This window comes from Mesonia maritima (assembly GCF_042433895.1).
In the GTDB taxonomy this organism is placed as follows: domain Bacteria; phylum Bacteroidota; class Bacteroidia; order Flavobacteriales; family Flavobacteriaceae; genus Mesonia; species Mesonia maritima.
Window position 1 is genome coordinate 57,672 of record NZ_JBHLUA010000027.1, and the last position, 187,014, is coordinate 244,685.

The following is a 187,014-nucleotide window of genomic DNA, read 5'->3' on the forward strand; positions in this document are numbered from 1 at the left end:
ATTTATATCATAAAGTTTTCGTATTAAAATTACTGAAGCAATTAACGGAAGAAACGCAAAAAGCTATTGTTTTTGCTTCACACGAAATTAATCTTGCGCTTCAATTATGCGATCAAATTATTTTAGTGAATAAAGGTGAAGTGATTCAAGAAACGCCGGAAAAGCTAATTGAAGATGGACATTTAGAAAAACTCTTTCCTAAAAATTTAATTCAGTTTGATGCTGAAACAAAGAACTTTAAGGTGGTTTAATTGAACTGAATTTTCTTTAAAATTAATCCAATAAAATTCGGTGAAATATTTTACGTAAATTTGATAAAAACTAACGCATGACCGACTATATTGTTTTTGCCGTTGTGGCAATTATTATGTTAATTATCGGCTTTTTTGCCGGAAAAAATATTTCTAAACTCAAGCAAGAATCGGCTTTTAAAGAAACCGAAAATCAATTGGCTACTTTACGTCTTCAACTACAAAATGCTGAACAAAAATTAGCAGAAGAAAAACAGGAACAACGGCAGCAATTAGAGAAAACTGAAAAAGATTTTCAACAGCAACTGGAAAAAATTCGATTTGAACGCGAAGAAATTAGAAACGAAAAAGAACGTTTTAAAAATGAACTCACCCGAAAAAATGTAGAGTTCGATAATCTTCAGCAAAAAAATGAAGAGCAAAAAGCAGAAGTAGAAAAGCTACAAGAAAAATTCACCAAAGAATTTGAAAATTTAGCCAATAAAATTCTCGATCAGAAATCTGAAAAATTTACGCTTCAGAATAAAGAAAATATTCAGAATATTTTAAATCCGCTTCAAGAAAAAATTAAAGTTTTTGAAGAAAAAGTAGATAAAAGTTCGCACGATTCTATTAAACGTCACGCAGAATTAGGCAAGCAATTACAACATTTAAACGAACAAAATTTAAAAATTAGCGAAGAGGCCACCAATTTAACCAAAGCCTTAAAAGGCGATACCAAAATGCAAGGAAATTGGGGCGAAATGGTTTTGGAACGCGTTTTAGAACGTAGCGGATTGCAAAAAGATAGCGAATATTTTGTGCAGCAAAGTTTTACCACCGACGAAGGAAAACGCGTGATGCCCGATGTGGTGATTGAATTGCCGGGCGATAAAAAAATGATAATTGACTCGAAAGTTTCTCTTAACGCTTATGAACGTTACATTAACGAAACGGAAGAAAGCCAGAAACCGCTTCATTTAAAAAATCATTTAATTTCGGTAAGAAAGCGTGTAGATGAATTGAGCCAAAAAAATTATCATCAACTCTATCAAATGGAAAGTCCAGATTTTGTCTTGCTTTTCATCCCTATTGAAGCGGCTTTTGCTATTGCTTCTAACGAATATCCACAATTATATAGCGATGCTTTCGAGAAAAATATCATTATTGTTACGCCAACTACCTTATTGGCCGTTTTAAAAACAATCGACAGTATGTGGCAAAATGAAAAGCAAAAACAAAATGCCATAGAAATTGCTACACAAGCCGGCGCTTTATATGATAGTTTTATTAATTTAACCGAAGAATTATTAAAAGTCGGGCGGCAAATTGGAACGGTTCAAAACAGTTACGAATCGGCGATGAAAAAACTCACCGGCAAAGGAAATTTAATTCGTCGGGTAGAAAAACTGAAAAAATTAGGCGCAAAAGCCAGCAAACAAATCGATCATAAATTAATGGCGCGAGCGATTGATAATGATGACGATGATGAATAAATTATTATGAAAAAAATACTTACTTATATTCTCGTAGCCATTGTAGTTATTGCTACAATTTATTACAGTTTTCTTTATTTTGTTCCGTATAGTGAAGGAACACGCGCGGGAGAACTTATAAAATTCAGTAATAAAGGCGTGATTGTAAAAACCTGGGAAGGACAAATTAGCCAAGGAATTAGCGGCGCTCAAATTTTTAGTTTTTCAGTATTAGATAAAAATGAAGAAGTTATCGAAAAACTGAAAAAATATCAAGGTGAATATGTTGAACTTACTTATATTGAGCGCTTCGGAACTTTTATTTTTTGGGGCGATACCAAATATTTTATTACTGAAGTAGAACTTTCGCAATCGCCACATTTTAGAAGATAAATTTAGAATTGAAGAACGAATATTTTTATGGAAAAACCCTTTAAGCACGTAGAAGAATCGCAAGTTGTGATTTCAGAATTAATGCTTCCCTCCCATTCCAATTTTAATGGAAAAATTCACGGTGGTTACATTCTTTCCTTATTAGATCAAATTGCGTTTGCTTGTGCTTCAAAACATAGTGGCGATTACTGCGTAACAGCAAGTGTAGATACTGTAGATTTTTTAAGACCGATTGAAATTGGCGAATTAGTAACAATGAAAGCTTCGGTAAATTATGTCGGGAATACTTCCATGGTAATTGGTATTCGCGTAGAAGCTGAAAACATACAAACCGGTAAGAAAAAACATTGTAACTCTTCTTATATTACGATGGTTGCAAAAACAAAAGAAGGAAAATCTGTAAAAATTCCGGGGTTAATTCTTACCAATGATCACGATGTTCGTCGCTTTTTAAAAAGTATGAAACGTATTGAAATGAAAAAAACTCGATCTAAGGAATATAAAGAATTAGATTTTTCAACTGAAAAACATTACGAAAAGCTAGAAGGGAAAAGAGTTCAATTAAAATTAGATTAGACTAACAATCGTTAAACAATTAATAAATATTCAGAAAATAGATGTAAAAAATTGGATACTTTTAGAAAAACAGCTTAATTAAGCATATCAAAAAAAGAAAAACTATGAAAATTAAATTACTTATTCTCGGACTTATTATCTCCATGACAAGTTGTTCTCCAAGAATCGTGAACACATGGAATATCGATAAATATAAGGTTACCAATGATAAAGGAAAAAGTATGACTTCTGAAAATATCGGAACCATTACGTTTAAAAAGAATGGAAAAGGTGAAAAGAAGTTAAATTACAATTTATTTCAAAATGATTATTCTGACACCTCGCCTTTTGAATGGAATATGTACAATGATTATATTGTACTAAAAACTTCAAACAAAGACAAAGATTCTAACTTAAATAAAACATGGATTATTGTTGAAGATAGTTCTAAAAAACAAGTCTGGAAATCTACCGATGGTGAAAATATGGTGCAGATTTTAGAGTTGAGCAGATAAAATTAACTCTTATAAATTATTTAAAAGCTTCCCACTTCGGAAGCTTTTTTTTATAAATAAAAACCATAAGAAGCAAAAATTACAATAAGTAAAATCCAACCAATTACCAAACATAAACCACCAAGTGGTGTGATGGGTCCTAAGATTTTTAATTTTTTTCCGTTACTTGAGGTAATGCACAAACCGTAAATACTAAAGGAAAAAAGAAAAATTCCGACGATAATAAAGATGGCCGCAAAATGTTCTATAGAATTTACCATTGGTAAAGTCAATCCTAAAATTACTAATAAAATTGCATGATACATTTGGTATTTTACGCCGGTTTCAAAACTCGTTAATTGTTCGGCTGTAAACTTTTTCTTTAATGCGTGCGCTCCAAAAGCCCCAAAAACTACGGAGAGCATTCCGTATAAAGCACCCATAATAAGTACAAATTCTTTCATAATTATTTAAAGAGTTTAATAAGTTGAAAAGATCGCATTAAATGAAATAAACCAGGCAAAATTACTAAACCACCGATTATTAAAGCAATGCCAAGCGAATCGATAACCGATGTTGAAGCGACTTCAGATAAAATGCTAATTTCTTTTGTACTAGTAATTATAACATCAGGAAAATGAGCCAACATTGCCGCAGCGACAATTAAGAAAACTTGAACCGCTGCTAAAATTCGCGACCAACGTTTCTCTCGCTTTTTTATCATAATCCACAATGGAATTAACACTAAAGCGGAAATAATAATTGCAATAACAGAAAGTTTATTTTCAATAAAATCGGCTACAAAGGCAATTTCATTAAAATAGCCATATAATAAAATGACAAAACCTAATAAAACCAATACAATGGTAGCATAACTGGCTTTTTTCTTATACGTATGTTGTTCTTCATTTTCGCTTGCTTCCCCAATTAAAAAATTTGCTGCAATAAATGCGCATAAAGCTACATAAAACAAACCGATTAAAATGGAAAACGGATTCAGCCAACTATCGAGGTATAATTCTTTAAATCCTAAACTTGAATTTTCTTCAAATAAATTAATACTTCCACCAACCAAACCACCGAAAATCATACCGAGAAAAAGCGGGGAAAAAAAACTTCCTAATTTAAATAAATGATTGTACCAACCTTGTGACTTTCCTTTAATTGCATCATAATGCCTAAAAATAAATGCCACGCCACGCATGGTTATTCCTAAGAGCATCAACGTAATTGGGATATGTAGATAAACCACAAAAATATTATAATACGCCGGAAAAGCGATCCATAGAATTACAATGAGAATGATAATCCAAATATGGTTGGCTTCCCAAATTGGTCCCATTACGCGATAAACCGTTTTTTTGGTAACTTCTTGATTTTTACGAGAGGAAAATAATTCAATTATTCCCGCGCCAAAATCAGCTCCGGCTAAAAGAACGTAGAGAAAAAGTGAAAAAAACAGAAAAAATAAAACTACTGTTAACATTAGTCTTGCGTTTGATTAAGCACTCGAATTTGTCGCCACATTAACCAACTTACAACAAAAGTGAGCAATAAATAAATGCTTACGTACATAATTAAACTATAAAATATTCCCGGCATTGGCGTTACCGCATCTTTTGTTTTCATGATATTATAAATAATCCACGGTTGTCTTCCCACTTCGGTAACAATCCATCCGGCTTCTAACGCCACAAACCCTAGCGGAGCGAGTATCACAAAAAGCAACCAATATTTTTTTGAATTTTGCCAATTGCGCCATTTTAAACTCAGAAAATATAAAATCCCCGCTAAAGCTAACAACGTACCTAGCGCAACCATAAGTTGAAAAGCATAATGAACAATGGCTACTGGCGGTTGTTCATCTTTCGGAAAATCATTTAAGCCTTTTACTTCCGCATCAAAATCGCCAAAAGCAAGAAATGATAACGCATCCGGAATTTCAATTTTGTAATTCACTTCTTGATTTTCTTCATCTACAATTCCGCCAATATAAAGCGGCGCGCCTTTTTCAGTTTCATAATGCGCTTCTAACGCAGCTAATTTTGCCGGTTGCCGTTCAGCTATATCTTTTGCTGAAAGATCACCACTAATGGGTTGTAAAATTGCCGCAACCGCGGCGATACTTATTGCTATATTGAATGCTTTTTTATGAAGCTCTTTACGTTTTCCCTTATAAATCTGAAATGCATGAATTCCTGCAACTGCAAAGCCAGTAGCCACAAAAGCCGCTAAAGTCATATGTAATGCTTGTGTAAACCAAGCTTCATTTAACATTGCTTGCATTGGCCGAATGTTTGAAAACACCCCGTTTTCATAATCAAAACCTGAAGGCGAATTCATCCAACCATTGGCGGCAACTACTAAAATTCCTGAAGCTACTCCTGATATTCCTATAATTACACCGGTGAACCAATGAAATTTTTCGGGTAGTTTTTTCCAACCGTATAAATAAAAACCCAGCGCAATAGCTTCAACAAAAAATGCTGCACCTTCTAAAGAAAACGGCATCCCAATAATAGGTCCGGCGTGTTTCATAAATTCCGGCCATAATAAACCTAATTCAAATGAAAGTGCTGTGCCTGAAACCGCTCCGGTCACAAAGAAAATTGCGACTCCACGTTGCCAGGCTTTTGTTAATTCTAAATAGATTTTTTTGCGGGTTTTTAACCATTTAAAATGTGAAATAACCATAAAAAATGGCATTACCATTCCAATGCAGGCAAATACAATATGAAAGATTAACGTAAGTGCCATTTGAAGACGTGCGGCTTCGAGATTTTCCATAAAAAAGGAAGTTGAAATTGCACTCACAAAGATAGCTAATCACATAAAGAATAATTGCTGAAAAACGTAAATAATATGCTGCTTTTATATATTTTAACGTTCAAATGAAATTTATTGAATTATCATCTTAAAACACGATTTTATAGATTATCGTACTTAAAAACGATAATAACATTTATCGCTTTTTTTAACGATATTTTATTATATCGCTTTTTTTAACGATATTTGAATATGACAAGTGTACTTACAGGAGATATTATAAATTCGCGAGCCACAAACGCACCGAAAGATTACTTAGAAATCTTACGAAAAACGCTTTCTTTTTTAGGAAAGGAAAACACAAATTGGGAAATTTTTAGAGGCGATAGTTTTCAATTAGAAATTAAAGAGCCAGAAAATGCTTTTTGGAAAAGTCTTTATATAAAAGCCGCGCTAAAAAGTATAAAAGGGCTCGATGTTCGCATTGCGATTGGAATTGGCGAAAAAAGTTATGAAGCTGAAAGTATTTCAGAATCGAGCGGTTCAGCGTTTATTCGTTCGGGCGAAATGTTTGAATTGCTGAAAAAAGAAAAAACAAATTTGCTTATTCATTGCGGAAATAAAAAACTCAACAGAGAACTGAATGTAAGTTTTAAACTCGCCCTTATCGCAATGGATCATTGGACGCAAAATTCAGCGGAAGTTGTAAAACTAAGTATAGAATATCCAGATTTTAATCAACATGAATTAGGCGAAAAAATTGGAATTAAACAAAATACCGTTAGCGAACGACAAAAAAGAGCATTTTTAGAGGAATTAAAAGAATTTGATGCTATTTTTAGAACGAAAGTACAACAGCTATGATTCTATTAATCAAACTTATTTTAGCGCATTTAGTAGGCGATTTTCTCTTCCAACCTTACAATTGGGTAAAAGAAAAAGAGCGTGAAAAGCTCGCTTCCCCAAAATTGTACTTGCACGTTTTAATTCATTTATTGCTATATTTTTTAGTGGTTTGGGATTTTTCAATTTGGTATATTCCAGTTATAATTTCGGCAACGCATTTAATTATCGACGGATTAAAATTGAGTTTACAAACTGAAAAAACGAAACGGCTTTTCTTTTTTATAGACCAATTGCTTCATTTTGCAGTGATTTTTGCGGTCTGTTTTTTCCTAATAAATTCAAACTTAGCAATTAAATTTCCGCCACAATCATTATTGTTTATTACTGGTGCATTTTTCTTAACCACTCCAACTTCAGTAATGATTAAAATGATTATTTCGGTTTATAAACCTCATACTGAAATTGAAAAAGACGAATCGCTCGATAACGCCGGAAAATATATTGGTATTTTAGAACGATTGCTGGTTTTTGTATTTATTGTTAGTGGTCATTGGGAAGGCGTTGGCTTTCTTATTGCTGCAAAATCGATCTTCAGGTTTAGTGATTTAACCGCTTCTAAAGACCGAAAACTTACTGAATATATTCTCATCGGGACGCTGTTAAGTTTTGGTATCGCAATTCTCACCGCCATTATTTGTAACTCTTTACTCTTTAGTTTTGTAATATAATAAGATTCAAAAAAAGTAGATTTCAATTTATCGGGTAAACCTTTCAGGCCGGGCTGTCCGTTATATCTTTTTTTGCCATTTGCCAAAGCAACAAAAGGATGCCACTTCCATCCCTTTTACAAAACAAAAAAAACTTTCTAAAAAGTATTAAAAAGCGTCATTCTGAATTTATTTCAGAATCTCATCATATCGATTTACAAATCTTTATGAGAACCTGAATCGAGTTAAGGTTGACGAGATAATTAACTTTTTAGAAAGCCTCTTTTATCGTTAATTGAAATACAATTAACGCGTTAAATACATTTTTCTTCGTGCATACAGCTCGTAAAAATCATCATCTTTCAAATCTTTAATGAACAGAATGCTTTCGCCTGTACTTTTCATTTCAGGTCCTAACTGTTTATTTACTTTCGGGAATTTATTGAAAGAAAATACCGGTTGCTTAATTGCGTAACCTTCTAATTGCGGATTAAATTTAAAATCAGATAATTTCTTATCGCCCAACATTACTTTAGTCGCGTAATTTACATAAGGTTCACCATACGCTTTCGCGATAAACGGAACCGTTCTAGACGCTCTAGGATTTGCTTCAATAATAAAAACTTTATCATCTTTAATCGCAAACTGAATATTGATTAATCCAACCGTATCGAGTGCCAAAGCAATTTTTCGCGTATGATCTTTAATTTGTTGAAGTACTAAATCTCCTAAATTAAACGGTGGAAGCAACGCATTTGAATCTCCGGAGTGAATTCCGCAAGGTTCAATATGTTCCATAATTCCGATAATATAAACATCTTCTCCATCGCAAATTGCATCAGCTTCAGCCTCTATTGCACCATCTAAATAATGATCGAGCAATAATTTATTATTTGGGATTTTATGTAATAAATCGACAACATGCGCTTCTAATTCCTTTTTATTGATGACAATTTTCATTCCTTGTCCACCAAGCACGTAAGAAGGTCTTACTAAAATCGGGAAATCTAATTCATCTGCCAAAGCTAAAGCTTCATCGGCAGTTTCTGCTGTTCCAAATTCAGGATAAGGAATATCGTTGTTTTGTAATAATGTAGAGAAACTTCCGCGATCTTCGGCTAAATCTAGCGCTTTATAGCTGGTTCCCATAATTTTAATTCCGTAACGATCTAATTTTTCAGCAAGTTTTAAAGCAGTTTGCCCACCAAGCTGAACGATCACGCCTTCCGGTTTTTCGTGACGAATAATGTCGTAAATATGTTCCCAGAAAACAGGCTCGAAATATAATTTATCGGCAACATCAAAATCGGTTGAAACGGTTTCAGGATTACAGTTAATCATAATGGTTTCATAACCGGCTTCTGAAGCAGCCATAATTCCGTGAACGCAGCAATAATCGAATTCGATACCTTGCCCAATTCGGTTGGGTCCCGAACCTAAAACAATAATTTTTTTACGATCGGAAACCACACTTTCATTTTCTACAAAACGATTTCCGTCTGCTGTTTCAACTTCACTTTCAAAAGTTGAATAATAATATGGTGTTTCCGCTTCAAATTCTGCCGCACACGTATCTACTAATTTATAAACTCTATTAACGTTTAATTCTTCACGTTTTTTATAAACTTCACTTTCTAAACATTTCAGCATATGGGCGATTTGTCGATCTCCATAGCCTTTTTGTTTTGCTTCTAGTAATAATTCTTTTGGTAAAGTGTCGATAGTGTAGTTCGTCGAAATTTCTTTTTCGAGTACATAAAGTTCTTCATATTGCTTTAAGAACCACATATCGATTTTCGTGATTTCGTGAATTCTACTTAACGGAATTCCTAATTGAATGGCATCGTAAATTACGAATACGCGATCCCAACTTGGGTTGGTAAGTTTTTCTATAATTTGGTCGTAATTGGTATAACCTTTTCCGTCTGCACCTAAACCATTTCTTTTGATTTCTAAAGACTGCGTTGCTTTATGTAAAGCTTCTTGGAAAGAACGACCAATCCCCATTACTTCTCCAACCGATTTCATTTGTGGACCTAAAATACGGTTAGAACCTTCAAATTTATCGAAATTCCAACGTGGTATTTTTACAATTACATAGTCTAAACTCGGCTCGAATAAAGCTGAAGTAGTTTTAGTGATTTGATTGTCAAGTTCATCTAAAGTATAACCTAATGCTAATTTTGCTGCAATTTTCGCGATTGGATATCCAGTCGCTTTTGAAGCCAATGCTGAAGAACGCGAAACACGCGGATTGATTTCAATGGCAATTATATCTTCTTTTTCATCTGGACTTACCGCAAATTGAACGTTACAACCGCCGGCAAAATCACCAATATTTCGCATCATTTTTATTGCCATATCACGCATACGCTGAAAAGCAGAATCGCTTAACGTCATGGCCGGAGCAACGGTTATCGAATCTCCGGTATGAATTCCCATTGGATCCATATTTTCAACCGTACAAATAATTACGACGTTGTTATTTTTATCGCGCAGTAATTCTAATTCGTATTCTTTCCAACCTTGTAAAGCTTTGTCGATAAGCACTTCGTGAATTGGAGAAACCTCTAAGCCGTGCGATAAAGCTTCTTCAAATTCCTCTTCGGTTTCAACAAATGCTGCCCCTGCTCCACCTAAGGTAAAAGAAGCACGAATAAGTAACGGAAGTCCGAATTCTTGCGCTATTTCTTTTCCTTGTAAAATAGATTTTGCAGTTTTTGCAGGCGCTACAGGAATATCGATTCGCGACATGAGTTGTTTAAACTCTTCTCTGTCTTCAGTGATATTAATTGCATCGATATCTACACCGATAAGTTTTACACCAAAATCTTCCCAAATTCCTTTTTCATCTGCTTCGATACATAAATTTAAAGCTGTTTGACCGCCCATAGTTGGTAAAACCGCATCGATTTGTGGATGTTCTTTTAAAATTTGAATAATCGATTTTGTAGTCAGCGGCTTTAAATAGACGTGATCTGCCATTGACGGATCGGTCATAATTGTTGCCGGATTGGAATTTATAAGAATAGTTTCAATTCCATCTTCACGTAATGAGCGTAAAGCTTGTGTTCCTGAATAATCGAATTCACAGGCCTGACCTATGATAATAGGTCCAGAACCGATAATTAAAATACTTTTAAGATCTTTATTTTTAGGCATCTGAATTAATTAGATAAATGGTTAGGGACAAGATATAAAAAAAGGCGTTACCATTAAGTAACACCTTTATATTTTAAAATAACAAATCATTATTTTTTATGTCTGTTTTCTGAAGAGACAGAAAGTCTTTTTCTTCCTTTTGCTCTTCTTTTAGCAAGGACTTTTCTTCCGTTTACACTAGCCATGCGCTCTCTAAATCCGTGCTTATTTCTTCTTTTTCTCTTTGAGGGTTGAAACGTTCTTTTCATTGTAAAATATCTTTAATCTTCTTGAATGTCTTGCTAACTTGCGTCTTTAAGCTCTCGCTTTTTTTAACTGCGTGCAAATATACAATATCTTTTTGCTCTTCCAAATGTATTTTTAAATAATTTTTTATTAGTTTTTTATACCTTTGCACTTCGAAAAAAATAAGCGATGTACAATAAAAATATAAAGTTAGTTTTAGCAGGGGCAATTATTATTTTTGCAATATACCAAATGATAGAAGGTTACATTGGTAACGGTATTCTATTATTGCTACTTGCAGGAATTTTTATCTTCTTATATTTTAAAAATGAAATAATCCTTTTAGCTTTTTTGCGTCTAAGAAAGCAAGATATGGCCGGCGCAAAAAAATGGCTCGATAAAATTAAGAATCCGGAGGCTTCTTTAACCACAAAACAGCAAGGTTATTATTTTTATTTACACGGCTTAATGGTTTCGCAAAGTAATATAACTCAAGCTGAAAAATATTTTAAAAAAGCAATACGTTTAGGTCTTTCCATGAAACAAGATTTAGCCATGGCAAAATTAAATCTTGCGGGAATTGCTATGACCAAACGTAGAAAAAGAGAAGCGCAAATGCTTCTAAAAGAAGCCAAACAATTAGATACTCATAATATGCTGACCGATCAAATTAGAATGATGAAACAGCAAATGAAAAAAATCTAATTCTGCATAATTAACATCCTGTTTTAGCAGTTTTGGTTTAAAATTTGTATTTTTAAGAGAACTGAAAGAACGGGTTATGAAGAAATTTTCACCTTTTTTCTTATTCGCTTTATTTCCTCTTCTGATTAGTGCTCAACAAGATACGCTTTACTTTTCAGAAGCGGTTTCTTTATACATTCCTAAACATAATAAAGAAATTAATGAAGCTTATCGCTATCGCGATTCTGAACGCGCAAAATTCTTGTTCGATTCCCTGGTAAACAATTGTTTAAAAGGAACCTATATCGATAATTTTAATATTACTTGCTTACGCCGAAATAATGATTGTTTAAACGATTATAAAAAACCTATTTATTTACTTACTTATGCTTCGTGGTGCGTTCCCGGAAAAGGAGAAATACCCGCGTTAAATGAATTAGCCGAAAAATATAAAGAGGAAATCGATTTTGTAGTACTTTATTGGGATAGCAAAGCAGAAGTTAAAAAAGTAGCGAAAGAATATACGCGATCGATTCACTTGGTTTATGTAGATGAATTACAAAATAAAGACGCTTATATTGTAAGAAACATGAAGCATTCGTTAGGTTTCCCCACTACTTTTTACATTGGCTCTAACAAACAAATTATTGATATTAGCCGAATTGAAATGCTTCCGTATACCGAAAAATTTGAACGTTCTTATAATTTGAATTACAAAAACGTTTCGCAAGGAATTTCAGAAATTTTAGCTTTTGAAGAAGATTTGTTAGCCAAAACTCCGTTTGAAATTTTACCGAATTAATTTATAATAAAGGCGCCCAAAGTCTACTAAACGATTCTTTTAAGCGTTCGTTCAACGGTCGGTTTAACCAATCTTCCATTTTTACTTTATCGCAATGTTCAATATCTTCTTCAAAAATTTGAACCATTTTTTTACTGAAATCTTTATTATAAACTAAGGCATTTATTTCAAAATTAATTTCGAAACTGCGGTAATCCATATTTGAAGTTCCCACGGTTGAAAAAATATCGTCGATCACCATGGTTTTTGCGTGAACCATTCCTTTACAATAATGATAAACTTCAATTCCAGACTCTAATAAATCTAGAATGTATGAATTGGTTGCATATTTTGCCGCCCAACTGTCGCCAGTTTTTGGTACCAGAATTTTAATCTTCACTCCTCTTCTACTCGCTGTTTTTAAAGCCGTAAGAATTTGATCATTCGGAATAAAATAAGGCGTTGTAATATTTATATATTTTTCAGCTCCATTAATTGCGGTAAAAATGGCTTCCATAATATGTGGATAATCTGAATCTGGACCACTTGCTGAAATTTGTACAGGAACTTCTCCACAATCATCTAATTGCGGAAAAAATTCATCTATAATTTCTATTTCTTGTTCAGAAACAAAATTCCAATTTAGAAGAAAGTGACTTTGTAAAGATTTAACCGCGTTTCCTTCAATTCGTAAATGTGTATCACGCCAATAACCGGTATTATTGGGGTTTACATATTCATCACAAACATTTACACCTCCAACGTAACCCACTTTACCATCGATTATTACAATTTTACGATGGTCTCTATAATTTAATTTTCGAGTTAAGTTAGGAAACCAAACCGGCATAAAAGGGAATGATTCTATTCCGCAGGCTTTCATTTTTTTTACGCCTTCGCCACTTAATTGACTCCCGACATAATCATAATTTACCCGAACTTTCACTCCTTCCTTCGCTTTTTCACATAAAATATTGATAAGTTCAGAACCAATTTTATCGTAATTCAAAATGTAATATTCTAAATGAATATGGTGCTTTGCTTTTTTTAAATCTTCAAATAAAGATTCAAACTTTTTTTCACCATTAATAAGAATTTTCACATCGTTCCCAAAGGTTAATGGCTTTTTTTGATTATTCTGGAGCAGCTTTACAATATTTACTTTATTCCCTAAAAAATCATCCTCATAATTTTCTAAACGAAATTTATTCAGCAATAATTTATTTTCCCATTTTTTAACCGTTTTGTTATCAAAAACCTTTTTCCGTTTAAACATTTTATCTTTTCGATATTCTTGCCCGAAAAAGAAATAAATGAGTAAGCCTATAAAAGGTAAAACTACCAACGCGAGAATATAAGAAACCGTAGTAACAGGGTTTCGGTTATTTAAAATAATAAATAACGCCGTCCCAATGGCTATTATATAGTTAACAATTAAGAGTGAAAATAGAATGTTTTGCTGAATAAAATCTATCATTAAGGCTGGTAAGTGTAAGATCCTTTTTCTGGAATCTTAAGTTGATATAATTTCCTAGATCGGTTATTTAAATGCGCTTCACGAAGCCAAGGATTATGGATTTTTAAGATTTTATAATTAATGCCAAACTCTTTCGCGAATTGTGCAAAATTAGAAACCGCGGTATCTACCGAAACTTCTTTTGTTTCAACTAAAGAATACATATCTTTTTCAGTAAAATTGAAACCATATTTTTCGGGATTTCCTAAAATTTCTTTTAAAGCTAAAATTCTAAAAACATAGCGTTCGGTTTCTGAACCTAAAAGTAAATCGTAATAATCATTCACCTCTTGACGTTCTTGCTGTTTAGAAATCCCGTAATTTCCTGCATTATATGCCGCAGCGGCTAACGTCCACGTTCCGAAGCGTTCTTTCGCATCTTTTAAATACTGGCAAGCTGCTTCGGTTGCTTTTTCAATATGGTAACGTTCATCTACATTATCATTTACTTCTAAACCGTTTTCTTCGGCGGCAGCTTCCATAAGTTGCCAAAAACCAGTAGCTCCGGCGGGAGAAACAATTTGTGTAAGTCCACTCTCGGCAACAGCTAAATATTTAAAATCATCTGGAACGCCGTTTTTCTCTAAAATCGGTTCGATTATAGGAAAATATTTATGCGCTCTTTTAATTAATAGTAATCCATTAGATTGCCAATATGTATTCACTAAAAGTTCACGATCCATACGTTCGTGAATATCAGAATTTTCTACCGGAACTTTCTCTCCTGCAAAATTTAAATTTTCAGGTAATGGCAACGCGTACACATTATAATCTTGCACAGCGCTATCGGGATCTTCTGTATTTTTTTGTGGGTTTCTATTTGTTGTAGAAAAACTGGATTGTACGGCTTGAATTCCTAAGCCTACTATAAAAATAATTCCAATAAAACTCAGTATATTTTTCAATCGTTTCATATGCTTTCTTTTTTAGGAAAGATATTAAATATCTTTCTTATTCTGCAAGTTTTCCTTCTGAAATTAAACTTGGTAAATGCTCGTTAAACCAGCGAAAACGATTAATAATCATAACGTGCGTTCCGCCGGGAATAATAATACAATCCTTTATATTTTTTAATGGAAAAATCACATCGTGATCACCATGAATATGAATGGTATTGGGTAATGGTTTTTCTTGATTCCAACAAACCATTTTTTCAATCGCCCAATCTAAGTATTGTTTTTCACTAACCGACATATATTTTTTATAAAGTTTAATTCTTTTTTTAGCAAATTCTCCTACGGGAAATTTCTCTAAAAGTCCTACGTAACCTGCTAAACTTGTCGGTAAAATTTTATACAATTTTGTTTTTCGCGCAAATTTCATTCTACTAGGAAGTTCATCCCTAGATTTTACCGTAGAAATTAAAATTAGTCGCTTTACAGAAATGAGTTTACTTATTTCCTGAACAATTACACCACCGAACGAGACCCCGATTAGCACCGGATTTTCATGCTTAATTTCCGCTAAAATTCGAATGGCATAATCTTTTAAACTTTCATTTTTTTCGGGTATTTTCCAAGCCAACCAATGTACTTCATATTCGGTTTCAGGTAATTTTATAAATTCAAAAATCGAAGGGTTTGCCGCCATTCCCGGCATAAAATATACGTGAGTCAAGCTTTTTTCTTGCTTCATTTTAACAGCGATATAACAGAAAGTTAGCCAGATATGCGCTAACTTTACGGGTACAAAATTATTAGTTTAAATATAATATAAATCACGATAAAGGTTAAATAAATGCGAAAAGTTGTTCACCCGTCTCACACAAGAGGTTCAGCGAATTTTGGTTGGCTAGAAGCGAATTATTCATTCAGTTTTGCAAATTTCTTTAATCCTGAGCGAATTCAATTTGGAATGTTGCGCGTTTTAAATGATGATGTTATTGCAGGCGGAATGGGTTTTGGCAAACATCCGCACGAAAATATGGAAATTATTACCATTCCTTTAGAAGGTGCGCTTCAGCATAAAGATTCGATGGGAAATGAAGGCGTAATTCATGCAGGAGAAATTCAGGTTATGAGTGCCGGAACCGGAGTTGAACACAGCGAATTTAATGCGAGTAAATCTGAAAAAGCAAATACTTTACAAATTTGGGTTTTTGCTGAAAAAGATGGCGTTCAACCACGTTACGATCAACGAAAGTTTAATTTTGAAAATCATAAAAACGAATTAGTTACAGTGGTTTCTCCAAAAGATGATAATGATGGTGATGCGGTTTGGGTTCACCAACAAACTTATTTTAATTTAGGAGAAATAGAAGCCGGAAAAAAAATTGATTATAAACTCCATAATAATTCGCACGGCGCTTATATTTTTCTAATTTCAGGAGAAATAGAAGTTGCCGATGAAACCCTTAAAAAAAGAGACGCTATCGGACTTTGGGAAACAGAGAAAATTGATATCAGCATTCTTAAAGATGCCAAAATTTTACTAATTGAAGTTCCGATGAACTAAATAATATCCCATGGAAAATGAAACATTTGAAATTAAAGACAACGAATTTTTACGTCAATTTGAAGCAACGATTGAAGATGAATTTGTAAAATTGGAATACTCTGACCAAGAGCGTAAAATTTTTCTATCTAAACTTGAAATGAGTGAAGAGTTAAGAGAAAAAGGCTATCAAGAACAATTTCTTACCCAAGTTTTTGATTATATTGAAAAAAAGGGACGACTAAAAATAATTCCGAATAGTAAAGAAGTAAAACGTTTTTTTAAAGCGAATAAAGAAAAATATAGCGACTTAATTCCAATAGGAATAAGCTTTTAAGCTATCGCCACTTCTTCATTCACAAACTCAAACCGAACTAAACCATCTTCATCAATTTCGGTTAATTTTACTTGATGTAACGTATTTATAAATTCAGGATTCCAAGGCATTTTTACTTTTACATAATTTTCAGTAAAACCGTGAATATAGCCTTCTTTGTTTTCCCCTTCAAAAAGTACTTCTAGCGTATTCCCTAACTGACTTTCATAAAAGGCTCGGCGTTTTTTTGCTGACAAACCACGCAACATTTTACTGCGCTTTTTTCTAACTTTCGTCGGTACAACACCATCCATTTCTGCAGCTGGCGTATTCGCTCTTTCGGAATACGTGAAAACGTGCAAATAAGAAATATCTAATTCATTTAAAAAATTATAGGTTTCTAAAAAACGTTCGTCTGTTTCGCCGGGAAAACCTACAATTACATCAACGCCAATACATGCGTTTGGCATTGTCTTTTTGATTTCTTCAACACGATTTACGTATAATTCGCGCATATAACGGCGACGCATTAATTTTAGCAAATCATTGCTTCCACTTTGCAACGGAATATGAAAATGAGGTACAAAGGTGTCACTTTCAGCAACAAAATCTATGGTTTCATTTTTTAAAAGATTAGGCTCGATAGAAGAAATTCGCAGCCGCTCAATCCCGTCGACTTCATCTAAAGCTTTTACCAAATCTAAAAACGTATGCTCGTGCTTTTTATTACCAAATTCTCCTTTACCGTAATCACCAATATTTACGCCGGTTAACACAATTTCTTTAATTCCTTGTTCAGAAATTTCTTGCGCGTTTTGTAAAACATTTTCTAATTTATCGCTTCTGGAAATTCCTCTCGCCAACGGAATGGTACAATATGTGCATTTATAATCGCAACCGTCTTGAACTTTCAAAAAAGCGCGTGTTCTATCGCCAATGGAATACGAACCGACATAAAAATCGGCTTCTCCGATTTCGCAAGAATGTACTTCGCCAAAATCATTTTTGGTAAGATCGTTTAAATAGTCCGTGATTTTAAATTTTTCCGTCGCACCTAACACCAAATCTACCCCATTTACATCGGCTAATTCTTCGGGTTTTAATTGCGCGTAACAGCCAATCGCGATAATGAAAGCTTCTTCATTTTTCTTTTGCGCTTGCTTTACAATAGTTTTAAAACGTTTATCGGCATTTTCGGTAACGCTACACGTATTTATCACATAAATATCTGCTATTTCTGAAAAATCGACACGCTTAAAACCTTCATTTTCAAAAGAACGAGCAATAGTTGATGTTTCAGAAAAATTTAATTTACAACCCAAGGTGTAAAATGCAACGTTTTTATTTTCATTTCTATTCATAAAGCAAACGGCTCCTTTCGTAATCTTTTACTATTATTGTAATGGTTTCAAAAGAAAATTTCAAGTAAATAAAATCTTCAAAAACGGGTGCAAATATACCACCTAAAATCGGCATAAGAAAATTGATGAAATTCATTAACAAAATAAGAATCAAATACTTAGTTATTTTCAGTTTAATTTTTGCATTTATAAGTTGTAAAAATGAGACTAAAAAAAATAGAGAACATCTTGTTTTTCGCTACAACGAACATGCGAATATTACTTCACTGGATCCGACTTTTGCCAAAGACCAGCGCAATATTTGGCCTTGTAATCAATTGTATAACGGCTTGGTTCAACTGGACGACAGCTTAACTATTCAACCAGATTTAGCAAAAAAATGGTCGATTTCTGAAGATGCAAAAACCTATACTTTTTTTCTTCGAGACGATGTTTTCTTTCATAAACATAAAATCTTCGGAAAAAATAAAACTCGAAAAGTTACTTCTGAGGATGTTGTTTTCAGTTTAAAAAGATTAACCGATCCTAAAATTGCTTCGCCCGGAAGTTGGGTGATGCAAAATGTTTCCACTATTTCTGCTGAAAATGATTCTGTTGTAAAAATTGAATTGTCACAACCTTTCCCTGCATTTTTAGGCTTACTTTCTATGAAATATTGTTCGGTAATTCCTACGGAAATGAAAAAATTAGATTTTAGAGAAAACCCGATTGGCACCGGACCTTTTAAATTTAAACGCTGGGAAGCTAACGAAAAATTAGTCTTCAGAAAAAATAATCTTTATTTTGAAACTGATAAAAATAGTAAGCAACTCCCCTATTTAGAAGCGATTGCTATTACTTTTTTACCCGATAAACAAAGTGAATTTTTACAATTTGCTCAAGGAAATATCGATTTTTTAAGCGGTTTAGATCCTTCTTATAAAGATGAATTATTAAGCGTTCGCGGAAAGTTACGTGAGAAATATGCTTCGCGTGTAAATATGTTAACCGCGCCTTATTTAAATACGGAATATTTAGGAATTTATCTCGACAGCAAAACCGACGAAGTAAATGCCGAAAAAATTCGACAAGCTATAAATTACGGATTTAATCGGGAAACGATGATTACTTATTTACGAAATGGAATTGGAACGCCAGCAAATCAAGGTTTTATTCCAAAAGGTTTACCAGGTTTTTCTTCTAAAATTTACTACGACTATAATCCGGAAAAAGCGAAAAAACTCATTAACGATTATAAAGAAAATACCGGAAATTCAAATCCTGAAATCAGTATAAGCACCAATGCGCAATATTTAGATTTATGTGAATACATTCAGCGTGAATTGCAAAAAATTGGGTTGACGGTAAATATTGATGTGATGCCGCCTTCTACACTTCGTCAACAGCGTTCTGCCGGAAAGTTGGACATTTTTAGAGCAAGCTGGATTGCCGATTATCCTGATGCTGAAAATTATTTATCTCTTTTTTACAGTGAAAATTTTTCGCCCAACGGACCGAATTACACCCATTTTAAAAATGAAACTTTCGATGAATTATATGAAGAAGCTATAAATACATCTTCCGCTGAAAAGCGTGTTTTACTTTATAAAAAAATGGATTCTATTATCATGAAAAACGCACCGGTTGTTCCTCTATATTATGATGAAGTTATTCGTTTTACACAAAAAAATATAAATGGTTTAGGTATAAATCCAATTAACTTATTGGATTTAAAAAGGGTTAAAAAAGAGAAAAACTAATTTACTTTAGAAAAGCAACGTAAACAATTTTCTTGTGATGACCTTTTTAGTTTCGGCTGAAATTTTTGCCAAGTAGTTTTTAGAACTGAATCTTTTACATATGAAAACTGAAATAAAGTTTCATTTTTATCTAAATTATCTTCACTAGAAAGAGATTTTATAGACAATTTTTCCCCTTCTATTTTTCCGTAAACAGCTATATCTACAAAAGTTTGTTGACCGTTAATTTTTAAATTGCCATAGATTTTTTCATCAGCCAGAGAATCTAACTTTAATTCCCAATTCATTACTTGATAATAATCAGCAAGTGCTTTTACTGGTTCTTCAAAAAATAAATAATTTCCTTTCCATTTCTGTAAATTATTTTTTTCACAGGAAGTAAAAGTTAACAAAAAGAGTATGAAAAAAATATTTAAAACTTTCACTTAAAAATTATCGATTAATTCCCATTTTATTAATCCATCGTACATAAGCTTGTCGGTTTACATTGTGTTGATGTAATGATTTCGCGAATTTATGATAGCCTGGGTTTTCTGGATCGGCAACAAAATATAAATAGTCGTGATTTTCATAATTCAATACCGCTTCAATAGAAGAAATATCAGGCATCGTAATTGGTCCCGGGGGTAATTCTCGATACATATACGTATTATACGGAGAATCGACTTTTAAATCTTTATATAATACTCGTTTTATAACGGTATCAAAATCTTTATTTTGTTTTTTAACCGCGTAAATTACGGTTGGGTCGGCATCTAATTTTATCCCGCGTTTATAGCGATTCATGTAAACTCCGGCAACACGTTTTCGTTCGTCTATTTTCGCGGTTTCTTTTTGAACGATTGAGGCTAAAACATTTACCGACTTCGGATTCAAATTTAATTTTTCAGCCTTTTTGGTTCGGTTTTCATTCCAAAATCGATTGTATTCTTTTAGCATGCGCTCTTGAAATTCTTCTGCTGAAGTATTCCAATAAAATTCATATTGATTTGGAATATACATCGCAAGTGCATTTTCCTGTGTAAAATCATGTTCGGCTAAAAAAGTAGAATCACGCATGGTTTTCAATAACGATAAACTATCGGCTTCGATTTGTTCGGCAATTCTTCCGGCAAGATTTTCTATGCGTTCTTGATTATTGAAAACTACTTTTACCGGTGTATTTTGACTACGAAGTGTATTAATCATTTCGTTATTATTCATTCCTTTTTTCAGAATAAATCTACCCGGTAAAATATTGTTTGCATAACCTTTTCGGCGCGCAACAGCATCAAAAGTAGAAATATCATCAATTTTATGGCGCAATTGCTCAATAACCTCTTTATAATCGGCATCGGTTTTTACATAAACATTTGTAGTTTGCTGTTCAAACTTTGTATTTGGAGCAAAAATGCTATTGTAAACATAATAACTGAAAATCCCTAGCCCGATTACGCCTAGCAGTGCAATAGCAAGAATTATTTTTTTAATATACATTATTAATTAATTGGTATAAATATTCTGTTTTATATTTTCCATTGACTAAATTCCAGTCTTTTTTTTCGCCTGTTTTCACGAAACCTTGTTGCTGAAAAAGTTTCTGGCTAACTACATTTTCTTCAGAAACCCCGGCATAAACTTGATGCATTTTTAAATGCGAAAAAGCATATTTACATAATAATTGTAAAGCTTCTGAACCTATTCCTTTTTGTCTATTTTCTTTTTCAGCAATTAAAATGCCAATTGCTGCACGATGATGTTGCGGTTCAAAATCAAAAATATCTATTAAACCTAAACTTTTTTGCTGAAAATCTTCGATAACCAAACGTAATTGCTTCACTTCAAAAATATCTAAATGCGCGTTTTCTAAATATTGCTTGATTAAAAATTTAGAATAAGGCGTTTGCGTAGAACTAAGTTCCCATAAATCTTCATTATTTTCGATTTCGTAAATAAATTCAAGATCTTCAGGTTCTAACGCCCTCAATTTTATATTTTTTCCTTGAAGTGTTAGCATACAATTTTACCTTCAAAAACTTGTTGCGCTGGTCCTGTTAACCAAACATTATGATATTTCCCGTTATCTTCTTCAAATTGAATGGAAAGTTTTCCGCCGGGTGTTTTTATAGAAACATTTTGGGTACTTACTTTTTCTGAAAAATGAGCAGCAATGGCAACCGCAGTAACGCCTGTTCCACAAGATAAAGTTTCATCTTCTACACCACGCTCAAACGTTCTAACATTTAAAAAATCTTTCGCCGATTCTACAAAATTCACATTAACGCCTTCTGTTTTATAAAGCTCACTATTACGAATTTTTGCTCCTTCTTTTTTTACCTCTAACGCTTGTAATTTTTTTGTAAAAACAATATGATGCGGAGAACCGGTATCTAAAAAATAAGCACCATCAATTTGCTTTATATCAGTCACATTTTGCATCTGTAAACTGATGGAATCATCCGAAATTTTAGCTTCGTGCTTTCCATCAATCGCTGTAAAAGTGGCACTGTTTTTAACAATCCCTAAAAATTCGGCAAAACGAACAAGACATCTTCCGCCATTACCACACATCGTACTTTCATTTCCGTCAGCATTAAAATAAACCATTTTAAAATCATCTCCTGCAACCGAAGAATTTTCTAATAAAATAAGTCCGTCAGCTCCTATGCCAAATTTTCTGTCACATAATTGCTTAATAAGTTTGGTATCATTTTTGAAAATTTTATTTCGATTATCGATCAAAACAAAATCATTGCCTGTACCTTGATATTTATAAAATGTTAGGTTCATTTTTTATTTTTAATGCAGGCAAATATACGATAATAAGAGAGAAGTTAAAGCTGTAATAAAAGCTTGAATTCTCTTAAAAAGAAGTTTAATTTAGAGTCAAAATTTATAAAAATGAAAAAGTTTTCTAGTCTTTTATTAGTTTCTATGCTTGGCGGAGTGTTAACACTAGGAAGTTATAAATTATTTTTAGAAGAAGAAACGCCAACTTCCTCTCAAACAACTGTACAATTACCAGAAAGCAAACCCAGGTTTGTGTCGAGTAATACTACTCCTAATTTCACGGAAACTCCAGATTTTAGAGAAGCTGCCGATAAAACGGTTCACGCGGTTGTTCACGTAAAAAATGTAGCAATTTATGAAGGTCCCAGAAATATTTGGGAATATTACAGCGGAAGACAAAAAGGAGATAAAGCTTTACAAGGCGCCGGTTCTGGTGTGATTATAACGCCCGACGGTTACATTGTTACCAATAATCATGTAATTAAAGGCGCTAGTGAAATTCAGGTTACGTTAAATAATAATTTAACCTATACCGCTAAAATTATTGGTACCGATCCTCAAGCTGATATTGCTCTCTTAAAAATTGACGCTACCGATTTAGATTACATTCCTTTTGGTGATAGCGATAATGTAAAAATTGGCGAATGGGCGTTAGCTGTGGGAAATCCATTTAATTTAACTTCTACCGTAACTGCAGGAATTATTAGCGCTAAAGGAAGAGATTTAACTGAAGGTGAAACCAGAATGCCCTCTTTTATACAAACCGATGCCGCGATTAATCCGGGAAATAGCGGCGGCGCGTTAGTGAATACCAATGGAGAATTAATTGGAATAAATACCGCGATTACTTCCAGAACAGGAAGTTATATTGGTTACGGTTTTGCAGTTCCCAGTAATAATGCTAAAAAAATTGTAGAAGATTTACTTGAATACGGCGACGTTCAACAAGCGATTATTGGAATAACCGGTTCAACTTTAAATCCGGAAGCCGCAAAAGAAAATGAATTGGCAATTTCTCAAGGGGTTTATGTGCTTTCCGTAAGTAATGGTGCCAAAAAAGCAGGTTTACGTGAAGGCGATTTAATTACAAAAATTGACGGTATAAAAGTTAGAAAATTATCAGATCTTACGGCTTATATCGGTACAAAACGACCTAAAGATGAAGTGGAAGTTAACTTTTTTAGAAATGGGGAAGAAAAAACAAAAACAGTTGCTCTAACAAAATTTGAAAGTTTTGCCTTAAGTGTTGCCGGCGTAGAAATTATAAACGCAGAACCTGAGTATTTACAGCGTTTTAAAACCAATCACGGGGTAAGAATTAGTAGAACCTTATCACAAAATTTTAATATCCCTACCGATAAATTCATCATCACAAAAATTGATGGAAAAGAAGTAAATAGTGTAGCTGAAGTTAAAAAAATAATGGAAAATAAAGTTGAAGGCGCACAAACCAATGTTACTTTTAGAAGTATTACCGGTCAAGAAGAAAGTTATTCCTTTAGAGAATAAGAAATTATTAACTTGTATTTGAAAATCCTCTTACGAAATTTTGTGAGAGGATTTTTTAATTTTATGTTATCAAAACGTTTTAAATCTTTATTTTTGCACCAAGCTAAAACCTTAACACAACAAAATTAACATGAGTCAAAACGAAGTTTACGAAAAAGAACTTTCTTTTCAAGCTGATCGTAGAAGAGCTACCGTAGAATTTATTAAAATTGTAAGTGATCTTTGGTACGATAAATCTATTGAATTAGTCCTTTTCAAAAATCAATTAATCGATAGAAATGTAAGCGAAATTTTAAACTTGCATGAATACGCAGGTGAATTTGTACAGAAACCGATCTCTATTTTCGATTCTGTAGAAATCGCGCAAGCTATTCAGACCTTAGATCTTCCAATGGCAAAATTAGACATTGGTAAATTAACCTACGAATATCATTTAGAAGATTCTAATTACGAAAATCCTACCGCTTTTGTAGCCGCTAAATTAGAAAATGCGAAATCGTACAAAAATATAGAACCAAAAGACGTTGTTCTATATGGTTTCGGAAGAATTGGTCGTTTATTGGCTCGTGAATTAATGACAAGAACCGGAAAAGGAAGTCAGTTAAGACTTCGTGCTATTGTAGTTCGCGGAAATGTAGATAGAACTGTTCTTGAAAAAAGAGCTTCTTTATTAAAAAGCGATTCTGTTCACGGAGTTTTCCACGGAACGGTAAGCATAAATGAAGAAGAAAGCGCTTTAATTATAAATGGAACTACCGTTCATATTATTTCAGCAAACAATCCTGAAGATATCGATTATACTTCTTACGGAATCGACGATGCGTTGATTATTGATAATACCGGAGCATTTAGAGATGAAGAAGCGTTAAACAGACATTTAAAAGCAAAAGGTGCGGCAAAAGTTTTACTTACTGCTCCAGGAAAAGGTGTTCCTAATATTGTTCACGGGGTAAATCATAAAGATTACGATCCGGATAATGTTCATGTTTTTTCTGCCGCTTCTTGTACAACAAATGCAATTACACCGGTTTTAAAAGCGGTAGAAGATTCTCTAGGCGTAGAACACGGCCATTTAGAAACAATTCATGCCTATACAAACGACCAAAACTTGGTCGATAATATGCACAAAAAATACCGTCGTGGTCGTGCTGCGGCACTAAATATGGTAATTACTGAAACCGGCGCAGGAAAAGCGGTGGCAAAAGCATTACCGGTTTTAGAAGGAAAATTAACGTCTAATGCAATTCGAGTTCCGGTTCCTAATGGATCGTTGGCAATTTTAAATTTAACATTGAAAAACACAACTTCTGTTGATGCTGTAAATTCAATACTTAAAAAATACGCGTTAGAAGGCGATTTAGTGGAGCAGATAAAATATTCGTTAGATAATGAATTGGTTTCTTCAGATATTGTTGGGTCTTCAGCTCCTTCAATTTATGACAGTAAAGCAACCATTGTAACCGACGATGGTAAAAATGCGATTCTTTACATTTGGTATGACAATGAATATGGTTACAGCCATCAAGTAATTCGCTTAGCAAAATATATTGCAAAAGTTAGAAGATTTACCTATTATTAATAAATAGATTTCAATTCTAAAACCTATCTGTTTTTTTTGCAGATAGGTTTTTTTATTTAGTAAATTACCGTTTTATTACAATAACGAAACTTGCATCACGTTCTGCATTTTAAATTAAACTCATTCAACCCATGACAACTTTAAAATCTACATTTTTCTTTTTTTTATTTCTTAGCCTAACATTTGTGAATGCTCAAGAGGAGGAAGAAATATCTTCAGATAGCAGCAGTATAAATAGTCAATTTCAAGATATAATTGAAAACTCTAATAATTATCAAGATTATAAAGTTGTAAAACAAATCCGTTTAGAGCAACTTCAAAAAAGTACTGTTGAAGAAATAAATAATTTAAATGATGAAATTGAAGAAACCAACGCTACTATTCAGCAGCAAAAAAATGAAATTCAGACTTTAAAAAATAATTTAGCTGAAACAAAAACGGCTTTAGAAAACGCAACGCAAGAAAAAGATGATATTATTTTCTTAGGTTTTGCTACTGAAAAAAATACCTACCAAACCATTATGTGGTTATTGCTAATCATTCTGGTTCTTATTTTGGTTTTCTTCATCTATAAGTATAAAAGCAGTAATACACAAACGAAAGAAGCTCAAAAACGCCTTGCTGAAGCTGAAGCAGATTATGATGACTTCAGACAAAAATCCTTAGAAAAGCAACAAAAACTTGGCAGAATGTTGCAAGATGAAAAAAATAAACAAGCTAAAAACGGAAACTAAATACCATGCGTATTGATATTATAACAGTTGTTCCCGATATTTTAAAAAGTCCTTTTGAAGCTTCTATTTTAAAACGAGCCATAGAAAAAGAACTCGTAGAAATACATTTACACAATTTACGCGATTACACAACCGATAATTATAAACAAATCGATGATTATCAATTTGGTGGTGGCGCAGGAATGGTAATGATGGTAGAACCGATTGACAAGTGTATTTCAGATTTAAAATCTCAACGGAAGTATGATGAAGTAATTTATATGACGCCCGACGGTGAAACTTTGGATCAGAAAATTGCCAATCAAATTTCGTTGCAGAAAAATATTATTATTCTCTGCGGCCATTACAAGGGTGTAGATCAACGCGTTAGAGATCATTTTATTACGCGGGAAATCTCTATTGGTGATTTTGTACTTTCCGGCGGAGAATTAGGAGCTGCCGTTTTGTGCGATGCGATAATTCGACTTATTCCGGGAGTTTTAGGAAACGAAACCTCTGCCCTAACCGACTCTTTTCAAGATAATTTACTAGCGCCACCAATTTATACCAGACCCGCAGAATATAAAGGATGGAAAGTTCCTGAAATATTAACCAGCGGTAATTTTCCGAAGATCGAAGAATGGCGTGAAAATGAGGCGTATAAAAGAACACAAGAAAAAAGACCCGATCTTTTAAAAGATTAAAACAAAATAGTTGTAAAATTTATAAATACTAAGTAATTTTGCAGCCGCTTCTAAATTAACCTCTGGCGAAAATCGCGAATGTTGCTTTAGGTTCATCTTAATAAAATAAACCATGGAATCGTTAATTAAATTTGTTCAAGACGAATTCGTAACGCAAAAAGAATTCCCAAAATTCTTAGCGGGAGATACCATTACGGTATACTACGAAATTAAAGAGGGTAGCAAAACTCGTACACAGTTTTACCGAGGAGTTGTTATTCAAAAGAAAGGAACCGGAACCGCACAAACTTTTACAATTCGTAAAATGAGCGGAACTGTTGGTGTAGAGCGTATCTTCCCAATAAACCTTCCTGCACTTCAAAAAATTGAAGTAAACAAAAGAGGTAAAGTTCGTAAATCTAGAATTTACTACTTTAGAGAACTTACCGGTAAAAAAGCAAGAATTAAAGAACGTCGCTTAAATTAATTAAGTGTTGGTTAAACTAAAAAAGCTTTCAATTAATTTTGAAAGCTTTTTTTATGAACAAAAGTTAATAACACCTGTTTATAACCAGTTGAAAAATAAATAGTTGCAAAAATTAGTTCGTTATTCTTTTTTGAGCTATATTTATGTAACAATTTAAGATAGGGTAAAGTAATGACAAAAGGATTTACTTCCATATCTACAAACATAGCTTAGTGAAATTGTAAAAATTTAGTTTAACTAAGCACTATTCGGAAATGATTTTGCTTTCTCATTTTTGTAGAAAGTTCATCAAAGAAGCTGTTAAGTGAATTATTTAAAAATCATTTCCGAGAAAGCCATTTTGTTATTCTCAATAGCAAAATGGCTTTTATAGTTTGTAAAAAATTCTTTTATATTAACAGATTTCTAATATTTTCTGCATCAAAAAAACCCTTCTCTTTTAGTATATTTGTGAATCAATGAAGAAAAGTTATTCTATAAGATAACTAAAATTTTAACGCTTAAAACAAACCAAAAAATGGCTGATAAAGAAAAAATTATCTACACCAAAACCGATGAAGCTCCTTATTTAGCAACGCACTCACTTCTACCCATCATAGAATCGTTTACAGCTTCTTCTGGAATAAACATAGAAACAAAAGATATTTCACTTGCAGGAAGAATTTTAGCAGTGTTTCCACACGTGCTTACGGAAGATCAAAGACAAGAAGATGCTTTGGCTCAATTAGGTGAATTGGCTAAAAAACCAGAAGCTAATATTATAAAGCTTCCAAATATTAGTGCTTCAATTCCGCAGTTAAGAGCAGCTATTACAGAATTACAAGCTAAAGGTTATAAATTACCCGATTATCCAGATGAACCAAAAACCGCTGAAGAAAAAGAAATTCAAGCTACCTACGATAAAGTAAAAGGTAGCGCGGTAAATCCTGTATTAAGAGAAGGAAATTCTGATAGACGAGCTCCAAAAGCGGTAAAGAATTACGCAAAAAAGAATCCGCACAGAATGGGAAAATGGAGCAGCGACTCTAAATCTCACGTGGCGACGATGGAAAAAGGAGATTTTAGAGCGAACGAGAAATCAGTTACGATCGATAAAGATTGTAAAGTTTCCATTCAACTAAAAAATTCTGAAGGAAACACTACAAAACTAAAAGAAAATATTTCCCTGTTAAAAGGCGAAGTAATCGACGGTACATTTTTAAGTAAAAAAGCGTTAATTAAATTCTTACGAGAACAAATTAAAGACGCAAAAGACCAAGGAATTCTGTTTTCGCTTCATATGAAAGCGACAATGATGAAAGTTTCAGATCCTATTATTTTCGGTCATGCGGTAAAAGTATTTTTTCAAGATGTATTCGATAAATACGGAAAAGAAATTCAAGAAGCCGGCGGAGATCCTAACAGTGGTTTAGGCGATGTTTTAACGGCAATCGGTAACTTACCGGAAGAAAAAAGAAATGCGATTGAAAGCGATATTCAGAATGGTTTAGAAAACGGTCCTGATATTGCGATGGTAAATTCAGATAAAGGAATTACCAACTTACACGTGCCAAGTGATGTAATTATTGATGCTTCTATGCCGGCAATGATTAGAACTTCCGGGCAAATGTGGAATAAGAATAACGAAACACAAGATGTAAAAGCCGTAATTCCTGATAGCAGTTATGCGGGATTATACCAAGCGACGATTGATTTCTGTAAAAAACACGGCGCTTTTGACCCTACAACCATGGGAACGGTTCCTAATGTGGGCTTAATGGCTCAAAAAGCAGAAGAATATGGTTCGCATGATAAAACGTTTGAAATTTCAGAAAACGGAACGGTTCAAGTTGTTGATAATGAAGGAAACGTTTTAATTGAACACAACGTCGAAGAAGGCGACATCTGGAGAATGTGTCAAGTAAAAGATGCGCCAATTCAAGATTGGGTAAAATTAGCGGTAAACAGAGCTAGAGAAACTGGTTGGCCAACCGTATTTTGGTTAGATGAAGAACGCGCCCACGATGCCGAATTAATTAAAAAAGTGAATACTTATTTAAAAGATCACAATACAGATGGTTTAGATATAAAAATTATGTCTACCGAAAAAGCTACAACTTATACGTTAGATCGTGTAAGAAAAGGTGAAAACACAATTTCGGTAACCGGAAATGTACTGCGTGATTATTTAACCGACCTCTTCCCTATTTTAGAATTAGGAACGAGTGCAAAAATGCTTTCTATTGTTCCGTTGATGAATGGCGGTGGATTATTTGAAACCGGAGCCGGTGGTTCTGCACCAAAACATATTCAGCAGTTTTTAAAAGAAGGCCATTTACGTTGGGATTCGTTAGGTGAATTTTTAGCACTTTCTGTTTCGTTGGAACATTTAGGTAAAAAGTACGATAATAAAAAAGCTTTAGTTTTATCTGAAACACTAGATGACGCAACAGATAAATTTTTAGATAATAGAAAATCGCCTTCCAGAAAAGTGAATGAACTTGACAACAGAGGAAGTCATTTTTATTTAGCGTTATATTGGGCACAAGCACTTGCGGCTCAACAAAAAGATAAAGATTTACAAGCCGAATTTTCTGAAATTGCAAAAGCGATGGAAGAAAACGAAAAGCAAATTATTCAAGAATTGAATGACGCTCAAGGAAGTCCTGTAGATATTAAAGGTTATTACAAACCAGAAGAGGCGCTTGTTTACAAAGAAATGCGCGCAAGCAAAACTTTAAATAAAATTATTAATAAAGAATAAGGTTTATCCTTAATTATAAAAAAAGCCTGAAGAAATTTCTTCAGGTTTTTTTATGGATAAAATTTGAGCATAAAAAAACCTCTAAAATAATTTAGAGGTTTTTTTATATACATTCAAGAAGTTTATTTTTTCTTAAACTTCGCGTATTTATTTTTAAACTTGTCGATACGTCCTGCAGAATCTACTAATTTTGTCTTACCTGTATAGAACGGGTGAGAAGATCTTGAAATTTCTAATTTTACTAAAGGATATTCTTTACCTTCAACTTCAATAGATTCTTTTGTATTTACAGTAGATTTAGTTAAAAATATTTCATCATTAGACATATCTTTAAAAGCTACTACTCTATAATTCTCTGGATGTATTCCTTGTTTCATCGTCTTAAACTTTAAATCTTATGATTTTTTCGAGTTGCAAATTTAAATAATTCATATAATAAAACAAGTATTTTATTATCTTTTTTTGAAGGTTTTTAAAACATGCTAATAGACGCTAAACTTTTGCCTTCAGAAACATTTTCAAATAAACGTGAAAAATCTAAATTTTCTGCATTCACTTCCCAATTTTGTAAACGAGAAACGACATTTTCGCCAATAAAAACCGTAACGCCTCCATTTTCTTCTAAATTATTACTAAAAATTGGCATTATTTCATTCGGAATTTCTGGGTCTTTGTAACTGTACGAATGCTTATTATTATAAATCAATTCAATTATATTTCCTTTATTAATAACTTCAGAAGAAGCTAATTGGTAAAATTTATTTTCTTTTTCATTATAAAGAAGATGGTTCCGTTTATCGATTTTTAAAATTGTACTGTCTAATACCGTTTTTTTAGTTTGTTGATTATACGATGGATAAACCGTTTTTATCATCATATAATTTTTATTTGCCGTTACATATTTTTCAAACGTAGAAACTTTAATAGACTGATGTTGAATTTCTTTTAAAATCGCTTCGGTAATGTTATCATCTAACGAATCTTTAGAAATTTGTAAGTTTTTCAAATTCATATAAAGATCCGTTTTATAATGTGCCGAATAAGTCTCCTGTTGGGCTTTCGCTGAAAAAATAAAAGCGACAGCGACAACAAATAATAACATATTTTTTCTCATAAGTAAAGAATTGGTAGTTAAACAATTATAAATGTAAAGCTATTTTTTAAATTTATAACTACCCATTACTTGGTAATTTTGTATCTCCATTTTTAAAAATTTCACTCCTACTTGTAACCTTTTACTATATTTGTATACTTACTAACCAACCAATTAATTTGAAAATATCATGGAAAACCAATCAACCGTAAAATCTACCGCTTCTTCATATGGCTTAACCTTAGGAGTTGTTTTAACTGTATTTTTAATTCTGCTTTATGCATTTAGTTTAGAAATGCTTACAAAATGGTGGATTAGACTTTTCGAATTTGCAGCCGTACTAATTATCGCCATTATGGCGATGGCAAAAAGCAAAAAGAAATGCGATTCTCTTTTCACTTATAAAAATTCATTCACAGCTTATTTTTTAGTTGTATTAATAGGACTTTTAATCTATCATATTGTAAGTTACGTTCTTTTCAACTTTATAGATCCGGAAGCTGCACAATATGTATTAGAAAAAGCGATGGAAATGAGTCGTTCTATGATGGAAAGTTTTGGCGCACCACAAGATCAGATTGATAAAGCTATTGAAGAAATGGGAAAACAAAATCAATTTTCTTTAAAAAATCAAGCTATTGGTTTTGCATTCAGTTTAGCTTTTTATAGCGTTATTGGTTTATTGATTGCACTTATTTTTAGAGAAAAAGAAACCACTCACTAAGGCTTATGCAATTATCTATTGTAATTCCACTTCTTAACGAAGAACAATCTTTACCCGAATTATATAATTGGATTGTAGATGTAATGCAATCCAATTCTTTTTTTTATGAAATCATCTTTATCGATGACGGAAGCAGCGATAATTCTTGGCAAATTATCGAAAAACTTGCCCAAGAAAACCAAGCGGTAAAAGGAATTCACTTCAGAAAAAATTACGGCAAATCGCAAGCGTTGCACGCCGGTTTTAAAATTGCTGAAGGTGAAGTTGTGATTACAATGGATGCCGATTTGCAAGATAGTCCCGAAGAAATCCCGGAATTATACCGACTTATTCACGAAGAAAACTACGATCTAATTTCCGGTTGGAAGAAAAAACGATACGACTCTGTATTATCAAAAAACCTTCCTTCAAAATTATTTAACGCCGCGGCGCGGAAAACTTCCGGCTTAAAATTGCATGATTTTAACTGCGGACTTAAAGCCTACAAAAATTCCGTCGTAAAAGATATTGATGTTTACGGGGAAATGCACCGCTACATTCCGGTTTTAGCTAAAAATGCCGGATATCATCATATTGATGAAAAAGTAGTTCAACACCAAGCGCGAAAATACGGAACCACAAAATTTGGAGCGGAACGTTTTATTTTTGGTTTTCTCGACCTCATTACTATTTGGTTTTTATCACGTTTCGCCAAGCGCCCCATGCATTTATTCGGTTCGCTAGGCGTAATGATGTTTTTAGTGGGGTTTGTTTCTGCCGGATGGATTGGTATTTCAAAACTTTATAAACTCTGGCATCACATTCCAGATATTTTAGTAACCGATAATCCGTGGTTTTTTATCGCGCTAACGGTTATGATTTTAGGTACTTTATTATTTTTAGCCGGTTTTCTAGGGGAACTTATTTTACGAACGCAAAAAAATCCTGAGCGCTATAAAATAAGTAAAACCTTAAATTCTTGATGCGGACTCTCATTTTATCCGTAATTTTGTATTTTATTTTTTGAAAAACTCAACATGGAAGATATTTTAGTGAAAGCGAAACACTGGCTTTCTGATGTATTCGACAGCAATACCCAACAGGAAGTTCAAGCGTTAATTGAAAATGATGTAAACGAACTTCAAGATAGTTTTTATAAAAATTTAGCTTTCGGAACTGGTGGAATGCGTGGTATTATGGGCGTCGGGACCAACCGAATAAATAAATACACACTTGGAAAAAACACGCAGGGAATTTCAAATTATTTAAAAAAAGTTTTTCCTACTGAAGATTTAAAAGTAGCAATCGCTTACGATTGCAGACATAATAGTAAAGAATTAGCACAAATCGTTGCCAATGTTTTTTCGGCTAACGGAATTCAGGTTTATCTTTTTAGTGAATTACGCCCAACACCAGAACTTTCTTTTACCGTAAAAGAATTAAATTGCCAATGCGGAATTGTACTTACCGCAAGTCACAATCCACCGGAATATAACGGGTACAAAGTTTATTGGAAAGATGGCGGACAATTAGTTCCACCACAAGATGCTGAAATTATTCAGGAAATAAACGCCTTAGAATATCACCAAATTAATTTTGAAGCAAATACAGATTTAATTCATTTTATCGATGAAGAAATCGACCAAAAATTTATTGAAGCGTCCTTAAAAAACGGAACATTTAACACTTCCGCGGAAGCGAGAAAAAATTTAAAAATCGTTTTTACATCACTTCACGGAACTTCCATTACATTAATTCCGAAGGTTCTAGAAAAAGCAGGATATAAAAATGTTCACGTAGTTGAAAAACAAGCGGAACCAAACGGAGATTTCCCAACGGTAAAATCTCCGAATCCCGAAGAACCGGAAGCATTAAAAATTGCGTTAGAAATTGCTGAAAAAGAAAATGCAGATATCGTAATTGGCACCGATCCGGACTGCGATCGTTTAGGTATTGCTGTTCGCGATACGAATAATAATATGGTTTTACTCAACGGAAATCAAACCATGGTTTTAATGACCGATTTTCTACTGAAAAACTATCAAAAAGAAAAAGGTTTTAAAGGAAATGAATTTATCGCTTCTACTATTGTTTCTACTCCAATGATGGAAAAATTGGCAGAACATTACCAAGTGGAATGCAAATTAGGCTTAACCGGTTTTAAATGGATTGCCAAAATGATTAAAGATTTTCCGGAGCAACATTTCATTGGTGGCGGCGAAGAAAGTTTCGGGTTTATGGTTGGCGATTTTGTTCGTGATAAAGACGCGGTTACCGCTACCCTACTCGCTTGTGAAATTGCCTCGCAAGCCAAAGAAAAAAATAGCACGCTTTTAAAAGAGCTTTACGGTTTATATGAAAAACACGGCTACTATCAAGAAAAATTAATTTCAATTGTTAAAAAAGGAATTACGGGCGCCGAAGAAATTAATAAAATGATGATTAATCTTCGTGAAAATCCGCCACAACTTTTTAATGATGTAAAAGTAATTCGAATTGAAGATTATCATACTTCTAAAGCAAATGACGTTCTTTTAAATACACAAAGTGATCTTGCTATTCCAAAATCGAATGTATTAATTTTTTATTTGGAAGATGGCACCAAAATAGCGGCGAGACCAAGCGGAACCGAACCGAAAATTAAATTTTATATCAGCACAAGAAGCGATTTAATCGATCAAAAAGACCATAAAAAAATAAAACAACAACTGGAAGCCAAAATCGATTCGGTACTTTCCTATTTAGACTTTAAAGAATAATGTAAATGAAATACATTAAAAAAATATATCCTTTTGTACTTCCTTATAAGAGGTACGCGTTTTTAAACATTTTTGCAAATATATTTTACGCGTTATTCAGTACGCTTTCTATGATTGCGCTTATCCCGATGCTAAAAGTAATGTTTGGTAAAGCCAAACCGCTAACTGAAGTGCCGGAATATAAAGGCTTAATGCATTTGGGAGATTTTTTTAATAGTTATTCTAATTATTACATTACGACTACTTCCGCAGAAAAAGGACAAGTTTTTACATTAAGTATTTTAATTGCAATCATTATTAGTTTATTTCTTTTAAAAAACCTTTTTAATTATATGGGGCTTTATTTTATCGCTTTTTTAAGAAATGGGGTTTTAAAAGATATTCGCGATAAATTATACCAAAAAATTATAGAGCTTCCAATTGCTTTTTATTCAGAAAAACGAAAAGGAGATATTATTGCGAGAATGACTTCTGATGTTCAAGAAGTTCAGAATTCATTTTTAGCTATTTTAGAATTAATTGTAAAAGAACCTTTAACCATCATTTTTACAATTGGAGGAATGGTTTTAATCAGTCCTAAATTAACACTTTTTGTTTTCGTTTTCATACCCATTTCAGGTTACATTATTTCTTTAATCGGTAAAAAATTAAAAAAACAATCTGATAGAGTCCAACGCGAAAACGGCTACATTCTCTCTACCTTAGAAGAAACACTTTCGGGCTTAAAAATAATTAAGGCTTTTAATGCTGAAGGAAGGTTCAGCGGTGTTTTTCAGCAATCTACGAAAAGACATGCCGATTTTTCTAACGAATTAATGCACCGAAAAAACTTAGCCTCTCCCGTAAGTGAATTTTTAGGAATTACTGTAATTGCGGTATTACTTTGGTATGGAGGCAGAATGGTACTTTTAGAAGGTTCTTTAGACGGAACTTCTTTTATTACATTTATGGGCTTGGCTTATCAAATTCTCACACCGGCAAAAGCTATTAGCAAAGCTTCTTACGGAGTTAAAAAAGGAAATGCCGCAGCAGAACGTGTAGTAAGCGTTTTAGAAACCGAAAATTCGATTCGTGATAAGGAAAATGCTATTGTAAAAGAAACTTTTGAAAAAGGAGTTTCTATTAAAAATCTCTCCTTTCAATATGAAGATTATGATGTGCTTAAAAACTTTAATATTGAAGTTCCTAAAGGAAAAACAATTGCATTAGTGGGGCAATCAGGAAGTGGTAAATCTACTATTGCTAATTTAGTCACTCGATTTTATGATATTGAACGTGGTGAAATTTTAATTGATGGAATAAATATTAAAGACATCAGTAAAAAAAGTTTAAGAAATTTAATGGGTATGGTTACTCAAGATGCCATATTATTTAACGATACCATAAAAAATAATATCTTAATCGGGAAAGAAAATGCATCTGATGATGAAATAATTGAAGCTTTAAAAATCGCTAATGCGTGGGAATTCGTTTCAGATTTACCGCTAGGAATAGAAACCAATGTTGGCGACAGCGGAAATAAACTTAGTGGCGGACAAAAACAGCGACTTTCCATTGCGCGCGCTGTATTAAAAAATCCGCCGATTATGATTTTAGATGAAGCGACTTCTGCTTTAGATACCGAAAGTGAAAAATTAGTACAAAAAGCGCTGGAAAATATGATGAAAAATAGAACTTCTATTGTAATTGCACACCGACTTTCTACCATTCAAAATGCAGATAATATCATTGTAATGCAGCGTGGTGAAATTGTGGAACAAGGCAAACACCACGAATTGTTAGCAAAACAAGGAATGTATAAAAACCTTGTAGAAATGCAATCGCTTGAATAAATTACCTTAGCGCGTTTAAATCTCACTTATCAAATAAATTATACGTGTAGAAATCACTATTCAAAAATGTTAACCAAAGAAGAAAAGCGTATTGTAAAAGAGCTTCAGGAGAATAAAAATCCTGATCGCGCTTTTAACGAGTTGGTTAATCTCTACAAAGAGCGATTATATTGGCATATTCGGAATATGGTAAAAAATCATGAAGATGCTAACGATCTGCTTCAAAATACATTTATAAAAGTTTTTCGGTATATTCATAATTTTAAGGGAGAAAGTAAACTTTTTAGTTGGATGTACAGAATTGCTACCAATGAAAGCATCACTTTTCTAAATAAAAAAGCAAAAAAGCTAAAACTTACCAATCAAGAATTACAAGAATTTTTGGTGAATAATATTGAAAGTGATCCTTATTTCGACGGTGATCGCATTCAGTTCTTATTACAAAAAGCAATCGCTACGCTTCCGGATAAACAACAACAAGTTTTTAATATGAAATATTTTCAGGAATTAAAATACAAAGAAATTGCTGAAATTCTTGACGTTAGCGAAGGTGCTTTAAAATCGAATTATCATCACGCGGTAAAAAAAGTGGAAAAATTTCTAAAAGAAAATCAAACCTTTAACGATTAAAAATGTCAAATAAGTAAAATAGCTCAACCTAAATTTAAGAATAAAAATAATAGCTAAATCTCGATTATCGAGTTTATGAAAAAGAAGAAAATTCATATAAACAAAAAATCTGGCTTTAAAACGCCCGATAACTATTTTGATAATTTCAGCGTAAAACTTCCAAATTCAGCAGAAGAAAATGTACGTTCGAAAGTAAAAAATAGCGGATTTTCTACGCCTAAAAATTACTTTAATGATTTTACGGTAACTTTACCTCATTCTTCCCAAGGAAAAGGAAAAGTTATTCATTTATTCAAAAAAGAGAATATTTTAAAATTTGTTGCCGCGGCGGCAATTCTAGTTTTTATTTTCAATATCGTGAATTTTTCTTCACCTGAAATTACTACTGAAGAATCGTTAGATCAAGTAAGTATAGAAAATTATATCGATAATAACGAAATAGATTTCGACTCGCAAGAATTGTATTTCTCTTTCGATAATAATTCAGAAAATATACAACAAGAATTAGAGCATTTAGACCGAAGCGCGATTCTAGAATACCTAACTGAAAACACAGAAGTGACCTCACTTTTAAACGATTAACAATGAAAAGAATAATCTGCTTATTTCTTCTACTATGGACGTTTATTGGTTTTGCCCAAGACCATAGCGATGAGAAAATTAAAAGCCTAAAAACCGCTTATATTACAGAAACCTTAGAATTATCATCTAAAGAAGCCGAAAAATTTTGGCCTATTTACAATGAATTTGAAAGAAAAACAGATTCTTTATATGAAGAAAAATGGTGTAATGTAAAAAACGGATTAGAAATTATAGATACACTAGATGAAGAAACTTCAGAAGAATTATTACAAGAATATTTAAGCATGAAATCGGAAAGTGTAACGCTTAAAAAGGAATTTGTAAACCGTTTAAAAACAGTAATTTCTTCCACCAAAATTTTAAAACTAAAAAAAGCCGAGCACGATTTCCACAAAATTTTATTAGAAAAATACGGCGAAAAGAAAGATTAATTTTTTAATCCGTTTTCAATAAAAGTTAATTTTGAAATTCCGCCTTTTCCCGCTGCATAAGCCGTAAATTCATTAATAAAATGAATGGTGTAAAAAGAAGCATTATTTAATTTTTTCCACGTGTTACCTTTATCATTTGAATAAGAAATTCCGGTAAAACCAACCGCCACAATTTCATCTCCTCCACTATTCGGTACAAATTTTACACAACTTTTATAACCCGGATATTCATTTTCTGCAAGCAATTCCCAGGTTTTTCCACCATTTAAAGTTATCGCTTTATTTTTTGAATTATTTTCAGGTGCGGTATAATCGCCCCCATAAATAATTCCGGTTTTTTCATCGTAAAAATCAATTGAATAACCGCCTGTAGAAGGTTTTCCAGCGACTAACGGACTTTCTTGAACCTTCCAAGTTTTGCCTTTATCTTTAGAAAAATAAACTCTGGAAACGCTTCCGCCGGAAATCACCCAAACGTTATCACCTACAATCGCGATATTCGAATTACTCGCCGCAAAAGCAGCTTCACCATCTATAGCTTCTGGTAAAATATCACAAGAAATTTTCTTCCAATGTTCACCACCATCGCGTGTAATTATAATAGATAAACACCCATTTGTAGGATCTCCAATGGCAATTCCTTCATCTTTATTCCAAAAAGCCATCGAGTCGTAAAAAACCTTTTCACATTTTTCTTCATAAACCAATTTGCGCTTCCCAAAATAATTCACTTTATAGAGCAAAGCCGGATTGGCGACACTTAATACAAAATCGGCTTCTTCAGTACTTGCCAACGATCTAAATTCAGGATATAATTGGTTCTTCTGAATTTTCCCTAAATACGCCAACGAATGATCGGCAGTATTTAAATAGCCGAATTTTCCCGAATCGGCTGCAAAAAAAATATGATCTGGTGTCACCTTTAAAGCTCGAATACTCGCCTCGTTTTTAAAAACAGGCTCAATTTTAACGCCAACAAATTCGTGATTTATTGTTTCATTTTTTGCCACGTTCACGCACGACAGTGATAAAAAAGAAAAAATAAGAAGAAAGTAGACTTTATTCATGAATTAGAATTTACTCCAAATATAATATTATTCCGCTACTAAATTGCTTAACTTCGCAAGCTAAAATTTTTAAAGAATGCGCTTGCATAGAAATTTAGTTTTTGCAACAATCGATACCTTAATGGCAATATTTAATGACAATAAGTATGCCGATAAAGAAATTGCAAAAGCACTTAAAAGAGATAAACGTTGGGGCTCGAGAGATCGTAGTTTTATAGCTGAAACTACGTATGATATTGTGCGCTGGAAACGATTATATGCTGAAATTGCTGAAGTAAAAGAACCGTTTTCAAGACCGAATACGTTTCGTCTTTTCGCGGTTTGGGCAACCCTTCGCGGAATTCAACTTCCTGACTGGAAACAAATTGAAGATACGCCAACACGAAGAATAAAAGGGAGATTCGACGAACTTTCGCAAATTAGAAAATTTAGAGAATCTATTCCCGATTGGTTAGACGAGTTAGGGGTAAAAGAATTAGGAGAAGAAATTTGGACGAAAGAAATTTCAGCCTTAAATCAACAAGCACCGGTAGTTTTACGAACAAACACCTTGCAAACCGATAAACAAAAACTTCGTAGAATTTTAGCTGAAGAGAATATCGAAGCCACTTCAGTAAAGGGTTATGATGATGCGCTAGAACTGGTAGAACGAGCAAACGTTTTTAGCACTAAGGCATTTAAAGACGGAATGTTTGAAGTTCAAGATGCTTCTTCTCAATTGGTTGCAGACTTTTTAGATGTTAAACCGGGAATGCGCGTGGTTGATACGTGTGCGGGTGCTGGCGGAAAATCTTTACAGTTAGCCGCAATAATGGAAAATAAGGGTCAAATTATCGCTTTAGATATTTATGACAATAAATTAAAAGAATTAAAACGGAGGGCAAAACGTGCCGGCGCGCATAATATTGAAACACGTCCTATCGATTCTACCAAAGTTATTAAAAAACTATATAATTCTGCAGACCGCGTTTTAATAGACGCTCCTTGTAGCGGATTGGGCGTTTTAAGCCGGAATCCTGATGCAAAATGGAAACTACAGCCCGAATTTTTAGATAAAATAAGAAAAACACAAGAAGAAATTCTGCAACAATATTCAAGAATAGTAAAAGAAAACGGAAAATTAGTTTATGCTACTTGTTCCATTTTACCTTCGGAAAATCAAGAGCAAGTAAAAAAGTTTTTAAACAGTGAAAACGGAAAAAATTTCCGCCTCGTAGAAGAAAAAAGTGTCTTTTCGCACACTTCTGGTTACGACGGATTTTATATGGCATTATTAGAAAAAAAATAAAGATGATTAAAAAAGTTTTATTCCTTTTAAGTGTAAGTTTTACAATTTTTTCACAAGCGCAAGCTCCGGCGGGCTATTACAGTTCAGCGCAAGGCTTATCGGGTTACGCGTTAAAAAGTGAACTCAGTACAATTATTACAAACGGTCATAATGCGCAAAGTTATGGCGACTTATGGACGGTTTATTATACCTCAGATATCGATGATTATTACGAACAAGACGGAACAATTTTAGATATCTATTCTGAAGATCCTAGCGGAAACGACCCTTATAATTTTACAGTTGGAAATGACCAGTGTTCAGGAAGTAACGGTGGCGAAGGTTATTGTTATAACCGCGAGCATTCTTTTCCGAAAAGTTGGTTTAACGATGCTTCACCAATGGTAACCGATATGCATCATATTTTTCCTACCGATGCAAAAGTAAATGGAGAACGAGGTAATTTTCCTTATGGGGAAGTTAGTAATCCAAGTTTTACTTCTCAAAATGGAACCAAAAAAGGAAATAATTCTTACAATCATCCTTCTGCATATAACGGAACGGTTTTCGAACCCATAGATGAGTTTAAAGGTGACCTTGCGCGAGTTTATTTTTATATGGCAACACGCTATGAAAGTCAAATCGCAGGTTGGGAAAATTCTAATGCGGGAAGCGATGCTACCTTAAATGGAACTTCAAACCAAGTTTTTGAAGATTGGATGCTAGCGATGTTACTGGAATGGCATTATGCAGATCCTGTTTCAGAAAAAGAAGAAGATAGAAATGACGCGGCATATCTATTTCAAGGAAATAGAAACCCGTATGTTGACAATGAGGCTTGGGTAACCACCATTTGGGATGCAAACCCTGATACGCAAGCGCCATCGGCTCCAACAAACTTAGTAGCGACATCTATTACCACAAATTCTTTAGAATTAAGTTGGAACGCTTCTACCGATAACGTTGCTGTGCTAAATTATCAAATAGAGCAAGATGGAAATTTAATCGAAACAAACAATGCTACGCAAACTACGGTTAACAATTTAACACCAAATACGAATTACAGTTTTCAGGTTTTTGCAGTTGACCCGTCGGGAAATATTTCTTCCGGGAGCAACACGCTAAATGTAACTACCCTTTCTACGGAAAATATTTTAATTGATGAAGATTTTAACGATTGTAACACTATTCAATTTACAGCCGTATCAGAATTAAGCGACAGCGATTGGGAATGTTTAACGCAATACGGTGAAAATAATTCGGGAGCTTACCAAATGAATTCTTATTCGCAAGGGCAACAAAACCCGAGTATCGATTGGTTAATTACTACAAACGCCATCAATTTCGATGATTACAAAGATGAAATATTAAGTTTTTATACCGTCGCGACTTATGGAAATTCAGCTTTAGAATTACGCTATTCTACTGATTATGACGGCGGAAATAGTCCTTCTAATTTCACGTGGACTTCGGTTCCCAATGTTACTATTCCGCTTCACTCAAATGGTGGCTCTAATCAAGAAGTTTATGAATTTTCGAATATTGACATTAGTTCGATTTCAGGAGAAGTTTATATTGCTTTTAAATATGACACTTCCAATGGTGAACAAGCTACGCGCTGGACGGTAGACAGTTTTAAGATTTTTGGAGAAGAATCACTTTCAGTTGGAAACAATGAATTAAATTCTTTTTCTATTTTTCCAAACCCGGCAACTACAGAAATTAATATTCAAGTAGAAAACACGCCGAATTTTTCCTACAGAATTTATAATCTAACCGGAAAAATAATTCAGGAAAACAACAATAAAAATACTGAAAAAATTTCCGTAGCTGATCTTTCTAGTGGTTTGTATTTATTACAACTAACATCCAATGGAAAAACAGCCACTAAAAAACTGATTATTCAATAATAATTCAAGAAATCACCTAGCGCGGGCAAACCCATGAGCTATTTAAGGATAACGCCTTAACATTTCGAAGCGCGTCTGGGTAAATTAAACCCTTTGGCGGTGCCCAAAAAATCATTTAAAAAAGCGACAGAATTGTCGCTTTTTTTTATATGGATTATTAACTAGAAAACGGTAAATTTGCGCTTTCTAAATAACATCAAACAACCCAACTATGATTCTCTTCTTCGGAAATCCTTCTAAAACAGTTTACACCGTACAAACTCACCAAGAATTATCTACTGAATCGATTGAAAAATTACAATGGCTATTTGGTCATCGTAAACAAATTCAGGGAAAAACCCTAACAGGAGACTTTGTAGGTCCACGTGCGGCGATGATTACGCCTTGGAGTACCAACGCTGTAGAAATTACCCAAAATATGGGAATTGAAGGAATCATTAGAATTGAAGAATTTTACGGAGTAGCTGCCGACTTTTCAGATTTTGACCCTATGCTTTCGCAGAAATATCACGAAATTCATCAAGCTGTTTTTGATATTCATATTGAACCGGAAAGCATTAAAGAAATTGAAGATATCACGGCTTATAATCAACAAGAAGGCTTAGCGTTAAACGAAGAGGAAGTAAAGTATTTAGAAGAGTTAGCAGAAAAATTAGGCAGAAAATTGACCGATTCCGAAGTTTTTGGTTTCTCACAAGTCAACTCAGAACATTGTCGTCACAAAATTTTCAATGGGACGTTCGTAATCGACGGAGAAGAAAAACCGAGTTCCTTATTTAAACTCATCAGAAAAACTTCCGAAGAAAACCCGAATGAAATTGTTTCCGCTTATAAAGATAATGTTGCCTTTATAAACGGGCCAACGGTGGAACAATTTGCGCCAAAACGTGCCGATATTCCAGAATATTATCAAAATAAAAATTTCGACTCGGTAATTTCGCTTAAAGCGGAAACCCATAATTTCCCAACCACCGTAGAGCCGTTCAATGGTGCTGCAACAGGAAGTGGCGGAGAAATTCGCGACAGACTTGCCGGCGGAAAAGGATCTTTACCCCTTGCCGGAACCGCGGTTTATATGACCTCTTACAGCCGTTTAGAAGAACGTCCGTGGGAAAAAGCGATGAAAGAACGCAAATGGTTGTACCAAACTCCAATGGATATCTTGATAAAAGCTTCTAACGGAGCTTCAGATTTTGGTAATAAATTCGGTCAGCCATTAATTTCAGGTTCCGTATTAACGTTTGAACACGAAGAGGAAAGCCGCGCTTTAGGCTATGATAAAGTAATTATGCTTGCCGGGGGAATTGGTTACGGAAAAAAAGATCAAGCTTTAAAAGATATTCCTAAAAAAGATGACCAAGTCGTTATTTTAGGAGGCGAAAATTATAGAATCGGGATGGGCGGTGCCGCGGTTTCTTCAGCAGATACTGGAGAATTCAGTAGCGGGATTGAGTTAAACGCCATTCAACGTTCTAACCCGGAAATGCAAAAACGAGCTGCCAACGCTATTCGCGGAATGGTAGAAGCCGATGAAAACCCAATTATTTCTATTCACGATCACGGTGCCGGCGGACATTTAAATTGCTTAAGCGAACTGGTTGAAGAAACCGGCGGAAAAATTGACCTTGATAAACTACCGGTTGGCGATCCTACACTTTCTGCTAAAGAAATAATCGGGAACGAATCGCAAGAGCGCATGGGCTTAGTGATCGGTAAAGATCACATAGAAACCTTAAAAAAGGTTGCAGACAGAGAACGCTCGCCCATGTATGAAGTTGGTGAGGTTACCGGCGATCATCAATTTACGTTTGAAGGAAGTAAAAGCAAACAAAAACCAATGGATTTGGCACTAGCCGATATGTTTGGAAGTTCGCCAAAAACCATTATGAATGATAAAACGGTTCAGCGTAATTATGCTGAATTAATCTACGATACTACTAAAATTTACGAGTACGTAACTCAATTGTTACAATTAGAAGCTGTAGCCTGTAAAGACTGGTTAACCAACAAAGTAGACCGTTGTGTTTCGGGTAGAGTTGCCAAACAACAAACTGCTGGTCCGCTTCAACTTCCTTTAAACAATGTTGGCGTAATGGCCTTAGATTATAAAGGAAAAGAAGGCGTGGCAACTTCTATTGGCCACTCGCCTATTTCAGCTTTAATTGATCCTGTTGCTGGTTCTAAAAATTCGGTTGCAGAGTCGTTAACCAATCTAATTTGGGCTCCTTTACAAAAAGGTTTACAATCGGTTTCACTTTCCGCAAACTGGATGTGGCCTTGTAATAATGAAGGGGAAGATGCGCGTTTATATGAAGCGGTAAAAGGCTTATCTGATTTTGCGGTGAACTTAGGCATTAATGTTCCTACCGGAAAAGATTCGCTTTCAATGAAGCAGAAATATCCTGATAAAGAAGTGATTGCGCCGGGAACTGTAATTGTTTCGGCTGCCGGAAATTGTAACGAAATCACAAAAGTAGTGGAACCGGTTTTACAAAAAAACGGCGGTAATATTTATTACCTCAATTTATCACAAGATTCGTTTAAATTAGGCGGTTCTTCCTTTGCGCAAATTTTAAATAAAATTGGTACCGAGGTTCCAACGATTAAAAATGATGAAAAATTTGCTTCAACATTTAATACGGTTCAGCAACTTATTAAAGAGTATCTAATTTTAGCGGGACACGATGTAGCTTCCGGAGGATTAATCACGACGCTTTTAGAAATGTGTTTTGCCGATACGAATTTAGGAGCCGATTTAGATCTGACGAGTTTAGGAGAAAAGGATTCAGCTAAAGTGTTATTCAATGAAAATAGCGGAATTGTGTTTCAGGCAAAAAATGATTCGGTTGAAAAAATATTAGCCGAAAATAACATTGAATTTTTCCAGATCGGAAACGTAAATAATGACGGAAAACTAAACCTAAAAAATCACGAGGATACTTTTGAATTTGATATTCCGACTTATCGTGATGCTTGGTATAAAACTTCGTTTTTATTAGATCAAAAACAAAGCGGAAAAGAGAAAGCAAAAGAGCGTTTTACAAATTATAAAAAGCAACCGCTTCAATTTAATTTCCCTAAAAATTTCACCGGAAAACTTCCGAAAATCAATGAGAATCAACCAAAAATAAAAGCGGCAATTATTCGTGAAAAAGGATCAAATTCTGAACGCGAAATGGCGCGCGCTATGCATTTAGCCGGTTTTGATGTAAAAGATGTTCATATGACCGATTTAATTAGCGGTCGCGAAACCTTAGAAGATATTCAGTTTATTGCAGCTGTAGGTGGGTTCTCAAATTCAGATGTTCTCGGAAGCGCTAAAGGTTGGGCAGGCGCATTTTTATATAATGAAAAAGCGAACAACGCGTTAAAGAAATTCTTTGAACGCGAAGACACACTTTCCTTAGGAGTTTGCAATGGTTGTCAACTTTTTATCGAATTAGGTCTTATAAATCCAGATCATGCTGAAAAGCCAAAAATGTTGCATAACGATTCGCATAAATTCGAATGTAACTTTACTTCGGTTGAAATTCAAGAAAATAATTCGGTAATGCTTTCTAGTTTAGCCGGAAGCAAATTAGGAATTTGGGCTGCGCACGGCGAAGGAAAATTTAGTTTCCCGTATGCGGAAGAAAAATACAATATTGTCGGAAAATACGGTTATGAGAATTATCCGGCTAACCCGAATGGCTCCGATTTTAATACCGCGATCTTAACCGATGATTCCGGAAGACATTTAGTAATGATGCCCCACTTAGAGCGTTCAACATTTACGTGGAATTGGGCAAATTATCCAAGCGATAGAAACGATGAAGTTTCCCCTTGGCTAGACGCGTTTGTAAATGCTAAAAAATGGATTGAGAAACATTAATTTTTTCAAAATAGCATCTTGTAAATCTCAAAGAGGTTGTCTAAAAAGTCTATTGCTGTCAACCTGAACTTGATTCAGGTTCTCATACTGATTGTTATTTCAGTAAGATGAGATTCTGAAAATAAATTCAGAATGAAACTTTTTTACTCTTTTTAGACAGCCTTTTTCTTTGTTCTTTATAGAAAAAACGAAAGAATAAACACCTGAAAAAACCGTAGAAAATTGATGTTGATTTCCACACTAGTGTAGAAATCTTCCACACTTTAAAATTCACGCCCCTTAACTAGGTATTGATTTTAAACACCTTAGCGAATGGCATTAAACTTGGCTTCTATTAATAAAAAAATAGATACCAAAAATCGCTATGCAAAATTCAGAAATTACCGAAAAATCATCATTTTTAGCTACCATAGAAAAATTCACAACCGCTAAGCCCTTGGTGTTGGCAGCAACTTTTTTATTGCTGTTTGGAGCCGTTTTTTTAACCTATTTTTTTCATCCGTATTTTGAAGAAATTCAAATCGACCGACTCAATTCATTTTGGGGAAATTTACTGGTAGTAGCCGGAACAGTAATATTAACGGCTAATTTAAGTTTTCTTGGCTATATTTTTATTCTTTACTTTAAATACAAAGTCACAAAAGCTGTCTCCGATGAAGAATTACCAAGCTGTACCATAATCGTTCCTGCCTATAATGAAGGAAAATTGGTGTATAAAACCCTCATAAGTTTAGCTGAAAGTAACTACCCTAGCGAAAAAGTTCAACTTATTTCTATTGATGATGGAAGTAAAGACGATACTTGGCATTGGATGCAAAAAGCGAAAAACGAATTAGGAGATCGCGTAGCGATTTACCAACAACCAAAAAACAAAGGAAAAAGACATGCGCTTTACCGTGGGTTTCATTTGTCAACCGGTGATATTTTTATAACAGTAGACAGCGATTCTATTGTAAAGAAAAACACTTTACGGAATATGACGAGCCCGTTTGTAGTAAATTCAGAATGTGGAGCGGTTGCAGGAAATGTAAAAGTATTAAACAATCAAAAAGCACTCATTCCGCGTATGCTTAATGTGAGTTTTGCTTTTAGTTTCGAATTTGTTCGTTCTGCGCAAAGTGTGTTAGGTTCTGTTTTATGTACCCCTGGCGCTTTAGCCGCGTATAAAAGAGAGGCAGTTTTAAATTGTCTCCCAGCATGGATTTATCAAACTTTTAACGGTCAGCCTTCAGATATTGGTGAAGATCGTGCAATGACCAATATGATTTTAAAGCAAGGCTATAAAGTATTATTTCAACGCAACGCGTATGTTTATACTAACATTCCAGAACGTTATAAAAACTTATACAAAATGTTCATCCGCTGGGAACGTAGTAACGTACGTGAAAATATTGCGATGACAAAATTCGCCTTTACAAATTTTAGAAAAGGTTCAAAAACAGGAACACGAATTTTACTTTTAAACCAATGGTTTAAAATTTTATTAGCCTATCCCCTAGTTTTATCTATGCTGTTTTTTATTTGTATGTATCCACTTTTATTTTTGAGCTCATCTCTTATAGGAATTTTAATTTTTTCTAGTTTTCAAGCTTTATTTTTCGCTAAAAAACATAGTCTCACAGAATCATTTTGGGCATATCCCTACAGTATATTTTATACCTTCAGTCTTTTCTGGATAACGCCTTATGCTATTGCTACAGCAAGTAGAAGTGGTTGGTTAACTAGAGAGTTGCCTGTTCATAAAATTAAAAAATCACAATCCATAGCGTAGTTAATGTATGGGAAAAGCCAAAGGGTTTTTCCGTAGCATAACGCATAGGAGTTAACTTTTAGGAATCAAACAATAATTAACCTGAATCATAGTTAATTAGCTATTTTTTTGCATGTTTTTTTAAAAATTTAATACAAAATGAGCGGTTATTTTTATATTTTGCAGTGTAATTAAGACCGCTCTTATGACTCAAGTTAAAAGACTATTCGATTTTCCTTATTATCAGTTAGAAAAATTCAATCTTAACAAAGCCCTTGTGACCAAATACAATGGCGAGTGGATTGGTACTTCTACTGAAGAATACATCGCAAAAGCTAATCAAATTAGTCGTGCGCTTTTGCGAATGGGCGTAAAATCGAAAGACAACATCGCACTTATTTCAACTACCAATAGAACCGAATGGAATATAATGGACATCGGTATTCTGCAAATTGGGGCGCAAGATGTACCTATTTATCCCACAATTTCTGAAGATGAATATGAATATGTACTGAATCACAGCGAATCTAAATATTGCTTTGTTTCCGATAAAGAAGTACTCGCTAAAGTCAAAAAAATAAAAGATAAAGTCCCGAGTTTGGAAGAGGTCTATTCTTTCGATGAAATTGAAGGCACTAAAAACTGGAAAGAACTTTTAACGTTAGGTGAAGACGATAGCAATCAACAAGAAGTTGAAGACATAAAAAAATCGATTAAAGAAGACGATCTTGCTACCATTATTTACACTTCCGGTACCACGGGGAAACCTAAAGGCGTCATGCTTTCCCATAAAAATATTGTAAGTAACGCTATAAATAGCGCTTCGCGTTTGCCTTTAAATGAAGGTAGCAATGTAGCGATTAGCTTTTTACCGGTTTGCCACATTTACGAGCGAATGTTACTTTATATGTATCAATATAGCGGGGTAACTATTTATTTTGCTGAATCGATAGAAAAGATCAGTGACAATTTAAAAGAAGTCAAGCCACACGTCATGTCGGCCGTTCCGCGTTTATTGGAAAAAGTTTACGATAAAATTATCGCCAAAGGAACAGCCCTTACAGGAATAAAAAAGAAATTATTTTATTGGGCGGTAGAACTCGGTTTAAAATATGAACCATACGGCCAAAATGGTTGGTGGTACGAATTCAGGTTAAAAATCGCCCGAAAATTAATTTTCAGTAAATGGGAAGAAGCCTTAGGAGGAAACCTAAAAGTAATCGCTTCAGGAAGTGCCGCGCTTCAACCCAGATTAGCACGCGTTTTTAATGCCGCGGGAATTGGCGTGATGGAAGGCTACGGACTAACCGAAACTTCGCCGGTGGTTGCCGTAAATGATATGCGCGATAACGGGTTCAAAATTGGAACGGTTGGAAAACCAATTCCAGAGACGGAAGTTAAGATTGGAAAAGATGGCGAAATTCTGGTTAAAGGTCCGCAAGTAATGCTAGGCTATTACAAAGATCAAGAAAAAACCGATGAAGTATTGCAAGAGGGGTATTTCCATACGGGCGATATTGGCGAAATAGATAGCGATGGGTTCTTAAAAATCACCGATCGTAAAAAAGAAATGTTTAAAACTTCCGGTGGAAAATATATTGCGCCGCAAACCATTGAAAATGCGATGAAGCAATCGCGTTTTATCGATCAGATTATGGTTGTCGGTGAAGGCGAAAAAATGCCAGCGGCATTCATTCAACCGAATTTTGAATTCATTGAAGATTGGGCGAAACGTAAGAAAATTGAGCTGGGTGATTCTAAACAAGATTTAGTAGAAAATAAATCGGTTATTGAGCGAATTCAGGAAGAAGTAGATTTTTATAATGAACGCTTCGGAAAATGGGAGCGCATCAAAAAATTTGAACTGACACCGGAAATTTGGTCGGTAGAAAACGATCACCTCACCCCTACCATGAAAATGAAACGAAAAGTAATTAAAGAAAAATATATGGAATTGTACAATCGTATGTACGAACATCCTTCTTCATAAAACTTTTTATAGCGACTATTCTAAACCTCTAAATAAAATTATTTAGAGGTTTTTTTATTTTTAATCAACTGATTACAAGTAAATTAATTTCATTATCTTTAGTAAGCTTAAAACCAGACTTATGAAAAATTTCTACCTTTTTTTAATAGTATTCAGCACTAGTTTATTTGCTTTCGCTCAAAATGAGTTTATGACGACGTGGCAAGTAACAGCTAATGATTTAAGTATTACCATTCCCACTACTGGAACGGGTTATAATTATAGCATCAATTTTGGAGACGGGAATTCTCAAACCAATGTAAATGGTGATGTCACCCATACTTATTCAACTGCCGGCATATATACGGTTAGTATTTCAGGAAATTTTCCGCGGATATATTTTCATAATGATCAACCCAATGCTAATAAGATTTTAAGTGTAGAACAATGGGGAAATAATCAATGGCAATCCATGGAAGCCGCCTTTGCAGGATGCGAAAATTTAGAAATTCTCGCCACTGATGTGCCCGATCTAAGCCAGGTTACTAAGTTAGACTGGATGTTTAATTCTGCTACAAGCTTCAATCAACCCATTAATAATTGGGATGTTTCAAATGTAACTTCCATGAGGGGAATGTTTTATAATACAACTAGTTTTAATCAACCGCTAAACAATTGGGACGTTTCAAACGTAACCGATATGAGCTATATGTTTGTAGCCGCAAATTCTTTTAATCAACCACTAAATAATTGGAATGTTTCTAGTGTAACCACCATGGAATGGATGTTTAATTCTAACCAAAGTTTTAATCAGTCTTTAAATAATTGGGATGTCTCCAGTGTTACCAATATGGACAAAATGTTTAACTCGTCCATCTATAATCAACCGTTAGATAACTGGAATGTTTCAAATGTTACCAATATGAGTTTCCTGTTTAGTAACAGCAAGTTTAACCACCCTCTAAATAATTGGAACGTTTCAAGCGTCACCAAAATGGATAATATGTTTAGCGTTACCGAAGATTTTAACCAGCCCTTATCCAATTGGGATGTTTCCAATGTTACCAGTATGTTTGGTATTTTCATTAATGCCCACGGGTTTAATCAAGATCTTTCGACATGGAATTTTAATGAGAATGTAAATTTTCTAGAAATTATTTATAATAGTGGAATAGACCGAGCAAATTATGACGCGTTGTTAGGACAATTAGTAAACTTAGGGTATACTGATAAAAGTATGATCGCTAAAAATCTTTTTTACTGCAACGAAGAAGATCGAAACTTTTTAATAAATAATTTAAACTGGAATATTTCTGAAGATACATTAGCGGAAAACTGTAGCCTATATAGTAATATTTCTAAATTATCTTCACTTCATATTTTTCCGAATCCTGCTACCTCAACAATATACCTCACTAATACTACAACACTCGAAAAAGTAGAATTATTTAATTTACAAGGAAAGAAAATTAAAACCCTTAAAGGGGCACTTCAACAGATGGATATTAGCGAATTAGAAACAGGAATTTATTTTATAAAACTCTTCGCAAAAGAGAATAGCAAAACCCTTAAAGTAGTAAAACGTTAAACTTAAGTAGCCTATAAAGAAGTTAGTACCTTCCTTTTACCCGGTCGATTTTCATGGTCAAGAGCGATTGTTTTTCTCTTACCTCAACATAAAAGAACCGCTACTAAAAGGCTTACGCCTACCTACAAATTTACACCTTTTGGATAAGAGGATGTTCAAGCCGGAATAAATTAGTATCGGTTATGGTTATAGACAAGATTTCACTCATTCTTGCATACATCGCTTTTTTTGCTTTCCGGAACGTCCTTGGTGAGTGACCTGAATAAAAACAATTTTACCGGTCAGGGAATAGCCCAGACACGTGTCAATTATGTTAAGTTGACCCGATGTATGTTTATTGATAATTTAAAAATTAAAACAAATGTCACACATTTGAGAAATATTTCTATCTTTGCTTTATCTTATGACTGATACAAAAAAACGAATCATAGAATCTGCTATTAGGATCTTCAATGAAGATCTATCGGCTCCTTTACAAAAAGTTGCGGATAATGCTGAAGTGACCAGAAGAACATTACATCGTTACTTTAAAGATCGTAATGAACTTGTGGCGGTTTGTAAACAAGCGATAGAATCGAGTTGTAAAAAAGCAATGATAACGGCTATTCAGAGTAGCAATGATGCGCTTGTCCAATTAGAGCGAATGCTTTACGCCGGGATTGATTGCGGAGCAAAATATTCCGTTTTTTATAAACAGCACCAAAGTAAAGATCATAAACATACCCACCACAATAAGAATTGTGCGGATTACGATTACATTTATAATCAATTTCAACGTATTATAATCGAATTACAGAAAGAGGGAAAAGTGAATCCGGCAATGTCCCCGGAATGGATACAGGTTTTACATTCAGGAATTATTGAGAGTACGATTAACGCCCGAGAAATTACCACTAAAAGTTTTGAGGAAATCAAGAACCTGGCCTGGACCTCCTATATCAAAGCGATAGCACCTTAAAAAAATTTAAATAGAAATGTCTCAATTTAGAGACATTATAATGTAACACTTAAAACAAATCTTATGAGAACAAATGTAAGATTGACAACATTCAAATTTCTGTTTCTTTCTACATTTTTTATAACAGTGGCAAGTTGCAACCAAAAAGCCAACACAACAGTCGAATCCAAAAATCAAGTCCTGCACGAAACCTTAAAATCAGAAAAGCCGGACTATTTTCTGTTGCGTCCAGATTTAGAAAAAATGTACGGTTATACACAAGCGGTAAGAATTGGGAATAGTGTGAAAATTGGAGGGGTAATCAGTATTGATGAGAAAGGCAATCCAATTAGTAAAGATGATTTTAAACAACAAATGAAAAATTGCTACAATAGTATAGAAACAATTTTAAAGCACTACAATTGTACTTTTAATGATGTAGTACTTGAAAATTTATATACCACAAGTATGTCCGAGCTACAAAAAAATGCTGGCTATCGCCACGAAATCTACAAAGACCATTTCCCGACGGGAAGTTGGATAGGCGTAAATGAATTGGGCCTTCCTGAAATAATGATTGAAATAGAAATTGAAGCACTTATTCCTGAAAACTAATGAAAACTAACAAATTTGAAGTAATTATCGTAGGCGGCAGTTACGCCGGCCTCTCCGCAGCAATGGCATTAGGACGTTCCCTGCGAAAAGTGTTGATCATCGATAGTGGCCTGCCATGTAATCGACAGACCCCGCATTCGCATAATTTCATTACGCAAGATGGCGTACCTCCTGCAGCAATTGCAGCAAAGGCTAAAGAACAAGTCTTAAAATACAAGACGGTTGATTTCGTTAATGCTCTTGCGTTTAGTGCGGAAAAGATAGAAAACGGGTTCGCTGTTTCCACTAAATCAGGAGAGAAATTTACGGCTGAAAAAATACTATTTGCTACGGGAATAAAAGACTTGATCCCTGATATCAAAGGTTTCAGCGAATGCTGGGGAGTTTCCATGATTCATTGTCCCTATTGTCACGGCTACGAATTCCGAAATAAGAAAACAGGCATTATGGCGAATGGGGAGCGAGCTTTTCATTTAGCTTCACTGGTAAATAACCTCACTGATAATGTAAGCATCCTCACAACCGGAAAAGCAGATTTTAAATCCGATCAACTAGCAAAACTGGAAGCTCATCAGATAGCTATCATCGAAACTGAAATCTTAGCAATCGAACACCAAGAGGGACATTTGCAAAAAGTAGTCTTCAATAATGGAGAAAAGGTAGCTTTTGATGCGATTTATGCAGCATTTCCCTTCAACCAACATTCCGACATACCGGCTTCTTTAGGCTGTGAACTAACAGAGCACGGCCATATCAAGGTCAATGAATTTCAACAAACAACTATTGAGGGCATATATGCCTGTGGCGACAATTCGACAATGATGCGTTCTGTGGCTACTGCCGTGGCCAATGGAAACCTCGCCGGCGCCATGATTAATGCAGAATTAACCAAAGAACATTTTTAATAAAATTAAGACAATGATTGAAGTATTCACCACCAATATCCCAAATCAAAATATGGGAAAGCAGATTATAAAAAGCCTTAAAGTAGTAAAACGTTAAACTTAAGTAGCCTATAAAGAAGTTAGTACCTTCCTTTTACCCGGTCGATTTCCATGAACTAGAGCGGTTGTTTTTCTCTTACCTCAACATACAAGAACCGCTACTAAAAAGGCTTACGTCTCTTTGGCTTTATGGTCGAGCTCTGTGGTGAAATGCGATCTCATAAATCAATTTCGTACAGTAGGCTTTTCATTTCATATTTATTCAGTCGAGTTGAACAAAACTCCTTTAAAAGTTCTTTTTTGTCGATTTAAATATCTTTTAGAAAGTTCATACGAAACTGAAAATCCATGTAGATTCTCAGAAATAAGCTAGAGCTTATAAGTTATTACCTCCTAGCTTTTTCTCACGTATAATAGTTTATCAAAAATATTGAACTAAAATATATCCAAAATATTGAAAACAATATATGTATTCCTGTCTCGAATTTTTTTCCTTTCCAAAGGTCAGATGAATAAACAAAAAATTGAATAAAAAGCCTAATTGTCCAAAATACTCCTAATCCTAATGATATTTTTTTTCCGAGATTCGTTTCTATTAGTTCGTTTATGGATGTCAGGCAGAGTAACCCCATAAGAAATACTGTAAAGGCAATAAAAAACGTATGTACCGTCATCATTTGTCGATTGATTAAACTCAACGATTTAAGCTCTTTTTTCCAACTAAAGTATTTTGGAAATATAATGTGAACCAATGCTAAAGCAATTAATAAAATACCAATTATTTTAAAGTGTATTTCCATAATTAGTTACAATTAAAAATTGACATAAATGGCGTAAATTTTTTTTCTTTAATCGATGTAAACTCCGCTTCCTCAAATGCCTTTTTCCAAGTTTCTTTTGAAAAAAAATGTGTAAAACCGATTGTAAAAGCTAAAAAGTTTGGAAAATCTCTCAAGTGTTCAACCATAATCACATTTCCGTTTGGTTTACAAACTCTACGGCATTCTTTTAAGAATTGAACTTTTTCATCGTATCTACGAATTTCGTGAATTGCTGATATTAAAAAGATAGTATCAACGGAACTATCCTTTAAAGGAATTGAATTTGAATTGATTTGTTGCGTGTTAGGATAAACCAAACTCACTTTTCTTGCTCGTATTATCGCAGGTTCAGTATGTTGTTTGGCGTTGTAGAAATCATAAACCTGTAAATTAGATTGAGGTAAAATACTCTTTATAATATAACTTGTTTCGTCAAAGCCAGCATTAATGTTTAAATTGAATTTGCCTTTCGCATCTTCTATTTTCATTTTCTTTAACCAGTCAAAATTATAAAAGCCAGAGAAATCATAAACATAGGCAGAAACAAATAATGGCATTATCAGTCCATACATGAATGCTGAAATAATCACCCAGAACAAAACGGGATGCCAATTAAAAAGAAATTTACTACCTATAATTAATGCTAAAGCTATAAAGCCAACAACATAAAAGTGTCGGTTGAAACTTAAAATATTTACTACTCCTTGAAAATTTCTTCTCTTTATTTCCATTCTTCAATTTTACCTTTTTTCCAATAATATGGAATATTTCTAATTATAAAAGCATTTGCCAATAATGGATTTTCAAGTTTTAGTGTATTTAAAAAGTTGAATTTATATTCAATCACGTTTACTGGATTTGGTTTCCAGTTTTCTCTCACGCCTTGAATGATTAAAACTTCTTTAGTTTCTTCGTTATAGGTAAACGTAAAAGGCAAAGGACCGGCAAACCTTCTTGCTTCCTTCCAGTCTGCAAAAGGCGAATGTTCAGGTAACGAAACTTGTTTTTCCGTATTGTCAAAGATGATTTTAAACTTTGATTTAACAGATGATATTTCTTTGGTGTTTCGTTGTTCAATTTGCTTTATGTCTGTTGTGGTGTAATTGTAATGGGTAAATATGTTTCCGAAGAATTCCATTTTCCTTTTGTTTGTTTCTGATTTCAGAATATACAAACCACGCAAACTTTTGCCTGCATTATTTTTGTAACGCACAAAAACACGATAACCAATAAGAAAAAAATCGTTGCCCATAAATTTCGGAAAACCTTTTGGTCGTAGGTCTTTTGTTTGAACCATGGCAACCGCAACAAAAGCCCATTTGTCTTGAAATGTGTCAAGCTGTAAACATGCTGGAATAAGACTTTGTAATTGTTCTTTTGGAACCGCAAAAGTCAACACAAGCGAACTTTCAAAATACGCTTCAACTGCAAATGGATGGTCTTTTAAAAATGGTAACATCAAGTTATTGGGGTTGGTTAGTGTTAAGATAAAATTCGTTATAGTAAACAACTAAAATAAAAATAAATGCAAACAATAAATTTAGTCTTCCCCAAAGCAATAAGTCAGGAACTAGAATAAATTCAAAGATGTTCATTATTGCAACTACTAAAATTTGGGAAACAGCATTTAACTTTGTTTTATAAGCACTTAAAATCCAAACAGCCATAACTATTTCTGAAAGTCCAATTAAGATTGCCAATAATCTGGAATACTCGTTACCTAGTATTCTTGCAATAATTTGTTCGTGTCTTGGAACAAGGTTTAGCACCTTACAAAATAACCCGTTTACAATCCAAACTAATGCAATGCAAAGAGTAAGAGTTTTGTAAAGTTTTCTATTTGCCATTATTCAGCAGGATTTTTTTCAGCTTGCAAACGGTTTCATATAACCGTCAGTTATGGTTTAAATTAGCGATTTTTCTCGTTTTAGCACTAACTTTAGTAATTGCGGGCATACACTGTATTGGTACCCTTTTCATTAATCAATCGCAATGAAAATTTCCACTTCAGATTTTTTTCCTTTTTGGGAATTTTGTTCATAAACTTCAAAATCCGCAGTATATTTTCTGTTAAGTTCTTTATCCTTTATCCAAATCTCTTTCCAAGATTCCACTACCGCATTTGGCATTTGCCCTTTTGCAACAAACTTTCGATATTTCCCTCCGCTGAACTCTTGTCCAATTAGTCCGTTTGGAATTTCGTCAAGCGAGTTTACTTTTTGTCCGATAATTGTTTTATATTTTGCTTTATAATCAGATTCATAATTGGTTTAAATCGAATAAATTTCGTCACTTATTTTATTAGGTATTTTATTCGGTACATTTTCGCCATAAAATTGCTCCCAAAGTTTACCTAAATCCTCGGCAGATTTTCCGTTTTCATTTGTCGTTTCAGTTTCTATTCCGATTATTTTGAAATTTTCAATATGTTCCATTTTATTTTTTTGGGTGTATATCTTGAAGTTGTTGTCCCTTCAGTTTTATTGAAGAGATTTTGATTAAGAAGTCATAAAGGTTATTTCCTAAGTTATTGTGCAGCTTATATGGTCTTGAGCCTCTTTTTGATGTCATAGCATTAATTAGATGGTCAGTAGTCAAACCATTGTCATTTAGAAAAGGTAAAATATCAAGTAGTTCTCCATTATTGTATTGGGGCTGGAAACTGTTGTCTGGATGAGCCTTTAATGTGTATCGTCTACGTCTGGAAAAAGGATGATGATTATGAGGTGGATTAACCCACTTGTAATGGTGTTCATACGTTTGGTCATTGTCAACGATTGGGTTATTTCTTTTAATGCGGTTTGCATTTGCCCAGAAAAGTTTCTTGTCAATTACGAAAACGCAGTCACAGTATAGTTTGTCAAAGTTAGGGTATGTGTCACCAGAAACCCAAAAGTTGATTTGTCCAGACTCATTTGGCAGTTGTGTAATGTGACAATATGTGTGCAGAAATTGTCGATTCCATATGTAAGGGTCTTCATTTCCCCCAAAGTTATCGCGATAGACGGTCAAATTGTCAAATTCACTTTTTTGTCTTCTTGGATGATATATTAGGTAATTGGTCGTCATTTTTTAATAACTTACGTCGTGAGATATTGTGTTGTATTTTCGTGCTTTATTTTCTTTTGTTTTTTTCAACTCGGTTTTCCAGTTCACTTTGTTTAAAATCAAATCAAATATGTATTAAATCGCCTGTTTAATCAAACTCATTATGTATTCTAAATCTTTTGTGTCTTTTATAGAAATTTCGCAATCTCCATTTCCCCAATGTCCTTTATTAGATACATCTTCGGTAATACCTTTAGGATCATCTAACTTACCAAACCCCATGTTAATAAAAAGTCTTATTCTATTTTGAAGAACCACTAGATCTACTAGGTTTTTATTCTTTTTAAAAGCGATATATAGTTTTTTAGGCTCAAGTTCTATATCATCTGCAAGGTTTAGAATCGCCTCTTTAAAAGTTTCATAAAGCTCAATAATCTTATCTGATTTATTATCAAGATGGTCTTCTTCGGTATAAACTTTTATTTCTTTTGCTACTGATTCTAGTTTTGAGTTTGAAGAGGTAATCGGTTTAATACTTTCGGCAGCTTTACTTTTCTTAATTTGGTTAACGCTAATCAAATTATTCTCATAGCGTTTAACTTCCCATAATTCAATGGCGATGTCTTTAAAATTTGTTGCTGTTTTTTGATTTTCTGTAAAGCCCGTTGAAACAAAAACTACTCGGGTTTGACTCCAATCTACCTCAGAGCGTTTTAAATTAGTTTTTAAAGTTTCATTATATTCTACAATAAAATCAGCTTTATTCTCAAGCATCAAGCTTAGGTAAGTAAAGCCTTGATCTACAACGCTTATATTTTTGTTTCTTTTATATTCTATAATTATAAATGCCTTTGATTGGGTATCATACGCTAAGGTATCTATCCGCTTATTTTTAATCGAGAATTCAGATTTCACCAACTGTAAATCCATCAACTCGTTTAAATTAATTTCAAAAACCTGCTGAATCTCCTTTTCTAATTTGAAAGGTTTTTCTTTTAAGATAGTTATTGAACTTTTAGGATTTAAGTTATATAAGTGCATATTACTCTAATGTTTTTTCAAAATCATCACAAAGTTGATTTACAATATCTTCAGTTTCTTTAATAAAAAAATGACCTAAACTCTTTCTGTTCCTTCTAATGAATTTTTTATAAATTATAGCGAAATCTCTGTAAATTTCTTCTTCGTCAAATACTGTTTTATTACTTTTCATCTTGGCAATTAAGCGATTTCCTTCATTGTTTACATATTCGAAAAAACTATCTATTTTCTCTTGAAAATCTAAAATTAATGCTTCTATTTCCTCCTCCTCTTCATTACGCTTTTCTATTACCGCCAGAATATCAAATTTATACTGTTTAGTAGCATAAGAAGGTGTAGGTTCTTTTGTGCCAGGATTGGTATTAGGCTTATCATCTTTATCTTCTGGTGGGGCAACTATACCTATTCTATTGTCAAAATACACTTCAACTTCATCTATTAATTCTTTTGTACCTGTAATAGAGTTATAAATTATGCTATAGCGATACCAGAATTCAGTAAAATAGGTTTCACTATATTTATCATCTATCTTTAATACAAAGTTTATAAGGTTTAAGATTTTAAAATATGTATTAAGATTTTGTTTTATTTGTTTTCCTTCTTCAGGTTGTTTTCTTACTAATTGACCTATTGCATTTTCTAAATCTAATATTGATTGAATATCATCCTTATTTCCTTGCTGATATTTTTTAAATTCCTGAAAGTGTTGTTTAAAAATACTTTCTTGGTTTAATTGTTCATATAACTCTTGTAATACTAACTCTTGGCCTAATGGATCGAAATCGCTCACCACTACATTGCTGAAATGTTCGAAAGCTTTTTTTATATTTTCAACATTTACATTTTTATAAGATAGATCAATAATCTTACAATCCTTTTTATACTTCCCAGCTGTTCTGTTTACTCTTGAAATGGTTTGTATAGCATTGATACCGCTAATCTCTTTATCTAAAAATAAAGTGTGTAATTTAGGCTCATCAAATCCTGTCTGAAGCTTATCAACCACGATAATCAACCCATTTTTTTTGATTGCAAAATTTTGCAATACTTTTGCTTCTGATAAACCACCGTTTAAAGTTGTAGCGCTTTCATATTTTTGACCGTCAGAACTATACACGATATAAATTGGAGCATCTTTAAATCGTTCATATTTTTTTTCTTCTACAAAATCGTTGAAATATGACTGAATATATTTGCGATATTTTATAGCTGCTTTTATAGATGATACGGCAAACATGGCTTTTGCTGTACCTCTTATATTGTGGTAAACCGCTGTCACTAATCTTTTAGCCACAAACTTTGATATAGCCTCAATGCGCTCTTCATTTTCGTAAATACTCTTTTTACTAATTCTGTATTTTTTTCCGTTAGCATCAACGCCAGCATCTGGATTATCTGGTAAAGATTTATGTTGTATTAAACTATTATCTTCTGGTTTCTCAAAATACATTTTAGCAGATACTGGAACAATACCTAAAGTTGGATCGAGAATATAACGATCGTCAATAGCTTCTTTCATCGTATAACTATCGAAAGGCACCCAAATTTTTTCTGCTTCTGCATATTTATTAAATTCCCCAAAACGTGCTAAGGTTACATCACTAGGAGTTGCTGTAAAACCAATTATTAAATTCTTCTTTTGATTGGTTTTGATATATTCTTCGTTAGAATCAAAGCTATTTTGTAATTCATCAAATAATGAAACCATTTCTTCGTGTTGCACTCCCGAATTAGAACGATGAATTTCATCTATCAAAAAAGCTATACGCATTGTAGATAATGTTTTTACTACCTCATCATCTAAAAACTCCCTGATAGAGTTAAATTTTTGCAGGTTGACAACTACTATTCGCTTATCTGTATTTAAGGCTTCTAAGAATGATTTTTTACTATTAGCCTCTATAAACATACTGTTCTGTATGTTCATATTGTACATTTTACTATCTAACTGATCTCTTAGTTGCACTCTATCTACTACCAACATAATTTTATCGTAGACCAATTCAGCATCCTTTCTTAAGTCTTTAAGCATTAGTGATGCCCAACCGATAATATTGCTTTTACCAAAACCTGCAGCGTATTGTAAAAGTAAAGAGTAAACGTGTTTATTATTTTGGTATTTTTGACGCTTTTCTATAAGCTCTTTAGCTTTAGCTTTACCAACACCTTTCGCCTTTAATTCTTCCTTAAGTTTATTAATAAAATAATCAGGTTCATCTTCGTGGACCAAAAACTCATCTATTTTATTGATGATTTTATCGGCTCCAAATTTTTGCTTAGGTCTTGGGGCAATTAACCTACCATCATTATGCTTGTACTCTTTCTTTTTTGTTTTTTCGTTAACCACTAATTCGCGCTCAATAAAGTTGTAATACAATATTTCGCGCTCTATCATTTTTTTACCGTATAAGGCTTTAAAAACTTCTTCAAATCTTTCTTGTTTATTTGCTTCTCTATTGAAGATAGGGTAAGCTTTTAAGTCACTTTTAATTTTCAATAGAGCATCTTCAAAATCGAAGGTGTTATCTTCTACACTAGCTTTTAAACTATCATAATGATTTGCTATATTTCTTATGATAAAGGTTTCCTGAACATCTGTAGTAGTAATATGAATTGCTTTCTCGAAGATTTTCAAAAAGTCTTTGCGAATGCTTCTATCTACATCGTTACCATCGGCTATTTCTAAATAACTTATAACAGCTTTTTGATAATCTCTAGCTATTTTAGATTTACCATTTTTTACCGCAGTCTGATCGTTATAATTTGATTTTAATTCTGAATAACCTAGATATATTCCGTTTAGGAAAAAGGTTACGTCCGGGCGAAAACTAAATTGCTTTTTACCTTTATAGTAATATATATAGGGTAATTCCTGTACTACAGAAAATACATTTTCATTAAATAATCTGTCTTCGTGTACCGGACTGCCACTGGGATAAAATAAATATAATTTTACTCCTTTAAAAGTTACCGATTTATTGTTATTTATAAATAGAGCCATATTCATTGACTCTCCTATCCGCTTATTTAAAAACTCTTGAAATTCCTGTAAAAGCTGTTTTTCGTCATTTTTATACTTTTTTAATAAAGTGCGATAGGCTTTTTTATTATCTGTGGTCTCACTAATAAAATACTTTAAATCTTCTACTATAAAGTGTAATTTAGATACGGTATTGGCTTTTACTTCTTTATACTGTAACCCATCTGTACGATTGGTAAAAAAGTTCATTAAGTATTTATCTTGTAATATTAGTTCATCCATTATCTAAATAATTTTAAGTAAGCGTCAAACACATATAATTTACCTCTTTTACCACCTGTAATTTCTTTAATTATCTCTAGCTCGTCTAAATCATCTATTAAATTATAAGCTGTACGTCTTGATACTCCTGTAATCTCTTCTACCTTTTCAACATCTATCATTGGGCGTTTAAACAAATGCTGTACTATTTTTTGAGCGTTGTTGGCTCGTGAACCCAGAGTTTGTACATTTAATTCTGTATTTGTTTTTAATTTTAAAATTTCATCAAAGGTATTCACCCCTTTTTTTGCGGTTTCTATTACTCCTACTAAAAAAAATTTCAACCACTGTTTAAGGTCATTATGAGTACGAACCCGCATTAAATTATCATAATAGAGCGATTTATTACGCTCAAAAAAGTCTGATAAATACAGAATAGGTTTTTTAAGTATTTCTTTATTGACTAAATAGAGCGTAATTAATAAACGCCCTACCCGACCATTACCATCTAGAAAGGGGTGTATCGTTTCAAACTGGTAATGTATGATGCCTATTTTTAAGAGGTCTGGAAAGTATATCTCTTCATTATGTGTAAATTTTTCTAGATCACTCATTAAATCTCCTATACTATTGTGTACAGGAGGGATAAAGGTTGCATCGTTTATAGAGGCGCCACCTATCCAATTTTGGCTTGTACGAAATTCTCCAGGCAATTTATGTTCACCCCTTACGCCCTGCAATAAAATTTTATGGGTTTGCCTTATTAACCTGCTTGAAAACGGTATTTCTTTTAGCATACCAATGGCTTTTTGCATTGCCTCGATATAATTTTGAACTTCTTCCCAATCGTCACGCTTTTCGTGGCTTACATCTTCTTCTTCTAATAAGGCCTCTTCCATATTGGTTTGCGTACCCTCTATTTTACTACTTTGGGTAGCCTCTTTAAGCACGTGCATACTAATAAACAAGTCTACATCTGGTATGTGCTCACTATACATATCTAAACGCCCTAAGTGCCTATCTGCTTTAGAAAGCAACTCTACCAGCTCCATATCTTCTAAGAGCCACTGTTTGTTTACAAAATTTGGTTGAAAACTTTTGTAACTTCCCTGACTAATATACTTCCCTGCTTTAAACGATTTCATCTTAAAGTTGCATTTATTTTTTTCTTAATGCAAAATATAACTATTTTTTGCATTAAGAGATTCGCTAATGCAAAATACGTAGTTTTTTTGCACTAAGCATTTTCTTAGTGTAGAAAGTATTCTTTTTTTACAACAACAGGCTTACTAATGTAAATTATCACTACTTTTTACAATAGCATAATTACTATTGCGAATATGTTGCTACTTTAACCTTACCAGTTACTACCTCATTAATTAGGGTTTTACGCAACTCCTTTAAAGTAGTGATTTGAGTTTCTATGTTATTAACGATATTGTTTATAGTATTTGTTTTTGCTTCTAAATAAGCTGCAATTTGTTGTTGCTCTTTTTTAGTTGGCGGTATAAGAATTGAGAAATTATTAACCTTTTCCATTTTAAGATTAATACGTGTAAACCCTTTACCTTCAACTAGCATTTGCTGTCTATAAATATCACTTAAAAGCAAATAATTTATAAATGAAGCATCACTATTTTTATTAGTCAATCTAAAGCCTTTACAAAAACTATTTAAGTAAGTTTCTTTTAAATCCTCAATTAATACTGCTGATTTACCAATATCTTCATAACCTTCAGAACTCATTAAAAAGAAAATATCATTTTTCTTAACTTGATTCTGTTTTTCATTATCTTCTATTACTACAGTACCTAATTGTTTTTTATCTAAATATGTGTTAATGGCAATATTAGTAAAGGGAATAAAACCTTTATTATTTGGGTTGTCATCTTGATTAAAATCATCACCGCTCTTACCCGATAAACCACTATATAAATAGCCTAGATCTTTTAATCTAAATCTAACCCAACTTGAAACATCGCCATTTAAACCTTTCGTAATGGTTTCATTAATTAAGGTTTTGCGATAAGCTTTATGGTGCTTTATTTTCTGTTTTAATAGTTTTATTTTTTTGTCTATTGAAGTGGTTTTAGCATCTAAATAGTTGGCTATTTGGGCTTGTTCTTTTAGTGGTGGTAAGGTAAAGAACATATTTTTAAAACTCTCCTTACCAATATTTGGCTGGCCATTTCTATTTAATAAATAGTTAATTTGTTCCTCTGTAACTTGACTTGCTAATAAGAAATAAAGAAAAGTTTTATTTAGCTTTTTTTTATCTGGAAAAAAGTTACCTACACGGTAATTTTGTAAAAGCGGTTCACTAATTTTACCAACTCTTATTATTTTACCAATAGTACCACCTGTTAAAGCCATTAAAATATCATCTTGATATATTCTAATTGCCTTAAAGGAATTTAGCCTGTCCGATGCTATAAAACTACTTTTTGTCAAGTTTAAATTACCTTTAGGGTCAAGTTGCGATATTTTAACTACACGAATACCTTCATCCGTAAAATCATAATCTCTAAATTGATAACCGTGTCTTAATTTTACATTATCAATAAATCTAAAGGTTTCCCAATGTTTAGGTATATTACCCAACCACTCAATTCCAGAATCTTTGTAATCATTATACCTTTCCATTACAATGCTAATTCTTTTTCAAGTTTAGACAATTCATTTTCTAACTCTTCTAAATTCGTGGTAATTTCTTGAATAGAACGTAATTGTTCTGGCTTGTAAAACACCTTATTAAAATTAATTTCAACCCCTATTGTATTTTCTATATAAACAAAAGGTTTGGTAATGTATTTTGCCATAAAATCGGCAATGTTTTTTTGGTTTTCTACCTCGTTAGGACTGTAAGGAATTATCTCATAATCTTTCTCATAATCAGGTGTTAACTCCACAGAAATTTCAATACGCGCTTCTTTAGTTTTAGTCCCTTTTTTATAAGATGCTTTTATTACTATTTTACCGCAACCTAAAGAATTATGAGTTATGAATTTTGAATTTTGAATTTCTCCTTCCTCTATACTTTCGGTATCTGGGTTATATTGGTAAGCTAATTTTTTAGTCTCTACTATTAAGTTCCCTTCTTTGTATAGTAAATTGTTTATAAGAGGTTTTATGTGATTGGTATAATAATCTTTTAGGTCGCTGTATTTGCCAGAATTAAAAGAGGTGATTTCAAAATTTGTCACTTCGACAAGCTCAGTGTCCAAATTACCTATTTGCGTTATTTTAATAGGGTTTAACTTTATGGATTTAGCTCTGCTTTCTTCGCCTTGTTTATTCTTTTTAACAGGCAATTGGTCTTCAAAAGTTTTTCCGTTTTCATCTACATTCGTAAGCATTATAGCCTGTTTGTTATAATAAAAATGCCATTTATCAAATACCTTTGCATAGTCAGTATTTTTAAAATTGGTTAAGGTATCAACAATGGTTTTTCTGTTATCAAAAACCATTTCCCTACGCTTTTTACCTTTGCTCTTTTTTAATGGTTCCCAAAAATTACTACCATCAATCAACATTACTTTATCTTTACGCTCTTCAGTTTTATTTTTGTTAAACACCCATAGATAGGTATAAATACCTGTGTTGAAAAACTCATCTGTTGGCATTTGTATAATCGCTTCTACCCAATCGTTATCAAAGAAGTATTTACGAATATTACTCTCACCACTACCTGCATCACCACTAAATAAGGTTGAGCCATTATGTACCACAACAGAAAGCCCTTTATTGTCAAGTAGTGATAATATGTGTTGGGTAAATAAAAACTGACCATCTGAAATGGAAGGCAAATCGTGAAAACGTTCGGTTTGGTCGTTGACAATGTCTTTTCTGTAACCTTTCCAGTCAACGCCGTAAGGTGGATTCGCTACGATAACATCAAAATCTTTCCCTTCAAATTTTCTATTTACTAGCGTATTCCCATAACGTATATCTGAATCTGTACGGAAGCGGCTTTCTATTTTTGCTAAAGCGTATAAACTATCACTCCAATCTTCACCATAGGTTTTTGTAGGTCTGTTAAACTTTTCTTTTATTCTATCTTCTACACCAAACAGCAAGTTACCACCACCACAGGTTGGGTCGTATATGGTTAAAAACTCGTTATTATCTTCAATTTTAGATAATATAATTTCTGAAATTAAGGATATAATATCATCAGGTGTATATTGCTCTCCAGCAGTTTCAGCAGAAATATCTGCCCATTTACGTTTTATATGTTCTTCAAGAGTTGTTATATCCGAGTTATTAAATGGTGTTAAATCTATCTCACTCCATTTTTTTAGGGTATCAAAAAGAATATCTTTTTTACGTAGTTGACCGCTAACGCCTGAAATATCTAAATACTTCTCTTCTGTATTCCCTCTATCAACCCCTAAAAGCTCTTTTGTTTCTGGGTCGAATGCTTTTAAGTAAGCATCAAAATCGTTATCAAAAGTTTTATCGTTTCTGCATATTTCAGCTAGTGTTTTTTGACTTCTAATTACTAAATCATTGTACCCAATATTGTAATCTTTAAATTCTTCCAGAAAGTCTTCTATATTTTCAATGTCTTTAATCGTTTCTGCATCAAAGTCTTTTAATAACTCTTTGTAATGCCTAACTAATCTACTTTCCAACATTATCATTGCAAAGTAAGGCATCATATATTTTGGGAAGTCTGATTGCTTAATTCCTGCACCAATTAAAAGGTCGGCAGTTGACCATACTTTAGATTCGTACTGTAGTATATTTTGGCTCATAATTTTTAAATGTGGTGAGATTGTTTCCAAAAATAGAAATCTTTTTTGAATAGGGTTTAGGGAAAACCGCATAATTGCAATAACGTTTACCTAAACTTGAGCCAGGCTAACTTTATAAGATAATCTGAAATAAAGACATTTAAAGTTCATGCAACAAAAATTGCTTCAAAGAGAAAAAGTAAAAATGATTACCTTATTTCAAGCTTTAGTGAATTTTCAAGATATACAGTAAAATCACCCTATTTCTAAAAAGTTTACTAAGTTTCATGATTTATTCAATCCCTATAATCATCTGCATTCATTTTCCCTCGTAACAAGTTGGCTATAGCCCTAATTGTTTTTGAGTGCTTTCTTTTGTTCTTCAGCCATGGAATGCTTTGGTAAGCAATGTTATTTAGCAAAATATAACCAAGCTTGCAGAGAAATTTATGAACGAATCATAGCACTTGTCTCCGACGATTGAGAAACGAAAAAGAGAAAAACACAATCAAAAAATTGGCATTAATAGCAGTGTCTAACAAACTATTAAAGCAAGCTTTTGCAATTGCAAAAAGTGGATTGCCATACCAAGAAGAATATGTATCGAAATTAAACTAGAAAAGCTTGGTTTTTAACTCAGATCTTTGTTAGCGGTTCTGGTTTTATTCTTAAAAGCATTTTTGTTTAATTTATTTCAAATTCCACATAAATATCAAAACTCTCATTCGTTTGTTGATAATCAGATTTTAAATAATTTTTTGCGATTCTATATTTTCCCAGTTTATAATCGATTTTATTTTTAAATAAATTCTTATTAAAGGTTTTTTCACCATAAGGTTTTAATTCATATCCGATATCATTAAATGCTACATCTTTTGGAGTAAAATCTATCCATTCGTTATTTTCAAATTTTTCAATACGAAAGTGCTCACCTGTGGTTATTGTATCATTTGTATTATTAGTCATCGTTACATTTATAATATTTGGAATTTCGGATAATTTCAGTTCTGCGGATACCAACGAAAGTTTTGGGGTTTGCTTGATGGTATCAGATTTTTGTTCGCTGATAACCTCAGTCGGATTTTCTGATTGGTTCGTTTTAATTTGATTGCAACTTAATAATACGATTGCCGAAATAGTTAATATGATATACTTTTTCATCCTTATTTTAAGTTCATTAAGTTGACATTATCACCTGACCGACAACGGTTTTGAATACTATTCATTCACGGGTTGTTGCAAACTAAGATAGCTATAATTACCGACTTTTATGCTTGCGCGGTTGTGTTCGCAGGACACAAAGCCGCAATTGTTGTTATACGGTGTTGTGCATAGTCTTATCTTTCCCTAAACATATCTTCGTCAGGAATATCGTAATGATTATCCCAAAAATAACCAACAAAATCTGGACTTTTTAATATTGTTGCGTTCTCAATACTTATTTGGTCGTAGTTATGTATATTTTCTGGGTATTCCCAAATTTCAAATTTGAGTTTTGTTTGTATTCTACAATAAGCACATTTTAGATTTTCCTCCATAAGATAATGATTCTCAACTCCCATTTCTCTTTCAGAGCTTTCTACACATTCAAACTCATAATTTAAAAGATCTTCGGAAATAATCGTAGCATTTCCACATTGATTACATTTATAAATAAGTTCTTTTTCATTTCTATTATTAATAATGTTAGAAATTTCCTCAATTTTCGCATCGGCTATATCTAATTGCAATAATTCTTTTGCTTTATAAACAAATTGAGATTGATTATACATCCAAAATTGTTTTTGATGATTATCATTAAATTCTTTGATAAGTTCTTCTCGAGGACTTTTTATTCTGTTTCTTGAATCTTTGTAGCACCAATCAATTTTTAAATCATTACAAATAAAAATCACATTTTGTTTTTTATCTTTTGCGTGAGATAATATCTGTTTCCAAACAATTAAATCTCCGAAAATCTGCGTTCCACTCTTTTCCTTCAAATCTTTATATCCTGGTGGAATTTCAAATTCATATCTTAATTTTCCCTCAGAGACAATCCTCATAATCTCAGAATGTGTAAGTTCTGGACCAACTTTAATATTTTCCTCAAAAGCCTTTAAGATTGTATCATTTTTTTGTAAAGATTTAATTTCATTTTCTTGTTTATCAATTTCTACGATTAAATCCTTTTCAAATTTTTGAACTCTTTTGTCAATCTCTTTTGCAAATTCGATAAATTCATCAATCTTTTCTTGAGGTAAAAAGGGATGTTTTTCAGGCTTTAGAGTATCTTTTTTTATTTGTTCAGAAATTTTTAATATTTGAGATTTAGCAGAGTTGATTATCTTAATTTTTTCATTCTTTATTGGATTATAATTTTCAATTATCGGTTTTTCTATAGTTCCCTTTCTGTTTTTAAGATACTCAAATTGGACGTGATAAGGAACCCATAATCTATTTTTAAGTTTTGAAAATATTTTGTCAAATATTTCTTGTCTTGTTTCTTTTGGATAATAATAAAAATCGATTAGCGCAGATGTATCAAAAATGACAATTGAATCATTCCAAAGTTCTTTTTCTTTATCAGAATTTAGTTCATATTCTTCAAAACTTTTTCTGTTCATCAATTCTCGATTTTTTTCATATGTTGCACAACGGTCTCGGCTATGAGTAGTTGCGTGGTTTAGCGGTTAACTTTGCAAGTACACACCAAACTGAAAATCCGAAAGGATTTTCAGAAGTAGGCGAGAACAAGCAATTACTTATAGCCATTGTTGTGCAACGTTATTTTATCTATTTTGTTCAATTTCCAAATCAGGGAAATGGTCAATTTTACTTTTTAATAAATACTTTGGTATAAAATAACTTAATAGCAAAGTAATAAATAGCGAAACTAAAATTTCCCAAATGATATAAATATCTATTTCTTTTAATTTCTCCAATAGTAATATTCCCCAAACTACAGTAATTATAAATGAAAATAATATGGCAATTTTAGAAGTCGAAATATTTGCTCCACTAATTGGATTAATGTAATTATTTTGTGTCTTTTTGTTTGCAAAAACAGAATATACTCGTTTCTTCTTTTTTAGTTTCAAAGTGTTGGTTTCACAGTCATTCACCAAAGTAATAAAATTGATGTTCCAAAAATAATAACCTTTGCTTGACCAGTACCAAAAGAGAGAAGTAATGTATCCTAGAACTATTAAGATTATTTTCTCATTACGTAAATCTTCTGTGCTGGAAATTGTATAATATCCAACAAACAAAGCGCCGATAGCTACATAAAAATAAGTCATCCATTTGTTGAAATTATCGTAATGAAAATTTCTTGCATTTATTAAGAATTCATATCGTTCTTTTGGTGTCAGTTTTTTTGGATTTGTGTCTAGGTTAGTCATTTACTTTTTTATAATATTTTGTCCGTCTTCTGGGTATGGAATGTCCTCAATATCATTTGTACAATTACAAATTTTTCTAAAAATCTCTTTTAATTTAATCGCTATTTCAAGATATACAAATTGATTTGTTCCAACTTGGCTAAAAATTTGTTTATCCTCAAATTCAAAAACTGTATCTCCAAATTCATATTTAAAATAGTTTCCACGATAGTATCCGTTCGAGTGAATCATACAATTACGTAATTTTCCAACAAACTCAACAAACTCTCTATCTTCTTTCAGTGTGTCAGGATAACAATTAGGTATCCTTTTTAATATGAAATTCATTTTTCTAAAAAGAGGGACAAAAGATGATTTTTTTAAGATGTCTAAAATTAGAGTTTTACTACTTTCTTCAAGTGATGAAATAGCTTTAACAAGTTTTGCATTTAGTTTTTTTATTATCGATTCATACTCGTGGTCAGTTACCAAATAGTCAAAGATTAATGAGATTGAAAATTCGAAAGCTGTCCAAGTTCCAAAAATAACATTGCGATTTAAATCATTGTGAAATCCTGCGGAAAGCATTGGATGTCCTTGAATTTCATATAGACGCTTTGCGTGAGGATTAAAATCATAAATATCACTAGTAAAAGCCACTTTTCCCTGTCCAAGATATTCAGCTAATCTAAAAGTGCTTTTGCCAATGTAAAAGTCATAAATTCCAGAATAGTAGAGTCCAAAAAAACTGTGTCTTACATCATCTTCGTGCCATTTTAATTCGGAAATTTCGACCTTAATGTTTTCTGTTAAAGCAAGTAGTTCATCTAAGGTCATTGTCTTGTTTTATAATGTTGTACAACTAGTTATATCCTAACAAATATATATGTTTATAATATATTATTCCGTGATAACAGAACTTTTTTGTTATGGTTATATAAGAAAGAATAAAGATTAAAGCACAACAATTAAAATTTTAAAAGTTGATAAAAATCTACTTTTAAAGCTTTAGCAATTTCGTATAAAGAATATATAGTAGGGTTAACTTTTCCGTTTTCTAATTTTTCAATTGCTTGTCGATCCTTACCGCATTCGCGTGCTAAATCAGATTGGTTCCATCCCTTTTTGGTACGTAACTCAACAATCCGATTACCGACTTTCTTTTTCAATTGATCCCTTGTCATCTAACAAATGTCAATCTATTCAATTACATTTTTGTCATATTAAAATACGACAATCCAAATAATTTTATATATTTGTCATATAATAATACGACAAATTAACATCTTAAATACGATTTCAATATTTTTAAATATGGATGATAAATGTATTTTATTAAACACGAAATCTTATGCAAACCAAAGACTTTCAAAACCTCAAACAAGGCAAGCCCATCGCTTTAGAACACCTCTATCAACAATACAGTCGCATGCTTTTTTGGCTCGGCAAGCAATTGATACGGGATGAGTTTGTAATTGAAACCTTGGTGCAAGAAAGTTTTTTAAAACTATGGAAACATCGAGACACCCTAGAAACACCCAAGCATATCTTCTTTTTCCTCCGCTATGTCATGAAACGGGAATGTACCTATTACTACTGCCGGCCCCGCAACCATTTTCAACGCTCCATTAATCGGCTTAGTTTTTACGGGAATTATGAGGATTATATGCTGGGGCACGATCCGGTGGCCGAAGAAGACGAACATTTATTGGAACAGGAAGCTACCCAACAAACTTTTGAACAGGTTAAAAACGTACTCCCCTACTTGAGTGCCGAGCGAAGTCGGTTGATCGAACTTTGCATTACCTATGGCTTTCAATACAAAGCCATTGCCGAGGTGATGGGAAAAGGAATTACCGAAACCGCTAACGAGGTAAAACGTGCCATTGCCGAACTTAAAACCATCCTGCAGCAAGACAATCGGCTTACATCGGAAGAAAAACCTCAAGAAACAATAAGACTACAGGGCGAAATGACCACCGCGCAAGCCAAGGTGTTTCAACTGCGCTGCGAACGAGATTATTCATTCGCGCGTATCGCGGAAGAATTGAACTGCTCCCAAAAACAAGCCCAACAGGAATTTATGAACGCCTATACCTTTATGCAGCAACAATACGAACAACAAACAAACTCCTTCGGGGCAAGCCTCTAAAGCATTCGTTAGAAACAAATTTTCAATTTCAAGGCAAGCCTTGGGAGAGTAATCCCGTTGGCGGTGCCAAAAACCAGCATTTAAGATGAAAAAGAACAGCATCAAACTTACCCGAAAAATACAAGTGGTAGTCGATCTCCCTACCGCGGAAGAACGAAAAGAAGCCATCGGCAAACTTTACGATTGGCAAGACCGCAGCTATAGAACCGCCAACATCATGCTTACCCATCTGTTTGTACAGGATACACTAAAAGAGTTCTTTTACCTATCCGAAGGGATTAACTCTAAATTAGTCGATGAACAAAAAGACGAAGCCGGTATCTTACAAACCTCCCGGATGAATACCATCTATCAGGTGACTTCAAAACGCTTTAAAGGCAAGATGCCCACCAACATTATTTCCTGCCTAAAAGCAAGCTTGTATAGTAACTTTAAAAAGAATAAGGACGCCTATTGGCGGGGCGAGCGGTCGCTGATGAATTTTAAAAAAGATATGCCTTTTCCCTTTACCACAGAAGGGATGAGCACACTGGTCTATGACAAAGAAAAGAAAGCCTTTTGCTTTCGCTTGTTTAAAATTCCGTTAAAAACCTATTTAGGCCGCGATCATAGCGATAAGTGGAAATTGTTGCAGCGCGTCACCCAAGGGGAATTGAAATTATGCACCTCGCATTTACAGCTGAAAGACGGAAAGACCTTCTGGCTGGCGGTATTTGAATTGGAAAAAGAAAGGCATGCCTTAAAGCCGGGCGTGGTAGCCGAAGCTTCCCTCTCCTTGGAATATCCGCTCGTGGTTAAAGTCGGTACCAAACGATTTCCCATCGGCACCAAAGAAGAGTTTCTACACCGAAGACTCGCCATACAAGCCGCTCGCAAACGGGCACAGGTGGGCGTGACCTATGCCAAATCGGGCAAAGGACGCAAACGGAAATTAAAAGCCTTGGAAACCTATTATCAAATGGAGCGCAACTATATCAGCAATCGCTTACACCTCTATAGCCGGAGATTGATCGATTTCTGCATTCAAGAACAAGCAGGAACTTTAATGCTGATGAACCAAGAAGATAAAATAGGCATCGCAAAAAAAGAAGCATTTGTATTTCGCAATTGGAGCTATTATGAATTAATCACCAAGATAAAATACAAAGCCAACAAAGCCGGCATCGAAGTCCTCGTTGGGTAACAAGCTAGTAGTGAGCAGTTGGTATTTAGTAGGTAGTAGTGAATATTGAGTAAGGAGTATTGAGAATTTAGTAGGTAAGAGTTAATGAGGAATTTTGAATTTTAAATGTTGAATAGTTAGCCTGTCACTTCGAGCGATTTTGGACAAGCCTTAGCGAGGGTGAAATTGTATCGAGAAGCAGTTTTAGAGAATAAAAATTAGTTTAGAATTTTAAACCCGGCCTACTTTTCATGAATGTAGCAAAATCAAGAAAAAACTTAGCGATAGATGGGGAGGATTGCCTAGCGCAGCGGTTGCGATCCGCAGGCTAAAGTTTTTTTAGCAGATTTTCAAATTCAGGAAAATAAGCCTAGATCTTTTTGTTACTTTTTACAGCAATGGTAAAAAGTAAATAGCATTAGTTTCGTAAGCCTAGACTTTTGATTCTTTTTAACAATGAAAAAGAAGAGAATAAAAGTTAGTTTTAATTTTTAAGATAAAAACGGCCTATCGAAAATAGCTCGTAAAATTTGAAGAGCAGGCTTCGTAAAATTTTAGGCTGTTTGAACGAAGTGAGTTCCTAAAATTTAGGAGACAATCAATAAATTTAGAGCTAGTTTCGTAAGCCTAGACTTTTGATTCTTTTGGGCAATGAAAAAGAATAAAACATGATTTAAAATTGGGAATTAAAATAATTATCGAGGGTGCTTGCACACCCGTAAGGTGAGGTATCATTTACACTCACTAAGTGTTTTACACCTGCAACGCGTGGGTTCTCTTATTTTTTAGCTTGTACCCCGAAATATTGAAGAATAAAATGAAGCCAAAGATCATCTCAAGACCCCCCAAAGACTGTCAGTTCGAGTGGTTTTTGATGAAATGAAATGGAGTCAAAAAGTGTATCGAGAACAACCTCAATCTTAAAAATTACATATATTTAAACGATGAAGTTATATTTTGTCTATATATTAGAATGTGCTGACGGAACATTTTACACAGGTGTTACCTCAAACCTAACTAAACGATTATCTGAACATTGTTCGGGCGAACATATAAATTCATACACCTATAAACGCCGACCGATAAACTTGGTTTTTTACACAAATTTTACTGAAATTAATTATGCCATAGCCTTTGAAAAAAAGATTAAAAAATGGTCTAAAGTAAAAAAACAAGCTTTAATAAATTCTGAATATAAAAAGCTTCCCAATCTATCTAAGAAAAAGTTTTAGTTTTTATCCGTGTCAGTTCGAGTGGTTTTATGAAGTGCAACGGAAATAAAACTATATCGAGAACAACCTCAACATACAAAGCTTCTCGATACTATTCCTTCCACCACCATTACGGCAATCACTGGAAGTGACAAAAAACAAGACTGTCAGTTCGAGTGGTTTTTGATGAAATGAAATGGAGTCAAAAAGTATATCGAGAACAACCTCAACATAAAAAACTTCTCGATACTATTCCTTTCATTCAAATTACATGTAATCACTCGGAGTGACAAAAAACAAGACTGTCAGTTCGAGTGGTTTTTGATGAAATGAAATGGAGTCAAAAAGTGTATCGAGAACAACATCAACATAAAAAACTTCTTGATACTATTCCTTTCATTCACATTACATGTAATCACTCAAAATGAAAACCACAATCTAAAAAATCCCCACTCCCTACTCCATCCTCAATACTCATTACTAACTACTAATTCACCCTCCCAAATCTCAATTTTCGCTTAAAAATACGTATCTTCATTCAATCAAATTACTGTATTACAATTATTTAAAAAACAATCGAGTTTAAAATAAGGTATGATAACTGCAAGTTGAGTCCAATATAATTCCAATATAACTGCAATAATTTCCGAAGAATTATTGGAGATGCCTTCGAGTTAGTTTAGTACCCTATCGAAACTATTCAAAAAAACAAACGATGGCATACTTAGGAAAAAATAACAGAATAACCGGAAGTTTAGGAGATTTGGTTTTTCGTACCGTCAATGGAAAAACGATAGTACAGCGCAAACCGGAAAAAAACCAAGTAAAACAAACGGAACGTACCAAAAAGGCCTCTTCCGATTTTGGAAGAGCCTCTACGCTGGCTAAAAAAATAAGAATTGGACTAAAACTATATAGCCGTGGCTTTGCCGACTCCAAATCTTTTTACCGTTTGCGCACACGCCTTCAATTGGCCGCTCGTACCGATAATCCGGCACCCATTGGGGAGAAAAAACTTTGGGGTGGAAAACCAAAACTACTTGAAGGTTTTGAGTTTAATGAGCACAGCCCTTATGAACGCTATTGCCGGTTGACGATGAGTGAAATAGTGCTGAGTACACAAAAATTACACTTTAAATTGGATGCATTTAAGCCCAAAAAAGCGATTACTTGGCCTGCCAAAGCAGAGAAAGCCGAGCTGTGCTTTTGGATGAGCGTACACCGCCAAAAGGATGACCTGCCCATACAAGAAGAATTGTTCAAGCTAGCGGTAAGCTCTGATGATGAAACAATCCCGGAAACTACTTTTACCAGCAAAACCTTAGAGTCACCGGCGATGGTTTATCTTTGGAGCGGCATATTGTATTACCAATACGACGCATTATTGGGGTGGGTATGCATGAACCACAAAGCGTTACATCCCCTAAGGTTACAAAAGGTGGTAAAAAGTTAAGGAAGATGAATAAAAATGGAATTTTTAGCGATCCTTGTTTCTTATCCCTAAAAATCAACCCTACCTTAAAGCTCCCTACCTCCCAACAACTTTAATATTCAATTGAATAACAAATTATTAACACTGCTTTTTCGTAAAAAAATAACATTCCTTTTATCTTTAATAAAATTTAGCTTCGTTTATTATGCGTGCATAATATTTTTTTCTATATTTGAAAGAAGAATTAAAATCATGAGAGAAAAAACCATCGATTATGTACTCAGAGCCACGTGGATTGCCGTCGCGAAGATGTATAATGAAGAAGCCGGTAAAAAAGGCAGTACAATGGCTACAGGTTTTGCCTTATTGAATATTGACCCAGAGGAAGGAACACCCTCTACCTCACTCGGTCCAAAAATGGGAATGGAAGCAACTAGTCTTTCACGAACCTTGCGAGCGATGGAAGATAAAGGGTTAATTGTGCGGAAAAAAAACCCTGAAGATGGTAGAAGCGTATTAATCCAACTCACCGAATTTGGTCGTGAAATGCGCGAATTTTCAAAAGGAGTTGTGCTTCGCTTTGATGAAGTAGTGAAAGAAGCTATTTCTGAAGAAGACTTAAAAACTTTCAATAATGTAGCTAACACGATTATGGAAATGATTAACAACAAAAAAATATATAAATCTGAAACTTCCTTAAAATAATATGAAAAGAAGAATCAATAAAGTTGCAGTTATCGGTTCAGGAATTATGGGAAGCGGAATTGCCTGTCATTTTGCCAATATTGGCGTAGAGGTACTTTTGCTTGATATTGTTCCCAGAGAACTCAACGAAAAAGAAAAGAAAAAAGGCTTAACCCTAGAAGACAAAGAAGTTAGAAATAGAGTAGTAAATGAATCTTTACAATCCTCTTTAAAATCGAAGCCCTCTCCTATTTACCATAAAGATTTTGCCAATCGAATTAAAACCGGAAATCTGGAAGATGACATTTCAAAAGTTTCAGAAGTAGATTGGATTATCGAAGTCGTGGTAGAAAAACTGGATATCAAGAAAAAAGTTTTTGATGATCTCGAAAAACATCGAAAAGAAGGAACTTTAATTACTTCCAACACGTCTGGAATTCCTATAAAATATATGAGTGAAGGAAGAAGTGAAGATTTCCAAAAACATTTCTGCGGAACACACTTTTTCAATCCACCGCGTTATTTACGTTTATTCGAAATTATTCCGGGACCCAAAACTTCAGAAGAAACCTTAGATTTTCTCCATATGTATGGGGAGAAATTCCTCGGAAAAAACTCGGTAGTCGCCAAAGACACGCCGGCTTTTATCGGAAATAGAATTGGAATTTTCAGTATCATGAGTCTTTTCCATACCGTAAAAGATATGGATATGACTATTGAAGAAGTCGATAAATTAACCGGTCCGGTAATTGGGCGTCAAAAATCTGCCACCTTCAGAACGGTAGATGTGGTTGGTTTAGACACCTTGGTTCATGTGGCGAACGGCTTATATGAAAATGTGCCTGATGATGAACAGCACGAACTTTTTAAACTTCCCGATTTTATTGAAACCATGATGGAAAAGGAATGGTTGGGAAGTAAAAGCGGACAAGGGTTTTATAAAAAAATTAAGAAAGAAGATGGTTCTAGCGAAATAAAATCACTCGATTTAGAAACCATGGAGTATCGCGATAGAAAAAGCGCGAAATTCGACACGCTAGAGCAAACCAAAACAATCGATAAAGTTGAAGATCGTTTTGAAGTCTTAATCAACGGAAAAGATAAAGCAGGCGATTTTTACCGAAAAAATTTCTCCGCGCTTTTCGCGTATGTTTCTAACCGAATTCCTGAAATATCAGACGAGCTTTATAAAATAGACGATGGTATGAAAGCTGGTTTCGGCTGGGAACACGGTCCGTTCCAAATTTGGGATGCTATCGGCGTAAAAAAAGGAATTGAAATGATGAAAGCTGAAGGTTACGAACCGGCTGCTTGGGTGAATGAAATGCTAGAAAGTGGAAACGAAAGTTTCTACACCGTTAAGGAAGGAAATACGTATTACTACAGCATTCCTGATAAAAAGCAAGCTAAAATTCCTGGTCAAGATGCGTTTATCATTCTAGATAACATTCGTGAATCGAAAGAGGTTTTCAAAAACAGCGGAGTTGTAGTAGAAGATCTTGGCGATGGAATTTTAAATGTTGAATTCCGTAGTAAAATGAATTCTATTGGGGGCGACGTACTCGATGGGATTAATAAAGCGATTGACATTGCTGAAAAAGATTATCAAGGTTTAGTCGTAGCAAATGATGGAAAAAACTTTTCTGTCGGCGCTAATATCGGGATGATTTTTATGATGGCGGTAGAGCAAGAATATGATGAATTGAATATGGCGATCAAGTATTTTCAAGACACGATGATGCGGATGCGTTATTCTTCAATTCCAACGGTTGCAGCTCCTCATAATATGGCCTTAGGTGGCGGTTGTGAACTTTCACTTCATGCCGATAAAGTGGTCGCGCACGCTGAAACTTACATTGGTTTAGTTGAATTTGGCGTTGGGGTAATTCCTGGCGGCGGTGGTTCTAAAGAAATGACGGTAAGAGCTTCCGAAACTTTTGAAAAAGATGATGTGGAATTAAACAGACTTCGTGAACATTTCCTAACGATCGGAATGGCAAAAGTGTCAACTTCTGCTTACGAAGCGTTTGATACCAATATTCTTCAAAAAGGAAAAGACGTTATTGTGGTAAATAAAGACCGTCAATTAGCGATCGCTAAAAAACACGCCTTGTTGATGGCAGAAAATGGCTATACAAAACCTATTCAACGTAGCAATATAAAAGTTTTAGGAAAGCAAGCGCTTGGAGCATTTTACGTGGGGACAGATCAAATGAATGCCGGAAATTATATTAGCGATCACGATAAGAAAATCGCCAACAAGTTAGCCTACGTCATGGCAGGCGGCGATTTATCTGAGGCTTCTTATGTGAGTGAACAATATTTACTGGATTTAGAACGAGAAGCATTTTTATCGCTAACCGGAGAACGCAAAACCCTAGAACGACTTCAACATATGTTGAAAAAAGGAAAACCGCTTCGAAACTAATCGTATAGTGTATAATGTAGATTGTATACTGTAAAATAGAAATGCTATGAATTATTTCAAAGAGTTAAAAGTTTGGCAGAATGCTATCGATTTGGTTACTGCAACTTATAAGAAAAGTCAAGAGTTTCCAAACGAAGAGCTTTACGGATTGACGTCTCAGATTAGAAGATCTGCAGTTTCAATTCCTTCAAACATAGCAGAAGGTTGTGGAAGAAAAACAAATAAAGATTTTGCTAACTTTTTGGGTATATCTCTTGGATCGGCATTCGAATTAGAAACGCAGTTGATAATTGCAAAAAATCTAAATTTTATGAATTTAGATGATTTTAAAATTCTTGAAAATGAAATTCGTCATATTCAGAATATGATTATCAAACTACAATCAACATTATAACTAGATAATTTCAATATACATTATACAAAATACAATATACAATGAATAAGACAGCATATATAGTAAAAGCATACAGAACAGCCGTAGGAAAAGCTTCCCGCGGGGTTTTTAGATTTAAAAGACCAGATGAATTGGCGGCGGAAACCATCGAATATATGATGGATAAATTGCCCGAATTCGATAAAAAAAGAATCGACGATGTCATCGTAGGAAACGCTATGCCGGAAGCCGAGCAAGGTTTAAACGTGGGAAGGCTCATTTCGTTAATGGGACTTAAAATTGAAGATGTTCCCGGAATGACAGTAAACCGTTATTGCGCTTCAGGACTGGAAACTATTGCTATCGCTTCCGCAAAAATTCAAAGCGGAATGGCAGATTGTATCATTGCCGGTGGCGCGGAAAGTATGAGTTATATCCCGATGGGAGGTTACAAACCGGTTCCCGATTATAAATTAGCCAAAGAAGGCCATGAAGATTATTATTGGGGAATGGGATTAACCGCCGAAGCGGTAGCAAATAAATACAAGGTTTCTCGCGAAGATCAAGATGAATTCGCTTTTCAATCGCATCAAAAAGCTTTGCGAGCACAACATGAAGATCGTTTTCAAGAGCAAATTGTTCCCATAAATATTGAACAAACCTTTGTGGAAGATGGAAAAAAGAAAACGAAAAAGTATACCGTAAACAAAGATGAAGGTCCGCGTGAAGATACCTCCATCGAAGCCTTGGGAAGATTAAAGCCTGTCTTTGCTGAAGGAGGAAGCGTAACTGCCGGAAACTCTTCACAAACAAGTGATGGAGCTGCTTTTGTAATGGTAATGAGTGAAGAAATGGTAAAAGAATTGAAACTTGAACCCATTGCCAGAATGGTGAGTTATGCGCCCGTAGGTGTTGAACCAAAAATTATGGGAATTGGACCTGTGCATGCGGTTCCAAAAGCATTAAAACAAGCCGGACTAAAACAAAGTGATATGGAATTGTTTGAGTTGAATGAAGCTTTCGCTTCGCAATCGCTTGCCGTAATTCGTGAACTTGGTTTAGATCAGGAAAAAGTAAATGTAAACGGTGGCGCTATTTCTATGGGGCATCCCTTAGGTTGTACAGGCGCTAAACTTTCCGTGCAAATTTTTGATGAAATGCGTAAAAGAAAGCTGAATGATAAATATTGCATGGTAACCATGTGTGTTGGTACGGGACAAGGTGCAGCAGGAGTTTATGAATTCCTTTCTTAAAAAAAATTGATTAAAACAAACTGAAATTATACCTACTTAAAGACTTAAATTTATAAACATGAGTACAGACACAAAAGACAAACTTCGCGGCGGACAGTTTTTAGTAAAGGAAACTAAATGCGAAGACATATTCACTCCTGAAGATTTTAACGAGGAGCAAAAAATGATGCGTGATTCGGTTAAAGAATTTGTAGATCGCGAGATTTGGCCGAAAAAAGAAGAGTTTGAAAAGAAGAACTATAAATTAACCGAAGAGATCATGGCTAAAGCCGGAGAGCTTGGTTTTCTCGGTGTTGCAGTTCCCGAAGAATATGACGGACTCGGAATGGGCTTTGTTTCAACCATGTTGGTTTGTGATTATATTTCCGGAGCTACAGGCTCTATCGCAACTGCTTTTGGAGCGCATACCGGAATTGGAACCATGCCCATTACGCTTTACGGTACTGAAGAACAAAAGAAAAAATATGTTCCAAAATTGGCAACCGGCGAATGGTTTGGCGCGTATTGCTTAACTGAGCCGGGAGCGGGAAGTGACGCGAATTCAGGGAAAACTAAAGCTGTACTTTCTGATGATGGAAAACATTATAGCATCAGCGGACAAAAAATGTGGATCTCCAATGCAGGTTTTGCAGATCTTTTTATCGTGTTCGCCAGAATTGAAGATGACAAAAACATCACCGGATTTATTGTTGAATACGACAAAGAAAATCCGAATGGAATGTCTTTTGGCGATGAAGAAAAGAAATTAGGAATTCACTCCTCTTCTACTCGACAGGTATTTTTCAATGAAACAAAAGTACCGGTAGAAAATATGCTATCCGAAAGAGGCAACGGATTCAAAATTGCGATGAACGCGCTAAATGTTGGTCGTATTAAATTAGCTGCCGCTTGTCTCGATGCGCAACGAAGAGTAACCAATAGCGCTGTGAAATATGCGAATGATCGTGTGCAGTTTGATACACCGATCGCAAAATTTGGTGCCATCAAATATAAATTAGCCGAAATGGCGACTTCAGCTTATGTAGGTGAAGCAGCTTCTTATCGTGCAGCAAAAGATATTGAAGATCGGATTCAAATTCGTCAAGATAACGGAAGTTCGCATGCCGAAGCAGAATTAAAAGGGGTTGAAGAATATGCTATAGAATGTTCTATTTTAAAAGTAGCGTGTTCCGAAGATATTCAAAATTGTAGCGACGAAGGTATTCAAGTTTTCGGGGGAATGGGATTCTCTGCAGACACGCCTATGGAATCGGCTTGGCGAGACGCGCGTATTTCTAGAATTTACGAAGGAACCAACGAAATTAACCGCATGCTCGCGGTAGGAATGTTGGTTAAAAAAGCGATGAAAGGGCACGTAGATTTGTTAGGTCCGGCGCAAGCTGTGGCAGATGAACTTACCGGAATTCCTTCTATGGATAAACCTGATTATTCAGAATTATTTGCGGAAGAAAAAGAAATGGTGGCAAAATTGAAAAAAGTATTTTTAATGACTGCCGGAAGTGCGGTACAGAAATTTGGACCGGATTTAGAAGAGCATCAGCAGTTATTATTAGCTTCAGCCGATATTCTTATTGAAATTTATATGGCAGAATCTGGAATTTTAAGAGCTGAAAAGAATGCGAAACGTTTTGGGGAAGACAACCAAAAAGAGCAAATCGCAATGGCGAAATTATATTTATACCACGCGGTAGATAAAGTAAACCAAAAAGCGAAAGAAGGAATTGTTTCGTTTGCAACAGGCGATGAACAACGCATGATGCTTATGGGACTTAAACGTTTTACAAAATACCAAAATCAGCCAAACGTTGTTGAATTGAGAAACACGATTGCTGAAAAATTAACTTCAGAAAATAAATATTGTTTTTAAGTTAAGTTAGTTTATTTTTTGAGTAAAAGCCGCACAAACACGTGCGGCTTTTTTTATTCCGTCTTTAAAATGCTTAGATTTAACAAAACGATAATAATTTCTACAAAAGAATCATTGTAAATTGAAAATTATGAGAAAAAGCTATCTTTTACCACTTACTTTTCTATTTGCATTTTTAGGTATTATAAATCTTTCAACGGCAAATAATCTTTCGGTTGTTCTACAAGATTCTACAGATTCTAAAAATAACACTTCACTTCCATCCAAAGAGCCCGTTCTTCAAGATGGCGATTATAAAGCAAACGCTATTGAAGAATACAAAGAGGCGTATTATGTTTTAGATCGGCTAAATAAATCGATTGGTTTACCTCCTAATAAATTCAATTTACAATCACCACAAGCAACCTTAGAGCATTTTATACTCAATGCAAGAAATAATGATTTTGAGAGTGCAGCTTATGCGTTGAATCTAAATTTATTACCGGATAACATAACCAATGAAGAAGCTGCTTTATTAGCTGAAAAATTATATTTTGTAATCAATCAACGTGTTCGAATTAATTGGGATGACCTATCAGATCGACCTGACGGACAAATTGATATTAGCACCACTACCAATAAAGCCGTAGCGGGAAAGCCTCGAAGAAGTGTCGTTTTTGGCTCGGTAGATTTAAAAGGTAGAGATATTATTTTCAGGCTACAGCGTATTAAGTACAAAGATTATGGTGCATTTTGGCTAATTTCTTCCAATACTGTTGAAAATATCGATCCGCTATACGCTGTTTACGGACCAAGAGAATTAGATAGAATGATGCCGGATTGGGCGAGAATTAAATTCTGGAGCATGCCAATCTGGAAATTTGTTGGTGCTTTTATACTCCTTCTGCTTTGTTATTTTATTGGAAAATTTACCATCTATATTCTTAGAAAGCTTTTTCTAAAATCAGATAAATTATGGTTGCATCATATTGCCGATAAATTAGCCGCCCCAGCGGGAATCGCTATAAGCGTTTTGAGTTTTTATATTTTACTGAATAAACTCATTTCATTTGCGGGCACTTTTGCAAGTGTGATTTATGCGGTCTTGTTAATTGTAGTTATTGTTTCGATTACATGGTTTTTTATGCGATTAATCGACTATTTTATGATGTATGTCGCTGAAAACAAAATTGGAGATACCAGTGCTGAAGAAAACTCGGAAGCGCGACGAATGCTAACCTATATTTCGGTAGCGCGTAGAATTTTAACCTTTGTCGTGATAATTATCGGGGCTTCTGTAATTTTATCTCAATTCCGCTCCTTAGAAAAATTAGGAATTTCTTTATTGGCTTCCGCCGGAGTTGCGACGGTAGTTTTAGGTATCGCAGCACAAAGTACCTTAGGAAATATTGTAGCGGGAATTCAAATTGCTATTACCAAACCTGCACGAATTGGAGACACCATCATTATTGATGAAGATTGGGGTTATGTTGAAGATATTCGCTTCACCTATATGGTAGTAAGAACCTGGGATTGGCGCAGATTAGTAGTGCCGTTAAAATATATTATTTCAAACACCTTCGAAAACTGGTCAATGACGAGCGCGCATCAAATTCGCCCCATCATTTTATATGCGGATTATCGAATTAATGTTAAAAAAATACGCGAAAAGTTTGAAGAATTACTAGAAGGAAAAGACAATTGGGATGAAGATCATCCGCCAATTGTTCAAGTGGTAGATACTACTGAAAAAGCTATAAAAATTAGATGTTTATGTAGTTCTAAAGATGCTTCTTCCACGTGGGATTTACATTGTGAGTTACGCGAAGAATTGGTAAGTTTTATAGCCGATTTAGAAGACGGAAATCATTTATCGAAATCGCGTGTTCAACTACAAAATAGAGAGTTTCCGAAACAAAAAAACACTTCAGATAATGAGGATTAATCGCTTGCAGGTTTGCTTGAAATTCACGTTAATTTTTCTACTATTAATTTCAACGCAATCTATTTACGCGCAACAAACCGACGCGCGTTTATATGAAATTATTGAAAAAGTTTCAGCTGACCGTATTAAAAATTCTGTACAAACCTTAGTCAATTTTGGTACACGAAATACCTTTAGCGATACTACTTCAAACACCAGAGGAATTGGCGCTGCAAGACGTTGGATTAAAGCCGAATTCGATAGAATTTCTGAAAAATGTAATAACTGCTTAGAGGTTTTTTATCAACGAAAATTAGTCACCCCGGAAGATGGCGACAGAATTCCTAAAAAAGCCTATATCGTAAATGTAGTTACTATTCAACGCGGAACAGAAAACCCGAATAATTATGTGATGATGAGCGGCGATATCGATTCCCGCGCAAGCAATACCACGGATTTTACTACCGATGCGCCGGGAGCAAATGATAATGCCAGCGGAATGGCGGGAACTCTTGAAGCAGCAAGAGTTTTAAGTAATTATTCCTTTAAAAATAGCATTGTATATGTGGGGCTGTCGGGCGAAGAACAAGGTTTATTCGGGGGTAAATTTTTAGCCGAATATGCAAAAGAAAATGACTGGAATATTATTGGCGTTTTTAATAACGATATGATCGGAAATATTGAAGGGGTCGATGGCGTAATTGACAATAGAAGTTTTAGAATTTTTTCTGAACCGGTAGATCCTACTGAAAGCGAAGAAGAACAAACGATGCGACGATATTATGGTGGTGAAGTCGATGGAATTTCACGTCAATTAGCGCGCTATGTTTATAAAACCACTAAAACCTATATGCCAGAAATGAACCCGATGTTGATTTATCGCTTAGACCGTTTTGGCCGTGGCGGTCATCATAAACCATTTAATGATTTAGGTTTCGCCGGAATTAGAATTATGGAAGCGCATGAAAATTATAATCTTCAACATCAAGATGTGCGAGAAGAAAACGGAATAAAATATGGCGATGTAATTGAAGGCGTAAATTTTGGTTACGCTAAAAAACTAACGGCGGTAAATGCTATAAATTTAGCCTCGTTAGCTTGGGCTCCACCCGCTCCAAAAAATGTTAGCATCGGTGGAATTGTAGAACCTTCAGCTAAATTAAAATGGGATAAAATTGACAATGAAAATATTGCTGGGTATAAAATATATTGGCGAAAAACAACTTCACCCACTTGGGACAATTCTCGCTTTGTAGGAAATGTAAATCAATTTACATTGGAAGGAATTGTCATCGATAATTTCTTTTTTGGTTTGGCAACCGTTGGAAAAAACGGACATGAAAGTGTGGTAACTTTTCCTTCTTCGGTATTCCGCTAAAATTTAAACTAGATATTTTTTTGTATGCGCTTGGGCTTCTTTACTACTTGCAAAATAACAAGTTCGCACATCCATACTTTCCATATTTTCTAATCTTTTTATAATATGGCTTTTTTTAGAGGATTTTGTTTGCCGAATATAAACCGTGCTAATATTTTCGGGAAATGTCTTGCAAATTTCTTCGTAAATTTTTGCGTCTTTTTGCGAATCGTCACCTAAGAGAATAAAGCGTAATTCAGGGTAAAATTCAACTAAATGTTTAATCTTATAAAATTTGTGGTTGTGACTTCCGCCACCGGTAAATAAAAAATCTGCAACCCCGGTTTTTATATCTTTTAATTTTAAAACCGCTTTCGGGAAATCGTGCATTCTGGTAAACTGGATAATAAAATTGTACAAATTCCATTCACTGCTGCTTACATAAAAAAACGCGTTGCTTCCGTGTTCATCATTTTTATTTAATTGATTTAACACACGATAGTGGTCTACAACTTCTTCAAAAACGTGGCGCTTGTTTATATTTTTAGTCAGTAAGACATACATTTTTTTAAAGAAATTTCCACTATGGGAAATTAAAAACGTGTCATCGATATCAGAAATGACGGCGTATTCGCCCGGGAAAGGTTTTATAAATTCTCCTTTAGATTTTACAATTTCATCATCAACCACCGCTTCAACCTCAAATTTATGCCAACCACTATCTAAACTTTTATCATACGGAAACGTCATTCGAAAATGACCATCTTCTAAGGTTTTGGTACTCACCTCTTTTCCTTTAAATTTAAAGGTAACCTTTTTATTTCCTAAGGTTTTTATGGTAAACATTCTAATTACAGCCCAAGCATGTTTATACCAACGCTTATTTAAATCGTAAATATCGGGTGCGTGCTTTCTAAAGATATGACCCAAAACCACAATTTCACGCTCGTTTGCGTATCCGCGATAAACTTTAATTGCTAATTTCATATAAATTAAGGAAATAATAACGCTCTGGCTAGAGCGAATTAAATACTTTAGCAAAGTAATATTTTTATTAGAATATGGAAATTTTTATAGTCATAAATCCCGTAAGTGGTGACGAAAATAAAGCCGAATTATTAAAAGCGGTAAAAAAACAATTAACCGAGAATGATTCCTTAGATATTTTTAAAACCACAGGTGAAAATGATGCGGAAAAAATAAATGAAAAATTATCAGCTAAAAAATACGATCGCGTATTAATTGCTGGGGGTGACGGAACGATAAAATTAGTGGCCGAAGCAATGGGCGAAAATAAAATTAGCATCGGAATTTTACCCGCCGGTTCTGCCAATGGTTTAGCCAAAGATTTAAATTTACCCGAAGAAGCCGAAGATTTTATAAAAGCCGCCTTAGGAAAAGAAATTAGAGAGATCGACGCGATTAAAATTAATGGGGAATTAAGTTTACATATAAGTGATTTTGGCTTAAATGCTGAATTAATTAAAGAATTTGAAGGCAGCAATTTTAGAGGAAAATTAGGCTACGCGTTAAACAGTATTCCTACACTTTTTCAGAATAAAGGTCCGTTTGATTTTACCATTGAAACCGGAAAAGAAACTTTAGAGCGAAAAGCCATTATGGTCGCTTTTGCAAACAGTAAGAAATTTGGAACCGGCGCGATTGTAAATCCTGATGGAAAAATGGACGATGGTGTTTTTGAAGTCCTGATTTTTAAGAAATTCGATATTATTGAAATTCTGAAAACAATGAATGAAGGCGCAAAACTTTCTTCAGATTTTGTGGAAATTATTTCAGTTAAAAAAGCAAACGTAAAAGCTAAAAAACCGATCGCCTTTCAAATCGATGGTGAATTTTGTCAGGAAATTGAAGAAGCAACGGCAGAAATTTTGCCCAAAAAATTAGCGATTGCTGTCGGATAAATTCAGTGACCGCAATTGTTAAGCTTTATTTAAATTATTTGTATTCTATATACTTGAATGTAAATTTACACATCACTAACAAAATATGTTCAATTATGAAAAAAATCACGCTTTTTTTAGCCTTATCGACAATGATTTTGGCAACTTCTTGTAAAGACGATAAGAAGAAAGACGACAATATGGATGCTGAAACTGAAATGAATTCAGCTGAAGATCAAGAAATGGATGAAATGGATACTGAGGAAGCAGAAATTACGCTTTCCAAGTTAGAAGGTTCTCCTGAATTTAACGATGCTTCTTTAAAAATGACGCTTCCTAATGCTATGAAAGTTCCTGCGGGTGAAGTAACTTTTGCTTTTGATGTGGAAAATTATGATTTAGCTGCGCCAACAAAAACCGATATGGATTTAGGTTTAGCGGAATCTGATAAAGGGCAACACGTTCATTTTATTTTAGATAACGCTCCTTATTCTGCACATTACGAAGATTCTTTCAGCAAAGATTTAACGCAAGGAGATCACGTAGTATTGGCTTTTTTATCTAGATCTTACCACGAATCTGTAAAAAACCCAAATTCATTTGTACTTCAAAAAATGTCGGTAGGTAATCCTACAGAAGATCAACAATTAGATGTAGATTTTTCTGCTCCACATATGTTTTACAGCAGACCTAAAGGAACATATAAAGGAGACGATACTAAAAAAGTATTGCTAGATTTCTTCCTTGTAAATACAGATTTAACCAATCATAAAGTAAGAGCAACTATTAACGGTCAAGAATTTATGATCGACGAATGGGTTCCTTACGTAATGGAAGGTTTACCAATGGGAGAAAATACCATTAAATTAGAGCTTTTAGATGAAAATGGAGAACTTGTAAAAAGTCCATTTAATCCGGTAGAAAGAACGGTAACGCTAGAAGAATAGTTCTATCTAACCCTATAGAATTAAAAAAGGCTGTCGTTTGACAGCCTTTTTTAATATAGGAACAATATTTTTAATATATTTAGCCAACCACTCTAACAAATCTATATGCAACCTGACGGATTAATTGCTGAATTGCAACAAAAAAACCCTAAAGCTTTTGAACGAATTTACGAACGATACTCAGAAAGTACATTTGGTATAATTTATAGCATTGTAAACGAACAAACAATCGCTGAAGAAATACTACAAGATGTGTTTATAAAAGTCTGGAATAATGCAGAATCGTATGATGCTTCTAAAGGAAGATTTTTTACTTGGCTTTTAAACATCGCGCGAAATACCGCAATTGACGCTACTCGCTCTAAAAGTTTTAAAAACACGAAAAAAAACTTAACCGCAGATTATTTCGTAGATATACTGGAAGAGAAAAACAGCTTTTCAAGCAAAGTTGATGCGATTGGAATTAAAAAATACATTGAAGTTTTAAAACCTATTTGTAAAAAAATAATAGACCTACTCTACTTTAAAGGTTTTACCCAAGTCGACGCATCTAAAGAATTAGAAATGCCGTTAGGAACATTAAAAACTAGAAATAGAAATTGCATTAATAAGCTTAGGGAAATTTTAGTACCATGAAAAACATTCAGCAATATATAGATTCAGGCATTTTAGAACTTTACATCTACGGAGCACTTTCTGAAGAAGAAAGTAAAGCCGTAAGTGCAGAGCTTAAAAAATATCCCGAAATAAAAAAGGAAGTTGAAGAAATTGAAAAAGCTTTAGAAAGTTTAGCTTCAGCTGTTGCACCGTATAATCCCGAAGAATTATTTAAAACAATTCAGACTAAAGTTGAAAACGCTACGGGAACCATTCCTATACATAGAAAAAGTAAAAAACGACAGATTGTACTCTATATTGGTTGGGCGGCCAGTATTTTATTACTTATCGGTTTATTTACCGTGCTGAATGAAAATAGAGAATTACGCGACGCGCTGCGTTCATCTAAAGCGCAAAACGCGTTGGTAGAACAAGAAATTGAAAATGCCCGCGAAGATGCCGCACAAGCTCAGGAATTATTAAATGTCTATCGAGATAGAAATATTGTAAAAATTCCGCTTGGTGGACAGCAAGTTGCGCCAAACGCTTATGCCGAAGTCCATTGGGACAAAAAAGACAACAAAGTTTATATAGATGCTAAAGATCTTCCAACGCCACCGGAAGGAAAAGAATATCAAGTTTGGTCACTAACATTAGACCCGTTGTCGCCAACAAGCATCGGTTTGTTATCTAATTTTAAAGAAGATGATAATAAAATATTTATTCTGGAAAACCCGAATTCTTCACAAGCTTTTGGAATTACATTAGAACCTAAAGGCGGAAGTAAAACCCCAACAATGGAACAACTTTATACCCTCGGGAAAGTGTAAAAAATAATTTAGCATTCGAAAACAAAAGAAAAAAAGCCTGTTTCAAAATTGAAGCAGGCTTTTCAACAACTAACAAAAAACTCTAAAAAAACTGTTGTTTGCGTCAATTTCATAGCAATTTTGAACGCTCACGTTATGTATTACATTTACGAAGTTTTAATATCTTTGGTTTTTTATTTTCTAAAAATATTTTGCCTGATTATTTAACTTAAGCCATTTACTATGAATCCTTCAGCCTCAGGTTGGATTAACAAACACTTTCCAAAAGCAATTTTATTTTCTGAAAAGAAATATTCTGCTGAAGCGTTTTATGAAAATCTACGAGCAACGGGATTTATCTATGCCAACAGTGTTTCTACTTTAACGTATCAAAATGAAAAAGTGCTGGTAGATTTAACTACGGAAGAAATTACTAAAATAAATTTATTCGATTCGTTGGTAGTTACCTATTACGCTTCTAGCGAAAATCCAACAAAACAAGATTGCTTAGAAAAAATTGTGGCTTTTTATAAATTGCTAGAGAAACAAAATAATTCTTTTTTTAAAATTTCCCTTTTTAAAAGTTCTTCGGAAGAAAAGCTGGAGAAAATTCTTCAACATCGCATTCAAACTAATGAAAATTTAGTTCAGAAAAACTTCAGCAATTTAATTACCAACGCATTATTATATATCGATGTGTTGGCTTTTCAGCATTATTTAGAAACTGAAGAAGATCCGTTTGCCTATAGTCAGCGTTTAGAAGCTTTATTTACCAACACTGTTTTATTAGCGTTTGAAGAAAAAGGAATGAAAAATAACTATGAAAAATTAATTTTACGCTTATTACAAAATTCGCTCCGCTACACCAAAATAACATCAACACTCAGCACTTTTGAAGAATTAAACTTTTCGACTTTACAATCTTATTCAGAAAAAAAATACCTGCTAGATTTAGCCTGTATTACCGTTTTTAGCGATGAAGAATTAGAAGAAAACGAACTTTTGTTTCTTAAAAAACTCGGCAAAGCACTTTCCTTTTCTGAAAAAATTGTAACCGAAGCGATCGACAATATGGTCTTCTTTTTAAAGAAACATAAATCGCAAATTACTTATTTTAGTTATAGCAACGCGGTAAAACACTTCTATAAAAACACGCATAGAATGGTTCGCGTTTTAATACTGCGGAATAAAAAAAGGCTAATTACAGAACTAAGTGAAAGCAAAGAATTGGTCGTTTTATTGAGCAAATCTACCCGGACAGAACTCAATGAAATTGAAAAGCAAAAAGTTAAAAGTCAGCTGTTAGATATTTGCAAATCTGTCCCGTCTTTGGCGATTTTTATTTTACCCGGTGGAAGTGTTTTATTGCCCATTCTCATTAAGTTTATCCCACAATTATTGCCTTCTGCATTCAATGAAAATAAAATTGAATAAAAAAATTTGTGGAATCATTTTTATTTTATATTTACCAATCTTTAATATATAAAAAAATGAAAAAAACTACTTTACTTTTTGTCCTTATTTTACTGGCATTCAGTATAAATGCCCAAAATAATTTTACCTATAATTTTTCTGCTACAAATGAAAATTATGCAGATTTAACCAATAGCACCTCCTTAAATAATGGAAATTATTGGGACGATCCTGATTTTACAATCCCCATTGGTTTTGACTTTGAAATTGCGGGTAAAACCTTATCAACAATTTATTTTTCTGAAGATATTGGCTACGGAGGAGAAATAACCGATCAGCAAATATTTGAGACAGAATTTATGGATTTCGCCGTTATTAGTAATGATATAGAAGATCGTGGCACGGAAAGCCCAAATTCTTCACTCTCTAACATTTCTTATACTGTAGAGGGAAATTCAGGAAATAGAATTTTTAAATTAGAATGGAACAATGCCGGTTTTTTAAATGATGGAACTAATCAAGATTTTATAAACATGCAGTTATGGTTATATGAAGGCAGCAATATTATAGAATATCGTTATGGACCTAGTTCTATCGAAAATCCTAGTGAATCTTATGAGGGTAACAGTGGTCCGACCGCATTTTTGCTCTTAGGTTATGATGGTAATTTAGAGGAAACTAGTAAGAATGTTTATATGCTTTCCGGCGATCCAGCTTCTCCTACCGTAACAGAAATTGCTAGTGGAAATGAGTTGGATTTAGGATACTTAAACAATGATATTCCAAACGGAACCGTTTATAGATTTACACCAGAAAACTTAAGTAATGAATCTTTTCAATTAGCGGCTATTTCACTTTACCCAAATCCGGTTGAAGAGAAACTTAACATTAAAACCTCACAAATAATTTCTTCGTTTTCAATTTATAATGCTTTAGGACAAGTGATCACTGAAAATACTGAGATTGAAAAAAACACAATTGACGTTTCTACTTTAGCTGAAGGAATTTATTTTATAAAAATGGAAACTGAAAACGGAACAAGTTCTACAAAGAAGTTTATTAAAAAATAAATTTACTAGTGGAATAATATTTTAATTTCTAGAGAAGACAAAAGATTTTAAATCTTGATTATCAAGTTAATTTGCTAACCAATTTTTAAAATCTTTTACACGTTCTCGGCTTACAATAATTTCTTGTTTACTATTTTTTAATTGAAGTTTTAAGCGACTATTACTGTAAGCCAGAATGTCTTCTAGGTAATTAATATTAACAAAAAATTGCCGATTTACCCTAAAAAATAAATCAGGGTTTAATTCGTCTTCCAAATTTTCTAAACTCGTATCGAGTAAGTAGTTTCTGTTGGTTTCAGTTTGCAAATAAGTTCCTTTATTTTCACTATAAAAACATACTATTTCTTCAGTAGGAATCATTTTTAAATGCGAACCTACTTTAGTTACAAAACGTTTTTTGTAATTCTTCTCACTATTTTTTTCTGAAATTAATTCCTGAAGATTTGATATTTGCTTACTAACCTGATCTGGATTTACACTTTTTCTAAATTTATCTACCGCAGTTTTCAGCTCATCTTCATCAATCGGTTTTAGTAAATAATCGATGCTGTTTAATTTAAAAGCTTTAATGGCATATTCATCGTAAGCGGTGGTAAAAATTATCGCGCTGTTTATGGAAACTTCTTCAAAAATTTCGAAGGAAAGCCCGTCACTTAACTGAACATCTAAAAATATTAAATCAGGTTCTTGATTTTCTAAAAACCAAGTAATGGATTGATTTACAGAATGCAATAACACCTCAACATTTACATTCAGTTTTGCCAACATTCGTTGTAAACGTCTTGCTGAAGGTTTTTCGTCTTCAATAATTATAACTTTCATACTTTTATTCCCAACGTTGTTGAACTTCTTTCTCTTCCTCTTCTTGCAGATATTGCTGCACTTTTTTCTCTTCCCAACGTTTATCGAAAAAAGGATTTATTCTAAAAACACTCGCAGCTTGAAAAGCAATTCCGATTCCCCAACCGGCTGCCGGCCATAAAAACCACGGATAATTTGTATTACTAAAACCAAAATTTATAACGGCTAAAAAACCAATAACCAGTACGTAAACTATTAAATGGATATAAAAATCTTTCAGTTCTTTTACGCGTTCTTTTGCTTCGTAATAGCGTTTTTCGTAATTTGATTCCATAATTATTACTTTTTATCGTTATTTAAAAATTCTTTTATTTTACGTTCTTCCCATTTCTTAGAAAAAAACGGATTCTTATCGAATGTTTCCATATAATGGTACGCGACGCCAAATCCCCAACCAAAAGCGGGAAAAAGAAACCATAGAAAATCTAGTCCGTTACTCATATAATTTACAAAAAATAGAAACGGAATAACAATTACATAAGCTGTTAAGTTGTTATAAAATTCTTTCTCTTCTTTCACACGATTTTGCGCGATAGAATATTTATTCATACGGTCTAATTTTGATTGATTGATCTCTTTTTTATCGACCACGCCTACTATTTTGGTAAGCAAAGGCAATTGTATCTCGAAACTTTTTTTAGTTGAATTAATACTTACTTTTCTGGAAGTCAATAGTTCATAACGTTGCTGAATATTTTTTAGCCCAACTCCTACTCCTTTTTGTATTACCGATTTTTTCTGCAAATTATTTTTTATAATTAGCACATCATTTTCTTCTAGAATTTCTATTCGTAACGGATTTTCTACGGAAACCACATTATGTTTCACCGCGTTTTCTAATAATAATTGAAGTGATAACGGAACAATCTTAGCTTCCGGATTATTTAACTTTTTCGGCAAAACACATTGTATACTATTTTCAAACCGGGTTTTTAAAAGGCTTAAATAAACTTCGGCAAATCGCAATTCTTCTTCTAAACTTACCAATTCCTTATTTTTTTGTTCTAACACATACCGATAAACCTTAGATAACGAAGCCGTAAATTTTTGTGCAGCATTTGGGTTTTCATCAATTAAAGCGCTTAACACATTTAAACTATTGAATAAAAAATGAGGATCTAATTGATTTTTTAAGGCATCGAATTTCGCAGAAGCAGTTCCCGCAATTATTTTTTGTTCAGTTACTTTATTATCTTGTATCTCTTTGTAGAAGTAAAAAGCGTGAAAAAAGAGACTTACAATCGTTGAAAGTAACAAGGGAAAAAAGTAAGTCGAAATGCTTTCTTGGGCTAAAAATTCAGAAAAATTGTATTTCTCTTTTACAATTACTACATGAAAAAATCGGCAAAGTCCAAAAGCCAAAGTGGTTAGTAAAATTGAACCCGCCACGCCAACAATAAACCGTAATCTCCCTTGTGTGCTCCAATCTAATTTTTTTTCAAGCAAAAAGAAATACAGAAAGTTTACCACCGTAAGCACAAAAGCATACATGAAATTGATAAACATTCCTTCAAAATCTAATAAAATGCTGGTTTTAAATCCTGAAAAAACAAATCGTAACACAACAATTATTAAGGTAACAATTAATGCGACTCGGGTTAATATAATAATAGGTTTAAACGACATAATTTTATAAATCAACAAGATACTAAAGCATCCATAATTATTTAAAACAAAGATGCATCAACAATTAGCTATACTAAATAATTTTTAGCTGAACTGTTATTTTTTAGTACTGAAATGAAAAAGTTACTCATTAAGAATTGAAGCGAATGTAAATTTTCAACTATTAAAATGTTTACAGAATGTAAAATAGCGCTTTATTTTAGTTCAACTTTAAAATTATATAAACCTAAGATAAAGTAAATTTCAGCTAATTCTTTTCTTCTACCAGTACTTTTGAGGCAATATTAAACTAAACTATTTTTATAATGAAAAACGCTTACTTAAGTATGGTAATGAGCTTTTTTTGCTTGGCGACGTTTGCCCAAGAAGCTATCATTACTGGTTATGTTGACTCTCCTTGTCCTTCAGCTGATGGACGAGTTTTAGAAATTTATATTGACGGAACAATAGATCTTACCGGATGGAAAGTTCAGCGACAAGCTAACGGCGGCGGATTTACTACCGATATCGATTTGTCTTCTTTAGCAACAATTACAGATGAATTTATTTACCTTACCAATGATCAAGCTATTTTTACTGCTGAATTTGGGATTACAACAAATGTCATAGAAAATTCAGTAATCAGTTCTAATGGAGATGATGCTTTTCAAATAATTGATACGAATTCAAATGTAATCGATCGATTTGGTGAAGAAAATGTAGATGGAAGCGGAACAGCTTGGGAACACCAAGACACTTACTATTTAAGAAATACAGGCAGCACAGCAAACAACGGAAATTTTGACGCTTCCAATTGGACATTCGGCGCTTTAGATGCCTTAGATAATGAAGGTTTATGTAATTCTGCTTCAGCTTTAAGTACTTTAGTAAATTTGGGAAGCTTTCAAACAGTACAATTACCTGAAGTAAATTTTGAAGAAGAATATATAAGTGTAAATGAAGATGAAGGAACCGCAACCATTAGTGTATTAATTTCAGCTATACCAACCACAGACGCTACGGTAGAAGTTTCAGTTTTAACTGATGAAAGTACGGCTGTTTCCGGGCAACATTATACTTATTCTACGCAAACGCTAACCTTCACTCCTACCGGAAATTTAACACAAGATATTACTGTTACTATTCCTAATAATAGTGATGCTGAACCAGATACTTTATTAGCCTTAGGAATAACCAATACTACTAATACAGAGTTAGGTGAAAATAGTGCTCACGTTGTTTATATTTTAGACGATGAAAACCACGCGCCTACGGCAGCAAACACGTTAGGAATAAATTTCGGAATGAGCTATGCGATAACAGGTTCAAATCCCGGTTCAGAAATTGTAGCGCATGATGCTGCAACGCAACGTTTATTTGTGATGAATAGCGGAAATGCTTCTATAGAAGTCTTAGATTTCAGTAATCCATTGAACATAACTTCTTTAAACACTATCGATTTATCAACTTACGGTGACAGCGGAACAAGCGTTGCTGTTCATAACGGAATTGTAGCCGCAACCGCAGTTCCAGATGATATTAATGAAAACGGAATAATCGTATTTATGGATACCGACGGAACTATTCTTTCTACGGTTGAAGCTGGTTCTTTACCCGATATGGTAACCTTTACTCCAGACGGAACTAAACTTTTAGTAGCTAACGAAGGTGAACCAAATTCAGATTATTCCATCGATCCTGAAGGAACAATTTCAATTGTAGATTTAAGTAGCGGTGTTGCTAATCTTACACAAACAAATGTTACTTCCGTAAATTTTAATGCTTATGATGCACAGGAAGCCCAATTAAAAGCGGATAATATTAGAATTTTTGGACCAAACGCAAGTGTTTCTCAAGATTTAGAGCCGGAATACATTACGGTTTCTAGCGATTCGCAAACTGCTTGGATTACCTTACAAGAAAATAATGCGATTGCGGTACTCGATATTACTTCTATGCAAATTTCTGATATTTTGCCTCTAGGTTTAAAAGATCATAGTTTACCGGAAAATGCTTTAGATACTTCTAACAAAACAGATTTTATCTTTATGGCAAATTGGCCAATTAAAGGAATGTATATGCCAGATGCTATTGCAAATTACACGGTGAACGGAACAACTTATTTTGTTACGGCAAACGAAGGTGATGCAAGAGAGTATGATACCTTTGAAGAAGAAGTAGATTTAGAAGATATTACCTTAGATACTTCAATTTTTTCAAATCAAGATTTTTTAGAATTAAACGAAAACTTAGGAAAAATTACCATAAGCGAAGTTTCTGGTGATATTGATAATGATGGTGAATTTGAAGAAATTCATGTATTTGGAGGAAGATCATTTAGTATTTACGATGCTTCAACAGGAACGCAAGTTTACGATAGCGGTTCAGATTTTGAACGTATTATTGAAGAAGATCCTACCTATAACGCAATTTTTAATGCTACAGATGATGAGAATGAATTAAAAAACAGAAGCGACAATAAAGGTCCAGAACCTGAAGCGGTAATCATTCAGGAAATAAATAATGAATTCTATGCTTTTATCGCTTTAGAAAGAGTTGGCGGTTTTATGGTTTATAATGTTTCTAACCCAAACGCTCCGGTTTTTGAAGGCTATTTTAATAACAGAAGTGTAACGCCTGGCGAAGACGAAATTGCAAATTTAGGAGATTTAGCTCCAGAAAGTATAGTTTATATCGCTCCTGAAAATAATTCAGAAGAAAAAGGATTAATTGTTATCGCAAACGAAGTAAGCGCTACAATTAGTGTTTATACGCTAGATAATGTCACTTTATCAACTAAAAATTTCAATGAAAAAGTATCTAAATTTGTAATCTATCCTAATCCGGCGAAAACAGATAAAGTATTTTTTGCTGAACCTACTTCCTATTCTTTATTTGATATTCAAGGAAGAAAAATTAAAGAAGCAACAAATGCAGCTTATATAAATATTTCAGCCTTAAATCAAGGGACTTATATTGTTAGAAATCAGTTAGGTCAAGTACAGAAATTAATTATTGAATAATATTTTTCACCAACTAAACAACCAAAAAAACCACCGAATATTCGGTGGTTTTTTTATTCTCATATATAAAAGAAAAACCCAATCTTTGCAATTCAAACATTCAATAGTTAAACCATTAAAAAAAGAAATACATATAAACGAGCTGTTTTTCCGCTATTGTTAATTTATATTATTCACTTACTATTTCTTTACCATATAGCTGCGGAAGAAAAAAATTCAATTTATATCGGTGGAATAAGTATGAGTTTAATGCTCGTTATTTCATTAGGCTATTTTTACCTTTTTCAGAAAAACAATTCTTTAAAATTTGGGAATTGGTATCTTATTATCGCTGTACTTTTAGGAGCTTTAGCTACAACTTTTGTAAGTTTAACATTAAACTTCGGAACGGTAATTGGCGCTTCTACAATTGGATTGTTGGGAAGCTTTATTCCTAAAAATTTCTTCGGAAAAAATGAAGGTAAGCAACTTCGAACAGCAATTTACTGCGGAACTTTTATAGGAATGTGTCAACCGCTCGCGGAAAATCATTACCTACTTATCTGTTTTGCTTCATTTCTTGGCGGAATCGTGTATTGCCTTTCGCTTCAAAATTTAAATGGTTTCGGCGGAAAATTAGGAACTATCGCATTTACCGGTGTTTGCTTAGCTATTTTTTCACTTTATATATTCGTGTTTTAATGGAAATAATTTTGTACTTCATCACCGGAGTTATTGGCGCGGTTCTCCCCTATTTTTTAACCCGAAGATTAGGGCTAGATGCTGTAAAAGCTTCTGCATTACCTTCATTAATTGTGGGAATAATTTTTTACAGTTTTCCTGATATTTTATCGTCAAGTTTTCACGAAAATATTCCTTTCCTATTTTTCGGCACTTCGTTTGTAGGAATGGTAAATAAAAAAATTCTTCATACGTATGTTGAAGTGAGTTTTGCAGGAATAATTTTCACTATTCTTTATTTAAATGCCAGTAGTTTCTTTAATGGTTTTGGCGGCGCTTTAGGAACAGCCGCCTGTATTTCAGTATTAACTATCTTCGGAATAAAAAAAATTAAAACCTTGCTTCGTTTTTTATCTATTCAGCGAAAAAATTAGTCTTGTTCTACCACTTGTTCTTTCTCTTTTTCACGTTTAAACGGACGAATAATTAGTCTTGCTGCACGATCGAAATTTATATAACTGTAGGTCCAATTAAAGAACGTTACAATTCTATTTCTGAATCCTACTAAAAACCAAAGGTGAACAAACATCCACATAAACCAAGCTAATCCGCCACCAAAAGTCGATTTATTTAAATCTACAACCGCGCGATTTCTACCAATAGTTGCCATCGTTCCTTTATCGCGATAAGAAAATGGTTCTAATTTTTTCTTTTCTGCAAGACGTTCTAAATTTTTAGCCAAATGTTCTCCTTGCTGAATTGCAGGTTGCGCCACCATTGGATGTCCTTTCGGATATTTTTCACTTTTCATTAAAGCGATATCACCAATGGCGAAAACATTTTCATATCCGTTTACTTGATTAAAAACATTTACTTCATATCGATTGGCTTTTTCAACCATTGCGCTAGCGTTTAAACCTTTTACCGGAGATCCCGTTACACCGGCGCTCCAGATAAATGTACTGGTTTCAAACTCTAAATCGCTATTGGTTTTTACCGTTTTACCATCATATTCTTTAACCATGGTATTCAAATGAATTTGAACACCTAATTCTTTTAAGAATTTTTCAGCTTTCTTAGAAGCAGTCTCGCTCATTGGCGGTAAAACACGTTCTAAACCTTCTAAGAGATGAATTTTTATTTCATTTACATCAATATCCGGGTAATCTTTTGGAACAACGTTATTTCTAACTTCAGCAATTGCTCCGCTTAATTCTACTCCGGTTGGTCCCGCTCCTGCAATTACAAAATTCAGCAAAGCTTCCCGTGCTTTTTTATCGGTCGTAATGGTCGCTTCTTCTAAATTTTCTAAAATTAAACTTCGAATATTTAATGCCTGCGGAATTGTTTTCATCCACATTCCATTTTTTTCAATGCTATCGTTTCCGAAGAAATTAGTTTTAGAACCCGTGGCAATTACTAAATAATCGTAAGCTAATTCCCCAATATCTGAATAAATGGTTGTATGTTCAGCATCAATTGAAGTAACTTCAGCTAAACGGAAAAACGCATTATTTTTATTGGTGGTAATCTTCCTTAACGGATAAGCGATAGAATCTGGTTCTAAACCTGATGTAGAAACCTGATAAAGAAGCGGTTGAAAGGTGTGGTAATTTCTTTTATCGAGTAATACTACTTGAAACCGTTTGGTTTTCATGAGTTTACGTGCAAGATGCATTCCGGCAAAACCACCGCCAATAATTACTACGCGAGGTAAATCGGATTTTGGGATGTTCATAAAATCTTATTTTATACAAAGTTAAGATGCTAGCATGTATTAATATGTTAGGGTTTCTATAATTTCTGAACTTTGTTGTAACAAAATTATCTTAATGACTACTTATGTAATAGCTAACTTAGATTTGTGACCAAAGAACTTGAACATAATTTCGTTGAATTACTGGAAAAACACCAGAACATCGTGCATAAAATTTGTCGGTTATATACCAATAACCAAGATGCGCATAATGATCTTTTTCAGGAAATTACAATTCAATTATGGAAAGCTTACCCAAAATTTAGGGGAGAATCTAAATTTAGTACGTGGATGTATCGCGTGGCATTAAATACCGCGATTACACTTTACCGAAAATCAAAACGAAGCATAAAAACACAAGATTTCGATTCGGTGCTTTTTAGAATAAAAGCCGAAGAATACGACGATACTACTGAAAAACAACTTTCGGTAATGTATGCAGCGCTTCACGAATTGAATGATATTGACAAAGCACTTGTATTTCTTTATTTAGAAGATAAAAATTACAATGAAATTTCAGATACGTTGGGAATTAGCGAAGTAAACGCTAGAGTGAAAATGAACAGAATTAAAAAGAAATTGAGAAGTATCTTAAATCCGTAGCAGATGGACGAATTAGAATTATTAAAAAAAGATTGGAAGAAGCAAGAAGTAAACCTTCCGCATTATAAAGCAACAGAGCTTTACCCGATGTTATTGAAAAAATCTTCTTCTATCGTGAAATGGATTTTTATCATTAGCGTGATAGAACTCGGTTTGGGCGTAGTTTTGAATGTCTTTACGATGGATGAAAAATTCTGGAGAGATCTTGAAAATCTTCATTTAAAAACCGCTATCATTATCTTGTATGGTGTAAGTTACCTCATCACATTTGTATTTATTTATTATTTCTATAAAAATTTTAAATCGATTTCTGCAACCGACAGCGCTTCACAATTAATGCGAAATATTTTAAAAACACGTAAAGTGGTAAAATACTATATTTTATATATTTTGATTTCCGCAGGAATTACGTCCTTGCTAGTGTTCATTTTTGTATTTATGTATCCGCCGGCAGAATTACACGTAAATCCAGATAAGATAAATTGGTATAAAGTAGTCGCCTTAGGAGTAATTATAACTTCTATAATTTTACTGGTTATTTGGGGAATTTACTCCCTTCTCTACGGAATTCTATTGAAAAAACTAAAACAGAATTATCGCGAATTAAAAAAGCTGGAACTCTAATTTTAAGAGCTTACAAACATTTCTTTAATAGTGTTTTAACAAGATGTGAGGCTAACTTTATAAGGAAGAATTGTACTTTGGCACAAACTTTTTCCTCTAATGAAATTACCATCACCACTTGTTTACAAAATATTCATTTTAACCTTTTTACTATTTTTTTCTACCTTAAGTAATAGTCAAGAACTTTCCGATGAAAAAATACGTTCTTTAATTGAAGAATTTAAAACACTTCACCGCGGACCTTATTTGAAAATTGAATGGTTTTGTGATGATGGTACCAAAAGAGATTCCAAAGATCCTTGTCCCGATAAAATTGGCGGAATTCAACATGCGAGTTACAAACCTATTGTAGAAAGACTTCAAGAAGAAAACCATATTTTTTTCGCCGATATTTTAGCCTATACCGATAAAGGAGATTTTTGGGATGCAAACAATCAACATTCGCGCTTAAAACAATACCAACTCAATCAATATTTAATGAATATTGACAATGGTTGGATTATGGAAAAAGCGCAATTTTATCGTGGTGCAATTCAATCTGAAGATGAAGAAGAATGGGGAATCGATTTTTACAACTGGTTATTACTAGATAATCAAAAAATTGAAGAAAATTTCTTTTTAATTCGCCAAAGCCTTAAAAATATTCCACATAGCGGAAGCGACCAAACCGCGCAAAAAATTAGAAATCTTTCCAAAGTAATTGCCGATAATAATTCCCGTTTTATGGATGTTCGCACCAAACTTCACAGTCAACCTGAAGAAAGCGACATTAAATTGGTTAAAAACTTTAGAGAAAAAAACAGCGATAAGTTAAGTAAAACTGAACTTCAGCAATTAGATTCGCTTCAAAATTCATTACAAAAATTTTACGCCCCTATAGATTTAAACTGGTTTGCCCAAAAAGCAACCGTATTTCCTAAAGATTCCTATTTACGAAACAAGCTAGAAAATTTTTCTACCAACGCTGCAAATCGTGAAAATAATTCAATTTTAATTGAAAACGCTGCAAATTTAATGTGCGATATTAGAACACAATTAACCGAAGTTCAAAGTACCTCAGACCAACTTGTTGCGCTTGATATTTCCTTAAAACTAGAAGAAATAATTTTTAGAACCGCGCCCGAATGGAAACCCGAAAATTTAAGAGAACAACTCGATAAAATTTACGCCTTAAGTTTAGCTTCAGCCAGCGCAGGATTTGTAGAATGGTGGGAATGGAACAGCGTAGATCACTATTTACAGTTACAACAAACCGATGAAATTACCTTAGAAAATCTGCAACAAAAATTAACTATCGCACGTAGCCAAGTAGAATGGAGCGCTTCTATGGTAAAAGCAATTTATGGCGATGTAGTCGAAAAATATGAAGCATTCGAGCCGAAAGCAAACAGTTTTATAGACGATAGACTTCGTTCTTCAATCGCCTTGCAATTGGGGAAAAGTGTAAGCGAATTAGGCGATTTTATTGCTGAAAAAGCTTCGTTGGAAAACAAAGTATTTAAGTTGAATAATCAAAGTTCAATTCGCGGATTAAATCCAGGTTATGCTTTAGGCGAATTAGAAATTATTAGCGGAACTTCAACTGAAATTGATGTAAACCCTAATAAAATTTACATTTTTCAAAAACCACCTTCAGATTTAAAACCCATTGCAGGAATTTTAACCGTTGCCGAAGGAAATTTAGTTTCGCACGTACAATTATTAGCGCGAAATTTAGGAATTCCCAACGCTGTGATTTCTGCTGAAAATTTAGAACAACTTCAAAAATATGAAGGCGAAAAAATATTTTTTGCTGTTTCTGAAAAAGGAACTGTGGTAATGAAAGAAGCCGACGATATGGAGAATGAAGAAGAAGATTTATTTGCTTCAGAAGAAAAACAGAAAGAAAAAATAAACGTTCCCACAGAAAAAATTGACTTAACCTGTCAAGTTCCAATTCCATTAAGTCAAGTGGACGCTTCAGATTCAGGTAAGATTTGTGGTCCAAAAGCCGCAAATTTAGGTCAGTTAAAAATGATGTTTCCCGAAAAAGTAGTCGATGGTGTGGTGATTCCTTTTGGTGTTTTTCGACAGCATATGAACCAAAAAATGCCCTTGCAAGAAGGCTCGTATTGGGATTATTTAAAAGCAACTTTTGCGCAAGCAGAACAGATGCGAGAAAATGATATTCCTGAAGAAGAAATAGAATTATGTCAACTAGATCGCTTATTTCAATTGCAAACCGCGATAAAAAATATGCCGCTTCAAGAAGATTTTAAAACGTATTTAGCTGAAAGTTTTTACGATAATTTTGAACAACCCCTCGGAAATGTTCCGGTATTTCTTAGAAGCGATACTAATATGGAAGATCTGCCAAATTTCACTGGAGCGGGATTAAATTTAACGGTTTTTAATGTTCGCGATGAAGCGAAAATAGTTCAAGGAATCAAAGACGTTTGGGCTTCACCATATACCGAACGTAGTTTTAAATGGCGCCAGCGTTTTTTAGAAAATCCTGAAAATGTTTATCCGTCAATTTTAATTATTCCATCGGTAGATGTAGATTATTCCGGTGTTATGATTACCAAAGGAATTAATAACGATAATGAAAATGATCTAACCGTAGCATTTAGCCGCGGCGCCGGTGGCGCTGTTGATGGTCAATCTGCAGAAACCTGGTTAATCGATATTGAAAAAGGCGCACAATTGTTATCGCCTGCAAGAGAAGCTTCTTACAACCGCTTACCTACTGAAGGCGGTTTAACCAAAAAATATTCCAGTTTCGATAAACCCATTTTATCTGAAAAAAATATAAACGCAATCCGAAAAATGGCGAAGGATATCCGCAAAATTTTACCGGAACGAACTTCAAAAGAAAATACCGGTCCGTATGATGTGGAACTCGGTTTTCAGAATGATAAATTATGGCTTTTCCAGATTAGACCTTTCGTAGAAAATAAAAATGCGAAAAGTTCAACGTATTTAAAATCGATTACGCCAACTATAGATAACGAACAACTTATTTCTTTAGAAACTAACTTATAATTATGCGATTTACTTTAAAAATTATTGCTGTACTTTTTATTTCTTTATTCTTATTTGCCTTTACTACCGCAAATTATTACCCAATCGACGGTTACAGTTCCACAGGAATTAGCCGTTTGTTGCGTTTAGAACGTATTGCAAATGATTCTACCAAAACCTTAGATTTACCAAAAGGTGCGCAACTTCCGTTAAATTGTATAGAATTGAATTTAACCAAAATAAAAGAGAAACCTGTTGAAGAATTTTTAACGGAAGATAAAGCTTTCGCTGAAAAATTAGCCAAAGTGATTCCCGGCGGAAATTATTCGGCAACTATTTTAGATATGACCGATTTGGAAAATATAAAATACGCCGGTTTCAAAGAAAATTTAGGCTATCAACCCGGAAGTGTGGGAAAATTGACCGTAATCACCGCGCTTTTCACTCAACTTCGAAATATTTGTCCCGAATCTTGGGAAGCAAGAAAAGCCTTACTAAGAAATAAGCGTGTGAAAGCCGGAAATTGGGCACTTTACGATCATCATACCATTCCAGATTATGATATTGAAAAAGATCGTTTGGTGAAGAGAAAAGTAAAAGCTGATGACGTTTTTTCGCTATATGAATGGGCAGATCACGTAATGTCTGTAAGTAATAATGGCGCTGCGAGCGTAGTTTGGCGAGAAGCAATGTTAATGGCAGCTTTTAAAGATCAATACGAATATATTACCCAAGAAGAAGCGGACGCATATTTTCAAGAAACGCCAAGAAAAGAATTAACGAAATTAGCCAACGATTTGGTAAATGATCCGCTTCAAAAATTAAATATTTCTAGAGATGAATGGCGTTTAGGAAGCTTTTTTACTTCCGGAGCAAATAAATATGTTGGGGATATTGGCGGAAGTATTGGAACGCCACTCGGTTTAATGAAATATTTGGTTCAATTAGAACAAGGAAAAGTAGTCGACCAAGAATCGAGTTTAGAAATTAAACGCTTAATGTATATGACCGACAGAAGAATTCGGTATGCCTATTCTCCCCGACTTCGTGATGCCGCGGTTTATTTTAAATCGGGAAGTTTATATTCTTGCGATAGAAGTAACGGAAAAACTTGTGGTGAATATGCCGGAAATGTGTATAATTATATGAATTCGGTGGCTATTGTTGAACATCCAAATGGCGCAAAATATATGGTTTGTTTAATGACAAATGTTTTACGGAAAAATTCAGCTTACGACCATATGATTTTAGCTTCTGATATTGACAAAGCAATCACCGAAAAAAATAATTAAGCAGCATTCATCGCTTCTTGTGCTTTTGCTGCAAATGTTCTAATTTTTTTATTAGGATGGTGCAATAAAGGCGCGACAAGTTTAAAATATTTTGCGTTATTTATTCTTCTAATTAAGTATAAAACCGCTAATTTAATTTTAAGATCTTTTCCTTTTAAAAGCATTTTAAAACATTCATATTCACTAGGAATAATTTGCATCGATTCATCTAAATGTTGAGTTGAAGAGCTTAAAATTGTATTTTCAACTAAAGGCAATAACGCGTTTTTTAAATTCGGATGAAGCAAGTTATCTAAAAACTCAATTGCATTGGCGCGAATATCTTGTTTTTCACTTAAAATTCCGTGGTAAGCAATTTCAATATCCTTTTGTTGATAATGTAAGCCTAACAATTTAAAAATTTGCTCTAAACCACTATCTAAACGCTTTTCGAGTAATTCAATTAAACTTCCGCGAGCAGAAAATTCTTCAGTAAGTTCATCGCTCGCTTCCGATAATTTATATTTTTTTGAAATATGCTTTTGCAAATACATCGCCGATAAAGTGTAATGATACAATTTACATTCTGATAGAATTAACCGAACCACATCGCGTTTGCTAAATTTTAATTCGGGTTTTTCTTGTTTAATATCGTTCAAGATATTTGCGGCTTCCAAACGAACAATAATATCTTTATTCCGCAGTAATTTAAAAAGATTATTTACCGCGTTTTGATCTTTAAAAGCACCGATAATTTGTGGAATAAATTGTTTGGCGTTATCTTTAATTTCATCCATTTTCAGCTTCAGCATTAATACTTTCATTATTCCCGAACCGTACGAAATTAAAGCTTCTTGCGCGGCTTTTCTGTACTCTTTTTGAGTTAAGAAATTCAGCAAATCGCCAATAAAAATAGGACTTGTACTAATTCCTGCGGCTTTTATCGCGGCTAAAATTACTTTATCGTCAATGTTATTAAAATGCGCTGAAATAAATGAAAAATATTTTGGAATTCCTGCATAACCAATCGCTTGAATTAATTCTATGGTTTCTTGTGGTCGATGATTTTCGCTCGGTAAATTTAAATCACGAATTCCCATATCGATCCGTAATGATAAATTATAACGCTTCGCCAAAATTGGATTGTCACGTGATTCGCGTGCTAAACAAAATAGCGCCGCAGAAGAAATATAATCGTTCTCGTGGTTTAAATACGCATCGAAAATACGCAAGTCGTTAATATCAGTATGTGTGAGTAAATACTGCATCGCGGCGAGTACAACTTTATCATTTTCAACATGAATTAATTCTTGAACTTTTTCGATTGCCGTTCCTTTATCGAGAAAATATAGATTTTCGATCGCCGCAGCTTGAATTTCTGGGTTTGAATGCGAGAGTAATTTAATCACCAAATCTCTTAACCGTTTATCTGAAATTTCTTTTACTTTATTCAGCATAAATAAAATTTCAGAATCTTCACCAGTCGATAAAACTTTAATAATTGTCTCTTTAGTACTGACTTTTTTAGAGGATTTATTCTTTTTATTCAGTTTATTTTTTTCAGTAAAACTGATTAAATTTTCTCGGAAAGATTCAAAATACGTTCCTCTGATTTTGTAGATAAAAAAGAGCCAAATTCCTAATAATAAAACAATGAGAATGGAAACTTCGCGTGCTTCAAATTGAAAACCTTTAATTACAAAAATCAATAAACATCCTGCTAAACCTGTAGCAACACTATCGACAACAACGTCAATAAACGATTTTGTTTTATTTTTTACTTCCGTAGGAACGGGTAAAACCAATAATTCTGAAGCTGATTTATTAACCGATTGTTTTAAACTTCCATCCATTGCTTTTACTAAAATTACCACCCATAATTCAGGAAAAACGATAAATAAAATTGCGGCGACTCCAATAGCGATCGGAAGAATCATTAAGGTGGAAGCCACGCCCCAAACGCCAACTACTTTTCTGGTAAAAAATAACTGAATCGCCAACGAAGCTAAATTGAACGTTGAAAACCAAAAACCAAAAAAGGAAGCGAGATCTTCTGAATCGGGAATTTCGCGGGAAGCAATATCACTAAATTGAAAATCGACCAGTTTGGCGACTAAAACGCTCATTCCTATAATTCCGGCGATATAGGTAAGGTGTTTTGATTGTAAAATGAGTTTAAAGGAAGATTCATTCGTCGCATAGGTTCGTTGTTTTTGACGAAAAACCCCTAACTGGCGAACCCTTTTTTTCCAAATTATATTAGAAATAGGAATACAACTGATAATTAATATTGCTGCGATAATCATTAAATTATCGTTTCCTATTAAAGGTGCAAAGAGATTTGTTAAGTAACCGCCAACGATTCCGCCTGCGATGGCTCCCGCGCCAATAAAACCAAATAATCGTTTTGCTTCGCGAATATTATAAACCAAATTAGCTAAAACCCAAAATTGAGAAGTACTTAAAACCGCAAATAAAGCAACCCAAACGTAGTAGAAATAAAGTAAGCTTTCAGAAAAATAATGTAAGTTTAAAAGTACTTTTAGTGATAAAAATACCAATCCGGAAATTAGCAACGTAACCCGAATAATCTGCAAAAGGGAAAATTTCTTTAATGCACGGTTGTAAAAATAAGAACTGCAAACTGCCACAACCGCAACTAATAAATAAGCGTAAGGAAGATTTGCTGCGGTAAGTTCAGATAAAAATAACGCATTAACCGTAGGTTTTACGATTAATAGCGTTGTAATTATTATAAATATATACAGCTGCATGAACAAAGAAACGGCTAATTCGCCGCTTCTTATATCAAAGGTTCGCTGTATGAACTTTTTTACCATTCTTAAGAAAACTACTTAACTATTATGTAGTTTCCAAAGAACGTGATTTTTTTATTACTTTTTCTACAGGAACTATTAAATCTCTAATAATTTGTTCTCCCCTTTCATCTTGAATTAAGGCTACAACAATATATTTTCTACCGTCTTTACCCCAAACTAACGCAGAATCTGCGTGGTAATTTCTCCAAGAACCAGACTTTCTAAATACACGTGCTTCTGGAGCAACTCTATCTAACGTGTTTACAAACTTGTGGTGCAAGTGAGAGTTTTCCATAATGTCTAACATTTGCTTAGATCTTTTTGGACTCACAAGGTTTCCGGTAATCATTTGGTAATAAAATCTACAAACTTGTTTAACAGTTGCCGCGTGACTTAAACCTTTCATAGGATCTGGATTTCTAGGTCCTGAGGCTGCATAACGCTTACCTACCCAAAGTCCGCCACCGTGATTTTCATCATATAATTTATATTTCTTTCCGGTAAGAACATCTTCAATTTTTTTATAGCCAAGGCGATCAATCATACGTGTTGACGCGTGATTATCTGAACGACTAATCATTAATTTTAGATCTCTTTTTACAGCTGGAGTTTCTTCAAGTTCACATTTTTCAATCGCGTCCATAGAAGCTAACAGAATGGCAATTTTAGGAAGACTTGCAGCATACATCATTTCTTCACTGTTAATTCCAGCGTAATGAATATTCTCAAGATCGTTTAGATCTACAATTCCTACAGACATTCGTTTAGAATCGATTAACTTCTTCCATTGCGGATTACTATTAATTTCTTCTTCTAACAAAATTTGCATCGGATCGGTGCTAATTTCTTCTAGCGGTTGCAAATTTTGTAAATGTTCATCAATCGGAAGAATACTTTGTTGTGCTGAAGTAACCACACTCATAAAAGCAATTCCAATAGTAAAGAAAATATTTAGCGGACGTTTTAACATAAAATATATTTTGAGTTTTAAAGGTTCTTAATAATTTTTAAACTTTCTAAACTTATTAATCGTTAACAAACTGACTAACAGTTTTTAGAAATACACCTAATATAGTTCAAGATTTATGCCATTAAGTAATTATTATGTTAAAATTTTAAAGTCTTAACATTTATTACTAAACGGAAATTTTCACTGATTATTGTAGTAGAAAAAATTATTCTTTATAACTCCAACGTCGCATTTCGTTGAGTTCTTCTTGAATTTTCAATTCTTTTTCGGAAATAACTTTTAAAAAGGAAGGATGTTGCTCGATAGCAATTTCTAATTTTTCAATAATACTATCTACCGATTCATTTTCGTAATCGAATTCCAAAGGTTCTTTAATTACCATAGATTGAAGAATACCTCGCTTTTTAATTCTAATTCCTTTTTTATCGAACGAACGACGGAAACCATCGATTACAATAGGAACAACCACGGGTTTGTATTTTCTGATAATATGCGCGGTTCCTTTTCTAAGCGGTCGCCAAGGTTTTGTAGTTCCTTGCGGAAACGTAATAACCCAACCATCATCTAAAGCTTTACCAATGCTCGTAATATCGCTCATTTTTACTTGACGGTTCACTTCTTTTCCTTTTTCTCGCCACGTTCGTTCTACTGAAATTGAACCCGCGTAAGCTAAAATACGCGCCAACAAGCCAGATTTCATGGTTTCTTTTGCAGCAATATAATAGACGTTAAGCTTCGGTTTCCAAAGATAACTAACATTTTTAATGGAGTTTCCTCTACCGCTAAGACTCGCGTTAAACACGTGAAACATTGCCACTACATCTGCAAAATAAGTTTGATGATTAGAAACAAATAGGACGTTTTGTTCAGGAAGGTTTTTAATAATTTCTGAACCTTCAATTTTTAATTCATTAAAACCACGGTAACGACGATGCGTCATTGCGCCTAATATTCTAATGAGCCATTTTTTTAAAAACAGTATATGTCCAAAAGGATTTTTTTTGAATAATCCCATAAATTTTCTAAAATTTTAAAGCCGTCAAATATACGAATTTCAATTTTTAAAGTACCTGATTCAGCATAAGCTTTACTTCACTGAGCATCATTGCGGTAGCTCCCCACACAACATGACCGTTTAGTGAAAATGCGGGAACATTTACATTTGTTGCATACGATGTAGACAAGTTTTTTTCAATAAGGTTTGATTGGTCTAGAAAATCTTTAATTGAAATTTCTAAGATTTCTTCCACTTCACTTTCTTGTTTTACAAATTTTGGGGTTTCTTCTGTAATTCCTAAAAAAGGTTGTACCCAAAAATTAGAAGGCGGAATGTATATTTTTGTCAATTCTTTTAGCACCATAATTTTTTTTGGCTCCACTCCCACTTCCTCATAAGTTTCTCTAATTGCTGTTTCCTGTAAATTTTTATCAATTTTTTCAGCTCTTCCGCCGGGAAATCCTATTTGCGCAGAATGTACACCTTTATAGGTTTTTCTTAGAATGAGAACTAAATGCGTATTTTCATTTCTATCAGGATAAAATAATGCCATAACGCCTGCCATTTTTGGAGAACGCTTTTCAATATCTATAGCAGCTAACTCATTTGTTCTAAATTTTGGTGACATTTCGAGGTGCGCTTTTTCCCCAATAAGGTCAATTTTTTCTATTTTTGAAACAGATTTTTTAAATTCTGAAAATGTCATTTGCAAAATACCTTATTTACTTCCTTTTAATTATACCAATTGTTTCTAGTTGTGAAGATACTAAATCGAAAAAAACCGAGCAGCAAAATTCTATTACAAAATCTGTAAAAAAAGAACAAGCCAAGAAAGACGATAGTATTGTAAATAGCATTAAAATTCCTGCCGGTGGAACTAAAACCGAAGTGAACTTAAGAGAAATTGAATTTGTAGAACAAGAAGAATTAATTCCTTTTTTGGAAAAATACGGAGAGAACAATCCTGAAAATCTCGTGTTAATTTCTACTTCATTTGGCGATATTAAAGTAAGACTTTTTAACGATACACCTTTGCATCGCGCTAATTTTATTCGGTTGGTAAAAATGGGCTATTTTAATACTACTTTTTTTCATAGAGTCGCCAAAGATTTTGTAATTCAAGGTGGAAATAGCGATCGCGTTGCCACAACAAAAGTGAGAAATCGCGTAGGTTCTTTTTTAATTCCGAGTGAATTTAGTAATCAACACAAACATAATCGCGGAGCGTTTTCAGCCGCAAAATATGCAGAGCAAAATGTGAGTAAAGCTTCTTCTCCGTTTGAATTTTTTATTGTGCAAAGCCAGCGTGGCGCACATCATTTAGATAACGATCATACCGTTTTTGGAGAAGTTATTAGCGGAATGGACGTAGTCGATAAAATTGCCCAAGTCGAAGTTGACGATAAAGAATGGCCGCGCGAAAATGTGGAGATGAAAATTAAGATTCTGGATTAATTTCTTCATTTTTATAAATGGAAGGCAATTGTAAATTAAAATAGACCGCAAGCGAACGTACTAAAATGACTACAATCCCGGAGGAAATAAAAATTATACTCTCCACAAAACCGAATTGCAATAACACAAAATAGGTGATTCCGCCTAAAATACAGGCGGTAGCATAAATTTCTTTTCTAAAAATAACCGGAATATCGTTGCATAAAATATCACGAATTACACCGCCAAAACAAGCAGTTGTAGTTCCTAAAGCTATGCAAACAATTGGCGATAAATCTGCGGCAAGTCCTTTTTCAATTCCTAAAACGGTGTATAAACCAATCCCAATGGTATCAAACAAAAATAAAGATCGCCTAAAGTAACTTAATTTTTTTCTGAAAATAACAGCTAAAATCGTAGTCCCGATAATTACATAAACGTAAGTCATATTGCGTAACCAAGCTACTGGCGTTCCTATTAATAAATCGCGTAACGTTCCGCCACCAACCGAGGTTACAAAAGCAATTATTAAAATTCCGAAAGCGTCCATTCGTTTTTTTAACGAACTCAACACGCCCGAAATTGAAAAGGCAACTACTCCTAAAATGTCAACTAATAATACATAATCCATCTATTGCTGCGTATAAAAATTATAATCGGTAATTACTTTTTCTACAAAAGCCAAAGGTCGTTCTTTTGGTTCAACTTCCATAACTTCAGCAATACGCTTTGAAAGTGATAAAATTACAGCATGGTTACTGTCAAATTTTGCTTTACGATACATTTGTTTTATTTGCTGAATCTCGCGATCTGAAAATACTCTTACTTGTGGATATTCAGGTTGGTAATTTTCAGGAAGATCTACCAATAAGGTTTGATGAAGTGAAATTTGTTCTTTTTCAGAAATTACGGTTGTTTTTGCAGCTAAATCGCCTAATCGTTGCCCTTTTCCATTTAATAAAATAGTGACTACCGCAATACTTCCGCTACATAAAGTAATATCTATAAAACGCAACAACCACCGAATTATATAAGCCGAAAAAGACGGTGTTGAACCATCGATTTTTACGACTCTAATTTTTAAAGCGGCTTTTCCTAGCGATCTTCCGTTCCAAAAAATTTCGAATAATAAATGATATAAAAACGGCGGAAGCCCAAAAACCAATAATAAAAGCCAAGTTTCGTTTTGAATGGTTTCAAGTAATGCTACCATTACAAAAAGCATCATTAATTCGTAAGCTATGATAATTAATGCATCTACTAAATAAGCGAGCAAACGATCGCCCAAACTGGCAACATTTTGTTGAATTCTGACATTTTGAGCGGTTTCTATTTGAAAATTATCCATTAATATGTTTCTTTGGGAATCGAAATTTTTACGTAAAAATATGCGCGAAGCAGCTTTTGTGAAGCAAAATAAGGATAAATGGTTAAAATTTGAAAATGTTATTTCGAATAAAATTCAAATTTCACCAGATGAACTCTCTGCGCTTTACTTAGAAGTGACCGATCATTTAAGCTACGCCCAGACTTTTTATCCGAAAAGTGAAACGCTTCGCTATTTAAATTCGCTTTCTTCTAAGGCGCATCAAAAAATTTATAAAACTAAAAAAGAGTCGCGCAAACGCTTTATTACCTTTTTTACGCATGAATTTCCGCTAAGTTTTTATCAGTATCAAAAACAATTGTTACTTTCTTTTCTTGTGTTTTTATTATTTGCCGTTATAGGCGCTTATTCTGCTTCGCAAGATGGAGAATTTGTTCGGGCTATTTTAGGCGATGCTTACGTAAATATGACGCTGGAAAATATTGAAAATAATGACCCAATGGCGGTTTATAAGGAAGCTAGCGAAATGAATATGTTTATGGGAATTACCATTAACAATATAAAAGTAGCGCTTCTTGCTTTTACGTTCGGCATTTTATTAGGCGTAGGAACAATTTTTATGATGATGCAAAATGGAATTATGTTGGGTTCTTTTCAGTACTTTTTTTATGAAAAAGAAATGCTTTGGGAATCTGCTAGAACCATTTGGATTCACGGAACGATAGAAATTTCTGCTATAGTTGTTGCGGGTTGTGCCGGTTTAGTAGTGGGAAAAAGTATTTTATTTCCGCAAACATTTACACGATTAGAATCGTTCGTTCGTGGAACAAAAAACGGACTTAAAATTGTATTAAGTACCGTTCCTTTATTTATTATCGCCGGTTTTTTGGAAGGTGTTGTAACACGTCACACGGAAATGCCCGATTGGCTGGCAATTTTTATCATCAGTATTTCTTTAGCTTTTATATTATTTTATTACGTCTTTTATCCTCGTTATCTCTATAAAAAATCTCAACCCAATGGAACAAACTAACTATATCAATTTTAAAAAAGAACGTGAATTAGGTGAAGTTATTAGTGACACCTTCGCTTTTATTCGACAGAATTATAAAGTGCTTTTTCAAATTTATACAAAAGTGCTTTGGCCGGTACTTTTACTAATGCTTTTAGCGATTTGTTACTATACGTATATTACTCTTAACTTGGGTGAAGATATTATGTCTTTATCGGGATCTACCAACCCTAGTTCAGGAATGTTTAGCGCTTTTTCCGGAATATTTCTTGCCAGTTTCGTCTTGTTAATCGCGAGCTGGTTTTATTATACGTTTTTATATGGTTCTTACCAATACGCGGTAAATTCTTACATTGAAAACAATGGTGAAATAAAAATTGATGAAGTTAAAGAAGGACTAAAACAAAACTGGTCAAGTTTTCTTGGGGCAAGTTTCTTAGCTGGCCTATTAACTTTTATTGGCGCTATTATGTGTTTAGTTCCTGGAATTTATGTAATGGTTCCGTTTACATTGCTTTATTCTATTATGGTATTTTATAAGATGGGCGTTTCAGAATCTATTACGTATAGTTTTTCTCTTATTAAAAATAACTGGTGGATCACGTTTTTTACCATTATTGTGATTTCAATTATTTACTTTATAATTACGTACGTTTTCAACTTACCGGCAATTATCTACACGTTGGTAAAATCATTAGTTTATTCGCAGGAAGGAAATCTCGCAGATCCTAGTTTTGCTTTTGATTGGGTTTATTTAACATTGTCTGCTTTATCTAGTGTCGTACAATATTTATTGTATCCTATTATAATTATTGCTACTGTTTTTATTTTCTTCAATTTAGATGAAAAAAAGAATCAAACCGGAACTTATGAAGCGATCGATTCATTAGGAAAAAAGGATTAATTCATGCGGATTTATTTTCTGAGTTTTTTATTCATTCTTCTTTCCTTCTCCAGTAAAGGGCAAGATTCGCTTACTGTTGAAAAAACCGTTCCGAAAGAAATTTCTTACGATCGGCAACAAAATTTGCAGCCCGTAAAATTTAATGAAGAAAAGTTAGAAGAATATAAAAATGAAGATGAATTCGATTACCTAAACCAAAATACTGAATTAAATTGGTGGCAAAAATTTAAAAACTGGCTCGGAAATTTATGGCAATCATTTATCCATTGGCTCGTAGGCGATTATAAACCAGGAAGCTTTATTGCTAATTTTATACAAATTGCCCCTTATCTTATAATCGGTTTAATTTTAGGCTTAATTATTTGGCTATTTATTCGGTTAAATCCTGCGATGCGTTTCACGAAAAAAGGAAGTAAACCCGAAGTTTTTCTTTCTGAAGAAGAACGCATTATTGCTGAACAAGACATTCCGACTTTGATTAAAGAAGCCTTACAAGAAAAAAATTACAGATTAGCCATTCGGTATTATTATTTACTGATTTTAAAGGAATTAAAAGAGAAAAAAATTATAGATTATCAATATCAAAAAACCAATCAAGAATATTTAACTGAAATTGAAACTTCAAGTTTACGAAGCGATTTCAATCAGATAACGCGTTTATACGATTTTATTTGGTACGGAAGTTTTCCCGTAAACGAACACGATTACAGCGTTGCAGCAAAAGTTTTTCGGCATATGGAAGAACAATTAAAACAGCAATCGAATGAGTAAAAACTATAAAATTACACTCGGCTCGCTTATTTTGTTGCTCGCGCTTTTGGTTTATTTTGAAGCAAGTAAACCCGAACCCGTCAATTGGTTTCCTTCGTATTCAGAAAACGATAAAATTCCGCTAGGAACCTATGTTTTTTACGAAAATCTTTCAGAAAAAGCGGACGATTTACGTCCGATGGAAAAACCGCCATATACCTATTTAAATGACAGTTTAGAAAAAGGAACTTATTTTTTCATTTCCCACAGTTTATATTTTGATAATGCTGAATTAAACGAATTATTAAATTGGGTTTCTACAGGAAATACAGTATTTCTCGCCGCAAATGATTTTAAAGGAAAACTACTCGACACTTTACATATTGAACAACGCGCACGTGTTCAAACTAGCGATTTAGAAAGTCACCCACATTTTAATTTGGTAAATCCTGATTTAAAAAACGCTGAAGCATTTGAATTTTCGCATGATAAAAATTTTATGTTTTTCCGTGAAATCGACACCGCTTCGCAAACCGTTTTAGGCGTTGGAAATTTAAAAGATGAAGACCAAAATGTTATAAAAAAACCGCTGGTTAATTTTATAAAAGCGCCTTTTGGAGAAGGGAAAATTTACCTGCATTCTTCACCGGAAGTTTTCAGCAATTATTTTCTTCTAACGGAAAAAAATTATCAATACACCGAAAATTTATTGGCTTATCTCGATTTAAAGCAACCACTTTTTTGGGATAAAAATTACAAGCTAGGAAAAACCATTCATACTTCGCCACTTTATATTTTATTGAACAGTAAATATTTAAAATGGGCGTATTATTTTACAATTATCGGGGTAATTTTATTCATCCTTTTTGAAGGAAAACGCAAACAAAAAAGCATAAAAGTCGTTAAGCCATTAAAAAACCAAACCTACGATTATACCCGAACTATCGCAGGAATGTATCTCGATAAAAAAGATCATAAAGCAATAGCTGACAAACAAATTGACTATTTTTTATATTTTATACGAACAAAATTACGAACCGATACGCATCAACTCGATCAAGATTTTTATAACACGCTTGCTGAACGAACAAATTATACGGTAGAAGAAGTAGAATCACTTTTTCAGTATATAATTAACATTCAACAGCAAAAGCAAATCACTAAAAATGAATTGATTGAATTGAATAAAAAAATTACTTCATTTAAAAAGAACGCCTAATGGAACAAGAACATAACAATACAGCTGAAAATTCTTCAGAAGAAAATTTAAATTTCAATAATCGAATTCCGCTTGACGATTTAAAAAATTCAGTTGAACGTTTAAAAACCCAACTTGCCAAAGTAATTGTAGGACAAGAAAATTTTGTAGAATTATTAATTGTAGGTTTATTAGCAAATGGTCACGTTTTAATTGAAGGCGTTCCGGGAATTGCCAAAACCGTAACCGCAAAACTTTTCGCTAAATCTATAAAAACAGATTTTAGTAGAATTCAGTTTACGCCCGATTTAATGCCAAGCGATGTTTTAGGAACTTCCATTTTAAATAATTCTTCTGAATTTGAATTTAAACCGGGTCCTATTTTTTCTAACATCGTTTTAATTGATGAAATAAACCGTGCTCCGGCAAAAACGCAAGCTGCTTTATTTGAAGTAATGGAAGAACGCCAAATTACCATCGATGGAAACGAGTATAAAATGGATCCGCCATTTATGGTATTGGCAACGCAAAACCCGATTGAACAAGAAGGAACGTACGCGTTACCCGAAGCGCAATTAGACCGTTTTATTTTTAAAATTAAAGTAGATTATCCTTCGCTAGAAGATGAAGTAAAAATTTTGCAAAGTCATCATGAACGCAAAGAAATAAAACCAACCGAAGTTATTGAACCGGTTTTATCACCAGAAATTCTCAACAAGTTTAGAACACAACTACACGAAATTGTAATTGAAGAAAAAATTGTAAATTATATTGCGCAAATTGTAACCAAAACCAGAAATCATCCGCATTTATTTTTGGGCGGTTCGCCGAGAGCTTCCATTGCGATTATGAATGCCGCCAAAGCTTATGCTGCCATTAACGGACGTGATTTTGTAATTCCGGAAGATGTAAAGAAATCGTTGAATCCTGTTTTAGGACATCGAATTATTTTATCGCCAGAACGGGAAATGGAAGGGATGAAAACGGAAGATGTTATTGAAATGATTACCAAATCTATTGAAATTCCGCGTTAACGTGATCAAGTTTTTTAAATCTCTTTATTTACATCAACGTTTTTTCTATATCGTTTTTGGGCTTTCCATACTATTTTTGGTTTCCTATTGGTACAAACCACTCTATAGTTTTGCTTGGCTAGCGGTATTGGCATTTTTTTTATTATTTATTGCCGATGTTATTGCGCTTTATAAAACAAAGGCTTTTAAAGCTGAAAGAGTTTTACCTGAAAAATTTTCGAATAGCGATTCTAATCCGGTAATCTTAAAGCTAAAAAATGAATATGCTTCACAGATTTCAGTGGAAATAATCGATGAAATTCCGGTGCAATTTCAAAAAAGAGATTTCTTAAAAAAAATTACGTTAAAAGCGAAAGCGCAACAAACTTCAGAATATAGTTTACGTCCGGTGAAACGTGGCGTTTATACCTTCGGAAAATTAAATTGCTATATTTCTACAAAACTTCAGCTTGCAAAACGACGCTATATTTTTCAAGATCAACAAGAAGTAAAAGTTTACCCGTCGTTTATTCAGATGAAACAATATGATTTTTTGGCGATTGATAATAGAATAAGTCAATTAGGCTTAAAAAAAATTCGTCGAATTGGTCATACCATGGAATTTGAGCAAATTAAAGAATACGTTCAAGGCGACGATATTAGAACCATAAATTGGAAAGCCACCGCAAAACATCGCGATTTAATGGTAAACCAATATCAAGATGAAAAATCGCAACCTATTTATTCGCTTATCGATACCAGCCGCGTGATGAAAATGCCTTTTGAGGAATTAAAATTGGTAGATTACGCTATAAATAGCACGTTAGCATTTTCGAATATTGCGTTAAAAAAAAATGATAAAGTGGGGATGCTAACTTTTTCGCATCAAATAAAGAATTTTCTAACGGCAAATAGCAAAAAAACCTATTTGCATACGATTATGGAAACGCTTTATAATATTGATAGTAAATTTTTAGACAGCAATTTTAGTTTACTTTACGCGCATATTCAACGTAAAATCACGCAACGAAGTTTATTGTTGCTTTATACAAATTTCGAACATATTTCAGCCTTAAAAAGGCAACTTCCGTATTTAAAAGCGATTGCCAAAAAACATGTGTTGGTCGTCATTTTCTTTGAAAACACCGAGTTGGAAAATCTTTTAAATTATGAAGCCGACAAAATTGCTGAAGTTTATGAGCAAACCATCGCGCATCAATTTAAAAATGAAAAAGAAATGATGGTAAAAGAACTACAAAAACACGGAATTCAATCGATCTTAACTCCGCCAAAAGATCTTACCGTAAATACCATTAATAAATATTTGGAAATAAAATCACGCGGTTTGCTTTAAAAAAACAGTTCAGCAATCAATTTCAACAACTTAGTAAGTTCTATTGGATTAAATATTTACTGTAGCGTTACATTTACCTTAAACTTAAAAATTACAAATTATGAAAACGCTATTTTTACTTTTAATGATGGCTTGTGCAAAAATTGTAGTAGCGCAAGAAACTTCAACTGTAACCATTACTATCGAAAATATTACCAACGATAAAGGTGAAATTCTTTTAGGAATGTATACCGAAGACAATTTTCTAAAAGCAAAACCCGATTTTTCTAAAACTGCTGAAATAAAAGATGGAAAGGCTACGGTTATTTTTGAAAACGTACCACGAGGAACGTACGGAATTTCTTGTTTTCACGATGAAAATGGAAACGACCAAATGGATTTTGAAGCGAATGGAATGCCAAAAGAAGATTACGGAATTTCTAATAACCCTACACTTTACGGTCCACCAGAATGGAATGATGCAAAATTTGAAGTAGATGAAAATAATGAAAGCGTAAGTATTCGGTTTTAAGATATTTTATTTATCACTATAGATTTTACCAAAGTTTTAGCAAAAGTTTAATAGATAATGTTGATAGTATAGGTAACTTTGTAAAAAAGTTTATCTATGACGATTACCCAACTGCATTACGTATTAGCGGTAGCAGAACATCAGAATTTCACCAAAGCGGCTCAAAAAGTGTTTGTTACACAGCCCACGTTGAGTATGCAAATTCAAAAGCTTGAAGAAGAATTGGAAGTTCAAATTTTCGACCGTACCAAAAAACCAATAGAACTTACTGAAGTCGGAAAAAAAATTGTTGAGCAAGCTAGAAATATTGTAAATGAGAGTGATCGAATTCAAGATATTGTAGATCAGCAAAAAGGCTTTATTGGCGGAGAATTTAAAATAGGAATTATTCCCACCATTATGCCTACACTTTTACCGATGTTTCTTAATAATTTCACGAAGAAATTTCCGAAGGTAAAATTAAAAATTGAAGAACTTCATACCGAAGCAATAATTGAAAAATTACAAGATGGCCATTTAGATGCCGCCATTGCCGCGACTCCTTTGGAACAAGAAAATTTAAAAGAGCGTGTTTTATATTATGAGCCTTTTGTAGCCTATATTCCACCAGGACATCGATTAGCGAAGAAAGAAAAATTGATCGCGGAAGATTTAGATGTAAATGATATTTTACTTCTAGAAGACGGTCATTGTTTTAAAGAAGGAATTTTAAATTTATGTAAATCGAATAAAAACGATTCAGACAATAAATTTCAGTTAGAAAGTGGAAGTTTTGAAACGCTCATAAAATTATCTAATGAAGGTTTAGGAATGACGCTTTTACCTTACCTCCATACTTTAGATATTCGCTCTCCGGAAAAAGAAAATTTACGAATGTTTAAAGATCCTGTTCCTGCTAGAGAAGTAAGTTTAATTTACAGTAAAAGTGAATTGAAAATTCAAATTATAGATGCGCTTCAAAAAGTAATTGCAGGTGTTATAAAAGGAGCGGTAACTTTTCAAAACGTCAATATCATTAGTCCAATAAATGAAAATAAAAAAAGCATCAAATAAATTTTTGATGCTTTTTTCTTTTTTAGATTATGTGGTTAAATAAATAAGCGACTTATTTAAATCTGGGTTTTGTCGCGAAAGTATCATAATAAACTCTCTTAATTCATCTAATTCGTATGGAAGAAGACGGGTAATAGCTTTTTCAACTTCTTTACAGAAAAGTGTTGCGTCAAAGCTTACTTTTTTAAGTACTAATTTAGTGTACTCAAACATAGCTCTCGCCATAGGTCAATAATTTATAGTTAGGTTAGGTAGAGTTGTTTCTATAGGTTGTTTTTTTAATTCTGATCTAATTTAAGCAAAAAATAAATTAGTTTAAAGGTTTCACGTGATGTATTTGTCAACATTTAACAAAGCTTATGTTAAAAAGCTAACATTTGTTAATGTTTAGTGAAATAATCCACTAATATTTAGCTTTTAAAGTCCAATTAAAATTAAAAATAGCCACTACTTCACCCGCTTCATTTTTTCCGATACTTTTTAATTCACAAAGTCGACCTTCAGCTTTATTTTCAACTACTTTTTTAAGCGTTTCATGTAGTTTATTTCCATCTTCACATGTAAATGAAATTCTGCCAGTTGCTTTTTTTAAAAATTCTGCATTCATGGAAGCCACTAACATCGAAATTTTTTCAGGTTTCTCTTGAATAGCTTGCATTACCAACGCTCCAGTACTTAATTCTGCCGCCATAGCTTGAACCGCAAAATACATCGATTTAAAGGGGTTTTGGTTTATCCATCTAAACTTCACTTCTACCCTACTTTTTTCAGTAGAAATCTCTTTTAACCGAACGCCACAAAACCAAGCTGAAGGTAGTTTTAAAAGCAAGTAATTATTAATTTTAGTTGGCGTCAATTTCATATAATTTCTTTTATGAAAGATACTATTTTATAAAACCACTATTCTCTTAAATATTTGTTAATATTTAGTACTTTGTATTGCATAATACCTTTTTAAAGATATATATTTGTAGTACAAAATAATGTTTTATGCCTTCTAACGATAAAAATTTATTAGCTGCGGCTACTCATTTCTCGACATTCTCCAAATATTTTATTCCATTTGGACAATTTATTCTGCCACTTATAATTTGGATCTCTAAACGAGATAATAAATTTATAGAGCAAAACGGAAGAGAAACAATTAATTTTCAACTTAGCGTTTTTATATATTTTATAATCCTTACTTTTTTGGCACTTAGCGGTGCGTTAATCTTAGGATTTTCTTTTGCCCATATTGAAGAGTTTTATATTTCTAATAACAGTATTTCGGTAGCAGAACCCTTTCAACTAATAAATAGTCCGCTATTAATTTTTCTACTGGTAATTTTAATTTTAGCGCTTGGGTTATTCTTACTCGATCTAATTTGCACATTCACAGGAACCATTAGAGCCGGTGAAGGAAAAGAATATCGTTATCCATTAAGTATAAAATTTATTTCATCACCACATCAATCATCATCATCAAAAAACGAACAGTTTAACCCTAACAAAAATCAGGTTATATGAAAATTGAAAACACCAAAGCGCAAATGCGTAAAGGCGTTTTAGAATATTGCATCTTATCTATTTTAAAAGATAACGATGCTTATGTAGCAGAGATTCTAGAAACGCTTAAAGATGCCAAACTATTGGTGGTCGAAGGTACAATTTACCCTTTGCTCACGCGCTTAAAAAATGCGGGATTACTTAGTTATCGCTGGGAAGAATCTACTAGCGGACCGCCACGTAAATATTACGGACTTACAGAAACCGGACAAACATTTTTAACCGAATTAACCGGAACTTGGAACGAACTTCAAAACGCAGTAGCTGTTGTAACACAATCAAAAAACGGAACTCATGAATAAGACAGTTAATATAAACTTAGCAGGAATATTTTTTCATATAGACGAAGACGCATTTTTAAAACTAAAAAGCTATCTCGATGCAATAAAACATTCATTTACCGACGCACAAGGTAGAGATGAAATAATTCATGATATCGAAGCTAGAATTGCTGAATTATTTACTGAAAAAATTGAAAACGAACGACAAGTTGTTACCATTAAAGAAGTTGAAGCCGTTATCGACATAATGGGACAGCCCGAAGATTATAAAGTAGACGACGATATTTTTGAAGACGATTTTACGCAACAAGAACCCACAGCTAAAAATCGACCAAAGAAACTATATCGTGACACCGATCATTCTTACATCGCTGGTGTTTCTTCCGGTTTAGGGCATTTCTTTAAAATAGATGCCATTTGGGTTCGAATTCTTTTTATTCTCTTTACGATTGCCACTACCGGCGGATTTATTTTCATCTACCTTCTTTTCTGGATTTTTGTTCCCGAAGCCACTACTACCGCAGAAAAATTAGAAATGCGTGGAGAACCAATTAATATTAGCAACATAGAGCGAAAAGTTAGAGAAGGTTTTGATAATGTAACCGGAAAAGTAAAAGATGTAGATTATAAAAAATACGGCGATAAAGTTACCAATGGCGCTGGCGGATTTTTTAAAACACTTGGAAATTTCATCTTAACCTTACTTAAAATTTTCGTGAAATTTATTGGAATTCTTATTCTCTTATTTGCCGGTTCAGGCTTAATAAGTTTAGTGTTTGGCATTTTAAGCGTAGGAACTTTCGGAATTTTTGAAGCTTCTTGGATAGATTATGTAGAACTCGCAAATATTGGCGTTCCTTTTTGGCTAGCCTGTTTACTTTTATTTTTTGCAGCCGGAATTCCGTTATTTTTCCTTTTCATTTTAGGATTAAAAATCTTAGTGAATAATTTACGTTCCATTGGAAATCCGGTAAAATTTGTATTGCTAGGTATTTGGCTAGTTTCAATTTTCGTTATTTCGTTCTTAGGAATTCGTCAAGCTTCAGAACGCGCTTTCGATGGACACGAAACCATTTCTAAAGAACTTCCTATTTCAGTAAATGATACGCTTTTTGTAAAAATGCGCGGAAGCGATTATTTTGGAGAAAGTGAACGACGAAGCAGCGATTTAAAAATTCGGCATACACAAGATGGTGAAAAAATTATTTACTCTAATGATATTCGCTTAATTGTAAAATCTACCAGAGAAAGTTTTGCTTCCGTAGAAATTACAAAATCTGCTGAAGGAAAAAGCGATCAAGCGGCTAGAAAATTTGCTGAAGAAATTGCTTATCACATCAATTTTAATGAAAATACACTTTCGCTAGATGATTTCTTTACCACGCCGGCAGAAAATTCTTTTAGAGATCAGGAAGTAGAAATTACACTTTTCTTACCGGTGGGAAGCACTCTTTTTGCCAATGAAAATACCTATAGTTATCATAGAAATTACGATTCGTACAACGATATTTTAGAAAACGGACAAGAAGAACATTATTTAGAAATTCTTCATCAAGGTATAAAATGTAACGATTGTCCAGTTGAAGATGAAAAAGATTTTTTCAATGAAAATAGTGATACTGAAATCATTCAGAAAAAAGTAGAAGTAATCGATTCAACTACAATTAATACTAATGAAGAAAGTGAAAATGATAGCGATTGGTATCAAAAACCAACTCAAGATTCAATACCAAAAAATATTCAAAAAATTCAATCAAAAATCAAATAAATAACTTTTAAAATTAATTTATTATGCTAACCACACTTACAAAAATAATCGTCACAACCGCATTAAGTTTTTTAGCTTTTTCGTGTAATGTGAGTTTTAATGGAACTGAAGGAAAAGGAGCCGTAACTTCTAAAAATATTCCTATCACCGAATCGTTCACAAAAATTTCAGCGGAAAAAGGCTGGGATGTTATTCTAGAAAAAGCATCAACTGCTGAACTGGAAATTCATGCGCACCAAAATCTAATCGATATTTTTGAATATAAAGTTGAAGACAACACGCTTATCATTTCAGCAAAAAATAATATCGGTTCGGCAGAGCGCAAAGAAATAATTGTTCATTATACTGAAAATTTGCAACGAATTAAAGCTTCCAGCGGAACCGAATTAACTTCTAGAGAAATGATAGAGCAAGAAAATATCGAGCTAAAAGCTAGCAGCGGTGCAGAAGTTTCCTTAGAATTAAAAACAGCATCAGCCGAAATTGAAGCTTCCAGCGGAGCTGAAATAAATTTACAAGGAACGGTAATTAATTGTAAGGCAAACGTTTCTAGCGGCGCAGAAATTGAAGCCAAAAAACTACGCACGAAAACAGCAAATCTAAAAGCTTCGTCCGGTGGAGATTTAGAAATGAGCGTAGAAAAAGAAATTACAGCTTCATCTTCTTCCGGCGGAAGTATAGATTATTACGGAAATCCGGAACAAAAAAATATAAAAGAAAGTACTTCTGGAGGAGATATAAGTCAAAATTAAACTAACTCTGCTCAAGCCCAGGAGAGATTCGTTAGTAACAAATTTTCAAATTCGAGATAAACCGCTGGTTATTAAACCTTTTAGAGGTGCAATAAAACAGCAAACAGCTATAGGTTATTTAAAAACTTAACTGTAGTTTTACAGCTTAACAATCTATTAAATTAATTATTATGAAAAATCTAGTAAAGTTTTTTGCTTTCTTATTTATTGCTGCTATTAGCTTAACTTCTTGTAGAGATGAAGAGAAAAAAGATGACGATACTACTACTGTAGAAGGAGTAGAAATGGAAAACGACGCTGAAATTAAAGTAAAAGACGACGGAGAGAAAATAAAAATGGAAGACAGCGAAAAAGAAGTGAAAATTAAAAAAGATGAAGAAGGAAATATCGAAAAGAAAAAAGTAGATATGAAAGACGAAGAATAGTTTTTCATTTTTCCAAATTCTAAAAACGATCTAAAGCTTGAATAATTTCTTGTTTTAGATCGTTTTTTATTTATACAATTTTATAGAAACTTCTTACGTTATTTTATAAACCAAAACTTAAAACCAATGAAAAAATTAAGTCTTATTACCTTCGGTGTAATTGCATTTTTTGCTGTAGTAGCATTTTCAACTTCAAAAAAAACAACTTCTAATGAACCCTTAAAAATTGTAATCGATGCTGGTCACGGCGGAAAAGATTTGGGAACCACAGATGAAAGTATTCTGGAAAAAAATATTACGTTAAAACTTCTTCAGAAAATTAAGAAACTTCATAATACTAAAGATTTCGAATTAATTTTCACAAGAGAAAACGATGAGTTTATTTCTTTAGAAGAACGGGTGAAAATTGCTAACAAAAACAACGCAGACTTTGTAATCTCACTTCACGTAAACGCGAGCAACAACAAAAACGATAATGGAATTGAAGCCTATACAAAAACAAACAATACTGAACAAAAAACAATAAGTTTTGTTTCTTCTCTAGTTACAGAGTTGTCGTTTAATAATTCTCCTTTACAAAAAACAGAAATGAGGAAAGCGAATTTTAAAATTTTACGTGACAGTAAAGCTCCGGCAGTTTTATTAGAATTAGGTTTTATCTCTAATCCTCAAAACAAAGCTTATATTACTTCAGAAAAAGGACAGGAAGAAGTAGCAGAAGCAATTTTAAAAAGTCTCAAAAAAATGAAATAAAATTCTCTGGGTTTTAGTAGTGATATTCTTTAATTTTATAGGTTCACTATTATATTTTACTGTCGGAGAGAAACAGAAAGTCAGAAATTCTTAAACATAAAAAAGCCAGCGAATTCGCTGGCTTTTTTTATGTTTTATTTGAAAAGAAATTATCCTTGTGTATTTCTTTCCATCATAATTTTCTGTAATTTTTGTTGTAATGCTTGACTATTTTGAACAGCCGCTGCAACAGATTGGTAACGCTCCATAGAGAGACCACTGTCAACTACCGCTTTTTCCATATCTTGTTGTAATTCAGGTTGCATTTTTTGGAACTGAGCAACAAGCTCTTGATGTTTTTTCATTTCTTCAGCTGTAGCATCAGATTCTTGATTTGGATTTGCAGAAGCTTGCTGAATTTCTTGAAAACGCTGAACGTCCAATCCTTTATCTTGGATCATTTTCATCATTTTCTGTTGTGCTTGTTGATTTGCCATTTGTACACTTTGGTATGCATCGGCAAACATATTAAGTTCTTTATCAGAAACATCAGCTGCAGAAGTTTCTTCTCTATCCATTTGCGGATTCACTTGCGCAATTAATGATGTTGAAGTCCCAATAAAAAGGAATACTAATAATGTTGCGATTTTTCTAGCTTTAATCATAATCGTTTTTTTCAAATTTTTAGTTAAAAATCAATATTAAGAATTTATATTTATCTAGAAGAATAAATACAATTTAAATCAGTTAAATTTCACAGTTAATTAACAAATTAACCGGTAATGTTCACTAATATAACAAATTAGTTTAAAAAATCCCCCCTCTATATTTTTAGATCAGGAAAGATAATTATTCAAATTTTCAAGCACTTTTTCAGAAAGTCGATTTTGTGTTTCTTTCGACCAACCTGCACTTTTCTCTTGAATGAGAACATTTTTGTGTTGCTGAATTTCTTCAGAAAGCGAATTTTTTGCATCACCATCAAAAAGAGCGTAATTCCCGTTTTGCTGAATCCAACTGTGAAATGCTTTTTCTTCAAAAGGCAAACCCAATGAAGTATTTACAAGGATCTTGCCAGAACCAAATTTCTCAAATTCTTCTTGATTCAACAATGTGACATTTTTTGGTAAATGAATCGAAATTATTTCACAGGTTTCCAATAATTCTGATAATTCAAGATAGTTCACACCTTTCTCTTCCCAAACTTTTTTTCGGGTTTTACTGAAATAATAAACCTGAACTCCTAAAGCTAGCAAGGCTTCTGACAATAATTTGCCTGTAGTTCCTAAACCAATAATTCCTATTTTTTTTCCGCTTAATTCTACCGGCATTTTTTTCCATTGGTGAGTTCCAAAACCGTGTAACAAATCAATTAGCGAAGAAATTACAAATTCAATCACACCAGGATCTCCATAATCAAAAATTCCGGTTACTTTTATTCCTTTTTCTTGGGCGTGTTTTACAGCAACATTCGCAGATTCGTCATCAAACAAACTGCATGCCATTCCTATATATTTTAAATTTGGTGCTTGATCTATAATTTGTGAAGTGATTTCTGTTCGCCAAGAAACCAAAACCGCTTCAGCATCTTTTATTCGGTTAATTATTTCTTCTTCTGAATCTGGATAGTCGTGAAATACCTCAACTTCTTCAGCATAAATATTTAGTTTTTCTAGAGCAGCTGAATTCATTTTAGTTTCATCAACCACCACAATTTTTTTTAATTTCTTCATAGTTTAAAAATAAAAAAAGCTATCTGAATAGAAATGTTTGTCAATCTGAACTTGATTCAGGTTCTCATAGTCATAATTACTCAATGAGATTCTGAAATAAATTTAGAATGATGCTTTCCTCTCCTTCAGATAGCTTTCTGAAATTTTGTAGAAAATGTTTTACAGCGGAATATTTCCGTGTTTTCTGTTAGGTCGTAACACTTTTTTATGTTCTAACATACTAAATCCTTTTAATAATTTTCGGCGCGTATCGCGTGGCATAATTACCTCATCTATAAATCCACGTTTAGCAGCTTCAAAAGGATTTGCAAATAATTCAGCATATTCTGCTTCTTTTTCCGCTAATTTTTCAGCCGAATCTTTTGCGGCTTTAATTTCTTTTCTAAAAATAATTTCACTCGCTCCTTTTGCTCCCATTACTGCGATTTCTGCCGTTGGCCAAGCAAAATTTAAATCGGCGCCAATATGTTTAGAATTCATTACATCATAAGCGCCACCATAAGCTTTTCGCGTAATTACCGTAACTTTCGGCACGGTGGCTTCACTAAGCGCATATAATAATTTTGCACCGTGTAAAATAATTCCGTTCCATTCTTGATCGGTTCCCGGTAAAAATCCTGGAACATCCACTAAAACTAACAACGGAATATTGAAGCAATCGCAAAAACGAGTAAATCGTGCCGCTTTTTTAGAAGAATCTACATCGAGAACACCAGCTAAACTCATCGGTTGGTTAGCGACAATTCCTATGCTTCTTCCGCCTAAACGTGCAAAACCAACAATTATATTATCAGCATAATCTTTATGAATTTCAAAAAATGATTCTTCATCGATAATTCCGTTAATCACCTCGTGCATATCATAAGGTTTATTAGAACTATCTGGGATTAATTCGTCTAATTTCGGACGCAATTCGTCCCCTAATTCATACGGAAGTTTCTCGGGTGTGAATTCGTTACTTTGTGGCATGTAACTTACTAATTTCTTGATATCTTCCAAACAAGCAATATCATTGATTGCAGTTCTATGCGTAACACCAGATTTGGTAGAATGCGTACTCGCGCCTCCTAATTCTTCTGAAGTAACTTCTTCATTGGTTACGGTTTTTACTACGTTTGGTCCGGTAACAAACATATAACTGGTATCTTGAACCATTAACGTAAAATCTGTCATCGCTGGAGAATAAACTGCTCCACCGGCACAAGGACCCATAATCGCGGAAATCTGCGGAATTACGCCTGAAGATTTCACATTTCTATGAAAAATATCTGCATAACCGCCTAACGATTTTACGCCTTCTTGAATTCGGGCTCCACCGGAATCGTTTAAACCAATCATAGGCGCGCCTACTTTTACAGCTAAATCCATCACTTTACAGATTTTTTCTGCGTGGGTTTCAGATAAAGCTCCCCCAAAAACGGTAAAATCTTGCGCGAAAACATAAACCAATCTTCCGTTAATTGTCCCGTATCCTGTTACTACGCCATCGCCATAATATTGCTGATCTTCCATTCCAAAATCGGTGGTTCGGTGGGTTACCAAAATCCCGATTTCTTCAAAAGAACCTTCATCTAATAAATAATCTACCCGTTCTCTCGCGGTTAATTTTTTCTTTTCGTGCTGTTTTGCAATTCTTTTTTCGCCGCCTCCCAAATGGGCTTGCTTAATTTTTTCGTTTAACTTTTCTATATTTTGACTCATGTTCTTTTCAGCTTTTATTCAGTAATCGGTAAACGCAATGCTTTTTGATCTTTTAAATATTGACGTAAGGCAATAATTGCCGCAAGTTTGGCTTCTTCTTCCGTTTCGGCATGAAGTTTTTCTGCGGAATAATAGTTTTTCACGAAATGGGTATCGAAATTTCCACTTCGGAAGGCTTCATGTTCACAAACAAATTTTCCGAAAGGTAAGGTTGTCATTACACCATCTACTTCATAATCGTTAATCGCTTTAATCATGAGTTGAATAGCCTCTTCTCTACTCTTTCCGTAGGTAACGAGTTTTGCCAACATCGGGTCGTAATAAATCGGGACGTCCATTCCTTCTTCAAAACCATTATCTAAACGAATTCCTTCGCCGCTAGGCATACGATATTTTTCTAATTTTCCGACACTAGGAAGAAAATCATCTAAGGGATTTTCAGCATAAACTCTTAATTCTAACGCGTGACCAGTAATGGTTAAATCGTCTTGACTAAATGCTAATTTTTCACCGCGAGCTACTTTTATTTGCTGTTCTACCAAGTCTATTCCTGTAATTAATTCAGTCACGGGATGTTCTACTTGTAAACGCGTGTTCATTTCTAAAAAGTAGAAATTTCTATTTTCATCGAATAAAAACTCTACCGTTCCGGCGCCAACATAATCACAAGATTTTGCAACACGGACGGCCGCTTCACCCATTTCTTTTCTAAGTTTTTCGTCTAAAACTACTGAAGGTGCTTCTTCTACAACTTTCTGGTGACGACGCTGAATGCTACATTCACGTTCAAAAAGATGTAAGACATTTCCATGGGTATCGGCTAAAATTTGAATTTCAATATGACGCGGTGAGGCCACGTATTTTTCAATAAAAACTGAACCATCGCCGAAAGCTGATTCTGCTTCGCTGATGGCTCGTTTCATTTGTTCTTCTAATTTTTTCTCTTCTTCTACTACGCGCATTCCTTTTCCGCCACCGCCAGCAGACGCTTTTATAAGAATTGGATAGCCAATATCTTTAGCGATTTCTTTGGCTTTTTTAGTATCGGTAATGGCTTCATCTATTCCGGGAACCATTGGAATGTCATAGGCTTTTACCGCGTCTTTTGCGGCTAATTTGCTCCCCATAATTTTAATGGCCTTAGAGCCGGGACCAATCCATGTGATATTATTTTTTTCCACAGATTCAGCGAAATCTGCATTTTCACTTAAAAATCCGTAGCCGGGATGAATACCATCTACATTTAATTCTTTTGCTACTTCTATAATTTTATCGCCTAATAAATAGGATTGATTTGAAGGTGCTTCTCCTACACAAACCGCTTCATCTGCAAATTTTACGTGCGGTGCGTTTCGATCTGCTGTAGAATAAATTGCTACGGTTTTGATGCCCATTTTCTGAATGGTTTTCATAACGCGTAATGCAATTTCTCCACGATTGGCAACCAATATTTTTTTCATAATAAATTGTACTATTTTGAATTTTCAATCATAAAACTCTTTTTAATTCTTGAGCTTATAATGAAAGTTTATTCCATTTCGATTAGCAATTGATTTTTTTCGACGGTTTGTCCTTTTTCTATAGAAATAGATTTTATAACCGCGTCTCTTGGCGCTGTTAAAGCGTTTTCCATTTTCATCGCTTCTAGCACTAATAAATAGTCGCCTTCTTTTACTTCATCGCCTTCTTTTACATTTACTTCTAAAATTAAGCCGGGCATTGGCGCGTGAATTTCATTTACCATTTGAGCGTTTCCTAACGAAAGGCCCATTTCTTCAATAAGTAAATCGAGCTCGTTTGCGATATCGACTTCGTAATTATTAGAATTAATTTTTACGGTGTATTTCCGTTTTAGAAAATCACTTTCGATAATTTCTGCTTTAAAAGATCGATGTTCTTTTAAAAGGTGGTATTTTTTTTCGGAAATTTCTTGTGTATCAAGCTGTTGAATTTCATCTAAGGTGAAGTCTAATTCAATATCTTGGTTAACTTTTACACGGTAATTTTTATCCATAATGATAGCTTATGTGTAGTAATATTTAGTTGTTTGGTAAATATATAAAATCTAAATTGATTTTTTATTGGGCTAAGAATATTCAGAAATAGAAATTTAACTGAAATTCATTTTCTATATGCTAAAAAAATATCCCAAAACATTGAAAATATTTTGGGATAGTTATGTTGCTTATGAACGTTAGACTTTCAGCTTTCAATTATTCGTCTGCCACTTTTACGACCATTTTTCCTTTGTTTTCTCCCGAAAATAAATCGATAAAAGCTTGCGGAATATTCTCGAAACCTTCACGAACCGTTTCCTCATATTTCAATTTACCTTCTTGAAGCCATTTAGCTAGTTGCTTTGTGCCTTCAGCAAAATTTTCTTTATAATCGTTTCGTACGGTGAAACCTTGCATTTTTACACTTTTCTTTATGAGAATTCCTTCTACACGCGGTCCAGTTACAGTTTCTTCTTTATTATATTGAGAGATCGCTCCGCAGTTAATTACTCTCCCGTTTCTATTGATATTCTGTAAAGTTGCATCAAGAATTTTTCCGCCGACATTATCAAAATAAACATCGACACCATTGGAAGCTGCTTTTGAAATAGCTTCTTTCATATTCTCGGTAGTTTTATAATTAATGCCTTCGTCGTAATTAAATTTTTCTTTAATCAATTTAATTTTTTCATCAGAACCTGCAATTCCTATAGTTTTGCAACCATAAATTTTAGCAATTTGTCCTACGGCACTTCCCACGGAGCCTGCTGCACCGGAAACTAAAACCGTTTCGCCTTCTTTGGGTTGACCAATATCTGTTAAGCCGAAATAGGCCGTTAAACCTGTCATTCCTAAAATTCCTAAATAAGCAGAAAGTTTTGCCTGATTGGAATCAACTTTTTGAAGGTTTTCTCCTTTTGCTATCTGATATTCTTTCCAAGCCAAATGGCCAAGAACGTAATCTCCCTCTTTAAGATTTTCGCATTCAGATTTTTCTACTTTCGCGATAATCGCCGAAGTAATAGGTTTCCCAATTTGAAAAGGCTCTATATACGATTCTTCATCGCGCATTCTTCCTCTTAAATAAGGATCTACTGAAACATAGATCGTTTTTAAAAGTACTTCGTTTTCTTTTGGTGATTTAACTTCTTCCTCTTTAAACTCAAAATTAGAAGTTTGGGGAGTTTTTTTAGGACGCTCTTTTAATAGAATACTTTGCGTTTTCATTTTTTATTTAAAAATAAAGAAATGTAATTGCATAGCCCGTTAAGAAGTTACTAAATAAAAAAACTAATCAAAGTTGTAACTAAAAAACCCAAGTAAATGTCAAATAAAGAACTAATTAAAACTATTGATATGAAAACAAATTATTTAGTAATCATTACTGGAATTTTAGGTGTTTTATTTTGTGGTTATTTTTTGATAACCGAAAAAGATATACCTACAAGTTTAATCGGTTTTATTAGCGGAACAAGTTTAATATTTATGTGGAGCCAATTAAGAAAATTGAATAAAAAAGTGGTTTAATAATAATTGAAATAAGATTAATGTGGTAATTTATTTTTAAATATTCCGTATAGAAAAGTTCCGATTATTGCACCAATAATAACAATTAAAATTGAAATATAACCAACTCCGGCTAACGTGTACATTGGTCCCGGACAAGCGCCGGCAAGCGCCCAACCTAAACCAAAAATTATTCCGCCCAATAAATAACGAGCTATACTTTTTTCTTTCGGTTGTAACGAAAGTTCTGAACCATCGATCGCTTTTATATTTTTTCGTTTAAAAAACTGAACACCAACTAAACCGACGGCCACAGCAGATCCCATAATGCCGTACATATGAAAACTAGCAAAATTGAACATTTCGTAAATTCTAAACCACGAAGCGGCTTCAGATTTATACATTACAATTCCGAAAAGTATTCCTGTAATTAAATAGATTATTGTCTTCATAAAGATTTGTTTAAAAAATAAAAGGATAAAAAAGGTGAACCATTACTAAACCGCCAATAAAAAAACCGATTATTGCAATAAGCGATGGGAGTTGTAAATTACTTAAACCAGAAATTCCGTGGCCTGAAGTACAACCGCCTGCATAACGAGCACCAAAACCAACTAAAAGTCCGCCGCCAAGAAGAATTAATATATTTTTTAAATTTAAGCTTTCCAATGCAAAAATTTCGGTAGGTAAATAAGCTTTTCCCGCACTGTAAATTCCGTATTCGTGGAGTTGCGGAAACAAATTTTCATTTATTTCTACGGTATTTGAAGATAAATAATTTGCCGCCAAATAACCGCCAATTGCCGCTCCCACGACAATTACTAAATTCCATTTTTGGGATTTCCAATTGAAGTTGAAAAAATCGGAATATTTCCCAGCACCGCCAATTGAACAAAGTGTTCTAAGGTTAGATGACATTCCGAATTTCTTTCCGATTAATAATAGGAATAACATAATAAATGCTATTGCCGGTCCGCCGATATACCACGGCCAAGGTTCATAAATTAAATTCATTTTCTACAATTTTCAACAAATATCATTTTTTAAACTGAAGGTTTTAGTAACCCAAGTTACCTAAGTGCTAAAAACTAAAAAATCCGTCGCATTGCAACGGATTCTTCAATTAAAATAAATTTTTATTTATAAATACTCTTTAATCGCATCGCTTAAATCGAGTACAGACGTTTTATCTATGTATTTATCGATAATACTGCTTCCTGCGGCGCTTCTATAACCAGCTGCACAATGTACAACAATTGGTTTTTCAGTTGGTATTTCTTGTACACGTTCTCTTAATTCGTGTAACGGAATATTTATAGAATTTTCAAATGGTTTTTTAGTTTCTACTTCCGGGACATTTCTAATATCTACAATAGTGTAATTGGAAGAGTTTTCTTTGAAAGCTTCTAAATTAATTTCTTCAGATTTTTCTAAATTGCCTGCTAACGTCACAATCGCTTTTAGTTGTTTTTCATAACCGATTTTTGCGATTCTACTTAAAGTTGTTTCAATCATATCTACAGAAGGAACTACAACGTAAAATTCTTCTTCAGGTTTTACAATCGCACCTAACCAAGTTTCTAATTTTTGCGCTTCGCGGATTCCTATAATATTAAAACTTTCCGGTAAATGATTGGCTTTAAAATCATCGGCAGAGCGAATATCGATAATGGTTGTATCTTTTTCAACTTGCGAAACATTTAACAATACCGGAACTTCGCCAATACTTTTTAAGAAATTATCGGGTCCTTTTTTATTGGTATCTACATCAAATCCGAAATAATGCGGAATCATCGGTTGATCTTGTAATAATTCGTTTACAAATTCCTCTTCGGTTTGTTCTTGAAAAGCCCAATTGCTCATTCGCTCTTGTCCTAAGGTTGAAGAGGAAGCATCACTCATATTTTTTCCGCATAAAGAACCAGCGCCGTGGGCGGGATAAACAAGAGTTTCATCTGGCAAATCATTATATTTTTGTTGCATTGTATGATACATTTGCTTTGCCAATTCTTCACGCTTTGCGTGCATATTCCCGGCTTTTTCGCGTAAATCTGGTCTTCCCACATTTCCGATGAAAAGTGTATCGCCTGTAAAAACTGCTTTTTCATTTTTGGCTTCGGCAACAATTGAAATACTATCGGGTGAATGTCCCGGGGTATTTATAGCTGAAAATTTTACTGTTCCCATTGTGAAGTTATCGCCATCATCAAAACTTTGGTGTGGATAATCGGCTCCTAAATCTTTACTGGTATAAATTGTCGCGCCGGTTTCTTTATGAATTTGTAAATGACTGCTCACAAAATCGGCGTGCGGATGCGTTTCAAAAACAGCAACAATTACAGCGTTATTTTCTTCAGCAAATTGATAATACGGCATTGGGTTTCTAGAAGGATCGACCAAGGCCATTTTCCCTTCGCTTACAATGGCATAAGAATAATGTGCTAAAGCTTTATCGTTAAATTGTTTTATTTTCATGATTTCTTATTTTATTGAACTTTTTTTGTGTTGTAGTTTGTTTATGTTGAAATGGATATGCGAGTTGTTTCCCGAACCCTTCCGGAAAATTTTCATCGCCTTCAAAACCTAATTCTATATTTTTTCCGTTTTTAGGAATGTAAGCCGTTCCGAATAAATAATCCCAAATGCTTAAACTTAAGCCGTAATTCATTCCGTAAGGTCTATCTTTTGGTAATTTTTTAGAATGATGCCAAATGTGCATTTTTGGGTTATTCAGCAAATAGCCGAAAATTCCGTAATTCCAACCTAAATTGGCGTGATTTAAATGACCTATAAATACGGCAAACATGTGAACGATAAAAAATTCTTGAATGCCAAAACCAATCATCGCTAACGGAATATATTGTACACTTTTATACACGATGGTTTCCATAAAGTGAAAGCGGAATTGCGCGGCAAAACCCATTTCTTTTACGCTATGGTGAATTTTATGAAATTTCCATAACCAAGGTCTTCTATGTAATTGTCGATGAACGTTCCACTGAATAAAATCAGCGATTACAAACATAATTAATAATTGCGACCAAGCGGGTAAATCTTGCACTTCAATCGCGACCAAATTTTCTATACCAAAGAGCGCTAAAAAATCATTGAACAATTCTACCCCAACATTAGAAATAGCATTGTAACCGACGAGCGAGAACAGAAAAAAATTAAAAAGAATATAAAAACTATCGAGCCAAAATCCTTTTCTGAAAACTGCTTGATTTTTTCGCCACGGAATTAAAATTTCAAGCACCCAAACCAATAACGAAAGCCCGATGAGCCAATAAAAATAATTGGTCCACGAAGGATTTGAAATTTCATCTACCAAATAATTAAAATATCCGGTAAATGAGTCTTTTATTATTTTAAGGTACTTTTCCACTTAAATTTTTATTTCGATACAAAAATACATAATAAGTTTACTTCTCACGGTAACCAAAGTTACAGTCGAATAAATTGCCTATAAATAGTAAGTAGCAAATAAGATTCCACTTTCACAATTTTAAATATTTATACAGAAAGGAATTTAAATTTTAGTAATTTTCAATTCTAAAAAATAAGAATGACAAATACGTTGCAATCTTTATATGCGTCGGTTTTTCAACCCGAATTGCTTAAAGAAATAGAAGAAATAGGAATCGAAAAAAAAGTTAAAGCAGGCGAAGAACTTATACAAAATGGCGATTATGTACGCTCGATGCCTTTATTAATTGAAGGCGCTTTAAAAATTTCAAGAATCGATGAAAACGGAAACGAACTTCTACTCTATTTTTTAGAAAAAGGCGAAACTTGCGCGATGACGCTGAGTTGTTGTGTGTCTCATCATAAAAGTGAAATTAACGCGGTCGCGGAAACCGATTCCACACTAATTATGATTCCTATTCAAAAAATGGAAGAATGGTCTTCTACTTACAAAAGTTGGCGAAATTTTGTGTTCGAAAGTTACCACAATCGATTAATGGAAGTTTTACAAGCGATAGACAATATTGCTTTTTCTAAACTAGACGAACGTTTGTTGCATTATTTAGCTGAAAAAAAGAAAATCGCCAATTCTAATACCTTACATTTAACGCATCAAGAAATCGCAACCGATTTACATTCTTCTCGCGTGGTGATTTCCCGCTTATTGAAAAAATTAGAAAATCAAAACCGACTTAAAATTCAACGAAATAATATTGAATTAATCGCAATGTAACTTAGATTACGTTATTGCTAATTTATAATTGCTAATTTCGTTACAGATTTAATAAAATGATTGAAATTTTAGGTTATTTAGGAGCATTAGTAATCGGAATAGTTTTAGGCTTAACCGGCGGCGGCGGTTCAATTTTAACGGTTCCTGTATTGGTTTACATTTTAGCGATAAACCCGGTAGTAGCGACTGGCTATTCACTTTTCGTAGTAGGAACTTCGGCTTTATTTGGTGCGGTAAAAAATATTCAGAAAGGATTAGTAAATTTTAAATCTTCGCTCATTTTTGCAATTCCGGCGGTTATCGCAGTTTTTTCTACACGAAAATTTATAATTCCCGCGATTCCCCATGTTTTACTAGAAACTTCAAGTATTGTATTAACCAAAGAAATCGCGATTATGATTTTTTTCGCGTTACTGATGTTAGTCGCTTCATTTTCGATGATTATTGACAGAAAAGATTCTTTAAAAACTCCTTCAAATACTGAAAATTCAAACGATTTAAATATCGGGTTATTAATTTTATTAGGAGTTTTAACCGGATTAATTACCGGTTCTGTTGGCGCTGGCGGTGGTTTTATAATTGTTCCTATTTTAGTTTTATTGGCAAAATTACCAATGAAAAAAGCCGCGGCGACTTCCCTTTTTATTATCGCCATAAATTCTTTACTCGGTTTTTTAGGAGATGTAACCACAATTGATATCGACTGGGTTTTTCTCTTAACTTTTTCAGCTATTGCGGTTGTCGGAATATTTATCGGAATTTACTTGAATAAATTTATCGATGGAAAAAAGCTAAAAAAAGGTTTCGGCTGGTTTGTACTTCTTATGGGAATATATATTTTTTGGAAAGAAATGTCGATGTAAAATCAGTTTAGCTTCGCTCCTATTTTTTCAATTGTGTTCCAATTTCTGGTCGTTAATTGCTTTTGAAAAGCTTTATCCATTTTTTCCATCGCTTTGGTCGATTTCCCTTTTGAAAGATCAACCACCGAAAAAAGTTCATTTTTATTGACTTTTACCAAGCGAAAAGAATCATCTTCTAAACTTTCTAAAACCGATTTATTCTTTAAATCTTCATATAAAAAACTTACATACAAGCGAATATCTTTATTTAATTCAATAGATTGAAACGGATTTTCCGCTAACATTTTTTCTATTTCAGTCTTCGTTTTTACAACCGTAGGAATCGCAAAACCAAAATTTTCTTCTAATAACTCACTTAATTCTTGCTGAATTTTTTCTGAAGAAGTTTCTGCTGAATCAAAAATTACATTACCTGAATTTAATAAGGTAATTATATTTTGACAGCTGTTTTTCTTCAACAACATTTTTAAATCTTTCATCGGAACTTTATGTTTTCCACCAACATTTATTCCTCTTAAAAAAGCGATATAGGTTTTCATATTTATAATTTACATGTGTAAAATTAAAAAAGCTGCTCACAACTGAAGCAGCTTTTTTTCTATTGATTTTTAAGTTCTTTCAAAAAATTAATAAATTCTTCTGAACTATAATTTGCGATTCCTTCGTGTTTATAAGCAATTGCGCCATTTTTATCTAACACAAACGTTGTTGGAATGCTAAACACCGATAAATCTTTTGGAATTTTACCTTGCGCTTGATGAATATCAAATTCGTATTCTTTACGTTGAATATAATTTTTAGCTTTAGTAAAATCTTTATTTTGATTAATCATTAAAAAAACAACATCTTTTTCATCTTTAAACTTTTGATGTAGTTTATGAATACTAGGCATTTCTGCTACACAAGGCGGACACCAAGTTGCCCAATAATTTACAAAAACTACTTTTCCTTTTAAATCATTTAAATTTAATTGTTCTCCGTTTTGATTAACCAAAGAGAATGAATAATTTTTAGACTCAGTAATTTTTTCAACATTTTCAATTGAAGGATTAAAAAAGCCTAATTTTAGCATTCCGCTTTGTAAAAAACCAAAAACTTCAGCTCTTAAACTCGAAGAAAAAAGCACAACAATTAACGCAATCCAGAAAATATAATTCCAAATTTTATTTCTTTTTTTAGTTTTCATTTTTTTCTATTTAAATTCATAAGCTGTGTTGGGAACAGTAGAAAACGAATGTACACCTAATTGTTCGCAATAAGCTCTTTTTTCTAGCTTTGGCGAGACTGGCGAAAATTTCTGCAAATATTCTTCAACTGCATCGTGAATTGTATAATTTTTCACTTCTACATCTTTCACATTTGGCATTCTGCAAAGATTATCCATAGGATCGCCGGGACGAACACAAGCTGAAATGGAATAATATTTCTCCTCTTCGAGCGGTTTTCCTCCAATACTAATCGTATTTATTCTATTTCCTTTTGGTTTACTGATATCAAAATCTATTTTCATCCCTGAAAATCTAACCAACCAACCGCCGAAACGTTCTGTTGGATTTGGTGAAAAAGCATTGTGAATTTCATTTTCTAACCAGTTTTTTAGTTGCCTTCCGCTAACTTTTCCAGTTTTTATTTTTTCATTTACCGGCAGAACATTCCATAGATTAGCTTTTGTAATGGGCGCCGGCTTTCCATTTTCAGGAACAATAGGGTTTCCGAATCTAAAGCCGTTAGAAATAGCAATATCGACACCGGTTTTCCATTTTGCAGCGTCTGTTATCATATTATCCATTGGGTCTTCTACTGTTAAATAACGATATAGCGGAACGTCTGTATAACCAATTATTTCTTCCATTTCTTCTTTATATGGAGCTTTGGCTTTTTCAACTAACTGCGCAATTTTTTTATCGGCCGGATATTTATTTGGATCTACTTCTAGTAACTCATAATTATCTGCTACAATTTCCCCATTTACAATTTTTAAATTAAGTTTTCCAACAAAAGAACCGAAAGCGCCCGGTTCTGTCACTTTCGCAAATTTTCCTTGAATAGGTTCTCGCACTCTTTCATGCGTATCATTTCCTAAAATATAATCTACATTTTTTGCTATAGGATTATTGGCTAATTCTACTTGTTTAAAAATTCCAAAGTGCGTGACCAAAAATAAAACATCAACTTTTTCTTTATTTTTTAAATCCTGAATTTGCTTTTGTAAATGTTTTAATCCGGTAAAATTAATTCCTTTACTAAATTCGGGATTTTGCCGAATAGGAACATCCGGGTCGTTTACGCCAATAAAACCAATTTTTACGCCTTCAATTTCTTTAATAAAATAAGAAGGAAATAAATTTTCATTATTTTTTTCGTGATACATATTTTGAGCAATTACCGGTGTTTCATATTTCTGAAGCACATCTAGCATTTGTTTTTTTCCGTAAACAACTTCCCAATTTCCAGGAATTAAAACATCATAATTCATCTGTTTAATTAGCTTCGGAAAAATATTTCCTTTAGATAAGGCTGCATAACCGCTTCCTTGAATTAAATCGCCACCATCTACAATTATTGTATTGCCGGGATTTTTAGCACGTTCTTTTTCAAACAAGGTTTTAATATTCGCTAAACCGCCACGATTTTTAAATACAATTTTACCATTTTCCCAAAAAAGTTCTGGATGCGTATCTAATTGCCCGTGAATATCTGCAGTTTGCAAAATCGTTACAGAAACGGTATCGTTTTCCGCAATATTAATTTTATCACTTTTTTGAGTTGATTTTACATCTTTACATGCGATTAATACGCTTGAAAAAATCAATATTATTAAGAGTTTATTATAATTTTTCATCTCCATTTTTTTATAGTTCTATACTTAAATATCCTTCTTGCTGCTTTTTAAAATTGTAGAGAATTCCGTTTTCTACAATAGTTAATTTTGCAGGTAATTTTGTTTTATCCACCTTGAATTTTTTTAAGGAAAAACCACAAGCATGAATCTTAACATTTAACTTTTCAGCTTGTTGTAAAAATGACTCAATAGCTAAAGGGTTTTCTAAATCTTTCACAGTTTTTCCGCAAATAACAACTTCAAATTTTCCGAATGTTGAAGGATTTTCGCTTTTAAGTTCTTCAGCAGTAATTAAGATTGGTTTTAATTGCGGAATTTTACGTGTTAACACAATGTAGTTTGTGGATTTTTCATGTGATAAATTTTCTTGTGCATTCATCGAAAAAAATGAACAAAAAATAATTAAGCTACTTAGAATAAATATTTTCATAACTTTTTATTATTAATTTTAATATTGTTGATTATAAAGTAAAGGAGTCCACCAATTATAGCTATATTTTTAAATAACGGACCTAAAGTGGTAATTTGTCCCACTTGAATTGTTAAGGTAATCGGGAGTAAAACTAGCGCAAGAATGCTAGCCGAAATTCTGGTTTTAAAACCAATTAAAAGTGCAAAACCGGCAATAAACATGACAATTCCTGAAAGAATGACCAACAATTTTGGATCGCCAAAAAAATAGGCAATTCCTTTAAAATTAGCCGATTCAATTCTTTGTACCGTTTTTTCGGAATTCGATAAATGGTTAAAACTTGCCACGAGAAAAATTCCGCTTAGCATTACTCGAAGTAGTTGAATAGAGCGAGCGCTCACCAACACTTGATTTTTCATAACATATTTTTAATTGAAAAATGTTCTTTTAGAGAATCCTAAAAGTTTATGATTATTAAAAATTATGCTTGTTTAGGTGGCGGAAGTTGTTGTTCGTAATAAGGTGATAATAGCGAACTGTGTAAATAGGAAAAAAATGATATTTCTTTTTCTAAATTAACTGATTTATATTGAAAATCAGAAATTTGAAAAGTGTTCTGACAGTTTAAATTTAATACAAAAGAAGCCGTAAGAGTTTCGGTAGAAAAGTTTTCTTGTGACTGCGGTTTTTGTTTAGCGTTTTTCTTTTTACAAAACGGATTTACAAACGTAATTTCATCTGAATCTAATAGCAATTGAAATACATTTGCTTCAACTAAAAATAGTTTACTGGTAAATAACAGACAACATAAAACCGCTATGTAAGCTTTTTTCTTCATCACTTCCAAAGATAAAATAGAAGTTATAAATTAAAAGTGACTTTGGTTACAAAACTAAAATTTAGTTAGCAGTTGTTCGTAAAAGCCAATCGGAAATAATACGCAAAGCTACAGGAGAAATGGTTTGTTCAATTTCTGCATATTCGTTTGGCAAACCGGTTTTACTTTCTTGAAAAAGATGATTTAATTTTTCAATTTCTCGCATAGTCACTTTTTTATTTCCTTTTGCGGTTAAGGTAGTTTTTATGGCTGACAAATTTTCTTTGGCGGGAACTTGCAAATCATTACTTCCGTTAATCGCTAAAACCGGACATTTCACTTTTTCCAAAATCGGTTTTGGGTTGTAACGAATAAAATTATACATCCACGGACTTGTAAGTTGTTGAGCTAATTTTTGCGCTTGCGCTGTGGTTTGCACTTCATCAAAATTTTCATCTAGATAATTAGCAAGTTTTTGTTGAAAAGCTTCATTATTTTCAGTTGAATTCACGATCATTTGGTAAGCTTTTCCTAATTGTTGCTGACTTTTTTCTATTGTTTCTGCATCTACTCCTAATTTTTCTTGTATTGCCTTTTTCTGGGAAAGCAACAAATCGCTTCCTTGAACTCCGGCGCCAGCCATAAGTATAATAAAAGCTACATTTTTATTTCGAGCCGCAATTATTGGCGCTACAGAACCGCCTTCGCTATGACCAATAAGTCCAATATTTTCTGAATCGATATCTTTTCTGGTTTCTAGATAATTGAAAAAGCTTTCCACATCATCTGCAAAATCATAACTTGTAGCGGTAGAAAAAACACCTTCAGATTCACCAACACCGCGTTCATCAAAACGTAAAACAGCAAAACCATTTCTTGTTAAATAATCTGAAAGCAATAAAAATGGTTTATGACCAAGAATTTCTGAATCTCTATTTTGAGGACCGCTACCACTTATTAAAATTACCGCTGGTGCTTTTTTCACGTTTTCAGGAAGTGTTAGCGTTGCGGCAAGATTTATTCCGGCTTTTTCATTTTTAACATTAATATTTTTTGATTTATACGGAAATGGTTCTTTAGGTTCTTGAGGTCGATTTAATTTTTTTTCACCCGGTGTTAATTTTAGTGGAAGCGTAAGCCCGGCTTGTTTATAATTTCCTACAAAAGCATTATTTTCATATTTTCCTTCGTAGGTAATTCCTGCCATTGCGATATTCAGCGTTAAGGTGGAATCTTTAAAAGTTGTAGTGGTTACCGGTAAATCTTTTACACCTTGCTTGGGAATATCGACCACAGAAGAATAATTATCGCCGTCTTTTGTAATGGTAAACGTAAACCCAATTTTTGTTCCTTGAACTTCAATATCGCCGCTCCAATTACCTTCAATATTTTGTGCAAAAATTATCGTCGAAAAAAATATAAAAAATAATGTAAGTCTAGTTTTCATAAGTAGTTTTTTTAAGCAATTATTTTTGAATGGCTGAAACTTCTTCTTCCGTCACCGGCTTTTGCTGCTTATTCCCCCAAGAATTCATCACGTAATTCATTACTTCAGCTACTTCTTTATCAGATAAATCTAGCGAAAACATAACATTTTCAAAAGGTTTTCCATTTACGGTAATTTCTCCATTTAAGCCATATTTTACCGCGTGAATACTTTCTTCACGTTTTTCGGTTAACCAATTTGAATTTGCTAAAGGTGGATAAATTTTTGGTATCCCTTTTCCGTTAGCTAAATGACATTGTGCACATTTGTTAGTGTAGATTTTTTTGCCTTTCTCAAACGGATTTTTTTCAGTTGAAGAAACCGAATTATGCTCAGGATTTTTATAGTTTTCTTCCTTCTTTTCTTTACAAGCGAATGTAATTGTGACTAAAATTAGTAAAACTGAAATTCTAAATTTCATGAAAGTTTTTTTTCAAATATAATTAACGCCCAATAATAATTAAAGCACGTTTTTCCTTTTTCTGAAAACGAAACAATAAAAATGCACTTAAAACCAAACAAATCATAATCGTAATTGCCATCGGGACTAAACTTACGCCGGTAAATTTACTGATCACAAATGAAGCTAGAGCACCTAAAATCATTTTCATACTTCCTACTAAAGCTGACGCTCTTCCGGCTCTTTTTGTAAACGGATACAAGGATAGCGCGGTAGTGTTCGGGTTTTGAAAACCTAATAAAAAAAGCATAGAAAATAATAATCCCAATGTTATATAAAAATTTGAACTAAAAAAAGCATTCAACATAAATAAAGAACCAATAACCACTAAAATAACGCTTATAAATAAAGTGACTTTAAACGTTGTGTATCTTTTTAGAACAACTCTATTTAATTGACTACCAACAATTAAACCCGCTGCGTTCATCCCAAATAACCAACCAAATTGTGTTTCAGTTAAATTATAATTTTCCATAAACATTGTCGGTGCATTCGATATATAGGAAAATAAAGCACCAATGGTAAAACTTCCAGCTAATGAGAATGTAAGAAAAATTTTATCGGTTAAAATTCCATAATATTTTGAAGCTACTTTTTTAAATTTCAATTCTACACTTTTATCGGGATCTATACTTTCAGGTAAAAACTTAAATACGCTTATAAACATCATTGTGGCGAAAAAGGCTAAGATTACAAAAATTGCATGCCACGTAAAATAAGTAAGTACAATTCCGCCAATCGTAGGTGCAATAATTGGAGCGCCTCCCATAATTAGCATTAAAAATGAAATTGCCCGCGCCACTTCGTTAGTGGGAAAAACATCACGAACTACCGCTTTTGCAGCTACCATTCCTGCAGCAGCTCCCAAAGCGAGAAAAAATCGTGAAGCCACAAGCCATTCCAAATTAGGAGAATAAAAACAACTTACCGCTGAAATTATATAAATAACTAAGCCGATAAGGAGTGGTTTTTTTCTTCCGAATTTATCCATTATCGGACCGTAAATTAATTGCCCTAACCCGATCCCTATAAAATAACTAGTTAAAGAAAAACCGACTTCAGCTTTAGTAATTGAAAATTCTTTTGCAATGCTTTCAAAACTTGGCAAATACATATCAATAGAAAACGGACCTAAAGCAATTAAGGTTCCTAAAACCAATAAAATGATACGTTCTCGCTTTTTATTTCTTTGGCTAAAATCTTCTTGCATAATGCAAATTTCGAGCATTATAAATTCTTAGAAGCTTAGTTTGAATTGGTTTAACAAATAATTAATAACAACATTTTTAAAGAGAATTTTGTGAAGTTTATATTCTGAAAAAGTTAATAATTATTATATTCGCAATCCAAAATTCGGGATGTAGCTTAGTCCGGTTAAAGTGCGCGTCTGGGGGGCGCGAGATCGGAGGTTCGAATCCTCTCATCCCGACTTTACAGTTTTTCCTCTTCAGAAAAACAACCTCTAAACCTTTATTCACATTAAAAAGTTAATAATTGAAGGCTTATTTCCTTTAAAACCTTACAATTAAAAATTACTTTTGCACAAACTGAATTTAACCTTATTAAACTCATGCCAAATACAACACAATTAGAAGATTTCGTTACGCAAGTAAGAAGAGATATTCTCAGGCAAGTACACAAAGTAAATTCTGGACACCCTGGTGGTTCACTAGGTTGTGCCGAATTTTTTACCGCTCTCTATCAAGAAATTATGGACTATTCTAAAGATTTTGATATGGACGGCAAAAACGAAGATTTATTTTTCCTTTCTAACGGACATATTTCTCCTGTTTTTTATAGCGTTCTAGCACGTAGCGGATTCTTCCCTGTAGAAGAACTTCGCACATTTAGACATATCGATTCGCGTTTGCAAGGCCACCCAACAACGCACGAAGGTTTACCGGGAATTCGCGTAGCGTCAGGTTCGCTTGGTCAAGGAATGTCAGTTGCACTTGGCGCAGCACAAACCAAAAAACTAAATGGAGATAAACACTTAGTTTATTCCCTTCATGGCGATGGTGAATTACAAGAAGGTCAAAATTGGGAAGCCATTATGTATGCAGCGGCCCATAAAGTTGATAACATCATTTCTACGGTCGATTTAAACGGTCAGCAAATTGATGGTTCAACAAACGATGTCCTTGCGCTAGGAAATGTAAAAGATAAATTTTTAGCCTTTGGCTGGGAAGTTTTAGAAATTGAAAAAGGAAATAATCTCACTGAAGTTATCAAAGGCTTAAATGAAGCCAAAACAAAAACAGGAAAAGGAAAACCGGTTTGTATACTTTTAAAAACGGAGATGGGTAACGGTGTAGATTTTATGATGCACACGCACGCCTGGCACGGAAAAGCTCCAAGCGATGAACAATTAGAAATCGGTTTAAAGCAAAACCCTGAAACCTTAGGCGATTACTAGCACGAATTAAAAATTTCAGAAACAAAAAATGATGAAAAAATATATAGATACTGGTAAAAAAGATACACGTTCTGGTTTTGGCGCTGGTTTAACTGAACTTGGAAAGACTAATGAAAATGTAGTTGCCCTTTGTGCCGATCTTACCGGTTCCTTGAAAATGGATGATTTCAAAAAAAATCATCCCGAACGCTTTTTTCAAGTAGGAATTGCAGAAGCTAATATGATAGGAATGGCAGCCGGAATGACTATCGGTGGAAAAATTCCATTCACCGGAACTTTTGCAAATTTCTCTACCGGAAGAGTTTACGATCAAATTAGACAAAGCGTAGCTTATTCTGGTAAAAATGTAAAAATCTGTGCTTCTCACGCCGGCTTAACCTTAGGTGAAGACGGAGCGACACATCAGATTTTAGAAGATATTGGCTTGATGAAAATGTTACCGGGAATGACGGTAATTAATACTTGCGATTACAACCAAACCAAAGCAGCAACATTAGCCATCGCAGAACATGAAGGTCCTGTTTATTTACGCTTCGGAAGACCAAAAGTTGCAAATTTCACACCTGAAGATCAACAATTCGAAATCGGAAAAGCACTTCAGTTAACAGAAGGAAACGATGTAACTATCGTGGCGACCGGTCATTTAGTTTGGGAAGCGATTCAAGCTGCTGAACAATTAGAAGAAAAAGGAATTTCTGCTGAAGTGATAAATATTCACACCATAAAACCTTTAGACGACAAAGCTATTTTAAAATCTGTAGAAAAAACAGCTTGCATTGTTACCGCGGAAGAACATAATTTCTTAGGCGGTTTAGGAGAAAGCGTAGCACGCGTTTTAGCTGAAAATAAACCGACACCGCAAGAATTTGTAGCTACAAAAGATACGTTTGGCGAGAGTGGAACTCCTGACCAATTAATGGACAAATACGGATTAAACGCTTCAGCAATCGTAAAAGCTTCAGAAAAAGTAATAAAAAGAAAATAATCTTTTTTGATTGTTAATTATAAAAAAAGCCTTAGAAAATTCTAAGGCTTTTTATTTTAGTAAAAATTGAATTGATATTATCGTGTCAATTTTTTATACTTAATTCGTTTTGGCATTACATCACCACCAAGACGTTTCTTCTTATTTTCTTCATAATCAGAGAAACTTCCTTCAAAGAAATACACTTGAGAATCTCCTTCAAACGAAAGAATATGTGTACAAACTCGATCTAAAAACCAACGGTCGTGAGAAATAATTACGGCGCAACCGGCAAAATTTTCTAAACCTTCCTCTAACGCTCGAAGTGTATTTACATCTAAATCGTTCGTTGGCTCATCTAATAACAAAACATTTCCTTCCTCTTTTAAGGTCATCGCTAAATGAAGTCGGTTACGTTCACCACCAGAAAGCATATTTACTTTTTTGTTTTGTTCGCTTCCGCTGAAATTAAATCTGCTTAAATAAGCGCGAGAATTTACTTCTCGACCGCCCATCATAATAAGGTCTTGTTCATCGCTAAAATTTTGCCAAATCGTTTTTTCAGGATCAATATTACTATGACTCTGATCTACATAGGAAATTTTAGCGGTTTCCCCCACTTTAAATTCTCCTTTATCGGGTTCTTCTTCTCCCATGATCATTTTAAAAATGGTGGTTTTACCAGCGCCATTCGGACCGATAATTCCTACAATTCCTGCTTGCGGAAGTTGAAAGTTAAGATCTTCATACAATAATTTATCACCAAAAGCTTTGCTTACGCCTTTAGCATCGATCACATTGGTTCCTAAACGCGGACCGTTGGGAATATAAATTTCCAACTTCTCGTCCATTTGTTTCTGATCTTGACTTAATAATTTATCGTAATTTTTTAAACGAGCTTTTTGTTTGGTCTGTCTTCCTTTCGGATTCATTTTTGCCCATTCCAATTCTCGCTCTAATGATTTTTGACGCTTACTGGCTTGTTTTTGCTCTTGCGCCATTCGTTTAGATTTCTGATCTAACCAAGAAGAGTAATTTCCTTTCCATGGAATGCCTTCTCCTCTATCGAGTTCTAAAATCCATCCGGCAACATTATCTAAGAAATAACGGTCGTGCGTTACAGCGATTACGGTTCCTTTATATTGTTGTAAATGATGTTCTAACCAATGTACAGATTCTGCATCTAAATGGTTGGTTGGCTCATCGAGTAATAAAATATCGGGTTCTTGTAGAAGTAAACGACATAAAGCCACACGACGACGTTCACCACCCGAAAGTACGCTAATTTTTTTATCGGCTTCCGGCGTTCTTAACGCGTCCATTGCAATTTCTAATTTGGTATCGATTTCCCAAGCGTTTGAAGCGTCTATTTCATCTTGCAACTTCGCTTGCCGATCCATTAATTTTTGCATCTTATCGGCATCTTCGTAAACTTCAGGTAACCCAAATTGATCGTTTATAGAATTGTATTCATCTAAAACTTTCATCGTTTCAGCTACTCCTTCTTTTACAACTTCTAAAACTGTTTTTTCTTCATCGAGTTCGGGTTCTTGCTCTAACATTCCTACAGAATAACCTGGAGAAAAAACCACATCGCCTTGGTAGTTTTTTTCTTTTCCTGCGATAATGCGCATTAAGGTAGATTTACCTGAACCGTTGAGTCCTAGAATTCCAATTTTTGCTCCGTAAAAGAAGCTTAAATAAATATTTTTTAATACAGGAGTATTAGCGTTTTTATACGTTTTTGTAACTCCCGACATGGAAAATATTACTTTCTTATCGTCTGCCATTTTTTGTTTTTTTTGGCGTTTGCGATGCACCGCGCTATCCGTTATATCTGCCGATTTCCTATCGGCAGGATGCCACTACTATCGCTAACGCAATAATTACGTGTCAAATATCTTAAATCTAATTGATAAAAAGGAAAGAAATTTTAAGATTTATAAACCCCGAGCAATCTTGCAATAATTACTAATTGACCAGTATGATATGCATTATGTTCAATCACTAATAAAACTTCTCGAAGTAAGGTATGCTTATCGTTGGTTGGTACAGTCTCAGAAAGATTTTTATTTTCGTTACCTAAAAGCTGGGTTAACGCTTTTTGAGAGTTTTTAAACGTTTTTTGCAAGTTTTCCCATTCGGCTTTGCTTTGTGGTTTTTGCTGTTTTGGCCAATAATCCTTTGGCCATTTGGGCGCTTTATAATTTTTATTACAGCAATATGCTAAAATGTCGCTTTGTGCATAAACAATATGGTAAAATAATTCATAAAAAGAATAAGGCAAATTCTCAGGACGTTCACCTAACTTTTCATACGGAATTTTAGGTAATAGTTCATCTAAAGGTACAAATACTTCTCCGCCTTGCAAATGTTTTAGTAATTGTTCTCGCATTACACTCTTCCTTTTAACGCGTTAAAAACCCAAGCGATAGCAAAAAAACCAATCCCAACAGCTGCAAAACCATAACCCGCAATTTCCTTATAACGAAATGCTCCAAGCGCGATTAATCCTATCCCTACTAAAATCATAATAAATGTTGCCCAAGCCAATACTGTATTTTTATTCATTCCCATAATCAAATCATTTTATGCTATTTTTTTAAAACAAAATTTATTTTGAAGTTGCATAAATACAAATATCTTGCTTTTATACCAGTTTTTTAGTTATTAAAATTATAAGGTTTTTGTATTTTCGTTGAAAAATAAACCTGCGTGAAGGATTGAACGGCTTTTTTAAGCTCTTTTTATGACTGAAAGAAATAAAAAAGCGAGTAGTGAAAGCCTGACCCTGTAAGGGACACGCCCAAAATAAATTTAGTGTAAATGGATATAAAATTCAATAAAAACGAAGACCACAACAAACTTTTGGTTTCTGATTTAAACAGCAAACTGAAAAAAATTCACTTAGGTGGTGGTGAAAAACGTATTGAAAAACACCATGCAAAAGGAAAAATGACTGCTCGCGAGCGAATTGATTTCCTGTTAGACGAACCGAAAGATGCTATTGAAATTGGGGCATTTGCTGGCGATGGAATGTATGAAGAACATGGCGGTTGCCCAAGTGGCGGTGTGGTTGTGAAAATAGGAAAAGTTTCTGGAAAGCAAGTAATTGTAGTGGCTAACGATGCGACAGTAAAAGCCGGAGCTTGGTTTCCCATTACAGGAAAGAAAAACTTACGCGCACAAGAAATTTCGATTGAAAATAAATTGCCAATTATTTATTTAGTAGATAGCGCGGGTGTTTATTTACCAATGCAAGATGAAATTTTTCCTGATAAAGAACATTTTGGGCGAATTTTTAGAAATAATGCGGTCATGAGCAGTATGGGAATTACCCAAATTGCAGCCGTAATGGGAAGCTGCGTTGCCGGTGGTGCGTATTTACCAATTATGAGCGATGAAGCTTTAATTGTTGAAAAGACAGGAAGTATTTTCTTGGCGGGAAGTTATTTGGTAAAAGCTGCCATTGGTGAAAGTATCGATAATGAAAGCTTAGGCGGAGCAACGACGCATTGCGAAATTAGTGGCGTTACCGACTATAAAGCAAAAGATGATAAAGACGCGCTGACTAAAATTCAGAATATCATGGATAAAATCGGCGCTGCTGAAGATGCTGGTTTTAACCGAAAAAAAGCTGCGGAACCGAAATTAGATCCAGAAGAAATTTTTGGTCATTTACCGGCTAAACGAAGTGACCAATATGATATGATGGAAATTATTAACCGATTGGTTGATAATTCTGAATTTGAAGAATACAAAGCTGGTTACGGGCAAACCATTATTACTGGTTATGCCAGAATTGATGGTTGGGCTGTTGGAATTGTGGCTAATCAACGTAAAATTGTAAAAACTACAGCTTCAAAAACAAAACCTACAGAAATGCAATTTGGTGGCGTTATTTATTCTGATTCGGCTGATAAAGCAACGCGTTTTATTGCGAACTGTAATCAGAAGAAAATTCCGTTGGTATTTTTACAAGATGTTACCGGATTTATGGTGGGAAGCAAAAGTGAACATGGCGGAATTATTAAAGATGGCGCGAAAATGGTAAATGCGGTAAGCAATTCGGTTGTTCCAAAATTTACCGTTGTTGTAGGAAATTCTTATGGTGCCGGCAATTACGCGATGTGTGGAAAAGCTTACGATCCAAGATTAATTGTTGCTTGGCCAAGTGCAGAATTAGCAGTAATGAGCGGAAATTCTGCCGCTAAAGTTTTATTACAAATTGAAACCGCTTCATTAAAGAAAAAAGGCGAAGAAATTACAGAAGAAAAAGAAAAGGAACTTTACGATAAAATTAAAGCAGATTACGACAGACAGGTAAGTCCGTATTACGCGGCTTCTAGAATTTGGACTGATGCAGTAATTAATCCGTTAGATACCAGAAAGTGGATTTCTACCGGTATTGAAGCGGCTAACCACGCTCCTATCAAGAAAGATTTTAATTTAGGCGTTATTCAGACTTAATTGTGTTTATAATTGTTTTTCAACAAAAAGCCATTTTTTTAAATGGCTTTTTTAATATTAAAAAGTCTGTAGATATAAAACCAACCTATCACTTTTTTAGTATATTTTCTGTGGGATATAATTTTCTAGAGCTAAAGAAAAAATTAAATGGCATCATTACAAAATAATTTATATAATGTGGTTCAGCAACAACCGGAAATATGGAATTTTTTACAAGAACACGCAACTTTCGGTTACCTTTTATTTCAAAAAAATGAATTGCAAGATGCTTTTTTAAGCAATACGCTAAAAGTACACTTAGCAAAAGTAATTGATGATTTTGATGATTCTTTATTGGGTTTATATAGTTATACTTATTTAGAAGAAAACCAAACTATTGAAACTGAATTTTCATACTCCATTAAAGCTTTATGTTCAAAAACCGGAAAATTTCAGAAAATAGAAAGTAACAATTCTACCATAATACTTGTGGTTTTTCCACTAAGAGATATTACTATAATTGATTCTATTGTAGGAAAATATAGATTTTCATTAGAAGAAAAATTACGCATAAGCGAGTCGGCGTTTAAAAATAATTTTGAAAACGCTGCTATTGGTATGGCTATAATTACCCTAGACGGGAAATGGCACAAGGTAAATAACCGTATTTCGAGTATGTTGGGTTACACGAAAGAAGAACTTTCGAAATTAACATTTCAAGAGATAACCTTCCCAGAAGATTTAGAAAAAGATTTAGGTTTACTAAAAAAACTTACTAATGGCAACATTCCTTATTACCAAATGGAAAAGCGCTATTTTCATAAAAGCGGGAAAATTGTTTATGGAATTTTAGCGGTTTCAATGGTTCACGATGAAAAAGGGAATCCGTTATATTTTATCTCACAAGTAATCGATATTACAGCAAGTAGAGCGGCAGAAGAAAAAATCAAGAAATTATTACATACCTCTAGAGAGCAAAACGAACGCTTGCATAATTTTGCGCATATTGTAACCCATAATTTACGATCGCATTCCAGTAATTTCTCCATGTTATTAGAATTATACCAAACTGAAAATGAGGACAAAGAAGAAATTTTGAAGCTATTAATCATGGCTTCTGATAATTTAAAAGAAACAATTCATCATCTTACCGAAATTGTTAATTTGAATTCCAGCATTGAAGAAAAAATGGAAACCATTGACTTATATCCTGAAGTTGAAAAAGTGATCGAAAGTGTACATTCTTTAGCAGAAAAAGATGATGTTAACCTCATAAATGATATCCCAAAAGGTGTAAAAATTTTTGGCGTTCCTGCCTATTTAAATAGTATTTTCCTTAACTTTATCACCAACGGAATTAAATACTCTTCACCGGAAAGAGAAAGTTTTGTAAAAATCTCAGCCGAAAAACTACAAGATTATACTGAAATTTCTATTGCAGATAACGGTTTAGGAATTAATCTTGACAAACACGGAGATAAACTTTTTGGGATGTATAAAACATTTCATGACCATGAAGATTCTAGAGGAATTGGACTGTTTATCGCTAAAAATCAAATTGATGCGCTAAATGGAAAAGTTAAGGTAGAGAGTACAGAAAATAAAGGAACTACCTTTAAAATATACCTTAAAAATGAATAAAATAGATTTAGCTTGCATTATTGATGACGACCCGATTTTTGTGTTCGGATTAAAAAAAATAATGGAAGTCTCTAACTTTTGCGAAAGCATTCTCATCTTTAAAAACGGAGAAGATGCGTTAAGCAATCTTTCAGCAATTATAAATAAAGATGAAAAAATTCCCGATGTTATTTTACTGGACCTTAATATGCCAATTATGGATGGTTGGCAGTTTTTAGATGAATTTGTAAAAATTGAACCTTCGCAAAGAATCACCATCTATATAGTTTCCAGCTCCATCGATCCGCAAGATATTAATAAAGTACAGAAATATAAAAACATCAGAAATTATATCATTAAACCCGTTACCTTAGAAAGATTAACTGAAATTCTAAAAGAATACAGTAATTGATTAAAAAATTGAATTTTGGATTCTCATAAATAAAATTTATTTACAGAAATAATTTTTAACTATTATATGAAAAAGCTTCTCTTCATATTCTTTTCCTTTTCCATAATTTTTAGCACAAACGCCCAACTGCTAGGAAATAAAAAGGAATATACCAAAGCTGATACCTTACGCGGTTCTTTACGTCCGGAACGTACTAATTTCGATATGCTTAAATATGATTTAACCGTAAAAGTAAATCCCACAAAAAAATCGATTCAAGGTGTAAATAAAATTCAGTTTAAAACACTAAAAAAAACCGATAGAATGCAACTCGATCTATTTGAAAATATGCAAATAGATTCTATTATTTATCATCAAAAACATTTAAATTTTGCTAGAGAATTTAATGCGGTTTTTATCACTTTTCCCAAAGAATTATCGGCAAAAGATCGGGATAGTCTTTCGTTTTATTATTCAGGAAAACCCGTAATTGCTAAAAATCCACCTTGGGACGGCGGTTTTATTTTTACCAAAGATGATAACGGAAAAGATTGGGTAAGTGTTGCTGTACAAGGGACCGGCGCTAGTTTGTGGTATCCAAATAAAGATCACCAAAGTGACGAACCGGAAGAAGCCGAAATTCATATTATTGCGCCTTCAGAATTAATGGGCGTTTCCAACGGTAGATTTACCGGAAAAACTAAAATCGATGACAATTACACACAATGGAATTGGAAAGTTGTAAACCCGATAAATAATTACAATATAATTTTAAATGTTGGCGATTACGTTCATTTTTCAGATAAATATAAAGATTTAGAACTTCATTACTATGTTCTTTTCGGTCATAAAGAAAAAGCTGAAAAACAGTTTCAACAAGTAATCCCGATGATGGATTGTTTCTATGAAAAATTCGGTCCTTACCCTTTTAAAGAAGATACCTATAAATTAGTAGAAACGCCTTTTTTAGGAATGGAACACCAAAGCGCGGTAGCTTACGGAAATCACTTTAGCAACGGCTATTTAGGCAACGACTTATCGGGAACCGGAATTGGTTTAAAATGGGATTTTATCATTATTCACGAATCGGGTCACGAATGGTTTGGAAATAGTATTACCGCTTCAGATATCGCCGATATGTGGATTCACGAATCGTTTACCGCTTACGCGGAAGCAGTTTATATTGAGTGCCGCTGGGGAAAAGAAGATGCTCGAAAATATATTTCCGGTACGCGCAGAAGCGTTGCTAACCGAACTTCAATTATTGGCGATTACGGCGTAAATAGCGAAGGTTCTGGAGATATGTATTACAAAGGTGCAAATATGCTTCACACCATTCGCACGGTTTTGCAAAACGATGAATTATGGTGGAGATTATTAAAAGAATTTTCCTTAACATACAAGCATAAAATAATTGATACAGAAACGGTTATCGATTTTTTTGAAACGCGAACAAAAGAAGAATTAACCCCAATTTTTAATCAATATTTGCGCTACGCAGAACTTCCAAAACTGGTCTTTAAAACTGAAAAAAATTCAATATTTTATAAATGGGAAACTTCTGCTGAAAATTTTAATATGCCAATCGATATTTTTATTTCTGGAGAAAAAAGACGCATTTTCCCGACCTCAACGTGGAAAAAATTAGAAAAAGCTCAAAATTTAGAAAACATACAAGTAGATTTGAACAACTTTTATATAGAAGTTGAAAAATAAATTAAGTTGAAAGAAAAAATAATTTTTAAAGAAGTTCAAAACAGTTCTTGGCTAAAAATCCTTTTTTGGTTTCTTGCCATTGGTCATGCTGCCGTTGTACTAGTAAAGTGGGAAGAGTCGCTTCAATTTATTTTTTTAGGTTTAAGTTTATTGTTTGCTGTAATTGCAATTATATTTAGCAAATTAAGTTTAACCTTAACTACAAAAGAACTATTTGTAAGTTTTGGATTAAATGTTTTTAAACGAACTATTCCTGTAAAAGAAATAGATTTTTCAAGTGTAAAAATTGAAGACGCTCCACTACTATATGGAATCGGATTAAGAATTACGCCAAAAGGAAGACTTTACAATTTACGCCCCGGAAAGGCAATTTGGCTGAAATCCAATCAAAATAAAACAATTTTTGTAGTTACTGATAAAGCTGAAAAATGGAAAGAAGAAATTCTAAAATTACGCTAATCGAGCCTTTAGTGTATTTATACGATTTATTTTTCCGGTATGTGTTTCTTCAAACTTTTCAACAAAATAAATTTTCTTAGGTTGCTCGTATTTATCTAAGGTTTTTAAATTTTCTACCAGCGCTTTTACTTCAGCTAAAGCTTCTTCAGAAAAAGCAGCTTCAATAAAAAGAATTACTTTTTCACCCAGCGCATCGTCTGGCAACGAAGTAATAAAAAAACGCTGTAAAATTATTTTTTGAAGTTTTTTCTCTACTTGTTCCGGGTGAATTTTTATGCCGCCGGAATTAATAACATTATCATACCTTCCTTTTAAAATAAATTTTTTATAGGAAAGTAATTCAACTACATCATTGGTTACAATTGTCCCGTTAGAAATTTGCGGAGCTTTAATTACCAAGCAATTTCGTTTATCTACGCTTACGCTAATATTGGCTAAAACTTTAAAGGGAATAGGTCCTTTCTTCTTTTTATTTTTTTTAGAATTTACTTTTCGAGCAGCAATATGCGTAACCGTTTCGGTCATTCCATAGGTTTCGTAAATTTTGGTATTTATGCCCTGTACCAATTTTTTTAAATGAACGGAAACTGCACCACCGCCAACAATTAATTTTTTAATTAAATGTAATCGCGCTAATGAATTATCGAGTTGAAAAGGCGTCATCGCGCAGAAATCGTATCGTTTATACAACAAATCTAACGGATTTGATTTCGGTTGAACGCAATCGATATGCCAACCTAAAACCATCGCTCTTACCAACATCATTTTTCCAGCGATATAACTTACGGGTAAACAAAGTAAAGCGGTAGTTTCTTCGGGAAGTTTAAAGAATTTTCCGGTCGCCAAAGCACTATTTACCATATGCTGTTTTTCTATGGAAATTTCTTTTGGCGTTCCGGTAGAACCTGAAGTTTTTACAAAAATATGCGGTTCGGGTTTTAACCAATCGATTAAAAAATCACCTATTTCTTGTTCAAAAGGTTCCCCTTGCTCTTGAAATTTTTTGGCAATTTCTACCAAATCGAACGCGTCGGCTTGAATTTTATTCAGCTGAAAAGAAGGATGTATTTTTAAAACTTCAGTGTTAATTTTACTCATCATTATCAAATATCAGTAACTCGGTAAACCTTAGTGTTACTAAAATAATAAGATAATTTTAATTTTCGGCTTCTAATTGAGTTTCCGGTATATTTATTTTTCCGAAGAGTTTTTCTTTCCAATTTTTCCAACCGTAAACTTTCGCCATAATTAGTAGAAAAATAGGATATATAATTAAAACCGGAAAGAGCACATCTGCTCCTGCAGTGGGTTCAGAAATATCTTTTAAAATAGATTCAGATTGAAAGGCGGTCCAATCTGCGGTAACTAATAAAACCCCAATTAGGTTATTTCCAGCATGAAAACCGAGAGAAAGTTCCATTCCTTCATCCATTAAAGTCATTATTCCTAAAAATAAACCGGTACCTATGTAATATACCATAATTACATTTCCCATTTGGCCGACTTCAGGATTAAAAAAATGGAGTCCGCCGAAAATTAACGACGTCATAAGCAATGGAAACCATCGGTTTTTTGCCAATAAACCAAAGCCTTGCATTAAATAGCCTCTAAAAACATATTCTTCTAAACTGGTTTGAATAGGAACAAAAATAACCGCAATTACAAAAAGTATTAAAAAAGGAATAGGTTTAAAATTTAACTCGTAATGCGCCGGATTGGTTTGGTAATCAATAAATGTTACCACAATAGTAAAAATTGCAACTAAGCTAAAACCGAATAAAATTCGTTTCCAATCTACTCTTTTTCGCGTAGTAGTAACACTTTTAAATGATTGTTGATGCAAACCTCTTAACGCGCCAAAAAGTCCTAAAAAGCCTACCGCAAAAGAAAAAAGCATTAAAAAAGTAAGTAAATTAGGATCTAAAGAAGCCATCATTTGTTGACTGTCGCCGGCAAATGAATCAATTCCATTTTCCATAAGTAAAGCAATTAGCAATGGAATTTGACCAACTATTGAAGCAATAATTACTAAAAGTGAACCAATTAAATAACGCCAAAATTCGTGTGGAAAGCGATGCGCTTGAGCTATAAACATAAATTATTTAATAATTGAAGTATCCCAACTTTTAGTTGGATTATAGGTTAAAAATTCTTTTTTCACTTCTAACGGACTTGGAATATTATTGGTAAAAAGACTTCCGGTCCCTAAACCTTGAGGCATTGTGGTATTTTTCATAAAAGTCCATTGTGCAATTGCATTTAAACCAATATTGCTTTCTAACGCACTTGTAATCCACCAGCCAATGTTGTGTTTTTCTGCCAAATTAATCCATTCTTGTGTTCCTTGAAAACCGCCTACCAAACTTGGTTTTAAAATAATATATTGCGGTTGTATAGTTTGTAACAATTCTTCTTTTTTTGTTACAGAAAAAACACCAATTAATTCTTCATCGAGCGCAATTGGTAATGGCGTTTGCTTACAGAGTTTTTGCATTTCTAAAAATTGACCTTGCCGGATAGGTTGCTCGATACTATGTAAATTTAATTTACTGAGTTTTTTGAGTTTTTCTAATGCTTCGGAATGATGAAAAGCACCGTTTGCATCGACTCGTAATTCTATTTGTTCTGCTGAAAATTCTTTTCTGATATACGATAAAAGTGCCAATTCGGTTTCAAAATCTATCGCGCCTATTTTTAATTTTATGCAGGAAAAACCGTGTTCGATTTTTTCAACTATTTGCGATTTCATAAATGATTTCTCGCCCATCCAAATTAAACCGTTAATAGGTATTTTGCCACTTCCTTTCGTGAATTCCGAAGGGAATAATTCAAATTTATTTTCAGCTTTTAGCGACTGAAGTGCCATTTCTAAGCCAAATTGAATGGATGGAAATTCTTCTAATTCTTCTAATAAAACCGCTTTTTCTAATTGAATATTTTCACAAAGCCATTGCAATTTTTCTTCATAATCAGGTCGATCATCTATACTTAAGCCTCGTAGGATTCCACATTCACCAATCCCCGTTTTTGAATTTTCTTCTAAAATTAAAAACCAGGTTTCTTTGGTATGAAGAACGCCCCGCGAAGTTCCGCTGGGGCGTTTAAAGTTTAAAATATATTTTTTATAACTTGCTTTTATCATATAGTTATGCTTTCGCCGATAGGTAGCAAAATTAACTCTTTCTTTTTCATTTTAAACTTTTCGACGGCAAGTTTATGGTCAATTTCAATATAACCGAATGTATCGTAATGACAGCCTAAAATTTTATCACATTCAATATAATCGCTGGCTACAATAGCATCGTCTACGCCCATTGTAAAGTTATCGCCAATTGGTAAAATGGCTAAATCTAATTTTGTACGCATCGGGATAAGTTTCATATCCATAGTTAACGCGGTATCTCCAGCAATGTAAATATTTTTATCGTCTAAAGATTCTATCACAAAACCGCCCGGTTGACCGCCATAACTTCCATCAGGAAAAGAACTGGTATGAATTGCATTTACGTATTTTACTTTTCCGAAGTCAAATTTCCACGCACCGCCGTGATTCATCGGGTGAACCTCGAAACCTTTTTCTTCATAATAATTGGCGATTTCAAAATTACTTACGATTACCGCTCCGGTATTTTTTGCGATTGCTTCAACATCTAAAATATGATCTTGATGCGCGTGCGTTACCAAAATGTAGTCGGCTTTCAGGTTTTTTATGTCAATTTTATCTTTAGATAAATCGTTTCCGGTAATAAATGGATCTACAATAAGATGTTTACCGGCGACTTCGATTCCAAGAGAATTTTGTCCGTAAAATGATATTTTCATAAGTAAAAGAATTAATTTTTCTTGAAATTAATAAAAGATTCAGTATTGCTAAACACCTTCACAATAATATAACATTTTCAGTTTTAAAATCAGTTTAAAAATACCCGCCAACTGGTATTTATTTCTATGCTAAATTAATAGAACTTTGGTGTAAACAATCAAACTTTTTGGGATCATGAAAAATTCTATTCTATATCTGCATTTTTTAATTGCATTCTTTTCATTTATAACTCTTTTTTCATGTGATCACGATGATAATACTGAAAAAGATTTAATAGGAAATGAGGGAAACCCACGTTTTAATCTTGAATTTGACAGAAGCAACGGCGCCGATTTGGACTTATACGTAAAAACCCCAAATAATGTAATGATGTATTTTGCAAATCCAATCTATGAAGGCGGAAAAGTAGATGTAGATTGTTTATGTGGCAATTGTCCAGATGGACCGGTGGAGAATATTTATTGGGAAGATGGAACCGCACCTATAGGAAAATATGAATATTGGGTTGAATATTATGATAGCTGTAATGAAATACAAAAACCGACTGATTTCACTTTACGTGTAACAAAAAACGGAAAGTTAATAGCGCTTCATAACGGAACAATTGAAAAAGGAACGAGTACAAAATTTATTCATCAACAATAAAAAAGCCGACTTTAAAAGCCGACTTTTTCTAAATTTTATATTTCTGATCTTCTTAGAAAGATGTGGTAATATTTAAGGTGAGTCCTGTATTTTTAGGAACAAAACGGCAAACTCCACCAACACAAATTAAACCTCCACGTTGTCTTCCGTAATTTAGAGCAACTCGTGTTCTACCTTCGGTATAACTTCCACCAACATTGTAATAGTGTATTTCTCCTTCTCCACCGTAATTCCAAGAATCTGCAACATACAGTCCGACACTAGAAGAAAAATTATATTCTGCTACGGCTGCCGCCCAATTGTGGCGATCTTGATCTGTCCATAAATGTTGTACTTCTAAGCGTGCAGATTTTCCTCCACCAAGACGATAGGTGTGTTCAGCCACGGCTACATTAGATTTAATATCTTTTATGCCCAAAAGACTTCCATCGGTAATACCTTTATCGATTATGGAATTGGTATAGTAATAGATTGCATTTAGATTCTTTGTCCACTTTTTCTTTATTTCTATAGTTGCTTCTCTAAAATAACGATCGCCTCCCGAACCAATAAATTTGGATGAATAACTGTTAGTTGGAACATCGAATTCTGCATCTAAACCTCCCCAATAAGCGAAGTTAGCTGAAAGTTTTGTCCCATATTTTCCTCCTAAAAAAGAATCTTTTTTCAACGTATAATAAATATCGAACTGGCCGCCCATTTCTCCAGCTTGTTCTTGATCTAACATTAATAACCTAGATTGAGGATTATAAACATAAATATTAGAGAGCAAATAATCGTGTTGCTTGGTTAACGCGGGAACATAATTAATACGCTGTTGATTGAATTGATTCCCTTCAGCAAGTCTATCGGAATAAAAGCTAAAGTTTTCTACTCTTCTAAGCGTAGCGTTCATTCCTAAACCACTTTTTGCATATCCTAAAGTTAGCAGAAGTGCATTTCCTTTATAGAGATTAGCATCATTTGTAATTTGTCCTTCATTTACCAACACATCGGGTTCTTTGTGAACAGCTTCGAAATTGGCATAAAAAGTTTTATAAAATAAATCTATTCTTCCGGCATACGCGTTTACAGTTGTAGGTACTTTAGCATTTCCCATATTATCTTGGTAACGACCGACGTAACTTCCTCCTAGATCTAAAAATAATTGATCTATATTTAAAAGTTGACCTGCATCTAAACGTGCATCAACTCCTTGAACTGTTCCTTCTGAAGTTTCAAAACCGAAACGTTGCTGACCATAGACTCCGGTAACATCAAAATAATCAGTAAAAGCGTATTTTACACGAACTCCTTTTAATGCGGTATTAATTCCTAATTGACGTTCTTCCCAAGCCCGAAGAATTAATCCGCTACCAAATTGCTCGTAAAAATAACCGGCGGTTATATCTAAGGATTCGTGTTTAAAGTTTAGATAATAATTTGCAACTCCGTTCCCTTCTAAGTTAGGGTCATATCCTAAAAGTGGTGCGGGTAAGTATGATTCATACTGAATTCCTGCTTTAAATTTTCCCAATTCATAATTCAAGAGGAAATAATTATTTGATCTAAATTGATCGTCTGGCGCTTGAAAACCTAGATCTTCATCATCTTGTAACCATTGGGAATTAGATTCGAATCCTCCGCTAAAATTTCCTAATTCTTGAGCATTTGCACTTATACTAAAAAATATAAGTACATATAAAAAATTATTAAGTTTCATCTACTAGTTAGTTGTTGTTCTTAAAAAATTATTTAGCGTATTCTTTAATTTTTTCATACAGTTCATCTTCCGCTCCTGGCGAATAACCGGAATGTCTGTAAACAACTTTATTATTTTTTACCAGCAGTGTTAAAGGTACCGAAGAAGCTCCTAATGCTCTTTTAAAATCGTTATTAGTGTCTAGTAAAATATGGTAATTCCATCCTTTCCCACTAATTAATGGACGAACTCTTTTCACAGTACGCGCATCATCTACAGAAACAGCATATAATTCTACTCCTGTTTCTTCTTGCCAATCTTCATAAACGTAGCTTATAGCATCTAGTTCTTTTAAACAAGGTACACACCAAGTTGCCCAAAGGGAAATTACCACAAGTTTGTCTTCAGAAAGTTCTTTGGCATTAATTTCATTTCCATTCAAATTTTTTAAATCAACATTTGGAATATTTTCTTGAGCTGTAATTGAAAAAGCTATACATAAAAAGGTAAAAATCGGGAGTAATTTTCTCATAAATTTAATTTTTGGTGCAAATAATTTTAGCAATATTATAACATTTAGTTTAAAATATTACTTAAAATGAACAAAAACTATATTAGGCTTATATATAAATGCATTATATTATATGTTAAAAAAATTCTATTTAACAATTTTTTAAAAAATTCCCTATATTTGTTTTTATTAACCCAAATTAATTTAAAATGATAAAAAAATTACTACTTTCATCGCTTGCTGTAGTAGCATTGTGTATGAATGTAAACGGACAGGTTTTCTTTGAAGATTTTTCTACTTCTACATTAGGAAATTTTACGGAAGACCAAATTAATGGTACTTTGCATTGGCAAAATTTTAATTTCTCAGAAGCTAAAAATGGTAAAGTTGTGGTATTCGGAGATCCGAAAAACGGAAATGGTAGTGAGACAGCTTTAATTACTCCAACGTTGGATCTTTCTCAAGCAAATGAATATATTCTTTACTTTTCAGCATTAATGAATGATAATAGTGGGAATACTAATGAATTACATGTTGAGATATCTTCTGATGATGGTTCTACATGGAATAATGTTCAATCATACACTAATCCTATAACAGTAAACGGAACAGCTGAATTAACCGATATTAAATTATCTTTAACTCAAAATTTAAGTTCTAATGCTAAAATAAGATTTAGAGGAGTAAATAAAAATGGTTATGTAATAGTTTTAGGAGAAGTATTTCTTTTAGAATCTATTAATAATCAAGCTTTAGTTCAAACAATCACTTCAAAAAACTTTGCTAAAACAAATGATAATATAGAAATCAAAGGTTCGATAGAAAATATTGGAGAAAATAATATTTCTTCTATTGAACTTAATTGGCAAGTTGATAATGGAAATACACAGACTACAACTATTAATAGTTTAAATATGCAACCTAGAGACAGTTACAATTTCTTACATCCTGATCTCTGGACTGCTCAAATTGGAGAACATGATATTAAAGTTTGGGTTTCTAAAGTTAATGGAGTGACTTTAAATTACTCTAAGATTGCTTCTCAACCTATTAATGTCTCTAATACTTCTGTCCAAAACACACCTTTATTAGAACGTTTCACAAGTGCAACGTGTGGTCCTTGTGCATCATTTAACAATCAAGTTTTTAATAATTTTCATCAACAACGAAATGGAGATTATGTTTATCTTGCTTATCATATGGATTTTCCAGATTATTCAAATCAAGGCGGGGCAGCAGGTGACCCATATTATACAGTTGAATCAGGTACAAGATTTGACTATTATGGTTTGGGTTCAGTTCCTAGTTTAGTAGAAGGAGGTGATATTGTTGATATTTATGCCCCTAATCCAAGTGCAACTCTTCGGAACACACTAGATGAATCTTTAAATAAAAATGCTTATTTTGAAATTACTTCTGCAAATGCTAAGATAGAAAACAAAGAGGTTTCTTTAGATTTAGACATACTTCCATATTTAAATGGTGAATTTACTATTTTTGCAGCGGTAAAAGAAAATGAAACTACCGGTAACGTTCTTTCACCTCAGGTTGGAGGAAATGGAGAGAGTGAATTTATAGATGTTATGATGAAAATGATACCAAATGAAAAAGGAACAACTGTAAATTTCACATCAGGAACTTCTTATCAAACGACTTTGACAGCTGATTTATCTGATACTTTTATTGAAGATTATGGTGATTTAAATGTAGTGGTATTTATACAACATCTACCTTCTAAAACAATTATGCAAGCAGCAAATGCTAATACTACACTAGGAACTGATGATTTTACATCTAATAGAGAAATTAGCATTTATCCCAATCCTACTAATAATGGATTTGTTAATATAAAATTAAAACAAGTAGGAACTATTGAAGTATATGATTTAACCGGGAGGTTAGTAATTAATCCCGTTAATTTAGAAGTTGGTAATAATAAATTAAATATCAATAAATTATCTAATGGTGTGTATATTATTAAAGTTAATTCTAATGGTAAAACTTCAACTCAAAAATTAATTATTAATTAAGGAAATTCATGAAAAAGATAATATCAAGTATAGTCGCTTTATTTATTACTATCAGTTTAAGTGCACAATTAGTGATACTAGATAAAGATGATAATATTATTCAAGATAATCAAACGTTTGCTTTCGGTACTACTGATATTGGCACTGCAAAGTTAAGTTTACATATTCAAAACAATTCCTCTCAAAATATAAGAGTTAAAGGGGAAGTTATCTCTTTTACCGGTACAAATGGAGATAATGTTCAATTTTGTTTAGGAGAATGTCTTAAACGTATTAATGTAGGAACTGTTGTACCTGAAAACGGAGGTTTTACTATATTTGCTAATGAAACCACAGACGGTAATGGCACCTATTTCTGGAATCTTGATGACGCAAATAATTATATTGAGTATAAGTTTAAAATTTATGAAATAGATAATTCGGATAATCAAGTTGGAGATGCTATTACTATTAATTACGTCTACGATTCCAGTTTAAACACTTCTAAAAAGGAGTTAAATAAATTAGGAGTAGATATTTCTAATACTATATCTTCAAATGAAGTTAATCTTCAACTTGCTGAAAACGTAAATGCGACATTTTATGATTTAAATGGTAAACAGCTATTTAAGAAATCTTTAGAAAGAGGTTTTCAATCTGTAAACATTTCTATGCTGAATTCAGGGATTTACCTAGTTCGATTTGAATCTGAAAATCATGGTCGTTCTGCTACTGCAAAAATTATTAAAAAGTAAATAAAATAAATCTTTTTAAATAATGTTATCTAAAAGCGGAATCTCCTGATTTCGCTTTTAGTTCTTTAATTAACACTTAATTTTATGGTTAAAATATTTAAAATTGCACTATTATTATTTCTTTCTCTAACCATTCTTAATTGTAGTTCAGATTATGATTATAGTCCAGATGTTAATACGAAAGATCTTACTTTCACTACACTTCAAACTAATCTTGAAGGCAGAACTGTAGTTGGCACAGCTGAAGTAGTAGAGTTTCAATTAAAAAATGATGCAAATGATGAAGAATTAAGCGAAGCTGCTACATTCTACATAAATGAAGAAGAAATTGATAGTAACGAGTATACATTCACAGAAGAAGGCTCTTATGAAATTTATGCTACTATAAATCAAATTGAAAGTAATAAACTAACTCTAAAAGTTGTTGATGGAAATTATGTTTCTGTAAGCACTCAAAAAGCTGTACGAGGTCAAACTGTAACTTTTCAGTCTTTTGATGTTAATGGAAATGAAACAACTCAAGAAAGCACTTTTATGGTAAATAATAATCCTATCTCAGGAAACGAATTCTCCAATGAAGAGTCAGGAATTTATTCCGTAAAAGCTACCTATCAAGGAAATACCTCTACTCCTACCGATTTTGAAATATTTACTCCAAAAAGAAAAGTTGCTTTAGAAGATTACACAGGTACATGGTGTGGCTGGTGTCCTCGCGTATTATTACTAATAGAAGAAGTTGAAGATGTTACTGAAAATATAGTTCCCATAGCTATTCACAATGAAGATAAAATGGTCTTTTCAACAGAACAGGAAGTAAATTGGCGAGAAGCATTCGAGATAGGGATTAGCCTTCCCAAACTTCGTGCAAACCGTACAGATAATATAAGTGTTATTCAAGATAGTCAAATTCCATCAGCGGTAGATTATATTACTTCAATGGCCGGTTCTGAAACCAATAATACTATTGCAATTGACACAAAATTATCGAGAGATAAATTAAAAGTTAACGTAAAACTTCTTTCTGAAGAAGGTCTAAATAGTTCTCATAAATTAGCCATTTATCTATATCAAGATGGTTTAATTTATGACCAGCACAATTATTATAATACAGTTGAAGGAAGCAGATGGTTTGGAGAAGGTGATCCAATTGAAAACTTCACCCATAATCATGTGCTAGAAGCGAGCTTAACTGAAAACTTATTAGGAGATAACATTGAAAGTATAAGTGCATACCAAACGTGGAATAGAACTTTACCAACGGTAGATCTTTCATCATACGCGGATACTGCGAACGGAAACACATTCGATCCAAAACGTTTTGGTGTTGCTGTTTTTTTAGTTGATGAAAACAATACAGCCATTAATGCACAATCAGTGAAAGCTGGGGAAAACGTTGATTTTGATGAATAGTTTTTAGACTAAAACAAGTCCTAAAAACAATACAGAAAATAAAAAAGTGCTCAAGGCTACTTTTTTTAATTCCGGATCTAAATGGTCCGGAATTTTTGTTTTAAATACGGTTGTAAGATGAAGAAGTAATGGAACAAACGCTAGTAAAGTAAAAAATAAAATTAATTTTTCATTTAAAATGATATAACTCGAAACACTTAAGAACGCAATAATTATTAAACTAGCGTGATATAGTTTTGCGTTTTTCTCTCCTAAATTTACAACTAGTGTAATTTTTCCTGCTTGTTTATCACTAATTCTATCACGCATATTATTTAAATTTAATACCGCGGTACTTAACAAACCTATACTGATTGCCGGAAAAAAAATTAAAAAATTTAATTTTTGGGTGTAAAGAAAATAAGTACCGCAAACGCTTAAAAGTCCAAAAAAAACAAAAACAAAAATATCACCTAACCCCCGATAACCATAAGCTGATTTCCCTACAGTATATTTTATAGCTGCAGCAATAGAAGCTATTCCGGCGATTAAGAAAAATATACTATATAAAAAGTTATCACTTCCAAAAGCACGATAGATTAATAATAAAGCTAAAAGAAAACTAATTGCAGAGGTGATTATCATCGCTTTTTTCATTTCCTTATCAGAAATAATTCCACTTTGTAAAGCGCGCATTGGTCCTACCCTATTTTCATTATCGGTTCCTTTTACGCCATCGCCATAATCATTGGCAAAATTTGATAGAATTTGTAATCCTAGCGTCGTTCCTAAAGCCAAAAGAAAAATTACCCAGTCAAAATTATTTTTCTCGATCGCTAACGCTGTACCGACCAATATTCCGGAAATTGAAAGTGGTAAAGTTCTTAACCGCGCTGCAGAAATCCACGTTTTTAATTTTACGCTCATAATTCTAAGCTGAAACTTTAATTAATAATTCTTTTAGTAATTCAGCTTGTGGCAAATTTGCTCCTACTCCTTTACTTTTTGCATCAATATCGCGTAAAACTTCAATTATTTTGCTTACTTTTTTCATCGGGTAATTTTTAGCAGCGGTGGAATAATCATTCACAAAAAAAGGATTTACACCCAACGCAGAAGCAACCGATTTTGGATTATGATCTCTTAAGCCGTGATATTGTAAAACCAGTGAGAAATACCGAAATAAAATAGGAATCGTCACTAAAATGGAATTATCTTTTGGGTTTTGAGCAAAATAATTTGTTATTCGGTAAGCTTTTTGAAAATCTTTTGCGCCTAAGGCTTTTTGAAGTTCAAAATTATTGAAGTCTTTACTTATTCCTATATTTTCTTCTATAATATTCGGCGTAATTTGTGTGTTTTTTGGCAGAATTAGCGCCAACTTTTCAAGCTCATTATTTATTTTTCCTAAATCTGTTCCTAAAAATTCTACTAATAAATGTGCTGCTTTAGGAGAAATTGTATACCCTTTGCTGTGCAGATTTTTTTTAATCCAATCCGGTACTTGATTTTCATATAAAGGTTTACTTTCAAATAAAATTCCGGTTTTCTTTAAAGCTTTATAAAGTTTTTTCCGCTTATCAATCTTTTTATATTTATAGCAAAAAACCAAAATGGTAGTTGGTTGCGGATTTTCAGCATAACTTACCAATTTTTCAATAGAACGTGATAAATCTTGCGCTTCCTTTACAATAATTACTTGGTAATCTGCCATCATCGGGAAGCGTTTTGCACTCGAAGCAATATCATCGATACTTACATCTCTTCCGTATAAAATGGTTTGATTGAAGCCTTTTTCTTCTTCTGAAAGTACATTATTTTCAATATAAGAAGCAATATTATCAATATAATAAGGCTCGTCACCCATTAAAAAATAAATAGGTTTAAACTCTCGCTTTTTTATATCTCCAATAATTTTTTTTACTTCATCCATACTTTCTAAAAAGTGAATTCCTATTTTTGGTATTTACTAATTTTAGTCAATTTTCTAGTGATCGAACTTAATTTGCCATCGTATAAATTTCGGTTCAAAAATAGCGAAAATAAAACGGCTATTTTTGATGTACTTCGGAAAAAATTTATTTTCCTCACACCCGAAGAATGGGTTCGACAGCATATTATTCATTATTTATTAGAAGAAAAAAATATTCCGCGGCAACTTTTAAATGCTGAAAAACAAGTAAAAGTAAACGGACTTACAAAACGTTATGATATTTTAGCGTATAAACCGGATGGAAAAATTCATCTCATTGTAGAATGCAAAGCACCTTCGGTAAAGATCACTCAAGAAACTTTCGATCAGATTGCGCGGTATAATTTAGCCTTAAAAGCCGATTATTTAATGGTTTCTAACGGAATACAGCATTATTATTGTCAATTAAATTATACGGAAGAAAAATATATTTTTTTAGCTGATATTCCATCATATTCTCTTTAATTTGTAGCGTGGAAATTGCTGTTGTCATTTTAAATTGGAACGGAAAAGCCTTACTCGAGCGCTTTTTGCCTTCGGTGATTAATAATTCTTCGGAAGCCACTATTTATGTCGCCGATAATGCTTCTACCGATAATTCAGTCGATTTTGTGAAAGCTAATTTCCCTGAAGTAAAAATCATTCAAAATTCAGTAAATGGCGGCTATGCGAAAGGTTACAACGATGCCTTAGCACACATTTCCGAAGATATTTTTATTCTCCTAAACAGCGATGTTGAAGTTACCAAAAATTGGTTGCGACCTTTTATTCAGCATTTTGAAAAAAATAGAAACACCGCAATTCTACAACCTAAGATTTTAGATTTTAAACGAAAAGATTATTTTGAATATGCGGGAGCTGCGGGAGGTTTTATCGATAAATTAGGCTACCCATTTTGTAGAGGAAGAATTTTTGAAACGCTTGAAAAAGATACCAACCAATATAATTCTGAAACTCCCATTTTTTGGGCAAGCGGCGCTTGTTTAGCAATCCGCAAAGAAGTTTTTTTTGAAATCGGAAAATTAGATGAAGATTATTTTGCGCATCAAGAAGAAATAGATTTATGTTGGCGCGCATTTAACGCGGGTTATGAAGCTTTTTACATTCCCGATAGCAAAATTTACCACGTCGGTGGCGCTACGCTTCAAGTAATGAATCCCAAAAAAACATTTTATAATTTTAGAAATTCACTCTATAATTTACTGAAGAATGTTCCTTATCCGCAATTTTATTTTTTAATCTTCCTTAGAATGATCTTAGATGGAATTGCAGGTTTTAAATTTTTATTAGAAGGAAAACCCGCTCATTTTTCAGCAATTTTAAAAGCCCACGGAAGTTTTTATCGCAACTTTTCAAAAATGATTAAAAAACGTCCCAAAAACCATCGAAAAAATTATTTTCAGGTAAAATCTATTGTGTGGAAATATTATATTCTCAAGCAAAAACACTTTAAAAAGCTATAAATTTCTTTAGCTAAATAAATGTTAATAAGCTTCCTTAAAACACCATATTTATTAGCTTTGAACATTAATTTATAATTAAATTGAATCTATCATGAAGAGAATATTTTTATTAGCCATAATGGCAACAATTACTCTATCATCTTGTGTATCTAAAAAGAAATATGCAGAACTTGAAGCACAACAACAAGAAACGCAAGACCGTTTAAATTCGGCTACCGTTAAATTAAACGCTTGTTTAGAAGATAAAAGAGTTACTACTACCAAGTTAGAAAGTTTAGAAGATCAAGTAAGTACTTTAAAAAATACAAATTCGGCATTGCTTAATAATCAAGGAGATTTAGCTACTTTATCTAAAAAAGGAGCTGAAAACTTAGAGCGTTCGTTAGAAAGTATGAAAGAAAAAGACTTACAAATTAAAACCATGCGTGACGCGATCAATAAAAAAGATTCGGTTACCTTGGCTTTAGTTACCAGTTTAAAAGGCGCTTTAGGAAATATTAATGATGAAGATATTCAAATTAATGTTGAAAAAGGTGTTGTATTCGTTTCAATTTCAGATAAACTTTTATTTAGAAGCGGAAGCTACCAAGTTTCTAACCGCGCGAAAGAAGTCTTAGGAAAAGTTGCGAAAGTAGTAAAGGACAAAAAAGATTTCGAATTTATGGTTGAAGGTCATACCGATACCGACCCAATTAGCAATTCTTGTATTCAAGATAACTGGGATTTAAGCGTAAAAAGAGCAACGGCAATTGTTAGAATTCTTCAAGACGACTTTAACGTAGATCCTGCTAGAATGACTGCTGCCGGAAGAAGCCAATACATCCCTGTTGCTTCTAATGATACCGCAGATGGAAAAGCAGCTAACAGAAGAACGAGAATTGTAGTTCTTCCTAAACTGGATCAATTTTACAGTATGATTGAAGACGGAATGAAAAAAGCTACTGAAAACAGTAAATAAAAAGCTTAGTTATGTATTGAATAAAAGCCTCAGATTTATTTTTGAGGCTTTTATTTTTTAAAGAATTCTTGATATTGCAAAACCCGAAAATCTAAGGTATTCATTTTCGGGTTTTTCTTTTTCAATTCTTTATAAAGTTGCATACTTCCTACAGCTCTATTCGCCGCGCCAGAAGGAGCGGTTAATGAAATGGTGGTAATTGTTCTTCCGTTTAAAACAAATTGATGTTCGCGCGGAACATCGTTACTAATTCTTTTTAATTTAATATCCGTAGGTTGAATATGTTTTCTGAAAAAATATTCCGGACCGTTTTTACTATTTCCACCGGTAAAAAGTAAAGTATCAATCCTAGGATTTTCTTCTAAAATCTGAAGCATATTCCGTAATTCTACTTCTTTCATTCCTAAATCTGAAGCATCAATTTTTTCGCGCCAAGCAAATTCTACTATATCGCAAATTCCAATTCCATTTTCTCGGAGAAAATCTTTTCGCTCTTTTACCGCTTCAGCAGTATTTTCAAAATTTAAATCAAGTTCAAAAATTTGATCTAGAATTTTCCATAACTGTCCGTCTCTACTTCCGTAACAAAAATCTACATCGTCGGATTTTAATTCTCTTACCGTAAATCGTGGCGGCGGAAGCGTACCCACAATTAATTTTGTAGCATTTTCAGGAATAAATGGCGGATATGGATGTGTGTGTTTAAACATTTTTTTGAAATTTAAAAACTGCTTACAAGAAAATCATCAATTTTAAGTTGAAGAGAATTCTTATAAACAGTTATATTTAAATCTAGATTGTCGAGTTTTATTCTAATTCTACTACTAAATCGTCACTTTTAACCATAGTTCCTTCAGTAAGATAAACTTTTTTCACCGTTCCATTTTCGTTAGCGGTAATTGTGGTTCCCATTTTCATCGCTTCAATGACAAAAAGTGGCTGGTTGTTTTTTACTTGATCACCTTCTTTTACCAAAATTGAAGAAAGTGAACCTTGCAACGGCGCGCCAATATGTTTTGAATTATTTTTATCTACTTTCTGATGAACTACTTTTTCAACTTTTATCGATTTATCTTGAATCTCGACATTTCTAGTTTGTCCGTTTACTTTAAAAAATACAGTCACCATTCCTTCATCATCTGCATCACCTACAGAAACCAATGTAATTAACAAGGTTTTTCCGCGATCAAGCTCGACAATAATTTCTTCGCCGGGTTCCATTCCGTAGAAAAAATTCTTGCTCGGAATATTCATTACCTTTCCGTATTTTACGTAGTGTTCGTATAAATCTTCAAATACTTTCGGGTATAATTTATAGGAAAGAAAATCGCTTTCTAACAATTCACGATCCATTCCATCGCCAAATTTTTCTTTAAACGCTTTAAATTCTTTATCAAAATCTACGGGTTCTAAATGCGCGTTTGGTCTATCGGTATACGGTTTTTCATCCCGTAAAATTATTTTTTGAATTTCAGTAGGAAACCCACCAACCGGCTGACCTAAATCACCTTTAAAGAAACTTTTAACCGATTCTGGGAAAGAAAGCGATGCGCCTTTTTCTAGAAAATCTTCAATCGATAAATTATTGCTGACTAAATATTGCGCCATATCGCCCACCACTTTACTACTTGGCGTCACTTTTATAACATCGCCAAACAATTGATTGACTTTTGCGTACATTTCTGTAATTTCAGTAAATCGATCTTTTAAACCTAACGCCTCAGCTTGCGGAACTAAATTTGAATATTGCCCTCCCGGAATTTCGTGACGATAAACTTCGCCCGTTCCCGCTTTTAGACCAGATTCAAACGGATAATAATATTCACGAACGTTGGTCCAATAATTAGAATATTCATTCAGTTTTTCAACATTCATTTTATTTTCGCGCTCATGATAACGCAAAGCTTCTACCATAGAATTAAAATTAGGCTGTGAAGTTAAGCCCGACAAACCAGCTAAAGCGACATCAATTACATCTACGCCGGCTTCAATTGCTTTAATATAAGTTGCCGATTGAATTGATGAAGTGTCGTGCGTATGTAAATGAATAGGAATATTTACTTCGGTTTTTAACGCGGAAACCAATTCTGAAGCGGCATAAGGTTTTAATAATCCCGCCATATCTTTAATGGCTAAAATATGCGCGCCGGCATTTTCAATATCTTTTGCTAATTGAATATAATAATCGAGCGTATATTTTGTTCGGTTAGGATCTAAAATATCACCGGTATAACACATCGCGCCTTCCGCTAATCCATCGGTTTTTTTGCGAACGTGTTCGATACACGGAGCGATCGATTTCATCCAATTTTGCGAATCGAAAATTCTAAAAATATCGATTCCGTTTTCCCAAGATTCCTGAACAAATTTTTCAATTAAGTTATCGGGATACGCCGTATAACCAACTCCGTTGGAACCACGAATTAGCATTTGTAACAATACATTTGGCATTGCTTTTCTTAGTAATTGCAAACGTTCCCACGGATTTTCCTTTAAAAATCGCATACAAACATCAAAAGTGGCGCCGCCCCAAACTTCTAAGCTGAAGATTTCAGGATGATTTTTCGCAAAACCTTCGGCTACTTTCAGCATATCTGTAGTTCGCATTCGGGTTGCCAATAAACTTTGATGCGCATCACGCATTGTAGTATCTGTAAAATGAATTTTTTGCTCCTTTTTTAACCATTCAGCAAAACCTTCGGGACCTAATTCGGTGAGTTTATTTTTTGTTCCGTTAGGATATTCTTCATTTTTAGGAAACTTCGGAATTTTTGGCGAGACTAATTTTTTAGAAGGATCGGTAAATTTTACGTCTTGATTTCCGTTTACAATGATATCACCTAAAAAATTTACCATTTTAGTCGCGCGATTACGCGGTTCGGTAATTTTAAAAAGTTCCGGCGTATTTTTAATATAATTTACGGTGACTTCTCCCCTTCTAAAAGTTGGATCTTTTAAAATATTATCAAGAAATGCCATATTGGTTTTTACGCCACGTACTCTAAATTCTGCTAACGCGCGACGCATTTTTCTACACGCGCCATCTAAGGTTCTGCTGTTGGCAGTGACTTTTGTAAGCATGGAATCGAAAAAAGGAGAAATCGTAACGCCTTGATAAACACTTCCTGCATCTAGCCGAATTCCGAAACCACTGGCACTTCTATAGGTTGTAATTGTTCCGTAATCGGGTTTAAAATCGTTTTTAGGATCCTCGGTAGTTATTCTACATTGAACCGCGTAACCGTTGGTTGAAAGATTTTCTTGATTTCCGATTTTAATTTGTTCATCAGAAAGTTTATAACCGCCAGCGATAAAAATTTGTGCTTTTACAATATCGATTCCGGTGACAACTTCGGTTACGGTATGTTCTACTTGAACACGCGGATTTACTTCAATAAAATAAATACTATCGTCTTCATCTACTAAAAACTCTACAGTTCCAGCGTTGTTATAATTTACCGCTTTACAAATATTTAAAGCGTATTCGTAAAGTTTTTGTTTGACGTTTTCATTTAAACCAATGGAAGGCGCAATTTCAATTACTTTTTGATAACGTCGCTGTACGGAACAATCCCGCTCAAAAAGATGTACAATATTTCCGTGATTATCGGCAAGAATTTGAACTTCTATATGTTTTGGATTTTCTACAAATTTTTCAATAAAAAGCGTGTCGTCTCCAAACGCGTTAGCGGCTTCTCGTTTAGATTCCGGAAATGCTTTTTTTAATTCTTCCTGATTTCGCAAAACGCGCATTCCGCGTCCGCCACCACCAGAAGCAGCTTTCAGCATTATAGGATATCCAATTTTATCGGCTTCAGTTAACGCAATTTCAACATCAGTTAATTCATTTTTATTACTTTGAATTACGGGCACGTTGTTTTGAATAGCGACTTCTTTAGCGGTAACTTTATCTCCTAAAGATTTTAAAACAGAAACTTTTGGACCGATAAAAGTAATTCCGTTTTCTTCACAAGCTTTTGCAAATTTGGCATTTTCAGATAAAAAACCATATCCGGGATGAATAGCATCGATCCCGTTTTCTTTGGCTACCGCGATAATTTTTTCAATATCAAGATAGGGTTTTATGGGTTCGTTATCGTCTCCGATTTGGTAGGCTTCATCTGCTTTGTAGCGGTGAAGTGAGTAACGATCTTCGAAGGTGTAAATACCAACGGTTCGCAGGCCAATTTCGGTACAAGCTCTAAAAATACGGATAGCGATTTCTCCTCGATTGGCGACAAGTACTTTTTGAATATTCATAGAATTATGTTTGGTAATGGTTAGCTTTAAGTTCTTAATATCGCTAAAAATTGAATGTATTGAAAGTATATTTTCTAAAAAGCTTGTTAAATTAAAATGCTTGGAAATTATGATATATTTTTTATACTAAAGCGTAATATTTTTCTTATATTTCGAAAATACCCTGACATGAAAAAAGTCAAATTATCTTTCTTTAAGAAAAATGAAATTCTCCAATTAGGAATATTCTTCGAATATAATTTAGCAACAAACCGAATTGCAAGGAACTTGGGAAATGTTGAATGGTCTGGAAGTTTGCATTGCTATTATTTACCGTATTCAGAAAAAGAAAAATATAGGGTTTATTCACATTTTAGAAAGTTTGGTTATTATGTAGATTATTCTGATTTATTAAAACTTCAGAAAAAAAAAGTAAAACCTGAGTTTGCTAAACCGAAATTAAAAAAACTCTCGCTTAAAAAAGAGTTGAACACTTTTGAGAAAGGTTGTTTATGGAAATATGTTCGCTATTTACGAGGAAAGCGTTATAGTGAAAGTACTGTAAAAACGTATTATTTTTTTATTCTGAATTTTGTTCGGTTTAAACAAAAACCGCCACGAGATCTTATAAAACGAGATTACGAAAAATTTTTAGAGCTTATTGCGGCTCATAATTATTCCATAAGTTCTCACCGCCAATGTGTTAGCGCATTAAAACATTTTTCGGTATTGTTTGAACCAAAAGAGGAAATTAATTTTGAAGTATTGCGACCTAAGAAAAGTAAAAAGCTACCCAATGTACTTTCACAAGCGGAAGTTATCGATATTTTACGTTGTACAAAAAACATTAAACATCGATTAGCTTTAGGTTTACTTTATTCGTCGGGATTAAGAATTGGCGAATTATTAAATTTAAAAGTGAAGGATTTTAATATAGACAGAAAACAACTTTTTATAAACTCTGCAAAAGGAAGAAAAGATAGAATTGCAATTTTATCGGAAGGAATTTTACCGCTTCTTAAAAATTATTTAGTAAGTTTTGAACCTACTAATTACCTGATTGAAGGAAAGAACGGAAGTAAATATAGCCCTGAAAGTATTCGTGCTTTTTTAAAAACTGCTTGTAAACGAGCTAATATTCAAAAACACGTTACTCCTCATACGTTACGCCATAGTTTTGCAACTCATATGATGGAAGATGGAATTGATATACGCTACATTCAGGAACTTTTAGGTCATAGCCGACCGGAAACAACTATGATTTACACGCACGTGAGTAGACAAGATTTATTGGAAATCAAAAGTCCGTTAGATACTGCTTTAGGAAGATTATCAAATTCTTATAACCATAACAAAAAAGTTCTGTTATCCCGGAATAATATATTATAAACAGATATATTTGTTAGGATATAACTAGTTGTACAACATTAAATAAACAAACTTCAAATATTAAAATAAATTTAAACGATTTGACTTATAGATTTTTAAGCAAAAGATTTCATCTCAAACTGATTTTTTCGATTCTAATTTTACTTTTAATATCATTAAGTTGTAACAAAATAAAAAAAGAAGAAAGTAAAAAAGTCGATATAATTAATGAAATAGATGATATTGAAGAAGGTTGGACAGAATACAATCGAGATGGAAAACGTTTACAAATTGAAGCATTGAAAATCGAGGACACTACATTCATAAACCAAAAAATTATTTTCGATAGTAAAGGACAAATTGATTACGCAAAAAGTAAGTTTTTTAAAATAAAGTTACCAGATACTTTAAAATTAGGTATAAATTATGGAATTGCCGAACTTTACACTTTCAATAAGCCTTTTGAAAGTAGGGCTTCTTCTATTATAATTGATAATATCTATCCTGACGGCACACTAGTAAAAGATACGTTTTATGATAATTATAAAAACTTAAAGTTTGGTGTTTTTGGAGACAAAATAGGACCTAAATCAATAAAAGGAGAGATTTCAGAATTATTATTGGCGACAGATAAAGATGGAAATGGATACAAAATAAAAATAACCTCTTTTTTTGAAAAAAATATCATAGTATCAGAATAAAAACGCTGTACAACATTGTGTATACGCAATAGCTGGGTTTGTGACTGAAACCAAAGTTTGGGATATTTTGCTAACTTTGAAATTGAAATGAAAAGATAACGAATTCTTGCGCACTACTGCGCATACACGAAAACGTTGTGTACAATACGATGAAACGAAATTTAAACATATTTCTGATACTAATTTCAACTTTGAGTTTTTCTCAAAACAACTCGGAATTTGAAGTTTTTAAAAAAATTATTGACCACGAAATTGGAAAAGGAATATTAGGAATTTATATCCAATGTGAAAAACCTAAAACTTTTTTTGACCAAAAGGATTTTAAAGAGCAAACTGGACTTGAAGTGCCTGAAAACATATTAAAAGAAATTGAAATAAACGGAACAAAAAGCAGTGACGGAATTTGGAATTCGGAATTAATAAGCGAATTGAGTTATGGCTCAGACTTTATCAAAAGCAAAAAGTGTTTGACCAAAAAAGACGCTGAACTAATATTTGAAAAAACGAAAAAAAGACAAACTATCGTTTCCATAAGCGAACCGATTTTTGACAATAATTATGAAAATTGTGTTGTTTCCGTAACTTACTGGAAATTTACAGGAAGTGCTTATGGGCATAAATATTTTCTGAAAAAAGTCTACGGAGTTTGGACAGTAATAGTTGAATATGGAATGTGGATGACATAAAAAAAGTACTGTACACAACACCGGCTATAGTTCATTGCTTCTGACTTTCCCTTCGGAAAGTCCTCGCAAATTTGCTATCTTCGGTTTACGGCGGAAAATCCTCGCGGATTTTCACGCAACGAAACCATAGCCAAACACGTTGGCAACAAGCTAAACCCAAACCAAAAAGCAATGAAAAAAATTTTACAATTAGTCTTACTAATAACAGTGGTTACATCGTGCGAACAATCTAAAAAGTATGAGTATGTAGAAATTGGGCTAAAAGAATCACTTTTTGGAGGAACAGAAAGAGACGAAAAAGAAGCCGTAACAATTCGAGCAAAAAATGACTCAATCGCTTATTTAGAGGCTTATCAAAAATTTTGTATTTCAGAGAAAGTATCCCAGGATATGAAAGAAACACTTGGCTCTTCATCTTCTGTCCCAACAGATTTTAAATTAATTGACGAAGAGGGAAATAATGTTGCTCTATTGGCAAATTTTGATGGAATTGATTCTCTAAAAAATGAGGTTAGAAACAGAATTTTCAAAATGAAAAATTCTTTAAAAGAAACAGTTGAAAACAATAAACGAGAAAAAATAAAAGATTTTAAGAACACGGTTCAAATAGATAGTGCTAAAATAAAAGAGTTAGACAAGTATTTTACCAGCGAAACAGATGAATTTGACCCAAATGCTTTAGTTTGGCATAAGCCTAAATCTGCACCAAAATACACTAATCGAAATGGAATATATTGTTATTTCCAATCAAATGATGGAATGCCAAGTAATTTAAGATTGCGAATGCAATATCACGCTGACGACTGGTTATTTATTCAAAAAGTTCAGTTTTCAATAGACGGAAAAGCTTATGAATTTATTCCGAGAGATACAGAAACTGACTCTGGAAATGGTGGACGAATTTGGGAATGGTTTGACGAAGGAATGGGTAAATCTAATACGGAATTATTAAATGCACTTGCTAATGCAAAATCAGCTAAAATGAAGTTAATTGGTCGTCAATATTATAAAGTAAAAACAATTACAAATAATCAAATTAGAGATATAAAAAGAAGTTTAGATTTATATAAGGCAATGGGAGGAACATATTAATAATGGAAAAAAGCCAGTTGCCAACAATGCGTATAGCCAATTCCGGCTAAATACTTATTCGAAATTCCCTGTTTTTTAGCAAAATTTATTTTAAGCGGACAAAACCTGGTAAACCAATCCGCAACTGTCCATACTCAAAACCGTTAGGGTGCATTTGAATGAAAAAAATTACTTACATCATATTATTAGTTTTTATTGCAATTAGTTGCAAAAATTCAATTTCGGAAGCGGATAAAAAACGTGTGACTGAATTGAATGAAAAAGCAGTTAACTACCGGATGAATGGCGATTTAGAAAATGCTAAAAGTAATTATTTAAAAGCTATCGAAATTGACCAATCGGATGCTTTTATCCGTTATGAACTAATGGGAATTTATATTGAGCAAGATAGTTTGGATAAAGCCTTTGAGATTTTGGAAAAAGTACCTTCTGAACAAAAAGAAACCGAATACTATTACCAAGTGAAAGGCGGACTTTTTGAATACAGCGGACAAATGGAACAAGCGATTGAAAATTATAAACAAGCTCTTGAATTAACGGACAAACCAAATGTTAAAGATGAAATGGATTTAGGTCCTTTAATTAACTACGCTATGCTCGAAACATTGGCTGGAAATAAAGAGCAAGCAGTAAACCGACTGAATAAAACTTTAAATATGCCTTGGCTCACTGCAAGCAATAAAGAATATCTCGAAACATTCAGAAATGAGTTTGAATTTTATCAAGGTAATGGAACTTTAGAATTTGACCCGAAAAGAGATATTTTAATAAAGACCACAAATTCAGACAGCTTGAAATCTATTTTGAAAGAAAATCATATCAATATTTCGGGAAGTAGTTCGAGCAATGGAAATGACACAACCGAAATATATTTATCAAAAAAATATCGAACTGGAATAAATAAACTAAATATAAAAACGCACCCTAACAGCGTATATAAAAAATAGCGGCTGATGGTTAAACAAATTGAAATTTCTACTTTTAAAATACATTAACGCTATCTGAAAAGTCCGAACTAACAAAACCGCTACTTTTCATATACGCAAACCGTTGGGCATAATTTAAAAAAACAAATAATAATTAAATCTAATTTCATCAATCAAAAAGAAACTGAATGAACCGCAACATCATCTTAATTTTATCACTTTTGGTATTAGTCGTGCAGCCGATATTTTCACAAAATGAAAATAAATGTGAAAATATAGTAGAGCAAACTTTTGAAGCAATTGATAACAAATCATCTGACCATTTAATCCAATATTTATCCGAGGATTTTAAAATTGCCGGACAAACGGGTGAAATAGCAAAAAAAATACTGGGACAGCTGTTTTCTCAATTAGGAGAAACTGTAAATAGTTACAAAGAGAAAAGTAGGACAAAGAAAGGGAACAACAGCTTGGAAATAGTTTTTTCAGTTGATTATGAAAAAATGGGTAATAAAAAATCAGTTTTTACTTTTAATGAAAATTGTGAGTTAGAAGAACTTGAACTTTTCCAAATGGAGGTAAAAGTTTTAGAAGAGGGAGCTACCAAAATAAAGAAACCTAATCAGGAAATAATTGAAATTCCTTTTCAAAAAGTTAGGAACTTAATTGCTTTCGAAGTACTCTTAAATGGAAAGAAAAGAGTATTTATCTTGGACACGGGGTCGCCAAAAGTAGTTTTAAACTCTAAATACATTGACGGTCAAAAAGAGCAGAAATCAATATCCTCTACAAAAGATGTTAACAATAACAATATTTCTGGAATGGATATAACTTCCGTCCAACAATTAAGTTTTGGAGGTATCGAGATAAATGAGCAAAAAGTAGTAACAACAGACCTGTCCCATTTAGAAAAAAGTCTCGAAGCAGAAATTTATGGTTTAATTGGCTATGAAATGATAAAAGATTACGATGTTCTATTAGATTATGAAAATCAAAATATGATTTTAATTAATCCCAACACCTTTGAAAATTTTAAAAGTAAAAATTTAAATAACCACCAAATAACGAGAACTCCCTTTGAAATGAGAGGACATATTCCTGTTATAGAAGTACGAATTGACAACCAAAATTTAAATCTTGGTATAGATACTGGAGCTGAAGCAAATCTCATTGACCAAAAATTATTTGATGAATTACAAAAAAATATTAATGACTTTCAAAAAGACAATTTAGTAGGAGGTGATGTAAATTCCAGCCAAGTTCATAGTGGATTATTAGAAGCAATGACAATTAATAACAGAGTTTATCAAAATGTATATACCGTCTTCACGAATATAGAACATTTAAACAAAGACAAAACGAAATTAATTGACGGTTTAATTGGATATCCCATACTTTCTCAACAAAAACTAATTATTTCATTTGACAGAAAGGAAATCTTATTTATAGAATAAAAAACTATGCCCAACAATGGCTATAAAAAATAGCTGCTGCTGCTGTACTTAATCGAAAGTTTTTGTACATTTTAAAAAATCAAAGCTGCGGCGGACAGGTTTGCGCCTGTTTTCCGCTACTTTTCATAGCCGTAGCCGTTGTGCAACATTTAAAAAAATATTAATAAGTAAAAAATATGAAAATTAAACTTTTAATTGTAGTCTTAATAATAAATAGCGTTGCTTATAGTCAATCTGAAAAAGAAATTGCATTTGAAAATGATATTATTAAACTAGTGGAAGAAATGGAATTTATGTATGGGTATGATCAAACTCTACGAGAATATACAATATATAAGACTTTTGATAAATCAGAAACTGATAGAATTGAAAATTTAAGCGATAGTATTAGAATAAATGAAATTGCTAGAAGACAATTCAAGTCCGATAGTTTAAGAAAATTTATTTGGAAAAATTACATTAATCCTAAAGATGCTGAACACACTGAAAGGATGATTGAAATAACAAAAAAATATGGATTCCCCAGTATTGAACGAATAAAAAAACACTACAATAAAAAATTCACTGACCCAGAATTTGACCCGTTAATAATTTTTATTCACTCGCCAAAAAAATATTGGAAAGAATTAAAAGAATTAATGTTAAACGAATATCAGAATGGAAGAATTAATAAATGTCAATACGGATATGCACTTTGGCAATTTACTGGACGTAAAAGTTTTCAACCAATGCTCGATAATGGATTTAAAATAGTCGAAGAAAATGGTAAATCAACCATAAAATCAACCTGTGAATAAAAACGTTGCACAACAAAGTATAACCTCAATTACGGCGGATTCGACTAAGTCCAAATCCACTCGGAATTACTAACGTCTGTGCTAAACCGAAAATAATTAACTTTAATCCCGTAACTGACGGTTATACGCAACACGTTGTAACCAATTTGAAACGAGAATGTTCGGAATATTTAAGAAGAAAAAGACAATTGATTTTTTATACTCGGATTTAAAACCAAATGACCGAATTAGGAAAATATTGACTGAATTTGTTCTTCCCGAATTAGAACCTTTAGGATTTAAACTACTCAAATCTGAATTGACTTTTAAACGTGATATTGGAGATTTTCAGCATACTATTCACTTCCAAAAAACAAAATGGAATAGCGGAAATGAAGTTTGCCAATTTAAACCTCATTTTGGAATTTACTCAAATGCGCTAAAAAAGTATTACTCTAAAAATGGAACTAAAATCTCTGAAAACCCATTAATTCATAATAGACAAGCAGAATATTTGGAATGTTGGAATCACGAACTTTATGAAAACAGTTGGTATGATTTAGTAAATTATGACAATAATAAAGTTATAGAATTATTAAAAAAAAATTTACTGAATTGCGGAATGGAATTTTTTAAGCACTCTGAATCTGAAACTGGAATTGTCGATTACATTATGAGTCTGAATTCATATTATTATCTGACACCAACTTTATTTGATATTTGCAAAATGTATGACAAAAGAGAAAAGGCAAATGAACTTTTAAAGTGGTTTAGGAATTTTCAGAAAAATCCTGAAAAGAAATTTAGCGAAGATATTTTGGATTCTGTAACTGAACGAGAAAACGAATTAAAAAACTGGTTACAACACCGTGTATAATTAATTGCTTGGTTCACTGCCGACTTACGAACATTCCTGCGGAATATTCTATCTGTGATTTATTTGCTAAATTAGGTGCTTAACCACGCAACTAACCATACACAATCACGTTGTGGTGCATTAAAAAATATGAAGAAAGTTAAAAAAATAGAAATAATTATTTTAGGCATCCTTTGGACAATTTCTATAACCACATATTCAATTGCACTATTGAATAATTATGCTCTTTTCAATTCCGACTATCTCGGATTGGTAGGTTTAATAATAGTAACTGTTATTGCTTTTATCAGACCTCAAAAATTATTTATAAGTATATTTATTCTATTAATATTTGGACTATTTAACTTGCTGTCTTTTGCATACTTTTTTAATATAGTTTTAGTATTTGGATTCTCAGTTTTAATAACTCCTGGAATACAATTTAATTCACTTATATTACTAACTATCTTAGTAATTAAAAAACGAAATAAATTAGAACAACTTTATCAGGATACATTTAGAGAAACAATGGAGGAAAAAGAAGAAACAAAGTTAAAGACTAAAAATAAATTCAAGATGAAGTTTAATGAACTCAACGACAAGGAAATTGAAAATAAATTGCAACAAGATTTAGTTCCTGAAGCAATTTCTGCCCTAAATGAAATAAAAGAAAATAGAAAGAAATAAAAATAGTTTTTTGGAAATCTTCATTAATTCCTCTCTATAATTACTTGGAATGTTTGAAATATACAAATTCATTTGAAAAAATAATTTGGCATAATAAAGCATTAACCGATAGAATAAAAAACGCACCACAACAACGTATATAACTCATAGCTAATTAGTTGCTTAAACGAAGTTAAGGCGTATTTGAAAGTCGCCAAATTTTTAAATTTGACGATTTCTAATAAAAAAGATAAATAGTAAAATTTAAAAATCTGGTTTGTGCTTAATCCGAAAATAATTTTCTAATTTGCAAGCTACAAGCCATATACAAACTCGTTGTGCACTATTACAAAAAAACCAAACCCTAAATCATTTATGAAACAAACGATTTTATTTTTTGCATTATTAATTCTAACATCCTGCGGAGTTCAGAAAATTCCACTAAATGAATTACATACTTTGGAGCCAGTAAAACTTTACGAAACTTCAAATGATTTCCTAAACAAAAAACCAACGGAAAATGAATTAGGAATTCTGGTAAAAGACAAAAGCGACCAACACATAACTATAAAAGGAATATTTGACTTAAAAACCGGTGAAAAAAATAAAAGTGGAATTTCAGCTTGGGCGATTGAGTACAATAACAATAATTATTTCAACTTGGGATATTCAACCGATGTAAATCATTGGGGTTCTTATGCCAAATTTGACATTGAAGGAAAGTATTGTGCTATAATAATTGACGATAATTCACCGTATATTCTCAAAACAACGAGCCAAACTTATGGTGGAGGACTTACAGGCAGTTTAATCGCTGAATCACTAAAATGGGGAAAAAATTGGGAAGATGAAGAAGGTAATAAAAAGAGAATTTTATTTATCGACACAGAAGATATCCATAATAAAATGATGAGTCGAAATGAAAGCGCTCACGGAAATTATTTTACGAAAAAACAATTTAAAAAGATATTAGATGAGACAGGAACAGTTTTAACTGACGAAAAAATAAAAGATATTGAATTTCACAGAATAATTGAACTGATTAAAAGTGCTAATGAAAAATAACAGTGCACAACAATGCGTATAGCCAATTGCGACTAAATACTTAATCGATATTCGATATTTTTAGCTAAATTTATTGTCAGCGGATAAAACCCGGCTAATCAACCCGCAACTGACCATACTCAAAACCGTTACCAAAAATACCTCGAAATAAAAATCAGTAGGAATAAAAATGAAGTTTTAGAAAGATCAAAATTTTCGAAAAAGCAGAACGAAAAAAGTTAGTTTGTGAAGGAAGATCAAAGTAAAAATATTCTAAGTTGATTTTTAAAAGTACCAGTATTTCATTTTAAAATTAAAATCAATACTCAGAAAAAAAGCAGAACGCTGAGAAAATAAAATATCTCCCTAAAAAATTTAAAAGCACAACGCGACCAAAAAGCAAAATGAAATAAAGATAGTTGTCGAGTAAAATTAAAGTAATATTCAAAATTGATTTTTACAAGAATCGGTATTTCATTTTAAAAATAATATCAATACGCAGAGAAAAAAATCACAACGGGAAGAAAAGCAGAACGCCTCGGCACTTTAGGTAACAACGGTTATAATTCATTGCTGCGGAATTTCCTAGCGGAAATTCACTCTTTTTTGCTAAATTAGTTTTGCAAACAGAAAGAATCCTGCGGATTTTTCCGCAACGAAATCATAACCAAACCCGTTAGCTGCAAGCTGAAAAAACGTCATTTCCTGAAATAGGTTGACCAAAAATCAATCATTTAATTCAGGATCAAGATGAAAGACAACAAACCTCCATGCCCAAAAAAAGAGTACCAAAA

The 187,014-nt window shown here is 33.3% G+C and carries 176 protein-coding genes, 1 tRNA gene and 2 pseudogenes (1 of these 179 cut by a window edge); 103 read left to right on the top strand and 76 right to left on the bottom strand.

The window, feature by feature from the left end:
* The 5 genes from ACFFGL_RS13920 to ACFFGL_RS13940 all read left to right on the top strand — a co-directional run.
* A protein-coding gene (locus ACFFGL_RS13920; RefSeq protein ID WP_309727656.1) for an ABC transporter ATP-binding protein crosses the window boundary here: on the top strand, window positions 1–251 show its 3' portion. It extends 529 nt beyond the left edge of the window; only the last 251 of its 780 coding nucleotides appear in the window; its start codon lies beyond the left edge, outside the window; its stop codon occupies window positions 249–251.
* 77 nt (window positions 252–328) lie between these two features.
* Window positions 329–1,726 (top strand): DNA recombination protein RmuC, encoded by a 1,398-nt coding sequence (gene rmuC / locus ACFFGL_RS13925; protein WP_309727657.1) that lies wholly within the window; start codon window positions 329–331, stop codon window positions 1,724–1,726.
* A gap of 6 nt (window positions 1,727–1,732) precedes the next feature.
* Entirely contained in the window at window positions 1,733–2,098 is a 366-nt protein-coding gene (locus ACFFGL_RS13930) for a 6-phosphogluconate dehydrogenase (RefSeq protein ID WP_309727658.1), read from the top strand.
* A gap of 27 nt (window positions 2,099–2,125) precedes the next feature.
* The gene (locus tag ACFFGL_RS13935; protein WP_309727659.1) at window positions 2,126–2,674 is read left to right on the top strand and encodes an acyl-CoA thioesterase; all 549 of its coding nucleotides are present in this window, start codon (window positions 2,126–2,128) and stop codon (window positions 2,672–2,674) included.
* Between the two features lie 104 nt (window positions 2,675–2,778).
* A complete protein-coding gene (locus tag ACFFGL_RS13940; RefSeq protein WP_309727660.1) occupies window positions 2,779–3,168 on the top strand; it encodes a hypothetical protein in 390 nt (129 codons plus the stop codon).
* Window positions 3,169–3,218: 50 nt separating this feature from the next.
* Here ACFFGL_RS13940 and ACFFGL_RS13945 read toward each other — a convergent pair whose 3' ends face one another.
* From ACFFGL_RS13945 to ACFFGL_RS13955, 3 genes are read right to left on the bottom strand one after another with little or no spacing between them, the layout of a single operon-like run.
* The gene (locus tag ACFFGL_RS13945) at window positions 3,219–3,611 is read right to left on the bottom strand and encodes a DUF423 domain-containing protein (protein WP_309727661.1); all 393 of its coding nucleotides are present in this window, start codon (window positions 3,609–3,611) and stop codon (window positions 3,219–3,221) included.
* Window positions 3,612–3,613: 2 nt separating this feature from the next.
* Window positions 3,614–4,633 (bottom strand): cytochrome d ubiquinol oxidase subunit II, encoded by a 1,020-nt coding sequence (locus ACFFGL_RS13950; RefSeq protein WP_309727662.1) that lies wholly within the window; start codon window positions 4,631–4,633, stop codon window positions 3,614–3,616.
* Complete coding sequence (locus ACFFGL_RS13955; RefSeq protein ID WP_309727663.1) at window positions 4,633–5,934, bottom strand: cytochrome ubiquinol oxidase subunit I; 1,302 nt, start codon at window positions 5,932–5,934, stop codon at window positions 4,633–4,635. Before ACFFGL_RS13955 ends, ACFFGL_RS13950 begins: the two co-directional genes overlap by 1 nt.
* Before the next feature lie 231 nt (window positions 5,935–6,165).
* On the opposite strand from ACFFGL_RS13955, the gene ACFFGL_RS13960 reads away from it, so the two are divergent.
* Window positions 6,166–6,777, top strand: a complete 612-nt coding sequence (locus tag ACFFGL_RS13960) for a SatD family protein (RefSeq protein ID WP_309727664.1) — start codon at window positions 6,166–6,168, stop codon at window positions 6,775–6,777.
* Entirely contained in the window at window positions 6,774–7,487 is a 714-nt protein-coding gene (locus ACFFGL_RS13965; RefSeq protein WP_309727665.1) for a DUF3307 domain-containing protein, read from the top strand. Before ACFFGL_RS13960 ends, ACFFGL_RS13965 begins: the two co-directional genes overlap by 4 nt.
* A 285-nt stretch (window positions 7,488–7,772) precedes the next feature.
* Here ACFFGL_RS13965 and carB read toward each other — a convergent pair whose 3' ends face one another.
* Both carB and rpmH read right to left on the bottom strand, forming a co-directional pair.
* Window positions 7,773–10,628, bottom strand: coding sequence for a carbamoyl-phosphate synthase large subunit (carB, locus tag ACFFGL_RS13970; RefSeq protein WP_309727666.1), 2,856 nt, complete (start codon window positions 10,626–10,628; stop codon window positions 7,773–7,775).
* An 89-nt stretch (window positions 10,629–10,717) separates the two neighbouring features.
* A complete protein-coding gene (gene rpmH / locus ACFFGL_RS13975; protein WP_309727667.1) occupies window positions 10,718–10,876 on the bottom strand; it encodes a 50S ribosomal protein L34 in 159 nt (52 codons plus the stop codon).
* A gap of 166 nt (window positions 10,877–11,042) precedes the next feature.
* Here rpmH and ACFFGL_RS13980 point away from each other — a divergent pair, with 166 nt between their 5' ends.
* Together ACFFGL_RS13980 and ACFFGL_RS13985 are read left to right on the top strand one after the other, a co-directional pair.
* Window positions 11,043–11,558, top strand: coding sequence for a DUF2892 domain-containing protein (locus tag ACFFGL_RS13980; RefSeq protein ID WP_309727668.1), 516 nt, complete (start codon window positions 11,043–11,045; stop codon window positions 11,556–11,558).
* Between the two features lie 76 nt (window positions 11,559–11,634).
* Complete coding sequence (locus ACFFGL_RS13985; protein ID WP_309727669.1) at window positions 11,635–12,339, top strand: TlpA family protein disulfide reductase; 705 nt, start codon at window positions 11,635–11,637, stop codon at window positions 12,337–12,339.
* Window position 12,340: 1 nt separating this feature from the next.
* Here the strand turns inward: ACFFGL_RS13985 and cls are convergent, their stop codons facing one another.
* The 3 genes from cls to ACFFGL_RS14000 are packed head-to-tail and all read right to left on the bottom strand — an operon-like array spanning window position 12,341 to window position 15,469.
* Entirely contained in the window at window positions 12,341–13,795 is a 1,455-nt protein-coding gene (gene cls / locus ACFFGL_RS13990; RefSeq protein WP_309727670.1) for a cardiolipin synthase, read from the bottom strand.
* On the bottom strand, window positions 13,795–14,748 hold the full coding sequence (locus ACFFGL_RS13995; protein ID WP_309727671.1) for a lytic transglycosylase domain-containing protein: 954 nt from the start codon (window positions 14,746–14,748) through the stop codon (window positions 13,795–13,797). Before ACFFGL_RS13995 ends, cls begins: the two co-directional genes overlap by 1 nt.
* Before the next feature lie 37 nt (window positions 14,749–14,785).
* Window positions 14,786–15,469, bottom strand: a complete 684-nt coding sequence (locus tag ACFFGL_RS14000) for an alpha/beta fold hydrolase (protein WP_309727672.1) — start codon at window positions 15,467–15,469, stop codon at window positions 14,786–14,788.
* A 102-nt stretch (window positions 15,470–15,571) separates the two neighbouring features.
* Between ACFFGL_RS14000 and ACFFGL_RS14005 the strand changes: the two genes are divergently transcribed.
* A complete protein-coding gene (locus tag ACFFGL_RS14005; RefSeq protein ID WP_309727673.1) occupies window positions 15,572–16,288 on the top strand; it encodes a pirin family protein in 717 nt (238 codons plus the stop codon).
* 10 nt (window positions 16,289–16,298) lie between these two features.
* The gene (locus ACFFGL_RS14010) at window positions 16,299–16,604 is read left to right on the top strand and encodes an N-acetyltransferase (RefSeq protein ID WP_309727674.1); all 306 of its coding nucleotides are present in this window, start codon (window positions 16,299–16,301) and stop codon (window positions 16,602–16,604) included.
* Here ACFFGL_RS14010 and mtaB read toward each other — a convergent pair.
* Complete coding sequence (gene mtaB / locus ACFFGL_RS14015) at window positions 16,601–17,944, bottom strand: tRNA (N(6)-L-threonylcarbamoyladenosine(37)-C(2))-methylthiotransferase MtaB (RefSeq protein WP_309727675.1); 1,344 nt, start codon at window positions 17,942–17,944, stop codon at window positions 16,601–16,603. The genes ACFFGL_RS14010 and mtaB overlap by 4 nt on opposite strands.
* Window positions 17,945–18,069: 125 nt before the next feature.
* Here mtaB and ACFFGL_RS14020 point away from each other — a divergent pair, with 125 nt between their 5' ends.
* Window positions 18,070–19,683 (top strand): ABC transporter substrate-binding protein, encoded by a 1,614-nt coding sequence (locus ACFFGL_RS14020; protein WP_309727676.1) that lies wholly within the window; start codon window positions 18,070–18,072, stop codon window positions 19,681–19,683.
* On the opposite strand, the gene ACFFGL_RS14025 is transcribed toward ACFFGL_RS14020, so the two are convergent.
* Genes ACFFGL_RS14025 through dapF form a run of 4 tightly spaced genes read right to left on the bottom strand, consistent with a single transcriptional unit; the run spans window position 19,680 to window position 22,452 of the window.
* Window positions 19,680–20,108: a DUF5991 domain-containing protein gene (locus ACFFGL_RS14025; RefSeq protein WP_378928652.1), complete on the bottom strand. Its 429-nt coding sequence runs from the start codon at window positions 20,106–20,108 to the stop codon at window positions 19,680–19,682. The genes ACFFGL_RS14020 and ACFFGL_RS14025 overlap by 4 nt on opposite strands.
* Before the next feature lie 7 nt (window positions 20,109–20,115).
* Entirely contained in the window at window positions 20,116–21,159 is a 1,044-nt protein-coding gene (mltG, locus tag ACFFGL_RS14030) for an endolytic transglycosylase MltG (protein WP_309727678.1), read from the bottom strand.
* Window positions 21,149–21,679 carry a GNAT family N-acetyltransferase gene (locus ACFFGL_RS14035; RefSeq protein WP_309727679.1) on the bottom strand — a complete coding sequence of 177 codons (531 nt, stop codon included), beginning with the start codon at window positions 21,677–21,679 and terminating at the stop codon, window positions 21,149–21,151. Before ACFFGL_RS14035 ends, mltG begins: the two co-directional genes overlap by 11 nt.
* Entirely contained in the window at window positions 21,673–22,452 is a 780-nt protein-coding gene (gene dapF / locus ACFFGL_RS14040) for a diaminopimelate epimerase (RefSeq protein WP_309727680.1), read from the bottom strand. The genes ACFFGL_RS14035 and dapF overlap by 7 nt, the downstream gene beginning before the upstream one ends.
* A gap of 111 nt (window positions 22,453–22,563) precedes the next feature.
* Between dapF and ACFFGL_RS14045 the strand changes: the two genes are divergently transcribed.
* The 6 genes from ACFFGL_RS14045 to ACFFGL_RS14070 all read left to right on the top strand — a co-directional run bounded on the left by ACFFGL_RS14045 (window position 22,564) and on the right by ACFFGL_RS14070 (window position 30,166).
* Window positions 22,564–23,961 (top strand): S1C family serine protease, encoded by a 1,398-nt coding sequence (locus ACFFGL_RS14045; protein ID WP_309727681.1) that lies wholly within the window; start codon window positions 22,564–22,566, stop codon window positions 23,959–23,961.
* Window positions 23,962–24,091: 130 nt separating this feature from the next.
* Window positions 24,092–25,540 (top strand): glyceraldehyde-3-phosphate dehydrogenase, encoded by a 1,449-nt coding sequence (locus tag ACFFGL_RS14050; RefSeq protein ID WP_309727682.1) that lies wholly within the window; start codon window positions 24,092–24,094, stop codon window positions 25,538–25,540.
* A gap of 131 nt (window positions 25,541–25,671) precedes the next feature.
* Entirely contained in the window at window positions 25,672–26,274 is a 603-nt protein-coding gene (locus ACFFGL_RS14055; RefSeq protein WP_309727683.1) for a hypothetical protein, read from the top strand.
* A 5-nt stretch (window positions 26,275–26,279) separates the two neighbouring features.
* Window positions 26,280–26,957 carry a tRNA (guanosine(37)-N1)-methyltransferase TrmD gene (gene trmD / locus ACFFGL_RS14060; RefSeq protein WP_309727684.1) on the top strand — a complete coding sequence of 226 codons (678 nt, stop codon included), beginning with the start codon at window positions 26,280–26,282 and terminating at the stop codon, window positions 26,955–26,957.
* Between the two features lie 112 nt (window positions 26,958–27,069).
* On the top strand, window positions 27,070–27,423 hold the full coding sequence (gene rplS, locus ACFFGL_RS14065; protein WP_309727685.1) for a 50S ribosomal protein L19: 354 nt from the start codon (window positions 27,070–27,072) through the stop codon (window positions 27,421–27,423).
* Window positions 27,424–27,940: 517 nt separating this feature from the next.
* Window positions 27,941–30,166 (top strand): NADP-dependent isocitrate dehydrogenase, encoded by a 2,226-nt coding sequence (locus tag ACFFGL_RS14070; RefSeq protein ID WP_309727686.1) that lies wholly within the window; start codon window positions 27,941–27,943, stop codon window positions 30,164–30,166.
* Between the two features lie 122 nt (window positions 30,167–30,288).
* On the opposite strand, the gene ACFFGL_RS14075 is transcribed toward ACFFGL_RS14070, so the two are convergent.
* Window positions 30,289–30,543 carry a type B 50S ribosomal protein L31 gene (locus ACFFGL_RS14075; RefSeq protein ID WP_121665725.1) on the bottom strand — a complete coding sequence of 85 codons (255 nt, stop codon included), beginning with the start codon at window positions 30,541–30,543 and terminating at the stop codon, window positions 30,289–30,291.
* Window positions 30,544–30,638: 95 nt separating this feature from the next.
* A complete protein-coding gene (locus tag ACFFGL_RS14080; protein WP_309727687.1) occupies window positions 30,639–31,178 on the bottom strand; it encodes a hypothetical protein in 540 nt (179 codons plus the stop codon).
* A gap of 271 nt (window positions 31,179–31,449) precedes the next feature.
* Here ACFFGL_RS14080 and ACFFGL_RS14085 point away from each other — a divergent pair, with 271 nt between their 5' ends.
* From ACFFGL_RS14085 to ACFFGL_RS14115, 7 genes are all read left to right on the top strand, one after another.
* Window positions 31,450–31,983 (top strand): DUF4199 domain-containing protein, encoded by a 534-nt coding sequence (locus tag ACFFGL_RS14085; protein WP_309727688.1) that lies wholly within the window; start codon window positions 31,450–31,452, stop codon window positions 31,981–31,983.
* Window positions 31,984–31,988: 5 nt separating this feature from the next.
* Window positions 31,989–32,945: a glycosyltransferase family 2 protein gene (locus tag ACFFGL_RS14090; RefSeq protein ID WP_309727689.1), complete on the top strand. Its 957-nt coding sequence runs from the start codon at window positions 31,989–31,991 to the stop codon at window positions 32,943–32,945.
* A gap of 54 nt (window positions 32,946–32,999) precedes the next feature.
* On the top strand, window positions 33,000–34,721 hold the full coding sequence (locus ACFFGL_RS14095; protein WP_309727690.1) for a phospho-sugar mutase: 1,722 nt from the start codon (window positions 33,000–33,002) through the stop codon (window positions 34,719–34,721).
* Window positions 34,722–34,726: 5 nt separating this feature from the next.
* Window positions 34,727–36,553, top strand: coding sequence for an ABC transporter ATP-binding protein (locus ACFFGL_RS14100; protein ID WP_309727691.1), 1,827 nt, complete (start codon window positions 34,727–34,729; stop codon window positions 36,551–36,553).
* A gap of 66 nt (window positions 36,554–36,619) precedes the next feature.
* Window positions 36,620–37,183, top strand: coding sequence for an RNA polymerase sigma factor (locus ACFFGL_RS14105; protein WP_309727692.1), 564 nt, complete (start codon window positions 36,620–36,622; stop codon window positions 37,181–37,183).
* A gap of 75 nt (window positions 37,184–37,258) precedes the next feature.
* The gene (locus ACFFGL_RS14110; RefSeq protein ID WP_309727693.1) at window positions 37,259–37,765 is read left to right on the top strand and encodes a hypothetical protein; all 507 of its coding nucleotides are present in this window, start codon (window positions 37,259–37,261) and stop codon (window positions 37,763–37,765) included.
* Window positions 37,766–37,767: 2 nt separating this feature from the next.
* Complete coding sequence (locus tag ACFFGL_RS14115; protein ID WP_309727694.1) at window positions 37,768–38,196, top strand: hypothetical protein; 429 nt, start codon at window positions 37,768–37,770, stop codon at window positions 38,194–38,196.
* Here the strand turns inward: ACFFGL_RS14115 and ACFFGL_RS14120 are convergent.
* Window positions 38,193–39,263: a WD40/YVTN/BNR-like repeat-containing protein gene (locus ACFFGL_RS14120; RefSeq protein ID WP_309727695.1), complete on the bottom strand. Its 1,071-nt coding sequence runs from the start codon at window positions 39,261–39,263 to the stop codon at window positions 38,193–38,195. The genes ACFFGL_RS14115 and ACFFGL_RS14120 overlap by 4 nt on opposite strands.
* Window positions 39,264–39,339: 76 nt before the next feature.
* On the opposite strand from ACFFGL_RS14120, the gene ACFFGL_RS14125 reads away from it, so the two are divergent.
* From ACFFGL_RS14125 to ACFFGL_RS14165, 9 genes are all read left to right on the top strand, one after another.
* Complete coding sequence (locus ACFFGL_RS14125; RefSeq protein ID WP_309727696.1) at window positions 39,340–40,551, top strand: RsmB/NOP family class I SAM-dependent RNA methyltransferase; 1,212 nt, start codon at window positions 39,340–39,342, stop codon at window positions 40,549–40,551.
* 2 nt (window positions 40,552–40,553) lie between these two features.
* Complete coding sequence (locus tag ACFFGL_RS14130; RefSeq protein WP_309727697.1) at window positions 40,554–42,440, top strand: endonuclease; 1,887 nt, start codon at window positions 40,554–40,556, stop codon at window positions 42,438–42,440.
* A 211-nt stretch (window positions 42,441–42,651) separates the two neighbouring features.
* The gene (purL, locus tag ACFFGL_RS14135) at window positions 42,652–46,311 is read left to right on the top strand and encodes a phosphoribosylformylglycinamidine synthase (RefSeq protein WP_309727698.1); all 3,660 of its coding nucleotides are present in this window, start codon (window positions 42,652–42,654) and stop codon (window positions 46,309–46,311) included.
* Between the two features lie 364 nt (window positions 46,312–46,675).
* Window positions 46,676–48,082: a glycosyltransferase gene (locus ACFFGL_RS14140; protein WP_309727699.1), complete on the top strand. Its 1,407-nt coding sequence runs from the start codon at window positions 46,676–46,678 to the stop codon at window positions 48,080–48,082.
* 184 nt (window positions 48,083–48,266) lie between these two features.
* A complete protein-coding gene (locus tag ACFFGL_RS14145) occupies window positions 48,267–50,051 on the top strand; it encodes an AMP-dependent synthetase/ligase (protein ID WP_309727700.1) in 1,785 nt (594 codons plus the stop codon).
* A 121-nt stretch (window positions 50,052–50,172) separates the two neighbouring features.
* Entirely contained in the window at window positions 50,173–51,618 is a 1,446-nt protein-coding gene (locus ACFFGL_RS14150) for a BspA family leucine-rich repeat surface protein (RefSeq protein ID WP_309727701.1), read from the top strand.
* 403 nt (window positions 51,619–52,021) lie between these two features.
* Entirely contained in the window at window positions 52,022–52,576 is a 555-nt protein-coding gene (locus tag ACFFGL_RS14155) for a TetR/AcrR family transcriptional regulator (protein ID WP_309727702.1), read from the top strand.
* A gap of 63 nt (window positions 52,577–52,639) precedes the next feature.
* A complete protein-coding gene (locus ACFFGL_RS14160) occupies window positions 52,640–53,170 on the top strand; it encodes a RidA family protein (protein WP_309727703.1) in 531 nt (176 codons plus the stop codon).
* Window positions 53,170–54,075, top strand: coding sequence for an NAD(P)/FAD-dependent oxidoreductase (locus ACFFGL_RS14165; RefSeq protein ID WP_309727704.1), 906 nt, complete (start codon window positions 53,170–53,172; stop codon window positions 54,073–54,075). The genes ACFFGL_RS14160 and ACFFGL_RS14165 overlap by 1 nt, the downstream gene beginning before the upstream one ends.
* Before the next feature lie 841 nt (window positions 54,076–54,916).
* Here the strand turns inward: ACFFGL_RS14165 and ACFFGL_RS14170 are convergent.
* The 10 genes and pseudogenes from ACFFGL_RS14170 to ACFFGL_RS14215 all read right to left on the bottom strand — a co-directional run bounded on the left by ACFFGL_RS14170 (window position 54,917) and on the right by ACFFGL_RS14215 (window position 67,022).
* Window positions 54,917–55,666, bottom strand: a complete 750-nt coding sequence (locus tag ACFFGL_RS14170) for a class I SAM-dependent methyltransferase (protein WP_309727705.1) — start codon at window positions 55,664–55,666, stop codon at window positions 54,917–54,919.
* Complete coding sequence (locus tag ACFFGL_RS14175) at window positions 55,657–56,394, bottom strand: DUF2071 domain-containing protein (RefSeq protein ID WP_309727706.1); 738 nt, start codon at window positions 56,392–56,394, stop codon at window positions 55,657–55,659. Before ACFFGL_RS14175 ends, ACFFGL_RS14170 begins: the two co-directional genes overlap by 10 nt.
* A 4-nt stretch (window positions 56,395–56,398) precedes the next feature.
* Complete coding sequence (locus ACFFGL_RS14180) at window positions 56,399–56,782, bottom strand: DoxX-like family protein (RefSeq protein ID WP_309727707.1); 384 nt, start codon at window positions 56,780–56,782, stop codon at window positions 56,399–56,401.
* A 132-nt stretch (window positions 56,783–56,914) separates the two neighbouring features.
* Window positions 56,915–57,370: pseudogene (locus ACFFGL_RS14185) on the bottom strand (GyrI-like domain-containing protein).
* 1 nt (window position 57,371) lies between these two features.
* Window positions 57,372–58,004 carry a hypothetical protein gene (locus ACFFGL_RS14190; RefSeq protein WP_309727708.1) on the bottom strand — a complete coding sequence of 211 codons (633 nt, stop codon included), beginning with the start codon at window positions 58,002–58,004 and terminating at the stop codon, window positions 57,372–57,374.
* 114 nt (window positions 58,005–58,118) lie between these two features.
* The gene (locus tag ACFFGL_RS14195) at window positions 58,119–59,024 is read right to left on the bottom strand and encodes a DUF5655 domain-containing protein (RefSeq protein WP_309727709.1); all 906 of its coding nucleotides are present in this window, start codon (window positions 59,022–59,024) and stop codon (window positions 58,119–58,121) included.
* A gap of 1 nt (window position 59,025) precedes the next feature.
* Window positions 59,026–62,286, bottom strand: coding sequence for a DEAD/DEAH box helicase family protein (locus ACFFGL_RS14200; RefSeq protein ID WP_309727710.1), 3,261 nt, complete (start codon window positions 62,284–62,286; stop codon window positions 59,026–59,028).
* Window positions 62,286–63,410, bottom strand: a complete 1,125-nt coding sequence (locus ACFFGL_RS14205) for a Fic family protein (RefSeq protein ID WP_309727711.1) — start codon at window positions 63,408–63,410, stop codon at window positions 62,286–62,288. Before ACFFGL_RS14205 ends, ACFFGL_RS14200 begins: the two co-directional genes overlap by 1 nt.
* A 184-nt stretch (window positions 63,411–63,594) precedes the next feature.
* Window positions 63,595–64,908: a restriction endonuclease subunit S gene (locus ACFFGL_RS14210; protein ID WP_309727712.1), complete on the bottom strand. Its 1,314-nt coding sequence runs from the start codon at window positions 64,906–64,908 to the stop codon at window positions 63,595–63,597.
* Window positions 64,908–67,022, bottom strand: a complete 2,115-nt coding sequence (locus ACFFGL_RS14215) for an HsdM family class I SAM-dependent methyltransferase (RefSeq protein ID WP_309727713.1) — start codon at window positions 67,020–67,022, stop codon at window positions 64,908–64,910. The genes ACFFGL_RS14210 and ACFFGL_RS14215 overlap by 1 nt, the downstream gene beginning before the upstream one ends.
* A 400-nt stretch (window positions 67,023–67,422) precedes the next feature.
* On the opposite strand from ACFFGL_RS14215, the pseudogene ACFFGL_RS14220 reads away from it, so the two are divergent.
* Window positions 67,423–67,619: pseudogene (locus ACFFGL_RS14220) on the top strand (hypothetical protein); the annotation flags it as partial.
* 66 nt (window positions 67,620–67,685) lie between these two features.
* Here ACFFGL_RS14220 and ACFFGL_RS14225 read toward each other — a convergent pair.
* The 5 genes from ACFFGL_RS14225 to ACFFGL_RS14245 all read right to left on the bottom strand — a co-directional run bounded on the left by ACFFGL_RS14225 (window position 67,686) and on the right by ACFFGL_RS14245 (window position 71,532).
* Window positions 67,686–68,162, bottom strand: a complete 477-nt coding sequence (locus ACFFGL_RS14225; protein WP_309727714.1) for an immunoglobulin-like domain-containing protein — start codon at window positions 68,160–68,162, stop codon at window positions 67,686–67,688.
* A 176-nt stretch (window positions 68,163–68,338) separates the two neighbouring features.
* Window positions 68,339–69,607 (bottom strand): PIN-like domain-containing protein, encoded by a 1,269-nt coding sequence (locus tag ACFFGL_RS14230; protein WP_309727715.1) that lies wholly within the window; start codon window positions 69,605–69,607, stop codon window positions 68,339–68,341.
* Window positions 69,608–69,772: 165 nt separating this feature from the next.
* Window positions 69,773–70,384: a RipA family octameric membrane protein gene (locus tag ACFFGL_RS14235; protein ID WP_309727716.1), complete on the bottom strand. Its 612-nt coding sequence runs from the start codon at window positions 70,382–70,384 to the stop codon at window positions 69,773–69,775.
* Window positions 70,385–71,200, bottom strand: coding sequence for a hypothetical protein (locus ACFFGL_RS14240; RefSeq protein WP_309727717.1), 816 nt, complete (start codon window positions 71,198–71,200; stop codon window positions 70,385–70,387).
* Window positions 71,201–71,331: 131 nt separating this feature from the next.
* The gene (locus ACFFGL_RS14245) at window positions 71,332–71,532 is read right to left on the bottom strand and encodes a helix-turn-helix transcriptional regulator (protein WP_309727718.1); all 201 of its coding nucleotides are present in this window, start codon (window positions 71,530–71,532) and stop codon (window positions 71,332–71,334) included.
* Between the two features lie 182 nt (window positions 71,533–71,714).
* Between ACFFGL_RS14245 and ACFFGL_RS14250 the strand changes: the two genes are divergently transcribed.
* The 11 genes from ACFFGL_RS14250 (at window position 71,715) to ACFFGL_RS14300 (ending at window position 86,206) form a co-directional block, all read left to right on the top strand.
* Window positions 71,715–72,515: an RNA polymerase sigma factor gene (locus ACFFGL_RS14250; RefSeq protein WP_309727719.1), complete on the top strand. Its 801-nt coding sequence runs from the start codon at window positions 71,715–71,717 to the stop codon at window positions 72,513–72,515.
* Window positions 72,516–72,600: 85 nt separating this feature from the next.
* On the top strand, window positions 72,601–73,698 hold the full coding sequence (locus ACFFGL_RS14255) for a hypothetical protein (protein ID WP_309727720.1): 1,098 nt from the start codon (window positions 72,601–72,603) through the stop codon (window positions 73,696–73,698).
* A gap of 923 nt (window positions 73,699–74,621) precedes the next feature.
* On the top strand, window positions 74,622–74,909 hold the full coding sequence (locus ACFFGL_RS14260; RefSeq protein ID WP_309727721.1) for a GIY-YIG nuclease family protein: 288 nt from the start codon (window positions 74,622–74,624) through the stop codon (window positions 74,907–74,909).
* A gap of 694 nt (window positions 74,910–75,603) precedes the next feature.
* Window positions 75,604–76,341 carry a hypothetical protein gene (locus ACFFGL_RS14265; protein ID WP_309727722.1) on the top strand — a complete coding sequence of 246 codons (738 nt, stop codon included), beginning with the start codon at window positions 75,604–75,606 and terminating at the stop codon, window positions 76,339–76,341.
* 231 nt (window positions 76,342–76,572) lie between these two features.
* Window positions 76,573–77,025, top strand: a complete 453-nt coding sequence (locus ACFFGL_RS14270; RefSeq protein WP_309727723.1) for a MarR family winged helix-turn-helix transcriptional regulator — start codon at window positions 76,573–76,575, stop codon at window positions 77,023–77,025.
* A 1-nt stretch (window position 77,026) separates the two neighbouring features.
* Complete coding sequence (locus ACFFGL_RS14275) at window positions 77,027–79,432, top strand: 3-hydroxyacyl-CoA dehydrogenase NAD-binding domain-containing protein (RefSeq protein ID WP_309727724.1); 2,406 nt, start codon at window positions 77,027–77,029, stop codon at window positions 79,430–79,432.
* A gap of 46 nt (window positions 79,433–79,478) precedes the next feature.
* Window positions 79,479–79,826, top strand: a complete 348-nt coding sequence (locus tag ACFFGL_RS14280; RefSeq protein WP_309727725.1) for a four helix bundle protein — start codon at window positions 79,479–79,481, stop codon at window positions 79,824–79,826.
* 41 nt (window positions 79,827–79,867) lie between these two features.
* Entirely contained in the window at window positions 79,868–81,058 is a 1,191-nt protein-coding gene (locus ACFFGL_RS14285; RefSeq protein WP_309727726.1) for an acetyl-CoA C-acyltransferase, read from the top strand.
* A 58-nt stretch (window positions 81,059–81,116) separates the two neighbouring features.
* Window positions 81,117–82,925 carry an acyl-CoA dehydrogenase family protein gene (locus tag ACFFGL_RS14290; protein WP_309727727.1) on the top strand — a complete coding sequence of 603 codons (1,809 nt, stop codon included), beginning with the start codon at window positions 81,117–81,119 and terminating at the stop codon, window positions 82,923–82,925.
* Between the two features lie 130 nt (window positions 82,926–83,055).
* Window positions 83,056–84,849, top strand: a complete 1,794-nt coding sequence (locus ACFFGL_RS14295; RefSeq protein ID WP_309727728.1) for a mechanosensitive ion channel family protein — start codon at window positions 83,056–83,058, stop codon at window positions 84,847–84,849.
* Complete coding sequence (locus ACFFGL_RS14300) at window positions 84,839–86,206, top strand: M28 family metallopeptidase (protein ID WP_309727729.1); 1,368 nt, start codon at window positions 84,839–84,841, stop codon at window positions 86,204–86,206. Before ACFFGL_RS14295 ends, ACFFGL_RS14300 begins: the two co-directional genes overlap by 11 nt.
* Before the next feature lie 3 nt (window positions 86,207–86,209).
* On the opposite strand, the gene ACFFGL_RS14305 is transcribed toward ACFFGL_RS14300, so the two are convergent.
* Entirely contained in the window at window positions 86,210–87,172 is a 963-nt protein-coding gene (locus tag ACFFGL_RS14305) for an App1 family protein (RefSeq protein WP_309727730.1), read from the bottom strand.
* 74 nt (window positions 87,173–87,246) lie between these two features.
* Between ACFFGL_RS14305 and ACFFGL_RS14310 the strand changes: the two genes are divergently transcribed.
* From ACFFGL_RS14310 to ACFFGL_RS14335, 6 genes are all read left to right on the top strand, one after another.
* A complete protein-coding gene (locus tag ACFFGL_RS14310; RefSeq protein ID WP_309727731.1) occupies window positions 87,247–88,107 on the top strand; it encodes a diacylglycerol/lipid kinase family protein in 861 nt (286 codons plus the stop codon).
* Between the two features lie 95 nt (window positions 88,108–88,202).
* Complete coding sequence (locus tag ACFFGL_RS14315; RefSeq protein WP_309727732.1) at window positions 88,203–89,033, top strand: hypothetical protein; 831 nt, start codon at window positions 88,203–88,205, stop codon at window positions 89,031–89,033.
* A gap of 105 nt (window positions 89,034–89,138) precedes the next feature.
* The gene (locus ACFFGL_RS14320; protein ID WP_309727733.1) at window positions 89,139–89,669 is read left to right on the top strand and encodes an RNA polymerase sigma factor; all 531 of its coding nucleotides are present in this window, start codon (window positions 89,139–89,141) and stop codon (window positions 89,667–89,669) included.
* Window positions 89,666–90,460, top strand: a complete 795-nt coding sequence (locus ACFFGL_RS14325) for an anti-sigma factor (RefSeq protein ID WP_309727734.1) — start codon at window positions 89,666–89,668, stop codon at window positions 90,458–90,460. Before ACFFGL_RS14320 ends, ACFFGL_RS14325 begins: the two co-directional genes overlap by 4 nt.
* Before the next feature lie 222 nt (window positions 90,461–90,682).
* The gene (locus ACFFGL_RS14330; protein WP_309727735.1) at window positions 90,683–91,873 is read left to right on the top strand and encodes an LETM1-related biofilm-associated protein; all 1,191 of its coding nucleotides are present in this window, start codon (window positions 90,683–90,685) and stop codon (window positions 91,871–91,873) included.
* A gap of 56 nt (window positions 91,874–91,929) precedes the next feature.
* Window positions 91,930–92,922 carry a T9SS type A sorting domain-containing protein gene (locus tag ACFFGL_RS14335; protein WP_309727736.1) on the top strand — a complete coding sequence of 331 codons (993 nt, stop codon included), beginning with the start codon at window positions 91,930–91,932 and terminating at the stop codon, window positions 92,920–92,922.
* 66 nt (window positions 92,923–92,988) lie between these two features.
* Here the strand turns inward: ACFFGL_RS14335 and ACFFGL_RS14340 are convergent, their stop codons facing one another.
* The 3 genes from ACFFGL_RS14340 to ACFFGL_RS14350 are packed head-to-tail and all read right to left on the bottom strand — an operon-like array spanning window position 92,989 to window position 95,409.
* On the bottom strand, window positions 92,989–93,744 hold the full coding sequence (locus tag ACFFGL_RS14340; RefSeq protein WP_309727737.1) for a LytR/AlgR family response regulator transcription factor: 756 nt from the start codon (window positions 93,742–93,744) through the stop codon (window positions 92,989–92,991).
* Between the two features lie 4 nt (window positions 93,745–93,748).
* Complete coding sequence (locus tag ACFFGL_RS14345) at window positions 93,749–94,057, bottom strand: 2TM domain-containing protein (protein WP_309727738.1); 309 nt, start codon at window positions 94,055–94,057, stop codon at window positions 93,749–93,751.
* Window positions 94,058–94,062: 5 nt separating this feature from the next.
* Window positions 94,063–95,409 (bottom strand): 2TM domain-containing protein, encoded by a 1,347-nt coding sequence (locus ACFFGL_RS14350; protein WP_309727739.1) that lies wholly within the window; start codon window positions 95,407–95,409, stop codon window positions 94,063–94,065.
* A 305-nt stretch (window positions 95,410–95,714) separates the two neighbouring features.
* Between ACFFGL_RS14350 and ACFFGL_RS14355 the strand changes: the two genes are divergently transcribed.
* From ACFFGL_RS14355 to ACFFGL_RS14365, 3 genes are all read left to right on the top strand, one after another.
* Window positions 95,715–98,411, top strand: coding sequence for a choice-of-anchor I family protein (locus ACFFGL_RS14355; protein ID WP_309727740.1), 2,697 nt, complete (start codon window positions 95,715–95,717; stop codon window positions 98,409–98,411).
* A gap of 240 nt (window positions 98,412–98,651) precedes the next feature.
* Complete coding sequence (locus ACFFGL_RS14360; RefSeq protein WP_378928674.1) at window positions 98,652–99,092, top strand: hypothetical protein; 441 nt, start codon at window positions 98,652–98,654, stop codon at window positions 99,090–99,092.
* Entirely contained in the window at window positions 99,092–99,505 is a 414-nt protein-coding gene (locus tag ACFFGL_RS14365; RefSeq protein ID WP_309727742.1) for a hypothetical protein, read from the top strand. The genes ACFFGL_RS14360 and ACFFGL_RS14365 overlap by 1 nt, the downstream gene beginning before the upstream one ends.
* Here ACFFGL_RS14365 and ACFFGL_RS14370 read toward each other — a convergent pair.
* Window positions 99,502–100,809, bottom strand: a complete 1,308-nt coding sequence (locus ACFFGL_RS14370; protein WP_309727743.1) for an NAD(P)/FAD-dependent oxidoreductase — start codon at window positions 100,807–100,809, stop codon at window positions 99,502–99,504. The two genes, ACFFGL_RS14365 and ACFFGL_RS14370, sit on opposite strands and share 4 nt — an antisense overlap.
* A 126-nt stretch (window positions 100,810–100,935) precedes the next feature.
* On the opposite strand from ACFFGL_RS14370, the gene ACFFGL_RS14375 reads away from it, so the two are divergent.
* From ACFFGL_RS14375 to ACFFGL_RS14390, 4 genes are all read left to right on the top strand, one after another.
* Window positions 100,936–101,430: an RNA polymerase sigma factor gene (locus ACFFGL_RS14375; RefSeq protein ID WP_309727744.1), complete on the top strand. Its 495-nt coding sequence runs from the start codon at window positions 100,936–100,938 to the stop codon at window positions 101,428–101,430.
* 3 nt (window positions 101,431–101,433) lie between these two features.
* Window positions 101,434–102,054 (top strand): hypothetical protein, encoded by a 621-nt coding sequence (locus ACFFGL_RS14380; RefSeq protein WP_309727745.1) that lies wholly within the window; start codon window positions 101,434–101,436, stop codon window positions 102,052–102,054.
* A 99-nt stretch (window positions 102,055–102,153) separates the two neighbouring features.
* Window positions 102,154–105,078, top strand: a complete 2,925-nt coding sequence (locus ACFFGL_RS14385; RefSeq protein ID WP_309727746.1) for a PEP/pyruvate-binding domain-containing protein — start codon at window positions 102,154–102,156, stop codon at window positions 105,076–105,078.
* A 2-nt stretch (window positions 105,079–105,080) separates the two neighbouring features.
* On the top strand, window positions 105,081–106,349 hold the full coding sequence (locus ACFFGL_RS14390; protein WP_309727747.1) for a serine hydrolase: 1,269 nt from the start codon (window positions 105,081–105,083) through the stop codon (window positions 106,347–106,349).
* Here ACFFGL_RS14390 and ACFFGL_RS14395 read toward each other — a convergent pair.
* The 4 genes from ACFFGL_RS14395 to ACFFGL_RS14410 all read right to left on the bottom strand — a co-directional run bounded on the left by ACFFGL_RS14395 (window position 106,346) and on the right by ACFFGL_RS14410 (window position 111,820).
* Window positions 106,346–109,102, bottom strand: coding sequence for an Npt1/Npt2 family nucleotide transporter (locus ACFFGL_RS14395; RefSeq protein WP_309727748.1), 2,757 nt, complete (start codon window positions 109,100–109,102; stop codon window positions 106,346–106,348). The genes ACFFGL_RS14390 and ACFFGL_RS14395 overlap by 4 nt on opposite strands.
* 88 nt (window positions 109,103–109,190) lie before the next feature.
* Window positions 109,191–110,117 carry a serine hydrolase gene (locus ACFFGL_RS14400; protein ID WP_309727749.1) on the bottom strand — a complete coding sequence of 309 codons (927 nt, stop codon included), beginning with the start codon at window positions 110,115–110,117 and terminating at the stop codon, window positions 109,191–109,193.
* Between the two features lie 205 nt (window positions 110,118–110,322).
* Window positions 110,323–111,132, bottom strand: a complete 810-nt coding sequence (locus tag ACFFGL_RS14405) for a lysophospholipid acyltransferase family protein (protein ID WP_309727750.1) — start codon at window positions 111,130–111,132, stop codon at window positions 110,323–110,325.
* A 46-nt stretch (window positions 111,133–111,178) separates the two neighbouring features.
* Entirely contained in the window at window positions 111,179–111,820 is a 642-nt protein-coding gene (locus tag ACFFGL_RS14410) for an NUDIX hydrolase (RefSeq protein WP_309727751.1), read from the bottom strand.
* Here ACFFGL_RS14410 and ACFFGL_RS14415 point away from each other — a divergent pair.
* Window positions 111,814–112,569: a peptidylprolyl isomerase gene (locus ACFFGL_RS14415; RefSeq protein ID WP_309727752.1), complete on the top strand. Its 756-nt coding sequence runs from the start codon at window positions 111,814–111,816 to the stop codon at window positions 112,567–112,569. The genes ACFFGL_RS14410 and ACFFGL_RS14415 overlap by 7 nt on opposite strands.
* Here the strand turns inward: ACFFGL_RS14415 and ACFFGL_RS14420 are convergent.
* Both ACFFGL_RS14420 and ACFFGL_RS14425 read right to left on the bottom strand, forming a co-directional pair.
* Window positions 112,553–113,179 carry a trimeric intracellular cation channel family protein gene (locus ACFFGL_RS14420; protein ID WP_309727753.1) on the bottom strand — a complete coding sequence of 209 codons (627 nt, stop codon included), beginning with the start codon at window positions 113,177–113,179 and terminating at the stop codon, window positions 112,553–112,555. The two genes, ACFFGL_RS14415 and ACFFGL_RS14420, sit on opposite strands and share 17 nt — an antisense overlap.
* A complete protein-coding gene (locus tag ACFFGL_RS14425) occupies window positions 113,180–113,896 on the bottom strand; it encodes an RDD family protein (protein ID WP_309727754.1) in 717 nt (238 codons plus the stop codon).
* A 40-nt stretch (window positions 113,897–113,936) separates the two neighbouring features.
* Between ACFFGL_RS14425 and ACFFGL_RS14430 the strand changes: the two genes are divergently transcribed.
* The 8 genes from ACFFGL_RS14430 (at window position 113,937) to ACFFGL_RS14465 (ending at window position 121,670) form a co-directional block, all read left to right on the top strand.
* Window positions 113,937–114,908, top strand: a complete 972-nt coding sequence (locus tag ACFFGL_RS14430) for a stage II sporulation protein M (protein ID WP_309727755.1) — start codon at window positions 113,937–113,939, stop codon at window positions 114,906–114,908.
* Window positions 114,895–115,791: a hypothetical protein gene (locus ACFFGL_RS14435; RefSeq protein ID WP_309727756.1), complete on the top strand. Its 897-nt coding sequence runs from the start codon at window positions 114,895–114,897 to the stop codon at window positions 115,789–115,791. The genes ACFFGL_RS14430 and ACFFGL_RS14435 overlap by 14 nt, the downstream gene beginning before the upstream one ends.
* Window positions 115,792–115,794: 3 nt before the next feature.
* A complete protein-coding gene (locus ACFFGL_RS14440; protein ID WP_309727757.1) occupies window positions 115,795–116,562 on the top strand; it encodes a DUF4129 domain-containing protein in 768 nt (255 codons plus the stop codon).
* Complete coding sequence (locus ACFFGL_RS14445; protein WP_309727758.1) at window positions 116,555–117,760, top strand: DUF4350 domain-containing protein; 1,206 nt, start codon at window positions 116,555–116,557, stop codon at window positions 117,758–117,760. The genes ACFFGL_RS14440 and ACFFGL_RS14445 overlap by 8 nt, the downstream gene beginning before the upstream one ends.
* On the top strand, window positions 117,760–118,773 hold the full coding sequence (locus ACFFGL_RS14450) for an AAA family ATPase (protein ID WP_309727759.1): 1,014 nt from the start codon (window positions 117,760–117,762) through the stop codon (window positions 118,771–118,773). The genes ACFFGL_RS14445 and ACFFGL_RS14450 overlap by 1 nt, the downstream gene beginning before the upstream one ends.
* A gap of 1 nt (window position 118,774) precedes the next feature.
* The gene (locus ACFFGL_RS14455; RefSeq protein WP_309727760.1) at window positions 118,775–120,106 is read left to right on the top strand and encodes a DUF58 domain-containing protein; all 1,332 of its coding nucleotides are present in this window, start codon (window positions 118,775–118,777) and stop codon (window positions 120,104–120,106) included.
* A 100-nt stretch (window positions 120,107–120,206) separates the two neighbouring features.
* Window positions 120,207–120,617, top strand: coding sequence for a DUF2141 domain-containing protein (locus tag ACFFGL_RS14460; RefSeq protein WP_309727761.1), 411 nt, complete (start codon window positions 120,207–120,209; stop codon window positions 120,615–120,617).
* A 96-nt stretch (window positions 120,618–120,713) separates the two neighbouring features.
* The gene (locus tag ACFFGL_RS14465) at window positions 120,714–121,670 is read left to right on the top strand and encodes a hydrogen peroxide-inducible genes activator (RefSeq protein WP_309727762.1); all 957 of its coding nucleotides are present in this window, start codon (window positions 120,714–120,716) and stop codon (window positions 121,668–121,670) included.
* Between the two features lie 27 nt (window positions 121,671–121,697).
* Here ACFFGL_RS14465 and ACFFGL_RS14470 read toward each other — a convergent pair whose 3' ends face one another.
* Together ACFFGL_RS14470 and ACFFGL_RS14475 are read right to left on the bottom strand one after the other, a co-directional pair.
* Window positions 121,698–121,895, bottom strand: a complete 198-nt coding sequence (locus ACFFGL_RS14470; protein ID WP_309727763.1) for a hypothetical protein — start codon at window positions 121,893–121,895, stop codon at window positions 121,698–121,700.
* Window positions 121,896–122,073: 178 nt separating this feature from the next.
* A complete protein-coding gene (locus tag ACFFGL_RS14475; RefSeq protein ID WP_309727764.1) occupies window positions 122,074–122,532 on the bottom strand; it encodes a DUF4442 domain-containing protein in 459 nt (152 codons plus the stop codon).
* Window positions 122,533–122,660: 128 nt separating this feature from the next.
* Here ACFFGL_RS14475 and ACFFGL_RS14480 point away from each other — a divergent pair, with 128 nt between their 5' ends.
* From ACFFGL_RS14480 to ACFFGL_RS14510, 7 genes are all read left to right on the top strand, one after another.
* Complete coding sequence (locus ACFFGL_RS14480; protein ID WP_309727765.1) at window positions 122,661–123,179, top strand: DUF4870 domain-containing protein; 519 nt, start codon at window positions 122,661–122,663, stop codon at window positions 123,177–123,179.
* Window positions 123,176–123,520: a PadR family transcriptional regulator gene (locus ACFFGL_RS14485; RefSeq protein WP_309727766.1), complete on the top strand. Its 345-nt coding sequence runs from the start codon at window positions 123,176–123,178 to the stop codon at window positions 123,518–123,520. The genes ACFFGL_RS14480 and ACFFGL_RS14485 overlap by 4 nt, the downstream gene beginning before the upstream one ends.
* Window positions 123,513–125,267, top strand: a complete 1,755-nt coding sequence (locus ACFFGL_RS14490; RefSeq protein WP_309727767.1) for a PspC domain-containing protein — start codon at window positions 123,513–123,515, stop codon at window positions 125,265–125,267. Before ACFFGL_RS14485 ends, ACFFGL_RS14490 begins: the two co-directional genes overlap by 8 nt.
* A gap of 23 nt (window positions 125,268–125,290) precedes the next feature.
* Window positions 125,291–126,019: a head GIN domain-containing protein gene (locus ACFFGL_RS14495; RefSeq protein ID WP_309727768.1), complete on the top strand. Its 729-nt coding sequence runs from the start codon at window positions 125,291–125,293 to the stop codon at window positions 126,017–126,019.
* A gap of 170 nt (window positions 126,020–126,189) precedes the next feature.
* Window positions 126,190–126,444: a hypothetical protein gene (locus tag ACFFGL_RS14500; RefSeq protein ID WP_309727769.1), complete on the top strand. Its 255-nt coding sequence runs from the start codon at window positions 126,190–126,192 to the stop codon at window positions 126,442–126,444.
* Between the two features lie 126 nt (window positions 126,445–126,570).
* Complete coding sequence (locus ACFFGL_RS14505; RefSeq protein WP_309727770.1) at window positions 126,571–127,197, top strand: N-acetylmuramoyl-L-alanine amidase family protein; 627 nt, start codon at window positions 126,571–126,573, stop codon at window positions 127,195–127,197.
* Between the two features lies 1 nt (window position 127,198).
* The gene (locus ACFFGL_RS14510) at window positions 127,199–127,291 is read left to right on the top strand and encodes a PLDc N-terminal domain-containing protein (protein WP_309727839.1); all 93 of its coding nucleotides are present in this window, start codon (window positions 127,199–127,201) and stop codon (window positions 127,289–127,291) included.
* A gap of 55 nt (window positions 127,292–127,346) precedes the next feature.
* On the opposite strand, the gene ACFFGL_RS14515 is transcribed toward ACFFGL_RS14510, so the two are convergent.
* The 6 genes from ACFFGL_RS14515 to ACFFGL_RS14540 form a co-directional block, all read right to left on the bottom strand.
* A complete protein-coding gene (locus ACFFGL_RS14515; RefSeq protein ID WP_309727771.1) occupies window positions 127,347–127,841 on the bottom strand; it encodes a DUF4168 domain-containing protein in 495 nt (164 codons plus the stop codon).
* Window positions 127,842–128,012: 171 nt separating this feature from the next.
* The gene (locus ACFFGL_RS14520) at window positions 128,013–128,909 is read right to left on the bottom strand and encodes an NAD(P)-dependent oxidoreductase (protein ID WP_309727772.1); all 897 of its coding nucleotides are present in this window, start codon (window positions 128,907–128,909) and stop codon (window positions 128,013–128,015) included.
* A gap of 159 nt (window positions 128,910–129,068) precedes the next feature.
* Window positions 129,069–130,610, bottom strand: a complete 1,542-nt coding sequence (locus tag ACFFGL_RS14525; protein WP_309727773.1) for an acyl-CoA carboxylase subunit beta — start codon at window positions 130,608–130,610, stop codon at window positions 129,069–129,071.
* 14 nt (window positions 130,611–130,624) lie between these two features.
* On the bottom strand, window positions 130,625–132,070 hold the full coding sequence (gene accC, locus ACFFGL_RS14530) for an acetyl-CoA carboxylase biotin carboxylase subunit (RefSeq protein ID WP_309727774.1): 1,446 nt from the start codon (window positions 132,068–132,070) through the stop codon (window positions 130,625–130,627).
* 68 nt (window positions 132,071–132,138) lie between these two features.
* Complete coding sequence (locus ACFFGL_RS14535) at window positions 132,139–132,624, bottom strand: acetyl-CoA carboxylase biotin carboxyl carrier protein subunit (RefSeq protein ID WP_309727775.1); 486 nt, start codon at window positions 132,622–132,624, stop codon at window positions 132,139–132,141.
* A gap of 199 nt (window positions 132,625–132,823) precedes the next feature.
* Entirely contained in the window at window positions 132,824–133,834 is a 1,011-nt protein-coding gene (locus ACFFGL_RS14540; RefSeq protein ID WP_309727776.1) for an NADP-dependent oxidoreductase, read from the bottom strand.
* A gap of 96 nt (window positions 133,835–133,930) precedes the next feature.
* Here ACFFGL_RS14540 and ACFFGL_RS14545 point away from each other — a divergent pair, with 96 nt between their 5' ends.
* Window positions 133,931–134,134, top strand: coding sequence for a hypothetical protein (locus ACFFGL_RS14545; RefSeq protein WP_309727777.1), 204 nt, complete (start codon window positions 133,931–133,933; stop codon window positions 134,132–134,134).
* Window positions 134,135–134,151: 17 nt separating this feature from the next.
* On the opposite strand, the gene ACFFGL_RS14550 is transcribed toward ACFFGL_RS14545, so the two are convergent.
* From ACFFGL_RS14550 to ACFFGL_RS14565, 4 genes are all read right to left on the bottom strand, one after another.
* The gene (locus ACFFGL_RS14550) at window positions 134,152–134,565 is read right to left on the bottom strand and encodes a DUF6691 family protein (protein WP_309727778.1); all 414 of its coding nucleotides are present in this window, start codon (window positions 134,563–134,565) and stop codon (window positions 134,152–134,154) included.
* Window positions 134,566–134,575: 10 nt separating this feature from the next.
* Window positions 134,576–135,127, bottom strand: a complete 552-nt coding sequence (locus ACFFGL_RS14555; protein ID WP_309727779.1) for a YeeE/YedE family protein — start codon at window positions 135,125–135,127, stop codon at window positions 134,576–134,578.
* A gap of 126 nt (window positions 135,128–135,253) precedes the next feature.
* Window positions 135,254–136,588: an MBL fold metallo-hydrolase gene (locus tag ACFFGL_RS14560; RefSeq protein WP_309727780.1), complete on the bottom strand. Its 1,335-nt coding sequence runs from the start codon at window positions 136,586–136,588 to the stop codon at window positions 135,254–135,256.
* Window positions 136,569–137,498, bottom strand: a complete 930-nt coding sequence (locus ACFFGL_RS14565) for a sterol desaturase family protein (protein ID WP_309727781.1) — start codon at window positions 137,496–137,498, stop codon at window positions 136,569–136,571. The genes ACFFGL_RS14560 and ACFFGL_RS14565 overlap by 20 nt, the downstream gene beginning before the upstream one ends.
* 180 nt (window positions 137,499–137,678) lie before the next feature.
* Between ACFFGL_RS14565 and ACFFGL_RS14570 the strand changes: the two genes are divergently transcribed.
* Both ACFFGL_RS14570 and ACFFGL_RS14575 read left to right on the top strand, forming a co-directional pair.
* Window positions 137,679–138,311 (top strand): Crp/Fnr family transcriptional regulator, encoded by a 633-nt coding sequence (locus ACFFGL_RS14570; protein WP_309727782.1) that lies wholly within the window; start codon window positions 137,679–137,681, stop codon window positions 138,309–138,311.
* 56 nt (window positions 138,312–138,367) lie between these two features.
* A complete protein-coding gene (locus ACFFGL_RS14575) occupies window positions 138,368–139,174 on the top strand; it encodes a sulfite exporter TauE/SafE family protein (RefSeq protein ID WP_309727783.1) in 807 nt (268 codons plus the stop codon).
* A 2-nt stretch (window positions 139,175–139,176) separates the two neighbouring features.
* Here the strand turns inward: ACFFGL_RS14575 and ACFFGL_RS14580 are convergent, their stop codons facing one another.
* The 9 genes from ACFFGL_RS14580 to ACFFGL_RS14620 all read right to left on the bottom strand — a co-directional run bounded on the left by ACFFGL_RS14580 (window position 139,177) and on the right by ACFFGL_RS14620 (window position 146,419).
* Window positions 139,177–139,713 (bottom strand): DUF1697 domain-containing protein, encoded by a 537-nt coding sequence (locus tag ACFFGL_RS14580; RefSeq protein WP_309727784.1) that lies wholly within the window; start codon window positions 139,711–139,713, stop codon window positions 139,177–139,179.
* 59 nt (window positions 139,714–139,772) lie between these two features.
* A complete protein-coding gene (locus ACFFGL_RS14585) occupies window positions 139,773–140,360 on the bottom strand; it encodes a TlpA family protein disulfide reductase (RefSeq protein WP_309727785.1) in 588 nt (195 codons plus the stop codon).
* Window positions 140,361–140,366: 6 nt separating this feature from the next.
* Window positions 140,367–142,016: a bifunctional metallophosphatase/5'-nucleotidase gene (locus ACFFGL_RS14590; RefSeq protein ID WP_309727786.1), complete on the bottom strand. Its 1,650-nt coding sequence runs from the start codon at window positions 142,014–142,016 to the stop codon at window positions 140,367–140,369.
* Between the two features lie 10 nt (window positions 142,017–142,026).
* Window positions 142,027–142,446, bottom strand: coding sequence for a DsrE family protein (locus ACFFGL_RS14595; RefSeq protein ID WP_309727787.1), 420 nt, complete (start codon window positions 142,444–142,446; stop codon window positions 142,027–142,029).
* Window positions 142,443–142,847 (bottom strand): DoxX family protein, encoded by a 405-nt coding sequence (locus tag ACFFGL_RS14600; protein WP_309727788.1) that lies wholly within the window; start codon window positions 142,845–142,847, stop codon window positions 142,443–142,445. Before ACFFGL_RS14600 ends, ACFFGL_RS14595 begins: the two co-directional genes overlap by 4 nt.
* Window positions 142,848–142,909: 62 nt before the next feature.
* Window positions 142,910–143,266 carry a hypothetical protein gene (locus tag ACFFGL_RS14605; RefSeq protein WP_309727789.1) on the bottom strand — a complete coding sequence of 119 codons (357 nt, stop codon included), beginning with the start codon at window positions 143,264–143,266 and terminating at the stop codon, window positions 142,910–142,912.
* 61 nt (window positions 143,267–143,327) lie between these two features.
* A complete protein-coding gene (locus tag ACFFGL_RS14610; RefSeq protein WP_309727790.1) occupies window positions 143,328–144,692 on the bottom strand; it encodes an alpha/beta hydrolase family protein in 1,365 nt (454 codons plus the stop codon).
* 19 nt (window positions 144,693–144,711) lie between these two features.
* Window positions 144,712–145,152, bottom strand: a complete 441-nt coding sequence (locus tag ACFFGL_RS14615) for a c-type cytochrome (RefSeq protein WP_309727791.1) — start codon at window positions 145,150–145,152, stop codon at window positions 144,712–144,714.
* Between the two features lie 22 nt (window positions 145,153–145,174).
* Complete coding sequence (locus ACFFGL_RS14620; protein WP_309727792.1) at window positions 145,175–146,419, bottom strand: multidrug effflux MFS transporter; 1,245 nt, start codon at window positions 146,417–146,419, stop codon at window positions 145,175–145,177.
* Between the two features lie 126 nt (window positions 146,420–146,545).
* On the opposite strand from ACFFGL_RS14620, the gene ACFFGL_RS14625 reads away from it, so the two are divergent.
* The 3 genes from ACFFGL_RS14625 to ACFFGL_RS14635 all read left to right on the top strand — a co-directional run bounded on the left by ACFFGL_RS14625 (window position 146,546) and on the right by ACFFGL_RS14635 (window position 148,592).
* Window positions 146,546–146,620 (top strand) — tRNA-Pro (locus tag ACFFGL_RS14625).
* A gap of 141 nt (window positions 146,621–146,761) precedes the next feature.
* The gene (locus ACFFGL_RS14630; protein ID WP_309727793.1) at window positions 146,762–147,607 is read left to right on the top strand and encodes a transketolase; all 846 of its coding nucleotides are present in this window, start codon (window positions 146,762–146,764) and stop codon (window positions 147,605–147,607) included.
* 31 nt (window positions 147,608–147,638) lie between these two features.
* Window positions 147,639–148,592 carry a transketolase family protein gene (locus ACFFGL_RS14635; protein ID WP_309727794.1) on the top strand — a complete coding sequence of 318 codons (954 nt, stop codon included), beginning with the start codon at window positions 147,639–147,641 and terminating at the stop codon, window positions 148,590–148,592.
* Between the two features lie 77 nt (window positions 148,593–148,669).
* Here ACFFGL_RS14635 and ettA read toward each other — a convergent pair whose 3' ends face one another.
* The 3 genes from ettA to ACFFGL_RS14650 form a co-directional block, all read right to left on the bottom strand.
* A complete protein-coding gene (gene ettA / locus ACFFGL_RS14640; protein ID WP_309727795.1) occupies window positions 148,670–150,361 on the bottom strand; it encodes an energy-dependent translational throttle protein EttA in 1,692 nt (563 codons plus the stop codon).
* A 143-nt stretch (window positions 150,362–150,504) separates the two neighbouring features.
* On the bottom strand, window positions 150,505–150,966 hold the full coding sequence (locus ACFFGL_RS14645; protein WP_309727796.1) for a DinB family protein: 462 nt from the start codon (window positions 150,964–150,966) through the stop codon (window positions 150,505–150,507).
* The gene (locus tag ACFFGL_RS14650) at window positions 150,966–151,142 is read right to left on the bottom strand and encodes a CAL67264 family membrane protein (protein ID WP_309727841.1); all 177 of its coding nucleotides are present in this window, start codon (window positions 151,140–151,142) and stop codon (window positions 150,966–150,968) included. Before ACFFGL_RS14650 ends, ACFFGL_RS14645 begins: the two co-directional genes overlap by 1 nt.
* A 255-nt stretch (window positions 151,143–151,397) precedes the next feature.
* Between ACFFGL_RS14650 and ACFFGL_RS14655 the strand changes: the two genes are divergently transcribed.
* The 5 genes from ACFFGL_RS14655 (at window position 151,398) to ACFFGL_RS14675 (ending at window position 157,206) form a co-directional block, all read left to right on the top strand.
* Window positions 151,398–153,041 (top strand): acyl-CoA carboxylase subunit beta, encoded by a 1,644-nt coding sequence (locus ACFFGL_RS14655; RefSeq protein ID WP_309727797.1) that lies wholly within the window; start codon window positions 151,398–151,400, stop codon window positions 153,039–153,041.
* 147 nt (window positions 153,042–153,188) lie between these two features.
* Window positions 153,189–154,661: a sensor histidine kinase gene (locus ACFFGL_RS14660; RefSeq protein WP_309727798.1), complete on the top strand. Its 1,473-nt coding sequence runs from the start codon at window positions 153,189–153,191 to the stop codon at window positions 154,659–154,661.
* Window positions 154,654–155,052 carry a response regulator gene (locus tag ACFFGL_RS14665; protein WP_309727799.1) on the top strand — a complete coding sequence of 133 codons (399 nt, stop codon included), beginning with the start codon at window positions 154,654–154,656 and terminating at the stop codon, window positions 155,050–155,052. Before ACFFGL_RS14660 ends, ACFFGL_RS14665 begins: the two co-directional genes overlap by 8 nt.
* Before the next feature lie 66 nt (window positions 155,053–155,118).
* On the top strand, window positions 155,119–156,747 hold the full coding sequence (locus ACFFGL_RS14670; RefSeq protein ID WP_309727800.1) for a M1 family metallopeptidase: 1,629 nt from the start codon (window positions 155,119–155,121) through the stop codon (window positions 156,745–156,747).
* 6 nt (window positions 156,748–156,753) lie between these two features.
* On the top strand, window positions 156,754–157,206 hold the full coding sequence (locus ACFFGL_RS14675) for a hypothetical protein (RefSeq protein WP_309727801.1): 453 nt from the start codon (window positions 156,754–156,756) through the stop codon (window positions 157,204–157,206).
* On the opposite strand, the gene ACFFGL_RS14680 is transcribed toward ACFFGL_RS14675, so the two are convergent.
* Genes ACFFGL_RS14680 through ACFFGL_RS14695 form a run of 4 tightly spaced genes read right to left on the bottom strand, consistent with a single transcriptional unit; the run spans window position 157,198 to window position 161,028 of the window.
* Window positions 157,198–158,307, bottom strand: a complete 1,110-nt coding sequence (locus ACFFGL_RS14680) for an AMP-binding protein (protein WP_374708753.1) — start codon at window positions 158,305–158,307, stop codon at window positions 157,198–157,200. The two genes, ACFFGL_RS14675 and ACFFGL_RS14680, sit on opposite strands and share 9 nt — an antisense overlap.
* 55 nt (window positions 158,308–158,362) lie before the next feature.
* Window positions 158,363–159,301, bottom strand: coding sequence for a CPBP family intramembrane glutamic endopeptidase (locus tag ACFFGL_RS14685; protein ID WP_309727803.1), 939 nt, complete (start codon window positions 159,299–159,301; stop codon window positions 158,363–158,365).
* Window positions 159,302–159,304: 3 nt separating this feature from the next.
* Complete coding sequence (locus ACFFGL_RS14690) at window positions 159,305–160,345, bottom strand: o-succinylbenzoate synthase (RefSeq protein WP_309727842.1); 1,041 nt, start codon at window positions 160,343–160,345, stop codon at window positions 159,305–159,307.
* Window positions 160,345–161,028 carry a metal-dependent hydrolase gene (locus ACFFGL_RS14695; RefSeq protein WP_309727804.1) on the bottom strand — a complete coding sequence of 228 codons (684 nt, stop codon included), beginning with the start codon at window positions 161,026–161,028 and terminating at the stop codon, window positions 160,345–160,347. Before ACFFGL_RS14695 ends, ACFFGL_RS14690 begins: the two co-directional genes overlap by 1 nt.
* A 175-nt stretch (window positions 161,029–161,203) precedes the next feature.
* Here ACFFGL_RS14695 and ACFFGL_RS14700 point away from each other — a divergent pair, with 175 nt between their 5' ends.
* On the top strand, window positions 161,204–161,674 hold the full coding sequence (locus ACFFGL_RS14700; RefSeq protein WP_309727805.1) for a hypothetical protein: 471 nt from the start codon (window positions 161,204–161,206) through the stop codon (window positions 161,672–161,674).
* 52 nt (window positions 161,675–161,726) lie between these two features.
* On the opposite strand, the gene ACFFGL_RS14705 is transcribed toward ACFFGL_RS14700, so the two are convergent.
* Together ACFFGL_RS14705 and ACFFGL_RS14710 are read right to left on the bottom strand one after the other, a co-directional pair.
* Window positions 161,727–163,376 carry a DUF6029 family protein gene (locus ACFFGL_RS14705; RefSeq protein WP_309727806.1) on the bottom strand — a complete coding sequence of 550 codons (1,650 nt, stop codon included), beginning with the start codon at window positions 163,374–163,376 and terminating at the stop codon, window positions 161,727–161,729.
* Between the two features lie 28 nt (window positions 163,377–163,404).
* Window positions 163,405–163,887 carry a TlpA family protein disulfide reductase gene (locus tag ACFFGL_RS14710; RefSeq protein WP_309727807.1) on the bottom strand — a complete coding sequence of 161 codons (483 nt, stop codon included), beginning with the start codon at window positions 163,885–163,887 and terminating at the stop codon, window positions 163,405–163,407.
* A 188-nt stretch (window positions 163,888–164,075) separates the two neighbouring features.
* On the opposite strand from ACFFGL_RS14710, the gene ACFFGL_RS14715 reads away from it, so the two are divergent.
* The 3 genes from ACFFGL_RS14715 to ACFFGL_RS14725 all read left to right on the top strand — a co-directional run bounded on the left by ACFFGL_RS14715 (window position 164,076) and on the right by ACFFGL_RS14725 (window position 168,040).
* A complete protein-coding gene (locus ACFFGL_RS14715) occupies window positions 164,076–165,896 on the top strand; it encodes a T9SS type A sorting domain-containing protein (protein ID WP_309727808.1) in 1,821 nt (606 codons plus the stop codon).
* Window positions 165,897–165,904: 8 nt separating this feature from the next.
* Window positions 165,905–166,630, top strand: coding sequence for a T9SS type A sorting domain-containing protein (locus ACFFGL_RS14720; RefSeq protein WP_309727809.1), 726 nt, complete (start codon window positions 165,905–165,907; stop codon window positions 166,628–166,630).
* Between the two features lie 84 nt (window positions 166,631–166,714).
* Window positions 166,715–168,040: an Omp28-related outer membrane protein gene (locus ACFFGL_RS14725; RefSeq protein ID WP_309727810.1), complete on the top strand. Its 1,326-nt coding sequence runs from the start codon at window positions 166,715–166,717 to the stop codon at window positions 168,038–168,040.
* Window positions 168,041–168,043: 3 nt separating this feature from the next.
* On the opposite strand, the gene menA is transcribed toward ACFFGL_RS14725, so the two are convergent.
* Window positions 168,044–168,946: a 1,4-dihydroxy-2-naphthoate octaprenyltransferase gene (menA, locus tag ACFFGL_RS14730; protein ID WP_309727811.1), complete on the bottom strand. Its 903-nt coding sequence runs from the start codon at window positions 168,944–168,946 to the stop codon at window positions 168,044–168,046.
* Window positions 168,947–168,950: 4 nt separating this feature from the next.
* The gene (holA, locus tag ACFFGL_RS14735) at window positions 168,951–169,952 is read right to left on the bottom strand and encodes a DNA polymerase III subunit delta (RefSeq protein ID WP_309727812.1); all 1,002 of its coding nucleotides are present in this window, start codon (window positions 169,950–169,952) and stop codon (window positions 168,951–168,953) included.
* A gap of 57 nt (window positions 169,953–170,009) precedes the next feature.
* On the opposite strand from holA, the gene ACFFGL_RS14740 reads away from it, so the two are divergent.
* From ACFFGL_RS14740 to ACFFGL_RS14750, 3 genes are all read left to right on the top strand, one after another.
* Window positions 170,010–170,456, top strand: a complete 447-nt coding sequence (locus ACFFGL_RS14740) for a type I restriction enzyme HsdR N-terminal domain-containing protein (RefSeq protein ID WP_309727844.1) — start codon at window positions 170,010–170,012, stop codon at window positions 170,454–170,456.
* Between the two features lie 8 nt (window positions 170,457–170,464).
* Window positions 170,465–171,454 (top strand): glycosyltransferase family 2 protein, encoded by a 990-nt coding sequence (locus tag ACFFGL_RS14745; protein WP_309727813.1) that lies wholly within the window; start codon window positions 170,465–170,467, stop codon window positions 171,452–171,454.
* Window positions 171,455–171,545: 91 nt separating this feature from the next.
* Window positions 171,546–172,412: an OmpA family protein gene (locus tag ACFFGL_RS14750; RefSeq protein ID WP_309727814.1), complete on the top strand. Its 867-nt coding sequence runs from the start codon at window positions 171,546–171,548 to the stop codon at window positions 172,410–172,412.
* A gap of 50 nt (window positions 172,413–172,462) precedes the next feature.
* On the opposite strand, the gene ACFFGL_RS14755 is transcribed toward ACFFGL_RS14750, so the two are convergent.
* Together ACFFGL_RS14755 and ACFFGL_RS14760 are read right to left on the bottom strand one after the other, a co-directional pair.
* Window positions 172,463–173,122: a uracil-DNA glycosylase family protein gene (locus tag ACFFGL_RS14755; protein WP_309727816.1), complete on the bottom strand. Its 660-nt coding sequence runs from the start codon at window positions 173,120–173,122 to the stop codon at window positions 172,463–172,465.
* A 97-nt stretch (window positions 173,123–173,219) separates the two neighbouring features.
* A complete protein-coding gene (locus ACFFGL_RS14760) occupies window positions 173,220–176,672 on the bottom strand; it encodes a pyruvate carboxylase (protein ID WP_309727818.1) in 3,453 nt (1,150 codons plus the stop codon).
* A gap of 168 nt (window positions 176,673–176,840) precedes the next feature.
* On the opposite strand from ACFFGL_RS14760, the gene xerA reads away from it, so the two are divergent.
* The 10 genes from xerA (at window position 176,841) to ACFFGL_RS14810 (ending at window position 186,241) form a co-directional block, all read left to right on the top strand.
* A complete protein-coding gene (gene xerA / locus ACFFGL_RS14765) occupies window positions 176,841–178,040 on the top strand; it encodes a site-specific tyrosine recombinase/integron integrase (RefSeq protein WP_309727820.1) in 1,200 nt (399 codons plus the stop codon).
* An 80-nt stretch (window positions 178,041–178,120) separates the two neighbouring features.
* Window positions 178,121–178,720, top strand: a complete 600-nt coding sequence (locus ACFFGL_RS14770) for a hypothetical protein (RefSeq protein ID WP_309727821.1) — start codon at window positions 178,121–178,123, stop codon at window positions 178,718–178,720.
* 191 nt (window positions 178,721–178,911) lie between these two features.
* The gene (locus ACFFGL_RS14775) at window positions 178,912–179,406 is read left to right on the top strand and encodes a hypothetical protein (protein WP_309727823.1); all 495 of its coding nucleotides are present in this window, start codon (window positions 178,912–178,914) and stop codon (window positions 179,404–179,406) included.
* 171 nt (window positions 179,407–179,577) lie between these two features.
* Entirely contained in the window at window positions 179,578–180,498 is a 921-nt protein-coding gene (locus ACFFGL_RS14780) for a hypothetical protein (protein WP_309727824.1), read from the top strand.
* 158 nt (window positions 180,499–180,656) lie between these two features.
* Window positions 180,657–181,445, top strand: a complete 789-nt coding sequence (locus ACFFGL_RS14785) for a tetratricopeptide repeat protein (RefSeq protein ID WP_309727826.1) — start codon at window positions 180,657–180,659, stop codon at window positions 181,443–181,445.
* 200 nt (window positions 181,446–181,645) lie between these two features.
* Window positions 181,646–182,878 (top strand): pepsin/retropepsin-like aspartic protease family protein, encoded by a 1,233-nt coding sequence (locus ACFFGL_RS14790; protein ID WP_309727827.1) that lies wholly within the window; start codon window positions 181,646–181,648, stop codon window positions 182,876–182,878.
* A gap of 176 nt (window positions 182,879–183,054) precedes the next feature.
* Window positions 183,055–183,675 (top strand): hypothetical protein, encoded by a 621-nt coding sequence (locus ACFFGL_RS14795; RefSeq protein ID WP_309727829.1) that lies wholly within the window; start codon window positions 183,055–183,057, stop codon window positions 183,673–183,675.
* Between the two features lie 238 nt (window positions 183,676–183,913).
* Window positions 183,914–184,531: a DUF4304 domain-containing protein gene (locus ACFFGL_RS14800; RefSeq protein WP_309727831.1), complete on the top strand. Its 618-nt coding sequence runs from the start codon at window positions 183,914–183,916 to the stop codon at window positions 184,529–184,531.
* A 129-nt stretch (window positions 184,532–184,660) separates the two neighbouring features.
* On the top strand, window positions 184,661–185,197 hold the full coding sequence (locus ACFFGL_RS14805; protein WP_309727833.1) for a hypothetical protein: 537 nt from the start codon (window positions 184,661–184,663) through the stop codon (window positions 185,195–185,197).
* A 354-nt stretch (window positions 185,198–185,551) separates the two neighbouring features.
* Window positions 185,552–186,241 carry a hypothetical protein gene (locus ACFFGL_RS14810; RefSeq protein ID WP_309727835.1) on the top strand — a complete coding sequence of 230 codons (690 nt, stop codon included), beginning with the start codon at window positions 185,552–185,554 and terminating at the stop codon, window positions 186,239–186,241.
* Window positions 186,242–187,014: the final 773 nt, after the last annotated feature.

Coding starts and splice junctions, on each gene's coding strand:
- rmuC (WP_309727657.1), top strand. CDS start 329: ATGACCGACTATATTGTTTTTGCCGTTGTGGCAATTATTATGTTAATT.
- ACFFGL_RS13930 (WP_309727658.1), top strand. CDS start 1,733: ATGAAAAAAATACTTACTTATATTCTCGTAGCCATTGTAGTTATTGCT.
- ACFFGL_RS13935 (WP_309727659.1), top strand. CDS start 2,126: ATGGAAAAACCCTTTAAGCACGTAGAAGAATCGCAAGTTGTGATTTCA.
- ACFFGL_RS13940 (WP_309727660.1), top strand. CDS start 2,779: ATGAAAATTAAATTACTTATTCTCGGACTTATTATCTCCATGACAAGT.
- ACFFGL_RS13945 (WP_309727661.1), bottom strand. CDS start 3,611: ATGAAAGAATTTGTACTTATTATGGGTGCTTTATACGGAATGCTCTCC.
- ACFFGL_RS13950 (WP_309727662.1), bottom strand. CDS start 4,633: ATGTTAACAGTAGTTTTATTTTTTCTGTTTTTTTCACTTTTTCTCTAC.
- ACFFGL_RS13955 (WP_309727663.1), bottom strand. CDS start 5,934: ATGGAAAATCTCGAAGCCGCACGTCTTCAAATGGCACTTACGTTAATC.
- ACFFGL_RS13960 (WP_309727664.1), top strand. CDS start 6,166: ATGACAAGTGTACTTACAGGAGATATTATAAATTCGCGAGCCACAAAC.
- ACFFGL_RS13965 (WP_309727665.1), top strand. CDS start 6,774: ATGATTCTATTAATCAAACTTATTTTAGCGCATTTAGTAGGCGATTTT.
- carB (WP_309727666.1), bottom strand. CDS start 10,628: ATGCCTAAAAATAAAGATCTTAAAAGTATTTTAATTATCGGTTCTGGA.
- rpmH (WP_309727667.1), bottom strand. CDS start 10,876: ATGAAAAGAACGTTTCAACCCTCAAAGAGAAAAAGAAGAAATAAGCAC.
- ACFFGL_RS13980 (WP_309727668.1), top strand. CDS start 11,043: ATGTACAATAAAAATATAAAGTTAGTTTTAGCAGGGGCAATTATTATT.
- ACFFGL_RS13985 (WP_309727669.1), top strand. CDS start 11,635: ATGAAGAAATTTTCACCTTTTTTCTTATTCGCTTTATTTCCTCTTCTG.
- cls (WP_309727670.1), bottom strand. CDS start 13,795: ATGATAGATTTTATTCAGCAAAACATTCTATTTTCACTCTTAATTGTT.
- ACFFGL_RS13995 (WP_309727671.1), bottom strand. CDS start 14,748: ATGAAACGATTGAAAAATATACTGAGTTTTATTGGAATTATTTTTATA.
- ACFFGL_RS14000 (WP_309727672.1), bottom strand. CDS start 15,469: ATGAAGCAAGAAAAAAGCTTGACTCACGTATATTTTATGCCGGGAATG.
- ACFFGL_RS14005 (WP_309727673.1), top strand. CDS start 15,572: ATGCGAAAAGTTGTTCACCCGTCTCACACAAGAGGTTCAGCGAATTTT.
- ACFFGL_RS14010 (WP_309727674.1), top strand. CDS start 16,299: ATGGAAAATGAAACATTTGAAATTAAAGACAACGAATTTTTACGTCAA.
- mtaB (WP_309727675.1), bottom strand. CDS start 17,944: ATGAATAGAAATGAAAATAAAAACGTTGCATTTTACACCTTGGGTTGT.
- ACFFGL_RS14020 (WP_309727676.1), top strand. CDS start 18,070: ATGAAATTCATTAACAAAATAAGAATCAAATACTTAGTTATTTTCAGT.
- mltG (WP_309727678.1), bottom strand. CDS start 21,159: ATGTATATTAAAAAAATAATTCTTGCTATTGCACTGCTAGGCGTAATC.
- ACFFGL_RS14035 (WP_309727679.1), bottom strand. CDS start 21,679: ATGCTAACACTTCAAGGAAAAAATATAAAATTGAGGGCGTTAGAACCT.
- dapF (WP_309727680.1), bottom strand. CDS start 22,452: ATGAACCTAACATTTTATAAATATCAAGGTACAGGCAATGATTTTGTT.
- ACFFGL_RS14045 (WP_309727681.1), top strand. CDS start 22,564: ATGAAAAAGTTTTCTAGTCTTTTATTAGTTTCTATGCTTGGCGGAGTG.
- ACFFGL_RS14050 (WP_309727682.1), top strand. CDS start 24,092: ATGAGTCAAAACGAAGTTTACGAAAAAGAACTTTCTTTTCAAGCTGAT.
- ACFFGL_RS14055 (WP_309727683.1), top strand. CDS start 25,672: ATGACAACTTTAAAATCTACATTTTTCTTTTTTTTATTTCTTAGCCTA.
- trmD (WP_309727684.1), top strand. CDS start 26,280: ATGCGTATTGATATTATAACAGTTGTTCCCGATATTTTAAAAAGTCCT.
- rplS (WP_309727685.1), top strand. CDS start 27,070: ATGGAATCGTTAATTAAATTTGTTCAAGACGAATTCGTAACGCAAAAA.
- ACFFGL_RS14070 (WP_309727686.1), top strand. CDS start 27,941: ATGGCTGATAAAGAAAAAATTATCTACACCAAAACCGATGAAGCTCCT.
- ACFFGL_RS14075 (WP_121665725.1), bottom strand. CDS start 30,543: ATGAAACAAGGAATACATCCAGAGAATTATAGAGTAGTAGCTTTTAAA.
- ACFFGL_RS14080 (WP_309727687.1), bottom strand. CDS start 31,178: ATGAATTTGAAAAACTTACAAATTTCTAAAGATTCGTTAGATGATAAC.
- ACFFGL_RS14085 (WP_309727688.1), top strand. CDS start 31,450: ATGGAAAACCAATCAACCGTAAAATCTACCGCTTCTTCATATGGCTTA.
- ACFFGL_RS14090 (WP_309727689.1), top strand. CDS start 31,989: ATGCAATTATCTATTGTAATTCCACTTCTTAACGAAGAACAATCTTTA.
- ACFFGL_RS14095 (WP_309727690.1), top strand. CDS start 33,000: ATGGAAGATATTTTAGTGAAAGCGAAACACTGGCTTTCTGATGTATTC.
- ACFFGL_RS14100 (WP_309727691.1), top strand. CDS start 34,727: ATGAAATACATTAAAAAAATATATCCTTTTGTACTTCCTTATAAGAGG.
- ACFFGL_RS14105 (WP_309727692.1), top strand. CDS start 36,620: ATGTTAACCAAAGAAGAAAAGCGTATTGTAAAAGAGCTTCAGGAGAAT.
- ACFFGL_RS14110 (WP_309727693.1), top strand. CDS start 37,259: ATGAAAAAGAAGAAAATTCATATAAACAAAAAATCTGGCTTTAAAACG.
- ACFFGL_RS14115 (WP_309727694.1), top strand. CDS start 37,768: ATGAAAAGAATAATCTGCTTATTTCTTCTACTATGGACGTTTATTGGT.
- ACFFGL_RS14120 (WP_309727695.1), bottom strand. CDS start 39,263: ATGAATAAAGTCTACTTTCTTCTTATTTTTTCTTTTTTATCACTGTCG.
- ACFFGL_RS14125 (WP_309727696.1), top strand. CDS start 39,340: ATGCGCTTGCATAGAAATTTAGTTTTTGCAACAATCGATACCTTAATG.
- ACFFGL_RS14130 (WP_309727697.1), top strand. CDS start 40,554: ATGATTAAAAAAGTTTTATTCCTTTTAAGTGTAAGTTTTACAATTTTT.
- purL (WP_309727698.1), top strand. CDS start 42,652: ATGATTCTCTTCTTCGGAAATCCTTCTAAAACAGTTTACACCGTACAA.
- ACFFGL_RS14140 (WP_309727699.1), top strand. CDS start 46,676: ATGCAAAATTCAGAAATTACCGAAAAATCATCATTTTTAGCTACCATA.
- ACFFGL_RS14145 (WP_309727700.1), top strand. CDS start 48,267: ATGACTCAAGTTAAAAGACTATTCGATTTTCCTTATTATCAGTTAGAA.
- ACFFGL_RS14150 (WP_309727701.1), top strand. CDS start 50,173: ATGAAAAATTTCTACCTTTTTTTAATAGTATTCAGCACTAGTTTATTT.
- ACFFGL_RS14155 (WP_309727702.1), top strand. CDS start 52,022: ATGACTGATACAAAAAAACGAATCATAGAATCTGCTATTAGGATCTTC.
- ACFFGL_RS14160 (WP_309727703.1), top strand. CDS start 52,640: ATGAGAACAAATGTAAGATTGACAACATTCAAATTTCTGTTTCTTTCT.
- ACFFGL_RS14165 (WP_309727704.1), top strand. CDS start 53,170: ATGAAAACTAACAAATTTGAAGTAATTATCGTAGGCGGCAGTTACGCC.
- ACFFGL_RS14170 (WP_309727705.1), bottom strand. CDS start 55,666: ATGGAAATAAAGAGAAGAAATTTTCAAGGAGTAGTAAATATTTTAAGT.
- ACFFGL_RS14175 (WP_309727706.1), bottom strand. CDS start 56,394: ATGTTACCATTTTTAAAAGACCATCCATTTGCAGTTGAAGCGTATTTT.
- ACFFGL_RS14180 (WP_309727707.1), bottom strand. CDS start 56,782: ATGGCAAATAGAAAACTTTACAAAACTCTTACTCTTTGCATTGCATTA.
- ACFFGL_RS14190 (WP_309727708.1), bottom strand. CDS start 58,004: ATGACGACCAATTACCTAATATATCATCCAAGAAGACAAAAAAGTGAA.
- ACFFGL_RS14195 (WP_309727709.1), bottom strand. CDS start 59,024: ATGCACTTATATAACTTAAATCCTAAAAGTTCAATAACTATCTTAAAA.
- ACFFGL_RS14200 (WP_309727710.1), bottom strand. CDS start 62,286: ATGGATGAACTAATATTACAAGATAAATACTTAATGAACTTTTTTACC.
- ACFFGL_RS14205 (WP_309727711.1), bottom strand. CDS start 63,410: ATGAAATCGTTTAAAGCAGGGAAGTATATTAGTCAGGGAAGTTACAAA.
- ACFFGL_RS14210 (WP_309727712.1), bottom strand. CDS start 64,908: ATGGAAAGGTATAATGATTACAAAGATTCTGGAATTGAGTGGTTGGGT.
- ACFFGL_RS14215 (WP_309727713.1), bottom strand. CDS start 67,022: ATGAGCCAAAATATACTACAGTACGAATCTAAAGTATGGTCAACTGCC.
- ACFFGL_RS14225 (WP_309727714.1), bottom strand. CDS start 68,162: ATGAAAAAGTATATCATATTAACTATTTCGGCAATCGTATTATTAAGT.
- ACFFGL_RS14230 (WP_309727715.1), bottom strand. CDS start 69,607: ATGAACAGAAAAAGTTTTGAAGAATATGAACTAAATTCTGATAAAGAA.
- ACFFGL_RS14235 (WP_309727716.1), bottom strand. CDS start 70,384: ATGACTAACCTAGACACAAATCCAAAAAAACTGACACCAAAAGAACGA.
- ACFFGL_RS14240 (WP_309727717.1), bottom strand. CDS start 71,200: ATGACCTTAGATGAACTACTTGCTTTAACAGAAAACATTAAGGTCGAA.
- ACFFGL_RS14250 (WP_309727719.1), top strand. CDS start 71,715: ATGCAAACCAAAGACTTTCAAAACCTCAAACAAGGCAAGCCCATCGCT.
- ACFFGL_RS14255 (WP_309727720.1), top strand. CDS start 72,601: ATGAAAAAGAACAGCATCAAACTTACCCGAAAAATACAAGTGGTAGTC.
- ACFFGL_RS14260 (WP_309727721.1), top strand. CDS start 74,622: ATGAAGTTATATTTTGTCTATATATTAGAATGTGCTGACGGAACATTT.
- ACFFGL_RS14265 (WP_309727722.1), top strand. CDS start 75,604: ATGGCATACTTAGGAAAAAATAACAGAATAACCGGAAGTTTAGGAGAT.
- ACFFGL_RS14270 (WP_309727723.1), top strand. CDS start 76,573: ATGAGAGAAAAAACCATCGATTATGTACTCAGAGCCACGTGGATTGCC.
- ACFFGL_RS14275 (WP_309727724.1), top strand. CDS start 77,027: ATGAAAAGAAGAATCAATAAAGTTGCAGTTATCGGTTCAGGAATTATG.
- ACFFGL_RS14280 (WP_309727725.1), top strand. CDS start 79,479: ATGAATTATTTCAAAGAGTTAAAAGTTTGGCAGAATGCTATCGATTTG.
- ACFFGL_RS14285 (WP_309727726.1), top strand. CDS start 79,868: ATGAATAAGACAGCATATATAGTAAAAGCATACAGAACAGCCGTAGGA.
- ACFFGL_RS14290 (WP_309727727.1), top strand. CDS start 81,117: ATGAGTACAGACACAAAAGACAAACTTCGCGGCGGACAGTTTTTAGTA.
- ACFFGL_RS14295 (WP_309727728.1), top strand. CDS start 83,056: ATGAGAAAAAGCTATCTTTTACCACTTACTTTTCTATTTGCATTTTTA.
- ACFFGL_RS14300 (WP_309727729.1), top strand. CDS start 84,839: ATGAGGATTAATCGCTTGCAGGTTTGCTTGAAATTCACGTTAATTTTT.
- ACFFGL_RS14305 (WP_309727730.1), bottom strand. CDS start 87,172: ATGAAATTAGCAATTAAAGTTTATCGCGGATACGCAAACGAGCGTGAA.
- ACFFGL_RS14310 (WP_309727731.1), top strand. CDS start 87,247: ATGGAAATTTTTATAGTCATAAATCCCGTAAGTGGTGACGAAAATAAA.
- ACFFGL_RS14315 (WP_309727732.1), top strand. CDS start 88,203: ATGAAAAAAATCACGCTTTTTTTAGCCTTATCGACAATGATTTTGGCA.
- ACFFGL_RS14320 (WP_309727733.1), top strand. CDS start 89,139: ATGCAACCTGACGGATTAATTGCTGAATTGCAACAAAAAAACCCTAAA.
- ACFFGL_RS14325 (WP_309727734.1), top strand. CDS start 89,666: ATGAAAAACATTCAGCAATATATAGATTCAGGCATTTTAGAACTTTAC.
- ACFFGL_RS14330 (WP_309727735.1), top strand. CDS start 90,683: ATGAATCCTTCAGCCTCAGGTTGGATTAACAAACACTTTCCAAAAGCA.
- ACFFGL_RS14335 (WP_309727736.1), top strand. CDS start 91,930: ATGAAAAAAACTACTTTACTTTTTGTCCTTATTTTACTGGCATTCAGT.
- ACFFGL_RS14340 (WP_309727737.1), bottom strand. CDS start 93,744: ATGAAAGTTATAATTATTGAAGACGAAAAACCTTCAGCAAGACGTTTA.
- ACFFGL_RS14345 (WP_309727738.1), bottom strand. CDS start 94,057: ATGGAATCAAATTACGAAAAACGCTATTACGAAGCAAAAGAACGCGTA.
- ACFFGL_RS14350 (WP_309727739.1), bottom strand. CDS start 95,409: ATGTCGTTTAAACCTATTATTATATTAACCCGAGTCGCATTAATTGTT.
- ACFFGL_RS14355 (WP_309727740.1), top strand. CDS start 95,715: ATGAAAAACGCTTACTTAAGTATGGTAATGAGCTTTTTTTGCTTGGCG.
- ACFFGL_RS14360 (WP_378928674.1), top strand. CDS start 98,652: ATGAGTTTAATGCTCGTTATTTCATTAGGCTATTTTTACCTTTTTCAG.
- ACFFGL_RS14365 (WP_309727742.1), top strand. CDS start 99,092: ATGGAAATAATTTTGTACTTCATCACCGGAGTTATTGGCGCGGTTCTC.
- ACFFGL_RS14370 (WP_309727743.1), bottom strand. CDS start 100,809: ATGAACATCCCAAAATCCGATTTACCTCGCGTAGTAATTATTGGCGGT.
- ACFFGL_RS14380 (WP_309727745.1), top strand. CDS start 101,434: ATGGACGAATTAGAATTATTAAAAAAAGATTGGAAGAAGCAAGAAGTA.
- ACFFGL_RS14385 (WP_309727746.1), top strand. CDS start 102,154: ATGAAATTACCATCACCACTTGTTTACAAAATATTCATTTTAACCTTT.
- ACFFGL_RS14390 (WP_309727747.1), top strand. CDS start 105,081: ATGCGATTTACTTTAAAAATTATTGCTGTACTTTTTATTTCTTTATTC.
- ACFFGL_RS14395 (WP_309727748.1), bottom strand. CDS start 109,102: ATGCAGCTGTATATATTTATAATAATTACAACGCTATTAATCGTAAAA.
- ACFFGL_RS14400 (WP_309727749.1), bottom strand. CDS start 110,117: ATGTTAAAACGTCCGCTAAATATTTTCTTTACTATTGGAATTGCTTTT.
- ACFFGL_RS14405 (WP_309727750.1), bottom strand. CDS start 111,132: ATGGGATTATTCAAAAAAAATCCTTTTGGACATATACTGTTTTTAAAA.
- ACFFGL_RS14415 (WP_309727752.1), top strand. CDS start 111,814: ATGTCATTTGCAAAATACCTTATTTACTTCCTTTTAATTATACCAATT.
- ACFFGL_RS14410 (WP_309727751.1), bottom strand. CDS start 111,820: ATGACATTTTCAGAATTTAAAAAATCTGTTTCAAAAATAGAAAAAATT.
- ACFFGL_RS14420 (WP_309727753.1), bottom strand. CDS start 113,179: ATGGATTATGTATTATTAGTTGACATTTTAGGAGTAGTTGCCTTTTCA.
- ACFFGL_RS14425 (WP_309727754.1), bottom strand. CDS start 113,896: ATGGATAATTTTCAAATAGAAACCGCTCAAAATGTCAGAATTCAACAA.
- ACFFGL_RS14430 (WP_309727755.1), top strand. CDS start 113,937: ATGCGCGAAGCAGCTTTTGTGAAGCAAAATAAGGATAAATGGTTAAAA.
- ACFFGL_RS14435 (WP_309727756.1), top strand. CDS start 114,895: ATGGAACAAACTAACTATATCAATTTTAAAAAAGAACGTGAATTAGGT.
- ACFFGL_RS14440 (WP_309727757.1), top strand. CDS start 115,795: ATGCGGATTTATTTTCTGAGTTTTTTATTCATTCTTCTTTCCTTCTCC.
- ACFFGL_RS14445 (WP_309727758.1), top strand. CDS start 116,555: ATGAGTAAAAACTATAAAATTACACTCGGCTCGCTTATTTTGTTGCTC.
- ACFFGL_RS14450 (WP_309727759.1), top strand. CDS start 117,760: ATGGAACAAGAACATAACAATACAGCTGAAAATTCTTCAGAAGAAAAT.
- ACFFGL_RS14460 (WP_309727761.1), top strand. CDS start 120,207: ATGAAAACGCTATTTTTACTTTTAATGATGGCTTGTGCAAAAATTGTA.
- ACFFGL_RS14465 (WP_309727762.1), top strand. CDS start 120,714: ATGACGATTACCCAACTGCATTACGTATTAGCGGTAGCAGAACATCAG.
- ACFFGL_RS14470 (WP_309727763.1), bottom strand. CDS start 121,895: ATGGCGAGAGCTATGTTTGAGTACACTAAATTAGTACTTAAAAAAGTA.
- ACFFGL_RS14475 (WP_309727764.1), bottom strand. CDS start 122,532: ATGAAATTGACGCCAACTAAAATTAATAATTACTTGCTTTTAAAACTA.
- ACFFGL_RS14480 (WP_309727765.1), top strand. CDS start 122,661: ATGCCTTCTAACGATAAAAATTTATTAGCTGCGGCTACTCATTTCTCG.
- ACFFGL_RS14485 (WP_309727766.1), top strand. CDS start 123,176: ATGAAAATTGAAAACACCAAAGCGCAAATGCGTAAAGGCGTTTTAGAA.
- ACFFGL_RS14490 (WP_309727767.1), top strand. CDS start 123,513: ATGAATAAGACAGTTAATATAAACTTAGCAGGAATATTTTTTCATATA.
- ACFFGL_RS14495 (WP_309727768.1), top strand. CDS start 125,291: ATGCTAACCACACTTACAAAAATAATCGTCACAACCGCATTAAGTTTT.
- ACFFGL_RS14500 (WP_309727769.1), top strand. CDS start 126,190: ATGAAAAATCTAGTAAAGTTTTTTGCTTTCTTATTTATTGCTGCTATT.
- ACFFGL_RS14505 (WP_309727770.1), top strand. CDS start 126,571: ATGAAAAAATTAAGTCTTATTACCTTCGGTGTAATTGCATTTTTTGCT.
- ACFFGL_RS14515 (WP_309727771.1), bottom strand. CDS start 127,841: ATGATTAAAGCTAGAAAAATCGCAACATTATTAGTATTCCTTTTTATT.
- ACFFGL_RS14520 (WP_309727772.1), bottom strand. CDS start 128,909: ATGAAGAAATTAAAAAAAATTGTGGTGGTTGATGAAACTAAAATGAAT.
- ACFFGL_RS14525 (WP_309727773.1), bottom strand. CDS start 130,610: ATGAGTCAAAATATAGAAAAGTTAAACGAAAAAATTAAGCAAGCCCAT.
- accC (WP_309727774.1), bottom strand. CDS start 132,070: ATGAAAAAAATATTGGTTGCCAATCGTGGAGAAATTGCATTACGCGTT.
- ACFFGL_RS14535 (WP_309727775.1), bottom strand. CDS start 132,624: ATGGATAAAAATTACCGTGTAAAAGTTAACCAAGATATTGAATTAGAC.
- ACFFGL_RS14540 (WP_309727776.1), bottom strand. CDS start 133,834: ATGAAAACGCAAAGTATTCTATTAAAAGAGCGTCCTAAAAAAACTCCC.
- ACFFGL_RS14545 (WP_309727777.1), top strand. CDS start 133,931: ATGTCAAATAAAGAACTAATTAAAACTATTGATATGAAAACAAATTAT.
- ACFFGL_RS14550 (WP_309727778.1), bottom strand. CDS start 134,565: ATGAAGACAATAATCTATTTAATTACAGGAATACTTTTCGGAATTGTA.
- ACFFGL_RS14555 (WP_309727779.1), bottom strand. CDS start 135,127: ATGAATTTAATTTATGAACCTTGGCCGTGGTATATCGGCGGACCGGCA.
- ACFFGL_RS14560 (WP_309727780.1), bottom strand. CDS start 136,588: ATGAAAATAAAACAATTTAACGATAAAGCTTTAGCACATTATTCTTAT.
- ACFFGL_RS14570 (WP_309727782.1), top strand. CDS start 137,679: ATGACAAATACGTTGCAATCTTTATATGCGTCGGTTTTTCAACCCGAA.
- ACFFGL_RS14575 (WP_309727783.1), top strand. CDS start 138,368: ATGATTGAAATTTTAGGTTATTTAGGAGCATTAGTAATCGGAATAGTT.
- ACFFGL_RS14580 (WP_309727784.1), bottom strand. CDS start 139,713: ATGAAAACCTATATCGCTTTTTTAAGAGGAATAAATGTTGGTGGAAAA.
- ACFFGL_RS14585 (WP_309727785.1), bottom strand. CDS start 140,360: ATGAAAACTAAAAAAAGAAATAAAATTTGGAATTATATTTTCTGGATT.
- ACFFGL_RS14590 (WP_309727786.1), bottom strand. CDS start 142,016: ATGAAAAATTATAATAAACTCTTAATAATATTGATTTTTTCAAGCGTA.
- ACFFGL_RS14595 (WP_309727787.1), bottom strand. CDS start 142,446: ATGAAAATATTTATTCTAAGTAGCTTAATTATTTTTTGTTCATTTTTT.
- ACFFGL_RS14600 (WP_309727788.1), bottom strand. CDS start 142,847: ATGAAAAATCAAGTGTTGGTGAGCGCTCGCTCTATTCAACTACTTCGA.
- ACFFGL_RS14605 (WP_309727789.1), bottom strand. CDS start 143,266: ATGAAGAAAAAAGCTTACATAGCGGTTTTATGTTGTCTGTTATTTACC.
- ACFFGL_RS14610 (WP_309727790.1), bottom strand. CDS start 144,692: ATGAAAACTAGACTTACATTATTTTTTATATTTTTTTCGACGATAATT.
- ACFFGL_RS14615 (WP_309727791.1), bottom strand. CDS start 145,152: ATGAAATTTAGAATTTCAGTTTTACTAATTTTAGTCACAATTACATTC.
- ACFFGL_RS14620 (WP_309727792.1), bottom strand. CDS start 146,419: ATGCTCGAAATTTGCATTATGCAAGAAGATTTTAGCCAAAGAAATAAA.
- ACFFGL_RS14630 (WP_309727793.1), top strand. CDS start 146,762: ATGCCAAATACAACACAATTAGAAGATTTCGTTACGCAAGTAAGAAGA.
- ACFFGL_RS14635 (WP_309727794.1), top strand. CDS start 147,639: ATGAAAAAATATATAGATACTGGTAAAAAAGATACACGTTCTGGTTTT.
- ettA (WP_309727795.1), bottom strand. CDS start 150,361: ATGGCAGACGATAAGAAAGTAATATTTTCCATGTCGGGAGTTACAAAA.
- ACFFGL_RS14645 (WP_309727796.1), bottom strand. CDS start 150,966: ATGCGAGAACAATTACTAAAACATTTGCAAGGCGGAGAAGTATTTGTA.
- ACFFGL_RS14650 (WP_309727841.1), bottom strand. CDS start 151,142: ATGAATAAAAATACAGTATTGGCTTGGGCAACATTTATTATGATTTTA.
- ACFFGL_RS14655 (WP_309727797.1), top strand. CDS start 151,398: ATGGATATAAAATTCAATAAAAACGAAGACCACAACAAACTTTTGGTT.
- ACFFGL_RS14660 (WP_309727798.1), top strand. CDS start 153,189: ATGGCATCATTACAAAATAATTTATATAATGTGGTTCAGCAACAACCG.
- ACFFGL_RS14665 (WP_309727799.1), top strand. CDS start 154,654: ATGAATAAAATAGATTTAGCTTGCATTATTGATGACGACCCGATTTTT.
- ACFFGL_RS14670 (WP_309727800.1), top strand. CDS start 155,119: ATGAAAAAGCTTCTCTTCATATTCTTTTCCTTTTCCATAATTTTTAGC.
- ACFFGL_RS14680 (WP_374708753.1), bottom strand. CDS start 158,307: ATGATGAGTAAAATTAACACTGAAGTTTTAAAAATACATCCTTCTTTT.
- ACFFGL_RS14685 (WP_309727803.1), bottom strand. CDS start 159,301: ATGTTTATAGCTCAAGCGCATCGCTTTCCACACGAATTTTGGCGTTAT.
- ACFFGL_RS14695 (WP_309727804.1), bottom strand. CDS start 161,028: ATGAAAATATCATTTTACGGACAAAATTCTCTTGGAATCGAAGTCGCC.
- ACFFGL_RS14700 (WP_309727805.1), top strand. CDS start 161,204: ATGAAAAATTCTATTCTATATCTGCATTTTTTAATTGCATTCTTTTCA.
- ACFFGL_RS14705 (WP_309727806.1), bottom strand. CDS start 163,376: ATGAAACTTAATAATTTTTTATATGTACTTATATTTTTTAGTATAAGT.
- ACFFGL_RS14710 (WP_309727807.1), bottom strand. CDS start 163,887: ATGAGAAAATTACTCCCGATTTTTACCTTTTTATGTATAGCTTTTTCA.
- ACFFGL_RS14715 (WP_309727808.1), top strand. CDS start 164,076: ATGATAAAAAAATTACTACTTTCATCGCTTGCTGTAGTAGCATTGTGT.
- ACFFGL_RS14720 (WP_309727809.1), top strand. CDS start 165,905: ATGAAAAAGATAATATCAAGTATAGTCGCTTTATTTATTACTATCAGT.
- ACFFGL_RS14725 (WP_309727810.1), top strand. CDS start 166,715: ATGGTTAAAATATTTAAAATTGCACTATTATTATTTCTTTCTCTAACC.
- menA (WP_309727811.1), bottom strand. CDS start 168,946: ATGAGCGTAAAATTAAAAACGTGGATTTCTGCAGCGCGGTTAAGAACT.
- holA (WP_309727812.1), bottom strand. CDS start 169,952: ATGGATGAAGTAAAAAAAATTATTGGAGATATAAAAAAGCGAGAGTTT.
- ACFFGL_RS14750 (WP_309727814.1), top strand. CDS start 171,546: ATGAAGAGAATATTTTTATTAGCCATAATGGCAACAATTACTCTATCA.
- ACFFGL_RS14755 (WP_309727816.1), bottom strand. CDS start 173,122: ATGTTTAAACACACACATCCATATCCGCCATTTATTCCTGAAAATGCT.
- ACFFGL_RS14760 (WP_309727818.1), bottom strand. CDS start 176,672: ATGAATATTCAAAAAGTACTTGTCGCCAATCGAGGAGAAATCGCTATC.
- xerA (WP_309727820.1), top strand. CDS start 176,841: ATGAAAAAAGTCAAATTATCTTTCTTTAAGAAAAATGAAATTCTCCAA.
- ACFFGL_RS14780 (WP_309727824.1), top strand. CDS start 179,578: ATGAAAAAAATTTTACAATTAGTCTTACTAATAACAGTGGTTACATCG.
- ACFFGL_RS14785 (WP_309727826.1), top strand. CDS start 180,657: ATGAAAAAAATTACTTACATCATATTATTAGTTTTTATTGCAATTAGT.
- ACFFGL_RS14795 (WP_309727829.1), top strand. CDS start 183,055: ATGAAAATTAAACTTTTAATTGTAGTCTTAATAATAAATAGCGTTGCT.
- ACFFGL_RS14805 (WP_309727833.1), top strand. CDS start 184,661: ATGAAGAAAGTTAAAAAAATAGAAATAATTATTTTAGGCATCCTTTGG.
- ACFFGL_RS14810 (WP_309727835.1), top strand. CDS start 185,552: ATGAAACAAACGATTTTATTTTTTGCATTATTAATTCTAACATCCTGC.